General features: G+C 59.0%; 209 protein-coding genes and 3 pseudogenes (1 of these 212 cut by a window edge). 123 read left to right on the top strand and 89 right to left on the bottom strand.

Annotated features, from left to right (window positions below; all coding sequences use genetic code 11):
* Window positions 1-881 carry the 3' portion of a C17 cyclopropane fatty acid synthase CfaB gene (gene cfaB / locus CKW14_RS07225; RefSeq protein ID WP_095125068.1) on the top strand. The gene continues 307 nt to the left of window position 1, outside the view, so only the last 881 of its 1188 coding nucleotides appear in the window; the start codon falls outside the window, past its left edge; its stop codon occupies window positions 879-881.
* 35 nt (window positions 882-916) lie between these two features.
* On the opposite strand, the gene cls is transcribed toward cfaB, so the two are convergent.
* Window positions 917-2356 carry a cardiolipin synthase gene (cls, locus tag CKW14_RS07220; RefSeq protein WP_095049609.1) on the bottom strand — a complete coding sequence of 480 codons (1440 nt, stop codon included), beginning with the start codon at window positions 2354-2356 and terminating at the stop codon, window positions 917-919.
* A 131-nt stretch (window positions 2357-2487) separates the two neighbouring features.
* On the opposite strand from cls, the gene CKW14_RS07215 reads away from it, so the two are divergent.
* Complete coding sequence (locus CKW14_RS07215) at window positions 2488-3006, top strand: DUF3617 domain-containing protein (RefSeq protein WP_034152149.1); 519 nt, start codon at window positions 2488-2490, stop codon at window positions 3004-3006.
* Window positions 3007-3110: 104 nt separating this feature from the next.
* On the opposite strand, the gene CKW14_RS07210 is transcribed toward CKW14_RS07215, so the two are convergent.
* The 6 genes from CKW14_RS07210 to folE2 are packed head-to-tail and all read right to left on the bottom strand — an operon-like array spanning window position 3111 to window position 8318.
* The gene (locus CKW14_RS07210) at window positions 3111-4442 is read right to left on the bottom strand and encodes a dihydroorotase (RefSeq protein WP_095125067.1); all 1332 of its coding nucleotides are present in this window, start codon (window positions 4440-4442) and stop codon (window positions 3111-3113) included.
* Between the two features lie 4 nt (window positions 4443-4446).
* Window positions 4447-5007 (bottom strand): carbonate dehydratase, encoded by a 561-nt coding sequence (locus CKW14_RS07205; protein ID WP_095125066.1) that lies wholly within the window; start codon window positions 5005-5007, stop codon window positions 4447-4449.
* Entirely contained in the window at window positions 5004-5879 is an 876-nt protein-coding gene (locus CKW14_RS07200) for a metal ABC transporter substrate-binding protein (RefSeq protein WP_095125065.1), read from the bottom strand. Before CKW14_RS07200 ends, CKW14_RS07205 begins: the two co-directional genes overlap by 4 nt.
* A gap of 11 nt (window positions 5880-5890) precedes the next feature.
* On the bottom strand, window positions 5891-6757 hold the full coding sequence (locus CKW14_RS07195) for a metal ABC transporter permease (protein ID WP_093429589.1): 867 nt from the start codon (window positions 6755-6757) through the stop codon (window positions 5891-5893).
* A complete protein-coding gene (locus tag CKW14_RS07190; RefSeq protein WP_093429590.1) occupies window positions 6757-7425 on the bottom strand; it encodes a metal ABC transporter ATP-binding protein in 669 nt (222 codons plus the stop codon). The genes CKW14_RS07195 and CKW14_RS07190 overlap by 1 nt, the downstream gene beginning before the upstream one ends.
* Window positions 7422-8318, bottom strand: coding sequence for a GTP cyclohydrolase FolE2 (gene folE2, locus CKW14_RS07185; RefSeq protein WP_095049612.1), 897 nt, complete (start codon window positions 8316-8318; stop codon window positions 7422-7424). Before folE2 ends, CKW14_RS07190 begins: the two co-directional genes overlap by 4 nt.
* Window positions 8319-8402: 84 nt before the next feature.
* On the opposite strand from folE2, the gene CKW14_RS07180 reads away from it, so the two are divergent.
* Complete coding sequence (locus CKW14_RS07180) at window positions 8403-9605, top strand: N-acetylmuramoyl-L-alanine amidase (protein WP_095125064.1); 1203 nt, start codon at window positions 8403-8405, stop codon at window positions 9603-9605.
* On the opposite strand, the gene CKW14_RS07175 is transcribed toward CKW14_RS07180, so the two are convergent.
* Complete coding sequence (locus CKW14_RS07175) at window positions 9602-9979, bottom strand: glutamine synthetase (RefSeq protein WP_095049678.1); 378 nt, start codon at window positions 9977-9979, stop codon at window positions 9602-9604. The genes CKW14_RS07180 and CKW14_RS07175 overlap by 4 nt on opposite strands.
* Window positions 9980-10202: 223 nt before the next feature.
* On the opposite strand from CKW14_RS07175, the gene zigA reads away from it, so the two are divergent.
* Window positions 10203-11408, top strand: a complete 1206-nt coding sequence (gene zigA, locus CKW14_RS07170; protein ID WP_095125063.1) for a zinc metallochaperone GTPase ZigA — start codon at window positions 10203-10205, stop codon at window positions 11406-11408.
* A complete protein-coding gene (locus CKW14_RS07165) occupies window positions 11408-12052 on the top strand; it encodes a DUF1826 domain-containing protein (RefSeq protein WP_095125062.1) in 645 nt (214 codons plus the stop codon). The genes zigA and CKW14_RS07165 overlap by 1 nt, the downstream gene beginning before the upstream one ends.
* Window positions 12053-12056: 4 nt before the next feature.
* On the opposite strand, the gene CKW14_RS07160 is transcribed toward CKW14_RS07165, so the two are convergent.
* Window positions 12057-12413, bottom strand: coding sequence for a hypothetical protein (locus CKW14_RS07160; protein ID WP_016984020.1), 357 nt, complete (start codon window positions 12411-12413; stop codon window positions 12057-12059).
* 29 nt (window positions 12414-12442) lie between these two features.
* Between CKW14_RS07160 and CKW14_RS07155 the strand changes: the two genes are divergently transcribed.
* Window positions 12443-13408 (top strand): GTP-binding protein, encoded by a 966-nt coding sequence (locus CKW14_RS07155; RefSeq protein ID WP_095125061.1) that lies wholly within the window; start codon window positions 12443-12445, stop codon window positions 13406-13408.
* A gap of 78 nt (window positions 13409-13486) precedes the next feature.
* Here CKW14_RS07155 and CKW14_RS07150 read toward each other — a convergent pair whose 3' ends face one another.
* Complete coding sequence (locus CKW14_RS07150) at window positions 13487-13900, bottom strand: DUF3301 domain-containing protein (protein WP_026000521.1); 414 nt, start codon at window positions 13898-13900, stop codon at window positions 13487-13489.
* A 117-nt stretch (window positions 13901-14017) separates the two neighbouring features.
* Between CKW14_RS07150 and pdxY the strand changes: the two genes are divergently transcribed.
* A complete protein-coding gene (gene pdxY / locus CKW14_RS07145; RefSeq protein ID WP_095049617.1) occupies window positions 14018-14890 on the top strand; it encodes a pyridoxal kinase PdxY in 873 nt (290 codons plus the stop codon).
* A gap of 104 nt (window positions 14891-14994) precedes the next feature.
* On the opposite strand, the gene CKW14_RS07140 is transcribed toward pdxY, so the two are convergent.
* A complete protein-coding gene (locus CKW14_RS07140; protein ID WP_003229693.1) occupies window positions 14995-15477 on the bottom strand; it encodes an acyl-CoA thioesterase in 483 nt (160 codons plus the stop codon).
* Between the two features lie 279 nt (window positions 15478-15756).
* Here CKW14_RS07140 and CKW14_RS07135 point away from each other — a divergent pair, with 279 nt between their 5' ends.
* Window positions 15757-17520, top strand: a complete 1764-nt coding sequence (locus CKW14_RS07135; RefSeq protein ID WP_007912064.1) for a cation:proton antiporter — start codon at window positions 15757-15759, stop codon at window positions 17518-17520.
* Window positions 17521-17541: 21 nt separating this feature from the next.
* On the opposite strand, the gene CKW14_RS07130 is transcribed toward CKW14_RS07135, so the two are convergent.
* The 3 genes from CKW14_RS07130 to uvrD all read right to left on the bottom strand — a co-directional run bounded on the left by CKW14_RS07130 (window position 17542) and on the right by uvrD (window position 21444).
* On the bottom strand, window positions 17542-17949 hold the full coding sequence (locus CKW14_RS07130; RefSeq protein WP_003187120.1) for an SMI1/KNR4 family protein: 408 nt from the start codon (window positions 17947-17949) through the stop codon (window positions 17542-17544).
* Window positions 17950-18087: 138 nt separating this feature from the next.
* Entirely contained in the window at window positions 18088-18963 is an 876-nt protein-coding gene (locus CKW14_RS07125; RefSeq protein WP_095049619.1) for a Tim44 domain-containing protein, read from the bottom strand.
* Between the two features lie 297 nt (window positions 18964-19260).
* A complete protein-coding gene (gene uvrD / locus CKW14_RS07120; protein ID WP_007912069.1) occupies window positions 19261-21444 on the bottom strand; it encodes a DNA helicase II in 2184 nt (727 codons plus the stop codon).
* A gap of 257 nt (window positions 21445-21701) precedes the next feature.
* Here uvrD and CKW14_RS07115 point away from each other — a divergent pair, with 257 nt between their 5' ends.
* The 3 genes from CKW14_RS07115 to CKW14_RS07105 all read left to right on the top strand — a co-directional run bounded on the left by CKW14_RS07115 (window position 21702) and on the right by CKW14_RS07105 (window position 26009).
* Entirely contained in the window at window positions 21702-24572 is a 2871-nt protein-coding gene (locus tag CKW14_RS07115) for a GGDEF domain-containing phosphodiesterase (protein ID WP_095125060.1), read from the top strand.
* Window positions 24573-24699: 127 nt separating this feature from the next.
* Window positions 24700-25566 (top strand): transcriptional regulator HexR, encoded by an 867-nt coding sequence (hexR, locus tag CKW14_RS07110; RefSeq protein ID WP_007962240.1) that lies wholly within the window; start codon window positions 24700-24702, stop codon window positions 25564-25566.
* 239 nt (window positions 25567-25805) lie between these two features.
* Entirely contained in the window at window positions 25806-26009 is a 204-nt protein-coding gene (locus CKW14_RS07105) for a PA3496 family putative envelope integrity protein (protein ID WP_095125059.1), read from the top strand.
* On the opposite strand, the gene CKW14_RS07100 is transcribed toward CKW14_RS07105, so the two are convergent.
* On the bottom strand, window positions 25951-26913 hold the full coding sequence (locus CKW14_RS07100; RefSeq protein WP_095049622.1) for a LysR family transcriptional regulator: 963 nt from the start codon (window positions 26911-26913) through the stop codon (window positions 25951-25953). The genes CKW14_RS07105 and CKW14_RS07100 overlap by 59 nt on opposite strands.
* Window positions 26914-27103: 190 nt before the next feature.
* On the opposite strand from CKW14_RS07100, the gene CKW14_RS07095 reads away from it, so the two are divergent.
* Both CKW14_RS07095 and oadA read left to right on the top strand, forming a co-directional pair.
* On the top strand, window positions 27104-28519 hold the full coding sequence (locus tag CKW14_RS07095) for an acetyl-CoA carboxylase biotin carboxylase subunit (RefSeq protein WP_025112637.1): 1416 nt from the start codon (window positions 27104-27106) through the stop codon (window positions 28517-28519).
* 11 nt (window positions 28520-28530) lie between these two features.
* Window positions 28531-30339, top strand: coding sequence for a sodium-extruding oxaloacetate decarboxylase subunit alpha (oadA, locus tag CKW14_RS07090; RefSeq protein ID WP_095125058.1), 1809 nt, complete (start codon window positions 28531-28533; stop codon window positions 30337-30339).
* Between the two features lie 179 nt (window positions 30340-30518).
* On the opposite strand, the gene CKW14_RS07085 is transcribed toward oadA, so the two are convergent.
* Both CKW14_RS07085 and CKW14_RS07080 read right to left on the bottom strand, forming a co-directional pair.
* Window positions 30519-32696 (bottom strand): autotransporter outer membrane beta-barrel domain-containing protein, encoded by a 2178-nt coding sequence (locus CKW14_RS07085; RefSeq protein WP_095125057.1) that lies wholly within the window; start codon window positions 32694-32696, stop codon window positions 30519-30521.
* A 199-nt stretch (window positions 32697-32895) separates the two neighbouring features.
* On the bottom strand, window positions 32896-35853 hold the full coding sequence (locus CKW14_RS07080; protein ID WP_095125056.1) for an autotransporter domain-containing protein: 2958 nt from the start codon (window positions 35851-35853) through the stop codon (window positions 32896-32898).
* Between the two features lie 244 nt (window positions 35854-36097).
* On the opposite strand from CKW14_RS07080, the gene CKW14_RS30150 reads away from it, so the two are divergent.
* Window positions 36098-36376 (top strand): helix-turn-helix transcriptional regulator, encoded by a 279-nt coding sequence (locus CKW14_RS30150; protein WP_095049626.1) that lies wholly within the window; start codon window positions 36098-36100, stop codon window positions 36374-36376.
* Between the two features lie 32 nt (window positions 36377-36408).
* On the opposite strand, the gene CKW14_RS07070 is transcribed toward CKW14_RS30150, so the two are convergent.
* Both CKW14_RS07070 and CKW14_RS07065 read right to left on the bottom strand, forming a co-directional pair.
* Window positions 36409-37245: an amino acid ABC transporter permease gene (locus CKW14_RS07070; RefSeq protein ID WP_095125055.1), complete on the bottom strand. Its 837-nt coding sequence runs from the start codon at window positions 37243-37245 to the stop codon at window positions 36409-36411.
* Window positions 37242-38063, bottom strand: coding sequence for an ABC transporter substrate-binding protein (locus CKW14_RS07065; protein WP_095125054.1), 822 nt, complete (start codon window positions 38061-38063; stop codon window positions 37242-37244). Before CKW14_RS07065 ends, CKW14_RS07070 begins: the two co-directional genes overlap by 4 nt.
* A gap of 113 nt (window positions 38064-38176) precedes the next feature.
* Here CKW14_RS07065 and CKW14_RS07060 point away from each other — a divergent pair, with 113 nt between their 5' ends.
* Entirely contained in the window at window positions 38177-39082 is a 906-nt protein-coding gene (locus tag CKW14_RS07060; protein ID WP_095049629.1) for a homocysteine S-methyltransferase family protein, read from the top strand.
* 106 nt (window positions 39083-39188) lie between these two features.
* Here CKW14_RS07060 and CKW14_RS07055 read toward each other — a convergent pair whose 3' ends face one another.
* Genes CKW14_RS07055 through CKW14_RS07045 form a run of 3 tightly spaced genes read right to left on the bottom strand, consistent with a single transcriptional unit; the run spans window position 39189 to window position 40954 of the window.
* Window positions 39189-39860: a GNAT family N-acetyltransferase gene (locus CKW14_RS07055; protein WP_095125053.1), complete on the bottom strand. Its 672-nt coding sequence runs from the start codon at window positions 39858-39860 to the stop codon at window positions 39189-39191.
* Between the two features lie 12 nt (window positions 39861-39872).
* Window positions 39873-40319 (bottom strand): GNAT family N-acetyltransferase, encoded by a 447-nt coding sequence (locus CKW14_RS07050; protein ID WP_095125052.1) that lies wholly within the window; start codon window positions 40317-40319, stop codon window positions 39873-39875.
* An 11-nt stretch (window positions 40320-40330) separates the two neighbouring features.
* Window positions 40331-40954, bottom strand: coding sequence for an FMN-binding negative transcriptional regulator (locus tag CKW14_RS07045; protein ID WP_093429613.1), 624 nt, complete (start codon window positions 40952-40954; stop codon window positions 40331-40333).
* Window positions 40955-41046: 92 nt separating this feature from the next.
* Here CKW14_RS07045 and CKW14_RS07040 point away from each other — a divergent pair, with 92 nt between their 5' ends.
* Entirely contained in the window at window positions 41047-42600 is a 1554-nt protein-coding gene (locus tag CKW14_RS07040) for a PLP-dependent aminotransferase family protein (RefSeq protein WP_095125051.1), read from the top strand.
* Here the strand turns inward: CKW14_RS07040 and CKW14_RS07035 are convergent.
* From CKW14_RS07035 to aspA, 6 genes are all read right to left on the bottom strand, one after another.
* Complete coding sequence (locus CKW14_RS07035; protein ID WP_095049633.1) at window positions 42557-47152, bottom strand: dermonecrotic toxin domain-containing protein; 4596 nt, start codon at window positions 47150-47152, stop codon at window positions 42557-42559. The two genes, CKW14_RS07040 and CKW14_RS07035, sit on opposite strands and share 44 nt — an antisense overlap.
* 151 nt (window positions 47153-47303) lie before the next feature.
* Window positions 47304-48329, bottom strand: coding sequence for a histone deacetylase family protein (locus CKW14_RS07030; protein WP_095049634.1), 1026 nt, complete (start codon window positions 48327-48329; stop codon window positions 47304-47306).
* 123 nt (window positions 48330-48452) lie between these two features.
* A complete protein-coding gene (locus CKW14_RS07025; protein ID WP_095125050.1) occupies window positions 48453-49445 on the bottom strand; it encodes an AraC family transcriptional regulator in 993 nt (330 codons plus the stop codon).
* A 241-nt stretch (window positions 49446-49686) separates the two neighbouring features.
* Entirely contained in the window at window positions 49687-50691 is a 1005-nt protein-coding gene (locus CKW14_RS07020) for an asparaginase (protein WP_095125049.1), read from the bottom strand.
* 171 nt (window positions 50692-50862) lie between these two features.
* A complete protein-coding gene (locus CKW14_RS07015; RefSeq protein WP_095125048.1) occupies window positions 50863-52311 on the bottom strand; it encodes a sodium:alanine symporter family protein in 1449 nt (482 codons plus the stop codon).
* Window positions 52312-52842: 531 nt separating this feature from the next.
* The gene (gene aspA / locus CKW14_RS07010) at window positions 52843-54267 is read right to left on the bottom strand and encodes an aspartate ammonia-lyase (protein WP_095049638.1); all 1425 of its coding nucleotides are present in this window, start codon (window positions 54265-54267) and stop codon (window positions 52843-52845) included.
* A 180-nt stretch (window positions 54268-54447) separates the two neighbouring features.
* Between aspA and CKW14_RS07005 the strand changes: the two genes are divergently transcribed.
* The 5 genes from CKW14_RS07005 (at window position 54448) to CKW14_RS06985 (ending at window position 58268) form a co-directional block, all read left to right on the top strand.
* A complete protein-coding gene (locus CKW14_RS07005; RefSeq protein WP_095125047.1) occupies window positions 54448-55365 on the top strand; it encodes a LysR substrate-binding domain-containing protein in 918 nt (305 codons plus the stop codon).
* A gap of 332 nt (window positions 55366-55697) precedes the next feature.
* A complete protein-coding gene (purE, locus tag CKW14_RS07000; protein ID WP_007954291.1) occupies window positions 55698-56189 on the top strand; it encodes a 5-(carboxyamino)imidazole ribonucleotide mutase in 492 nt (163 codons plus the stop codon).
* Window positions 56190-56199: 10 nt separating this feature from the next.
* Window positions 56200-57282: a 5-(carboxyamino)imidazole ribonucleotide synthase gene (locus CKW14_RS06995; RefSeq protein WP_007920221.1), complete on the top strand. Its 1083-nt coding sequence runs from the start codon at window positions 56200-56202 to the stop codon at window positions 57280-57282.
* A 110-nt stretch (window positions 57283-57392) separates the two neighbouring features.
* Window positions 57393-57638, top strand: a complete 246-nt coding sequence (locus CKW14_RS06990; protein ID WP_007920223.1) for a GlsB/YeaQ/YmgE family stress response membrane protein — start codon at window positions 57393-57395, stop codon at window positions 57636-57638.
* Window positions 57639-57731: 93 nt separating this feature from the next.
* Window positions 57732-58268 carry a DUF3299 domain-containing protein gene (locus CKW14_RS06985; protein ID WP_007920225.1) on the top strand — a complete coding sequence of 179 codons (537 nt, stop codon included), beginning with the start codon at window positions 57732-57734 and terminating at the stop codon, window positions 58266-58268.
* A 126-nt stretch (window positions 58269-58394) separates the two neighbouring features.
* Here CKW14_RS06985 and CKW14_RS06980 read toward each other — a convergent pair whose 3' ends face one another.
* Together CKW14_RS06980 and CKW14_RS06975 are read right to left on the bottom strand one after the other, a co-directional pair.
* Window positions 58395-59294, bottom strand: coding sequence for a D-hexose-6-phosphate mutarotase (locus tag CKW14_RS06980; protein ID WP_095125046.1), 900 nt, complete (start codon window positions 59292-59294; stop codon window positions 58395-58397).
* 57 nt (window positions 59295-59351) lie between these two features.
* Entirely contained in the window at window positions 59352-59756 is a 405-nt protein-coding gene (locus CKW14_RS06975; protein ID WP_003229628.1) for an acyl-CoA thioesterase, read from the bottom strand.
* A gap of 376 nt (window positions 59757-60132) precedes the next feature.
* On the opposite strand from CKW14_RS06975, the gene CKW14_RS06970 reads away from it, so the two are divergent.
* From CKW14_RS06970 to CKW14_RS06935, 8 genes are all read left to right on the top strand, one after another.
* Complete coding sequence (locus tag CKW14_RS06970) at window positions 60133-61431, top strand: MFS transporter (protein WP_095049641.1); 1299 nt, start codon at window positions 60133-60135, stop codon at window positions 61429-61431.
* A gap of 240 nt (window positions 61432-61671) precedes the next feature.
* Window positions 61672-62670 (top strand): phosphate ABC transporter substrate-binding protein PstS, encoded by a 999-nt coding sequence (locus CKW14_RS06965; RefSeq protein ID WP_038359380.1) that lies wholly within the window; start codon window positions 61672-61674, stop codon window positions 62668-62670.
* A 422-nt stretch (window positions 62671-63092) separates the two neighbouring features.
* Window positions 63093-65126, top strand: a complete 2034-nt coding sequence (locus CKW14_RS06960) for an ABC transporter permease subunit (RefSeq protein WP_176471262.1) — start codon at window positions 63093-63095, stop codon at window positions 65124-65126.
* A 16-nt stretch (window positions 65127-65142) separates the two neighbouring features.
* Complete coding sequence (pstA, locus tag CKW14_RS06955; protein WP_095049643.1) at window positions 65143-66813, top strand: phosphate ABC transporter permease PstA; 1671 nt, start codon at window positions 65143-65145, stop codon at window positions 66811-66813.
* A 183-nt stretch (window positions 66814-66996) separates the two neighbouring features.
* The gene (pstB, locus tag CKW14_RS06950; protein ID WP_095049644.1) at window positions 66997-67830 is read left to right on the top strand and encodes a phosphate ABC transporter ATP-binding protein PstB; all 834 of its coding nucleotides are present in this window, start codon (window positions 66997-66999) and stop codon (window positions 67828-67830) included.
* 71 nt (window positions 67831-67901) lie between these two features.
* A complete protein-coding gene (phoU, locus tag CKW14_RS06945; protein ID WP_016985766.1) occupies window positions 67902-68663 on the top strand; it encodes a phosphate signaling complex protein PhoU in 762 nt (253 codons plus the stop codon).
* Between the two features lie 176 nt (window positions 68664-68839).
* Window positions 68840-69796 carry a response regulator gene (locus CKW14_RS06940; RefSeq protein ID WP_095049645.1) on the top strand — a complete coding sequence of 319 codons (957 nt, stop codon included), beginning with the start codon at window positions 68840-68842 and terminating at the stop codon, window positions 69794-69796.
* 206 nt (window positions 69797-70002) lie between these two features.
* Complete coding sequence (locus tag CKW14_RS06935) at window positions 70003-70899, top strand: M23 family metallopeptidase (protein ID WP_095049646.1); 897 nt, start codon at window positions 70003-70005, stop codon at window positions 70897-70899.
* A 118-nt stretch (window positions 70900-71017) separates the two neighbouring features.
* Here CKW14_RS06935 and CKW14_RS06930 read toward each other — a convergent pair whose 3' ends face one another.
* The 3 genes from CKW14_RS06930 to phoB all read right to left on the bottom strand — a co-directional run bounded on the left by CKW14_RS06930 (window position 71018) and on the right by phoB (window position 74531).
* Window positions 71018-72358 carry a hemolysin family protein gene (locus CKW14_RS06930; protein ID WP_007920256.1) on the bottom strand — a complete coding sequence of 447 codons (1341 nt, stop codon included), beginning with the start codon at window positions 72356-72358 and terminating at the stop codon, window positions 71018-71020.
* Between the two features lie 122 nt (window positions 72359-72480).
* Window positions 72481-73767 (bottom strand): phosphate regulon sensor histidine kinase PhoR, encoded by a 1287-nt coding sequence (gene phoR, locus CKW14_RS06925; RefSeq protein WP_256587191.1) that lies wholly within the window; start codon window positions 73765-73767, stop codon window positions 72481-72483.
* A gap of 74 nt (window positions 73768-73841) precedes the next feature.
* The gene (phoB, locus tag CKW14_RS06920) at window positions 73842-74531 is read right to left on the bottom strand and encodes a phosphate regulon transcriptional regulator PhoB (RefSeq protein ID WP_007896474.1); all 690 of its coding nucleotides are present in this window, start codon (window positions 74529-74531) and stop codon (window positions 73842-73844) included.
* A 151-nt stretch (window positions 74532-74682) separates the two neighbouring features.
* On the opposite strand from phoB, the gene CKW14_RS06915 reads away from it, so the two are divergent.
* Window positions 74683-75066, top strand: coding sequence for a hypothetical protein (locus CKW14_RS06915; protein ID WP_095049648.1), 384 nt, complete (start codon window positions 74683-74685; stop codon window positions 75064-75066).
* Between the two features lie 112 nt (window positions 75067-75178).
* Here CKW14_RS06915 and ubiA read toward each other — a convergent pair whose 3' ends face one another.
* Together ubiA and CKW14_RS06905 are read right to left on the bottom strand one after the other, a co-directional pair.
* On the bottom strand, window positions 75179-76069 hold the full coding sequence (gene ubiA, locus CKW14_RS06910) for a 4-hydroxybenzoate octaprenyltransferase (protein ID WP_093429631.1): 891 nt from the start codon (window positions 76067-76069) through the stop codon (window positions 75179-75181).
* Window positions 76069-76629: a chorismate lyase gene (locus tag CKW14_RS06905; protein WP_095125044.1), complete on the bottom strand. Its 561-nt coding sequence runs from the start codon at window positions 76627-76629 to the stop codon at window positions 76069-76071. Before CKW14_RS06905 ends, ubiA begins: the two co-directional genes overlap by 1 nt.
* 201 nt (window positions 76630-76830) lie before the next feature.
* On the opposite strand from CKW14_RS06905, the gene CKW14_RS06900 reads away from it, so the two are divergent.
* The 43 genes and pseudogenes from CKW14_RS06900 to CKW14_RS06690 all read left to right on the top strand — a co-directional run bounded on the left by CKW14_RS06900 (window position 76831) and on the right by CKW14_RS06690 (window position 120167).
* Entirely contained in the window at window positions 76831-76998 is a 168-nt protein-coding gene (locus tag CKW14_RS06900) for a rubredoxin (protein WP_095125043.1), read from the top strand.
* A 20-nt stretch (window positions 76999-77018) separates the two neighbouring features.
* Complete coding sequence (locus tag CKW14_RS06895) at window positions 77019-78167, top strand: NAD(P)/FAD-dependent oxidoreductase (protein WP_095125042.1); 1149 nt, start codon at window positions 77019-77021, stop codon at window positions 78165-78167.
* A 190-nt stretch (window positions 78168-78357) separates the two neighbouring features.
* The gene (locus CKW14_RS06890; RefSeq protein WP_003213368.1) at window positions 78358-78633 is read left to right on the top strand and encodes an HU family DNA-binding protein; all 276 of its coding nucleotides are present in this window, start codon (window positions 78358-78360) and stop codon (window positions 78631-78633) included.
* A gap of 639 nt (window positions 78634-79272) precedes the next feature.
* Window positions 79273-80835 (top strand): type VI secretion system protein TssA, encoded by a 1563-nt coding sequence (tssA, locus tag CKW14_RS06885; RefSeq protein WP_095049653.1) that lies wholly within the window; start codon window positions 79273-79275, stop codon window positions 80833-80835.
* A gap of 32 nt (window positions 80836-80867) precedes the next feature.
* Complete coding sequence (tssB, locus tag CKW14_RS06880; protein WP_003229587.1) at window positions 80868-81371, top strand: type VI secretion system contractile sheath small subunit; 504 nt, start codon at window positions 80868-80870, stop codon at window positions 81369-81371.
* A 25-nt stretch (window positions 81372-81396) separates the two neighbouring features.
* Complete coding sequence (gene tssC / locus CKW14_RS06875) at window positions 81397-82872, top strand: type VI secretion system contractile sheath large subunit (RefSeq protein WP_016772499.1); 1476 nt, start codon at window positions 81397-81399, stop codon at window positions 82870-82872.
* A 9-nt stretch (window positions 82873-82881) separates the two neighbouring features.
* Window positions 82882-83289, top strand: coding sequence for a type VI secretion system baseplate subunit TssE (gene tssE / locus CKW14_RS06870; RefSeq protein WP_007920274.1), 408 nt, complete (start codon window positions 82882-82884; stop codon window positions 83287-83289).
* Window positions 83290-83300: 11 nt separating this feature from the next.
* Window positions 83301-83576, top strand: a pseudogene (locus tag CKW14_RS06865) (PAAR domain-containing protein); the annotation flags it as partial.
* A gap of 105 nt (window positions 83577-83681) precedes the next feature.
* Window positions 83682-84059 (top strand): hypothetical protein, encoded by a 378-nt coding sequence (locus tag CKW14_RS06860; protein WP_095049654.1) that lies wholly within the window; start codon window positions 83682-83684, stop codon window positions 84057-84059.
* 40 nt (window positions 84060-84099) lie between these two features.
* Window positions 84100-84459 (top strand): hypothetical protein, encoded by a 360-nt coding sequence (locus CKW14_RS06855; protein ID WP_007920282.1) that lies wholly within the window; start codon window positions 84100-84102, stop codon window positions 84457-84459.
* Window positions 84456-84908 carry a hypothetical protein gene (locus tag CKW14_RS06850; protein ID WP_095049656.1) on the top strand — a complete coding sequence of 151 codons (453 nt, stop codon included), beginning with the start codon at window positions 84456-84458 and terminating at the stop codon, window positions 84906-84908. Before CKW14_RS06855 ends, CKW14_RS06850 begins: the two co-directional genes overlap by 4 nt.
* A gap of 27 nt (window positions 84909-84935) precedes the next feature.
* Complete coding sequence (gene tssF, locus CKW14_RS06845) at window positions 84936-86723, top strand: type VI secretion system baseplate subunit TssF (RefSeq protein ID WP_016985778.1); 1788 nt, start codon at window positions 84936-84938, stop codon at window positions 86721-86723.
* Window positions 86687-87694, top strand: coding sequence for a type VI secretion system baseplate subunit TssG (gene tssG, locus CKW14_RS06840; protein WP_095049657.1), 1008 nt, complete (start codon window positions 86687-86689; stop codon window positions 87692-87694). The genes tssF and tssG overlap by 37 nt, the downstream gene beginning before the upstream one ends.
* Before the next feature lie 11 nt (window positions 87695-87705).
* Window positions 87706-90363 (top strand): type VI secretion system ATPase TssH, encoded by a 2658-nt coding sequence (gene tssH, locus CKW14_RS06835; protein WP_095049658.1) that lies wholly within the window; start codon window positions 87706-87708, stop codon window positions 90361-90363.
* 10 nt (window positions 90364-90373) lie between these two features.
* Window positions 90374-91894: a sigma-54-dependent Fis family transcriptional regulator gene (locus CKW14_RS06830; protein ID WP_095125041.1), complete on the top strand. Its 1521-nt coding sequence runs from the start codon at window positions 90374-90376 to the stop codon at window positions 91892-91894.
* A gap of 93 nt (window positions 91895-91987) precedes the next feature.
* Window positions 91988-92128 carry a hypothetical protein gene (locus CKW14_RS06825; RefSeq protein WP_003229566.1) on the top strand — a complete coding sequence of 47 codons (141 nt, stop codon included), beginning with the start codon at window positions 91988-91990 and terminating at the stop codon, window positions 92126-92128.
* An 18-nt stretch (window positions 92129-92146) separates the two neighbouring features.
* Window positions 92147-93343 (top strand): type VI secretion system-associated FHA domain protein TagH, encoded by a 1197-nt coding sequence (gene tagH / locus CKW14_RS06820; protein ID WP_034152083.1) that lies wholly within the window; start codon window positions 92147-92149, stop codon window positions 93341-93343.
* A 5-nt stretch (window positions 93344-93348) separates the two neighbouring features.
* A complete protein-coding gene (gene tssJ / locus CKW14_RS06815) occupies window positions 93349-93849 on the top strand; it encodes a type VI secretion system lipoprotein TssJ (RefSeq protein WP_007920299.1) in 501 nt (166 codons plus the stop codon).
* A gap of 2 nt (window positions 93850-93851) precedes the next feature.
* Window positions 93852-95183 (top strand): type VI secretion system baseplate subunit TssK, encoded by a 1332-nt coding sequence (gene tssK / locus CKW14_RS06810; protein WP_007920300.1) that lies wholly within the window; start codon window positions 93852-93854, stop codon window positions 95181-95183.
* Between the two features lie 5 nt (window positions 95184-95188).
* Window positions 95189-96064: a type IVB secretion system protein IcmH/DotU gene (icmH, locus tag CKW14_RS06805; protein ID WP_095125040.1), complete on the top strand. Its 876-nt coding sequence runs from the start codon at window positions 95189-95191 to the stop codon at window positions 96062-96064.
* Window positions 96065-96077: 13 nt separating this feature from the next.
* Window positions 96078-99617, top strand: coding sequence for a type VI secretion system membrane subunit TssM (tssM, locus tag CKW14_RS06800; RefSeq protein ID WP_095125039.1), 3540 nt, complete (start codon window positions 96078-96080; stop codon window positions 99615-99617).
* On the top strand, window positions 99617-100345 hold the full coding sequence (locus CKW14_RS06795; protein ID WP_007920303.1) for a PP2C family serine/threonine-protein phosphatase: 729 nt from the start codon (window positions 99617-99619) through the stop codon (window positions 100343-100345). The genes tssM and CKW14_RS06795 overlap by 1 nt, the downstream gene beginning before the upstream one ends.
* The gene (locus tag CKW14_RS06790; protein WP_095125038.1) at window positions 100342-101343 is read left to right on the top strand and encodes a serine/threonine-protein kinase; all 1002 of its coding nucleotides are present in this window, start codon (window positions 100342-100344) and stop codon (window positions 101341-101343) included. Before CKW14_RS06795 ends, CKW14_RS06790 begins: the two co-directional genes overlap by 4 nt.
* A 28-nt stretch (window positions 101344-101371) precedes the next feature.
* On the top strand, window positions 101372-103807 hold the full coding sequence (gene tssI, locus CKW14_RS06785; RefSeq protein ID WP_095125037.1) for a type VI secretion system tip protein TssI/VgrG: 2436 nt from the start codon (window positions 101372-101374) through the stop codon (window positions 103805-103807).
* Window positions 103808-103818: 11 nt separating this feature from the next.
* Window positions 103819-105549: a peptidoglycan-binding protein gene (locus CKW14_RS06780; protein ID WP_095125036.1), complete on the top strand. Its 1731-nt coding sequence runs from the start codon at window positions 103819-103821 to the stop codon at window positions 105547-105549.
* Between the two features lie 3 nt (window positions 105550-105552).
* Window positions 105553-106062: a hypothetical protein gene (locus tag CKW14_RS06775; protein ID WP_256587187.1), complete on the top strand. Its 510-nt coding sequence runs from the start codon at window positions 105553-105555 to the stop codon at window positions 106060-106062.
* 110 nt (window positions 106063-106172) lie between these two features.
* The gene (locus tag CKW14_RS06770; RefSeq protein ID WP_095125035.1) at window positions 106173-106676 is read left to right on the top strand and encodes a hypothetical protein; all 504 of its coding nucleotides are present in this window, start codon (window positions 106173-106175) and stop codon (window positions 106674-106676) included.
* Between the two features lie 376 nt (window positions 106677-107052).
* The gene (locus CKW14_RS06765) at window positions 107053-107301 is read left to right on the top strand and encodes a hypothetical protein (protein ID WP_176471259.1); all 249 of its coding nucleotides are present in this window, start codon (window positions 107053-107055) and stop codon (window positions 107299-107301) included.
* 116 nt (window positions 107302-107417) lie between these two features.
* The gene (locus CKW14_RS06760) at window positions 107418-108071 is read left to right on the top strand and encodes a hypothetical protein (RefSeq protein ID WP_095125034.1); all 654 of its coding nucleotides are present in this window, start codon (window positions 107418-107420) and stop codon (window positions 108069-108071) included.
* 232 nt (window positions 108072-108303) lie between these two features.
* Window positions 108304-108765 carry a hypothetical protein gene (locus CKW14_RS06755; protein ID WP_095125033.1) on the top strand — a complete coding sequence of 154 codons (462 nt, stop codon included), beginning with the start codon at window positions 108304-108306 and terminating at the stop codon, window positions 108763-108765.
* A gap of 21 nt (window positions 108766-108786) precedes the next feature.
* A complete protein-coding gene (locus tag CKW14_RS06750; RefSeq protein ID WP_077575059.1) occupies window positions 108787-109836 on the top strand; it encodes a sel1 repeat family protein in 1050 nt (349 codons plus the stop codon).
* Window positions 109833-110246: a lysozyme inhibitor LprI family protein gene (locus CKW14_RS06745; protein ID WP_158559171.1), complete on the top strand. Its 414-nt coding sequence runs from the start codon at window positions 109833-109835 to the stop codon at window positions 110244-110246. Before CKW14_RS06750 ends, CKW14_RS06745 begins: the two co-directional genes overlap by 4 nt.
* Before the next feature lie 40 nt (window positions 110247-110286).
* On the top strand, window positions 110287-110889 hold the full coding sequence (locus CKW14_RS06740) for a hypothetical protein (RefSeq protein WP_139353641.1): 603 nt from the start codon (window positions 110287-110289) through the stop codon (window positions 110887-110889).
* A 98-nt stretch (window positions 110890-110987) separates the two neighbouring features.
* Window positions 110988-112382: a TIGR01777 family oxidoreductase gene (locus CKW14_RS06735; RefSeq protein WP_095125031.1), complete on the top strand. Its 1395-nt coding sequence runs from the start codon at window positions 110988-110990 to the stop codon at window positions 112380-112382.
* Between the two features lie 9 nt (window positions 112383-112391).
* Window positions 112392-114842 (top strand): alpha/beta fold hydrolase, encoded by a 2451-nt coding sequence (locus CKW14_RS06730; protein WP_095125030.1) that lies wholly within the window; start codon window positions 112392-112394, stop codon window positions 114840-114842.
* Complete coding sequence (locus tag CKW14_RS06725; RefSeq protein ID WP_095125029.1) at window positions 114839-115567, top strand: hypothetical protein; 729 nt, start codon at window positions 114839-114841, stop codon at window positions 115565-115567. The genes CKW14_RS06730 and CKW14_RS06725 overlap by 4 nt, the downstream gene beginning before the upstream one ends.
* A gap of 88 nt (window positions 115568-115655) precedes the next feature.
* Window positions 115656-116111 carry a hypothetical protein gene (locus CKW14_RS06720; protein WP_176471261.1) on the top strand — a complete coding sequence of 152 codons (456 nt, stop codon included), beginning with the start codon at window positions 115656-115658 and terminating at the stop codon, window positions 116109-116111.
* Window positions 116112-116115: 4 nt separating this feature from the next.
* On the top strand, window positions 116116-116487 hold the full coding sequence (locus tag CKW14_RS06715; RefSeq protein ID WP_095049670.1) for a hypothetical protein: 372 nt from the start codon (window positions 116116-116118) through the stop codon (window positions 116485-116487).
* 19 nt (window positions 116488-116506) lie between these two features.
* The gene (locus CKW14_RS06710; RefSeq protein ID WP_095049671.1) at window positions 116507-117055 is read left to right on the top strand and encodes a hypothetical protein; all 549 of its coding nucleotides are present in this window, start codon (window positions 116507-116509) and stop codon (window positions 117053-117055) included.
* The gene (locus CKW14_RS06705; RefSeq protein WP_095125027.1) at window positions 117042-117890 is read left to right on the top strand and encodes a type IV pilus biogenesis/stability protein PilW; all 849 of its coding nucleotides are present in this window, start codon (window positions 117042-117044) and stop codon (window positions 117888-117890) included. The genes CKW14_RS06710 and CKW14_RS06705 overlap by 14 nt, the downstream gene beginning before the upstream one ends.
* The gene (locus tag CKW14_RS06700; protein ID WP_095049673.1) at window positions 117887-118642 is read left to right on the top strand and encodes a lysozyme inhibitor LprI family protein; all 756 of its coding nucleotides are present in this window, start codon (window positions 117887-117889) and stop codon (window positions 118640-118642) included. Before CKW14_RS06705 ends, CKW14_RS06700 begins: the two co-directional genes overlap by 4 nt.
* Before the next feature lie 71 nt (window positions 118643-118713).
* On the top strand, window positions 118714-119685 hold the full coding sequence (locus CKW14_RS06695) for a hypothetical protein (protein WP_256587186.1): 972 nt from the start codon (window positions 118714-118716) through the stop codon (window positions 119683-119685).
* 56 nt (window positions 119686-119741) lie between these two features.
* Window positions 119742-120167, top strand: a complete 426-nt coding sequence (locus tag CKW14_RS06690; protein ID WP_095049674.1) for a hypothetical protein — start codon at window positions 119742-119744, stop codon at window positions 120165-120167.
* 51 nt (window positions 120168-120218) lie between these two features.
* Here the strand turns inward: CKW14_RS06690 and CKW14_RS06685 are convergent, their stop codons facing one another.
* The gene (locus tag CKW14_RS06685; protein WP_095049317.1) at window positions 120219-120581 is read right to left on the bottom strand and encodes a DUF6124 family protein; all 363 of its coding nucleotides are present in this window, start codon (window positions 120579-120581) and stop codon (window positions 120219-120221) included.
* 431 nt (window positions 120582-121012) lie between these two features.
* On the opposite strand from CKW14_RS06685, the gene CKW14_RS06680 reads away from it, so the two are divergent.
* Entirely contained in the window at window positions 121013-121396 is a 384-nt protein-coding gene (locus tag CKW14_RS06680; RefSeq protein ID WP_007920327.1) for a hypothetical protein, read from the top strand.
* Between the two features lie 192 nt (window positions 121397-121588).
* On the top strand, window positions 121589-124201 hold the full coding sequence (locus CKW14_RS06675; RefSeq protein ID WP_095125026.1) for a hypothetical protein: 2613 nt from the start codon (window positions 121589-121591) through the stop codon (window positions 124199-124201).
* 64 nt (window positions 124202-124265) lie between these two features.
* Here the strand turns inward: CKW14_RS06675 and CKW14_RS06670 are convergent, their stop codons facing one another.
* The 6 genes from CKW14_RS06670 to exbB form a co-directional block, all read right to left on the bottom strand.
* Entirely contained in the window at window positions 124266-125666 is a 1401-nt protein-coding gene (locus CKW14_RS06670) for an aminoacyl-tRNA deacylase and HDOD domain-containing protein (protein WP_016985804.1), read from the bottom strand.
* Between the two features lie 79 nt (window positions 125667-125745).
* The gene (recG, locus tag CKW14_RS06665; protein ID WP_016985805.1) at window positions 125746-127821 is read right to left on the bottom strand and encodes an ATP-dependent DNA helicase RecG; all 2076 of its coding nucleotides are present in this window, start codon (window positions 127819-127821) and stop codon (window positions 125746-125748) included.
* A gap of 9 nt (window positions 127822-127830) precedes the next feature.
* On the bottom strand, window positions 127831-128760 hold the full coding sequence (locus CKW14_RS06660; protein WP_007920331.1) for a hydrogen peroxide-inducible genes activator: 930 nt from the start codon (window positions 128758-128760) through the stop codon (window positions 127831-127833).
* Between the two features lie 183 nt (window positions 128761-128943).
* On the bottom strand, window positions 128944-129690 hold the full coding sequence (locus CKW14_RS06655; RefSeq protein WP_093429658.1) for an energy transducer TonB: 747 nt from the start codon (window positions 129688-129690) through the stop codon (window positions 128944-128946).
* The gene (exbD, locus tag CKW14_RS06650; protein ID WP_007920333.1) at window positions 129687-130115 is read right to left on the bottom strand and encodes a TonB system transport protein ExbD; all 429 of its coding nucleotides are present in this window, start codon (window positions 130113-130115) and stop codon (window positions 129687-129689) included. Before exbD ends, CKW14_RS06655 begins: the two co-directional genes overlap by 4 nt.
* A gap of 6 nt (window positions 130116-130121) precedes the next feature.
* Window positions 130122-131081 carry a tonB-system energizer ExbB gene (exbB, locus tag CKW14_RS06645; protein WP_095049321.1) on the bottom strand — a complete coding sequence of 320 codons (960 nt, stop codon included), beginning with the start codon at window positions 131079-131081 and terminating at the stop codon, window positions 130122-130124.
* A 188-nt stretch (window positions 131082-131269) separates the two neighbouring features.
* Between exbB and CKW14_RS06640 the strand changes: the two genes are divergently transcribed.
* Window positions 131270-132127, top strand: coding sequence for an SDR family oxidoreductase (locus tag CKW14_RS06640; RefSeq protein WP_095125025.1), 858 nt, complete (start codon window positions 131270-131272; stop codon window positions 132125-132127).
* A gap of 139 nt (window positions 132128-132266) precedes the next feature.
* Here the strand turns inward: CKW14_RS06640 and CKW14_RS06635 are convergent, their stop codons facing one another.
* From CKW14_RS06635 to CKW14_RS06610, 6 genes are all read right to left on the bottom strand, one after another.
* On the bottom strand, window positions 132267-133007 hold the full coding sequence (locus tag CKW14_RS06635) for a hypothetical protein (RefSeq protein WP_095125024.1): 741 nt from the start codon (window positions 133005-133007) through the stop codon (window positions 132267-132269).
* A 69-nt stretch (window positions 133008-133076) separates the two neighbouring features.
* Complete coding sequence (locus CKW14_RS06630) at window positions 133077-133457, bottom strand: RidA family protein (RefSeq protein WP_003229509.1); 381 nt, start codon at window positions 133455-133457, stop codon at window positions 133077-133079.
* Window positions 133458-133481: 24 nt separating this feature from the next.
* Window positions 133482-135587 (bottom strand): bifunctional GTP diphosphokinase/guanosine-3',5'-bis pyrophosphate 3'-pyrophosphohydrolase, encoded by a 2106-nt coding sequence (gene spoT / locus CKW14_RS06625; RefSeq protein WP_064389568.1) that lies wholly within the window; start codon window positions 135585-135587, stop codon window positions 133482-133484.
* A 57-nt stretch (window positions 135588-135644) separates the two neighbouring features.
* Window positions 135645-135908, bottom strand: coding sequence for a DNA-directed RNA polymerase subunit omega (rpoZ, locus tag CKW14_RS06620; protein WP_008030604.1), 264 nt, complete (start codon window positions 135906-135908; stop codon window positions 135645-135647).
* Between the two features lie 167 nt (window positions 135909-136075).
* Complete coding sequence (gmk, locus tag CKW14_RS06615) at window positions 136076-136696, bottom strand: guanylate kinase (protein ID WP_008078609.1); 621 nt, start codon at window positions 136694-136696, stop codon at window positions 136076-136078.
* A 12-nt stretch (window positions 136697-136708) separates the two neighbouring features.
* Window positions 136709-137572 carry a YicC/YloC family endoribonuclease gene (locus CKW14_RS06610; RefSeq protein ID WP_093429970.1) on the bottom strand — a complete coding sequence of 288 codons (864 nt, stop codon included), beginning with the start codon at window positions 137570-137572 and terminating at the stop codon, window positions 136709-136711.
* A 271-nt stretch (window positions 137573-137843) separates the two neighbouring features.
* On the opposite strand from CKW14_RS06610, the gene rph reads away from it, so the two are divergent.
* From rph to gltS, 3 genes are all read left to right on the top strand, one after another.
* Window positions 137844-138566 (top strand): ribonuclease PH, encoded by a 723-nt coding sequence (gene rph / locus CKW14_RS06605; protein WP_016985814.1) that lies wholly within the window; start codon window positions 137844-137846, stop codon window positions 138564-138566.
* A 28-nt stretch (window positions 138567-138594) separates the two neighbouring features.
* A complete protein-coding gene (locus CKW14_RS06600) occupies window positions 138595-138963 on the top strand; it encodes a DUF4870 domain-containing protein (RefSeq protein ID WP_007920344.1) in 369 nt (122 codons plus the stop codon).
* A 357-nt stretch (window positions 138964-139320) separates the two neighbouring features.
* Entirely contained in the window at window positions 139321-140529 is a 1209-nt protein-coding gene (gene gltS, locus CKW14_RS06595; RefSeq protein ID WP_095049324.1) for a sodium/glutamate symporter, read from the top strand.
* A gap of 78 nt (window positions 140530-140607) precedes the next feature.
* On the opposite strand, the gene CKW14_RS06590 is transcribed toward gltS, so the two are convergent.
* The gene (locus tag CKW14_RS06590) at window positions 140608-141387 is read right to left on the bottom strand and encodes an exodeoxyribonuclease III (RefSeq protein ID WP_007920349.1); all 780 of its coding nucleotides are present in this window, start codon (window positions 141385-141387) and stop codon (window positions 140608-140610) included.
* An 82-nt stretch (window positions 141388-141469) separates the two neighbouring features.
* On the opposite strand from CKW14_RS06590, the gene pyrE reads away from it, so the two are divergent.
* Complete coding sequence (gene pyrE, locus CKW14_RS06585) at window positions 141470-142114, top strand: orotate phosphoribosyltransferase (RefSeq protein ID WP_008078597.1); 645 nt, start codon at window positions 141470-141472, stop codon at window positions 142112-142114.
* Window positions 142115-142297: 183 nt separating this feature from the next.
* On the opposite strand, the gene argB is transcribed toward pyrE, so the two are convergent.
* From argB to coaBC, 4 genes and pseudogenes are all read right to left on the bottom strand, one after another.
* Entirely contained in the window at window positions 142298-143203 is a 906-nt protein-coding gene (gene argB / locus CKW14_RS06580) for an acetylglutamate kinase (RefSeq protein ID WP_003229488.1), read from the bottom strand.
* A gap of 17 nt (window positions 143204-143220) precedes the next feature.
* Window positions 143221-144597 (bottom strand): annotated as a pseudogene (locus CKW14_RS06575) (phosphomannomutase/phosphoglucomutase); the annotation flags it as partial.
* 318 nt (window positions 144598-144915) lie between these two features.
* Window positions 144916-145371, bottom strand: a complete 456-nt coding sequence (dut, locus tag CKW14_RS06570; protein WP_095049326.1) for a dUTP diphosphatase — start codon at window positions 145369-145371, stop codon at window positions 144916-144918.
* A gap of 5 nt (window positions 145372-145376) precedes the next feature.
* The gene (gene coaBC, locus CKW14_RS06565) at window positions 145377-146585 is read right to left on the bottom strand and encodes a bifunctional phosphopantothenoylcysteine decarboxylase/phosphopantothenate--cysteine ligase CoaBC (RefSeq protein WP_007920365.1); all 1209 of its coding nucleotides are present in this window, start codon (window positions 146583-146585) and stop codon (window positions 145377-145379) included.
* A gap of 135 nt (window positions 146586-146720) precedes the next feature.
* Between coaBC and radC the strand changes: the two genes are divergently transcribed.
* Window positions 146721-147395 carry a DNA repair protein RadC gene (gene radC, locus CKW14_RS06560; RefSeq protein WP_095125023.1) on the top strand — a complete coding sequence of 225 codons (675 nt, stop codon included), beginning with the start codon at window positions 146721-146723 and terminating at the stop codon, window positions 147393-147395.
* Between the two features lie 134 nt (window positions 147396-147529).
* Here the strand turns inward: radC and CKW14_RS06555 are convergent, their stop codons facing one another.
* Window positions 147530-149116, bottom strand: coding sequence for an ABC transporter substrate-binding protein (locus tag CKW14_RS06555; protein ID WP_095125022.1), 1587 nt, complete (start codon window positions 149114-149116; stop codon window positions 147530-147532).
* A 448-nt stretch (window positions 149117-149564) separates the two neighbouring features.
* Between CKW14_RS06555 and rpmB the strand changes: the two genes are divergently transcribed.
* Together rpmB and rpmG are read left to right on the top strand one after the other, a co-directional pair.
* Window positions 149565-149798 carry a 50S ribosomal protein L28 gene (gene rpmB / locus CKW14_RS06550; protein ID WP_007920377.1) on the top strand — a complete coding sequence of 78 codons (234 nt, stop codon included), beginning with the start codon at window positions 149565-149567 and terminating at the stop codon, window positions 149796-149798.
* An 11-nt stretch (window positions 149799-149809) separates the two neighbouring features.
* Window positions 149810-149965 carry a 50S ribosomal protein L33 gene (gene rpmG, locus CKW14_RS06545; protein WP_003177274.1) on the top strand — a complete coding sequence of 52 codons (156 nt, stop codon included), beginning with the start codon at window positions 149810-149812 and terminating at the stop codon, window positions 149963-149965.
* 180 nt (window positions 149966-150145) lie between these two features.
* Here rpmG and CKW14_RS06540 read toward each other — a convergent pair whose 3' ends face one another.
* Window positions 150146-150508, bottom strand: a complete 363-nt coding sequence (locus CKW14_RS06540) for a cupin domain-containing protein (RefSeq protein WP_095125021.1) — start codon at window positions 150506-150508, stop codon at window positions 150146-150148.
* Between the two features lie 239 nt (window positions 150509-150747).
* Here CKW14_RS06540 and CKW14_RS06535 point away from each other — a divergent pair, with 239 nt between their 5' ends.
* Together CKW14_RS06535 and CKW14_RS06530 are read left to right on the top strand one after the other, a co-directional pair.
* Window positions 150748-152241 (top strand): aldehyde dehydrogenase, encoded by a 1494-nt coding sequence (locus CKW14_RS06535; RefSeq protein ID WP_095125020.1) that lies wholly within the window; start codon window positions 150748-150750, stop codon window positions 152239-152241.
* Window positions 152242-152431: 190 nt separating this feature from the next.
* Window positions 152432-153577, top strand: a complete 1146-nt coding sequence (locus tag CKW14_RS06530) for an MFS transporter (RefSeq protein ID WP_095125019.1) — start codon at window positions 152432-152434, stop codon at window positions 153575-153577.
* A gap of 88 nt (window positions 153578-153665) precedes the next feature.
* On the opposite strand, the gene CKW14_RS06525 is transcribed toward CKW14_RS06530, so the two are convergent.
* Together CKW14_RS06525 and CKW14_RS06520 are read right to left on the bottom strand one after the other, a co-directional pair.
* The gene (locus CKW14_RS06525; RefSeq protein WP_095049330.1) at window positions 153666-155234 is read right to left on the bottom strand and encodes a phospholipase D family protein; all 1569 of its coding nucleotides are present in this window, start codon (window positions 155232-155234) and stop codon (window positions 153666-153668) included.
* Window positions 155235-155294: 60 nt separating this feature from the next.
* The gene (locus CKW14_RS06520) at window positions 155295-156716 is read right to left on the bottom strand and encodes a PLP-dependent aminotransferase family protein (RefSeq protein ID WP_095049331.1); all 1422 of its coding nucleotides are present in this window, start codon (window positions 156714-156716) and stop codon (window positions 155295-155297) included.
* Between the two features lie 178 nt (window positions 156717-156894).
* Here CKW14_RS06520 and CKW14_RS06515 point away from each other — a divergent pair, with 178 nt between their 5' ends.
* On the top strand, window positions 156895-157140 hold the full coding sequence (locus tag CKW14_RS06515) for a DUF1127 domain-containing protein (protein ID WP_095049332.1): 246 nt from the start codon (window positions 156895-156897) through the stop codon (window positions 157138-157140).
* 114 nt (window positions 157141-157254) lie between these two features.
* On the opposite strand, the gene CKW14_RS06510 is transcribed toward CKW14_RS06515, so the two are convergent.
* Window positions 157255-158565 carry an FAD-binding oxidoreductase gene (locus tag CKW14_RS06510; RefSeq protein WP_095049333.1) on the bottom strand — a complete coding sequence of 437 codons (1311 nt, stop codon included), beginning with the start codon at window positions 158563-158565 and terminating at the stop codon, window positions 157255-157257.
* A gap of 147 nt (window positions 158566-158712) precedes the next feature.
* Between CKW14_RS06510 and CKW14_RS06505 the strand changes: the two genes are divergently transcribed.
* Window positions 158713-159066 (top strand): YkgJ family cysteine cluster protein, encoded by a 354-nt coding sequence (locus CKW14_RS06505; RefSeq protein ID WP_095125110.1) that lies wholly within the window; start codon window positions 158713-158715, stop codon window positions 159064-159066.
* Between the two features lie 111 nt (window positions 159067-159177).
* Here the strand turns inward: CKW14_RS06505 and CKW14_RS06500 are convergent, their stop codons facing one another.
* Window positions 159178-159666 carry an Lrp/AsnC ligand binding domain-containing protein gene (locus CKW14_RS06500; RefSeq protein WP_003177284.1) on the bottom strand — a complete coding sequence of 163 codons (489 nt, stop codon included), beginning with the start codon at window positions 159664-159666 and terminating at the stop codon, window positions 159178-159180.
* A 154-nt stretch (window positions 159667-159820) separates the two neighbouring features.
* On the opposite strand from CKW14_RS06500, the gene dadA reads away from it, so the two are divergent.
* The 5 genes from dadA to CKW14_RS06475 all read left to right on the top strand — a co-directional run bounded on the left by dadA (window position 159821) and on the right by CKW14_RS06475 (window position 163853).
* On the top strand, window positions 159821-161125 hold the full coding sequence (gene dadA / locus CKW14_RS06495) for a D-amino acid dehydrogenase (protein ID WP_095049334.1): 1305 nt from the start codon (window positions 159821-159823) through the stop codon (window positions 161123-161125).
* On the top strand, window positions 161097-161450 hold the full coding sequence (locus tag CKW14_RS06490; RefSeq protein WP_042561737.1) for a RidA family protein: 354 nt from the start codon (window positions 161097-161099) through the stop codon (window positions 161448-161450). Before dadA ends, CKW14_RS06490 begins: the two co-directional genes overlap by 29 nt.
* Before the next feature lie 94 nt (window positions 161451-161544).
* Window positions 161545-162618, top strand: a complete 1074-nt coding sequence (gene alr / locus CKW14_RS06485) for an alanine racemase (RefSeq protein WP_095125018.1) — start codon at window positions 161545-161547, stop codon at window positions 162616-162618.
* Window positions 162619-162706: 88 nt separating this feature from the next.
* Window positions 162707-163255: a cupin domain-containing protein gene (locus CKW14_RS06480; RefSeq protein WP_007920393.1), complete on the top strand. Its 549-nt coding sequence runs from the start codon at window positions 162707-162709 to the stop codon at window positions 163253-163255.
* Between the two features lie 181 nt (window positions 163256-163436).
* Window positions 163437-163853 (top strand): cytochrome c5 family protein, encoded by a 417-nt coding sequence (locus CKW14_RS06475; RefSeq protein ID WP_095049336.1) that lies wholly within the window; start codon window positions 163437-163439, stop codon window positions 163851-163853.
* A 55-nt stretch (window positions 163854-163908) separates the two neighbouring features.
* Here CKW14_RS06475 and CKW14_RS06470 read toward each other — a convergent pair whose 3' ends face one another.
* Genes CKW14_RS06470 through lanM form a run of 4 tightly spaced genes read right to left on the bottom strand, consistent with a single transcriptional unit; the run spans window position 163909 to window position 169317 of the window.
* Window positions 163909-164628: an AAA family ATPase gene (locus tag CKW14_RS06470; RefSeq protein WP_095125017.1), complete on the bottom strand. Its 720-nt coding sequence runs from the start codon at window positions 164626-164628 to the stop codon at window positions 163909-163911.
* On the bottom strand, window positions 164621-165505 hold the full coding sequence (locus CKW14_RS06465; protein WP_095125016.1) for an ABC transporter ATP-binding protein: 885 nt from the start codon (window positions 165503-165505) through the stop codon (window positions 164621-164623). The genes CKW14_RS06470 and CKW14_RS06465 overlap by 8 nt, the downstream gene beginning before the upstream one ends.
* Window positions 165506-165508: 3 nt before the next feature.
* The gene (locus CKW14_RS06460; protein ID WP_095125015.1) at window positions 165509-166387 is read right to left on the bottom strand and encodes an ABC transporter ATP-binding protein; all 879 of its coding nucleotides are present in this window, start codon (window positions 166385-166387) and stop codon (window positions 165509-165511) included.
* Window positions 166384-169317, bottom strand: a complete 2934-nt coding sequence (lanM, locus tag CKW14_RS06455; RefSeq protein ID WP_176471258.1) for a type 2 lanthipeptide synthetase LanM — start codon at window positions 169315-169317, stop codon at window positions 166384-166386. Before lanM ends, CKW14_RS06460 begins: the two co-directional genes overlap by 4 nt.
* Before the next feature lie 584 nt (window positions 169318-169901).
* On the opposite strand from lanM, the gene CKW14_RS06450 reads away from it, so the two are divergent.
* Window positions 169902-171824, top strand: coding sequence for an acetyl-CoA hydrolase/transferase C-terminal domain-containing protein (locus CKW14_RS06450; RefSeq protein ID WP_095125013.1), 1923 nt, complete (start codon window positions 169902-169904; stop codon window positions 171822-171824).
* Window positions 171825-171952: 128 nt separating this feature from the next.
* Here CKW14_RS06450 and CKW14_RS06445 read toward each other — a convergent pair whose 3' ends face one another.
* A complete protein-coding gene (locus CKW14_RS06445) occupies window positions 171953-172525 on the bottom strand; it encodes a xanthine phosphoribosyltransferase (RefSeq protein ID WP_007920398.1) in 573 nt (190 codons plus the stop codon).
* Between the two features lie 59 nt (window positions 172526-172584).
* Window positions 172585-174594 (bottom strand): DNA helicase Rep, encoded by a 2010-nt coding sequence (gene rep, locus CKW14_RS06440; RefSeq protein ID WP_038359196.1) that lies wholly within the window; start codon window positions 174592-174594, stop codon window positions 172585-172587.
* Window positions 174595-174856: 262 nt separating this feature from the next.
* Between rep and CKW14_RS06435 the strand changes: the two genes are divergently transcribed.
* Entirely contained in the window at window positions 174857-176530 is a 1674-nt protein-coding gene (locus CKW14_RS06435) for a bifunctional diguanylate cyclase/phosphodiesterase (protein WP_095049339.1), read from the top strand.
* A gap of 109 nt (window positions 176531-176639) precedes the next feature.
* On the opposite strand, the gene CKW14_RS06430 is transcribed toward CKW14_RS06435, so the two are convergent.
* Window positions 176640-178037, bottom strand: coding sequence for a NorM family multidrug efflux MATE transporter (locus tag CKW14_RS06430; RefSeq protein ID WP_095049340.1), 1398 nt, complete (start codon window positions 178035-178037; stop codon window positions 176640-176642).
* 158 nt (window positions 178038-178195) lie between these two features.
* Here CKW14_RS06430 and CKW14_RS06425 point away from each other — a divergent pair, with 158 nt between their 5' ends.
* The 3 genes from CKW14_RS06425 to CKW14_RS06415 all read left to right on the top strand — a co-directional run bounded on the left by CKW14_RS06425 (window position 178196) and on the right by CKW14_RS06415 (window position 182711).
* The gene (locus CKW14_RS06425) at window positions 178196-179116 is read left to right on the top strand and encodes a LysR substrate-binding domain-containing protein (RefSeq protein WP_095049341.1); all 921 of its coding nucleotides are present in this window, start codon (window positions 178196-178198) and stop codon (window positions 179114-179116) included.
* Window positions 179117-179300: 184 nt separating this feature from the next.
* Window positions 179301-181277: a methyl-accepting chemotaxis protein gene (locus CKW14_RS06420; RefSeq protein ID WP_007920409.1), complete on the top strand. Its 1977-nt coding sequence runs from the start codon at window positions 179301-179303 to the stop codon at window positions 181275-181277.
* A gap of 219 nt (window positions 181278-181496) precedes the next feature.
* Window positions 181497-182711 (top strand): aldose 1-epimerase family protein, encoded by a 1215-nt coding sequence (locus CKW14_RS06415; protein WP_095125012.1) that lies wholly within the window; start codon window positions 181497-181499, stop codon window positions 182709-182711.
* On the opposite strand, the gene CKW14_RS06410 is transcribed toward CKW14_RS06415, so the two are convergent.
* Window positions 182708-184201 carry a YifB family Mg chelatase-like AAA ATPase gene (locus tag CKW14_RS06410; RefSeq protein WP_095049343.1) on the bottom strand — a complete coding sequence of 498 codons (1494 nt, stop codon included), beginning with the start codon at window positions 184199-184201 and terminating at the stop codon, window positions 182708-182710. The genes CKW14_RS06415 and CKW14_RS06410 overlap by 4 nt on opposite strands.
* Before the next feature lie 324 nt (window positions 184202-184525).
* Between CKW14_RS06410 and CKW14_RS06405 the strand changes: the two genes are divergently transcribed.
* Both CKW14_RS06405 and CKW14_RS06400 read left to right on the top strand, forming a co-directional pair.
* Window positions 184526-184804 carry a type II toxin-antitoxin system RelE/ParE family toxin gene (locus CKW14_RS06405; RefSeq protein ID WP_095049344.1) on the top strand — a complete coding sequence of 93 codons (279 nt, stop codon included), beginning with the start codon at window positions 184526-184528 and terminating at the stop codon, window positions 184802-184804.
* Between the two features lie 7 nt (window positions 184805-184811).
* Complete coding sequence (locus CKW14_RS06400; RefSeq protein WP_095049345.1) at window positions 184812-185117, top strand: HigA family addiction module antitoxin; 306 nt, start codon at window positions 184812-184814, stop codon at window positions 185115-185117.
* Window positions 185118-185226: 109 nt separating this feature from the next.
* On the opposite strand, the gene CKW14_RS06395 is transcribed toward CKW14_RS06400, so the two are convergent.
* From CKW14_RS06395 to CKW14_RS06385, 3 genes are all read right to left on the bottom strand, one after another.
* Entirely contained in the window at window positions 185227-185436 is a 210-nt protein-coding gene (locus CKW14_RS06395; protein ID WP_095049346.1) for a hypothetical protein, read from the bottom strand.
* On the bottom strand, window positions 185433-185951 hold the full coding sequence (locus CKW14_RS06390) for a Bro-N domain-containing protein (RefSeq protein ID WP_095125011.1): 519 nt from the start codon (window positions 185949-185951) through the stop codon (window positions 185433-185435). The genes CKW14_RS06395 and CKW14_RS06390 overlap by 4 nt, the downstream gene beginning before the upstream one ends.
* Before the next feature lie 362 nt (window positions 185952-186313).
* A complete protein-coding gene (locus CKW14_RS06385) occupies window positions 186314-186574 on the bottom strand; it encodes an accessory factor UbiK family protein (protein ID WP_007920416.1) in 261 nt (86 codons plus the stop codon).
* 414 nt (window positions 186575-186988) lie between these two features.
* Between CKW14_RS06385 and glnK the strand changes: the two genes are divergently transcribed.
* The 4 genes from glnK to sutA all read left to right on the top strand — a co-directional run bounded on the left by glnK (window position 186989) and on the right by sutA (window position 189773).
* Window positions 186989-187327, top strand: a complete 339-nt coding sequence (glnK, locus tag CKW14_RS06380) for a P-II family nitrogen regulator (protein WP_002555808.1) — start codon at window positions 186989-186991, stop codon at window positions 187325-187327.
* Window positions 187328-187365: 38 nt separating this feature from the next.
* Complete coding sequence (locus CKW14_RS06375; protein ID WP_038359173.1) at window positions 187366-188703, top strand: ammonium transporter; 1338 nt, start codon at window positions 187366-187368, stop codon at window positions 188701-188703.
* Between the two features lie 215 nt (window positions 188704-188918).
* Window positions 188919-189344 (top strand): secondary thiamine-phosphate synthase enzyme YjbQ, encoded by a 426-nt coding sequence (locus CKW14_RS06370; RefSeq protein WP_095049349.1) that lies wholly within the window; start codon window positions 188919-188921, stop codon window positions 189342-189344.
* Between the two features lie 102 nt (window positions 189345-189446).
* Window positions 189447-189773 carry a transcriptional regulator SutA gene (sutA, locus tag CKW14_RS06365; RefSeq protein ID WP_007920420.1) on the top strand — a complete coding sequence of 109 codons (327 nt, stop codon included), beginning with the start codon at window positions 189447-189449 and terminating at the stop codon, window positions 189771-189773.
* A gap of 196 nt (window positions 189774-189969) precedes the next feature.
* On the opposite strand, the gene CKW14_RS06360 is transcribed toward sutA, so the two are convergent.
* Genes CKW14_RS06360 through CKW14_RS06335 form a run of 6 tightly spaced genes read right to left on the bottom strand, consistent with a single transcriptional unit; the run spans window position 189970 to window position 194576 of the window.
* Window positions 189970-190674: an HAD family hydrolase gene (locus tag CKW14_RS06360; protein WP_095125010.1), complete on the bottom strand. Its 705-nt coding sequence runs from the start codon at window positions 190672-190674 to the stop codon at window positions 189970-189972.
* The gene (xerC, locus tag CKW14_RS06355; protein ID WP_007950060.1) at window positions 190671-191570 is read right to left on the bottom strand and encodes a tyrosine recombinase XerC; all 900 of its coding nucleotides are present in this window, start codon (window positions 191568-191570) and stop codon (window positions 190671-190673) included. Before xerC ends, CKW14_RS06360 begins: the two co-directional genes overlap by 4 nt.
* A gap of 2 nt (window positions 191571-191572) precedes the next feature.
* Complete coding sequence (locus tag CKW14_RS06350) at window positions 191573-192298, bottom strand: DUF484 family protein (RefSeq protein WP_064116398.1); 726 nt, start codon at window positions 192296-192298, stop codon at window positions 191573-191575.
* 13 nt (window positions 192299-192311) lie between these two features.
* Window positions 192312-193142, bottom strand: coding sequence for a diaminopimelate epimerase (dapF, locus tag CKW14_RS06345; protein WP_007911094.1), 831 nt, complete (start codon window positions 193140-193142; stop codon window positions 192312-192314).
* 3 nt (window positions 193143-193145) lie between these two features.
* Window positions 193146-194393 carry a diaminopimelate decarboxylase gene (gene lysA / locus CKW14_RS06340; RefSeq protein ID WP_095049352.1) on the bottom strand — a complete coding sequence of 416 codons (1248 nt, stop codon included), beginning with the start codon at window positions 194391-194393 and terminating at the stop codon, window positions 193146-193148.
* A 9-nt stretch (window positions 194394-194402) separates the two neighbouring features.
* A complete protein-coding gene (locus CKW14_RS06335; protein ID WP_007911098.1) occupies window positions 194403-194576 on the bottom strand; it encodes a lipoprotein in 174 nt (57 codons plus the stop codon).
* A gap of 317 nt (window positions 194577-194893) precedes the next feature.
* Here CKW14_RS06335 and cyaY point away from each other — a divergent pair, with 317 nt between their 5' ends.
* From cyaY to rnk, 3 genes are all read left to right on the top strand, one after another.
* Window positions 194894-195226, top strand: a complete 333-nt coding sequence (gene cyaY / locus CKW14_RS06330) for an iron donor protein CyaY (RefSeq protein WP_077575013.1) — start codon at window positions 194894-194896, stop codon at window positions 195224-195226.
* Between the two features lie 4 nt (window positions 195227-195230).
* Entirely contained in the window at window positions 195231-195455 is a 225-nt protein-coding gene (locus tag CKW14_RS06325; protein WP_093429716.1) for a DUF1289 domain-containing protein, read from the top strand.
* 128 nt (window positions 195456-195583) lie between these two features.
* Window positions 195584-195994 (top strand): nucleoside diphosphate kinase regulator, encoded by a 411-nt coding sequence (gene rnk / locus CKW14_RS06320; RefSeq protein WP_007911103.1) that lies wholly within the window; start codon window positions 195584-195586, stop codon window positions 195992-195994.
* A 6-nt stretch (window positions 195995-196000) separates the two neighbouring features.
* Here the strand turns inward: rnk and CKW14_RS06315 are convergent, their stop codons facing one another.
* The 3 genes from CKW14_RS06315 to CKW14_RS06305 all read right to left on the bottom strand — a co-directional run bounded on the left by CKW14_RS06315 (window position 196001) and on the right by CKW14_RS06305 (window position 199810).
* The gene (locus CKW14_RS06315; protein ID WP_095125009.1) at window positions 196001-198844 is read right to left on the bottom strand and encodes a class I adenylate cyclase; all 2844 of its coding nucleotides are present in this window, start codon (window positions 198842-198844) and stop codon (window positions 196001-196003) included.
* Window positions 198845-199027: 183 nt separating this feature from the next.
* On the bottom strand, window positions 199028-199273 hold the full coding sequence (locus CKW14_RS06310) for a TIGR02647 family protein (protein ID WP_047596728.1): 246 nt from the start codon (window positions 199271-199273) through the stop codon (window positions 199028-199030).
* 246 nt (window positions 199274-199519) lie between these two features.
* Window positions 199520-199810: a hypothetical protein gene (locus CKW14_RS06305; protein WP_093429718.1), complete on the bottom strand. Its 291-nt coding sequence runs from the start codon at window positions 199808-199810 to the stop codon at window positions 199520-199522.
* 123 nt (window positions 199811-199933) lie between these two features.
* Between CKW14_RS06305 and CKW14_RS06300 the strand changes: the two genes are divergently transcribed.
* Window positions 199934-200593, top strand: a complete 660-nt coding sequence (locus CKW14_RS06300; RefSeq protein ID WP_095049355.1) for a glutathione S-transferase family protein — start codon at window positions 199934-199936, stop codon at window positions 200591-200593.
* A 137-nt stretch (window positions 200594-200730) separates the two neighbouring features.
* On the opposite strand, the gene argH is transcribed toward CKW14_RS06300, so the two are convergent.
* Window positions 200731-202125, bottom strand: coding sequence for an argininosuccinate lyase (argH, locus tag CKW14_RS06295; protein WP_095049356.1), 1395 nt, complete (start codon window positions 202123-202125; stop codon window positions 200731-200733).
* Between the two features lie 334 nt (window positions 202126-202459).
* On the opposite strand from argH, the pseudogene CKW14_RS30380 reads away from it, so the two are divergent.
* The 8 genes and pseudogenes from CKW14_RS30380 to rsd form a co-directional block, all read left to right on the top strand.
* A pseudogene (locus CKW14_RS30380) lies at window positions 202460-202600 on the top strand (sensor histidine kinase); the annotation flags it as partial.
* Window positions 202597-203343, top strand: a complete 747-nt coding sequence (locus CKW14_RS06290) for a LytTR family DNA-binding domain-containing protein (protein ID WP_093429721.1) — start codon at window positions 202597-202599, stop codon at window positions 203341-203343. The pseudogene CKW14_RS30380 and the gene CKW14_RS06290, both read left to right, overlap by 4 nt.
* A gap of 138 nt (window positions 203344-203481) precedes the next feature.
* Window positions 203482-204423, top strand: a complete 942-nt coding sequence (gene hemC, locus CKW14_RS06285; RefSeq protein ID WP_093429722.1) for a hydroxymethylbilane synthase — start codon at window positions 203482-203484, stop codon at window positions 204421-204423.
* Entirely contained in the window at window positions 204420-205181 is a 762-nt protein-coding gene (locus tag CKW14_RS06280) for a uroporphyrinogen-III synthase (protein WP_095049357.1), read from the top strand. Before hemC ends, CKW14_RS06280 begins: the two co-directional genes overlap by 4 nt.
* A 16-nt stretch (window positions 205182-205197) precedes the next feature.
* Entirely contained in the window at window positions 205198-206340 is a 1143-nt protein-coding gene (locus CKW14_RS06275; RefSeq protein WP_095049358.1) for a uroporphyrinogen-III C-methyltransferase, read from the top strand.
* Window positions 206337-207575, top strand: a complete 1239-nt coding sequence (locus CKW14_RS06270; RefSeq protein ID WP_095125008.1) for a heme biosynthesis protein HemY — start codon at window positions 206337-206339, stop codon at window positions 207573-207575. Before CKW14_RS06275 ends, CKW14_RS06270 begins: the two co-directional genes overlap by 4 nt.
* A gap of 218 nt (window positions 207576-207793) precedes the next feature.
* The gene (locus tag CKW14_RS06265; protein WP_095125006.1) at window positions 207794-208345 is read left to right on the top strand and encodes a disulfide bond formation protein B; all 552 of its coding nucleotides are present in this window, start codon (window positions 207794-207796) and stop codon (window positions 208343-208345) included.
* 183 nt (window positions 208346-208528) lie between these two features.
* Entirely contained in the window at window positions 208529-208987 is a 459-nt protein-coding gene (gene rsd / locus CKW14_RS06260) for a sigma D regulator (RefSeq protein WP_095049361.1), read from the top strand.
* A gap of 60 nt (window positions 208988-209047) precedes the next feature.
* Here the strand turns inward: rsd and CKW14_RS06255 are convergent, their stop codons facing one another.
* Window positions 209048-209713, bottom strand: a complete 666-nt coding sequence (locus CKW14_RS06255) for an FKBP-type peptidyl-prolyl cis-trans isomerase (protein WP_095049362.1) — start codon at window positions 209711-209713, stop codon at window positions 209048-209050.
* A 192-nt stretch (window positions 209714-209905) separates the two neighbouring features.
* Between CKW14_RS06255 and CKW14_RS06250 the strand changes: the two genes are divergently transcribed.
* The gene (locus tag CKW14_RS06250) at window positions 209906-211114 is read left to right on the top strand and encodes an AlgP family protein (protein ID WP_095125004.1); all 1209 of its coding nucleotides are present in this window, start codon (window positions 209906-209908) and stop codon (window positions 211112-211114) included.
* Here CKW14_RS06250 and CKW14_RS06245 read toward each other — a convergent pair.
* Window positions 211111-211572, bottom strand: a complete 462-nt coding sequence (locus CKW14_RS06245; protein ID WP_095125002.1) for a TIGR02444 family protein — start codon at window positions 211570-211572, stop codon at window positions 211111-211113. The genes CKW14_RS06250 and CKW14_RS06245 overlap by 4 nt on opposite strands.
* Window positions 211573-211622: 50 nt before the next feature.
* Here CKW14_RS06245 and CKW14_RS06240 point away from each other — a divergent pair, with 50 nt between their 5' ends.
* The 3 genes from CKW14_RS06240 (at window position 211623) to CKW14_RS06230 (ending at window position 214913) form a co-directional block, all read left to right on the top strand.
* Complete coding sequence (locus tag CKW14_RS06240) at window positions 211623-213533, top strand: ATP-binding cassette domain-containing protein (protein ID WP_095049365.1); 1911 nt, start codon at window positions 211623-211625, stop codon at window positions 213531-213533.
* Window positions 213533-214114, top strand: a complete 582-nt coding sequence (locus tag CKW14_RS06235; protein ID WP_095049366.1) for a mechanosensitive ion channel family protein — start codon at window positions 213533-213535, stop codon at window positions 214112-214114. Before CKW14_RS06240 ends, CKW14_RS06235 begins: the two co-directional genes overlap by 1 nt.
* 166 nt (window positions 214115-214280) lie before the next feature.
* Complete coding sequence (locus CKW14_RS06230) at window positions 214281-214913, top strand: LysE family transporter (RefSeq protein ID WP_095049367.1); 633 nt, start codon at window positions 214281-214283, stop codon at window positions 214911-214913.
* 114 nt (window positions 214914-215027) lie between these two features.
* Here the strand turns inward: CKW14_RS06230 and CKW14_RS06225 are convergent, their stop codons facing one another.
* The 5 genes from CKW14_RS06225 to CKW14_RS06205 all read right to left on the bottom strand — a co-directional run bounded on the left by CKW14_RS06225 (window position 215028) and on the right by CKW14_RS06205 (window position 219791).
* Window positions 215028-215771, bottom strand: coding sequence for a penicillin-binding protein activator LpoB (locus tag CKW14_RS06225; RefSeq protein WP_095125000.1), 744 nt, complete (start codon window positions 215769-215771; stop codon window positions 215028-215030).
* A gap of 3 nt (window positions 215772-215774) precedes the next feature.
* Window positions 215775-216362, bottom strand: a complete 588-nt coding sequence (gene lpoB, locus CKW14_RS06220; protein ID WP_016772610.1) for a penicillin-binding protein activator LpoB — start codon at window positions 216360-216362, stop codon at window positions 215775-215777.
* Window positions 216363-216398: 36 nt separating this feature from the next.
* Window positions 216399-216773, bottom strand: a complete 375-nt coding sequence (locus CKW14_RS06215) for a YcfL family protein (protein ID WP_007911131.1) — start codon at window positions 216771-216773, stop codon at window positions 216399-216401.
* Between the two features lie 15 nt (window positions 216774-216788).
* Window positions 216789-218183 (bottom strand): COG3014 family protein, encoded by a 1395-nt coding sequence (locus CKW14_RS06210; RefSeq protein WP_095049369.1) that lies wholly within the window; start codon window positions 218181-218183, stop codon window positions 216789-216791.
* Between the two features lie 207 nt (window positions 218184-218390).
* Window positions 218391-219791: a COG3014 family protein gene (locus CKW14_RS06205; RefSeq protein ID WP_095049370.1), complete on the bottom strand. Its 1401-nt coding sequence runs from the start codon at window positions 219789-219791 to the stop codon at window positions 218391-218393.
* 189 nt (window positions 219792-219980) lie between these two features.
* Here CKW14_RS06205 and CKW14_RS06200 point away from each other — a divergent pair, with 189 nt between their 5' ends.
* Window positions 219981-221876 carry an FTR1 family protein gene (locus CKW14_RS06200; protein WP_095049371.1) on the top strand — a complete coding sequence of 632 codons (1896 nt, stop codon included), beginning with the start codon at window positions 219981-219983 and terminating at the stop codon, window positions 221874-221876.
* 121 nt (window positions 221877-221997) lie between these two features.
* Window positions 221998-222453 (top strand): YaiI/YqxD family protein, encoded by a 456-nt coding sequence (locus CKW14_RS06195; protein ID WP_007911138.1) that lies wholly within the window; start codon window positions 221998-222000, stop codon window positions 222451-222453.
* A 118-nt stretch (window positions 222454-222571) separates the two neighbouring features.
* Here CKW14_RS06195 and elbB read toward each other — a convergent pair whose 3' ends face one another.
* Window positions 222572-223240, bottom strand: coding sequence for an isoprenoid biosynthesis glyoxalase ElbB (gene elbB / locus CKW14_RS06190; protein WP_038359087.1), 669 nt, complete (start codon window positions 223238-223240; stop codon window positions 222572-222574).
* 290 nt (window positions 223241-223530) lie between these two features.
* Window positions 223531-224181 carry a DedA family protein gene (locus tag CKW14_RS06185; protein ID WP_095049373.1) on the bottom strand — a complete coding sequence of 217 codons (651 nt, stop codon included), beginning with the start codon at window positions 224179-224181 and terminating at the stop codon, window positions 223531-223533.
* A 207-nt stretch (window positions 224182-224388) separates the two neighbouring features.
* On the opposite strand from CKW14_RS06185, the gene hemB reads away from it, so the two are divergent.
* Both hemB and ppk1 read left to right on the top strand, forming a co-directional pair.
* Window positions 224389-225402: a porphobilinogen synthase gene (gene hemB, locus CKW14_RS06180; RefSeq protein WP_095049374.1), complete on the top strand. Its 1014-nt coding sequence runs from the start codon at window positions 224389-224391 to the stop codon at window positions 225400-225402.
* 18 nt (window positions 225403-225420) lie between these two features.
* Complete coding sequence (ppk1, locus tag CKW14_RS06175) at window positions 225421-227646, top strand: polyphosphate kinase 1 (RefSeq protein ID WP_093429741.1); 2226 nt, start codon at window positions 225421-225423, stop codon at window positions 227644-227646.
* Window positions 227647-227812: the final 166 nt, after the last annotated feature.

The following is a 227812-nucleotide window of genomic DNA, read 5'->3' as shown; positions in this document are numbered from 1 at the left end:
ACGCCAAAGCCATTTCCTACCATTACGACCTGTCGAATGCGTTCTACCAGCTCTGGCTGGACAGCGACATGGCCTACTCCTGCGCGTATTTCGAAACCGGCAGCGAATCCCTCGAGCAGGCGCAACAAGCCAAATTCCGCCACCTGTGCCGCAAGCTGCGTTTGCAGCCGGGTGACTATCTGCTGGATGTCGGTTGCGGCTGGGGTGGGCTGGCCAGGTATGCCGCGCGGGAGTTCGGTGCGAAAGTGTTCGGCATCACCCTGAGCAAGGAACAGCTGGAACTGGCCCGCGAACGGGTCAAAGCCGAAGGCCTGGAAGACCAGGTCGAACTGCAATTGCTCGACTATCGCGACCTGCCTCAGGACGGGCGTTTCGACAAGGTAGTCAGCGTCGGCATGTTCGAACACGTTGGCCATGCCAACCTGGCCGAGTACTGCAAAACCCTGTTTGGCGCGGTGAAGGAGGGCGGTCTGGTGATGAACCATGGCATCACCGCCAAGCACACCGACGGCCGTCCGGTGGGACGTGGTGCCGGGGATTTCATTGAGAAGTACGTCTTCCCCAACGGCGAATTACCGCACCTGGCGATGATCTCGGCCGAGATCAGCGAAGCCGGTCTGGAGATTGTCGACGTCGAAAGCCTGCGCCTGCACTACGCGCGCACGCTGGACCACTGGAGTGAGCGGCTGGAGGACAACCTGGAAGCCGCTGGCAAACTGGTGCCGGATCAAGCGCTGCGTATCTGGCGTCTGTATCTGGCCGGTTGCGCTTATGCGTTTGCGCGCGGCTGGATCAATCTGCACCAGATCCTCGCGGTGAAGGCGCATGCGGATGGCAGCCATGAACTGCCGTGGACGCGCGACGATATCTACAACCCTTAACCGCTAAGCAGTCCTTTTCTTACCGGTGAGGGCTTTCATAGAATCGGTGAAATAAGCCGGGCGATCCGCATGCCGACCTGTTGCAGGCGGTGGATCTCCCGGCTTTCTTCTTTGGCGACTTCGTAGGCTTGCGCGAAATCGGCGCTAAGCATGTTCTCCACGCTGGCGGCGAAGTCACTGTCGACGGTCAGCAGCATCACTTCGAAATTCAGCCGGAACGAACGGTTGTCCAGATTGGCGCTGCCGATCGCGCTGATCTCGCTGTCGATCAACACCACTTTCTGATGCAGGAAACCGGGTTCGTAGCGGAATACCCGTACGCCGGCGCGCACGGCTTCAAAGGCGTAGAGACTGGACGCGGCGTAAACGATGCGGTGATCGGGACGCGACGGCAGCAGCAATCGCACATCGACGCCCCGCAACACAGCCAATCTTAGGGCGGCGAATACAGCTTCATCCGGGATGAAATACGGGCTGGTGATCCACACCCGTTCGGTCGCCGCGTGGATCGCCTCAACAAAGAACAGCGAGCAGGTTTCGTAAGCATCTGCCGGGCCGCTGGCGAGCAATTGGCAGAGCACGCCGTCATCCGGGTATTCGTCGGGCAGGATCAGCGGCGGCAGGGTACGCGCGGCCCAGAACCAGTCTTCGGCAAAGGATTCCTGCATACAGGCGACGACCGGGCCACGCACTTTCACATGCGTATCGCGCCAGGGTGCCAGCGGTGGTTTTTCACCCATGTATTCATCGCCAACGTTATGCCCGCCGACAAACCCGACCACTCCATCGACCACGACGATCTTGCGGTGATTACGGAAGTTGACCTGAAAACGATTGAGCCAGCCACTGCGTGTGGCGAAGGCTTTGACCTCGACGCCGCCATCACGCAACGTCTGCACATAGCTGTGGGGCAGGGCGTGGCTGCCGATGCGGTCGTAAAGCAGATGGATTGATACGCCTTCAGCAGCCTTCTTCAGTAGCAGATCACGCAAACGCTGACCGAGCCGATCATCGTGGATGATGAAAAACTGAATCAGCACCGCTTCTTTAGCTTGATCGATGGCCTGAAATATAGCGTCGAAGGTGGCCGTGCCGTTTACCAGCAATTGCACTTCGTTATTCGCCAGGCAAGGCATACGTCCCAGTTTGGGCATCGCACGTAACGAGGCATAGGCATTCGAGGCGCGTGCAGTCAGCGCTTCTTCCACCCACGGACGCCAGTTCAACTCGGAGATGGCCTGCCGCATCTGTTCGTTGGCCTGGCGTCGTGCCTTGATGTAACCATCAAAGGTGCTGCGCCCAAATACCAGGTACGGAATTAGCGTGAGGTAGGGAATGAAGATCAGCGACAATGCCCAGGCGATCGAGCCTTGAGCCGTGCGCACGGTGAGCACCGCGTGAATTGCGGCGATCAAGCCGAGGGTGTGTATCAGGGCGATCAGATAACCGAAAATGTGCGGTCCAAAATAATCCATGGGGCAGCCTTGCTCCGGAAGATTCAATGCTTAACAGACCATGTTCTGCCGCGAATGTCGCTATTTAATTGGTGCATGAACCGAAGCAATCGGCCGACGTCTAACGGCCACTACTGATCAGGAGTTTTTCGATGAACGTTCGTCTGCTGGGTTTGGCGCTGGGCCTGGGTTTGGCTTTGCCGGTGGTTGCGCAGGCGCAGATGCTGCAGCCGGGGCTGTGGGAAATGACATCGAGCAACGTCAAGGTCGATGACCAGCCGATGGATGTGCAATCGATCCTCGGCCAGTTGCAAGGCCAGATGACCCCGCAACAGCGTGCTGCGCTGGAGAAGAACGGGATCAATATCGGCGGCAAGGGCATTCGTGCCTGTCTGACGCCGGAGCAGGTGGCGACCAACGATATTCCATTGGCCGACCCGCAATCGGGCTGCAAACAGCAGATTACCGATCGCACCGGCAACCAGTGGAAATTCCGTTTCAGTTGCCCGAAAGCGCAGGGTACCGGGGTGGCGACGTTCCTCAGTGATCGTGAATTCACCACCGTGGCCAACGGCACGTTCAATGCGATCGGGATCAATCAGAAGGGCAGTCTGGAGACTCGCGCGGTTTGGTTGGGTCAGGACTGCGGCGCTGTGAAGCCAAGAGCTTAAAAGCTTCGCGAGCAGGTCGCACCGTCGCTCCCACCTTTGAAATGCAGTCTAATGTGGGAGCGACGGTGCGACGATTCGACCTGCTCGCGAAAGCGTCTTCGTATTCAGCGCATAAACCTCAGCGCCAGCCCCCGACATCCCTCGTTCACCCGACCCTCCCGCCAGGCAATCTGCCCCGACACCATCGTCGCATTCACCCGATGCCGAAAGCTGCGCCCGGCAAACGGTGTCCATCCGCACTGCGACAGAATGGGTTGCCGATTTACCTCCAGGGCTTGCGGTTCAACCAATACCAGATCCGCCCAGTAGCCCTCACGTAGATACCCACGATCGGGAATCGCAAAAAGATCCGCGACTCTGTGGCTGGTCTTCGCCACCAGCGTAGTGATTGGCAGCACATCGTCCGCCACCAACTCTAGCAGTGCCGGTAACGCGTGCTGCACTAAAGGCAATCCCGCAGGTGCCTGCGTATAAGGTCGCTGTTTTTCAGCCCAGGTATGCGGTGCATGGTCACTGCCGATCACGTCCAGTCGATTGCTGTTCAGTGCCGCGCGTAGTGCATCGCGATCGGATTGGGTTTTGATCGCCGGATTGCATTTGATCAGGTTGCCGAGGTGGGGATAGTCGCGATCATCAAACAGCAAATGGTGCAGGCAGACTTCCGCCGTGATGTGTTTTTGCGCCAGCGGTCTGTCCTCGAACAACGCCAGTTCACGCGCCGTGGTCAGGTGCAAAACATGCAGGCGCGTGCCGTGACGTTTCGCCAGATCAACCGCTATTGAAGAAGAGCGATAACAGGTCTCGGCATTACGGATCAACGCATGGGCAGCCGGGGGCAAACGATCACCGAACAGCTCATGCAAGTTGGCGGCATTGGCGTTGATGCTGGGCGTGTGCTCGCAGTGAGCCAAGAGGATCGTCGGCACCTCGGCGAACAGTCGCTCGAGGATCTTCGGATCGTCCACCAGCATATTGCCGGTCGATGCGCCCATGAACACTTTCACCCCGGCGACTTCACACGGACTGAGCGCCGCCACTGTATCGAGGTTGTCCTGGCTCACGCCAAAGTGAAACCCGTAGTTGGCCACGGAGTTGATCGCAGCCCGGCGCTTTTTATCCGCCAACGCTTCGAGGGTGAGAGTGGCCGGGTTTGTATTCGGCATGTCCATAAAACTGGTGATGCCACCGGCGACCGCCGCCCGCGACTCGGTATGAATGCTGCCCTTGGCTGGCGCACCAGGCTCACGAAAATGCACTTGGTCGTCGATCATCCCCGGCAGCAGCCATTGGCCCTTCGCGTCGATTTCCACCTTGGCGTTTTCGCCTTCGATGCTGCGGGCAATCTTGACGATGCGCCCATTGCTGACCAACAGATCGCCGTCGAACTCGCGTCCTTCGTTGACCAGCCTTGCGTTGCGAATCAGCACGCTGCTCATGGGTTCAGAACTCGTTCTGCAAGGCTTTGTAGCCGCGCACCAGGTCGACGTTGGTGCGCGCCACGTCTTCAGAAAACTCCGAGGCGCTGACGCTGACCGGTGGAAATTGCGAGAGGTCGGTGTTCGGGCCGATGCGAGTCGTCGAGGGCACATAGAAAGCGTCCGGCAAATCCCGACCGTCGACCACCGAGTTGTGCCGCACCACACAACCGTTGCCGACGACGCAGTTGAACAGGACACTGTTGAAACCGATGAACACTCGATCGCCGACGACGCAGGGGCCGTGCACGATCGAGCGGTGGGCGATGGAACTGTACTCACCGATGGTCACAGCCGCGCCGGATTTGGAATGGATGACCACGCCGTCCTGGATATTCGAATTGGCGCCGATGATGATCGGCTCCATCTCGCCTGAGGCGTCCACTTCGTCGGCGCGAATGACTGCGTAGGGGCCAACGAAGACGTTCTCGCCGATCACCACTTTGCCGCAGATAATCGCGGTTTTATCGACGTAGGCCGACTCGGCAATGTGGGGCAAATGACCTGAAGGATTCTTGCGGATCATGGTTGGCTCAGTGCGTCGTAAAGAGTGTTGAGGTTGTATTCGAACAGACCGGTGAAGGTACTGGCGGGACCGCTGGCGGCGAGGGCATCCGAGTACAGCGTGCCGCCAATGTGCGCGCCGCTTTCGTCAGCGATCTGTTTGAGCAGGCGTGCGTCCTTGATGTTTTCCATGAACACCGCTTTGACGTGGGCATGGCGAATCTGGGTGATCGCCGCGGCGACTTCGGCAGCCGAGGGGTCGCGTTCGGTGGACAGGCCTTGCGGTGCCATGAAGTCGATACCGTAGGCCTGACCGAGATATCCGAAAGCATCATGGCTGGTAACGATCTTGCGGTTGCCCGGTGGCAGCGCACCGAGTTTGGCTTTGGCTTCGGCGAGCAGGGCGTAGATCTGCTTCAGGTAGGTTTTGCTGTTGCGTTCGTAATCGGCTTTGTTCGCGGGATCCGCAGCGATCAGTGCTTTGGTGATATTGGCGACGTACAACTCGGCGTTCGCCAGATTGTGCCAGGCATGCGGGTCGGGAACGGTTTGGCCGTCTTCATCCAGCGAGCGTGGAATCACGCCGTGACTGGCACTGATGACCGTGGTTTTGGTCTCGGTACTGGTGACCAGACGATCCAGCCATGGCTCGAAACCCAAGCCATTCTTGACGATCAGTTTGGCCTTCAGAAGGGCTTTGGCATCGTCTGGCGTCGGCTCGTAAGTGTGAGCGTCAGCGTCCGGTCCAACCATGTTGGTGATCTGGACATGTTCGCCGCCGACCTGATGGACCATGTCGGCGAGGATGCTGAAGCTGGTGACCACGGGCAGTTTTTCCGCGGCCGACAATGACATCGACAGCATCAGGCTGAACAGCACGAGTAGAGCGCGCATCGGGAAACACCTCATTGGGATGTGAGCAAAGGCGGGCGGCGCAACAGACCGTGCACCGGCCCGAACACCACGGACAACAGATAGCCAAGGCCGGCGATCAGCACGATGGCCGGGCCGCTCGGCAGCGAGTAGTAGAACGACAGCAGCAAGCCGAACCAGACCGAGAGGCAACCGATGACGGCCGCGATGGCAATCAGGGTCGGCAGCCGGCGGCTCCAGAATCGCGAAGCCGCAGCGGGAAGCATCATCAGGCCGACTACCATCAGCGCGCCGATGGCCTGGAAACCGATCACCAGATTGAGTACGACCAGCGTCAGGAACACGCCATGGGCGAGTGGGCCGAGGCGGCTGACGGTTCTCAAGAACAACGGGTCGAGGGTGTCGAGCAGCAGCGGTTTGTAGATCAGCGCCATGGCGATCAGGCTGAATCCCGAAACCCACAACATGCCGGTGAGGGTCGGACCATCGACGGCCAGTGCTGAGCCGAACAGCAGGTGCAACAGGTCGAGGCGTTTGCCGGCGATGCCGAGGATGAGTACGCCACTGGCCAGCGAGATTGGATAGATCGCAGCGAGACTGGCGTCTTCGCGCAGGCCCGTGCGGCGGGTGATCCAGGCGGCGAGGCCAGCCATGCTCAAACCGGCGCCTAAGCCTCCCAGCGTTAGCGCGGGCAGGCTCAGTCCGGCAAACCAGAAACCCAATGCCGCGCCGGGAAGGATACCGTGGGCCACGGCGTCACCGATCAGGCTCATCCGTCGCAGGATCAAGAACACGCCGAGGGGAGCGGTGCTGCACGCCAATACCAGTCCGCCGAGCAGGGCACGGCGCATGAACACGAACTCATTAAATGGTTGCCAGAGGTGGGCGACGGTGAGCATCAGGCCACCTGTGTGTGAGGTGTTTGCTGAATGAGTTCTGCGCTCGCACCAAACACGCAGTCGCGGTTTTTGATCAGCAACGTTTTGGGGATGTGTTGGCGTACGGCGGCGAGGTCGTGACACACCACGACCAGTGTCCGACCTTCGCCGTGCCAGCCGTGGATGTGCTGCCAGAGCAACTGCTGACCGAGTTCATCGAGTGCGGCGTGGGGCTCGTCGAGCAGCAGCACGGGCGCGTCGGTCAGGCTCAGTCGAGCGAGCAGGGCGCGTTGCAGTTCGCCACCGGACAGGGCCATGAGTGGGCGTTGCTCGAGTCCGCTCAGGTGCCAGTTCGCCAGTGCGTCTTTCAAGCGCTGGCTTCGTAGTTGAGTCGAGAGCCTGCGTCCCCAGAAACCGGCGGCGACCAGATCTTCGAGGCTGATGGGGAATTGGCGATCCAGATGCTGTTGCTGGGGCAGAAAGGACAATCCGCTTTGACGTGGGACACTCAGCCCGACATTGCCTGCCAATGGCTTTTGTAGCCCAGCGATCACTTTCAGCAGGCTGCTTTTGCCACAGCCGTTGGCACCGATGATTGCCGTCAGGCTGCCGCTGTCGAGTTCAAGGTCCAGGGGCACGGTCAGTGGTTGGCCGGGCGCACCCCAACTCAGGGATTGGCAGCGGATCATGCTTGCTCACGCTGCCAATGGCTTTCGGCGACGGCGTCGTGAGCGTGAAGACTTTCGGCGTGGATCACTCGCAGTTGAAATGCGCTGATACCGGGAGTACGTCGCAGGGCCAGATTCAGGCGGCGTGCCGCGTCTTCGCAGAACATCAGGTTCTGCCCGTTGGCGAGGGCGAAGGCTTGTTCGTCTGCGCGTTTCACGGCGGTTTGTACGGCGGTGCCGAGGGCAGCTTCAGCGTCATTGATGATCACGCTAAGAGGAAACTCATCAATGAAGTCGTCGAGGTGAAGGTGCAATTGTGCTGTGCTGCGTTGGCTGTGAGGCGTGGCAAGGATGCCTTGGGTCGAGCCAAGCCATGCCAGAACGTCGGCGTGTTGTAGAGCGTTGTTGGCGAAGTCGGCGATGAATTTCTGCTGGATCAACTGTCGCGCCAAGGCTGCTGAGCAAGGGCAAGTTGAGGAGTAGGGCACTTCGATTTTGAGTTCCACGTGGAACACTTCATTTATCAGGCTGGCGAAAATGCTCGCGGGATAAGACTTCCAGCCGGCCAATGGGCTGATCAGCGCTGACCTCTTCAGCAGCAAATCGGTGTGGATATTCAGGTAGGCGCGGTTGGATAAACCTTCGTGGCTTTGCAGGAAATCCTTGAGCACCTGATGCAGTAGCGCTGGGGACAGGTTCTTCTGTTCGAGCGCTTCCAAGGCCAGATACAGCCGCGACATGTGAATGCCACGCGCCTCGCCATCATCAAGACTGACACCCGCATCAGCCTTGGCGCTCAAGCGCTGACCCTCTAACAAAACAGGTAACGCAATGCCGCGCATGCCCACCCATTCGAGTGGCAAAGTTTGGCGTGCGACCTGCGCGGCGATATCCGGAAGTGTCATCGAATTCATGTTCGGGACCGTCGTGTTGATTGAATTGAATGTTACATTATAACAATTCAAATCACGATGCCTTTTTCATGAACAGGCTTTCATATGCACAGACGCCACTTGCTTAATCTGATCCTGGCCAGCGCGGCCCTCGCTCTCCCTTTCAGAGTTTCAGCTACGCAAATTCGTAATGCGCGCCTATGGCGCTCGGATGAAAAGCTGCGGTTGGTGTTCGATCTAAGCGGCCCGGTGCGCTATAAAACCTTCACGCTAACGGCCCCGGAACGTCTGATAATTGATGTGTCCAGTGCGAGCGTTGACGCAGATTTCCGTCAGCTCGCGCTAAATGGAACGGTGATTCGTTCGATTCGCTCCGGGCCTTTTGGTCACGGTGACACGCGGATTGTTCTGGATCTGAGCAATCCGGTGCTATTAAACAGCTTCCTTTTGGCGCCGCAGGACGGCCAGGGCCATCGCTTGGTTCTGGATCTGGTTAGCGCCAAATCCACGCCAAATACGCCAATGGTTCCACGTGAAACACCTGCGCTGAAAGCGCATCCAAGACGAGACATCATTGTTGTCGTTGACCCAGGGCACGGTGGAAAGGATCCCGGTGCTGTCGGTGCCAAGGGCGAAAGGGAAAAGGATGTGGTGCTTGCCATTGCGCAACTGCTCGCCAAACGCCTGAAAAAAGAGAGGGGCTTCGATGTAAAACTGGTGCGCAATGACGACTTTTTCGTGCCGTTGCGCAAACGCGTGGAGATCGCGCGTCAGCATAAGGCGGACATGTTTATCTCAGTGCATGCCGATGCAGCGCCGCGTCTGACTGCTTCCGGCGCGTCGGTATATTGCCTGTCTGAGGGCGGTGCGACATCGGCGACGGCACGCTTCATGGCGCAGCGGGAGAATGGTGCGGATCTGCTCGGCGCCACCAGTCTGCTCAACCTGAAAGGTAAGGATCCGATGCTGGCGGGGGTGATTCTCGACATGTCGATGAACGCGACGATCGCTGCCAGTCTGCAGTTGGGCAGCACGGTACTTGGCAGTCTGGCCGGCATCACTACGCTGCATCAGAAGCGTGTGGAACAGGCAGGATTCGCGGTTCTGAAATCGCCAGATGTACCTTCAATTCTGGTGGAGACCGGCTTCATTTCCAATGCGCGCGACAGTCAACGGCTGGTTACTGCGCGACATCAGCAGGCCGTGCCCAACGGGTTGTTTGAAGGATTGCAGCGTTATTTTGCAAAGAATCCGCCCATCGACAGCTACCTTGCCTGGCAGCAGGCGCAGAAAAACAACCAGGTTTAACAGCCGGTAATGCGGCTGCAGGTGAATTTTGCGCTGCTACCGCCCGAGCTGGAGAAACGATTGATGGTCGTCCAGCCGACACGTCGGGTGTAACCAACCCAGGCTTCGCCATCAGAGGCGACCCCGGTGAAGAACGTCAATTGCCCGAAACGGCTGTTGGTTTGCGCCCAATAACGCCGGCCAGTCTTTTCAAAACCGCGCAGATAAAGGGTGTTGCCGACGGTATTGACGCTATAAGCGTTGCCATCGGCGTCGACACAAGCCAGCAGGTTGGCGCTGCGTGTGCAGCTGGCGAGTGCCGGCAATTGCGCGCAGGCATTGCCGCCCAGCAACAACCCAAGGCTCAACATCGAGCATTTCAGCGCATTTCTCATGGCGATTTCCGGGTGCGGGATTGGCGAAGCTTCCTGTTGTTTGTCGATCAAGACAAGAGAAGGCTGGTTTCTTTTTATTGTTATACTATAACATTGGTTTGAATTAAGCCTGGGCAGCCCGATTTCAAGGCGTTGGTTTTCTACGTGAGCCACCGTAGGAAGCGCAAAAACGCCATGCGCCAGTAAAAGCGCCAATTGGCTGCCTTCTGAAGAGGATTATCCAATGTCAGCAGAATTGCCCGTCACCGTACTTTCAGGATTTCTCGGCGCCGGAAAAAGTACACTTTTGAATTACGTACTACGTAATCGAGAGGGTATGCGCGTGGCTGTTATCGTTAATGATATGAGCGAAATCAACATTGATGGCAGCGAAGTCCAGCGTGATGTCAGCCTGAATCGTGCAGAAGAAAGAATAGTCGAAATGAGTAATGGTTGTATCTGCTGTACGTTACGCGAAGACCTGCTGGAAGAGGTCAGCAAGCTGGCCCGTGAAAATCGCTTCGATTATCTCCTGATCGAATCCACCGGGATTTCCGAGCCGTTGCCCGTGGCAGAGACGTTTACCTTCCGCGATGAGCACGGCCAGAGTCTCTCCGACATCGCGCGTCTGGACACCATGGTCACTGTAGTCGACGGTGTGAACTTCCTGCCGGACTACCAGGCAGCGGAAAGCCTCGCCTCCCGTGGCGAGATCCTGGGCGAGGAAGACGAGCGCTCCATCACGGATCTGTTGATCGAACAGATCGAGTTCGCCGATGTGCTGTTGATCAGCAAGATCGACTTGATCAGCCAGCGCGAGCGTGAGGAGTTGATCGCGATCCTCCAGCGTCTCAACGCCCAAGCGGAAATCATCCCGATGGTGATGGGTGAGGTGCCGCTGGAGAAAATCCTCAATACCGGACGTTTCGACTTCGAGAAAGCCGCACAGGCACCGGGTTGGCTGCAGGAATTACGCGGCGAACACGTGCCGGAAACCGATGAGTACGGCATCGCCTCCACAGCCTATCGCGCCCGTCGGCCCTTTCACCCGCAACGCTTTTTCAGCTTTATCGATCGTCCTTGGCTGAACGGGAAATTGCTGCGCTCCAAAGGTTTCTTCTGGCTCGCGAGCAAACCCACCGACGCCGGCAGTTGGTCGCAGGCCGGTGGTTTGATGCGCCACGGTTTTGCCGGGCGCTGGTGGCGTTTCGTGCCAAAGGAGCAGTGGCCACAAGATCAGGAAAGCACCGCCGCGATCATGGAAAACTGGCTGTCGAGCGTAGGAGACTGCCGTCAGGAACTGGTGTTTATCGGTCAGAACATTGATTTCCTGCAGCTCTCAGCCGAACTGGATGCCTGCCTGCTCACCGATGAAGAAATGGCGCTCGGTGTCGAAGGCTGGCGATTGTTGCCAGATCCGTTCGGCCCTTGGCACGAAGAGGCTGCCTGATGCTCGCGCTAAAGCTGCTGCAGAACCGTACGCGCCATCAGCATCAAGGTCCGACACCGAAAGCGTTGACGCGAATCCTCGAAGACGACACCAACCTCGCCGTCTGGCAACGCCAACTGCCGTTGCACATCAGCGAGTTCGCTCACCTGCTGCTGTCGCTCAATGAGCCCTTGGCGGAATCGTTGTGCCTTGAGTTGCCGGATGAGGACGCCGAACCCGATCTCACCGGCCTGGCATCAGGCTTCCGTGATCTGGAAGGTTACGAGGGTTTTATCGCCGACCTGAAATGGCTGGTCAGCGCATTCGCCTGCTTACTGGGGGCAAAGCGTGTAGGTCTGCGCCTGCGGGTGCTCGATAAAGCCATGTGTCCACGCTTCCATGTCGATCACGTGCCGGTGCGACTGATCACGACTTATGCGGGTGTCGGCAGCCAATGGCTCAACGAGGGTGTGATGGATCGCAGTCAGCTGGGGCAGGCGAACGCGGAGCCCCACGTGCAAATCCAGCAACTCGACAGCGGCGATGTAGCGCTGTTGAAAGGCGAGAAATGGCATGGCAATGAAGGCTTCGGCCTGATTCACCGCTCGCCGCAACCCGCCGCGGGCCAGCGCCGCTTGATTCTGACCCTCGACTGGCTTGGCTAATGCGTCAAGGCTTGAGCCAAGAACCCTGGCTCTGGCCTTCGCAGTATGGCTTCAGATACGCGGCATCGGTGGCGACGCCGTAATAGTGGATATCCTGGCGATAAGGCATATTGGCGACTTGTGCGTTGCTGCATACGCCAAATGCACCGCTCGGGCACTGGTCGACGTACTGCACTTCGACTTTCTGTCCGGCCAGCGTCGGCTGGCAGAAACCGTCGTTGAACAGTTTCTCCGGGATATTGCGGTTCTGCTGACATACTTTGACGTCGAGCCGCTCGCCCTGACTGTGCACCACGCAGGCCTGAGCCCACGCTTCACTCGACAGTAGCGTCAACAGCAACGACCATCCCATCCAACGCATCTTTGAATCTCCCAAGAAAGCTTCATGCCATGTTGCAGAACATTCCTACCCATGTCATTGCTGGCCCTTTGGGCGCCGGCAAGACCAGCCTGATTCGTCAACTGATGGCTCAGCGGCCGGCTGGCGAGCGCTGGGCGGTGCTGATCAACGAGTTCGGCCAGATCGGCATCGACGCCGCCCTGTTGACGAGTGACGCCGAGGGTATCGCACTGGGCGAAGTGGCCGGCGGTTGCCTGTGTTGCGTCAACGGCGCGCCGTTTCAGATTGGCCTGGGGCGGTTGCTGCGCAAGGCGAAGCCAGATCGGTTGTTTATCGAACCGTCCGGGCTGGGGCATCCGGCGCAGCTGATTAGCCAGTTGAATGAGGCGCCGTGGCGAGGTGTGCTGGCGGTGCAGCCGTGTGTGCTGGTGCTGGATGCTCAGGCGCTGCAGGCGGGGAAAGCCTTGCCCGCAGCGCAACAAGAAGCCTTGGAAGCCGCTGGCCTGCTGTTGTTGAACAAGGCTGAAAACCTTGATGACAGGGCCAGGGGAAAAATCGCCAGCCAGTTGCCGGCAGTGCCGTTGGTCTGGACTCAAGAGGCGCAACTAAACCTGGGCGAACTGCCGGGCCTAGCCGCAAAAGCGGTCAACGGTTTGGATAACTTGGCCGTACCCAAGGGATTAGGACAAATGCCGGCCGTCTGGACTGATCCGACGCTGCCGATTTGCCTGAGTCAGGTGCAGGAAGGGGGCTGGAGTATTGGTTGGCGTTGGCATCCGGGGCAGACGTTCGACAAGCGGCACATTGCTGACTGGCTAGCCAGCCTCAATTGGCAGCGGGCGAAACTGGTTATCCACAGCTCGGAGGGTTGGGTGTCTGCGAATGCTTTGGATAATGCCGAGTTGATTTGGCAGGTCAGTGAGTGGCGAAAGGATTCGCGGATTGAGCTGATCTTCGTCGATCCGCAAAACATTGATGAGCTGCAGCAGGGTTTGTCGGGGTGTCGGGAAAGTTAGATCAAAAGATCGCAGCCTTCGGCAGCTCCTACATGGGATTCCCTGTAGGAGCAGCCGAAGGCTGCGATCTTTTGATTTTTAAGGCTTCCACTTGGTATGTTCTTGCCGCCACTGGCTCAACTCGATCACTTCCGCCCGCGGCTTGTGCACTTCCACTACTGGCGGCGTGTCGTCGAACGGTGCCGGGTAGGGCGCTAGTTCGATCTGCGCACTGTGCGCGCCAAACTGGGTGATGGTGCCGTTATGCCGGGTTTCGCCGGTCACGGTGAATTCAAAGTTGTACACCCGCGCCAGTCGTCGGCGACCGTTGGCGTCCTTGATGAAACCGATTTTCTTCAGGGCGACGTTGCCATCGAGCAGTTCGACCCGCACGTTCAGGCAATGCTGCTTGACCCGCTCCAGCGCTCGTTCGCGCAAGCCGTGGTTGTGCCATAGCCACGCGCCGGCAGCGGCGAACAGTATCAGCACGAAGATGTTTTCCAGGGTCAGCATCAACATCGAACTCCAAAAGATAGCGTCAGCTTAACTGCGTCGCCGGTCTGTCGTACAGGCTGCGTTTCGTCGCATACTGCGCGGCTTGAATTTCAATCGTTTTACGGAATGACCCGAATGAAACGTACGCCTCATCTGCTCGCCATTCAGTCTCACGTGGTGTTCGGCCACGCCGGCAACAGCGCCGCGGTTTTTCCGATGCAGCGGGTCGGGGTCAATGTCTGGCCGCTTAACACCGTGCAGTTTTCCAACCACACCCAGTACGGTCAGTGGGCCGGCGAAGTGCTGGCGCCGCAGCAGATTCCCGAGCTGGTCGAAGGGATCGCCGCGATTGGCGAGCTGGGCAATTGCGATGCGGTGCTGTCCGGTTACCTCGGCAGCGCGGCGCAGGGCCGGGCGATTCTCAGCGGCGTCGAGCGCATCAAATCGGTCAATCCGAAGGCGCTGTATCTGTGCGATCCGGTGATGGGCCATCCGGAGAAGGGCTGCAGCGTACCGACCGAGGTCAGCGATTTCCTGCTGGAAGAGGCGGCGGCCGTGGCGGACATCATGTGTCCGAACCAGTTGGAGCTGGACAGTTTTTCCGGGCGCAAGCCGCAGTCGCTGTTCGATTGCCTGGCAATGGCGCGGGCCTTGCTGGCGCGCGGGCCGAAAGTAGTACTGGTCAAGCATCTGGATTATCCGGGCAAACCGGCCGATGGCTTTGAAATGTTACTGGTGACGGCTGAAGGCAGCTGGCATCTGCGCCGTCCGTTGCTGGCGTTCCCGCGTCAGCCAGTGGGTGTGGGCGATCTGACGTCCGGCCTGTTCCTGGCGCGGGTGCTGCTGGGTGACAGCTTGGTAGCCGCGTTTGAATTCACGGCGGCGGCGGTGCATGAGGTGTTGCTGGAAACTCAGGCGTGCGCCAGTTATGAGTTGCAGCTGGTGCGGGCGCAGGACCGGATTGCGCATCCTCGGGTTAAGTTCGAGGCGACGGCGATCAGTCTTTAAGACCGCGTTGAATCCAATCGCGAGCAGGCTCACTCCTACAGGGAAACGCATTCCAATGTAGGAGTGAGCCTGCTCGCGATAGCGATTTCTTGACGCTACAAATCTCAGGCGTCGCCCTTGATCTCCTGATACCGCTTCTCCAGCTCCTGGCGAATCTGCCGACGCTGCTGCGCCTGCATGTAACGACGTTTGTCTTCACTGTTCTGCGGTTGCAGCGGCGGCACGGCGGCCGGCTTACGCTGGTCATCCACCGCGACCATGGTGAAGAAGCAGCTGTTGGTGTGACGCACCGAGCGCTCGCGGATGTTCTCGGTGACCACTTTGATGCCGACTTCCATCGAGGTGTTGCCGGTGTAGTTGACCGACGCGAGGAAGGTCACCAGTTCGCCGACATGGATCGGCTCGCGGAAAATCACCTGATCCACCGACAGCGTCACCACGTAGCGACCGGCATAACGGCTCGCGCAGGCGTAGGCCACTTCGTCGAGGTATTTGAGCAGGGTGCCACCGTGGACATTGCCAGAGAAGTTGGCCATGTCGGGGGTCATCAGTACCGTCATCGACAGCTGGGCGTTTCCGGGTTCCATAACGTTCTCACGGATCAAGGCTGATTGCTGGAAGCACCTCTGCGGGTGCCTGGTCGCTTTTCAAAAGCACCGTTATCGGGACGCCGGGCGACTGGCCGCCGTCACGCCGGAATCGATCTGTTTCCTTATATTGCACCGCATTCCAGGCGGAAGTCGCGGTGTTACCCTGCAAAAGCCCGCCTCAAGGGCAATTCCCACATCAAAAGCGGATTTTTACCTAGCTCGCTCAGACATTTCTGACGTCTGTGCGCGAGCCTCGTCATTCAAGGAGCCCACGCCATGCATGCCATCAGTTTTATTCAAGACCTGGCAGTGATCATGTTGGTCGCAGGTGTGGTGACCGTGTTGTTTCATCGCTTCAAACAGCCGGTGGTGCTCGGTTACATCGTCGCCGGCTTCATCATCGGCCCGCACACCCCGCCGTTCGGTCTGATCCACGACGAAGAAACCATCAAGACCCTCGCCGAACTCGGGGTGATTTTCCTGATGTTCTGCCTGGGTCTGGAGTTCAGCCTGCGCAAGCTGTTCAAGGTCGGCGCCACAGCGTTTATCGCGGCGTTCCTCGAGATCGTCCTGATGATCTGGATCGGCTACGAAATCGGCCGCTGGTTCGACTGGAACACCATGGACTCGCTGTTCCTCGGCGCGATTCTGGCGATTTCCTCGACCACCATCATCGTCAAGGCCCTCAACGATCTGAAGATGAAGAACGAGCGCTTCGCGCAGTTGATCTTCGGCGTATTGATCGTCGAAGACATCCTCGGCATCGGCATCATCGCACTGCTTTCAAGCATCGCCGTCAGCGGCACGGTCAGTTCCGGAGAAGTGTTTTCCACGGTTGGCAAACTGTCGCTGTTCATGATCGTCGCGCTGGTCATCGGCATTCTGCTGGTGCCGCGATTGCTGGCCTATGTGGCCAAATTCGAAAGCAACGAGATGCTGCTGATCACCGTGCTCGGCCTGTGTTTCGGCTTCTGCCTGCTCGTAGTCAAACTCGAATACAGCATGGTACTTGGTGCGTTCCTGATCGGCGCGATCATGGCCGAGTCGCGACAACTGCTAAAAATCGAGCGTCTGATCGAGCCGGTTCGCGACCTGTTCAGCGCGATCTTCTTTGTCGCCATCGGGCTGATGCTCGACCCGATGATTCTGCTCGAATACGCGTGGCCGATTGCGGTGATCACCGTAGCCGTTGTACTCGGCAAGATGTTGTCCTGCGGTCTCGGAGCGTTTATCGCCGGCAATGACGGACGCACCTCACTGCGCGTGGGGATGGGCCTGTCACAGATTGGCGAATTTTCCTTCATCATCGCCGCTCTCGGGATGACGTTGCAGGTGACCAGTAACTTCCTCTACCCGGTTGCCGTGGCGGTGTCGGTGATTACCACTTTGCTGACGCCGTATCTGATCCGCGCGGCTGATCCGCTGTCGATCAAGTTGTCCGCGGCTGTGCCCAAGCCTCTCGGCCGCGTGCTGGGCATGTATGGCGAATGGCTGCGCAGCATTCAGCCGCAAGGCGAGGGTGCAATGCTGGCGTCAATCATTCGCAAGATCTTGCTGCAAGTCGGCGTCAACCTGGCGCTGGTGATCGCGATCTTCTTCGCCGGCGCGTATTTCGCTGAACGCATCTCGCTGTGGCTGCAAGACTGGATCAGCGATCCGAGCTGGCAGAAGGCGTTGATCTGGGGCGGTGCATTGTTGGTGTCGTTGCCGTTCCTGATCGCCGCTTATCGCAAGCTCAAGGCGTTGTCGATGCTGCTGGCGGAGATGGGTGTGAAGCCGGAGATGGCCGGGCGTCACACGCAGCGAGTGCGCCGGGTGATCTCCGAAGTGATCCCGATTCTCTCACTGCTGGTGATTTTCCTGCTGCTGGCAGCCTTGTCGGCCAGTATCTTGCCGACCAACAAGTTGCTGGTACTGATCGCCGTGGTCGCGGCCGCCGTGGCGGCGCTGCTCTGGCGCTGGTTCATCCGCGTGCACACGCGGATGCAGGTGGCCTTGCTGGAAACCCTCGACAACCATAAGGAGTCGTCGGGGCACTGACCTGCCGGGGCGGCTGGCTGATCAGCTTTCCAGCCAGACGTCTCGCGCCCAGTGCCACACCGACTCCCAGGTTTCCTCGGCAATCAACTCTTCTTCGGCCTGCCACAACACCACCGTGCCATCCTCTTCGACACAGTAGTAGTCATCGCCGTCCTGACAGATTGGAATCAGGCTGCGATCAACACCGGCATCCCAGGCGTTGGCGGCCACATCCGGCAAGTAGGTGTGGGATTGTGGGTCGGTGACAGTCACCGGTTCGAGGCTACCGTAAACCACGTCGCTGACGGTCAGCAAAAACTCCCTGAAGACAAACGGAATATCGATGAACAGTTGTTCTTCGATTTCGACCAGCAGATCTTCGTCAGGCAACTCCAGGGGAACCGGTACCGGTTCGTTGGCTTCGCGCAGTTGTTCGATGATTTCTTCCACGTCCGGGATCCTCTTGCTTGAATGGCGCGGTTTATATGGGCCGGTTTATACAGTAGCTTGCTATAGATGCAACCGCGAAATAGAAAAACCCCGGACAAGTCCGGGGTTTTTGTTACCGCATGCTTAACGCAGAGGGGATCAGCCGTTCTGGCGGATACCGGCCACCAGCCAAGGCTGGTTGTCGCCCTGCGGACGTTCCATGTTCCAGCTTTCGCTGAACACTTCGCCCTGGTCGAAACGCGAGGTCTTCGACACACCGCTGAAGGTCAGGGTGGCGATGGTCTTGTCGGCGCGGTCATCCACACCATCCAGTTGCACCTGGAGATTGTCGATGTAGGTCGACTGGAAAGCGTCGCCCAGATCTGCACGCTCACGCTTGAGGAACTCAAGCATTTGCGGGGTCACGAACTCGGCGATCTTGTCCATTTCGTTGGCGTCCCAGTGCTGCTGCAGCGACTGGAAGTGGCTGCGTGCAGCTTCAAGGAAGTTCTGCTCGTTGAACCAGGCCGGCGCGTTGATCACCGGACGGGCGGCAGCAGGTGCAGCCGAACCACCGAAGATCGAACCCATGGCGGCAGGCTTTTGCTCGAACACTTCACGCTGCATCGGCGCGCCGGCCGGAGCGAATTGCTCTTGCTGCTTGCGGCGACGCGCGGCGATGAAGCGGAAGATCACGAACGCGATCACGGCCATGATCAGGATGTCGAAGATCTGCATGCCCTGGAAGCCGCCGCCCATGAACATGGAAGCGAGCAGGCCACCGGCGGCGATACCGGCCAGAGGGCCGAGCCATTTCGAAGCACCGCCGGCCTTGGCAGCAGCGCCAGCGGCACCGGCAGCACCTGCGGTCGCAGCGGCGCCGCCGACACCTGGAGAAGAAGGAGCCATCTGGCTGGTCTGGTGCGTCGGCGCAGCGCCGGCGCTTTTGCCACCACCAAAGCGCTTGGCGTTGGCGTCGAGGCTCATCGTCAGGCCGATGCACAACGCCATGGCGATGCTAAGAAAACGTTTCATAAAGGGAATTCCCGTTTGTGGAGACACGCGCGCCATGTTGCACAGCTGAAGTGTTACTGGCTAGCGAGAGAGTGTTTCGGGCTTTTGCCTGACAGGTCGCGTTCAGCTTCGCGAGGCAATAAGAGCGTGTACTTTTGGCTGTAGGAAAAGGAGATAGGTTCCGCAGGATTGTTGGTCAGAACACCAAACCCTGTGGGAGCGAGCCTGCTCGCGAAAGCCGCACCGCGGTCTATCAGATAAACCGCAGCGATTTCATTCGCGAGCAGGCTCGCTCCCACAAAAACAGCAAAACTGGTATCAGATTGCTTCCAGCTTGGCATAACCGAGCATCAGCCATTTGCTGCCTTCGCTGAAGTTCACCTGCACCCGTGCCTGGGCGCCGGCGCCTTCGAAGTTGAGGATCACCCCGTCACCAAAGATCGAATGGCGTACCGCCTGACCGAGGCTGAAACCCGTTTCCGGAATCTCGCTGCCGCTGAACAGATTGCTGCCGCTCATCGACTGATTGCCGCCGAACGGTCGGCTGACGCTGTTCGACAAGCGCACTTCCTGAATCAGGCCTTTCGGTACTTCGCGCACAAAGCGCGAAACCTTGTTGTAGGTCTCGCTGCCGTACAGGCGTCGGGTTTCAGCATAGGTCATCACCAGATTCTGCATCGCCCGGGTAATCCCCACGTAAGCCAGACGCCGCTCTTCTTCGAGACGCCCCGGTTCTTCCAGGCTCATCTTGTGCGGGAACAGGCCTTCTTCCATGCCCACGAGGAACACGTAAGGGAATTCCAGGCCTTTGGCGCTGTGCAGGGTCATCAGCTGAATGCTGTCTTCGTGTTCGTCAGCCTGAGTGTCCCCGGCTTCCAGCGAAGCATGGCCGAGGAACGCCGCCAGCGGCGTCAGTTCTTCATCCTCTTCGGTGTTCTCGAAGTTGCGCGCGGCGCTGACCAGTTCCTCAAGGTTTTCTACCCGGGCCTGGCCTTTCTCGCCTTTTTCCGCTTCGTGATAGGCGATCAGCCCGGATTGCTCGATGACGGTTTGCGTCATCAGGTGCAGCGGCATTTCCATGCACTTGGCGGCGAGGTTTTCGATCAGCTCGATAAACGCACCCAGCGCACCGGCGGCGCGACCGGTCAGGCCTTTATTGGCGACCAGTTGGCGCATCGCTTCCCACATCGACACATCGCTGTGGCGTGCGTGATCGCGGATGGCTTCGACGGTTTTTTCGCCAATGCCTCGGGCCGGCACGTTGATCACCCGTTCCAGCGCTGCATCGTTGCCGCGACCTTCGAGCAAACGCAGGTAGGCCATGGCGTTCTTGATTTCGGCACGTTCGAAGAAGCGCTGGCCACCATAAATGCGGTAGGGAATGCGCTCACGCAGCAAGGCTTCTTCGAGAACGCGCGATTGGGCGTTGGAGCGGTACAGAATCGCGATATCGCTGCGGGCCAAGCCGGTTTTCAGCGCGCTTTCGATGGTTTCGACAACGTAGCGTGCCTCGTCGTGTTCATTGAACGCAGCGTACAGATTGATCGCTTCGCCGTCGCCGCCGTCGGTCCACAGCTCTTTGCCCAGACGCCCGGTATTGTTGGCGATCAAGGCGTTGGCGGCCTTGAGGATGCCGGCGGTGGAGCGGTAGTTCTGCTCCAGACGAATGGTCACCGAATCCGCGAAGTCGGAAGAATACTGATGAATGTTCTCGATTTTCGCGCCGCGCCAGCCGTAGATCGACTGGTCGTCGTCGCCGACCACCATCAGGCTGTCGCCGCCTTTGCCAAGCAGGCGCAACCAGGCGTACTGCACGGCGTTGGTATCCTGGAACTCGTCCACCAGAATGTGCCGAAAGCGCTTTTGATAATGCGCCAACAGGCCCGGGTGATCGCGCCACAGGTCGAGGGCACGCAGCAGCAGTTCGGAGAAATCGATGACGCCGGCACGCTGGCACGCCGCCTCATAGGCCTCATAGATGCCGCGCATGGTCGCCAGGTACAAATCGCCGCTGGCCTGAATGTGTTGTGGACGCAGGCCTTCGTCTTTCTGGCCATTGATGAACCACTGCGCCTGACGCGCCGGCCAGCGTTGCTCGTCGAGGCCGAGTTCGCGGATCACCCGTTTGACCAGTCGTTGCTGGTCATCGCTGTCGAGAATCTGGAAAGTCTGGCTCAGGCCGGCTTCCTGCCAGTGCGCCCGCAGCAAGCGGTGCGCCAGGCCGTGGAAGGTACCGACCCACATGCCGGCCGGGTTGATCCCCAGCAACTGCTCGATGCGGTGACGCATCTCCGCAGCGGCCTTGTTGGTGAAGGTCACCGACAGAATGGAGTGGGGCGAGGCGTTTTCGACCTGGATCAACCAGGCGATACGGTGCACCAGCACTCGGGTTTTACCGGAGCCAGCACCGGCCAGGACCAACTGACGGCCAACGGGGGCTGCTACGGCCTGGCGTTGGGCATCGTTGAGGGAGTTCAGCAGAAGGGAGAGATCATCGCGCATCGGGGCATTCTAGGGTGCGCCGCAGGCCCGGGCAAACCGAGCTTTGCATTAGCCGATGAAACTCCCGTCGATGACGACCGGTCGGTCACTGGCTACAGGCATCGGCCCGCCGCGCTCCAAGGGTTTGGCCGGTGGCAAAGGACGGAAAAGTTTCGCTGAAATTATGATGTGGAGCAGTTTGGCAACGGGATCGGCTTGTGTATGCTCCGTCCACGTTTCGGGCGCACGCCCTCCTTATAAGAACAAGAACGTTGCCCATGACCCTCAGCTCCGAACTGTCGGGCCCCTCCGTGGATCCCCGGGTTATCCGCAAGCACTATGCCGTCGAGATGGCGGTCGAGCGCACGCGTCTGCTGTATCAGGGCTCGTTGTTGCCCACGTTGTTCATGTTGATCAATGGTCTGGTCTGCGCCGCTTTGCTCTGGAGCCCGCAGCGCTATTTCGTGGTCAGCGTCTGGCTGGTGTGGTTGCTGTCGCTGGTGGCGTTGCGGGTGATTCAGGTGGCGGCGTTCGATTCGGCGATCCCTGATCGTCAGGCGCAACCGATCTGGCGGCGGATGTTTCTGCTCGGCTCGACCATGACCGGCCTGACCCTGGCCGGCGCCGGCATTGCCCTGGTGCCCGCCGACAACTTCATCCAGCAGGCTTGGGTGTTCGGCCTGATCGGCGCCGCAACCCTCTCGGCCAGCGTCGCCTACGCGGTGAGCCTGCCAGCGTTTCTGTCATTTACCTTGCCCTGCCTGTTGCCGGCGATCGGTTATCTGTTCTGGGGCGGTGACGAGCAGGCGCGCGGTTGGGGCTGGCTCGGTCTGATCCTGCTCGGCTCGCTGAGCGTGGTCGCGTGGCAAGTCAATCGGCTGATTGATCGGGGCTTGCTGCGGCGCTTCCAGAATCAGCGCTTGATCGAACACCTGCAACAGACGCAGGCGCGCAGCGAACAGCTCAATCAGGAACTGGCCAAAGAAATCGATCAGCGCCGCTGCGCCGAGGGCAAGTTGCGTGAAGCGCAGGTCGAACTCGAAGACCGCGTGGCACAGCGCAGCCTTGAACTGGACGCGGCCAATCAGGCCCTGAGCAAAAGCGAAGCGCGGCTGGCGCTGGCGCTGAAGGCCAGTGAGCTGGGGCTGTGGGACTGGAACCTGCAAACCGATGAGGTCCACCACACGCAGATTCAGGAACTGTTCGGCCTCGCTCCGGAATACGTCACGGCACTTTTGCGCGACCTCAAGCCACGTCTGCATCCAGACGATGTGCCGACGCTGAAATACGCGTTGATCGAGCACTTGAAGGGGCGCACCGAGGACTATCAGATCGAATACCGCGTACGTCACGGCGATGGCCATTGGGTGTGGATCGAAGACCGAGGCCGCGCCGTAGAGCGCAGCGACAGCGGCCGGGTGATCCGCATGGTCGGCACCCGCCGCGACATCAGCGCCAGCAAAAGCCTCGAAGAGCAGCAGCGCCTGGCGGCGACCGTATTCGAAGCGGCCAGTGAAGGCATCGTGATTCTCGACCCGAATTACGCGTTGATCGCAATCAATCAGGCGTTCAGCCGCGTCACCGGCTACGACATCGGAGACATGCTCGGGCGCAACGTCGTCGAGCTACCGTGCAGCCGCGACGCCCGCCGTCATTACGTGGCGATACGTCATGCCTTGGAGCAGCACGGCAGTTGGCAGGGCGAACTGGTGGAGACGCGCAAGAATGGCGAGCTGTATCCGCAGTGGCTGCAACTGAATGCAGTGCGTGATGGTCGGGGAAATGTCAGCCATATCGTCGGCTTCTTCGCCGATCTGTCAGCACGCCGCGAATCCGAAGAGCGCATGCGCTATCTGACCCATTACGACGAGCTCACCGGGTTGGCCAACCGCTCGCTGTTCCGCGAGCGTTTGCATGAAGCGCATCAGCGCTCGCGTCAGGGCCGGCGCAGCCTGGCGTTGCTGCACATCAATCTGGATCGCTTCAAATTGCTCAACGACAGTCTCGGCCATGAGATTGCCGATCAGTTACTGCAGAAAATGGCGCGCCGGCTGGTCAACGCCTTGCCGGAAGCGGACACCATCGCCCGCTTGTCCGGTGACGAGTTCGCCGTACTGTTCGATGCCTACGGCAATCTCTCAAGTCTGGCCCGGGTCGCCACGCGCCTGTCGAGCAAGTTGCGCCTGCCACTGACGGTCGAAGGGCATGAGCTGGTGGTCAGTGCCTCGATGGGCATCAGCATGCTGCCGGACACCGCCCGGGAAATCTCCGCACTGGTCAGCCAGTCGAACATGGCCATGCAGCATGCCAAACACCTCGGCGGCAATAACTTCCAGTTCTACACCGAAAGCCTGCAGGCCAGCACCCTTGAGCGCTTGCAGCTGGAAAACCATCTGCGCAAGGCCATCGAAGACAAGCAGCTGAAAGTGTTCTATCAACCGAAGCTGTGCCTGCAAACCGGGCGTTTGAATGCGGCAGAGGCACTGGTGCGCTGGGATCATCCAACCATGGGCCAGGTGCCGCCGGGGGACTTCATCGGGCTGGCCGAGGAAACCGGTCTGATCGGGCCGATCGGCGAATTCGTCCTGCGTCAGGCGTGCTGGCAGGCCTGTGAATGGCAGCGTCAGGGGCTGGAGCCGATTCGTGTTTCGGTCAACCTGTCGGTGCATCAACTGCGTCAGGGCAAACTGGTCAGTCTGGTGCGGCAGGTGCTGGAGGAAACCGGACTGGCGCCGCACTACCTCGAACTGGAACTGACCGAAAGCCAGTTGCTCGACAGCGTCGAGCACATCATCGCGACCTTCCAGCAACTGCGCGATCTGGGGGTGAAACTGGCCATCGATGATTTTGGCACCGGGTATTCGTCGCTGAGTTACCTCAAGCGCATTCCGGTGGATTACGTGAAGATCGATCAGGCATTCATTCGCGGTTTGGGGGAGGGCAGTGAAGATGCGGCGATCACTCGCGCGATCATTGCCATGGCCCATGGGCTGTCACTGAAAGTGGTCGCCGAAGGTGTCGAGCGCCAGGAGCAGCTGGAATTTTTACGCGCCGAGCGTTGCGATGAAGTGCAGGGTTATCTGATCAGCCGGCCGGTGGAGGCGAGCGGTCTGGCCGGGCTTTTGCGCGAACAGGAAAAACCGTTTTAAGGGCTACATACACCCCATCGCGCCTGATATGGGGACATGGAGTTACGCATTGAGCAGGCAAAAAGCCAATTCATGTAGTATAACTACAAGCGTGCTACATCCTTGCCCATAAGAAGAGTCCAGCCCCTTGAATCTGCTGCAACACATCGCCCAGTCACGTCACCTGTTACGCAAGTCGGAGCTCAAGGTCGCCGACCACGTGCTGCTTGACCCTGCGGCGGTGATGCACAGTTCCATGGCCGACCTGGCCCACAGCGTTGGCATCAGCGAGCCGACCATCGTGCGCTTCTGTCGCGCCATCGGTTGCTCCGGTTTTCAGGATCTCAAACTGAAGTTAGCGCAAAGCCTCGCGGCCGGTGCCAGCTTCGGCCAGTTCGCGATCCATGAAGACGACTCGGTCGCCGACTACAGCCTGAAGATCTTCGACACCACGTTGCACACCTTGATGGAGGTTCGCGAGAAGCTCGATCCGGTTGAGTTGCAGCGTGCGGTGACACTGATGTCGCAGGCGCAGCGGGTCGAGTTCTATGGCTTCGGCGCCTCGGGTGCAGTGGCGGCGGATGCGCAGCACAAGTTCTTCCGTTTGCTGCTGACTGCAGCGGCGTATTCCGATCCGCACATGCAGGCGATGTCGGCGGTGACGTTGAAACCGACCGATGTGGCGATCTGTATTTCGCAGTCCGGGCGTTCCAAGGATCTGCTGATCACCGCCAATCTGGTGCGTGAGAGCGGCGCTTCGCTGATTACCTTGTGCCCGAGCCAGACGCCGTTGGCCGAATTGTCGACCGTCAATCTGGCGATCGATGTGCACGAAGACACCGAAATCTATACGCCGCTGACTTCGCGTATTGCTCACCTGGTAGTGATTGACGTGCTGGCGATGGGCGTGGCGATGGCGCGTGGGCCGAGTCTGGTCAATCACCTGAAGAGCGTGAAGCGCAGTCTGCGCAGCTTGCGCTTGTCGCCGAAAGCCGTGAAAGCGCTGGATGACTGAAGTCATCTAAGGTCGTTCCGACCTTAATCGCGAGCAGGCTCGCTCCCACAGGGGATCTTCGGGGTACACAAATTCTGTGTCATACCGAGATCAAGTGTGGGAGCGAGCCTGCTCGCGAAGGCGTCCTCAAAAACACCACAACCCTGCGCAAGTTTCATCGCACTGTCATCGACACGCAGCCAAACCGTCATCCCCGCCGCCTATCGTGAAACTCCCGTCATCGCCTTGGGAGACTCGAAATGGCTCAGCCCTACGAAGAACGCAACAGCGCCGCGAAAACCCGTCGTCAGCAGGAAGACCAGCGCCGCATGGAGTTTCGCCGCGCTATCGAAGATCGCTTCGAACTCCGTCAGCTTCAAGCCGAAATCGGCGACTTTCCCGAGATCACTCACTGGCAGGCAGCACCCGCAGCTTCCCGTCGAAGCGCTCAACCAACGCGCTGATCTGCACGCGCTCGCTACGGATAAACGCCAGGAAGGCGTGCGCCACCGGTGACAAGCGTTTGGCTTTGGCTTGCACCAGACACCAGCTACGGAATAGCGGCAATTCCTCGACCGGCAGCTCGACGAGCCCGCCGGTCGCCAGTTCCAGGTTCAGGGCGTGGCGCGTCAACAGCGCCAGGCCCAGACCCGCCTGAACACATTCACGCTGAGCTTCGGCCGAGGCCACTTCCTGAGTCTGGGTGAAGTGCACGCGTTTCTCTTTGAAGTACTCTTCGCAGGCCAGTCGTGTGCCCGAGCCGGGCTCGCGGATCAGCAGCGTGTAGGGTTCCAGATCCTGCAACCGCAGCGGGCCCATGTGTGCCAGCGGGTGATCCGGGCGCGCCACGGCAACAATCGGGTTGTTGAGGAACGGCAGGAAATCCAGACCCATGTCCTGCGGCACCATCGACATGATCACCAGATCGTCGCGGTTGTCGGACAGCCTGCGAATCACCTGGCCACGGTTGACCACGGTCAGTTGCAGATTCACTTCCGGGTGCTGACGCTTGAACGCGGCGAACAGGTGCGGCACGAAGTATTTGGCGCTGGATTCCACCGCCAGTTTCAATTGGCCCTGCAGCGAACCCTGCATGTCGGACAGTTGCATATCGAGGTTTTCCAGACGCCCGAAGATGTCTCGGCTGGCGCGCTGAAGTGCTTCGGCGGCTTCGGTCATGTAGAGTTTTTTGCCGACGTAATCGAATAATGGCTGCCCGATCAGCTCTTCGAGCTGACGAATCTGTAGGCTGACGGCCGGTTGCGTGAGCGACATTTCCTCGGCTGCGCGGCTGTAAGAGCGTAAATCACACACTTCGTTGAAGATCTGCAACTGACGCAATGTCATACGCATCAATGACTTACGCATTTCTTATAGGCTCTGTCGGCAGGCTGATTGTTTAACTATAAGTCTTTACTTATGGCTAACCCAATTTTTATTCATTTTTGTTAATCCCTCATGAGCGCTAGTGTGGACCTGCGACTGAATTGAAACATTTGGTCACGCGTCGACCTGGGTCTAGCAGGTCGTGGTGCCACCGGCTCAAGGGAACCTCCAAGTGATAACAAAGATCCTGATCGCCAACCGTGGTGAGATTGCCGTACGAATCGTGCGAGCCTGCGCCGAAATGGGCATTCGCTCGGTTGCGATTTTTTCCGACGCCGACCGCCATGCGCTGCATGTGAAGCGCGCGGACGAGGCCCACAGCATCGGTGCCGAGCCACTGGCCGGTTACCTGAACCCGCGCAAGCTGGTGAACCTGGCGGTTGAAACCGGCTGCGATGCGTTGCACCCCGGTTACGGTTTCCTTTCGGAAAATGCCGAGCTGGCAGACATCTGCGCCGAGCGCGGCATCAAATTCATTGGCCCGTCGGCGGAAGTCATTCGCCGCATGGGCGACAAGACCGAAGCCCGGCGCAGCATGATCAAGGCCGGTGTACCGGTGACGCCGGGCACCGAAGGTAACGTAGCGGACATCGAAGAAGCCTTGGCCGAGGGCGACCGCATCGGTTACCCGGTGATGCTCAAAGCCACTTCCGGTGGTGGCGGTCGCGGTATCCGTCGCTGCAACAGCCGCGAAGAACTCGAACAGAATTTCCCTCGGGTGATTTCCGAAGCAACCAAGGCCTTCGGTTCTGCCGAAGTGTTCCTGGAAAAATGCATCGTCAATCCCAAGCACATCGAAGCGCAGATCCTCGGCGACAGCTTCGGCAACGTCGTGCACCTGTTCGAGCGTGATTGCTCGATCCAGCGCCGTAACCAGAAGCTCATCGAAATCGCCCCGAGCCCGCAACTGACCCCGGAACAGCGCGCCTACATCGGCGACCTGTCGGTGCGAGCGGCCAAGGCGGTGGGCTACGAGAACGCCGGTACCGTGGAGTTCCTGCTCGCCGAGGGCGAGGTGTACTTCATGGAGATGAACACCCGGGTGCAGGTGGAGCACACCATCACTGAAGAAATCACCGGGATCGACATCGTCCGCGAACAGATTCGCATCGCTTCCGGCCTGCCGTTGTCGGTGAAGCAGGAAGACATTCAGCACCGTGGTTTCGCCTTGCAGTTCCGTATCAACGCCGAAGACCCGAAGAACAACTTCCTGCCGAGCTTCGGCAAGATCACCCGTTACTACGCCCCCGGCGGCCCGGGCGTGCGCACCGACACAGCGATCTACACCGGCTACACCATTCCGCCGTTCTACGATTCGATGTGCCTGAAGCTTGTGGTCTGGGCGCTGACCTGGGAAGAGGCGATGGACCGTGGCCTGCGTGCCCTCGACGACATGCGTCTGCAAGGTGTGAAGACCACCGCCGCGTACTACCAGGAAATTCTGCGCAACCCGGAATTCCGCAGCGGCCAGTTCAATACCAGCTTCGTTGAAAGCCACCCTGAACTGACTAACTACTCGATCAAGCGCAAACCCGAAGAGCTGGCCCTGGCCATCGCCGCCGCCATCGCCGCCCACGCAGGCCTGTGAGGAATACAACAATGTCCAAGAAGATCTTTGTCACCGATACCATCCTGCGCGACGCTCACCAATCGCTGCTCGCCACCCGCATGCGCACCGAAGACATGCTGCCGATCTGCGACAAGCTCGACAAAGTCGGCTACTGGTCGCTGGAGTGCTGGGGCGGGGCGACGTTCGACGCCTGCGTACGGTTTCTGAAAGAAGACCCGTGGGAGCGTCTGCGCCAACTGCGCGCGGCGCTGCCTAACACTCGTCTGCAAATGCTCTTGCGCGGGCAGAACCTGCTGGGCTACCGCCACTACAGCGACGACGTAGTAAAAGCCTTCGTCGCTAAAGCTGCGGTAAACGGCATCGATGTGTTTCGTATCTTCGACGCGATGAACGACGTGCGGAACCTGCGTGTGGCCATCGAAGCGGTGAAGGCTGCCGGCAAACATGCACAGGGCACCATCGCTTACACCACCAGCCCGGTGCACACCATCGATGCGTTCGTCACTCAGGCCAAGCAGATGGAAGCCATGGGTTGCGACTCGGTGGCGATCAAGGACATGGCTGGATTGTTGACCCCGTACGCCACCGGTGAACTGGTTCGCGCGTTGAAGGCCGAGCAATCGCTGCCGGTGTTCATCCACTCCCACGACACTGCCGGTCTGGCGACCATGTGCCAGCTCAAGGCGATCGAAAACGGCGCCGATCATATCGACACCGCGATCTCCAGCTTCGCTTCGGGCACCAGCCACCCGGGCACCGAGTCGATGGTCGCAGCGCTCAAGGGCACCGAGTACGACACCGGCCTGAACCTGGAACTGCTGCAAGAGATCGGTCTGTACTTCTACGCCGTGCGCAAAAAATACCACCAGTTCGAAAGCGAATTCACTGCCGTCGACACCCGTGTGCAGGTCAACCAGGTGCCGGGCGGGATGATCTCCAACCTCGCCAATCAGTTGAAAGAGCAGGGCGCTCTTAACCGCATGGCCGAAGTGCTGGCGGAAATCCCGCGCGTGCGTGAGGACCTTGGCTTTCCGCCGCTGGTGACCCCGACCTCGCAAATCGTCGGCACCCAGGCGTTCTTCAATGTGCTGGCCGGCGAGCGCTACAAGACCATCACCAACGAAGTGAAGCTGTATCTGCAAGGCGGTTACGGCAAAGCGCCGGGCGTGGTCGACGAGAAGCTGCGTCGCCAGGCGATCGGCAGTGAAGAAGTCATCGACGTGCGTCCGGCCGATCTGCTCAAGCCGGAAATGACCAAGCTGCGTGCTGACATCGGCGCCTTAGCCAAGTCGGAAGAAGACGTGCTGACCTTTGCCATGTTCCCGGACATCGGCCGCAAGTTCCTCGAAGAGCGTGCCGCCGGCACCCTCACCCCGGAAGTGCTGCTGCCAATTCCTGAAGTGGGCGGTGTGACAAAAGCGGGTGGCGAAGGCGTGCCGACCGAGTTCGTCATCGACGTTCACGGCGAAACCTATCGCGTCGACATCACTGGTGTCGGTGTGAAGGCCGAAGGCAAGCGTCACTTCTACCTGTCCATCGACGGCATGCCGGAAGAAGTGGTGTTCGAACCGCTCAACGAATTTGTCAGCGGAGGCAGCAGCAAACGCAAGCAGGCGTCGGCGCCGGGCCACGTCAGCACCACCATGCCAGGCAACATCGTCGATGTCCTGGTCAAGGAGGGCGATACCGTCAAGGCCGGCCAGGCTGTGCTGATCACCGAAGCGATGAAGATGGAAACCGAAGTCCAGGCTGCGGTCGCGGGCAAAGTCACCGCGATTCATGTGGCCAAGGGTGATCGGGTGAATCCGGGTGAAATTCTGATCGAGATCGAGGGCTGAGATAACGGCCGCGATCCAACGCTTTAAACCTCGGGGGGGCATGTGCTCCCCTTTTTTTTGCGTATTTTGATCCTGTAGGAGCTGCCGAAGGCTGCGATCTTTTGATGTTGTTTGGCGTTCATAAAACAAGATCAAGAGATCGCAGCCTTCGGCAGCTCCTACAAAGAATGTTGTGTCAGTCAGAACGCCATGCGCCATTGGCCCATTACGCCATGAGTGCGGCTGTCAGTGGCCATTTCACCCGTGAGACCCACACCGACCGTGTGATTGGCAGACAGCCCGAGATCGAGGCCTGCATCCACCGACAGGCTGTTGCGATCCAGCGCGGCACCGGCAATTTCAAAGCGTTTGCCGCCCTTGACCAGTTGCTGGCGGGTGTCGCTTTCGATCTCGCCAAAGGTGTGTTTCCAGCCGGCACTGAATCGCGGTGTCAGCGTCATGCCGTTGTCCAGCCGATTGATTTTCGCCGTGCGCAGGCCAAACGTACTGCTGAGGTTGTCGCGGGTTTGTCCGAAGACTTCCAGCGCCGCATCCCCACCGTTTTCACGGTAGCTGTCGCGTTGATAGCGCTGATAGCCGACGCTGGCAAACGGTTCGAGCGTCGCGTTGTGCCGGCCAATGTTGACCGCCAGTTCGGCAAAGGCTTGTTGGGTGTTGGCGTCATAGTTGCCCTTGAGGCGATCGCTGAAGCCGTTGAAGGCCACGCGACGTTTGCTGGCGCCGTCATGACTGGCGTAGGTCGCCCCGAGACGCAGTGAGAAGGGGCCGTCCTGACGTGCGGCGTAGGCACCGAGGTGCCAGCTGTCGAGTTCGCCATCGTATTGCCGGGCATCGAGTCTGGTCTGCGATTTACCGCCGACCAGGCCGACATGCCATTGCTCGTTGAGCCGCCAGTCGGCGCCCATGACCAGGCCTTGGGTAGCGTGTTTGAGGGTGCTGTCGAAGTTGCGGTCGACTTTGCCACCATGGCCAAGCGCCTGAATCCACACGCGCCCGGAATCGGCAGCGCCGGCGGCCTGACGCGGCGAGTTGCCGGAACTGTAGGCAGAACCGTAACGGCTATTCAGTTGCTGCATGGCCGAAAGCATGCTCGCGCTCACCGGAGTGATGCTGCTCAGTGTGGCTTTGGCGAGGTTGGCGTTGCTGCCGGCGGCGAGTTGTTCGAGGGCGACCGGTGCGGTGGTTTTGTCGCTGGTCAGAAGCGCGGCGACTGCTGCGTTTGCAGGTTTTATTGGCGCAGGTGCGGGCTGTTCGGCGGACTCGTTAACTTGCGCAGTAAGAGGTTCGTCCGGCATTGGCGAAGGGGTGGACTCTGCAATGGGAGTCGGCGCTGAAGTCGGAACAGGAACAGAAATTGGAGCTGGTGCAGACGCCGTCAATGGCGTTGGTGTCGCAGATGGCGCAGGTGCTGTTGGATCGACAATGCCCTCGGCAGCGGCACGAGCGTTGTCTGTCGTGGCAGCGCTCGAAAGCGGCTCACCGTTACGGGCGTAAGTCAGCCCGACGGACTTTTTGTTGTATTGCGCAGTGGCTGTCATGAAGGCGAGGTCGCTAACGACCGTACCGAATTCGCCTTCTACCTTGCCGGCTTCGAGGATTTTGTACTGTCTGCTTTGCGGATATTCTCCCGGAGCCGCAACGACTTTCAGGGTGGCGCCTTCCAGCTTGGCGGTGCCATCAACCTTGATCGTTTGACTGCCACCGGGGGTGACCTCGTAAGCCAGTTCGGCGGTCGGGGACAAGCGCAAGTCGCCTTTCACGCGCGGGCTGCCTAGCACCTCATTGACGGTGAGCAGGCCGGCGACCTCCAGGCTTCCCACCACACCTTTACCGGCAAAGCTGCCACCGCTCTCGACATACACGTCGCCCTTGATGCTCCCCAGATTGGTCAACGCGGTACCGCTGTTGACCAGCACGCCCTCCTTGAAGTCTCCCTTGGAACTCGACGTCCAGGCTCCTCGAGCGAGAAATAGACCGTTGAAGTTACGTGTGTCTTTCAACTCTCCGCCTTCAGCGGCATTCAAAAAGAGGACGTTATCCCCCTCGCCACCATCCAGCAGGCCCGTAAAGCTTGCGCCGTCCGTGAGCGTGATCAGATCGTTTACAGCGGTACCTTTAAAAGTCTTTTCAGGGGTTTCAAAAGCGATGGGCACCGTACTTGGGGCAGTGAGAAATGCCCTGAGTCGTTCAAGCGCCATTTCTTTATGGCTGGTTTCGGACGATTCTGCAGCATCCATTATTGCGGGTGAATCAGCGACTTCAGAGGGTTGCTGAGCGTTGGCGACCGCTACGCAACCCAGCGCCAGCGAAATGGCCAAAGCCAAGTGTTTTGGTTTGAATATGTGTTGAGTGGGCATCGGGTTGGGCCTTTCTTTGGAAGAAGACCCAACTCTATTGATGCACCCGAAAATCCGATGTCGGCTGCTTCCCGTAGGCTTGCAGGCGACATCGCATCATTTTGTAGAAAATGACCGCGAGATTCGCAACCAAGACTTTTACTCGGCTGCTGCGGTCCTTTTTCCTACAATCAATCCAGCCCCCGCCGACTGTTCAACCTCAAAAACTCATCTGCCACTGCCCGATCAAACCGTGATTGCGGCTGTTGCTGCCGATCTCACCGCTGTATCCCACACCCAGCGTGTGCCGCGCCGAGATCCCCACATCCAGCCCGGCTTCCAGCACCAGGCTGTCGCGATCCAGCGAGCTGCCATCGACACTGAACGCCGTGCCGCCGGTTATAAAGGCCTGACGAGTCGAGCTGCTGACATCGCCATAGGTGTGTTTCCAGCCAGCGGCCATGCGCGGGGTCACGCTCATGCCGTTGTCCAGGCTGCTCAGGTGCGCTAGGCGCAGGCCGAAGGTGCTGCTGAAGTTGTCTTGGGTCTGGCTGTCGACTTGCAGTGCGGCGGCGCCACCTTTTTCCTGGTAGCCGTCGCGGTGGTAGCGCTGATAGCCGAGGCTGGCGAATGGTTCGGCGCTGAGGCGCCCGCTGCCCATGGCATAGCCGAGTTCGGCGAAGGCTTGCTGGCTATCGGCATCGTAGTCGCCTTTCGGGCGGTCGCTGAAACCATTGAAGGCGATGGTGCGTTTGCTTTCGCCCTGATGGCCGCTGTACGCCGCGCCGAGGCGCAAAGCGATCGGGCCGTTCTGGTGCAGCGCGTAGACGCCGGCGTGCCAGCTCTCGACGTTGCCGTCGACGCCGGTCGCGTCCAGATCGGTTTTCGAATAGCCGCCCAGTACGCCCAGACGCCACGCCGGATTCAGTACCCAGTCGGCGCCTAGCACGCTGCCCTTGGTGCGTTGCTCCAGACCACTGCTGCCGTGTTCGCCATCGAGCTTGCCGTAGCCGCCGATGCCTTGCAGCCAGAGCCGGCCGCGAGCGTTCGGATCATTCAGGTTGCGCGCCTCGGTCGGCACGCCGTTGGCCGCCAGCACGGGCGTGTCGCGTTGATCGAGGCCGACCAGCAGTCCCGGGCTGCCGCCCATTTGCTGCATCGCCGAGAGCATGCTGTTGCCGACCTGACTGCTGGCGCCGAGGGTGGCGCTGGTCAGGTTGGCGTTGCTGGCGCCGGCCAGTTGCTCGATTGCCGCGCCAGCGCTGCTTTGGCTGGTATTGAGCAGGGCGTTGTACAACGCATTGTCTTTGCCGATTGAGGCGAGGCTGTTGGCGGCGTTGCTGCCGTTGCCGGTCGTGGCGAACTCATTGAACGCCACGTCATTGCGGGTGTAGGTCAGGTCGACCTGGGTTGGCGTGTAGGCGAGGGTCGGCGTCAGGAACGCATAGTCGCTGCTGACCTTGCCGAAAGTGCCGTTGACCTGCGCCGCTTGCAGCACGGTGTAGTGGCTCTGCCATGGATAGGTGCCGCTGCCGGGATTCACCGCGAGGGTTGCGCCGTTGAGATTGGCGATGCCGCCAACCTGCACGGGCGCGCTGCTGCCGTCGGCGTTGACACCGTAGGCGAGAGTGGCGGTGCTGCCCATGGTCAAATCGCGAACAATCGTGGCGCGGCCGAGTCCGGTGTCCGTGTGCAAAATGCCGTTAACGTTAAGATTGCCCACCGAGCCGCCACCGGCATACACACCGCCCGCGTCGACGGTCAGGTTGCCAGCGATGCTGCCTTGATTGATCAGCGTTGCGCCGTTGCGCACCGCGCCGCCGTCGCTGAAATCGCCACTGCCGGACAGCGTCCACGCGCCTTGCTTGACCTCCAACCATTCGAAGTTGCGACTGGCGCCGAAGCTGCCACCGGCCGCATCGTCCATCACCACCCGGTCGTAACCGCTGCCGCCATCCACCACGCCGACAAAGCGACTGCCGTTGCGCAAGGTCAGGCTGTCGTTTCCGCCACCCAGATCCAGCGCCAGGCCATTGCTGCCGCTGATCGTGCCGCCGTTGATGACGTTGTCGGCGAAATCACCGACGAACTTCACGCCAAAACCGTTGAGGCCTTGAATGGTGCCGAAGTTTTCCAGCGTGGTCGCCGCCAGTCCCGAGCCGCCGCTGCCATCGTCGACCAGAATGGCGCTGTCGGCACCGCTGATCAAAGCGTTGCTGGCGTTGAGGATGGAACCGCCACCCAGCGCGATACCCTCGCTGCCGTTGGCGAAACCACCCTTGTCCACACCGCCCGCACCGACGCCCTGAATGGTCCCGTAGTTTTCGATGTGGGCGATCTTGTCGATGTCCACGCCGTCGCCGTCACCGTTCGCTTGCAAGCCTGAGTAAGCCCCGGTGATGGTGCCGTGGTTGATCACCGTGCCATCGCCGTCGGAACCGAAGCCGGAACCATTACGGCCGGTGATCTGCCCGTAGTTGATCAGCGTCGCGCCAAGGTCGGTGGTGATGCCATGGCGGCCACCGGAAATCACCCCGTAGTTGGTCACACTGACGCCGCTCGCGGAATCGATATCGATGCCGTCGAATTTCTCGTCGGCATTGTGCGAATCGCCGGTGGAAATCTCGCCATAGTTGCTGATCATCGCATTCGCGCCGGTCTTCATGCCGTCACTGGCGTCGCCGCGAATCAGCCCGCCGACGCGGTTGATAATGGTGGTTTTCACGCCGGCACTGCGTAGCGCATCGAGGTCCAGTCCCTGGCCGGTGGTGGAGCGAATCACGCCGCTGTTGTCGATCAACAGACTGCCGCTGACAAAGTTGCTGTCGATGCGCAAAGCATCGTTGGCGCCGAGAATCTGCCCGCCGCTGCGGTTGTAAATCGTGTAGTTGCGCGCCTGGGTCAGGTCACCGCTGCTGTCGATGGCCCGGCCACCGCTGGAAACGATTTTGCCGGCGTTATCGATCACCACACCTTCACTACTGGTCTTGTCTTTCAGGCTCACGGCCTTGCCGCTGTTGGTGATGCTGCCCGGTGCGGAAATCGTCAGCGTATCGCTGCCTCCCAGCGTTTGCGCTGCCGTGGTGGCGGTGTCGATCTGCACGGTTTTGCCGTGGGCTGCCGTGGCGGTGATCAACAGGGCAATGGCGAGAGACAGACGCTGGGGCGGGAACGGCATGGTCGGACGGCCTTTTTGTTATAAGACGGGCCGTCCTGTATAGCGAAGGGTTTTTACAGAATGATGTCGGTTGCTGATCTGCATTGTTTTGCATTCAGATTTCGCTTGTCAGGAGTAAATCTGCATTTTGTTGCAGATTTTGGCGTTCTATCAGGCTTTGAATGCACTACATTGCATCCGGCATCAATGAAGGCTCTGTTGAAATGTATTTAAAAGTAGAGGAAATGAAAGCGTGGGATCTGCAATGAGCCTGACGGTAGCTGAGCGCATGGCGCTCATCGAAAGCATCCAAGAAGCGCTGGCCGACGGGACATTGGACATCAGCGAAGCTGTCCGCCGTTTACGAGTGGAGGTGACAGGGCTGCATCAAATCCAATTCGCTAAGATGTGCAAAATTTCGGTCCGCACGTTGATACACATAGAGCACGCTGAGGGTAATCAGACGTTGAGGTCGTTGGACTCAATATTCCGATTGTTTGGCCTGAAAATGGGCGTCGTGCGGATACGCCGAGAGCCCCATTAAAACCCGACGCAGCCCGCAATGTGCTGATCGCCCTAGCTACGCCGCACATATGCCTTTCCATAATGGCGTTCCATTTTCGCCTGAATCAATTCCAGTCCAATCGACATCAGCCAGTAAATGATCGCCGCCGTCGTCAGCATTTCGATATAGCGGTAGCTTGAGCGTCCATAGGACTGGGCGAGAAACATCACTTCCCAGACGCCCATTACCGAAATCAGCGACGAGTCCTTGAGCATCGAGATGAACTGGTTGGTGGTGGGCGGGATGATCGTGCGCATGGCTTGCGGCAGGGTGATGCGCCAGAAAATCACCGTCTCGCGCATACCCAGTGCCAGCGAAGCTTCGCGCTGGCCGTGGTCGACACCGAGGATGCCGGCGCGGAAGATTTCGCTGAGATAGGCGCCGTAGTTCAACGACAGGGCAATGATGCCCGCGACGATGGCGCCAGGCACGATGCCCAGTTGTGGCAAGCCCAGGTAGATCAACAGGATCTGAATGAGCAGTGGCGTGCCGCGAAAGAACGAGGTGTAGAAACTGGCGATGCCGAACGCCACGGCGCTTTTCGACAGGCGCGCCAATGCCGTGATGAAGCCCAGCAGGGACGAGGCGACAATCGAGCACATACACAGGAAAAGCGTCAGCGCCGCGCCTTGCAGAAAGCCGTTGGGCGCCAGGTGCAAGCCGACCAGGTTGGGCAGTTTGTCGAGGATGATCGAGAACTTCAGGTCGAAGCTCAGGAAGAACCCGGCGAACAGGCAGAACAGCGCCGCCCATGTCAGGTACAGCCGCGTACGAAAACCGAACAGGCGTTGCAGGCGTGATTCAGCCACCGGTTGTGGTGGCTGTGGAGGTGTCGGGAAAGAAGTCATTGGCTTATATCAGCGCCGATCCATTTTTGTGACAGCTTGCTCAGGGTGCCGTCCTGCTTCAGTTGCGCGAAGACTTCACGCACCTTGGCGTCCCATTGCGCATCACCCTTTTCGATGGCCACCGAATTCGGCTCCGAGTACAGCGGCGCGCCGGCCAGTTTGAAGCGTTTGTCTTCGTTCAGGCGTGGCTGCGCGGTGACGAGGTTGGTGAGGATTGCATCCAGGCGCACGCCGGCGCCCAGGCCCAAATCCTGGAAGGCGACGTTGTCGGTATCGTACGGCGCGATCTGCACGTCTTCGAACGGGTACTGCAACTGCTTGTCTTCGGCACCTTCGATGACCAGGTTCTTGTTCAGATAGCTTTCGTAACTGGACGCGCTGGTGAGGCCGACTTTTTTGCCGCTCAGATCCTTGGCGTCGTGGATCCGCTCATCCTTGGCGTTGACCACGATCACCGCTGGCGAGGCGTAGTACTCGACCGGGAAGTCGAACACTTCGGCGCGGGCCTTGCTCGGCGTCATCGAGCAGATGCAGATATCGTAGCGCCCGCTCCAGCGGCCGGCGGCAATGACGTCCCAGGACGGTGTCTCCAGTCGCAACTTCACGCCTAACTTGTCAGCCACGGCCTTAGCGACGTCCACATCGAAGCCATCAAGCTGATTCTGGTCATTGAGAAACGAGAACGGTGGGTAGCTTTCCATCAGCACGCCGACCAGTTCTTTCTTTTGCTCGATACGGTCCAGCGTCGTGCCACCAAAGGCTTGCGTGGAGGCGACCAGAATGGTCAGGCCCAAGGCCATTAGCGGTTGAAATTTCACAGTCGATCCCTGGGTAAAAAAGAGGTTGTTTTTAACGGAATGGTGCGTATTAAATAGTTATAAGAACGACTCTGATAGTGAGTTATTTTCATAAGCATATGAGTGAAAAGCATATGGGCGCAGGCAGCACGATTATTCTCGATGGCGGCATGGGCCGTGAGTTGCAGCGCGCGGGTGCGCCATTTCGTCAGCCCGAGTGGTCGGCGCTGGCGTTGAGCGAGGCGCCGCAAGCGGTTGAGGGGGTGCATGGCGCTTATATCGCCAGTGGCGCCAATGTGATTACCACCAACAGTTATGCCGTGGTGCCGTTCCATATTGGCGAAGAGCGCTTCGCCGCTGAAGGGCAGGCGCTGGCCGCGTTGGCCGGTGAGCTGGCGCGACGTGCGGTGCAGGCCTCGGGGAAATCCGTGCGAGTGGCTGGCTCATTGCCGCCGCTGTTTGGCTCCTATCGTCCGGATCTGTTCAACGCCGACCGAGTGACCGAGTTGCTGGCGCCCTTGGTCAATGGCTTGGCCCCGCACGTTGATCTGTGGCTGGCGGAAACCCAAAGCTCGATCATCGAGGCGCGTGCCATTCACGCCGGGTTGCCGAAGGATGGCAAACCGTTCTGGTTGTCGTTCACCTTAAAGGACGAAGACACCGATGAAGTACCGCGCCTGCGCTCTGGTGAGCCAGTCGCCGAGGCGGCTGCGGTGGCGGCTGAGTTGGGCGTCGAGACGTTGTTGTTCAATTGCAGTCAGCCGGAAGTGATCGGTGCCGCGATTGATGCCGCGCGTGACACCTTCGAGCGTTTGGGGGCGAAAATTCACATTGGTGCTTACGCCAATGCGTTTCCGCCGCAGCCAAAAGAAGCTACGGCCAATGACGGACTTGATCCGCTGCGCGATGACCTGGATCCGCCGGGTTACTTGCACTGGGCGATTGACTGGCAGCAGCGCGGTGCGAGCCATTTGGGCGGTTGCTGCGGGATCGGGCCAGAGCACATTGCGGTGCTGGCGCAAAAACTGGGCTTAAAATAGATCAAAAGATCGCAGCCTGCGGCATCTCCTACAGGGTGAACGTCAATCCCGTGTAGGAGCTGCCGAAGGCTCGGGCCGCGTTCGGACGATCTTTTGCTTTGACGATTTAACTACGGCATTCCACCAAGCCTTTCACCTGCCCGTCGGGCGTCTGATTTTCATCCGACAGCCACCGCTCGAAACCTGCCGCAATTGCCGGCCACTCGCCATCCAGAATCGAGTACCACGCGGTATCACGATTCTGGCCCTTGACCACCATGTGCTGGCGGAACACGCCTTCGAAGCTGAAACCCAGACGTTCGGCGGCGTATTTCGAGCGGGCGTTGCCGTTGTTGCATTTCCATTCGAGGCGGCGGTAGCCGAGTTCGAAGGAATATTTGGCCAACAGGTACACCGCCTCGGTGCTTCTCGGCGAGCGCTGCATCGGCGCGCCGAAGGTGACGTGGCCGATTTCGATACGGCCCTGGGCCGGGACAATCGACATCAGGCTGAGGATGCCTTGTACCTGACCGCTGGCGCGATCGACGACGCTGAAGAAATACGGGTCGCTGGCGGCCGCGTGGTTGTTCAGCCAAGCGTCGAAAACGCTGCGTTCCGGGAACGGGCCGTAGGGCAAATAATCCCACAGTTTCGGGTCGGCACCGGGGCCTTCAAGTGCGGCGAACAGCTGGTCACCGTGGCGCGCCGGGTCGAGTCTTTCCAGACGAATAAAACGCCCTTCAAGCAAGGTGGCGGTGGGGGCGGCGACGCCTTTCCAGTCAGCGAGTGAAGCGGTCATGCGTGCGTCTCCTTAAAGGGCTTGGCGAAACTGGATGAAGCCCGGGCGTTCGGCGATACGCTCGTAGAGCTGGATCGCGGTGGCGTTGGTTTCGTGGGTCAACCAATGAACCTTGCAGCAGCCGTCAGCCTTGGCGGTGGCGTAGACGTGTTCGATCAACCGGCGGCCGACGCCGGTGCCCCGGGTCTGCGGGACCACCAGCAAGTCCTGCAGGTAGCAGGAGTTTTCGATGCTCCAGTTCGAACGATGATAGATGTAATGCACCATGCCTACCGCTTTACCGCCAGCCCAGGCGAGGGCGGCGTGGGTCGATTCGTTCGGGTCGAGAAAACGCTGCCAGGTGCTGTGCGTCACAGCGTCCGGCAGTTCGGTGTTGTAGAAACGCAGGTAGGCCTGCCATAGCGGCAGCCAGGCGGCGTGGTCGTCGGCGCTGACCGGGCGAATGTCGATCTGACTCATGGGGGATTTCCTTAGCGCATCAATCGGGCGAGGGTTTGATCATTGATGTCCGGGCTGGCGGCCAGGCCTTCGCGCACGCCGGCAATGTCTTCGGCGCTGCGGTTCTGGCTGAGCTTGCGCTTGCCTTCGAGACGGTCAATGGGAATGGCGAAACCGACAATCGCCTTGAGCATGCCGTCGATGTAATCGGCGGGCGCGTCGGCGACTGACCACGGTTGGGCGCGGCCGGCCTCATGCCGGTCGGTGAGGGTGCTGACGATGTCGAGCAGGCGTCCGCCATCGCTGAAGGTTTCGGCGTGGCCATAAGCGTGCACGGCGATGTAGTTCCAGGTCGGCACGACTTTGCCGTGTTCAGCTTTGCTCGGGTAAAAGCCCGGGCTGACGTAGGCATCGGCGCCGGCGAAGATCAGCATGGCTTCTGCGCCGTCACGCAGGTCTTTCCACTGTGGGTTGGCGCGGGCCAGGTGCCCGTAGAGCGTGCCGTACTCGCCTTGTTCGCAATGCAGCAGTACCGGCACATGGCTGGCCTGCAAGCCACTTTCGCCATGACTCACCAGAATGGCGAGGCGGGTGGCGAGAATCAGTTCGTGCAGTTGGGACAACTCTTCGATGGCAAAGGCGCGTGGCGTGTACATGGGCAGATTTTCCTTGGCGAATGCCAGCATCCTAGGCAGGCTATTGGTCTGTTGTAAGAGCCATTGATGACCAATTTCATAGGTCCATTGCCATGCCCGATTCGCCGCTGTTATCCATGCCGTTCAACCCTGCCGGGATCGAGCTTGATCGCCGTCAGGGTTTGAGCCGTCAGCTGTATCAGGCTTTGCGCCTGCGCGTACTGGATGGACGGCTGGCGAGTGGCACGCGGTTGCCAGCCAGTCGCGATCTGGCGGCGGCGCTGGGGATTTCGCGTAACAGCGTTGTGCGCGCCTACGATCAACTCTATGCCGAGGGTTTTATTGAAGGGCGAGTGGGGGACGGAACCTACGTCGCACAATTGATGCCAGTAACGGCCTCGGCAAAAAAACTATCCACAAAAGTATCCACAGGGTTTTCAACAGGCTTACCCACAGCCTTATCCACAAATTGGCTGGATTTACCTGTGGTTTCATCCAGTAAAGTTATCCACAGAGGTGGTTTTTCGCGCATTGAAAACAACCATTTGTCCAAGCCACCGAGCGGTCCACCGCGAGCCTTTCGCGTCGGGGTTCCGGCGTTTGATCTGTTCCCATTCGAGGTGTGGGCCAAGCTGAATGCGGCTTTCTGGCGTAAACCGGATCTGGAGCAGTTGTGTTACGGCGACCCGTCAGGCGACGCGCGCCTGCGTGCAATGATCGCTGCCTATTTGCGTAGTTCGCGCGGCATGCAATGCTCGCCTGAGCAAATTGTGATCACCAGCGGCGCACAGCAAGGCATTAGCCTTTGTGCACAGTTGCTGGTGGAGCCGGGCGACGGTGTAGCGATCGAGAATCCGGGCTACCGCGCGGCCGGTCATGCGTTCGCGGTGGCGGGCGCTCGTTTGCACGGGATTGCCGTGGATGAGGAGGGCATGGACTGCTCGGCGTTGTCGGCCACCGGGGATTGTCGTGTGGCGTATGTGACGCCCTCTCATCAGTACCCGACAGGCGTGGTGATGAGTCTTGCCCGGCGCCTCGAACTGCTCGCCTGGGCCGAGCGCAACCAAGGCTGGATCGTCGAGGACGACTACGATGGCGAATACCGCTACACCGGTGCGCCGCTGGCGCCGTTGGCGGCACTCGATCGACAGGGGCGAGTGCTGTATGTCGGCACTTTCGGCAAGGTTGCCTTTCCGGCATTGCGCCTCGGTTATCTGGTGCTGCCGCCGGCGCTGGTCGATGCCTTCTCGCAACGCCGCGCGGTGGATGTCCGCCATTCCGAGGTCAGTACCCAAGCGGTGATGGCCGAGTTCATGGCGGCCGGGCATTTCCAGCGGCATATCCGGCGCATGCGCCGCGCCGCCCTGAGCCGTCGCAATACCTTGCTCCACGGTTGGCCGACCGCCATTGCCGGTGTTGGAGATTTGCCCGCCGTTTCCGCCGGGCTGCACCTGACGGTGGCCGTAACAAGCATCGAGCGCGAGCAGCAGTTGATTGCGCAGGCAGCAGGCGTTGACGTGGAGATCAACGGCTTGAGCAGTTACTGGCTGCCGGACTCCACTGCACCGCTGGACCAGCGCGCCGGGCTGGTCCTGGGCTTTGCCGCCGTCCCTGAACCTGACATTACAGCGGCACTGAAGCGCTTGCGGCAGGTTTGGCAGGCGTGAAGAACAGATGCTCGGCTGACTGTCGTGAAATCTCGCTGCGATGGATTTCGAGGAGCTGCGAACTGGTGGGATCGCTCGGCTCGTGGGAACCGCCGATGTGTCGTTGCGCGACTGTTTTCATATGACCGGCGGTGAACGAAGCGACGGGAGCGTCGACACTGCTGTAGTGGAAGTGTGCGTAACACAGCACCTTGCCGGTGTGGGCATCGCGTACTTCGTATTCGTCGAGAAAACCCCTTGAGTGGCCTTTGAGCCGGCGACGGGTAATGGTTTTGGAAATCGTCACTTCACCCTTGTCTTTGAGCCACTGCACCCCCGCCGCAGTCGGCGGTTGTTGTTTGATCAGTCCGATGCGAATGCTGGTGCCTTTTTCGTCAAGGGCGTTAGCGGCCTCGTCAAGCTTGTGGCTGATTTCTTCGGTCGGCTTTTTGAAGTCTGCGGTCAGATTACTGGCGGTCAATGCTTCATCAATCGCCGCATTGGCTTCGCGCAAGACAGCGGCATGCTTGTGGTATTCCTCCTCGACTTCGACAGGTATCCGCCGCCCTCGTTTGAGTTGAGCCTCGATACGTTGGTGGAATGCAGCCAGGCCGTCGATCAGCGCCTGGCCTGCACGGCTGCTGACACTCAGGGAAGGACGGGCCTTGGGTTGGCGGGTTTTTGCCGTGCGCTGTTCTACCCAGACACCGGGCGATTCTTCCTGGAATGTGGCGATGACACCCGTCAGGGTGGTTCGTACTTCCACCAGGTCGGATTTTTGCCCCTTGATGCGTTTTTTTCGATTGCCGACTACCGTGCCTCTGGATTGGGTTTTGATGATCTGGTGCGTTGATGATCTCGCCTTCGAAGGCCCCGGTGTCGGTCCCAGCAGGTGCTTGAAGTGCAGCAACTCGGCCAGTTTTACATCCGTGCGCGCCCTGAACCCGTTTACCCGTTTACGCACATGCTGCAGTCGCTCAGTGTTGATCTGTTCGGGATAGTCGATGAGCAGATCACCAAAGCGCTGATCGATAGCGGAAAACTGTTCGGCCACATTGCTCAGGACATCGATGCGTTCGCGCAGGTTGTCGAGGCTTTCATCCTCGGTCAGATTCAGGGTGCTCTGGATACTCAACGCGGCGTCTTCGATGAGACTGGCGAGTGCCTGATAGGCATTGGCGGCGTCCGCTGTCGTAACGGCCTTGATGCAAATCTCCTGGCCAAGACTGATCTGCAAAAGCTTGAGGTCGTTCAGATCATATTTCGGCAATGCCTTGCGATAGGTTGGAATAATTTTGACGGCATCTTTTCCCAACAACGTCAGTTCGTCAAAACGGCTATTGGCCAACTCTGTTTTTTCAATGATGGCCTGGGTCTGGAGGGTCATTCTTTCAAAGGTCTGAACAAACGCCTGCGCGATGAAACCGGCTTCATCGGCAAGCATTGTCTGCAGGGTCTTCAGGTCAGTCTGAAATACGGCGGAATGCAGGTCGAGCCATTCCTGCCCGAGAAACAGCTGCATTTGCAGTCGCTCAATCATGACGGTCCGGTAGTTCGGAATCGGCTCTTTCTGATTCAACGCCTTGATCTGTTCAATATTCGCGCCGTACGCCTTGAGCTGTGCGCCTAGCGTTGCCAGATAGTGCTCGCGTGCCGGTCCTCGTGCTTGCCCGACCGCATCGTTGAAGGCTTTGTGGTCAGCATCACGCTGAATCTGCTTGGCTTTCATCGTTGCGTCGAACGCACTGATTTCGGCAGTCAGTTGCCTGGCGTCCATTTTGCTCACGTCCTGAACGGCCTCAAGTGCGCTGTCAAGTCCGCCGCCTCGCAGGCGCAAGCGAAGGTCGACCACCCATTGGCCGTTGGCCGTGCGGGTCAGTTGCGGCCCGTTGCGCGGCGGTTGCTGGCGCGAGTCGATGATCTGCACCTCGGCGTGCTCATTGAGCATGACTTCGAACCAGCGCTGGCCTACGGGAGCGAACCACTGTTGTTGACGGGAATAAAGATGCCTGTGCGTGCCCTCGGTGGCGGCATCGCCGATGCCTTTGGGTTTGGCGATCTGAAAACTGTCGAGCAGCGCTGCGAGTGCGACCGGGGATCGTTTCAGCGCCGTGAAGGGGTTGACCACCATCTCATGCGCAATGGGCAGTGCAGTGCTGGAGACGTCCGGCAACTGCAACGGTTTGCTGACGACGAGTTCGGTGGTGACGGTGGCGGTGGGTTCTTCCTGCGGGATCGACTCGCTGAATGGCTTGTCGCCGACCGCTGCGCGATGGGCGAGCACCATGCCCAAGGCCAGGAGAATGTCGGTGAGGGCTGTCCAGGCAAGCTTGCCGGATTGCTCATTGGCCACGTCGCTGATCTCTTGCAGGTCGTCCATGATCTGCCAGATCCACGCTGCCGTGCCGACGCTGCGCCCGAGGAATGGCAAAGCCGCGTTGAACAGCATCCAGCCGCCGTGTTTGAGCGTTGCCCAGCGTGCTTCTGCATCAGAGACCGATTGCCGATCGGCCTGGGTGATGACAGCCTGCACGTTGCTGTTATGCAGGGTCGCCAGTACATCGTGTTCAATCGTTGCGGTCGCCAGCGCAACGGGGCCGGACATGTCGAGGGCGGTGAAGGGGTTCACCAGCAATTGCGGGATAGTCCAGACTGAAGGCAATCGGGCGGTGAAGACGAACTGGCTGTAGTTGAAGCGCACATCGTCCGGCAACCAGGCCAGGACCGATTCGCGCAGCTCCTGTGAGTGCTGGATCTCGTAAAACAGGTTGGCGTGTGAGGGAAATTGCATCAGTGCCGTTTCGAACAGCGGTCGATAAAGCAGGCACGGCCCTTTGTCCGCCTCGCGCGGGCCGATGACGAACATGTTGTTGACGATATCGGCCTGTGATCGACTGCGATGGGCCACGAACCCCAGCGGGCGAATGACGATTTCATCGCGATCGACATGACGCTCATCGCCGGTGTTTGCCAGCGCGGCAACCACATAGCGGTAACCCTGTTCAGTGATGCCGGTCTTGCCCTGTATTTTGTGCTGCAACGCCAGCAGCGGCAGTTCGATGGGCAACTGGCTGGCATAAAGTGCTTGCAGTGCCGACGCCTGCTCATTGTTGTCAATCAGCAGGTTTTGCAGGTACGCGGGGTAGGTCTGGCCGATATCGACGCTGCTGACCAGTTGTTGCAGGTAGCTTGCGGTCATCCACTCAGGCAACACGCCGCCATCCTTGTAACGTGCGGTTTTGTTGCCGGCTGGCTGCCCCGCGAGGTTCTGCAGCGCGAGTTCAATGAGCGACAGCGTCTTGGTCTGCGTGTTACCCGGCAAGACAAATGTGCCCCAGACCACCAGGCTGGTGATGCTGATCTCGATGTCATCGATCCTCACCTCGCCGGCTTGCGGATGATCCTTGGCTATCTGTTGTTTCAGGGCATCACGGGTGAACGCTTGCAGGCTGATGACTTCGCTTTGAAATGATTTTCCCTTGTTCGTGTGCTGCACCATCGTCAGATCCAGCAGATGCCGGCTGTAACGGGTTTGATCGGCGGGAGAGGCGCTGTCGAGCCATTCTGGCAGCATCGGACGCAGGCGAGCGATATGAGGTTTGAGGCGCGGTGTCGGCTCTCGCGGATTGCCGACAGTCCCGGTGTGCGGATATAGCTCGCTGGAACTCGAACCCTGAAAATAATTGATCGCGCCCAGCGCCTCGGCTTCCAGGGCGACCAGTGTGCAGGCTTGATAGTCGAAGAAATGGCCCTGTGGTTCGACCAGTCGCCATTTCAACCCGGCACCGGAGGCACCTTGCCAATAACGACGCGGCAGGGCTTCGCCGAGTTTTTCCAGCGATTGAAAACTCTCGAAGCCCTGCAGCACCGAGTGGGTCATGATCAACGTGCGCTTGTCGTCGGTGCCGATCAGTACCGCGGTATCGAGCAGGGTCACATGCTTCTGCTCGTCACCCTCGCCGCGGTCAAGATCAATCAGGCAGGCGCGGGTCTTGTATTTGTCGGTGGGCAGTCGCTGGTGTTTGTCCGGGTATTTATAAAGCGCTTCGGCCATGGCGCGCTGGTCGGCATCCCAGCCAGGGTTCGCGTCGACCTTCCACAAATTGCGCAGGGCCTGTGACATCTGCTGCCAGCGCGGCTGCCCTGGGTAGGTGAAATCATCCCAGTAATTGACCTGGTGTTCCTTGTAGGCGATGAACAGCAACGGTGCCAGCTCATTGAGCAGCTTACCGATCGCGCTGATTTTCACCGGCAGCTGGATGGCGGACGGCAGGTCGGGCTGCAAGGTCAGATAATGCTCACCGTCGAGATACGCCACAGTCGTGCCGGAGAGGCCCAGGCGTACCAGGGTGTCAGTCAGCGATTCGATCAGGTGGCGACCCGGGACGACCCGATCATCTTCAATGACCCAGGTCGGTCTTACGACCATGGCCAGCTGCGGGTCGAGATCGAGGTCGGGATACAGCGTCCTGAGCGCGGGGCGCAGCGTTTTCGACGCAACTTCTCGCAGTGAAGGGCCGGTCACCAGTTGAGTCACGACATCGACGGCGCTGGGCGAGGGGATTTCGGGCATGGGCAACTCCTGCTCTGATGGGCGCGCCCAAGGGCGGCGGTTCCGGGCAAGGTAGCGGCGAGCGGCGGCGCACGTGCGGTACATACATATTGCGGGCAAAAAAAGACCCGCCTGGGCGGGTCTGGTGTTTACGGTTGCGACGAGAATCTGGTTATCGTTCGAAGCCTTCCAATACGTTCACCGCGTTGATGCCGATTTCCTCCACCGCGTAACCGCCCTCCATGACGAACAATGTCGGTTTGCCGAGTGCAGCGATGCGCTTGCCCATCGCCAGGTAATCGGGGCTGTCGAGTTTGAACTGCGAAATCGGGTCATCCTTGAAGGTGTCGACGCCGAGCGATACGACAATGACGTCGGCGCCGTAGCGATCGATCTCGTCGCAGGCCTGATCCAGCGCCGCACTCCACACGTCCCAGCCGGAGCCTGCGGGTAGCGGGTAGTTGAAGTTGAAGCCTTCACCGGCACCTTCGCCACGCTCATCGTCGTAGCCGAGGAAAAACGGAAATTCTGCTTCCGGGTGGCCGTGGATCGAGGTGAACAGCACGTCGCTGCGCGCGTAGAAAATCGATTGCGTGCCGTTGCCGTGGTGATAGTCGACGTCGAGGATCGCGACCTTCTTGTGGCCCTGATCGAGGAACGCCTGCGCGGCGATCGCAGCGTTATTGAGGTAGCAATAACCCCCCATCAAGTCGCTGGCAGCGTGGTGTCCCGGTGGCCGGCACAACGCGAAGGCAGCGCGCGCGCCACGCTGGATTTCTGCTTGCGCGGTCAGGGCAACTTGCGCCGCGCTGTACGCCGCTTGCCAGGTGCCGGCGGTGATCGGTGCGCCGCCATCGAAGCTGTAATAGCCGAGCTGGCCGTGCAGGCTGGTCGGTTTGATTGCACGCAGAGTGCGCGCCGGCCAGGTGTAGGGCAGCAGATCGCCGTCGGTATTGAATTCAGTCCAGCGCGGCCACGCGCCTTTGAAAAAGTCGAGGTAGTCACGGCTGTGGATGCGGGCGATCGGCTCCAGACCGAAATCCTTCGGCGCCTCGACCGGGCCGAGGTTCTGGTTTTTAACGCGCTGCAGCACATGGTCGGCGCGCGACGGCATCTCGAAGCACGGCTTCAGTTGGCCATCGATGAGTTCGCAGCGGCCATGGTGCAGGTGGTGATCGTCCGAGTAGATCGTCAGCATTTGTTGTTCTCCGCAGGGCTGATTCGGTTGCTCCCAGTGTTGCGGCGCGAGGTGAATCGGAAAACGGCAGGAAAGGCCAAAAGGGGATGGATATGGCCAAAAAAACTGACCGCAATTCGCCCCTCAGGCCCGGAATTGACTCGGCGCCACGCCGCTCCAGCGCACGAAGGCATGACGAAAGCTCGCAGTCTCACTGAAGCCAAGGGTCTCGGCGATGCGGTAGATCGGCAACTGATCCTCACACAACATCTGCTTGGCTCGCTCGAAGCGCAGTTCATCGAGCAATTCCTGATAGCTGCAGCCCATGTCCTTGAGATGCCGGCGCAGAGTGCGTGGCGAGCACTTCATCTGTTGCGCCAGGCCTTCCAGCCCCGGCGCGGCGTTCAGTTGGGCGCTGAGCAACTGGCGGATGCGCCCGAGCCACGCTTGGCGTCCGGTGAACTCAAGGTTCTGCTTGCGGCAGCGTTCGGCCATGGCTTGATGGGTGATGACATCGGCCAGCGGCAGCGGTTGATCGAGCCAGTGACGGTCGAAGGCGAAGGCATTGTCCTTGGCGGCGAAGTGCAGCGGGCTGTCGAAGTGCTCGGCATAACTGTCACGGTAATCCGGTGCGGCGTGTTCGAAGCGCGTGGCGAGCAAGGGCAGCGGATGCCCGAGCAGGTCATCACAAATGACTTTCAGCGACACCAGGCAGAACTCGGCATTGAACACCGCCATCGCCGGGCTCTCGCGATAATCGGCCGCGACGAACCAGACGCGTTCGCCATCGTCTTCCAGACTCAATTCGAAAAGTGTTCCCAACAGCGCCGGATAGCGAATCGCCAGACGTAAAGCGTCACCGAAGGTGGCACAGGTCAGCAAGGCATAGCCAAGGATGCCGTAGCAGGAAACGTGCATGCGCCGGCCCAGCTCCAGGCCGATGTCGTGCTTAAGCGCGACTGCATTGGCGCAGACCTGCATCTCCTGATTGGTGGTGATGCGCGTGTCGGCCCGGCTGAGATCCGCCGCACTGATGCCGCTGCCGGCCAGCAACGCTTCGCTCGACAGGCCTTCGGCTTTGAAGGTGTTGAGGATTAGCGAGACGGCGTTGAGGGTGGTGAGGTGGGAGTGCAGCATAAGATCTTCCAGCCTGAGGATGGCTGGAACGCAGCAAATTGCATGCCGCAGCAGCCCCTCACCCCAACCCTCTCCCAAAGGTAGAGGGGGCCGATTGGGGGATATTGGCGAGATGCACCGAGGTGATACATCTCTGCCGAATCCACAATCGACGCGATTTATCAGGTCGACGGACAGCGAAAAACAACTCGGTCAGTGCCCTCCCCTCCGGGAGAGGGTGAGGGCCGATCCAGAGCCTTGCTCAGAGCAACTCACCACACAAATCCAGTTCGATCAGCCGACGCATTTCCGCCGTTTCCAGCCCTGCACCGAGCATTCCATGCAACTTGCCGAACGCCGCCTCACGAGTCATGCCACCACCGGACAACACGCCTACACCGCGCAATCGACTGCCAGCCTCGTAAACATCCAACTCAACGCCGCCTTCATGGCATTGCGTGACCGCCACAACGACTACGCCGTTATCCCGCGCACGGCCAAGGCTTGCCAGAAACTCAGGGTTGTCGCTCGGCCCTGTACCGCTGCCGTAGCACTCCAGCACCAGACCCTGAATGCCGCTGGCGAGCAGACCATCAAGGACTTCGGCGCTGATGCCGGGGAACAGTGGCAGCACGGCAACCTTGGCCAGTTGCTTCGGTTGGTTGTAGTTCAACGACGCTGGAATCGAAGGCGCTTTTACGCCGCCGCCCTGACGCTCAAGTCGTTTGAACGGATGACGGCCGAAGCTGCGCACCTTCGCGCAACGGGTTGGCGCCAGTAGCTCACCGTGGAAGTACAGATGCACACCGGGCGCCAGGCCTTGGCCGAGGGCGACCAGTGCGCCGCCGAGGTTTTCCCAGGCATCGCTGTCGGTAACACCGGCCGGCAGCATGGAGCCGGTGAAACACACGCGAGCATTCAGCCCCAGTAACTGGAAGCTCATCGCCGCCGCACTGTAAGCCAGGGTGTCGGTGCCGTGCAGGATCAGCACGCTGTCGCAACCTTGCACATCCACGGCATCGACCACCGCTTCACGCAGTTGCTGCCAATAGGCCGGGGTCATGTTGGCGCTGTCGATCAGCGGCGACATTTCCCGGAAGCGCCACTGCGGCACAACGAGCTCAGGCTGACTGTGCAGGTAGTCGCGCATCCGCGCTTCGAAACCGGACGCCGGGGCCAGGCCATTGGCGCTGGCCTGCATGCCGATGGTGCCACCGGTGTAAAGCACCATGACGTGTTGGGCGGCGGGGTAGGAATTGGCAATCATCTGAGGGTCTCCACAAGAGATGACATTGTAGGAGTGAGCCTGCTCGCGATAGCGGTTCATCATTCAACATTGATGTTGGCTGAAAGACAGCTATCGCGAGCAGGCTCACTCCTACAAGTTATTGCATCACAATAACTGACGGGCGCAGAGGATGCGCCCGTCATTCACCTGTCAGCGTTGCGCTGCAGGTACGCCTTGCGGCTCGGCTTCGGTCTTGTCGGCAGCGGCAGACGGGTTGGTCGGCCAGGCCTTCAGGTCGAGATCCAGATCGGTAAATTTGCTTGAGTCGAACACGGGCTGTTTAACGCCGGCACGGCGCTGCTCGTCGTAGTCGCGCATTACGCGCATGCCGACCTTGAACAGCATGGCCAAGGCCACCAGGTTGACGAAGGCCAGACAGGTCATGGTGATGTCGGCGAAGGCGAACACGGTCGAAAGGTCCTGCATCGAACCCCATACCACCAGCGCCAGCACCAGGCCGCGGAAAGTCATCAGCGCGGCGCGGTTGCGGGTGAGGAACTGCAGGCTGTTTTCGCCCAGGTAGTAGTTGTAGAGGATGCAAGTGAAGACGAACAGCGACAGCGCGACGCTGACGAACATGCGACCCCAGTCACCGACCACAGCGGCCAGCGAGTTCTGGGTCAGGACGATGCCGTCACCTTCGAAGCCCGGGGTGTAGAAGCCCGACAGCAGAATCAGCAGCGCGGTGCAGGTGCAAATCACGAAGGTGTCGAGGAACACGCTGAAGGCCTGAACCACGCCCTGGGCGCCCGGGTGCTTCACGGCAGCCACAGCGGCGACGTTCGGCGCACTGCCCAGGCCCGCTTCGTTGGCGAACACGCCACGCTTCACGCCCATGACAATGGCGCTGCCGAGCAGGCCACCAAAGGCCGGGTCGAGGCCGAAGGCGCTCTTGAAGATGGTTTCCAGCATGGCTGGTACGTGTTCGATCTGGGTACCAATCACGTACAGGGTCACGCCGATATAGGCGAGGGTCTTGATCGGTACGAGCAGGTCGGACACCGAGGCAATGCGCTTGATGCCGCCGATGAAGGTGATGGCGAGCAACACTGCCAGGACGATACCGGTGTGTTGTGGGTTGAATTCAAAGGCGTTCTGCAGCGAGTGAGTCACGGTGTAGGACTGCAGGCCAATGAAGGCAAAGCCGTAGGTGACCAGCAGCAGGACCGAGAACACCACCGCCATGCCTTTGAGTTTCAGGCCGTGCTGGATGTAGTAAGCCGGACCGCCACGGTACAGGCCGTCGCCATCGGCGCGCTTGTAGACTTGGGCCAGGGTGCATTCGAAGAAGCTGCTGGACATGCCGACCAGTGCGGTCACCCACATCCAGAAGACCGCACCTGGACCACCCAGGGTCACGGCGATGCCGACACCGGCGATGTTGCCTGCACCGACACGGCCGGCAAGGCTGAGCATCAGGGCCTGGAACGAGCTGAGTTGCCCGGCGCTGCCTTTGAGGCTGTCGCGGAACACCGCGAACATGTGGAAGAAGTGCCGCAATTGAACGAAACGCGAGCGAATCGTGAAGTAGCTACCGAGCCCGACAATGAGCACGATCAGTACTTTCCCTGAGAGGAAGTCGTTGATGACTTCGAGCATGGATTTTTCCTCGCTGTTTTTTGTGTGAGCAAATGCTGGATGGTAGAAATATCGTGTTACACCGGTGTGCGCGCGGCACGACAGGTGAGGCGATGGTTTCGTCCCGGATCCATTTCGCGGGTTTGTTATTAGTTCGGGTTTCGCATGGGTTATGGCCTCGTTACCGACGACCGCTCACGCGAAGAGGGGCGGCACTATACCGATCAGTGCGGCGCCCGTCTGCACGGTTGTGGTGCAAGCGACGAAACGAAGCTGTGAAACACCCGGCGTTACCGGCGCCGGGCTTGTGCAGGAACTGCTCTGTGTGGGAGCGAGCCGGCTCGCGAAAGCGGTATTGCAGACACATTGCTTTTGAATGTGCCGCCGTCTTCGCGAGCAGGCTCGCTCCCACATTGTTCAGTCCCCAGACATACGGGTCTCAGGGTCAGAAAGTTAAAAAAAAGGGCTTGGGGACAAATCCCCAAGCCCTCAAAAGGTGAGAGGTGTCTAGTCCCTCGACCTGGTGAGCGGTGCTACAAATTACGCGTCGGCTCAGGCTTTAAGCGGAACCAGACGCGGAGCAATCATGTTTTCCGGGCGCAGGATGTCGGCGAGCATGGCTTCGTCGAGCAGACCTTCTTCGCGTACCAGTTCCAGTACGCCGCGGCCGCTTTCAAGCGCGAGGCCGGCGATACGGGTGGCGTTTTTGTAGCCGATGTACGGGTTCAGTGCGGTGACCAGACCGATCGAGTGCTCGACCAGTTCGCGGCAGCGCGCTTCGTTGGCGGTGATGCCGACGATGCAGTGCTCGCGCAGCATGTCCATGGCGCGTTGCAGCAGACGGATCGAGTCGAAGATCTTGAAGGCGATCAGCGGCTCCATCACGTTCAGCTGCAGTTGGCCGCCTTCGGCTGCCATGGTCAGCGCCAGGTCGTTACCGATGACTTGGAACGCCACCTGGTTAACGGCTTCCGGGATCACCGGGTTGACCTTGCCGGGCATGATCGAGCTGCCTGGCTGACGCGCTGGCAGGTTGATTTCGTTGATGCCGGTGCGTGGGCCGCTGGACAGCAGGCGCAGGTCGTTGCAGATCTTCGACAGCTTGACTGCGGTGCGCTTGAGCATGCCGGAGAACAGCACGAAGGCGCCCATGTCGGAAGTCGCTTCGATCAGGTCGGCCGCCGGCACTACCGGTTGACCGCTGATCAGGGCCAGACGCTGTACCGCCAGCGCTTGATAACGCGGGTCGGCGTTGATGCCGGTACCGATCGCGGTGCCGCCCAGGTTCACTTCAGTCAGCAGTTCCGGGGCCAGCGACTTCAGACGCGCCAGGTCTTCGCCCATGGTGGTGGCGAACGCGCGGAATTCCTGGCCGAGGGTCATCGGCACGGCGTCTTGCAGCTGGGTACGGCCCATTTTCAGGACGTGATCGAATTCTTTGCCCTTGGCCGCGAACGCCTGAATCAGGCTGTCGAGGCTGGCCAGCAGGGTGTCGTGACCGAGCAGCAGACCCAGGCGGATCGCCGTTGGGTAGGCGTCGTTGGTCGACTGCGCCATGTTGACGTCGTCGTTCGGGTGCAGGTACTGGTACTCGCCTTTCTGGTGACCCATTGCTTCGAGCGCAATGTTGGCGATCACTTCGTTGGCGTTCATGTTGGTGGAAGTACCGGCGCCACCTTGAATCATGTCGACCACGAACTCTTCGTGGAAATCACCGCGGATCAATCGGGCACAGGCTTCGCTGATGGCAGCGTGCTTGGCTTCGCTCAGGTGACCCAACTCGCGGTTGGCGTCAGCGGCGGCCTGTTTGACCATCGCCAGGCCGACAACCAGTTTCGGGTAATGCGAAATCGGAACGCCGGAGAGACGGAAGTTGTTCACCGCTCGCAGGGTCTGGATGCCGTAATACGCTTGAGCCGGTACTTCGAGGGCGCCAAGCAGGTCGTTTTCTGTGCGGAAAGATGCAGCGGAGGACATGATAGAAATCATCTCGATATGGACCCGGTCTGTGCCGGAACGCTGCGAATGCTAGGCTTGTGGGAAATTTTGGGCCAATGCTGTTCAGCACTGCCCTATGCACATTCGGCATAATGCCCGTGTGACGCCGCGTGCGCGGCAGACGTGTGACCTGTTTTGGTGCGTGTCCTGGAGGACGTGATGAATCTGGAAAGCAAATGGCTCGAGGACTTCAGTGCTCTGGCCGCCACCCGCAGCTTTTCGCAGGCGGCCGAACGGCGCTTCGTGACCCAGCCGGCGTTCAGCCGACGGATTCGCAGTCTGGAGGCTGCGCTGGGGCTGACTCTGGTCAACCGCTCGCGCACGCCGATCGAACTGACGGCAGCGGGGCAGTTGTTTCTGGTGACCGCGCGCACCGTGGTCGAGCAGCTCGGTGAAGTGCTGCGCCATCTGCATCATCTGGAAGGCGGGCAGGGCGAAGTGATGCAGGTCGCTGCCGCTCACTCCTTGGCGCTGGGTTTCTTCCCGCGCTGGATCGCGCAGCTGCGTAATGAAGGGTTGAACATCGCCACCCGATTGGTTGCAACCAACGTCGGCGATGCGGTGCATGCATTGCGCGAAGGTGGCTGTGATTTGATGCTGGCGTTCTACGATCCGGATGCGGCAATGCAGATGGACCCGGAGATTTTCCCTTCATTGCATTTGGGCCAGACGGAAATGCTCCCTGTGTGTGCGGCGGATGCCGAGGGCAAGCCGTTGTTCGATCTGGAAGGAGATGCGAGCGTGCCGTTGCTGGCGTATAGCGCCGGTGCGTTTCTCGGACGTTCGGTGAATGGTTTGCTGCGTCAGCGTCAGCTTCGTTTCACCACCATTTATGAAACCGCGATGGCGGACAGCCTGAAAAGCATGGCGCTGGAAGGGCTGGGCATTGCCTGGGTACCGCAACTGAGCGTGCGCGCGGAACTGGCGCGTGGTGAGTTGGTGGTCTGCGGCGGCCCGCAATGGCATGTGCCGCTGGAAATTCGCCTCTACCGCTGCGCCTTGGTACGCAAAGCCAACGTACGCCTGCTGTGGCGAAAACTAGAAGGCGGCGCCGCACAAGGTACGACCGTAACCTGAGGTTGATGAAAAACCCTGTGGGAGCTGGCTGGCCAGCGATGGCGGTGGGTCAGACACCGACTCTGTTTGCTGATGCGACGCCATCGCTGGCAAGCCAGCTCCCACAGGGATCGTGTGATGTCTATGCTCTGACCTTCAGGTCAATAAAACCGGGCCTTTCGCTCATTTGACAGATGGTCGTTTCGGGGGCTGTTTATTGCTTTCTTTGCGGTATACTGCGCGGCCTTCGGCCGGCACGTCCGGCCATTTTTCGTACAATCAAGCCACGCAACCTGCGTGGCTTGTTGTTTTATGACGCGCCTGCGGGCGCTCCAGAGAGAAGAGGCGCGACGATGAGTGCACTGGTTGGCGTGATCATGGGCTCCAAGTCCGATTGGTCCACCCTTAGCCACACCGCCGATATGCTGGAAAAGCTCGGCATCCCGTACGAGGTCAAAGTGGTCTCTGCCCACCGCACCCCGGATCTGCTGTTCCAGTACGCCGAAGAGGCTGAAGGTCGTGGCATCGAGGTGATCATCGCCGGTGCCGGTGGCGCAGCCCACTTGCCAGGCATGTGTGCGGCCAAGACCCACCTGCCGGTGCTGGGTGTGCCGGTGCAGTCGGCCATGCTCTCGGGCGTTGACTCGCTGCTGTCGATCGTGCAGATGCCAGCGGGCATTCCGGTCGCCACCCTGGCCATCGGCAAGGCCGGCGCGATCAACGCTGCCCTGCTCTCGGCGAGCATCCTCGGCGCCAAGCATCCGCAGTTCCACGCGGTACTGAAAACCTTCCGTGCCGAGCAGACAGACAGCGTCCTGGACAATCCAGACCCACGTATTGCCTGAGGTTGTTGAGATGAAGATCGGTGTAATCGGTGGCGGCCAGTTGGGTCGCATGTTGGCTCTGGCGGGTACGCCGCTGGGCATGAACTTCGCTTTTCTCGACCCTGCGCCGGACGCTTGTGCCGCTGCGCTGGGCGAACACCTGCGGGCCGATTACGGCGATCAGGATCATCTGCGCCAACTCGCCGATGAAGTCGATCTGGTGACCTTCGAGTTCGAAAGCGTCCCGGCCGAAACCGTGGCATTCCTGTCGCAATTCGTCCCGGTTTATCCGAGCGCCGAAGCCCTGCGCATCGCGCGCGATCGCTGGTTCGAAAAGAGCATGTTCAAGGACCTGGGCATCCCGACGCCGGCCTTCGCCGACATTCAATCGCAAGCCGATCTGGATGCCGCCGTCGCTTCGATCGGTCTGCCGGCCGTGCTGAAAACCCGCACCCTGGGTTATGACGGCAAGGGCCAGAAAGTCCTGCGCAAGCCGGAAGACGTGGTTGGCACCTTCGCCGAACTGGGCAGCGTGTCCTGCCTGCTGGAAGGCTTCGTGCCGTTCACCGGTGAAGTCTCGCTGATCGCCGTGCGTGCCCGCGATGGTGAAACGAAGTTCTATCCGCTGGTGCACAACACCCACGACAGCGGCATCCTCAAGCTGTCGGTGGCCAGTACCGATCACCCATTGCAGGCGCTGGCCGAAGACTACTCGAGCCGCGTGCTCAAGCAACTCGACTACGTCGGCGTCATGGCGTTCGAGTTCTTTGAAGTCGACGGTGGCCTCAAGGCCAACGAAATCGCCCCGCGCGTGCACAACTCCGGGCACTGGACCACTGAAGGCGCCGAGTGCAGTCAGTTCGAAAACCATCTGCGCGCCGTTGCCGGCCTGCCGCTGGGTTCGACGGCCAAAGTCGGCGAGAGCGCGATGCTTAACTTCATCGGTGTTGTACCGCCGGTTGAGAAAGTCATCGCTATCGAAGACTGCCATCTGCATCACTACGGCAAGGCCTTCAAGGCCGGGCGCAAGGTCGGTCACGCCAATCTGCGTTGCGCCGACATGGCTACGCTGCAGGCGCAGATCGTCAAGGTCGAAGCGCTGATCGCCGAGTAACGACAGTTTCATTTGGCAGCGGCGGAACCATTCAGGGGCCGCCGTTCTCTGATTGCAGGATGCCAAAGTCTGACTAGGCTTCGCATATCTACTATTCAGAGGGAAATGCCATGGGAATTATCGGAACCATCTTTATCGGCTTGATCGTCGGCCTGCTGGCGCGGTTCCTGAAACCGGGCGATGACAGCATGGGCTGGATCATGACCATCCTGCTCGGTATCGGCGGTTCGCTGGCAGCCACCTACGGCGGCCAGGCTCTGGGCATCTATCACGCAGGCGAGGGCGCAGGTTTCATCGGCGCACTGGTCGGCGCTATCGTGTTGCTGGTGATCTACGGCCTGATCAAAAAGAACTGATCCAAAGCGACAAAGCCCTCTCTGCCAAAGTGGCCGGGAGGGCTAGAATGCTCGGCGATTTACTGTTCTTTCCTTTCTATACCGAGCACCTTCATGCGCCGTCTTCTGTTGACTCTCCTTTTCCTGGGCAGCGGTTTGGCCCACGCCGGCGAACTGCCGGAAACCGACTGGCTCGAATTGATGCCCAAGTCGGACCAAAAGGCCCTCGAGGCCATGCCTGAAATCGACCACAACTCCCCGGAAGCCACCGGCACCTTCACTGAGAAGGGCGGGATGAAGCAGGCCAAAGGTCTGCCGGCGGTGATGTATTCGACCAAAACCGTGGCGTCGATGAATGACAAGCACATCCGCATCGGTGGTTACCCGGTGCCGCTGGAATCCGACGCCAAGGGTCGCAGCACGCTGTTCTTCCTCGTGCCGTATCCGGGCGCATGTATCCACGTGCCGCCACCGCCGCCGAATCAACTGGTGCTGGTGCGTTATCCGAAAGGCTTGAAGCTGGATGATATCTACACACCGCTGTGGGTGACCGGCACGCTGAAGGTCGAGAAGGTCAGCAATGATCTGGCCGATGCGGCGTATGCGCTGGAAGCCGACAAGGTGCGGGTGGTGCAGGAATCTGATCTCTAACAATCACCACGAAGCAACTGTGGGAGCGAGCCTGCTCGCGAAAGCGGTGTATCAGACATTTGAATGTTGACTGATACAACGCCTTCGCGAGCAGGCTCGCTCCCACATTTTGTATTGCGGTGCTGGTTAGAGCGGTTTGCTGGCGACGCTGACGCCCATGGTATGGCTCGCCCCCGGCGCCAGCGTGACGATGTCATCCATCACATTCGCCGTCTCAATGCACAGCATGCGCTGCCAGCCATCGTTATCCATGTCGGCCAGCGCGGCGGCGCGGTCGATCCACGGGTTCCAGATCACCGCCGTGCGTGAGCCGGTAGCCGTCAGCACAATGCGTCGTTCCCAGGCCGGGTCGATGATGCTCAGTTGTGGTGGAGCATCGAGATAGATGCGGTCGGTTTCACCGGCAAAATGCAGGTCGCCTTGCTGACTGTGGGTTTTCCAGTCGTCCAGCGTCTCGATGTAATTCAAACCATCCACGCCATCGACATGCACATTGCGCACGTCACTGACCGCGAAGTAAGTGTGCAGCGCCTGGCTCAGGCTGACACTGTCACTGCCACGGTTATGGCTGGTCAGGCTGAAACTCAGTTGCTCGGACAAATGCAGGGTCAGGGTCAGATCGACCTGATGCGGCCAGCCCGGCAGGCCACCTTCGGGGTAAGGCAGCTTGAATTCGACCTTGACGCCGTCAGCCTCTGATTCGATGCCGCCCAACTCCCAATCCATCGCCCGCACCAGACCGTGCGCGGGTGCCGGTTGCTCACCGGTATACATGGCCTGCACGCTCTGCGGGTTGCGCTCGAACTTGCCGAACCACGGCCAGCACACCGGTACACCGGCGCGGATACTTTTGCCGGTCTTGAACTCGGCCTTGTCGTTGAGCCAGATGATCGGCGGCTGGCCATCGATCTGATAACTGAGGATGTGCGCGCCTTGCTGGGCCACCAGCACTTCGGCCTGACCGTGGCGGATGCGCCAGCAGTTCAGTTCATCCAGTTTCACGGCTTCAACGTTGGGCGTGTTCATGGGACAGCTCTCGATCAGTAACAAGGACAACTATCGACCGTAAAACGGCGACGATGTTTAACGCGCGCGTGGTGGAACCGAGCGAGTGCGACCGCTGCCGTCGATGGCGACGAAGACGAAGACCGCTTCGGTGACTTTACGCCACTCGCTGGACAACGGGTCGTCGCTCCACACTTCGACCATCATCTGGATCGAGCTACGGCCGATTTCCAGGGTCTGGGTATAAAAGGACAATTGCGCGCCGACAGCCACAGGCACAAGGAACGCCATGCGGTCGATGGCGACGGTGGCGACGCGGCCGCCAGCGACACGGCTGGCCATTGCGGTGCCGGCCAAATCCATCTGTGCCACCAGCCAGCCGCCGAAAATATCGCCAAAGCCGTTGGTTTCGCGTGGGAGTGCGGTGATTTGCAGGGCCAGGTCGCCTTGCGGAATTGGATCTTCTTGTTCGAGCTCTATCATGCCGGGGGTGCCTCTGACCCGTGACTCTTCGTTGGTATTGCTGGTGGTAGCCGTCTTCGGGAAAAACGATTCAGCACCGAACATACTACGTTCGTCACGTTTTCCATCAGGCGCCTAAGGAGAAACTCTGCGAAACCGGCTAATCCCGAGCAAAGGCCGGGCCAACGACGTTTTCGCACAGCAACCCCCTACAAACCGGAGCAGGTTGCGAGTATATCGGTCGGTAGACTCCGCGACGACCATCCGGTTCTCATTTCGACCGTCAAATACGCACCTCTATGTGCTTTTTCGAACAATTTGCTATGGTGCCGAACCTGCCCAAGCCACCGCCAGCGTTGTTGTGGCGGCAGATCCGACTATAAGAGAAGCCCTTGCCATGACCACAGCGCCTTCGAGCCTCGCGCAGCCCGAGCAACCCGCACGACCGTTGACCCGCAATGACTACAAGACTCTATCGCTGTCCGCCCTTGGCGGCGCGCTGGAATTCTACGATTTCATCATCTTCGTCTTCTTCGCCACTGTGGTCGGCAAGCTGTTCTTCCCCGCCGACATGCCCGAGTGGCTGCGCCTGATGCAGACCTTCGGCATTTTCGCCGCCGGCTATCTGGCGCGACCGCTGGGCGGCATCGTCATGGCGCACTTCGGCGACCTGCTGGGGCGCAAGAAGATGTTCACCCTGAGCATTTTCATGATGGCCGTGCCGACCCTGATCATGGGTCTGCTGCCAACCTACGCGCAGATCGGCCTGTGGGCGCCAATCCTTCTTCTATTGATGCGGGTGATTCAAGGCGCGGCAATTGGCGGTGAAGTGCCGGGCGCGTGGGTCTTCGTTTCCGAACACGTACCGCAAAAGCACATGGGTTACGCCTGTGGCACCCTCACCAGCGGCCTGACCGCCGGCATTTTGCTCGGCTCGCTGGTCGCCACCGCGATCAACAGCATTTATACGCCTGTCGAGGTTGCCGATTACGCGTGGCGGATCCCGTTCCTGCTCGGTGGCGTGTTCGGCCTGTTCTCGGTCTACCTGCGTCGCTGGCTGCACGAAACCCCGGTGTTCGCCGAACTGCAATTGCGCAAGGCGCTGGCCGAAGAAGTACCGCTGCGCGCGGTGCTGCGTGATCATCGCGGCGCGATTGCGATTTCAATGCTGCTGACCTGGTTGCTGTCGGCCGGCATCGTTGTGGTGATCCTGATGACCCCGACCGTGCTGCAAACGGTCTATCACTTCACGCCGACCGAGTCGTTGCAATCGAACAGTCTGGCGATTGTGTTCCTGAGCATCGGCTGCATCATTTCCGGTGCACTGGCGGATCGCTTTGGTGCCGGTCGCGTGTTTGTGTTTGGCTGCCTGGGCTTGCTGATCAGCTCGTGGACCTTCTATCACAGCCTTGCCGATCACCCGAACTGGTTGTTCCCGCTGTACGCGTTGACCGGTTTTCTGGTCGGCACCATCGGTGCGGTGCCATATGTGATGGTTAAAGCGTTTCCACCGGTGGTGCGTTTCAGCGGATTGTCGTTCTCGTACAACGTGGCTTATGCGATTTTCGGTGGGTTGACGCCGATGGTGGTGAGTCTGCTGCTGAAAGAAAGCGCGATGGGCCCGGCCTACTACGTGGCAGTGCTGTGTGCGATGGGGATTCTGGTCGGGGCGTGGCTCTGGAAGAAGGGGCGCTGATTTTCTCTCCCGCCTGATCGTTCCCACGCTCCGCGTGGGAATGCATCCTGTGACGCTCCGCGTCACCTCTCAAATGCGGACGCAGAGCGTCCATGGCGGCGTTCCCACGCAGAGAGTGGGAAAGATCTGTCGCGACATGCTGGCCTTTCATCCAATTGTCATATTTCAGCCATAGAGTGTTCACACGGCCTGCTGATACTTGGCCCCGACTTAACACACCCTATCTGCTAGGAGTAAGGCATGAAACTGAAGCGTTTGATGGCGGCAATGACTTTTGTCGCTGCTGGCGTTGCGACTGCCAACGCGTTCGCCGCTGTTGACCCTGCTATCCCGAGCTACACCAAGACCACTGGTGTGTCGGGCAACCTGTCCAGCGTCGGCTCCGATACCCTGGCCAACCTCATGACCCTGTGGGCTGAGAACTACAAAAAAGAATACCCGAACGTAAACATCCAGATTCAGGCCGCTGGCTCCGCCACTGCGCCACCTGCGCTGACTGAAGGCACCTCCAACCTGGGCCCGATGAGCCGCAAGATGAAGGACACCGAACTGGCGGCCTTCGAGCAGAAGTACGGCTACAAGCCAACCGCTATCCCGGTTGCCGTGGACGCCCTGGCTGTGTTCGTGCACAAGGACAACCCGATCCAGCACCTGACCATGGAACAGGTTGATGCGATCTTCTCGTCCACCCGTCTGTGCGGCGCCAAAGCCGACGTGAAAACCTGGGGTGACCTGGGCGTGACCGGCGACCTGGCCAACAAGCCAGTACAACTCTTCGGTCGTAACTCGGTATCCGGCACCTATGGCTACTTCAAAGAAGAAGCCCTGTGCAAAGGCGACTACAAACCAAACGTCAACGAACAACCAGGTTCGGCGTCGGTGGTGCAGTCGATCAGCTCCTCGCTGAACGGCATCGGTTACTCGGGTATCGGTTACAAGACCGCCAGCGTGAAAACCGTGCCATTGGCCAAGAAAGGCAGCACTGACTTCATCGAAGACACCGAAGAAAACGCCCTGAACGGCAAGTACCCGCTGTCGCGTTTCCTCTACGTTTACGTCAACAAAGCCCCGAACAAGCCTCTGGCTCCGCTGGAAGCTGAGTTCGTGAAGCTGGTGCTGTCGAAACAGGGCCAGGAAGTTGTGGTGAAAGACGGTTACATCCCGTTGCCAGCCAAGGTTGCTGCAAAAGCACTGGCTGACCTGGGTCTGCAGGAAGGCGGCGCTGTCGCAAAGAAGTAACAAATTGAGTCCAGGGTGAACCCCACCGGACTCAGGTAAAAGGCCGGACCTGCGCGCAGGCCGGCCTTTTCCACACCTCAAATTTTTGATCCTCTGCCAGTCCCGCTGGCGGTGGATTTGCTGCGTCACTGCATTGTCATCTTTCTGTCATACAGGATCGCTAGGGTGAGCGCATGAATGATCTGGCCAATTCCCAAATGACTACTAATCCTCCCAAGCGCATTGACTTCAATACGCCTGAGCTGCAACGCAAGCGCCGCATTCGTGCGCTCAAGGATCGCTTCACCCGCTGGTACGTCCTCGTTGGCGGTCTCGCGGTGCTGGCAGCCATTACCCTGATCTTTTTCTTCCTCGCCTACGTGGTCGCGCCGCTGTTTCAGGGTGCCGACCTCACAGCGAAAGACTCGATCACCCCGGCCTGGATGCAGGACGCCGGCAAGCCACTGATGATTTCGCTCGAAGAGCAGAATCAGGTGGCCATGCGCGTTTCCGACAAAGGCCAGGCATTGTTCTTTGATATCGACAGTGGCGCTGAACTGAAGCGCGTCGATCTGCCAGTGCCTGCCGGCGCAACCGTGACCTCGATTGGTGAAGACCAGCCGGGCCATCCGCTGGTAGCCGTGGGTCTGTCCAACGGTCAGGCGCTGGTGTTCCGCCACACCTATAAAGTCAGCTACCCCGATGGCAAGAAAACCATCAGCCCGGCCATCGAGTATCCGTATGGCGAGACGCCGATCGCGCTGAACGAAGCCGGCGGCGCGCTGGAGCATGTCAGCCTGAACGCCACCGACACGACGTTGATGCTGGTCGGTTCGACCGGTTCGCAACTCAATGTGCTGTCGCTGACCAGCGAAGAAAACATGATGACTGGCGAAGTCACCAACGAGCAGAAGCGTATCGATCTGCCGCAAATGACTGAGCCGGTGAAAAACATCTTCGTCGACCCGCGCCAGCAGTGGCTGTACGTGGTCAACGGTCGCGCTCAGGCCGATGTGTTCAGCCTGCGCGACAAGAGCCTCAACGGTCGCTACAAACTGCTGGAAAACGCTGACGCCGAAGTCACCGCGACCACGCAACTGGTCGGTGGTATCTCGCTGATCGTCGGTGACTCCAAGGGTGGTCTGGCCCAGTGGTTCATGGCCCGTGACACCGATGGTGAGCTGCGCCTGAAGCAGATCCGCACTTTCCAGATGGGCACCACGCCGATCGTTGAAATCACCGCCGAAGAGCGTCGCAAGGGCTTCCTTGCTCTGGATGCTAGCGGCAAGCTTGGCGTGTTCCACAGCACCGCGCATCGCACCTTGCTGGTCGATCAAGTGGTAGAAGGCCAGGGCGTGTTCGGTCTTTCGCCACGTGCCAACCGTGTCATCGTCGAAGCCGACGGCAAGCTGCAACCGCTTCTGCTCGACAACCCGCACCCGGAAGTTTCCTGGAGCGCGCTGTGGAGCAAGGTCTGGTACGAGAACTACGACGAGCCAAAATACGTCTGGCAATCGACCGCCGCCAACACCGATTTCGAACCGAAACTGAGCCTGTCGCCACTGACCTTCGGCACTCTGAAAGCTGCGTTCTACGCCATGCTGCTCGCTGCTCCACTGGCCGTTGCCGCTGCGATCTACACCGCGTACTTCATGGCCCCGGGCATGCGCCGCAAGGTCAAGCCGGTGATCGAGCTGATGGAAGCGATGCCGACGGTGATCCTCGGTTTCTTCGCCGGTCTGTTCCTCGCGCCTTATGTAGAAGGGCATCTGCCGGGCATCTTCAGCCTGCTGATGTTACTGCCGATCGGCATCCTGGTCGCCGGCTTCACCTTCAGCCGCCTGCCTGAATCGATCCGTCTGAAAGTCCCGGATGGCTGGGAAAGTGCGCTGCTGATTCCGGTGATCCTGTTTGTGGGCTGGTTGTCGCTGTACATGAGTCCGTTCATGGAGAACTGGTTCTTCGGCGGTGACATGCGCATGTGGATCTCTCACGACCTGGGCATTACCTACGACCAGCGCAACGCTCTGGTGGTCGGTCTGGCCATGGGTTTCGCGGTGATCCCGAACATCTACTCGATCGCTGAAGACGCCGTGTTCAGTGTGCCGCGTGGCCTGACCCTCGGCTCGCTGGCGCTGGGTGCCACGCCGTGGCAGACCATGACCCGCGTGGTGATCCTGACCGCCAGCCCGGGGATCTTCTCGGCGCTGATGATCGGCATGGGCCGTGCGGTCGGCGAAACCATGATCGTGTTGATGGCCACCGGTAACACCCCGGTCATGGAAATGAACCTGTTCGAAGGCCTGCGCACTCTGGCGGCCAACGTCGCGGTGGAAATGCCCGAGTCGGAAGTCGGCGGCAGCCACTACCGCGTGCTGTTCCTCTCGGCGCTGGTGCTGCTGTTGTTCACCTTCGTCATGAACACCCTGGCAGAACTGATTCGTCAGCGTCTGCGCAAGAAATACTCGTCGCTTTAAGCAAAGGTAGAAGTCTGTGAAACAGAACTCCCTGAAAGGATGGTTCAAGAGCGGCGCCCCGGGCGTCTGGATCAGCGGTGGCGCGGTGTCCATCGCGGTCATCATGACCATTGGCCTGCTGGCGGTGATTGCCGTGCGCGGTCTGGGTCACTTCTGGCCGGCGGATCTGGTGCATGCCAGCTACGACGTGCCGGGCCAGGCCCAGCATCTTGTGGTCGGCGAAGTGGTACAGAAAGAAGAAGTGCCGCGTGCTCGCCTGAAGAGCGCCGGATTGCCGGTGCCTGACGTCGGCCCGGAATTCATGACCCGCGAGCTGATCAAGGTCGGCAACCGGGATCTGAATGGCAACGACTTCACCTGGGTCGTCGGTGAGTGGCTGACCAACCAGACTACGCCGCCCGAGTTGATGGCGATCGAACGTCGCGAGTGGGGCAACTTCTACGGCTATCTGGTCAACGTCAAACAGGACGGCAAGGTCATCGCCGAAGGCGAGGCTGCGTGGCCAGAGCTGCAAGCGCGGATCAACCGTGTGAACGGTCTGGCGGCGCAACTGAAGTCGCTGGAAAAGACCGACATCGGTGCAATCAACGCAGGGCTGGAGCGCATCCGTCTGCACGGTCGCAAACTGGAACTGGAAGGCAAGCTCGACGCCACCGCGCAAGCGGACATGGAATCTGAGCGTGCCGAGCTGAATGCGCGTTATCAGGACATCGAAGCGCGGCTTGCCGATCTGCATGCACAGTTCAATCGCGATGCCTTGACCGCTCGCGATGCCAACGGCAAAGAGATTGAAATCGGTCTGGGCAAAGTGGTTCACGCCTACCAGCCAAACGCGATGAGCACCTTCACCAAGGTCGGTTTCTACTTCAGCAAGATCTGGGAATTCCTTTCGGACGACCCGCGTGAAGCCAACACCGAAGGCGGGATTTTCCCGGCGATCTTTGGCACCGTGATGATGACGCTGATCATGGCGATGATCGTCACCCCGTTCGGTGTGCTGGCGGCGGTGTACCTGCGTGAATACGCCAAACAGAACACCCTGACGCGGATCATCCGTATCGCGGTGAACAACCTCGCTGGCGTTCCGGCGATCGTTTACGGCGTGTTCGGTCTGGGCTTCTTCGTTTACGTACTCGGTGGTTCGGTCGACCGCTTGTTCTTCCCCGAAGCACTGCCGGCACCGACCTTCGGTACACCGGGTCTGCTCTGGGCCTCGCTGACGCTGGCGCTGCTGGCGGTGCCGGTAGTGATCGTCGCGACTGAAGAAGGTCTGGCACGTATTCCGCGCACCGTGCGTGAAGGTTCGCTGGCACTGGGTGCGACCAAGGCTGAAACCTTGTGGAAGATCGTCATCCCGATGGCCAGCCCGGCAATGATGACTGGCATGATCCTCGCCGTGGCCCGCGCCGCCGGTGAAGTGGCGCCGCTGATGCTGGTGGGTGTGGTGAAACTGGCGCCGTCGCTGCCGGTGGACGGCAACTACCCGTACCTGCACCTGGATCAGAAGATCATGCACTTGGGCTTCCACATCTATGACGTCGGCTTCCAGAGCCCGAACGTCGAAGCGGCGCGTCCGCTGGTGTACGCCACGGCGCTGTTGCTGGTGCTGGTGATCGCGACGTTGAACCTGTCGGCGGTGTATATCCGTAACCACCTGCGCGAAAAATACAAAGCTTTGGACAGTTAACACAAACCCTGTGGGAGCTGGCTTGCCAGCGATGCAGGCGACGCGGTGTTTCAGTTACACCGCAGTGATGCCATCGCTGGCAAGCCAGCTCCCACAGGGACCGCGACAAAAACTGAATTTGCGTTACCCGCTGGTTTGGCCAGCGGTTCAACAAACCGAATTTGTTAGCACAGGGAGCCTCCCATGCAGCACGAAACACATACCCACGGCATCAACATGTCCGCCCTGGGCCGCGACAAGCAGAGCCTCAATCTGGCGCAGGAAACCGTGGCCATCGAAGTACCCGGCCTGAGCCTGTACTACGGCGAGAAACAAGCGCTGTTCGACGTCAGCATGAACATCCCGAAGCAGCGCGTGACCGCGTTCATCGGCCCGTCCGGCTGCGGTAAGTCGACCTTGCTGCGCACTTTCAACCGCATGAACGACCTGGTTGACGGCTGCCGCGTAGAAGGCGCGATCAACCTGTATGGCAACAACATCTATCGCAAGGGCGAAGACGTTGCCGAGCTGCGTCGTCGCGTCGGCATGGTGTTCCAGAAGCCCAACCCGTTCCCGAAGACCATCTACGAAAACGTCGTTTACGGTCTGCGCATCCAGGGCATCAACAAGAAGCGCGTCCTCGACGAAGCGGTCGAGTGGGCGTTGAAGGGCGCGGCGTTGTGGGACGAAGTCAAAGACCGCCTGCATGAATCGGCACTCGGCCTGTCCGGTGGTCAGCAGCAGCGTCTGGTCATCGCCCGCACCATCGCGGTTGAGCCGGAAGTGCTGCTGCTCGACGAACCGTGCTCGGCCCTCGACCCGATCTCGACGCTGAAAGTCGAAGAGCTGATCTACGAGCTGAAGTCCAAGTTCACCATCGTTATCGTTACGCACAACATGCAACAGGCCGCGCGGGTGTCCGACTACACGGCGTTCATGTACATGGGCAAACTGGTGGAATTTGGCGACACCGATACCCTGTTCACCAATCCGGCGAAGAAGCAGACCGAAGACTACATCACCGGTCGTTATGGCTGACAGTTGCGGGTTATTCACAGAATTGACGCTGCGGCCCACCGCACCTTACCGGACGCTCCAAGGACGCCAACATGATTAGTAAAGAAGGCCTTACCCACCACATCTCCGCGCAGTTCAACGCTGAGCTTGAGGAAGTGCGCAGCCACCTCCTGGCCATGGGCGGGCTGGTCGAGAAGCAGGTCAACGACGCGGTCACCGCACTGATCGAAGCCGACTCCGGTCTGGCTCAGCAAGTGCGCGAGATCGATGACCAGATCAACCAGATGGAGCGCAACATCGACGAAGAATGCCTGCGCATTCTCGCCCGTCGTCAGCCGGCGGCGTCCGACTTGCGTTTGATCATCAGCATTTCCAAGTCGGTGATCGACCTGGAGCGCATCGGTGATGAAGCGACCAAGATCGCTCGCCGCGCCATTCAGCTGTGCGAAGAAGGTGAAGCGCCGCGTGGTTATGTCGAGGTTCGCCACATCGGCGACCAGGTGCGCAACATGGTCCGCGATGCGCTGGACGCGTTTGCCCGTTTCGACGCTGATCTGGCGTTGTCGGTGGCGCAGTACGACAAGATCATCGACCGCGAATACAAGACCGCCCTGCGTGAGCTGGCGACCTACATGATGGAAGACCCGCGCTCTATCTCGCGGGTCTTGAGCATTATCTGGGTGCTGCGTTCGCTGGAACGCATCGGCGATCACGCGCGCAACATCTCCGAACTGGTCATCTACCTGGTGCGCGGCACCGACGTGCGCCACATGGGCCTCAAGCGCATGAAAGAAGAAGTTGAAGGCACAAGCGGCGAAACCGCTAATGTTCCGGGCAATGCTGACGATAAGTAAGATTGCCTGAGAAAAGCGCCCGGCCCTTTGGCCGGGCGTTTTTGTTTGTGCTTTTCATGGGCAGATTCGATTAAAAAGCAGCACCCGCGAACGAAAAGTCCCGGCGTGACTGAAGAGTTTTGGCAATGTGCCATCAGCCAGCGTTATGCTTGCCGGGATTTTAATAGGGGTGTTGGATGAGCAAGATCAGTGTGTTGGTCGTGGACGATGCTTCGTTCATTCGTGACCTGGTGAAAAAGTGCCTGCGTAATTACTTCCCGGGGATCCGCACCGAGGACGCCGTCAACGGTAAAAAGGCTCAGGCTATGCTGGCCAGGGAAGCATTCGACCTGGTCCTGTGCGACTGGGAAATGCCGGAAATGTCCGGGCTCGAACTGCTGACCTGGTGCCGCGAGCAAGACAACCTCAAGACCATGCCATTCGTCATGGTCACCAGCCGTGGCGACAAGGAAAACGTCGTGCAGGCGATTCAGGCCGGCGTTTCCGGCTACGTCAGCAAGCCGTTCACCAACGAGCAACTGCTGACCAAGGTCAAACAGGCGCTGAACAAGGTCGGCAAGCTCGACACCCTGATGAACAGCGCGCCAACCAAAATGAACTCGGCGTTCGGCAACGATTCCCTCAGCGCCTTGACCGGTGGCAAGCCTGCCGTGGTAGGCGGCGCCCCGGCAGCTGCGGCGGTCAACCCGTTCGCCAAACCGGCTGCTGCCGCACCAGCGCCGGCTGCTGCGCCATCCCGTGGCCTGCTCAACAGCCCTCCGGTCAAGGCTCCAGCCGCCGCATCCGCTCCGGCCAGTGGTCGCGGTCAGGGCCAATTGCGTCTGCCAAGCGGTACTCAGCAATGCGTGATCAAGGCTCTGAGCATCAAGGAAGCGTTGTTGGTGGTGAAACGCACCGACACCCTGCCGCAGATCCTCGACAGCGCCGTGCTCGATCTGGAGCAGGGTGACAACGCTGAAATCGCCCGTCTCAATGGCTATTTGCACGCGGTTGTCGCTTTTGAGCCGAAACCGGACAGCGACTGGCTGCAACTGACCTTCCGTTTCGTCGATCAGGACGCGCAGAAACTCGACTACATCTCGCGCCTGATCGCCCGCGGCACGGCGCAGAAGCACTTCGTTCCCGGCGCGTGATCACAGCTTTACACTGATCGTTCCCACGCTCTGCGTGGGAATGCCTCAACCGGACGCTCCGCGTCCTCTCGCATGGGACGCAGAGCGTCCCGGGCTGCATTCCCACGCAGAGCGTGGGGACGATCATTTGAAACATCTGTCGACTAGCCTGGTCTGCTTCACCTGCTAGGCTCATTCCCAGGCCTTACTTCGACAGACTCTTGCCCATGCTCGCACGCCTGCTGTTTTTCTGTGGTCTCTTCGTGGCCTCCACATCGGCTGTGGCCATGACCATTTACAAATCCACCGATGCCAACGGCGTGGTCTCCTACAGTGACCGGCCGAGCAAAGGCGCGCAGGTGTTCGTCTTTCAAGACCGCATGGTCGAGCGCCTGGAGCGGCAGGTGTACCTCGACATCAAGAAGCAGAAGGGCACTGACGTGGTCTTCGTGCGCAACGATCTGTATGCGCCGGTCAAAATTGCCTTGGCATTCACCGGGCTGAGCAATGTGCGCGGTGCGCCGGCGCAAACCATCCACCGGGTGCTGCCGGCGCGCAGCAACACGCGGTTGGCGTTGCTGACGGCGATATCCGGCAAGCAGCCGCTGGTGTATACGCCGCAGTTCCATTACTCCCTCGGCGACCCCACAGGCATCGCGCAGGGCTATCGCTATCCACTGCCATGGCGTGGCGGGCCGTTTCGTCTGAGTCAGGGCGCCAACGGTCAGTACAGTCACTATGGGCCGAAGAATCGCTATGCGATGGACATCGCCATGCCGGTGGGCACGCCGATCATTGCCGCGCGGGCCGGGGTGGTGGTGAAGACCGAAAACTCGCAGAGCGGGCGCGGTTCGGATGCGTCCGGCAATTTCGTGCGCGTGCTGCATGACGACGGCACCATGGGCGTGTACCTGCACCTCAAGCAAGGCTCGGTGAGCGTACGCGAAGGGCAACGGGTGGCGGTGGGCAGTTCGCTGGCCTTGTCGGGCAACACCGGCAACAGCAGCGGCCCGCACCTGCACTTTGTGGTGCAGCGCAATACTAGCGAGGGGCTGGTGTCGATTCCGTATCAGTTCATCCAGCCGCTGGGGGCGTTGCCCAACTTTGCGTTGGGCAAGCAATAAGCCTCTAAAAGCAAAAGATCGCAGCCTGCGGCAGCTCCTACAGGGGGTTCACATTCCCATGTAGGAGCTGCCGCAGGCTGCGATCTTTTAGCAGGCAACGCGGTTTCCCGCATTGCACTCAATCCAGCATCAACACCTTCGCCAGCACAATCTTCGGCCCTTTCATCTTCTTGATGATGATGCGCAGGCCTTCGACTTCCAGCACTTCTTCCTCTTCCGGCACCCGTTTCAGGGTTTCGTAGACCAGCCCGGCGAGGGTTTCCGCTTCGATGTGATCAAGGTCGATGCCCAGCAGGCGTTCCACCTTGAACAGCGGCGTGTCACCACGCACCAAGAGCTTGCCCGGCTGATAGGCGAGGATCCCGCGCTCAGCCTTGCGGTGTTCGTCCTGAATGTCGCCGACCAGCACTTCCAGCACGTCTTCCATGGTCAGGTAGCCGATGATGTTGCCGTCAGCCTCCTCGACCACAGCGAAGTGCGAGCCGCCCTTGCGGAACTGCTCCAGCAACTGCGACAGCGGCATGTGCCGCGACACGCGCTCCAGGGGACGGGTCAGCTCAGCCAGGTTGAACGACTCGGGAATGTGGTCCAGCGCCGCCAGTTCCAGCAGCAGATCCTTGATGTGCAGCAGGCCGACGAACTCCTGGCGCTCACTGTCGTACACCGGGTAACGGCTGAACTTGTGACGACGGAACATCGCGAGGATTTCTTTCAGCGGCGCGTTGAATTCAAGCGTGATCAGGTCTTCGCGGGAGTTGGCCCAGTCGACCACTTCCAGCTCGCCCATTTCCACCGCCGACGCCAGAACGCGCATGCCCTGATCGCTCGGATCCTGGCCACGGCTGGAGTGCAGGATCAGTTTCAGTTCTTCGCGGCTGTAATGGTGTTCATGGTGCGGACCGGGTTCGCCTTGCCCTGCGATACGCAGAATCGCGTTGGCGCTGGCGTTGAGCAGGTAAATCGCCGGGTACATCGCCCAGTAGAACAGGTACAGCGGCACCGCCGTCCACAGCGACAGCAACTCGGGTTTGCGGATCGCCCACGACTTCGGGGCCAGCTCACCGACCACGATGTGCAGGTACGAAATGATGAAGAACGCGGTGAAGAACGACACGCCTTTGACAATCTCAGGCGACTGCACGCCGACCGCGCTCAGCAGCGGCTCGAGAATGTGCGCGAAGGCCGGCTCACCGACCCAGCCCAGGCCAAGGGAGGCGAGGGTAATACCGAGCTGACACGCCGAGAGATACGCATCGAGCTGACTGTGTACGGTGCGCAGGATGTGCCCGCGCCAGCCGTTCTGATCAGCGATGGCCTCGACCCGGGTCGAGCGCAGTTTGACCATGGCAAATTCCGCCGCAACGAAAAAGCCGTTGAGCAAAACCAGGATCAGAGCGAAAAGGATCATGCCGAAGTCGGCGAAAATTGTAGCGAGGGACAAGCCAGGGGAAGGGTCCATGATGGAGTTTTGCGGGTTCCGTGTGATTCAAAAGAGAGAAAAGTCGCGCCTGAAAGGCAGGCACAAGTCAGCCAATGTAGCGGCTGACATGGCGATTGCCTAGTGGCGAGTGCCGGTCGGTCTTACTCGGCGGCGCTGATGGCTCGCGCCTGAGCCACCTGAGCCGGGGCGAAATGGCAGGTGAACGTGCTGCCGTGACCGGGCACGCTGCTGATCTCCATGCGCGCGCGGTGGCGCAGCAACACGTGTTTGACGATGGCCAGGCCAAGCCCGGTGCCGCCGGTATTGGAGTTGCGGCTGGAGTCGACGCGGTAGAAACGTTCGGTCAGGCGCGGCAGGTGTTTGCTGTCGATGCCGATGCCGGAATCCTGCACGCTCAGGTGTGCGCCTTGATCGTCACCCCACCAGCGAATGCGGATGTTGCCCTCGGCCGGGGTGTACTTCACCGCGTTGAACACCAGATTGGAAAACGCACTGCGCAACTCCGCCTCGCTGCCCTTGAGCAACAGGCCGGCATCGGCTTCGAGGCTGATGCGCTGTTTTTTCGCGCCGGACAATTGCTGCGCATCGCTCTTGATCGATTGCAGCAGGGTGTCGATCTGCACTGGCTGGTTGTCCGACGGGTAATCGGTGGCTTCGAGTTTCGCCAGCAACAACAAATCATTGAGCAGCGTCTGCATGCGTCCGCCCTGTTGCTGCATCTGCTGCAGCGCGCGACTCCAGCGCGGATTCACTTCCTCGACGTTGTCGAGCAGGGTTTCCAGGTAGCCGCAGATCACTGTCAGCGGCGTGCGCAATTCGTGGGAGACGTTGGCAATGAAATCTTTGCGCATCTGTTCCAGCTGATGGATACGCGTGACGTCGCGCACCAGCATCAAGTGTTCGTTGTTGCCGTAGCGGGTCAGGTACAGCTGAATGCGCACGCGATCGTTGGTTGGCGAGGGGATTTCCAGCGGCTCGGCGTAGCTGTCCTGCTCGAAGTACTCCTTGAAACGCGGATGGCGCACCAGGTTGGTCACCGGTTGGCCGCTGTCCTGGGGGGTCTTGAGGCCAAGCAAGGTTTCGGCGGCGCGGTTCCACCATTCCAGATTGCCGTCGCTGTCGAGCATGATCACCGCGTCTTTCAGCGCAGCGGTGGATTCCTGCACCCGGTCGATCACCGCTTGCAGGCGCCCGCGCACGCGCTGATCGCGGCGTTGCAAATGGTAGATGCTGTCGAACACTTCGCCCCACAGGCCATAGCCATCGGGCGGTGCTTCGTCGGGTTGATGCTGGCGCAGCCATTCGTGCAGACGCAGCAATTGCTTGAGCGTCCAGGCCAGATAAATCCCCAGGCCCGCGGCGAGGCTCCAGCCGTAATAGCCGGTGATCAGGCCGATCACCAGGCAGGCGGTGACCAACAGCAGCATGTGGCGAATCAGGGTGCCATGCCAGTTTTGATTCACGGAAAATACGGTCCTTGTCAGCGAGTCTGGCGGTCGGATCAGGCCTTGGTGGAAAACCGGTAGCCGGTGCCGCGCACGGTTTGTACCAGATTTTCGTAGGCGTCGCCGAGCGCCTTGCGCAGGCGCCGGATGTGCACGTCGACGGTGCGCTCTTCAACATAGACGTTGCCGCCCCAGACCTGATCCAGCAACTGGCCACGGGTGTAGGCGCGTTCCTGGTGGGTCATGAAGAATTGCAGCAGACGGTATTCGGTCGGGCCCATTTCGGCGGGTTTGCCGTCGATGGTCACGCGGTGGCTGATCGGGTCGAGCAGCAGGCCGCCGACTTCGATCGGCGCTTCGCCGTCGGTCGGGCCGGCGCGGCGCAACACGGCTTTGAGGCGGGCGACCAGTTCGCGCGGGGAAAACGGTTTGGTGATGTAGTCGTCGGCGCCGACTTCAAGACCCTGGATCTTGTTGTCCTCTTCGCCCTTGGCGGTGAGCATGATGATCGGGATGTCCCCGGTCAGCTCGTCACGCTTGAGACGACGGGCCAGTTCGATGCCGGAGGTGCCGGGCAGCATCCAGTCGAGCAGGATCAGGTCCGGCTTGCGGTCGACGATGATGGCGTGGGCCTGCTGCGAGTTCTCTGCCTCGAGGCAGTCATAGCCGGCCATTTCCAACGCAACGGCGATCATTTCGCGAATGGGCGCTTCGTCGTCGACGATCAGAATGCTCCTGCCAACCATGCCTTAATCCTCTTGTCATTTAACTGTCTTGCGCCGCATTAGATAACGGAATTATTGCAGTCGTGTGACAGTATTTTAGTCCGGCGGCGATTGTGCAAATCCTCAACTAAGCTCTAAGTCCGAATCCTGACAACCACAAAAGAAGGTTTCCATGACTCAAATGACTGTTTCTTTCAAAGCCATGCTGATGGCTGCTGCCCTGACTCTGCCTGGATTTGTACTGGCCGCGGATCCTGCGATGGAGAAGGACGGCATGTACACCGATCACAAGGGCATGACTCTGTACACCTTCGCCAAGGACTCGGGCGGCAAGTCGATGTGCAACGACAAATGCGCAACGAACTGGCCTCCGTTGATGGCGACGGCGGGTGACAAGTCGATGGGTGACTGGACTGTCATCAAGCGCGACGACGGCTCAATGCAGTGGGCCTATCAAGGCATGCCGCTGTACACCTTCGTGATGGACAAGAAGGCCGGTGACATGACCGGTGACGGCAAAATGGACGGCGCCTGGAAAGTCGCCAAAGCCAAATAAACGCGGTCCCTTGTAGGAGTGAGCCTGCTCGCGATAGCGGTGTATCAGTCGGCATTTTCGTTAACTGATACACCGCTATCGCGAGCAGGCTCACTCCTACATTGATTTGCGTTCAGCGCAACGCGTAATCCAGCACGATCCCGACGAAAATCGCCAATCCAGCCCAATGGTTGTGCAAAAACGCTTTGAAGCAGCGCATCCGGTCGCGATCCCGCGTGTACCAGAATTCCCACGCATAACACCCGGCAGCCACCAGCAAGCCAAGATGGAACCAGATTCCCAGCTCAAATTTGGATCCCGCCAGCATCAGGCAGCCCAGCGACAATGCCTGCAAACTCAGGATGATCACCCGGTCCGCCTCGCCAAACAGAATCGCCGTGGATTTCACGCCAATCTTCAAATCGTCATCGCGATCGGTCATCGCGTAATAGGTGTCGTAACCCACCGTCCACAGCAGGTTGGCGATCCACAGCAGCCACGCTGCCGCCGGCAGTTCACCGGTCTCGGCCGTGAACGCCATCGGCATGCCCCACGAAAACGCCGCGCCCAGCACCACTTGCGGGTAATAGGTGTAGCGCTTCATGAACGGATAAGTGAAGGCCAACGCCAGACCACCGAGCGACAGCCAGATCGTCGGTGCATTGGTGCACAGCACCAGCAGAAAACTCACGCCCATCAACAGGGCGAAGAACACCAGCGCTTCTTTCGAACTGATCTTGCCGCTGGCCAGCGGTCGCTGCGCGGTGCGTTTGACGTGGCCGTCGACCTTGCGGTCGGCCCAGTCGTTGATCACGCAACCGCCGGCGCGGGTCAGTACCACGCCGAGGACGAAAATCACCACGTTGGCCAGCGACGGCGAGCCTTTGCCGGCAATCCACAGGGCCCAAAGGGTTGGCCACAGCAGCAGATAAATGCCGATCGGCTTGTCCATCCGGGTCAACTGAATGAAGTCCCACGCGCGCGGGTTCAAGCGGTTCAGCGACTTGAGCAGGCTCTGATACATCAGCAGTTCTCCGGATGGGCGCGAGCGGTGCGCCACAGGCTCGGCAGGAAGATTTCCGCGACCAGTACGCTCAAAGCGCCACGGTCGAAACGCGAACGCCGACCCCACAGCTCAGGCGCCTTCACGTCTGGCGGCAACCATTGTTCAGGGTAGTGACAAACTTCGAGGGCGCGACGCTGGAAGGCCTGATCGCAAAACAGCAATTCGCCCAGCGAGCGGCTGCCCAGCTCATCCATGTGCAAGCCGTCGCCTTGCAAGGCGGCGCGCGAAGCGACGCTGCGGGCAAACAACCAAGCCTCGCCGTGACCGCGCAAATACACCTCGCGCACCCAGCCTTCGCTGCCTTCGGCCAACTCCAGCGCCGCGCATTCGTCGGCGCGCAGAGTGTCCCAGCCTTCGAACAACGGCGTGACGCTGAAGCCATCATCGGACAGCCGGGTCAGTCGGCGGGTGAGGGAGCCTTCGTCGAACAGCCAGTCGAGGGTCAACGAATCGGGGAGGGGCGTCAGTCGGCTTTGAGTCAGCCAGAGCGGGGCCGGGCAGGCATTTGAATGTTGCACAATGAGTCATTATTGGCCGCAAATGAGGCGGCGAGCTTAACATGGTGGCCGCCGATATTGATTGATCCGGGTCGCCGTTGCGCCGAACAGGCTTGCATCTGCCCGGCTCCATCAGTACAAAACGCCCTGAGCCGGATGGCAGCGCAACACCCATCGACCGTCCGCGCCGGCACCACGCCTGAACCCTGAGGAAGTACCTGAATGAAAAAGTGGCAATGCATCGTCTGTGGCCTGATCTACAACGAAGCCGAGGGTTGGCCGGATGACGGCATTGCGCCGGGCACCGCTTGGCAGGATGTACCGGCAGACTGGCTGTGCCCGGACTGCGGCGTCGGCAAAATGGACTTCGAAATGATCGAAATCAACTAAGCACAATCAAGGAATAAGGCATGAGCGCACCTGTCGTCATCATTGGCACTGGCCTTGCGGGCTACAACCTGGCCCGCGAGTTTCGCAAACTCGATAGCGAAACCCCGTTGCTGTTGATTACGGCTGATGACGGCCGTTCTTACTCCAAACCGATGCTCTCTACCGGTTTCGGCAAGAACAAGGACGCCGACGGCCTGAGCATGGCTGAACCGGGCGCCATGGCCGAGCAGTTGAAGGCCGAGGTGCGCACTCATACGTGCATCAGCGGCATCGATGCCGGCCACAAGCGTCTGTGGATCGGTGAAGAAGCGGTGGCCTACCGCGACCTGATTCTCGCTTGGGGCGCAGAAACAGTGCGCGTGCCCATCGAAGGCGATGGCGCGGATCTGGTGTTCCCGATCAATGATCTCGAAGACTATGCGCGTTTCCGCGCCGCTGCGGCGGGCAAGCGTCGGGTGCTACTGCTCGGCGCTGGCCTGATCGGCTGTGAGTTTGCCAACGACCTGATACTTGGCGGCTACGAAGTGCAACTGGTTGCACCCTGTGAACAAGTCATGCCGATGCTGCTGCACCCGGCCGCTGCGGCGGCGGTGCAGGCCGGGCTGGAAAGCCTCGGTGCGAAATTCCACCTCGGCCCGGTACTGACCCGCCTGCAAAAAGTCGCCGACGGCCTGGAAGCGCACCTGTCCGACGGCCAGGTCATTCCTTGCGACGTAGTGGTTTCGGCCATCGGCCTGCGCCCGCGTATCGATCTGGCGGCGGCTGCCGGCGTGCAGGTCAACCGCGGCGTCGTGGTCGACCGGCACCTGAAAACCTCCCACGCCAATATTTACGCCCTGGGCGACTGCGCCGAGGTCGACGGATTGAATCTGCTGTACGTGATGCCCCTGATGAGTTGCGCGCGCGCGCTGGCGCAAACCCTGACGGGTAACCCGACCGCCGTGAGCTACGGCCCGATGCCGATCACCGTGAAAACCCCGGTGTGCCCGCTGGTGGTTTCGCCGCCACCACGGGGCAGCGAAGGTGTCTGGACCGTCGAAGGCCAGGGCGCCGACATCAAGGCGCTGTGCCACAGCGCCGACGGCCAATTGCTCGGTTACGCGCTAACCGGTGCAGCCGTGATGGAAAAACTCGCCCTCAACAAACAGCTTCCGGCCCTGCTGGCGTAAATACCGGTCGTTCTGTCGGAATCACCCCGCTTTTGCCCCTACAAAGGTCGCGTGGAGACTGGCGCCGCCGGTATCCGCGTGCCATTCTCACTCCCGTCTGCCGCAGAGTAGAGCCTGCGGCGCCTTGGGCGCTGTTCCAACGAGAACAGCACGGACATAACAACAAAAAACCGTCAAAGGGGCTTCACTAATGCGTAAACCAGAACTCGCCGCTGCAATCGCTGAAAAAGCAGATCTGACCAAAGAACAGGCCAACCGCGTACTCAACGCCGTTCTCGAAGAAATCACCGGCGCTCTGCACCGCAAGGACAGCGTGACGCTGGTCGGCTTCGGCACCTTCCTGCAACGCCACCGCGGCGCCCGCACCGGCAAAAACCCGCAAACCGGCGAGCCGGTTAAAATCAAGGCCAGCAACACTGTTGCGTTCAAGCCAGGCAAATCGTTGAAAGACAGCGTAAATCCTTAATTGCGGCGAACTCCTCGAATAACGGGGAGAACCGCTGAAAAAATGGGCACACCGATTGCGGTCGGGTGCCCATTTTTTATGCCTGCCTATTTGTTATGCACTGCAGCAATAATAAAGCCACGTAACCAATTGCATTGGTTGGCGATCGATCTGCCTCACACTTAAATCAATACCCTATATATAAAAGCCATCATAGTGATGGCACTTTTGCCATTGTTGGTTGTCTCGCTGTGAATTGTTGAAACAACACTGAAATCTTTCGGAATCATCCTACATCCGTTTTTTTCAAAACCCGTCATGCTCCGCGCCATTGTCGTCGGCCCCGGTTTTCGGTGATCACGGCAGATTGGAACGATCGCTCTAAATCAGGGTTTTCAGGTGTTTCGTGCGGCTGCGTATATATGAAGACGGCATCGGGGATTCCCTGACTAAATATAGGGAAACCTCCTACAACAAACAAAGAACAGTTCGTCTTGTTGTTTAATCAGATGCTTGCTAGTGGCCATCATAGTGATTACGATGCGCCCACTTGAAAGAGCACATCTCAATTGGATGAGTCGCTTCACCGCTCTTCGATACTGTCCCGCGCCGCGGTAACTCCAATAGGCGCCTGACTGTAATCCTTAATAAAGGCCATGGATGTCCTACTCAAGCAAACTTTCCGCCCATTACCTCGAACTCGCTAAAGTCTCTGTTTCCAAAGAGAATTTCGCGGGCGAAGACGTTCGTTTTTCGAGCGAATTCGAGGCCTTGGAAAGTGAGCTCGCCAAAGCCTCGTCGATGCACGAAAGCGGGCAGATCGACTGGCTGAAAATTCGCGAAAACAGCGAAAATCTGCTGCGTACCCAATCCAAGGATTTACGTGTCGGCGCCTGGCTAACCTGGTCGCTGTACCAGCGCGAATCCTTCCCCGGGCTGCTGGCCGGTCTCGGTCTGCTGCACCATCTGTCGGAAAACAACTGGGCCGACGTTCACCCGCTCAAACCCCGTACTCGTGCCGCCGCCATCGGCTGGCTGGTACCGCGTCTCGAGCAAGTCATCACCGAAAACATTGCGATCAAAGAGCAGTTGCCGATGTTCCGGCAGCTCTCCGAGCACCTGTCCGGCCTTGAAGCGGCGTGTGCTGAGCACCTGGGCGATGATTCGCCATTGCTGCTGCCGATCTCCCGTCGCCTGAAAACCATGATCCAGCGTGCGGCCGACAATCAGCCGGCCCCCGGTGTGGTCGGTGCGGCGGTGGCGCAGGTCAAGCAGGCGGCGAGCCAGTTGCTCACCCCCGGCGCACCGATCGACAACGAACGAGATGCACACAAAGCCCTGCGCGCCCAACAGGAAAGCGCGCGCCCGCTGTGCGCCTGGTGGCTCAAGCAGAAGGCTACTGACCTGCGCGCCCTGCGCCTGAATCGCACGTTGCTGTGGATGACCATCGACGCAGTACCCGAGCGCAACGCCGAACAGATCACCGTGTTGCGCGGCCTGCCACTGGAAAAACTCAAGCTCTACCAAGACCGTTTCGATCAAGGCAAATACGCTGACCTGCTGGTGGAACTGGAGGCGAGCCTGGCGAAGGCGCCGTTCTGGTTCGATGGGCAGAGGATGGTCTGGGAGTGTCTCCAGAACCTCAACGCCGAGTTGGCAATGCGCGAAGTGGAAATCCACTTCGCGCTTTTGATTCAACGGCTGCCCGGCATTGTCGAGTTGCGCTTCCATGACGGCGCGCCGTTTGCCGATCCGTCCACCCGGGCGTGGATCGCCGCCAATGTCATGCCGCACCTGCAAAGCGCCAGCGCGCCGCGCAAGGTCGAAAGCGAAAACGTCGAAACCCAGCCAGCCTGGGAAAAAGCCCTCGAAGAAGTTCTGCCGCTGCTGCGCAAGGAAGGCCTGAAGCCTGCCGTGCAGACGCTCAAGCAAGGTTTGCAATCGGCCCATGGCGGGCGCGAACGCTTCTTCTGGCAGTTCGCCCTCGCGCGGCTGTGCTTCATGGCCAAGAAATACGAACTGGCCAAGAACCAGCTGGAAACCCTCGATCAGACATTACAGGACTCAGGCCTGCACGCCTGGGAGCCCGATCTTGCATTGGAAGTGCTGCACCTGCTGCACAGTTGCTGCGAGTTGTTGCCGCAGAACCATGCCGTACGTGAACGCAAGGAAGAGATTTATCGCAGGCTGTGCCACCTCGACCTCGAAGTGGTACTCGAATAGGCCCCAGGGCCACAACCGCAAGGAGAAAAGCCATGGCCAAAGAAGGCTCGGTAGCCCCCAAGGAACGCATCAACGTCACCTTCAAACCCGCCACCGGCGGTGCTCAGGAAGAGATTGAACTGCCGCTGAAGCTGCTGGCAATCGGTGACTACACCCACCGCAAGGACGATCGCAAAATCGAAGATCGCAAGCCGATCAGCATCGACAAGATGACCTTCGACGAAGTGTTGGCCAAGCAAGAACTGGGTCTGACGCTGAGCGTGCCGAACCGTCTGCAGGAAGATGGCGAGGCCGACGAGCTGGCTGTGCAACTGCGCGTCAATTCGATGAAGGACTTCAACCCGGCCAGCCTGGTCGAGCAAGTGCCTGAGCTGAAAAAACTGATGGAACTGCGCGATGCGCTGGTGGCCCTCAAAGGCCCGCTGGGTAACGCACCTGCGTTCCGTAAAGCGATCGAAGGCGTGCTCGCCGACGACGAATCCCGCGGTCGCGTACTCGGTGAGCTGGGCCTGAACGCCGCAGCCCCGGACGCCTGAGACTCCAGCCAAGGAAGCCAACACAATGAGCACTAGCGCAGCACAAGAGAAGAGCGCCGCCAGCGGCGAATACAGCATTCTCGACAGCATCATCGCCGAAACCCGTCTGACTCCGGACGACGAAGCCTACGACATCGCCAAGCGCGGTGTGTCGGCCTTCATCGAAGAACTGCTCAAGCCGCAGAACAACGGTGAGCCGGTCAAGAAGGCCATGGTTGACCGCATGATCGCCGAGATCGATGCCAAGCTCAGCCGTCAGATGGACGAGATCCTGCACCACCCGGACTTCCAGGCTCTGGAGTCGTCGTGGCGTGGCCTGCAGTTGCTGGTCGACCGCACCAACTTCCGCGAAAACATCAAAATCGAAATCCTCAACGTCTCGAAAGAAGACCTGCTGGACGATTTCGAAGACTCGCCGGAAGTCATGCAGTCGGGCCTGTACAAGCACATCTACACTGCTGAATACGGCCAGTTCGGTGGTCAGCCTGTGGGCGCGATCATCGCTAACTACTACATGTCGCCAAGCTCGCCAGACGTGAAGCTGATGCAGTACGTGGCCAGCGTTTCGTGCATGTCCCACGCGCCGTTCATCGCTGCTGCCGGCCCGAAATTCTTCGGCCTGGAAAGCTTCACCGGCCTGCCGGATCTGAAAGATCTGAAAGACCACTTCGAAGGCCCGCAATTCGCCAAATGGCAGAGCTTCCGTACTTCGGAAGACTCTCGTTATGTTGGCCTGACCGTGCCGCGTTTCCTGCTGCGTAACCCGTACGATCCGGAAGAAAACCCGGTCAAATCGTTCGTGTACAAGGAAACCGTTGCCAACAGCCACGAGCACTACCTGTGGGGCAACACGGCTTACGCGTTCGGCACCAAGCTGACCGACAGCTTCGCCAAATTCCGCTGGTGCCCGAACATCATCGGCCCGCAGAGCGGTGGCGCGGTTGAAGACCTGCCGTTGCACCATTTCGAAAGCATGGGCGAAATCGAAACCAAGATCCCTACTGAGGTTCTGGTTTCCGACCGTCGTGAATACGAACTGGCCGAGGAAGGCTTCATCTCCCTGACCATGCGTAAAGGCTCCGACAACGCGGCGTTCTTCTCCGCCAGCTCGGTACAGAAGCCGAAGTTCTTCGGCATCAGCGCAGAAGGCAAGGCCGCAGAGCTGAACTACAAGCTCGGCACCCAACTGCCGTACATGATGATCGTCAACCGTCTGGCTCACTACTTGAAAGTGCTGCAGCGCGAGCAACTCGGTTCGTGGAAAGAGCGTACCGACCTCGAGCTGGAACTGAACAAGTGGATCCGTCAGTACGTTGCCGACCAGGAAAACCCGAGCGCCGAAGTGCGTGGCCGTCGTCCGCTGCGCGCTGCGCAAGTGATCGTCAGCGACGTTGAAGGCGAGCCGGGCTGGTACCGCGTGAGCTTGAACGTGCGTCCGCACTTCAAGTACATGGGTGCCGATTTCACCCTGTCGCTGGTTGGCAAGCTGGACAAAGAGTAAGAGCGACTCATGGACGGATACGGCAGCCTGTTCGAACGCCTTAACGGCGACGCGCAACTACGCAAGGGCAACAGCCTTGAGGCTTGTGCCATGGCGTCAGTGGCTGCCCATCTGGCCAAAATGCTCAGCACCCGGGCCGGCAGCGTGCAAACGCTGGCCGACTACGGGTTGCCCGATCTCAATGACATGCGTCTGAGCCTGCACGACTCCCTGAGTCAGGCCCGTCTGGCCATCGAGAATTTCATCGAAGCCTACGAGCCGCGCCTGAGCAACGTGCGTGTCATTTCCCTGCCGCGTGACCACGATCAACTGCGCCTGGCCTTCAGCATCGAAGGCCTGCTGGAAGTTGAAGGGTTCAAGCGTCAGGTCAGTTTTTCCGCGCGCCTGGATGGCAGCGGACAAGTGAAGGTCACCTAAGGAGATCCCCGATGTCTGGCAAACCAGCAGCACGCGTATCCGACCCTACCGCTTGCCCACTTCCAGGCCACGGTACCAACCCGATCGCCGCCGGTTCCGGCGACGTGTTCTTCGACGGCCTCGCGGCCGCCCGCCAAGGCGATGCCTCGGCGTGTGGTGGTGCGATGGTCGGCGATCTGGCGACCACGGTTTTGATCAATGGCAAACCGGCCGCGACCGTGGGTTCGGTTGGTATTCACGGAAACAAGGTCACGGCAGGTTCCGGGACGGTGATTATCGGCAATTCGCCAGGGTCGAGCTGATGACTAAGAAACACCTGAGTGGCGTTGTTCGTTCATGGATAGTCGATAGCGGGGCGTTCTGTCCATGAAGCACATGTTCGGGTCGGCTCAATGAAACACAGAGCCTGGCAATGTCTTGTGGCTTTTCTCAGCTCGGTTGGTTTGCTGGCGATTTTGGTCGGCTTGACGCTGCTGCTGCGGATGGAAAGCTCGACCGAACCAAAGCTGTTCGCTCATCCCCACGCGTTGTGGATTGGCGCCGAGGATGGGGGGGTATTCGTCGAGATTACTAAGCACGAAGCGCCGGACTATTACGTGGAAATTCGTCACGAAAGTGGAGGGATGTGGACTGAAGGCTGGGTTCGATATGGCACCAGGGACAGCCATCCACTCAGCGCTGCGGCAATTGGTGGCTACGGCGGTGAAGAGCTCTATGTCTATACGGGTGTCGCGATCACGGCGCAAAAACAGGGAGTTGCGCAGCGATGAATAAATATGTGCCAGCGACCCCGGGGCAGGAGACGGACGCATGACCGACTCAGGTCGCTTCGCAATGATTTGGCTGCAGCGCTTGCTACTCGTGGTGGGAGCGTTCGCCTGCATGCTCTATTTTGCTGCGCACGCGCTTTCCAACGCTTTTATGTTGCTGATGGACCGCGAAAATTTTATCCCTGCGCAGTCGTCCATCTGGACATTCGAACCTTACGAAATCAATCAAGGCTCTTCGTCTTACTGGCTCTACGGTGAGGACAGGGACAACTATTACTTTTTTGCGTACGTCCCTGAACATTCATATCGCGTGATCGCAAAAGACAATGGGTGCGCAGGCTTCGACAAGCGCGATGTCCGCACATGGTGCATGGATCACGCTGTGGAGGTTCGCAGATGACCGACTCATCAAGCGAGATGCTTATGCTCAGTCGCACGCAACTGAGCTTCTTCATGGCTGCATTGTGGTGGCCATTGCTGGCGGTGTTGGCGATCAGTTCCTATGACCTGTGGAATGGCGAGTATTCAACACCCGAGTCGTCCGGGATTTATTGGCAGTACCTGTTGTGGTGGGGAATTCCCGGGCTTTTGGGTTTTTCGCTATGGATGTCCCGATCGGCGCAGAGCCGCAACGAGCAGCAGGCATTGCGGATGGTTTGGTGGGCGCCGGTGAAGTTCATCCCGTTCTATGCCGTGCCATGGATGCTGTATGGCTTGCTCAGTCTGGCCGTCGGTCAGCTCAGTGATGCCTACATGGCGTACGGCTGGATCTCGATTGTGCCGTTTCTCCTGATTGGCGGTTACGTCTGTGCCGGCGTGACGGTCGCGCTCTACAGGATATTTTTTTGATGAGTTCCACTACCAGGCAGGTAACCCGTGTCATTTAACCACTACTACCAAAGCGAACTCACCGCACTGCGCCAACTCGGTCGCCGTTTCGCCGAGCGTAGTCCGGCGTTGGCGCCGTATCTGGGCCAGGCAGGGCGGGATCCGGATGTGGAGCGGTTGCTCGAAGGCTTTGCGTTTCTGACTGGGCGTCTGCGCCAGAAGCTCGATGACGAGCTGCCGGAACTCAGCCATTCGCTGATGCAACTGCTGTGGCCGAACTACATGCGCCCGCTGCCGGCGTTCAGCATTTTGCAGTTCGATCCGCTCAAGCGATCCGGGCCGGCGTTGCGCGTCGAGCGTGATACGCCGATTGAAAGCAAGCCGATCGAAGACGTGCGTTGCCGCTTCCGCACCTGCTACCCGACCGAAGTGTTGCCGCTGGATCTGGCCGCGCTGAATTACTCGGTGAAGGGCGACGGCTCGCTGCTCAGCCTGCGTCTGGAAATGAGTGCCGATGGCCACCTCGGTGAGCTGGAACTGAGCAAGCTGCGTTTGCACTTTGCCGGTGAGCGCTACATCAGCCAGATGCTCTACCTGAGCCTGCTGCGCAACCTCGAAGGCATCGAACTGATCCCGCTCGACGGTGCCGGCAAACCGATCGATGGCGTCAGCGGCAAGCCGATGGCGTTCAAGATTCCCGGTGATCGGGTCAAACCGGTGGGCTTTGCCGAAGAAGAAGCGTTGATCCCGTATCCGCTGAACACCTTCCGCGGCTATCGCTACCTGCAGGAATACTTCGCCTTCCAGGACAAGTTCCTGTTCGTCGACGTCAACGGCCTGGACATCATCAACGCGCTGCCGGAAGACACCCTCAAGCAGATGCGTGGCCTCGAATTGCGCTTCGATATTCGCAAGAGCGGCATCATGCGCATGCGTCCGACCTTGGATAACGTCAAGCTGTTCTGCACGCCGATTGCCAACCTGTTCGCCCACGACGCACTGCCGATTCGCCTCGACGGCAAGCAGGATGAATACCTGTTGCTGCCGGCGGAATACGATCTGGAAAACTGCGGTGTGTTCTCGGTGGAAACCGTGACCGGCTGGAAGCCCGGCGGCCTCGGTTATCAGGAGTACGTGCCGTTCGAATCCTTCGAGCACGACCCGAGTTTCGACGTGCCCAACAGCCGTCCGCATTACAGCATCCGCCAGCGTTCGTCCTTGCTGCACGACGGCCTCGACACCTACCTGAGCTTCGGTATTCGCCATACCGAAGCCCACGAAACCCTGTCGATCGAGCTGATGTGCACCAACCAGAACCTGCCGCGCAAGCTCAAACTCGGCGACATCTGCATGGCCAGTGAAGAGACGCCGGAGTTCTTGAGCTTCCGCAACATTACCCCGGCCACTTCCAGCTTCGCGCCACCGCTGAACCGTGACTTCCTGTGGAAGCTGATCAGCAACATGTCGCTTAACTATCTGTCGCTGGCCGACGTCAATGCGTTGAAGGTGATTCTCGAAACCTACGACTTGCCGCGCTACTACGACCAGCACGCGGAGAAGGTCAGCAAACGCTTGCTCGGCGGCCTCAAGCACATCAAGCATCACCACGTCGACCGCTTGCACCGTGGGTTGCCGGTGCGCGGTTTGCGCACCGAACTGACCATCGACCCGGAAGGGTACATCGGCGAAGGCGACCTGTTCGTCTTCGCTTCGGTTCTTAACGAGTTTTTCGCGCTTTACGCCAGTCTCAATTCATTCCATGAGCTGCGCGTAAAAAGCACACAGGGAGAGGTGTACCAATGGACACCACGTATGGGCCTGCAGCCCCTGCTTTAAGCGGGCTGACCAAGGTAATACGCGAGTACTCGCTGTTTCAGGCCGTGCTGCTGGTGATCGACCGGCTGCGCGAAGCACACCCGTACCTGAGCGAAGACGATCTGTACGACCACGTGGAGTTCCAGGCCAACCCGAGCCTGGGCTTTCCGCGCAGCGACGTCGATCGCGTCGAGTTTTTCGAAGAACACGGGCAGATGCGCGCGCGCATGCGTTTCAACCTGATCGGCCTGGTCGGTTCCGGCTCGCCGCTGCCGGCGTTCTATGGCGAACAAGCCCTGGGCGACAGCGAGGACGGCAACCCGACACGTAACTTCCTCGACCTGTTCCACCATCGCCTGCAACGGCTGATGCTGCCGATCTGGCGCAAATACCGCTATCGCGCAAGCTTCCAGAGTGGCGCGATTGACCCGTTCTCCTCGCAGCTGTTCGCCCTGATCGGTCTGGGCGGCGACGAGATCCGCAAGGCCAAGGAACTCAACTGGAAACGCCTGCTGCCGTACCTCGGCCTGCTCAGCTTGCGGGCGCACTCGGCGGCGCTGATCGAAGCCGTACTGCGTTACTACTTCAAGCACGAAGACCTGGTCATCGAGCAGTGCATCGAGCGCCGCGTAGAAATTCTCGAAGAGCAGCGCAATCGTTTGGGTCGTGCCAACAGCATGCTCGGTGAAGACCTGGTGCTCGGCGAACACGTGCGCGACCGCAGCGGCAAATTCCGCATTCACATCACCGAACTCGACTGGCAGCGATTCCATGAATTCCTGCCGATCGGTTTCGGTTACCAGCCGCTCTGCGCGCTGGTGCGGTTCACCCTGCGTGACCCGCTCGATTACGACATTCGCCTGGTCCTGCGCCAGGAAGAAATCCGCGAACTGCGCATCGGTGAGCAGAACGCCTGTCGCCTCGGTTGGACCAGTTGGCTGGGCCGCGAGAAAGCGGACGGCGTGGTGACCCTGGGCAGCAAAATTCATTAAGGACGTGAGCCATGATCAACGTAGACCTGCAACAACTCATCCAGGCGCTGGACGCCGAAACCCGTCGTGATCTGGAACGTTCTGCCGAGCGTTGCGTGGCCCGTGGCGGCAGCAAGATCCTCGTCGAAGACTTGATGCTCGGCCTGCTCGAGCGTCCGAACGGTTTGCTGTCGCGCGCACTGCAGGATGCCGACGTCGACGCCGGTGAACTCAGCGCCGCGCTGCAATCGCGGGTCGAACACAGCGCTTCGCGTAACCCTGTGTTCGCCCCGGAACTGGTGCAGTGGCTGCAAGACGCGCTGCTGGTGGCCAATCTCGAACTGGGCCAGACCCAGGTCGAAGACGCCGCGCTGATCCTCGCGCTGCTGCGTAATCCGATGCGCTACGCCGGCAGCCGTTATCAGCCGCTGCTCGCCAAGCTGAACATTGATCGCCTGAAGGAATTTGCCCTGTCGCAACAGGAGCAACCGGCGGCCAACGGCAAACCAGCGGCGCAGGGCGAATCGCTGCTGCAGCGCTTCACCCACAACCTGACCCAACAGGCCCGCGACGGCAAACTCGACCCGGTGCTGTGCCGTGACGGCGCGATTCGCCAGATGGTCGACATCCTCGCCCGTCGCCGCAAGAACAACCCGATCGTCGTCGGTGAGGCCGGTGTCGGCAAGACCGCCATCGTCGAAGGATTGGCTTCGCGCATTGCCGCCGGTGAAGTGCCGCAAGTGCTCAAAGGCGTAGAACTGCTGTCGCTGGACATGGGCCTGCTGCAGGCTGGCGCCAGCGTCAAAGGTGAGTTCGAACGTCGTCTTAAAGGCGTGATCGACGAAGTCAAAGCCTCGCCGAAACCGATCATTCTGTTTATCGACGAAGCTCATACCCTGATCGGCGCGGGCGGCAATGCCGGCGGTTCCGATGCGGCCAACCTGCTGAAACCGGCACTGGCCCGTGGCGAACTGCGCACCATCGCTGCGACCACTTGGGCCGAGTACAAGAAATACTTCGAGAAAGACCCGGCGCTGGCCCGTCGTTTCCAACCGGTGCAACTGCACGAACCGACCGTCAGTGAAGCGGTGACCATCCTTCGTGGTCTGGCCCAGGTTTACGAGAAGAGCCACGGCATTTACCTGCGCGATGACGCGGTGGTTTCGGCGGCTGAATTGTCCGCACGTTATCTGGCCGGTCGGCAGCTGCCGGACAAAGCTGTCGATGTGCTCGACACCGCTTGCGCCCGCGTACGCATCAGCCTCGCCGCCGCCCCGGAAAGCCTTGAGCGCCTGCGTGGCGAACTGGCTGAAGGTGGCCGCCAGCGTCAGGCCCTGCGCCGCGATGCCGAAGCCGGTCTGCTGATCGACCACGAAGCGCTGGATGCATTGGAAGCGCGTCTCGACGAAGCCGAAACTGAAATGGTCGCGCTGGAAACCCTGTGGACTGAACAGAAGCAACTGGCCGAGCGCCTGCTGGAACTGCGTCAGCAACTGGCCAAGGCCCGCGAAGCTGCTGCGGTCGAGCCAGTGGTCACCGTTGAAGAAGACGCCGAAGGCACCGTGATCGAAACCGTCTCCGCTGAGGTTGAAGAAGGCCAAAGCGTCGAAGCGCTGGAAGCCCAGCTCAACGAAACCCACAGCGCCCTGACCGCCGCCCAAGTCAAAGAGCGTCTGGTCAGCTTCGAAGTCTGCCCGCGTCTGGTCGCCGAAGTGATCAGCGCCTGGACCGGCGTGCCATTGGCGCAACTGGCCCGTGAGCACAACGCCAAAGTCGCCAGTTTCGCCACTGACCTGCGCACGCGCATCCGTGGTCAGGAACAGGCCGTGCACGCACTGGATCGCTCGATGCGCGCCACCGCTGCCGGTCTGAACAAGCCTGACGCGCCGGTCGGTGTGTTCCTGCTGGTCGGCCCGAGCGGCGTCGGTAAAACCGAAACCGCGCTGGCCCTGGCTGACTTGCTGTACGGCGGTGATCGTTTCATCACCACCATCAACATGTCCGAGTTCCAGGAGAAGCACACCGTCTCCCGTCTGATCGGCGCACCACCAGGCTACGTCGGTTACGGCGAGGGCGGCATGCTCACCGAAGCCGTACGCCAGAAACCGTACTCGGTGGTGTTGCTCGATGAAGTCGAAAAGGCTGACCCGGACGTGCTCAACCTGTTCTACCAAATCTTCGACAAAGGCGTGGCCAACGACGGCGAGGGTCGCGAGATCGACTTCCGCAATACGTTGATCCTGATGACCTCGAACCTCGGTAGCGACAAGATCAGCGACCTCTGCGAAAACGGCGCACGCCCGACCGCTGAAGTCCTCGAAGAAACCATTCGCCCGGTACTCAGCAAACACTTCAAACCGGCGCTGCTGGCGCGGATGAAAGTGGTGCCGTACTACCCGGTCGGCGGCCCGGTATTGCGCGAGCTGATCGAGATCAAACTCGGTCGTCTCGGCGAGCGCCTCAACCGTCGTCAGCTGGATTTCAGCTGGTGCCAGAACCTCGTCGATCACCTGTCCGAGCGTTGCACGCAAAGCGAAAGCGGTGCGCGTCTGATCGACCATCTGCTCGATCAGCACGTGCTGCCGCTGGTGGCTGACCGCTTGCTCGATGCCATGGCTACCGGTGAAAGCCTCAAGCGTGTGCATGCCACGCTCGACGGCGAGTCCAGCGTGACGTGCGAGTTCGCCTGAGGTGGGTGTGATGTTCACTCAGGTGCCGCAGCCACTGGTCTATGCCGAAGCGTTGCTGGCGCAGTTCGCCAGTCTGTCGCGGGCGGCGGACGGTGCTGCGTTGCTGGGTGACTTCGTGCGTGGGTTGGCCGAGTTGAGCGGTTGCGAATTGACGCAGCTGTATCTGCTCGACGCCACCCACACGTGCCTGGGGATGAATGCCGAATACCTCGACGGCGCCTTGCAACCGCGTGAAGCGGCGAGCCTGCCGGCGGATTACAACGGTGAGCAACTGCTGCAATTCGCCCTGTGCCAGAACCGCGTGGTGTGCCTCGACGACTTGAGCGGCAGCCTGCACGAAACCAGTTTCCTGCCAGCGGCGACCTCGCCGTGGCAGTCGCTGTTGTGCGTGCCACTGGTCAATCAGCACAAAGCTGTTGAAGGTTTGCTGTTGTGCGCCAGCCGTCGTCGTACCAACCTGCAAGGCTTCGCCGATTCCCTCGGCCAGCTCGGCTCGTTCGTGCTTGGCCAGTTGCATTTGCTGCAACGTCTGCGCCAGCCACTGGCGGAATCGGCAACAGTGGCGCGCAGCGTGCCGAGCATCAGTGGCTATGGCTTGATCGGTAAAAGCGCGGCGATGCGCCAGACCCATTCGCTGATCAGCAAAGTCCTGCACAGCCCGTACACCGTGTTGTTGCGCGGCGAAACCGGCACCGGCAAGGAAGTCGTTGCGCGGGCGATTCACGATTGCGGCCCGCGCCGTTCCCAGGCGTTTATCGTGCAGAACTGCGCGGCGGTTCCGGAAAATCTGCTGGAAAGCGAGCTGTTCGGCTATCGCAAAGGCGCGTTCACCGGTGCCGATCGCGACCGCGCCGGCCTGTTCGATGCGGCCAATGGCGGCACGTTGTTGCTCGACGAGATCGGCGACATGCCGTTGTCGTTGCAGGCGAAGATCTTGCGCGTGTTGCAGGAAGGCGAGATCCGTCCGCTGGGCTCCAACGACACGCACAAAATCGATGTACGCATCATCGCCGCAACGCACCGCGATCTGTCGACGCTGGTCAGCGAAGGCAAATTCCGCGAGGACTTGTACTACCGCCTCGCGCAATTCCCGATCGAGCTGCCGGCGCTGCGTCAGCGTGAAGGCGACATCCTCGAACTGGCCCAGCACTTCGCCGAGAAGACCTGCACGTATTTGCAACGCGATCCGGTGCGCTGGTCGAGTGCGGCGCTGGAACACCTGTCCGGCTACAACTTCCCCGGCAACGTGCGTGAACTCAAGGCATTGGTCGAACGTGCGGTGCTGTTGTGCGAAGGCGGCGAGTTGCTCGCCGAGCATTTCTCCCTGCGCATGGAGGCAATGCCGGAAGACAACAGCCACTTGAATTTGCGCGAACGTCTGGAGCAGGTCGAACGCACGTTATTGCTCGATTGCCTGCGCAAAAACGACGGCAACCAGACCCTCGCCGCCCGTGAACTGGGCTTGCCGCGACGCACGCTGCTGTATCGGCTCGGCCGTTTGAACATCAATCTGGGAGATTTCGATGGGTAGGCAAAACTTCATCGAAATCCCCACAAAAACCAATTTCAGCGCCGCCCGCAAGGGTCGGCGCTTTGTGCTTTGTCTACACCTGGAGACCCTCTGATGTCTGTTCGTCACTGGCACGCTGTCCTGCTGACCCTCGTCGTTCTATGCGGCCTTGGCGGCTGTAGCGGCAATTACAAATTCAACGACAACGACTATCGCCCGTTGGGTGATCCGCAAGCGGTCAATCGCGGCAAGTGACCGCAAGGAGCATCAAACATGGAATTGGTTTTCGAAATGCTGAACACCAAGCAGTTCGTGCCCACCGAGTTGTGCCAGAAGACCTTTAAACAGGCCGGCGGCGTGATCGGGCGGGGCGAGGACTGCGACTGGATCATCCCTGACCGCAAGCGTCACCTGTCCAATCACCACGCGATTGTCAGTTACCGCGAGGGCACGTTCTTCCTCACCGACACCAGCAGCAACGGTGTCCAGGACGGCGAGAGCGGCGCACGCCTGCACAAAGGCGAACCGGTGCGCATCGAACACGGCAGCACCTACGTACTGGGTGACTTCGAGATTCGCGCGCGCCTGGTGCGTGACCCGGCGACCTTCGACGGTGAAGTCGGCCGTCCACGCGCTGCCGGCAGCATCATTCCCGATGACGCATTTCTGGATCTCGATCCGCTCAATGCTCTCGAACAGCAAGAGCGTGTGTACTCGGAAATCGACGAACTGCTGGCGCCGAACACCAAGCCTGAGGATTCCCGTCAACGCGCCGACTACGCGCGCATCGACATGGAAAGCCTGATGGTGCCGGAGCTGATTGCAGCCCCCGTCGAACCTGAGCCCGCTCCGGCACCGAAAGCCGTTGAGCGTCAAAGCGAAGGTTTCTGGGATCATTTCGGTGCGGCGCTGGGTGTCGACGTCAAAGGCCTCAGCCACGACGAACGCGAAGCCCTGGCGTTGAACGCGGCGCGCTTGCTGCGCCAAAGCATCGGCGGTTTGCAGCAGAGCCTGCGCACCCGTTCGGAGCTGAAAAACGAACTGCGTCTGGCCCAGACCACCGTGCAAGGCACCAACAAGAATCCGCTGAAATTCGCCGTCGATCCGAGCGAAGCGCTGCAGATTCTGTTGCAGCCAAGCAAGCCCGGCCATCTGCCGGCCGAGCAAGCGATTTCCCGCGCGTTCCGCGATCTGCAGGCGCATCAAGTCGCACTGCTGACCGCCAGCCGCGCCGCCGTACGCGGCACCCTGGAGCACTTCTCGCCGGAGCAACTGACCCTGCGTTTCGAGCGTGACAACAAGCCGTTGATCGCGACATCGGGCGGGCGCTGGAGAGCGTTCGGCCGCTATCACCAGGCGCTGCGTCAGGACGATGACTGGAGCGAGCGTCTGCTGGCCCGCGACTTCGCCCAGGCCTACGAAGAACAGATCCGCCTGATCTCCACCCTCCACACCGACCACCAAGGATGATGCGCATGTCTCGCCGCTCGACCGCTTTTTTCAAGACGCTGACTGCGCTCACCGTGCTGGTGCTGCTCGCCGGTTGCTCGTCGCTGTCGCCGTACTCGAAAGTGACCAAGATAAACCTGAAGCTGACCGGCAGCGATCAGCTCAACCCGGACCTCAACGGTCGGCCGTCGCCGATCGTCGTGCGCCTGTTCGAACTCAAGCACCCGGTGACCTTCGAGAACGCTGATTTCTTCAGCCTTTACGAACGCGCCAAGGAATCCCTCAACCCGGATCTGGTGGCCAGCGAAGAGCTCGAACTGCGCCCGGGTGAAACCGTGGAGATGAAGCTCAAGGTGGAAGAGGGCAGCCTTTATGTTGGCGTTCTCGCCGCTTACCGCGACTTGCCGGACACCCAATGGCGCCACACCGTTCAGATCACTCCGCTGGAAGTTACCGAAGTCGATTTGACTCTGGATCAGACCGGCATCCGCAACACCAATCAAGTGCTCGCCAAGGCGGATGACTGAACATGAATACCCATAAAGTCATTTGGCAGGAAGGCATGCTGCTGCGTCCGCAGCACTTCCAGCACAACGATCGTTATTACGATCACCAGATGAAAACCCGCACCCAGTTGCTGGGTGGCTACACCTGGGGTTTCCTTAATCTGGAGATCGACTTGCAGTTCCTCAACATGGGCAAACTGGTGATCAGTGAAGCCTCGGGGATTCTGCCGGACGGCAGCCTGTTCGAACTCGGTGGCAACACTGAGCCGCTGGCGCTGGACGTGCCGCCGAACACCGGCAACACGCCGATCTACCTGGCGCTGCCGCTGGTCACCGGCAACCACATCGAGTCGCGCCGTCCGGAGCAATCCGACGTGCTCGCGCGTTACACCGCGTACGACGCCGAAGTGGCCGACTCCAACGCCGGCGACGATTCCGCCAGCCAGGTCAGCTGCGGTCGCCCGGACTTCAAACTGTTGCTCGGCGAGCAGCAGAGCGATCAGGCCTACGTCAAGCTGAAGATCTGCGACGTGCTCGACACCACGCCGGACGGCGTGATCAGCCTCGACCCGGACTTCGTGCCGACCTACATTCAGGCCCACGCCTCCAGCTATCTGCTGTCGTGCCTGAAAGAAGTCATCAGCATGCTCAACCACCGTGGCGACACGATTGCCGAGCGGATTCGCTCCAACGGCAAGGTCGGCGGTGCTGAGGTCGGTGACTTCATGATGCTGCAACTGATCAACCGCACCGAACTGCTGCTGCGCCACTACCTCGGCCTGGAGCAAGTGCACCCGGAAGAGTTGTACCGCACGCTGCTGACCATGCTCGGCGATCTGGCGACCTTTTCCGGCGAGAGCAAACGCCCGCGCCTGGACAGCCGCTACTCCCACGCCGATCAGGGTGGGAGCTTCCGCAAACTGATGGAAGCAATTCGTCAGGTGCTGTCGATGGTGCTCGAGCAGCACGCCATTGAACTGATCCTGCAAGCACGTCAGTACGGCATCATCGTCTCGCCGTTGCACGACCACAAACTGCTCGGCTCGGCGTCGTTCGTGCTGGCAGCCAGTGCCAACTGCGACTCCGAAGAACTGCGCCACCGCTTGCCGGCGCACCTCAAGGTCGGCCCGGTGGAGCGTATCCGCCAACTGGTCAACCTGCACTTGCCGGGGATCAAGGTCAAACCGTTGCCGGTGGCCCCGCGGCAGATCGCGTTCCACTCGAACAAAACCTATTTCATCCTCGAACTCAGTTCCGAAGACCTGGCACAACTCGAGCGCTCCGGCGGTTTCGCGTTCCATGTGTCCGGCGAATTCGCCGAGCTTGAACTGAAATTCTGGGCCATCAGGAACTGACCGACATGATCAAGGAAACGGATTACAACCAGGACGACAAAACCGTCCTGCTCGATCGTCAAGGCCACGGACCGGCAGCCAGTCCGCTGACCGACTTCGCCGCGCCGCCGCGTTTCGAGCAACTGGAAGAACGCATGATCTACGCCGCGCGCCTGCGCCCGGCAGAAGCGTTCAACATCAGCCTCAATTCGCTGGTCGCTGCTTCGTCCGAACTGCTTTCGGAAGTGGTGCGCCTCAAGCACAGCGAAACCCGCGAAGACTTGTACGCACTCAACGAGCGTCTGACTGCCGGGCTCAAGCTGTTTGAAGTACGCGCCCTGCACAACGGTGCCGAAAGCAGCCAGGTGATGGCCGCGCGTTACGTGCTCTGCACCGTGGTCGACGAAGCTGTCGTGACCACGCCGTGGGGCAACGAAAGCGAATGGTCGCAGATGAGCCTGCTGAGCAGCTTCCACAACGAAACCTTTGGTGGCGAGAAGTTCTTCCAGTTGCTCGATCGACTGTCGAAGAACCCGGTCAAGCATCTGCCGATGCTCGAGCTGATGTACCTGTGCCTGTCCCTCGGTTTCGAGGGCAAGTACCGCGTACAGGCACGCGGCATGCTCGAACTCGAAGGCATCCGCGATGCTCTGTATCGGCAGATCCGTCAGTTGCGTGGCGACGTGCCGCGCGAGTTGTCGCCGCACTGGGAAGGCTTGAACGATCAGCGCCGTAACCTGGTGCGCATCGTGCCGGCGTGGATGGTGTTGTTGTTCACTTTCGTCTGTCTGGTGGTGATGTATTCAGGCTTCGCCTGGGTCTTGGGCGAGCAGCGCGACACCGTTCTGCAACCTTATCAGCCGCTTGATCCGGCTGCGGTGCAACCGCAGTCGCAGCCGTAAACAGGGACGTGTGATGAAAAAGTTTTTCAAGAAAGTCGGCGCCTTCCTGCGCCAGACCTGGGTCTGGACCTTACTGCTGGTGCTGTTCGTGGCGCTGCTGGTGTGGTTCGTCGGCCCGTTGTTGGCGGTTGATGACTACAAGTTCTGGGAGAGTGCGACCGCGCGCTTGCTGACCATTGCCGTGCTATTCCTGATCTGGGGCCTGACCATGGTCTTCGTCAGCTGGCGCGCGGGTATCCGCAAGAAAGCCGAGGAAGAAAGCGAGGACGGCCAGGATCGCATTCGCCGCGAAGAGCTGATCGACGAAGAACAGAAGGAGTTGAAAGCGCGCTTCAAAGACGCGCTGAAAACCCTGAAGACTTCCAGCCTGTATCGCGGCCGCAGCGAGCGCTGGCGCAGTGACTTGCCGTGGTATCTGCTGATCGGTCCGCAGGCTTCCGGCAAGACCAGCCTGCTGGACTTTTCCGGTCTGGAATTCCCGATCAACAAGATCGACCGCAAGCTGACCCGCGACACCCTCGGCACTCGTCATTGCGACTGGTACTTCGCCGACCACGGTGTGCTGATCGACACCGCCGGGCGCTACATGACCCAGCCTGACGCGGAAGTCGACGGCAGCGCCTGGACCACCTTGCTGGAACTGCTGCGCAAGCGCCGTCGCGGGCGTCCGTTGAACGGTGTGCTGGTGACCATCCCGGTGGAAACCCTGCTCGGCGGCAGCGAACAGGACATCGATACCCTGGCGCGCCAGGTACGTGGTCGCCTGCAGGACGTGCATCAGAAACTGCACGTCGATGTGCCGGTGTATCTGGTCCTGAGCAAGGCTGACAAGCTGCTCGGCTTCGACGAGTTCTTCGATCAACTGACCCGCGAAGAAAGCGATCAGGTGCTCGGCACCAGCTTCCGCAAGGATCAGGTCGGCACCGACGTCGCTGTACTGCGCAACGAGTTCGAAGAGCTGCTGCGTCGCCTCAACAGCCAAGTAATCATGCGCATGCACTCCGAGCGCGACACTCAGCGCCGTGGCCGCATCCTCGACTTCCCGCATCAACTGGGGCAGATCGGCGAGCGCCTGTGCCTGTTCGTCGACATGGCGTTCACTGGCAACCGTTATCAGCGTGCCACGCAACTGCGCGGTTTCTACCTGACCAGCGCACCGCACCTGACTCAAGAGATGGACTCGACCACCGCCGGCATCGGTGCCAGCCTCGGCTTGAATGCCGGTGTGCTGCCGACCCTGCGCAGCGGTCGTTCACGGTTCATCCACCACTTGTTCAGCCAAGTGATTTTCCCCGAATCCGACCTGGCTGGTCTGGACAAGCGCGAACGCAGCCGTATTCATTGGGGCCAACGTGCGTTGTACGTCGGCGCACTGGCGGCACTGGCACTGTTCGGCATGCTCTGGGCGGGCGGTTTCTCGGCCAACTACGAGCGCCTGGAAAACCTGCGCAATCTGGCGCAGAACTGGACGCAGCAGCGCACGGCATTGTCGCCGCGTGATGACGCCATGGGCGTGCTGAAAACCCTCGACACCAGCTACGCCGCGACCCAGGTGTTCCCGAAGAAGGGCGACGTTTCGTACCACGAACGTGGTGGTCTGTATCAGGGCGAAGACGTCAATCCAGTGGTCAAAGAGGCTTACGAGCGCGAGCTTGAAAAGCAACTGCTGCCACGGGTCGCGACAATGCTCGAAGGGCAGATTCGCGCCAACATGAAGGACCGCGACCGCCTGCTCAACAGCCTGCGTGCGTACCTGATGTTGAACATGAAAGACCGTCGCGACGCCGCGTGGCTCAAGGACTGGGTCGCTACTGACTGGTCGACGCGCTACACCGGCAACACCGCCGTACAGAACGGTTTGAGTGCGCACCTCGATCGCCTGCTGAAGCAGCCGTTTATCTACCCGCTGAACGACCAATTGGTCACTCAGGCGCGTCAGGTATTGCGCAGCGAATCGCTGGCTACGGTGGTTTACCGCATGCTCCGTGAGCAGGCGCGCAACCTGCCGGACTATCGCTTCAGCCAACACCTCGGTCCACAAGGCTCGCTGTTTATCGGCACCGAGTACGTGATCCCGGGTTTCTACACGCAAACCGGTTATCAGCAGTATTTCTCGGTGCAGGGTTCGGCGCTGGTCACCGACATCCTGCGTGACAACTGGGTACTCGGCGAAGGCGCGGGCATCAGCGACATGGACTTGCGTCGCCTGATGGTCGAGCTGGAGCAGCTGTACTTCCGCGACTACGCCAACTACTGGAGTGAAGCGGTTGGCCAGGTTGCCCTGCCGCCGATCAGCGATGCGGGTGAAGGCGCCGAGCAACTGGCGGGCCTGACCTCGGCCAACTCGCCGGTGCTGGCCTTGCTCACCGAAGTGCGTGAGAACACCCGCTTCCAGGCGGCTGCAGATCCTGTCGAAGAAGCTGGCGACGCTGCTGATGCGCTGGCCGGGCAGAAAGGCAAACTGGGTAAGGTTGGCAAACTTGCCGCCGCCGCAGCGGACAAGGCTTCGGCCCTGAACGTAGCGAAGACCCTGCCGGACACCGCGAAGAAGTCGCTGCAACGCCGCTTTGAACCGCTGCATCGTTTGCTCGATGACAACAACGGCCCAGCGGCGGACCTGACTCCAGCACTGAGCGCGCTCAACGACCTGCAACTGCAACTGGCCGGTCTGGCCCGTTCCAGCACGCCGGAACAAGCCGCGTTCGAAATGGCGAAAACCCGCATGAGCGGCCAGCGTGATGCGCTGACCAACCTGCGCAATGCGTCCAGCCGTCTGCCGCGTCCGCTCAGCGTGTGGTTCAACGTGCTGGCCGAAGACTCGTGGCGTCTGGTGCTTAACGATGCTTACCAATACCTGAACGGCCGTTATCAGAACGAGCTGTACAGCGTGTATGGCAAAACCATCAGCAAGCGTTATCCGTTCAGCGCCAGCAGCACCAGCGACGTGGCGATCAGCGATTTCCGCGAGTTCTTCCGCGCTCAAGGCACCGTCGACCGTTTCTTCGACAGCTACATGCGTCCGTTCGTCAGCGGCGATCCGGGCAACTACCGCATGCGCAGTGTCGATGGTCACAGCCTGCCGGTGTCGAAGATGTACCTGGACCAGATGGCAGCGGCGCTGACGATTCGTCAGAGCTTCTTCTCGATCAACCCGGCCGAGCCGACCGTGCAGTTCAAGCTTGAGCCGTACACCCTCGACCCGGCGGTCAGCCGTTCCGAGTTCAAGTTCGGCGACAAGACCATGGAATACCGCCACGGTCCGATCCTGCCAATGTCGTTCAAATGGCCGACCGATGCTGAAGACGGTCGCACCAGTCTGGTCATGGACAAAATGGCCGGGCGCCCGATCGGCATCGAGAAGAACTCCGGCCCATGGTCGCTGTTCCGTCTGTTCGACCTGATGCAGACCGAGTACCTGAGCGGTCGCGACGTGCTGGTGCTGAAAGCCGATGTAGGTGGCCTGCGCGCCAACTACCTGCTGACCAGCCAGCGCACGCCGAACCCGTTCGACATGGGCGTACTGCGCACCTTCCGTATGCCGGTGCAGCTCTGATGCTGGTGGCCAGTGCCTGGCGCAGCGCGGCGCGTACCGACCCGGGCAAGGTGCGGGCGCGCAACGAAGATGCCTTCCTCGACTCGCCACAGCAGGGGCTGTGGGTGGTCGCGGACGGCATGGGCGGTCATCAGGGTGGCGACATCGCCAGCCAGTTGATCGTCGCCAGCCTGGCTGAACTGCCGCAACACGAGGACTTCGACGAACGCCTCAAAGCCATCCGCCAGTGCCTGCATTGGCTGAACCGGCGTTTGGGGCAGGAGTTGACGGTCACCGCCGGACGTCACGACAGCATCATGGGCAGCACCGTCGTGGCGCTGCTGGTAGAAGGCAATCGCGCGGCCTGCATCTGGGCCGGCGACAGCCGTTGCTATATGTGGCGTGGGCAGCGGCTGTATCAGCTGTCCAAGGACCATTCGCTGCAACAGCAATTGATCGACGAACAGCAAATGAGCGTCGAACAAGCGGCAGCGCACCCGGCGGCTCAGGCGTTGACCCGAGCTGTTGGTGCGGCCGAAACACTGACCCTGGACGTCCTCGAACTCGAGGTCTATCCGGGCGATGCGTTTTTGCTCTGCAGCGATGGTTTGTATCAGGGCCTGAGCAGCGATGCCCTCGGCAACGCCCTCAGCCTCAGCGCGCCGCACGTGGCGCTGGAACGTTTGTTCGACGGCGCCCTGCGTGGCGCCGCGCGCGACAACCTGACAGCCGTGGTGATCCGCCAATGACTGAAATCGAATCCTCAGTCGACGACTTGCTGATGAGCGAAGAACAGGCCAACAACCTGACCTACTTCGCCTTCGCCAAGGAGAACAAGGCAGAACCTTTGCTGGCGCCGACCAAGGCCAGCATCGGTGCACTGCCGGATGTACTCGCCGGTCGCTACCACCTCGAGCGTCTGCTCGGGGCCGGTGGCATGGGCGCCGTTTACCGGGCGCGGGATCTGCTGCATGAACAGTTCGGTGATCCCGATCCTTACATCGCGCTGAAAATCCTCAGCGAAGAATTTGCCGAATCGCCGGACGCCAGTGCCTTGCTCTACAGTGAGTTCGCTCTGACCCGACGCCTGCGCCACGACAACGTCGTGCGTGCGCACACCTTTGAAGTCGACACCGACTGCCAGCGGGCCTTCATCACCATGGAATACATGCGTGGCCTGACCCTGGACAAATTGCTCTGCGAGCGGCCCCTCGGCCTGCCGTGGCAAGAACTGCGCGACATCGTCCTGCCGCTGCTCGACACGCTGGCCTACGCCCACGGTCGTGGCGTGCTGCACGGTGACATGAAACCGAGCAACGTCATGCTCAGCGAAGACGGCTTGCGCCTCTTTGACTTCGGCCTCGGTCAGGCAGAGGAGGGCGTGATGCCCGGCCTGCCGCATCTGAGTCGCGAACGCTTCAACGCCTGGACCCCGGGCTACGCCGCCCCCGAACTGCTTGAGGGCCAACCTTTGTCGGCCAGCGCGGACGTGTACGGCGTGGCCTGCGTGATCTACGAACTGGCGGGCGGCAAACACCCGTTCCGCCGCTTGCCCTCGACCCAGGCCCGCGACGAGCACCTGGAGCGCGAGCTGCAAGCGCCGGCGAACTTACCGAAACACGGCTGGCCAGCGCTGCGAACCGCGCTGAGCTTCGACCCTGCAGCACGCACCATCACTGCCCAACAATTGCGTGACGCCTTGGGCGCCACTTCGTCCTGGCTGCAACGTCTGCGACTTCGGGCGTAACGGATGACATTCGAACAGGGAGCACTTTATGTTCAACCCAGCTAACGAAACCCACTTCAGCCTCAAGGTCGAAGACTACGTCGGCGACCTGCAAGTGCTGTCGTTCACCGGCACCGAAGGCATCAGCCAGCCGTATCGCTTCGACCTCGAACTGGTCAGCGAAAACCCTGATCTGGACCTCGAACAACTGCTGCACAAGCAGGCGTTTCTCGCATTCGATCCTCAAGGCTCGGGCATCCACGGCCAGATCTACCGCGTCGCTCAGGGCGATGCCGGCAAACGCCTGACCCGCTACAAAGTGTCGATGGTGCCGCAACTGCAATATCTGCATCACCGCACCAACCAGCGCATCTACCAGCAGATGTCAGCGCCGAAAATCATCGCGCTGATCCTCGAAGAACACGGCATCAAGGGCAACGCTTACAACTTCCAGCTCAGCCAGCCGTGCCCGGATCGCGACTACTGCGTGCAGTACGACGAAACCGACCTGCACTTCGTCCAGCGCCTGTGCGAGGAGGAGGGGATTCACTATCACTTCCAGCACAGCGACAAAGGCCATCTGCTGGTGTTCGGCGACGACCAGACCGTGTTCCGCAAACTCGGTCAGCCTACCGCGTATGTGCAGGGCAGCGGCATGGTCGCCGAAGAACCGGTGATCAAAGGCTTCAAACTGCGCCTGGAAACCCGCACCAGCCGCACCACACGCCGCGACTACGACTTCGAAAAACCGCGCCTGCAAATGGAAGCCGCCTACAAACCCGAAGGCGAGAGTACTGAGCCGGATCTCGAAGACTACGACTACCCGGGCCGCTTCATCGACCGCGCCCGTGGCAAGTTCCTCAGCCAACGCGCCCTAGAACGCCATCGCGCCGACTACCGGCAGGCCGAAGGTCGCGGCGACCAGACCAAACTGGTCAGCGGCCACTTCATGGAACTGTCCGACCACCCGCGCAGCGAGTGGAACGACCTGTGGCTGCTCACCGAACTCTTCCACGAAGGCAAACAGCCGCAAGTCCTCGAAGAAGGCGTGACCAGCGACACCACCGACAACAAAGACGACTTCCACCAGGGCTACCGCAACACCTTCCTCGCCACCCCGTGGGACGTGTTCTACCGCCCGGCGCTGCAGCATCCGAAACCGCGCGTACTCGGCAGCCAGACCGCCATGGTCACCGGCCCCAAAGGCGAAGAAATCCACTGCGACCAGTACGGCCGCATCAAAGTCCAGTTCCACTGGGACCGCGAAGGCCAGGCCGACGACAAAACCAGCTGCTGGCTGCGCGTCTCCAGCTCCTGGGCCGGCGACCGCTACGGCGCCATCAGCATCCCGCGCATCGGCATGGAAGTCCTCGTCACCTTCCTCGAAGGCGACCCCGACCAACCGCTCGTCACTGGTTGCCTTTACCACAAGGAAAACCCGGTGCCTTACGCACTGCCGGCTAACAAGACTCGCAGCGTGTTCAAAACGCTTAGCTCGCCGGGTGGTGGTGGGTATAACGAACTTCGTATTGAAGACAAGAAAGGTGCGGAGCAGATCTACATTCATGCGCAGCGCGATTGGGATGAGAACGTCGAGCATGACCAGAAGATTCGGGTCGGGAATGAGCGTCATGACACGGTGGTTAAGAACACCTACACCGAGCTGAAGGCTGAAGAACACCGCACCACGATTGCCGACCGCAAGATTGAAGCGAAGCTGGATGATCACCTCACGGTTGGGCAGAACCAGCATGTGAAGTTGGGGACTGCGCAGCTCACCAGCGTGGGGAAAGAGATTCACCTCAAGGCTGGGGACAAGATCGTTATTGAGGCGGGGACTGAGCTGACCATCTTGGGTGGTGGGAGCTTTATCAAGCTTGATGGCGGTGGGGTGACGGTGGTTGGGCCGGTGATCAAGATCAATGCCGGTGGCTCGGCTGGCTCCGGCACGGGGATCGGGATTAAACCGCCGGTGCTGCCGGGGGCGGCGGATAAGGATAAGGCGGGGAGTTTGATGGATCAGGCGTTGTTGAATGCGCCGGCATCTACTCCGCCAGCATCGGAGAAAAAGAGCTTCCGTATTCAGATGAAACGTCCCTATGACAAAAAAGGTATTGCTGGACAGCCCTATACGCTGGAAGTGGATGGAGTGACCTACAAAGGCACAACTTCTAGTGAAGGGTTTGTTGACCAGCCAGTTCCGCCCGATGCGAAGAAGGGCAAGCTTACTTTTTATCCTTTTGGCGCAGAATCTCAGCCATGGGTATGGGAGTTGGACTTGAAAGCTCAGTCGGAAGCCTCGGACGTGAAAGGGCTTCAGTCCCGCCTTAAAAATCTTGGGTTCTATGATGGGAAAATCGACGGTGAAAATGGCCCGAAAACGAAGCATGCCACCCGTTGTTTCCACCGTTCTTGTGAGTTGGCAGACAAAGATTATCTTTCTTCCAGCGATATTAAGCGTCTTGAAGAACAGCATATTGCATAAGGGAATGAGCAATGATTTACGGTAATTTTGATCTCCGTCGAGGTGATCATGATGGAAAACCTGAGCAAAACAAGCCCCCTCGTTGGGCTGGAAATGATAATCCAGTGTTATCTGTAGTCACTGCAGAAACAGCAGCTGCATTTCTCGGTACTAGCGCAGCTCTTGGTGTTTCAGAGCATGTAAGAAAACTCCAGGAAGACTTGATTACTTTGGGGTTCTCCATTGTGGGGACACCTGATGGAGGGTTTGGTAGTCATACTGAGTGGGCAGTCAGAGAATTTCAAATATATGCGTCCATGGCGCAAGTTGCTAAAGTTAGAGAAGAAAAAAAAGGGCAACTGCTATTGGATTCTGCAGGTTCTCCAGTAAAAGTTAATAACATGGATGTGTATTTCGATAGCTCTGCATCTATAGTGGCAAAGGCTGGAAAGTCTGCGACAGTAACCGGTGAGACAGTCGGTCCTGTTAGTTATTATGTTGATAGTCTTCAGTCTGTCGCTAACTCTTCGATTTATGCCGGCCCAATAAGCGGTGTAGTAAACGAGCTTACTCGAGCTGCAATTGAATATTGGTTGAGCCATGACTACAGATGTCCAGTAGTCGTTGAGGCATGGAATAATACTGCAGCCGGAGTTCGAACTGATCTAGCCAGCAATGGATGCAATTTGTGGGCGCATAATAGTATTGCTAGTAATGCCCCGCGAGTATTTTTTAGGGATTTTACTAGCTATTATGACTATCCTGATACACATAGTAGGCTAGAGTATCAAACTCTTGGGTATTATGAGCCTGGCGGTTTCGGTGGACCTAATACGGCAAAGAAGCATAGTTGGTCGCCAGAGGCGGAAATGTCAATCTTGAATCTTTATGACTCTGCCTATAACGCTGCTGAGGCGAATAGCGCCAAGATATCGACATATCGAACTATGCGTGTGGTGGCTGAGGCTGAATGCTATGGGCGATTTGATGTATTGAACGCTTGGGATAATGCGCTTATGTCTGCCGGACCATGTCACTGGACGATGGGGGTATTTTCGACGACAAATTCAGCGTATGCGCCTGGAGAATTACCTGGACTTATCGCATATGTTAAAAATTTGAATCCTGAAGTTTTTAACAAGGCTTTCGGAAAGTTTGGGTTAGATACCGTTCTCCAGTGGGGAGAGGCCGGACTATATTTCCCTGGAGTACGTACATATAATACGTGGATTAAGCTTAGCACCGAAACTGACTTTGAGGCGTTGCCGACTACAAAGGAGGGTGCGAATTATATGAAAACATGGCACTGGCATTATAGATTTAGTATGGCGGGTCGAACCATCGGGGCCTACCGTAAAGCTATGTGGAAGCTGACAAAACTTCGGTTGAGTAAGATATTGGATAGAGAGGTCAAATTTAGAGTTTCCGGACATGAGGTGGTCAGCACTCTCGGAGCGGTTTTTACTTCAGAAAAATCTGTGGCTATTTTGCTCCGTTGGCACGTGTATCGTCCCGCTTTTGTTGTTACTAACGCGTCGCTCGTTGTTCCGGCAATTCAATTTGTAATTGACTCAAACTCTCAAGTAAATTGGGCATTGCCAGTTGCTAGCTGGGGGGACACGCATGAGACGTTGTTAACCAATGAGATCCAGAGACGGCTTGCTGCTCTGAACGACTCCATCACTAATGCGATTCAGTATGGTACTAATCTTCCGCAGGGTGCGGTCCGGCCGGGCAGAAACTCCTTCATTATGGATGTGTAACTTATGAAATATTTATTGCTGTTGATTGGTTTGCTACCCGGAATTGCATGGTCTTCTGTGGGAGATATCTGTAATCCAGAACAGGACTCGAAAAGTTTTATTTCTGATTGGAATCTTGGTAATAGTAAAACAAAAGTATTGTCAATGCAGGATGGAAAAGACTTTTTAGTTGATCACGGCAGTATTGTATATGCCGGTGACTTGAATAATGACGGTAATGACGATTTTATTTTTGAAGCGTCAACAGGCGTTGGTTCAAGTGGTGATCGAGTGTTTAGCTTCCTGCTTCAATGTCATGGCTATCTTAAACCACTCGGTGCTTCGTACTTTGCCAAAGTTGAAGTCCTGGAGCCGGAAAGTGAGCAAAAAAACGTATTTAAAGACATAAAAATTTATTCTTATAAACGAAACTCAAACGGGAGTATCCAGCGAAAAGGTGGTGAGCCTCTGATGACACCTCATATTTGGCACTTCAATCCTGACTCTCAAAAGTATGAGGGGGAGTCTGAATAAGGTAGATGTATTCTAAAACCAAAAAAGGGAGCAGGTTTATTTTAATGCGCTCAGCGGCTTTGATTTTGGTGAGATGTTTAAATAAATCCCTCCCGTTATGGATAGTTTAAATGAGATTTTTCTGGGTGCTCGCGTTTTTTGCGAATACTGCCAACGCTGCCCCTGTAGATATATGTGCTCCGGCAGATGGTGCTAAATATTTTTTATCCCAGTGGACGGAAGGTGTACGTGATTTTGATTTGCTTTCTCGAATTGAAGATGAAAAATTTTCAATTGAGGAAGGAAAGGTTGTCACTAGTGAAGATATCAATGGTGACGGAGTGAAAGATTTTATTTTTCTTTCATATTCAAGTGCCGGGTCGAGCGGTGATTTTATTTATGAATTTCTAATTCAATGTCGTGGCTTTTTAAGAAGCGTTGGTGGTGAGTATTTTGCTGATGTGAAGGTTCTCGATACTCATCCAAAAGATAGTCTATTTAGAGATATTAAAATCTACTCTTATAACAGGGATAAGCAAGATCAAATTATGCACAGGGATGGTAAGCCAATAACAACCTCTCATATTTGGCATTTTAACCCGGAAACTAAGCTGTATGAAGGCGAGTCACGGTAGCGCATAGAGAAAATGGACTGTTGTATTCTATGTAAATAGTTTGAATAAATTTGATAGATTTGTTTGTCGAGTGAAAAGCAGTGAAAAAAATGAGGGATCTAATCGTCCCCCCTTTTTACTGCATAAATAAATTTGTCCGCTCGTTGATAATAACTCTGCATTTTCTACTTGAGAGGTCGTTTATCGTTAACGAGTTTTGATAAATATGAAAAGTCATGTTTTTGTTTTTTGCGTTATTCCCTTTCGCCGTCCACAGCGCAGTCACCAGCGAATCACTCTGCTTTGAACTATCCGTGTGGGAAATGGGGACAGACCACGGTTTTAGTAATTACCCGAAAACGTGGTCTGTCCCCTTTTTTTCCCAAACGATATAGGTATGAGGATCGATGCAAATCCATTGCTGGTTGAAACAGATGTGTATGCGATTGTTGCGTCAGGTAGCTGGTTCTGGAAAGATAAACATATTGGGCTTATTGCAGATGATAGTTCGCTGGATATTGACTTGAAGATTCGGAAGGTCACAAAGGTTATTAATGCTGGTTTGGATAAACTGAACCTTAGGAATTCATATAGTAAAGAAATTATAGAGATTATAAATACTGATTTTGGTGGGTGTGCAGGATGACAATTAAAAATAGATTGCGCGTATTTTTTTCTGCTTTTCTTTTTTGGAGTTCGTACGCTGTTTCTTGCGCAGCTCCTGGGGATGTGAGTTACCCGCCTTTTACGGTGGATGGAGGCATGATTATCGTAAGCCCCGTTCCGGTTTTAGAGGATGAGGGAAAGCAAAACCCAGAGATGGGATTGGGGTTGAGTTTTCTGAATTGCTCGACCGGTACGTTGAGGTTAATTGCGAGGCTGCCTTATGTTGCGGATCCGGGCGAGGTCAGAGATATCTTCACTGAACAAGTAGAGGGTGGAGACCGGAAGCTTTTTGTGATTCATAGTGCGCCAATTCGTGCTTTTACTGGAGCCGTTTATGGAAGCGATTATTTCAGTGTTATGGTTTTCCATAAAATTGGAGATACTTATTCTGCTGATAAAGTTCTGACGGGTTATTTTGGAAGTGGAGCCGATGTTTTGGCTTCTGATGAAGATCAGGCAAAATCTGTTTATACATATCCCTATAAAACTCGAGATTTAATTTTGGCTCAACTGGTATCCAAAAATTATCTAGGCTGGGCTAAGGGCGAGTTGACGGATTTAGTTATTAATAAAAAGACTTCTATCTACTCTCTAACCTCCCCGGCAAGCGTCACTAAAATGTACTTGGTTAGTGGGGATAAAGTGAAGCAGGAATCTATTTCGGCAGGGTGGATTTCAATTTTATATATAACGAAGAAAGGAAAAGAGATTAGAGGTTGGGTGCCATGTGAGAATGTCGATGGGTGCTAGTGTGCTGAGTGCGAAGTGGTGTAGATCATGTAAATGGTACTGCTAATTAATCTGATCTTATTTCTATTCTTTTCTGCAGGATTAAATGAAAGGTAACTGCATTGGGCGGTCACCGCTAGGTTCAGAAATTCGATAGGTATACAGGCTGAGAATGGGTGCAAACCACGTTTTATTAATGATAAGAAAAACGTGGTCTGTCCCATTTTTATTCAAGTGGGAGTAGGGCGAGCGCATGCCATTCAAAACTCTGGCGCTATCACTGCTCGGGCTGCTGTGGACAGTGCCGGTGTGGGCCGAAACCACGACGTTTAGCCCCATCCAAGGCGTCGAAGCAACATTGGTTCTCGAAGGTTCCACGCTGAACGTCTCGGTTAAAGTCGCGGCCCATAGCGAGTTGAAAACCATCGTTTTTCAAGCGGAAAAACCGCTGCATATGCAGATCGGTGATTTCAATTTCGACGGTATGAAGGACTTTTCTGTCTGGCAAATTGATGACGGTATGGGCTCTTACTCCTACTTCCGAGTGTTCATCTACCAACCTGAGACAAACCGTTTCGAAGAGGCTCAGCCAAATTGCGGCGATGGCTTCGTCAACCTGCGCGTAGACAAAAAGCGTAAGGCGTTGCTCAGCACTTATTGGGGCATGAACGGGCCAGAGCAATGCATTACCCGATTCACCAAACGCAAGACCTGAATGGCTCAAGGAAGAACACTGTTGAAACGATTTTTTGCGGTACCGATTTGCGGTATGACAACACGGAGGCTGAATCAGTGGCTTTCTATCGCATTGTTGAGCACCGGCCTGTGCACAAGCGCCTTCGCCTCTACTGAACAGCAATGCCCGGCTAACAACTTCGCTGACTTCGTCAAAATCTTTTCATCGGACTCGGCGGTACAGAAAGCGTTTACCGCGTCGCCGATTAAGGCAACTCATGTCGTGGCTGAAGGCAACATACCCAAGGTTGTCGTGCGCAGCGTCAAGCATTTGCCCGCCGATGAATTGAGCGTGCTGGGTACGGAAAATGCTGCCGCGTTGAGCCTGTCTACCGAGATCGCGTTTCCGAACAGGGTGGTCGTGCGTGATCAGCAGGGTACTTTCTTGAAGATTTTCGTCTTCAAACACAGCGACTGCTGGGTGCTGAACAGTGTTGAAGACTGGACGCTCGAAGCGGTGATGGATGACGTGGCTCGAACAGATCGCCCTTCACCTGGTGAGCGCGAGTTGAAAAAAGGCGTGATGTTCGATCGGCTGGTCAACAAGGCATCTGGAGAATCCGGTGTCTCTTTGTACGCGGCTGCGCTGGACAGCTATGTGGACGGCGCCCGCAAAGGTTCGGCCCAAGCGGCGATAGCAGCTGCGGGGATCAGTCTTTCCGGGCAGGCACCGCGATTGCCGAATGAACAGATTCTGAAGCTCATGAATCAGGGATTTCAGAGCAATCCCGACGATGGCGTGTTCCTCTCCTTGTTTTACTGCGATGAGGGTGAGTACGGCAATGACAAGGCCTGCATCGATCCGCAAAAGTCGATGGCGACATTGGAAAGCGCCGCGCTACGAGGCTCTACCCACGCACTCCTGCGATTGGGTGAAGTCTACGAAACCGGCACTGTCGTCGCTGCTGATCTACCCCGCGCAATGGCCTGTTACCGCGAGGCCAGCAAGACCGAACTTAAGTGGAGCCCTGCTGCGGTCGAGCGTTTGCTGGTCCGAGGCGTCGTTATGGACAGCTCAATTGAATGTATTGGCGCAGGTGGCACTCAGTGAATGTCGCCCGTTTGATGTTCTTTGCATTTATGGCGATGTCAGTCTCGTCAGTCAGCTTTGCCCAAGATGCGGATTGCGAGGCCGTGGCCGGGCAACGTGCCGAGTGCGCAGAAGAAGCGATGAAGGCTGCGGCTCGCGTGCTTAATGACCGTTACGAAGCACTGATTGATAGAGCAGGGTCTCGGTATATTTTTCAATACCAGTCTCGGCATGAAGAGCATAAGGCGTTTCTGGATCGACTGAAAAACTCCCAGCGGGCGTGGATAAAGCTGAGGGATTCGAACTGCAGGCTTGAGGGGTTTGAGAATGAATGGGACAAGCCATCCTATTCTGCAGATCTGAATAGGTGCACCGCGAAGATGAGTCTGGAGAGAGCTTTATATTTGGACGGCATCCTTCCGGCACATTGATGTTGTGCTGATTAATGTTTTTGCTTGGTTGGGTGGTGATATGGAAATGCGTAAAAGGGCCATTCGATTGAGCGTGCCCCAAGCTTGTTTCACCTGGGTGTTCTCGTTTTGCGCGGGACTTCTATCACAGACAGTGTTTGCTCAAGAATCCACCTGCGCGTTTCACGACGTCCAGTCAACGCTCGAAGTGGTCAGTTGTCTCAGCGAAGGCGCCGTGGAAGTCCTGAAGCTGGCGCCACGCAATCATCCAACTTATGAGAATGATGTAGATCGCCTCCCAACATTTATCGTGCGGGGTAATGATCTCAACGAGGTCAAGAAAACGGTGGGAATGAGTGCTTTGTCGTCGCCCTACAACTTGCTCGTCAAGTTGCCGGATACTGAGGGAATCATGTATTTCGATCAGTTGCCCGAGTCAGCCACTAAAAAACTGGCAAGGCCAGGCTGGGTACTGATTGATGCGCGGGATGTCGTGTATGAACGACAGGGTGGCGGGGAAGGTTTTGCACTTGTATGCAGTACCCACGAAAAAGCAACCGGCTCTGTATATGTAGTCGTCACGCAATGTAGTGACTTTTACGAAGAGGATATTGGCAGGTTGAAGGATTTACTCAGCGTGATCGACGCTCACACCGTGCGATAGCGGTCACTGAACGCGATCAATCGCTTATCTTCGAGCGACTGATGCCCCGCGTTTTCCTTTAAACTCCCCACCCCCAAGGAATGCGCTCAGGACACGGAATGCCAGCCCCCTCGATCTCGCTTCGCCCCGCGTTAGTGCTCTGGTTATACGCCGCCGCAATCGTGCACATTCTCGCCGGTCTCACCCTGACCTGGGCCGGGCATTCCGGTTTACTCGACGGCTATCTGCAAGTTCTCGAGTTGGCATTCTGGGGCGCCGACGCAGTACCCGCTGCCGGCCACGAACAACAAGTCTGGTGGCTCGCGCTGTTCGGCGCGACGCTGCAAAGTTATTCGCTGTACATGCTCGCGCTGGTGCACATCGGCAATCGTTCGAAAGCGCCGATGGTGTGGGGCTGGTTGATGGCCGGCATCCTGTTATGGGCGCCGCAGGACATGTGGCTGTCAGCGCAACAACAGGTCTGGTCGCACCTGTGGCTCGACGGTTTTGCGCTGCTGGTGCTGTTACCGCCGCTGGTCTGGCTGTATCGCCATGACCGCAAAAAATCCCTTCCAGAAATAGCACCGAACGAGTCCAACCCGTTTGCCGGCGGCGCCTACAAACGCGTGCTAATCACCGGCGGCACCGGTTTTATCGGTGAAGCCTTGGTCAATCAATTACTCGACGCGGGCCACTCGGTCAGCGTTCTAACGCGCGATCCGTTGAGCGCGGCCAATCTATTCAACGGCCGCGTCCGCTGCGTGCATTCGCTCAGCGAACTCAGCCACGACGAAGCCTTCGACGTAATCATCAATCTCGCCGGCGCGCCTGTCGCCGGCCCACGCTGGACTCCCAAGCGTCAGGCGCAACTGCTCGCCAGCCGAGTCGGCACCACCGAAGCGTTGATGACCTGGTTGAAGAACACCAAGCACAAACCAGCTCTGTGGATTCAAGCCTCAGCCATCGGCTACTACGGCGTACGCGATGCCAGCGAAAGCCTCGACGAACACGCCAGCAAGGGCGACGGTTTCATGGCCGAACTCTGCGCGCGCTGGGAAGCCGCCGCGCAACCAGCCACCGAGTTTGGCGTGCGTCGGGTGGTGCTGCGTCTCGGTGTGGTGTTCGGCCCCGGCGGTGCGTTGACGCCGTTGCTGCTGCCGTTCCGCCTGGGCTTCGGCGGGCGCATGGGCGACGGTCGGCAGATCATGAGCTGGGTGCATCGCGACGATGTGCTTCAGGTGATCGCGCGGGCTTTCAACGACGACACTCTGCGTGGCACCTACAACATGATCGCGCCCGAGACGGTCAGTCAGGCAGCGTTTGCCGAGCAGGCCGGCAAGGTCCTCAAGCGTCCGGTGTGGTTGCACATTCCCGCCGCGCCAGTGCGTTCAATGGCGGGGGAGATGGCGCAGTTGTTCTTCGACGGTCAGCGCGTGGTGCCGCAGCGTTTGACCGAGGCTGGCTACACGTTCCGCTATCCAACCCTCGACGCCGCTCTGCGCGATCTGACCTGAGGATCGCTCATGAGCAAGCCCTTGATGTACCTGCTGGCCGGCAACGGCAGCGCTGCCGATTGGTGGGACGACGCACTGCCGCACTTCCAGCGCTACGACGTGGTGCCGCTGGAGTTGCCGGGCTTCGGCGCGAATCCGCAGCCGCCTTGCGAGGATCTGGCGGACTACGCGCAGATCTTGTTGGCGATGACGCAGAAGGGCAGCGCGATCATGGCGGTCGGGGTCAATGCCTTGCTTGTATTGCATGCGTTGCAGCGTCGGCCCGGACACTTTTCCCGCAGCGTTTTGTTGGCGCCGGTCGGTGCGTTTTTGTGGCAGCGGCGCTTGCCGGCGCTGATGTCGCCGCTGCTGATTCGCAAGACCATTCACTGGCTGCTGTCGAACAAACCCACGCTGTTCGCGCGCAAGTTCTCCAACCAGACCTGGACGCCCGAGCAGTACCAGCGCATGGGCGCCGGTTATGCGCGCTGCCGTGCGTTTGTGCCGCATTGGGATCTGATTCGCGCCGACACTGCGCTGCCGCTGCTGGAGTGGATCACCGATCCGGTCGAGCTGGTTTGGGGCGATCAGGACGCCGTGCTCGGCATCGAGCAAGCAGCGGCATGGTCGGCGATTCTCGCCCGCGCTGATCTGACCATCAGCCTCAAACCCGGTTGGGGTCATTACCCGTGGATCGACTCGCCCGCGCAGTTCGTGCAGTGGCTGGAGTCGGGCGAGCGCGGGTTTGTCGCGCACACCAAGGGCGGGCGTTTGCGCCTGGCTGAACTGGCGCGGCAACCGGTGCCGGCGGCACTGACGCTCAACGATTGCAGCGATCCGCGTCTGCCGACGTTTCTCGCCGCCCAACCTGATGTGACCTGGGCGGTGCGCTCCTCCAGTTATGGCGAGGATCAGGCCGATTCGGCGAATGCCGGTTTGAGCACCACCTATCTGCGCGAGCCGACCGCCAATGTGCCGAAACGCATCGCCGAACTGACGGCCGAAGGCGTCGAGGAAGTGGTGGTGCAACGCTTCATCACGCCGGTAGTGTCCGGGATAGCTTTCGTGCGACATCTCTCGGTAGAACTGGAGTGGGTGGAAGGCCATCTCGAATCGCTCGCCGACGGTCACGTCAGCCCCTCGCGAGCAACGCTTTCGCGGCTCGGTGATGCTTGGCGCAGCGGCACGTTCACGCCGTCCCACGGTTTGACCGAAGACCTGCTCTGGCGTTTTCTGCAAGACGTACTGCGCGTGTTCCACTACGTGCCCGGCGACGTCGAATGGGCCTGGGACGGCTCACAACTGTGGCTGCTGCAATACCGGCCGATCAGCGACTACGGCTGGCGCCGGCACCTGACTGCCGCCAACATCGCCGAGATCCTGCCGCCGCAACCGAGCGTGCTGGTGGAATACGCCCAGCGCCGCGCGGCAGCGAGTATCCCGGCAATCATGGCGCGTTGGGATGCGCGAGTGCTGCAGGACAACGAACCGTTCACCGCAGTGTTCGGCGGCGCGTCCTACATCAACAATGATCTGTTTCTTGCCCGGCTGGCCGACTGGGGCATCAGCGCCAGCAACTACGCTGGTGAAGTCGGTGGCGCGACTCCGCATCTTCCGTGGCAACCGCTGAAGATGCTGCGTTCGTTGCCGCTGTTTTTGCGTATGCAACGCAAGGCTCGCGGGCATTTGCTGAATCTTGAAAACGGCTTGCACCGCTTCGATCGGGAGCTGGCTGAACTCGTCGCCCAAGCTGCCGATGGCCAACAACTCGCAGACTGGTTCAGCCGGTTTTACGTGTTCGTGGTGCAAGGCAATCTGTGTATCGCCACGGCGCTGGCCAGCAGCGGCGGTGATTGGCTGGGCCGCCCGCCAACCGCTTACGACAACCTTGAAAACAGCCCGCATCGATTGCCGTGGGAAACTGATCCGGCCACCCCTCGGCCCGCGTCGAGCGATCTGCCGCTACAGCCATTCCCGCAATGGTCAGGGCTGATCCGCCTCGCGCATTCGACCGGCCTACCGGGCCTGCGCGGTTACTACCTGCAAGTGCGCGAGTGGTACCGCGACAACCTCATGCGCATCTTCTTCCGTCTGCATCACGCCATGCCGCTGGCGGATCGCGAACACTGGTTTGCACCGCACCCCGATGTGCGCACCCGCGATGGCAGCTTTTGGCAGGACGGTCGCGAAGGTGCGGAGCAGGCCACCGGGTTCATGATTTATCCGGGGCAGGTGCAAGGCATCCTCGGCGCCGACATCCTGCTCGAAGACACCCTCGATCCGGGGCGGCACGCGCATTACCAAACCGCGCGGGCGGTTATTGCCCGCATGGGTGGTCGCTTGTCCCATGGCTCGACGTTGTTGCGCGAATTGCGCAAACCGTCGGCGGTGATGCCGCAGGTGGATCCGGCGTGGGTGGGGTGTGAGGTGTTGTATCGGGATGGTGAGTTGCAATTGATTAATTCGAAGGATACGAAGTGAAACTACGATACCTCCGCGAATTGATCTTTGGTCTGGTCGTGCTTTTACAGGTGGGTTATGTGACCGCCGCAGCTGCTGTGTTGGTCGGTAACGAGCCCGGCCAGTCGCCGGTTGCGCAAGGCCCGACCGAGACAGTTGTAGACATGGGTTCGTGTCGGTTCTCCATGCCGCTGCTGCAGAACCAATGGCTGAAGTTCGATGATTTCTATTCGGTATTTATCGCAGCCAAACAACTGCCCAAACCGTCCAGCGCCCCCAGCTTGTGGCAAGCGCAGACGTCGAGTGGTGCCGACTGGCACTTCGAGAAACACGGTGAACTCAGCCAGCCGTGGTTTGGTTTGATGTGTGAAAACTCGGAGTACTTTTCGCTTCTCACCGACTGGAAACCCCCGGTAGACGATGCGTTTGCGGTGCAAGTCCTGCGTGACGACAACGACCGCAGGTGTCCGGCGACTCGTACCGATCAGGGCTGGGTGCCCAACTCTCTGGCGGGTCGTGCGAGCACCTACAACTTCGAACAATGGGGCGGGGAGAGCTCTTCGGGTTTCATCTTCGGTTTCCACGACAAGTCACGACGGCACATTACCCGCATCGCTTTTTGCTTGCTGAGGGGCAAAGACGTGCTGATCGGCTCGGCGGAATCGGGTTCATCCACCCCGTTGGCGATCAGCAACGAAGGATTCGAACAAATCAAGAAAGCGGTGCGCGGCATTGCCTTCGAATGAACATCCCCAAAATGCATTACGTCGACGGAGCTACAGCGTGAAAGGATTTTCGGTTCTTCTCGGCAGCTTGATATTGGCTGCCGCGTCCATGGCATTCGCTGCCGATCCAACCTTCAAGGATTACACCATCACGCCAGTTTTTACCGGCCCCAACCATAAGCTGGTGCCGCAAGAAAACAGCAGCCCAATGATGGACCAAGCACGGGTGCAAGCCCTGAAAGGCAAGGTCAACTTCGCCGGCCATTACATCCTGCACAGGCTCGGCTGTGGCGGTAGCGCCATTTGCGGCGAAGTGCTGGACGCTCAGACCGGTGAAGTGGTTGGCGGTCTGCCGAATGCTTACGACGGCAGCACGTTCGGCATGGTTTTCCAGCCCGACAGCAGCTTGATTATCGTGTCCGGCATCACGCTCGACGGCGAAGAAGATGCCCAAGGGAATGCTTTGGAAAGTGGTAACCGGGACCGTTACTACGAATTTGTGAAAAACGAATTCCGGCTGCTGAGCATGACCGACGTGGAATCGTCGCCGATGGATGAGGAGTGAGTGGATGAACCGGTTTTTCATTCGGACGGTGCTAATTGCGCTTTCGCTTTTACCTCATTCACTGCCCGCGACTGCCAGTGAAGGCAGTTGCTACGGCTACCTTACTGAGCTTGTCAGGAGCAGCGATTTTCCGTTTCGTTATGTCGGCAAGGACAAGGTCAATTTGCTGATCGACGAGGACGACGGCGAAGCAGTGCGCGCCCAGCTGTTCTTCGATACTGACGGCACCGGCACGATTGGCTGGATCAAATACACCCCGGCTACCCGTGTATTGCTCAATAGCTCGGCGGAGTTGGAGGAGCCGGTGGCATTGTCATTCGATGCCAAGTTTGCGGACGGCTATGCGAAGTGCTTGGCGGAACAACAGGCTGGTTAACGGCGAAAAGGATTTCTCAATGAATCAGCTTTTGTTTTCCGGGGGCCTGGCATGGTTGTTCTCTTCCCCAGCCTTCGCCGCGCCGACGGATGCTTACACCCAACGCGATGTCATGCAGTGCGGCGGTGTTGAAGTGGTGTTGGTGTCGTCCTGCCGATCGGTGACGGTGGATGGTGCGCAAACCCACGTCATCCCGGTCTGCTCCGACCAGACCATCAACATCGGTAGCAAGGCGTTTCGACGCGATATCAGCAAAGTTTCACAACTCACTTCCGACGGTGCGAAGACGAAAATGTTGAGCAATGTTGTTGTGGCGATGGATTGCGTGGAAGGCCCCCAGGGCAGTCTTGTTTCGATAGGCGGCTATGGCGGTTGTGGTGCTTGCGGGGAGTGGCACGGCTATTACTCGACAACAGGGCGATTGGAGCAATACAGCTTCGATAATAACCAGCGCTCGTTTGGCTCGAAGGGATCTCGGGACGAGCTGATCAAGGCCTATGGCGTTACGAAGAGACAGTTAATGTCAGAAAGCCCGGCGGTGAAGAGGATCGTCTATGGCCAGCCTTAAATGGGTGTTGATGATCAGCTGCCTTCTTGCCGTCACAAGTGCCCTTGCCGAGGACCCGCCAATAGTCGGTATCGATGGGCACACCGTGACGTTTAGAGCGACAAAATGGACGATGCCCGGTGTGGATTCGGCGACCGCATGGTTCACCGCCAACGGCAAAACCTTCCCGCTCTTCAGTGCCGATGTTGGCGCCGACGGACACCCGGATTGGCTCAGTCCTGACAAGAAAACCTTATTGCTCGACCCGGTGGTCTTCGGCATGTTGTCGGACGAGAATCAAGAAGAAAAACTCGTCTCGCAACAGCATTGCGATGTGATCTCCATGGAAACCGGTTGCGTGCTGGCCGAGCGTTCCCCTCGTTTTTGTCTTGGCAAATGGGTGGGTAATCAGTGGTTTTCGGAAGATGGCGAAGTCCTCACACCTAGCCTGGAAACGGAGTCCCCGAAGGAGTGGTTGAAATATATCTCGACCATCAAAGCTGCGCAGTCCCGCGCTGATTCTATCGAATCGGGCCTGACTTTTTTGAGTCCTGAATCCTACATGGCGTGCCATCCCCCGGCGCAAAATGTTCAGGCGTACAACGACCTCGGTTTTTATCTGGCCGAGGGCGGTAGAGATGAGCTGGCGCTGAAGTTTTATCGCGGCGTTGAGGCCGTTGGTAAACGCACGGTACTGATGTTGAACATCGCCGATTCACTCTGGCGCCTTGATCGGAAAGAAGAAGCGCAGCGTTATTACCGCGAGTACCGCGACGCGATGAGCGCCGACGGCAAGGCGCAGAAAATTCCGCAAAGAGTGATTGAGCGAACTGCACATCAGGGAATGAAAAATTGAACAGGATTGTCCGTTTTATCGCATTGCCTCTTGGAACGCTGTGCGTATCAATCGCGCATGCCGAGGACACTTGCAAAGTCATCAACGTGAGCTGGCAATACGATGAGTGCTTGGAGGCCGACCGTAAGAATGCCGACGTACGACTCAATGCCAGCTACAAAAAACTGATGTCGCGGTTTGAGTCCAGCCCCGAACCGGAACTGACCAAGACAAATATGGCCGCTGCCAAAGAGTCGCAACGTGCCTGGATCAAATTGCGTGACACCACCTGCCCCCTCGAAACCACGGCTGTCGCACCCGGTTCGCAGGCTTATTCCCAAGTACTCAATAAGTGCATCACCAGAATGAGTCTGGAGCGTGCCGCCTACCTGGATGCGATTGCGCCTGACGGCCCGAGTGAAGTGGTCGATGTGGCCAAGGTTTCTGCATCGGCCTCGCAACGTTTCGGTGATGTGGTAGCTCGCTACGTCACTACGTTTGGCAACCCTTGCCTCAATGTCCAGCTTCTCGCGCCCGATGGCAATTGGCGAGTGCTGGCGTCCAAGCGGTTCTGCAGTTTCGAGGGCAAGTCGTTTTGGGATGGCTATGCCAGTGCGGTGTTTGAGGATCATGCGTTCGCTACTGATGGTTTACACCTGACGCTCAGCTTGTTCGAGCTTCGTGGGGAAAGAGAGAAGCGGCTCGCTTGTGTGATACCGATCCAGAATGAGCAAATCAAAGAGCTGAAGTGCGGCGCACCTGAGTCATCGTAAAACCCTCAGCCTAAACATTTGAAGATTGATTAACAGGGAAGTGAGTGGAATTGGCCAGGCTCTTAAGTTGTATGAGTGCGCTCGGATTCATGGTTGCCTTGTTGGCTCAGCAGGCATTAGCGAGTGACCCGCAAACCATCGGTGAGCTACATCCGCCTGTAGTCGCCTCGCTCGGTGATCAAAAAATCACGGTGTTCTTTTTGAAGAACAACCTCAAAGGTCAAGTTAGGGAAGGACATGTTCCTTATGCCGAGATCTTCTACATCACCACGAATGCGGTGAAGCCTTCGCTGAATTATGTGTGGAAGGTCGAAGGCGAGCAGATCGCCTCGGTGTTCTTCTTTGAACGCAAATTCCCGGAGCAATCGGGGAAGTCCATGTTTGTTCTGACAAAACAAAAAGTCTCGCACAGTCAATTCGAAGGTGATTCCTATTCGGTGCTGGAATTGCCACTGGTGAAGGACGGCGAACAATTGGCTTTGCGGTTTTTTAGCGGCGACCCACCAGATCCCGAGCTTGAGAACTGCCTCGACGGTCGAAATCTGGCGGATGATGTAAAAGTCGAATGTGCTTACAAGGATGCGACCAGCATTAAAAAGCGCTTGGCAGACTTGGATGCAAAGATAATTGCGGATTCAAAACTGCATCAGGACAACCGTCAGAATCCACTCAAAGCCAAGGGTGATACGTCTAACGTTACATGCCCTTCGACCGACTTTTCAGCGTTCCTCTCAGCTTTCTCCGAACGCGCAGATGTGCAAAAAGCCTTCGTACAACAACCGCTGAAAATGGCCACGACCGTGGCCGGCGATCCTGAACCTGAGATGGAAAAACGCAGTCTCAGCGGCGATCAGCTCAAGTTTCCAATCATGCCGGATCAAGCGACGCGAGATACCCAAGGCCTGACGTTGACCATCAAGGAAGCGCGGGACAAAAAAGCGATCGCGATCCTGCAGAAGCCGGATACCGACTATGTCTTCGAATATCGGTTTGTTCGTGGGCAGTGTTGGCGGTTGGAAGAAGTGGCGGATTATTCGCTTTAGAAACACCGGCGCTCATCGGCATATGTGCCTTCAACAGAACGGGTTCAGAGGGATTTGTGAAGAAGTTATTTTTAGTGCTGCTATTGGTGTTGCCGTTGGCGGCCCACAGTGAAGTTTCTACACAGGTAAGGTGCTTCCATTCGCTGGAAGGCAAAAACATCAATTTTGAGTTCAGAACCTATTACGACGTGGCCGCCAAATGGAGCGGCGCAAGTGTCAGGTACAGCAAGTCGAAGAAAGCCATTACTTTGGTTCATCACCGAACCGAAGAGTACGTCATGACGGAGGACGGGCCCTACGAATTCACGACGACTTGGGTGGAAGTTTCAGACGGTGCAGTGACGGGGCAGTATGTCATTGCAACGCAAGGCGCTCGGGTGAACTCTATGCGTTACACGAATTACAAATCCGGCAAACAGTATTCGTTCGATGAAGACTTCAGCATCGAGGCCTCTCCGGAAACGGGTTGTCAGTGGGGATGAAATCTTCAAGAAAGGGGACTTAACGTCCCCTTTTTTCATCCACAAACTTCGCTACGGCTTGGCCGCCACGCTTCGCACTTCAATCTGGTCGAGCGTCCCTTCCACCATCAATCTCACCCCGTCCGCCATTCTGCTCAGGGCCAGTGCCACCGAGCGGCGGGAGCCGTGGAGGTCGTCGGCGAGGTCACAGGCGATGACGCTGATGGACAGCAGGTCTTCGGAGGCGTTGGCCATGAGGGCTTCGGCGTCGGTGCCGGGGGAGAGTTTGAAGAGGCCGTTCTCACGTTTGGGATGTGGTTCGACGGCTGGTTTGAAATGGTGGTCGAGGGCGCGCTCGGCGGCTTCGTGGAATTTCTTCGAATTGGGGGATTCGTAGGGCGAGGTTGCTTCCGCGCTGAATGTTTCATCGGTCATCGGTGTAAATCCTGAGCAGTTAATTGATTTCCCCGAGTTCGGACTTGCACATCCGGCCACCGATTTTGCGGCGACACACAAAGCCTATCTATAGCCAGCCAACTCGCCTAGTTCATGGGCAGCACCGCACTTTGCAGGAAATTTCCCATAGATTCGCGGGGCGGAAGATCAAAAGATCGCAGGCTTCGCCAGCTCCTACAGGGATGTGTTTCAACAGGTGTAGGAAAGGTGAGTGGTGAGACGCAGAGCGTCTCGGGATGCATTCCCACGCGGAGCGTGGGGACGATCAGTCGGCGAGCGCTGAATCGTGACTTGGCGGTCATCGTGCGGGAAATAGTCTGCATCATCCTCCAACAGAGTCAGATACTGGCGTTATCGTCCGAATCCCTTACACTGCCCCGGCCGTTCATTTTCCTTTTGAGGCTGTGCGCATGAAATTTCGTTTTCTTCTGTGGATGATGGGTTTGTTGATGGGTAAGGCCAGCCGGACAAATCCTGCGTTCCAGCAGCAGTTGGGTGACAAGGATCTGGTGTTTCAGCTGCAGACGCTGGATGGGAAAGTGGCGCGGCATTTCGTGGTCAAGGATCAGCGCATCACCAGCAAGTCTGGCGTGGTGGCGGAGCCGGCGTTTGCGATTGCGTTTAAAGATGCCGGTTATGGCTTTGCGACGATGCAGGCGAAGAACAAGCAGTTGGCGTTTATGCAGGGCATTCAGGACAAGTCGATCCAGCTTAAGGGCAACCCTGCGCTAGTGATGTGGTTTCAAGGGTTGATGAAGTATTTGAAACCAAGAAAGGCGAAGGCTAAAGCTTAAGAAGTCGTTGACTTGAACAAACCCATGCACGCGCACTGAATAACGGTGCGCTTGTCTTGTAAGGCCATTACTCAGGCTCGCAAAGACAGCCGAACTGTCATTTCTATCAGGTGTTTCGTGCACAGGCGCGATGCTCTACTCAAGTTCCAGTTCCGGCATTAAGGGACTTAACTGACTTGATGGAGCAAGCTCATGACGCAGACACACAGTATTTCGATCCCTAGGTCTCTCGATCCGACATTTGCTCAGGATGGCGTGCTGACCTTACCGATACCTGGTATCGCGGGCGACGAAGCGGCGGCGGTCCTGGCGCTCCCCGATGCAAAATTACTCGTTGCGATACCTTTAACGGGAGCGAATGCCCCGGTTGCCATTGCGAGGCTGAATGACGACGGTTCGCTGGACGAAACCTTCGGTCCGGCGCGCAGAGGTTTTGTTGAAATAGCGCTGGAAGGGGCTCGGATCAGCTATGTATCCGGTCTCGATGCGCTTGAGGATGATGGTTGGCTGATACACCTTCAATATTCCTCGACTACCTCCAATGACGTTGGCCTTGCACTGGTCCGCCTGAAAAATACCGGTGAACTGAACGACGCGTTCGGCACCAACGGCATGCGGTTTATCTCCCATTACGGCAATCCCCATCCCGCTAGCGTGCCGCGTGAGGCAAGTCACCCGAACACCGGATCCTCACAGACTGCCCGCGTCCCATCACGATCAACGGCCCGGCAGGTGGATGGCAAAATCGTCCTGCTCCATTTCGTGTTTTTTGATGATGCACCACTGCCGGCGGGTGTTGTGATTCGTCTGCTAGCGGATGGGTCACTCGATCAATCATTCAACGGTTCGGGCTATGTGGTTGTGGATGTCGCCACATCGAATAACGTCTACGGCATCACCATTCAAGCCGATGGCAAGGTGCTGGTCTGCGGTTCATACCAGGACGGATCGGGAGGTCGTGGAGTTTTTCTGGCGCGTCTGGACGCAAGTGGCGCGCCGGACAGTCAATTCAACAACGGTGTGGCCGTGTTGATGCCCGATGATGAAGGCGAGAGTTTTCTGCAATCGATTTCGGTACGTGAAGGCGATGGCAGGATTATCGTCGCGGGCCAAGCTCTGCGTAATGGTCTCGACGGTGGGTTGATCGCTGCATTCACGACCAGCGGCGCGGCCAACCTTGTGTTCAATGGTGGCAAGCCGCTGTTTTCGCCGTTACTAAAAGGGTTGGCATGGACGCACACCTCACAGGTGGGTGGTTCGATCGTTGTTGTCGGTCAGGGTGAATCAGCCATGGTGACGGCGCGCTTCCTTGCTGATGGAAAACCGGATACGGCTTTCAACGGTACGGGGCATGCGCTGTTTGAAGACAGCGCAGGGGAAGCCTTTGCGCGAGGTTTGGCCGTCATGGGGGACAGCCGGATCGTGGTGTGCATCGAACTCTCCGTCCATTCTGATCTTCCCAACGTCCCTGGGCGTTTCGTGCGCTATCTGGCGGGCACGCCATCCTTGAATAACGATCCGACCTTCGGCGACGGTGGCATCCTCAGATTTCCATTCCCGGAATTCTCGGGATATGACGTCAGGGCGCTGCTGGCGCTGCCGCAAAACAAATTGTTGGTTGCCGTTCGCCTTTCAACGCCCGGTGCGCCTACGCGGATCGTTCGTCTGCTTGAAGACGGTGTTCTCGACTCAGCTTTCGGTGGAGAAGGCTCCGGCTACGTCGAGATCAGGCTGAAAGAAAATTTTTACATGAGCCGGATCCTCGGGTTTACACCGCTGAGCGATGGCGGCTGGCTGGTTCGTGCTCAGTACACGGAAGAGGGCGCGAATAACTCGACGGGTCTGGTGCTGGTCAGACAGCGCGAGGACGGGCAACTGCAGACGTCTTTCGGGGAACAAGGTGTGCTCTATCTTCCCTACGCGAAGATGGGCGGCGGCGGATATACCGGGGTGGTGCAAGCGTCTGCCAGCGGTGCCGCAGGGGCTGGCGCAGCAGGGATGGTCGCTCAACAACTGGACGAAAAAATCGTCGTGGTCAGTAACGTTGAGGATGCTTCCGGCCGGACAAAAGGTATCGTTCTGAGGTTCGAGCCGAATGGCTCACCCGATACGACCTTCAACGGCACGGGCTTTGCGTTCGTAGAGCTTGCAGATATTTCGCCTTTGGACATCGTTGCGCAAGCGGCCGCGACCCAGGCTGACGGCGCCGTGGTGATCTGCGGCAATTACTTTGCGGTGAGTGCGCATGGCGCCTTCGTTACTCGTTTCGACGCTACGGGTAAGGTTGACACAGGTTTTGGAATCAAAGGCGCGGTGGACGTGCCCCACGATCAATGGATAAGCCTGGACGTTGCGGCAATCGTCGACGACAAGATTGTTGTGGCCGGCGGTGCGGCGGTGGAGGGCGTCTCTCAGGGCTTGATTGCGGTGCTCAATCTCAGCGGCTCCTACAATCGGGTGTTCAATGATGGTCAACCACTGATTTCGTCACCTGTGTCCCAAGGCGTCAGATGGTTGCATTGCGTGCCGCGTACGGACGGTTCAGTCATCGTTTGCGGTAACAGTGGCACTGGCGCGCTTGATGAGAATCTCAGCGCGGTCACCGCACGCTTTCTGGCGGATGGTTCTCCAGACTCCTCTTTCTTTGGTTCGGGATTTACCGTTTTCAATGAAAGCGCGGGTTTCGAATACCCCCACGGCATGGCGGTAATGGACGATGGGCGCATCGTGGTGGGCGGAGTGTATTTCACCGACTCTGGGTACGATAAAGGCTGGGTGATCCGTTACCTGGACAAGTCGGCTTAAGCCGCAGGTTGGCCCATCGCGGGCAAGCGTCGCTCCAACTGGAGGTCGCTTGCCCGCTTTGCATTCAGGCCTGGCTGAACTGCGAAGCCAGTTCGCGCAGCAGCACTTCAGCCTCAAGCACTTTGCTAACCACGTCATTGGCCTTGTCGCGGGTCAGGCCCACACGCTCAAGCAGCGCGTCGGGGATGTCTTCATCCGGACCGGAGCCAATCCCGCGGCTGCGCAGCAGGCGCACAGCCAGGCAAACGAGGTTCGGGTATTCAGCATAAGCGCCGTCGTAGCTTGGGTCGTGCTGGAAGCGCAGAGCGGTGGCCAGTTCATCGGGCATGTCCCAGTAGCGCATCAGCCACGAGCCGATCTGTTCACGGCTGATACCGAGCAGGTGTTGCTCGATGTAGCTGTGGCACAGGTGCGGGTTGACCTCCAGGTGGCGGCAGATCAGCGAGAAGTGCGGCGGAAAGACGTGGGCCAGCAGCAGGTAACCGAAGTTGTGCAGCAGACCGGCCAGATACGTCAGGCCGGCTTCCGGGCGCTGGGCGCGCGGCATGGCGCGGGTCAGGCCTTCGATGACGGCGGCGGTGTAGATCGACTGCTGCCAGTACGGCGTGGTGTGTTGCGGGTGGTCTTTGGGCAGGCTCAGGGTCTTGCCGAGGGCCAGGCCCAGCGCAAGGTTGATCACCAGATCAAAACCGAGCACGCGGACGATCGCGTCTTCCACCGAACGAATCTTGCCCGGCGAGGCGTAGTACGGCGACGCCGCCCAGCTCACCACTTGCGCGGCCAGCGCCGGGTCGGTTTCAACCACGCCGGTGATGTCGTCGATGGTGGCGTTGGGGTCGACGCGCAGTTTGATGATTTTTTGTGCGGTTTCGGCCAGCGGCGGAATCTCGATGGTCGCTTCCAGACGTTGCTGAATGCGCCGCGCGGTGAACGCTTGCACGGCCTGGGTGATTTCCTCGCGGTCATCGTCCGGGCGGTCGAGGTTCGGACGGATGCTGCTCAGCGCTTCGCCGAAGTTGGCGGCGCTGGCCTTGGTCAGCATGGTCTTGAAGTCTTCGCTGGCGATTTCCAGCAGCAGGCCCGGCTCACCGGAGTTGATCAGCAACTTCGGTTCGCGCAGGAGGCTTTCTTCGTAGAGGCATGGCGAACTGGTCAGCGCTGGCAGGCCCGGCAACAGGCTCAGGCTGTGTTTGCCGAGCATCTTTTCCAAGCGCTCGGTCGACACAGCGGTGAGGCGCCGGCCCGTCAGTTCGGCGAGGCGATTGAGGTCGAGCAATTGGCTCTGCGGAAACAGCACCATCAGCGCGCCGACGGCGTCGTCCAGCAACACGGCTTGTACCTTGCGCGATGCATTGAGGCCGTGGTGGTCGAGCACTTCTTCGTAGGCGATGCCCAGCTTGCCTAGCAGCAGCCGAATAACAGACGGCGCGTGCGGGGATTCGGGGGCGAGAGCGGCTTCGGTCATGGTCTGTATCCGTTTTTGAAACAATGGCAGGAGTATAACCAGCTTGGTCGGAACGATCTGTCAGAAACTGCGACGGTGCTCACACTTGGCCGTATTGCTGCCCGTGACGCAACCAGCGATCGAGTAATGGGCTGACGTGGGTTGGCCAGCGTTCCAGCAAGGCTTGCGCGGCGTCGCGGACGGCGGGCAGCAGGTCGGCGTCGCGCATCAGGTCGGCGACTTTGAATTGCAGCAGACCGGTCTGGCGGGTGCCGAGCATTTCCCCGGGGCCGCGCAGTTCGAGGTCTTTTTCGGCGATGACGAAACCGTCGTTGGTTTCGCGCATGATGCCCAGGCGCTGGCGACCGATCTGCGACAGCGGCGGATGGTAGAGCAGCACGCAATGGCTGGCGGCGCTGCCCCGGCCAACGCGGCCGCGCAACTGGTGCAGTTGCGCGAGACCGAGGCGCTCGGGGTTTTCGATGATCATCAGGCTGGCGTTGGGCACGTCGACGCCGACTTCGATCACTGTGGTCGCGACCAACAGTTGCAGGTTGCCGGCCTTGAATTCGGCCATGACGGCGGCCTTCTCGACGGGTTTCATGCGCCCGTGAATCAGCCCGACTTTCAGTTCGCCGAGGGCAAGAGTGAGGTCTTCAAACGTGGTTTCGGCGGCCTGACAGGTCAGCTCTTCGGATTCTTCGATCAGCGTGCACACCCAATAGGCCTGACGGCCTTCGGCGCAGGCACCGCGCACGCGTTCGATGACTTCGACGCGACGGGTGTCGGTGACCAGCACGGTGTTGACCGGGGTGCGCCCGGGCGGCAGTTCGTCGAGGATCGAGGTGTCGAGGTCGGCGTAGGCACTCATCGCCAGCGTCCGCGGAATCGGCGTGGCAGTCATGATCAGTTGATGCGGGCACATGCGCCCGCCGACGCCTTTCTGCCGCAGCGCCAGACGCTGCTGCACGCCGAAGCGGTGTTGTTCGTCGATGATCACCAGCGCGAGGTTCTTGAACTGCACTTCGTCCTGGAACAGCGCGTGGGTACCGACCACCATCGGCGTGCCGCTGGCGATCTGCTCCAGCGCGGCGACGCGGTTCTTGCCCTTGAGCTTGCCGGCCAGCCACGCGACTTCAATGCCCAGCGGTTCGAGCCAGCGCTTGAAGGTGATGAAGTGCTGTTCGGCGAGGATCTCGGTCGGCGCCATCAGCGCAACCTGATAACCGGCCTCCAGCGCTTGCAGTGCGGCGAGGGCGGCGACCACGGTTTTACCCGCGCCGACGTCGCCCTGAATCAACCGCAGCATCGGTTCGTGCTGGCTGAGGTCGTAGGCGATTTCGTTACCGACGCGCTGTTGCGCGCCGGTCGGGTTGAAACCGAGGTTGGCCAGGTATTTCGGCGGCAGCTTTTTCGCTTTCGGCATCGCTGGCGCGCGCAGCGAACGCATGCTTTCGCGCAGGCGTTGTTGCGACAGTTGGTGCGTCAGCAGTTCTTCGAAGGCCAGACGATGCTGGGCCCAGTGATGGCCGAGGGCGAGTTCGTCGACGTCGGCATCGGCGGGCGGGTTGTGCAGGTAGCGGATCGCATCGGCCAGTGGCGCCAGTTGGTAGTCGCGGGCCAGTTCGGTTGGCAGCCAGTCGGGCAAGGTGTCTGGCTTAAGCATTGTCAGCGTCTGCAGGCACAACTGGCGCAGACGCGCTTGGGTCAGGCCTTCGGTGAGCGGGTAGACCGGGGTCAGGGTTTCATCTACTGGCGGCGGTTCGTCACCGGTGATGGCGCGGTACTCCGGGTGGTAGATTTCCAGGCCGGACGCACCGGGCCGGGCTTCGCCGTAGCAGCGAACCCGCGTGCCGCGCTTGAGGCCTTCTTTCTGCGCGTTGCTGAAATGGTAGAAGCGCAGACTGAGACCGCCGGTGCCGTCCTGCAAACGCACGACGAGGCTGCGTCGGCGGCCCATGACCACGTCGGCGCCGCTGACGGTGCCTTCGACCACGGCGTCCTGTCCCGGTCGCAGCGCGCCGATCGGCACCACACGGGTGCGATCCTGATAACGCAGCGGCAGGTGAAACAGCACGTCCTGAAGGTTCTCAAGACCGACCTTGGCCAGTTTCTCGGCCATGGCTTCGCCGACACCCTTGAGTGCCGTCACCGACACTTGCGACAGCTCCGTCATGACGCTCGCTTAACCGGCTGTAACCGGTGCCGCTGGCTTGGCCACCGAACACAGGCGAATGGAGTCGGCGAGGATCTCGATGGCTTTTGGCCGTGGGAAGCTCGCGCGCCAGGCAATGGCCACGGTGCGGAACGGCACCGGCGGCGACAGTGGGCGCACTTCGATCACGCCGGGGGCGTAGTGATGGCTGTCGACCGCCGACAGCGGCAGGATCGAGATGCCCAGACCGGACGCGACCATGTGGCGGATGGTTTCCAGCGAGCTGGATTCAACCGTGGTGTGCTTGGCGCCGTCGTTGCCCTTGGTCAGGGTCGGGCAGGCTTCCAGTACTTGGTCGCGGAAGCAGTGGCCTTCGCCGAGCAGCAGCAGGCTCTTGTCGTTGAGCAGGCCGGCGTCGATGGTTTCTTTTTGCGTCCACGGGTGCTGGGCCGGCATCAAGACGTAGAACGGCTCGTCGTAGAGCGGCAGGGTCAGCACGTCGGCTTCGTTGAACGGCAGGGCGATGATGATCGCGTCGAGCTCGCCGTTGCGCAGTTTGTCGCGCAGCACGTGGGTGAAGTTTTCTTCGATGTACAACGGCATCTGCGGGGCGACCCGGTGCAGTTGCGGAATCAGGTGTGGGAACAGGTACGGGCCGACGGTGTAGATCGCGCCGACTTTCAGCGGCGCGGTCAGTTGGTTCTTGCCGGCCTGGGCCAGTTCGCGGATGCCTTGCGCTTGCTCGAGGACTTTCTGCGCCTGGGCGACGATGCCTTCGCCGACCGGGGTCAGGCGCACGGCGCTTTTGCTGCGCTCGAAAATCAGCACACCGAGTTCGTCTTCAAGCTTTTTCACGCCCACCGACAAGGTCGGCTGGCTGACGTGGCAACGTTCGGCGGCGTGGCCGAAATGCTGCTCTTGGGCGAGGGTAACGATGTAGCGTAATTCTGTGAGGGTCATAGCAAGCGTCCATGAAGATGCGGGCCAAGCATACCGGCTGCAATCGATAGACGCACGTTATCAGACTGAGTGTGGAATGCGACTATGGCAAAAAGCAAAAGATCGCAGCCTTCGGCAGCTCCTACATTGGAATGCGATCCTTTGTAGGAGCTGCCGGAGGCTGCGATCTTTTGATCTTGCTACTTAGCGGCGGCGTTCGAGGGAGTAAACAAACGGCGCCACAATTTCAATCGAGCCATTGGTCAACATGTCGGCCGGTGGCTTGGGCAGCGGTTGTGCGCGGCGGATCATTTCCAGGGTGGCCCGGTCCAGATCGGCGTTGCCCGAGCGGCCCACCAGTTCGAACGACAGCACATTACCTTCGGCATCCACTACGAAGCGCAGGCGGTTCAAGCCTTCCTTGCCCCGTGCCTGTGCACTTTGCGGGTACTTTTTGTACTTGGCCAAATGCGCGAGCAGAGTGCCTTGCCAGCTGGCCTTGGCTGCCAACTGTGCCGGCGACGGGCCGGGCGCCGGTGCAGCGGATTTCTCCGTCGGTGCCGGGGTCGGTGGTGTATCGGCCGGTTTCTCCTCGGAAGGTTTTTCCTTCGGCGGATCTGGCAGCTTCTTCTCGACCGGCTTCGGCGGTTTAGGCTTGGGCTTTGGCTTGGGTTTTTGCACCGCGATTTCAGCTTTCGGTGCTTCGGCCAGTTTCGGAATCGGCAACTCTTCAACCGGAGCCGGTGGCTGCGGCGGTGTGACGACTTTCGGCGGAGCAGGCGGTGGCGGGGCCGGAACCGGGGCCAGCTCGACCATCATTGCCTGTGGGGGCAATTCGATGGGCGGGCGGGCGGTCCAGTTCAGCGCCAGCGCGATGGCCAGCGCGTGAACGCCCAGCACCACGGCCAGGCTACCGCTGTAACGCGTCAGCTTATGGCGCGTCGTGATCATTTCTTGGCTGCCGTCTCAAGTCCGACCAGACCGACCTTCAGGTAACCGGCGGAGCGCAGCTTGTCCATCACGCTCATGAGGTCGCCGTAATCCACGCCTTTGTCGGCCTGGAAGAAGATGGTGGTGTCTTTCTTGCCCTGAGTCTTGGCGTCGAGCACGGCGCCAAGGGTTTCGGCTTTCACTTCATCGTCGCCGATGTACAGGCGCTGGTCAGCCTTGACGCTGAGGAACACCGGTTTCTCTGGCCGCGGCGCCGGTTTGGCGGTCGAGGCAGGCAGGTCGACTTTGATGTCCACGGTGGCCAATGGAGCGGCCACCATGAAGATGATCAACAGCACCAGCATCACGTCGATGAACGGCGTGACGTTGATTTCGTGGTTCTCGGCCAGATCGTCGTCTGCGCCTTCTTTCAAATGCAGGCCCATGGCCGATTACCCCACTTTCACCATGTGCGGTTGCGAGCTGCGCTCAGGCTGGTGATCGAGGTCGCGGCTGACCAGCAGCAGAACTTCTGCCGACGCGTCGGAAACCTGCGCCTTATAACCGGCGATGGAGCGGGCGAAGACGTTGTAGATCACTACCGCAGGAATCGCCGCAACCAGGCCCAATGCAGTGGCCAGCAGTGCTTCAGCAATACCGGGCGCTACGACAGCAAGGTTGGTGGTCTGGGTTTTGGCGATGCCGATAAAGGAGTTCATGATGCCCCACACGGTACCGAACAGGCCGACGAACGGCGCGGTGGAACCGATGGTGGCGAGGACGCCGGTGCCGCTGCTCATGTTGCGACCGCAGGCAGCTACCAGACGCTCGAGGCGGAAGCTGACGCGTTCCTTGATGCCTTCCTTCTCGCGGCTGTTGACCGACAGGCGCATCTCTTCGAGGGCGTCGTGCACCAGCAGGTTGGCGAGGGTGCCTTCCTTGCCGGCAGTGGTACTGGCTTCTTTAAGGGTGGTGGCTTTCTTCAGGGCGGCGATCTCGCCACGCAGGCGACGCTTGGCGCCCATCAGCTCGAAGCCTTTGGCGATCCAGATGGTCCAGGTGATGATGGAAGCGATGGCCAGACCGATCATCACGATTTTCACGATGATGTCGGCGTTCTGGTACATGCCCCACGGCGACAGGTCGTGGGCCATGCCCAGGCTGTTGTCGGCTTCGAGAACTTCAGGTACGTCGGCAGCGTCTACCGCTTGCACTGGATCAGTGGCAGCGGGAGCAGCGGCAGGCGCGTTGGCGGCCGCTGCATGCTGTTCGGTCGCGGCCGGGGTAGCTGGCGCTTGTGCGTCGGCGAACGCGGCGGTCGGTGCCAGCATCATGCTGAGCAGCAGAGCCGCCAGCGCGCTCCAGGCGCGAGGTCGATTGGTTGGCGAAGCGGGGATTTGATTGCGTGTCATGCTGGCCGGACCTGAGATAGAAAAACGTTGATGCTCTTCCAGGCCTCGTGAGGCCGAGAACAAAAGTGAGGTGCATTATTGCAAGTAATTCTTGTTAACAAAAGTAATAGAGTATCTTTTTTTCCTTCATTGCTAGCCGCCCGTCCTTTGCCAGCGCTAGTCTGTGTCTTTCCGATAGGAGTTTTTTGATGTCCGCGCCTTCTGTTTTGATTGCCGGTTGTGGTGATGTCGGCAGTCGTCTGGCCAGGCAATTGCTGGCGGCTGGTTGGGAAGTTCATGGCTTGCGCCGGGATGTTTCGAAGCTGCCCGACGGGGTGATTGGCGTTGCCGGCGACTTGTTCAATGAGGACTGCCCGGCGACCTGGCCGGTGGGTGCCGTGGACTATCTGGTGTATTGCGCTGCAGTGACTGATCACGATGAGGCCGGTTATCGCGCGGCTTATGTGCAGGGTTTGCAGAATGTCCTGAGCTGGCTCGACGACTATGGGCAGGTGCCTGAGCGGCTGATCTTCGTCTCCAGCAGCAGTGTGTATGGGCAGCAGGAGGGTGAGTGGGTCGATGAGAACTCAGAGACCATCGCTGCCGGTTATTCCGGGCGATTGATGCTGGAGGCTGAGCAGGTCGCGCTCAATAGCGGTATTCCGGCAAGCATTCTGCGTTTGACCGGGATCTATGGACCGGGCCGCGAGTGGCTGCTGACTCAAGTGCGTCGCGGCTATCGCGTGGCGGTCGAGCCGCCGCTGTATGGCAACCGGATTCATGCTGACGACGCGGCAGGGTTGCTGGCGTTCCTGTTGGAGAGAGATCGGCAGGGCGTGAAGCTGGAGGATTTCTACATCGGCGTCGACGACGCGCCGGCACCCTTGGCCGAGGTAGTGGGCTGGTTGCGTGAGTATCTGGGCGTTACCGAATGGTCGGAAGACGCCAGCGTGCGGCGCACGGGCAGCAAGCGTTGCAGCAATGCCCGGGCTAAAGCGTTGGGCTGGACGCCAATTTACCCGAGCTACCGCGAAGGCTATGCCGCGATCCTAGAAGGTAAATGCTGACTTCCTGACACCCCAAAACAACTGTAGGAGTGAGCCTGCTCGCGATGAGGTCATAACATTCAACACTTGTGCTGACTGTTACACCGCTATCGCGAGCAGGCTCACTCCTACAGGGGATATCTGCGAATTCAGAAGCAGGTTACTGCTTCTCCAGCAACCACTTGCGCTCGCCCGGCGTGTACTGCGGCATTTCATCTGCCAGCGCCGTGTTCACGGCCTGGAAAATCTCCAGTTCCTTGCCCTTGCGCGCAAAGATGTAGGCATTGCCCTGACCGTTGAGCTGCAACCACATGTTGTCGTTGGTGCTGCTCATCGAAGCGCAATCACCTGCCAGGCACAAGGCATAACGGTCGGCTCCTGGCAGCCCGGAGACCTGGCCGTCAGCCTGAAACTGCACGGTGCCGCCTTCGCCCTGACCGCTGGCGATTGTCCAGTTGCCGCCCATGTAGGCGGAATACAGTGCACGTTCGAAACTGGCACCGATCGGTGCGCCTTCCGGCACCGGAATCTGTGCACGGTCGAAAACCTGCTCCGGTTCGTTATCGCTGGCGGCTTGCTGCAGTTGTCCGCCGTCGCGTTTCAGCTCGCTGGCGGAGCTGCCATAGAAGTCGACTTTCCAGGCGCCGGATTTCTCGCCCAGCAGCCGTCCTTCGACGTTCTCAAAACCGTTGGTGTAGCGGGCCTGACTGGCCTTGGTGTTGACGTCCCACTCAAGGTTCGGGCCGTAGGCCTGAAGCGCTTCGCGCAGGGGGCCGCCCTTGGCTGCGGCATCGATCGCCACCTGATTGATCCAGGTGCCGCTGATGTCACGGTCGGCAGGGTTGCTGGCGCAGCCGCCGAGGAAAATGGCGAGCAGCGGGAGAGCTAGCGCTTTGCGCATGGTGGAATCCTTTCAAAACCTTTTCTTGCAGAGCAGTCGGCGCGGCGTTTGAAGGCCGCGCCGTGCGCATCACTCGATGACCAGAATGGCATCCATTTCAACCTGCGAACCCTTTGGCAGGGCAGCCACGCCAATGGCGGCGCGGGCCGGGTATGGCTGGTCGAAATACTTGCCCATGATCTCGTTGACCTTGGCGAAGTGGCTCAGATCGGTGAGGAAGATGTTCAGTTTGACGATGTCCTTGAACGAACCGCCAGCGGCTTCGGCCACGGCCTTCAGGTTCTCGAACACCTGGACGGTCTGGGCTTCGAAGCCTTCAACCAGTTCCATGGTTTTTGGGTCCAGAGGAATCTGACCCGACATGTATACGGTGTTGCCGGCCTTGATCGCCTGGGAGTAAGTACCGATGGCGGCCGGGGCCTTGTCGCTGGTGATAACAGTCTTGGTCATGTATGACTCCTTGTAATGGTTGAGTTATGCACGCATACGGGTGATGCGGATCACCCCGGTCAAGGCGCGCAGTTTCTTGATCACGCGGGCCAGGTGCACACGGTCGTGAACGCTGACCACCAACTGGACCACGCTGATGCGACCATCGCGTTCGTCCATGCTGATTTTCTCGATATTGCCGTCGGCTGCGTTGACGCTGCTGGCCAGCAGGGCGATCAGGCCACGCTGGTGTTCCAGCTCGACGCGCAGTTCGACGTTGAATTCGCCGGTGACATCCTTGGCCCACGAGAGCTGGATGCATTTTTCCGGGTTGTGCCGGATTTCGCTGATGTTGCGGCAGTTGTCCAGGTGCACGACCATGCCTTTGCCCGCCGACAGGTGCCCGACTATCGGGTCGCCCGGGATCGGCGTGCAGCACTTGGCGTAGCTCAGCACCAGACCTTCGGTACCGCGAATCGCCAGCGGGCCTTCCGGGCTTGGCAGTTGTTCGCCTTCGCCAAGCAGGCGGCGGGCGACTACGTAGGCCATGCGATTACCCAGGCCAATGTCTTCAAGCAAATCTTCGATCAGTTCGAGGCGATACTCGGTGAGCATGGCTTTGACGCGTTCGGTCGGGATCTTCTCCAGCGAACTGTCGAAACCGTTGAGCACCTTGTTCAGCAGGCGTTCGCCGAGGCTGATGGACTCGGAGCGACGTTGCAGTTTCAGCGCATGGCGGATGTGCGTGCGTGCCTTGCCGGTGACGACGAAATTGAGCCACGCCGGGTTTGGCCGTGCGCCCGGGGCGCTGACGATCTCGACTGTGGAGCCGCTTTGCAGTGGTTCGGACAGCGGTGCGAGACGGCGGTTGATCCGGCAGGCTATGCAGCTGTTGCCGACATCGGTGTGCACCGCGTAGGCAAAGTCGACCGCCGTGGAGCCTTTCGGCAGCTCCATGATCCGGCCTTTTGGCGTGAACACGTAGACCTCGTCCGGGAACAGGTCGATCTTCACGCTCTCGATGAATTCCAGCGAGTTGCCGGCACGTTGCTGCATCTCCAGCACGCCTTTGACCCACTGACGGGCGCGGGCGTGAGTGCCTTTTGGCTGCTCGTCACCGCTGGATTTGTACAGCCAATGGGCGGCGATGCCGTTGTTGGCCATCTCTTCCATTTCGCGGGTGCGGATCTGGATTTCGATCGGCACGCCATGCATGCCGAACAGCGTGGTGTGCAGCGACTGATAGCCGTTGGCCTTGGGAATCGCGATGTAATCCTTGAAGCGCCCTGGCAACGGTTTGTACAAATTATGCACAGCACCCAGCACGCGGTAACAGGTATCGACCTTGTCGACGATGATCCGGAACGCATAGACGTCCATGATCTCGTTGAAGGCCCGACGCTTGCCGCGCATTTTCTTGTAGATGCCGTAGAGGTGTTTCTGACGACCGCTGACTTCGCCCTGGATGCCGTCGATGGCAAGGCAGTGACCGAGGGATTCTTCGATCTTGTTGACGATTTCCTTGCGGTTGCCCCGGGCGCGTTTGACCGCTTGGTAGATCCGCGCGGAACGCATCGGGTGCATGGCCTTGAAGCCAAGGTCTTCAAATTCGATACGAATGGCATGCATGCCCAGCCGGTTGGCGATGGGCGCGTAGATTTCCAGGGTTTCCTTGGCGATGCGTCGGCGCTTTTCGCCGGACAGCACTTCCAGCGTGCGCATGTTGTGCAGGCGGTCGGCGAGTTTGACCAGGATCACGCGAATGTCGCGTGCCATGGCCATGGCCATTTTCTGGAAGTTTTCGGCTTGGGCTTCGGCCTTGGTCTCGAAATTCATCTGGGTCAGTTTGCTGACCCCGTCGACCAGTTCGGCCACGGTTTCACCGAACTGCGCTTGCAGCGCTTCTTTGGCGATACCGGTGTCTTCGATCACGTCATGCAGCATCGCCGCCATCAGGCTCTGATGGTCCATGTGCATGTCGGCAAGAATATTGGCCACGGCAAGGGGATGCGTGACGTACGCCTCGCCGCTGCGACGGCGTTGACCGTCATGGGCTTGTTCGGCGTAGAAATACGCTCGGCGGACCAGGTTGACCTGGTCGTTGCCGAGGTAGGTCGATAAGCGATCGGCGAGGGCGTCTATGCTCGGCATGATAATTCCTGCCGTAAGCTGTGATCCCGCGCCGTGCTACGTCGACCAGGCATAGGCTTAGACGGCCTCGTTGGACTCGTCCTCGAACGCTGCAAACAGCGGCTCATCCTGGACGATTTCCTGCTCGGCGATGAACTCGTAGCTCATCAGGCCTTCAGCGATTTCACGCAGTGCGACAACAGTCGGCTTGTCGTTTTCCCACTGGACCAATGGCTCTTTGCCGCCGGTGGCCAGTTGACGGGCACGCTTGGTAGAGAGCATGACCAGCTCAAAGCGGTTTTCCACGTGTTCTAGGCAGTCTTCAACGGTTACGCGGGCCATGGTATTCCTCGGAGCGAATGCAATATGCGCGCTGCCCGGTTGGGCGAGCGGACTCAACAGTTTAAAAAATCACCAGCGATTAGGGAAGCGCTGATTTTTTGACCAAGCCCTTCAACGCGCTGCAAGCACCAATGTAAAGCGCTTGCAGCTGTTTTGGGAAGTGCTGATTATCCGAGCAATTCGGCCAGCAATTTGCCGAAACGTACTTGCTGGCGTTTCTGTTGGAGTTGATTGGCGCGGAAAATCGCCTTCAGATCGTCCAGTGCGTGAGCAAAATCGTCGTTGATGATCAGGTAGTCGTATTCGACATAGTGACTCATCTCGCTGACCGCTTCGCGCATCCGCCCGTCAATGATCTCGTCGCTGTCCTGACCGCGATTGGTCAGGCGTTGGTGCAGGGCCTGAAGCGACGGCGGCAGGATAAAGATCGAGCGTGCTTGCGGCATTAGCTTGCGCACTTGCTCGGCGCCTTGCCAGTCGATTTCCAGAATCAGGTCGTGACCTTCGTCCAGCGTCTGCTGCAGGCGGCTTTGCGAGGTGCCGTAGAAGTTGCCGAAGACTTCGGCGCGTTCGAGGAAGTCGCCATGCTCGCCCATCTTCACGAACTCTTCGCGGGTCACGAAGTGATAGTTCACGCCGTCCACTTCACCCGGACGCATGGCGCGGGTGGTGTGGGAAACCGAAACGCGAATTTCCGGTATGGCATCGGTCAACGCCTTGACCAGACTGCTCTTGCCCGCGCCCGATGGCGCGGAAATGATGTACAGGGTGCCGGTGCTGTGGGTCATGTCGGGGTAGCCTTACTCAATATTCTGCACTTGTTCGCGCATCTGCTCGATCAACACCTTGAGGTTGACGGCGGCTTGGGTGCTGCGCGGGTCGAAGGCCTTGGAGCCCAGTGTGTTGGCTTCGCGGTTGAGTTCCTGCATCAGGAAGTCCAGGCGCCGACCAGCGGCACCGCCGGACTTGAGCACCCGGCGAACTTCGATGATGTGGGTGCTCAGGCGATCCAGTTCTTCGGCCACGTCGCTCTTTTGCGCGAGGATGACCATTTCCTGTTCCAGGCGCTGCGGATCCAGCTCGGCCTTCATGTCAGCGAAGCGATCGAGGACTTTCTGACGCTGGGTCGCGAGCATCTGCGGCACCAGTTCGCGCAGGGTCACGACGTCCTCTTCGATGGAGGTCAGACGCTCGTTGATCAGGCGTGCCAGCTCCGCGCCTTCGCGCTCGCGGCCGGCCTTCAGCTCTTTCAGGCCTTGATTGAAAAGCGCCAGTGCGTCGGCATTCAGCGCCTGCGGGTCGCTCGCATCGCCCACCAGTACGCCGGGCCAGGCCAGCACTTCCAGCGGGTTGAGTGCGGCAGGGTTTTTGATCAGCCCGGCAACGGTCTCGGCTGCAGCAACCAGCTGCGCGGCGCGCTCGCGATCGACTTGCAGGGTTTTGCCGGTGCTTTCTTCGGTGAAACGCAGGGTGCATTCGAGTTTGCCCCGCGACAGGCCCTGACGCAGCGCTTCACGCACCGCGCCTTCGAGGTCGCGAAACGACTCCGGCAGGCGCAGGTGGGGTTCCAGATAGCGGCTGTTCACCGAGCGCAGTTCCCAGCTCAGGGTGCCCTGTGCGCCGGCTTTTTCGACGCGGGCGAAGGCGGTCATGCTGTGCACCATGGCGGTGACCTCGCAAATGCAGATCGGCGCGAAACCTGTGTTCCGCAGGCGCGATATGTATGAATTTAAGCCGACTGGCAGCAAAGGCGCAGGATTGTAGCGCAGTGCGGCGAATGCGCCCAAACACACGGTGTGACAAAGGGCTGCATCCCGTCGGTAACGGGTGTTTCAGGGCCTTCGATCGTCGGGCTGGATTTTTAACGAGTGCCCACGCGCGGTGCAGCGCTCTATAATGCTCGGCAGTTTTCCGTCCCCAGTACAGGTATTCCCTATGAAACGTCCAAGTGGTCGCGCTGCCGATCAGCTCCGCTCGATCCGCATTACCCGCAACTACACCAAACACGCCGAGGGATCCGTACTGGTCGAATTCGGTGATACCAAAGTCATCTGCACCGTCAGCGTCGAAAACGGTGTGCCGCGCTTCCTCAAAGGCCAGGGCCAGGGTTGGTTGACCGCCGAATACGGCATGCTGCCGCGCGCCACTGGCGAGCGTAACCAGCGTGAAGCGAGCCGTGGCAAGCAGGGCGGCCGCACCCTGGAAATCCAGCGCCTGATCGGCCGTTCCCTGCGCGCTGCGCTGGACATGTCCAAGCTGGGCGATGTGACCCTGTACGTCGACTGCGACGTGATCCAGGCCGACGGTGGTACTCGCACGGCTTCGATCACCGGCGCCATGGTTGCACTGGTTGATGCGCTGAAAGTAATCAAGAAGCGTGGCGGCCTGAAGGGTGGCGATCCGCTCAAGCAGATGATCGGTGCCGTGTCGGTCGGCATGTATCAGGGTGAGGCTGTGCTGGATCTGGACTATCTTGAAGATTCCGCCGCCGAGACTGACCTCAACGTGGTGATGACCAGCACCGGTGGTTTCATCGAGGTGCAGGGTACGGCTGAAGGCGCGCCGTTCCAGCCTGAAGACTTGAACGCCATGCTGGAACTGGCCAAGCAAGGCATGAACGAAATCTTCGAACTGCAAAAGGCAGCACTGGCCGACTGAGCAGGTTCATAACCGCAAGGAGGACGCGATGAGTGACGAACAAGAGTTGCTGCCCAAACCGAGCCAGGAGGTTCGCCAGTGGGCGATGTTTTGTCATTTGTCGGCCTTGCTGGGGATCTGGATTCCGTTCGGCAATCTGATCGGGCCGTTGATCCTCTGGCAGATGAAGCGCGAAACGGACCCGTTCATCGACGCTCAAGGCAAGGAGGCGCTGAATTTTCAGATCACCGTCGCCATCGCCTCGTTGATCTGTTTCCTGCTGATGGTGCTGATCATCGGGTTCTTCCTGTTGGGGATACTGGCTATCGGTGCGCTCGTTTTGACCATCATCGCCGGTGTGAAGGCCAATGAAGGTTTTCCTTACCGATATCCGTTTACCTGGCGACTGATCAAATAAGGCGCTCGAAAAGTTTTAAAACAAATGCCCTGACCTGTCAGGGCATTTTATTAATGCAACAAAATTAATCGCTATTATGGGTAGGAATGATCTGATCGCGATGATCGGTCGATACTCTTTCTGTATATACACTTTTAGTCACAACTGCATCGGCTTAGTTCGGATTCATGGCCTTGGAATCAAAGGCGACGATTGTTAAAGTTGCTCGGATAATATTTCTCCTGAAATATTAAGATATATTCAAGCCATCGAAGGCTATTGAATTTCCGAGTAATCAGTGTTGAGACAATCAGCCGGTTCATGAGGTGCGTGCAGGTAAACAGCTCGCCTCTGAATATATAGCCAAGAATAATCCCAATGATTCAGCTCGATTTTTACGGAACACTTGTGGCCGCCTCCTTAGTTCTTTTGCTAGGGCGCGGGCTAGTTATGCGTGTTGGCTTCATGCGCAGTTACAATATCCCTGAACCGGTCGCGGGTGGCCTGGTAGTTGCCTTGATCTTGTTGCTGCTGCGAACGCTAAATATTGAAATTCGTTTCGATACTTCGCTGCAGACACCTTTGATGCTGGCCTTTTTTGCCACCATTGGTCTAAGTGCAGACTTTGCCAGCTTGAAGAAAGGCGGGCGCGTTGTCGGGATATTTCTGTTGGCAGTCACCGGATTGTTGGTGGTGCAAAATGCGATGGGGATCGGGCTGGCAACAATGCTCGGGCTCGATCCATTGATGGGACTGCTGACCGGATCGATCACCTTGGCGGGCGGTCACGGCACTGGGGCTGCGTGGGGTACGGTATTCAGTGAGAAATACGGTCTGGCCTCTGCCTCCGAGCTGGCGATCGCCTCCGCGACGTTTGGTCTGGTGCTGGGTGGTTTGATTGGTGGACCGGTTGCACGGTTGCTCATCAAGCGAGTGCAGGTGCCCGGTTGTCAGAATCAGCAAACGCCGCGGTTGCCAAGAGGCTTCGAGCAACCAAACAAAGAACGCTCGATTACCCCGTTTTCGTTTATAGAAACACTCGCCCTGATTGCAGTCAGCTTGTTGGCGGGCAATCTTCTGAATGGCTGGCTGCACGGTACTTCATTCGAGTTGCCGACGTTCGTTTGTGTTCTGTTTGTTGGCGTGGTCTTGCGCAACGGGCTTTCGGCGTTGGGTCTGTATCAGGTGTTCGAGCGTGAGGTGTCGGTGCTGGGTAATGTCAGCTTGTCGCTGTTTCTGGCGATTGCCCTGATGTCGCTCAAGTTGTGGGATCTGGCCGCACTGGCGTTGCCGATTTTCATCATTCTGGCTGTACAGGCGCTGGTCATGGCGTTGTTCGCGATTTTCGTGACATTCCGGATGATGGGGCGCAACTACGACGCGGCCGTGCTGGCGGCAGGGCATTGCGGTTTCGGATTGGGTGCGACGCCGACGGCGATTGCCAATATGCAGGCAGTGACGCAGCGTTATGGGCCGTCGCAGATTGCCTTTCTGGTGGTGCCGATGGTCGGAGCGTTTTTCATCGATATCATTAATGTCGTCGTGATCAAGCTCTACCTGACCTTACCGTTCTTCGCCGCTGTCTGAGTCCGAATCGGCTTGGCACTGACGCACAAAAAATGCCCGTATCTTGCGATACGGGCATTTTTAACTGCGAAACGACGCTTAGATGGTCAGCGTCCAGTCGTAGTCGACGATCAGCGGTGCGTGCTGCGAGAACCGTGGTTGACGCGGCAGGCGAGCACTGCGCACGAAGCGCCGCAGGCCCGGGGTCAGGATCTGGTAGTCAAACCGCCAGCCGAGATTGAGCATCTCGGCCTGTTCGTTGTCCGGCCACCAGCTGTACTGGTCGCCTTCGCGGCTGACTTCGCGCAGGGCATCGACATAGCCCATGTTGCCGACAATCTCGTCCATCCAGGCGCGTTCTGGCGCCAGGAAGCCCGGGGATTGCTGGCTGTCGCGCCAGTTCTTGATGTCGAGCTTCTGCTGCGCCACGTACAGCGAGCCACAATAAATGTACTCGCGACGTTTGCGCCGCTGTTTGTCCAGGTACTTGCCGAAGTCGTCCATGAGCTTGAACTTCTGGTTCAAGTCCTCATCGCCGTTCATCCCCGAAGGTAGCAGCAAGGTGGCAATACTGACTTTGTCGAAATCTGCTTGCAGGTAGCGCCCGTAGCGGTCGGCCGTCTCGAAACCGAGACCGCTGATGACAGCCTTCGGTTGCAACCGCGAATACAAAGCCACGCCGCCTTGGGCAGGGACTTCAGCATCGCAGGCATAAAGGAAGTAGCCATCCAGTTGGAAGGCTGGGTCATCCAGTTCAAAGGCGGAGGCACGGGTGTCCTGCAGGCAGATGACGTCGGCATTCTGTGCTTGCAGCCAACTGAGCAAACCACGCTCGACTGCAGCCTGAATACCATTGACGTTCACACTGATGATCCGCATAAATGGCCCCAAAAATCGCGTGCGTGTATGATACACGGCGTCAAGCTAATTAGCTAAATCCGTGGTATTTGGGGTTTTTTTCATGCAAGCGTATCAGCGCGATTTCATTCGTTTTGCCATCGATCGCGGCGTTTTGCGCTTCGGTGAGTTCACCCTGAAGTCCGGGCGCACCAGTCCTTACTTCTTCAACGCCGGCCTGTTCAACTCGGGTTCGGCCCTGGCGCAGTTGGGGCGTTTCTACGCTGCAGCCATTGCCGAAAGCGGTATTCCCTTCGACGTTCTGTTTGGACCGGCCTACAAAGGCATCCCGTTGGCAGCGACCACAGCTGTCGCGTTGGCCGAGCACCACGACCGTGATCTGCCATGGTGCTTCAACCGCAAGGAAGCCAAGGCCCACGGCGAGGGCGGCAGTCTGGTCGGCGCGCCGCTGACTGGCGATGTGCTGATCATCGACGACGTGATCACCGCTGGTACGGCAATCCGCGAAGTGATGCAAATCATCGCTTCCCAGGACGGCGCCAAAGCTGCGGGCGTGCTGATCGCGCTGAACCGTCAGGAGCGTGGCAACGGTGAGTTGTCGGCGATTCAAGAAGTCGAGCGCGACTTTGGCATCCCCGTCATCAGCATTGTTTCGCTGAACCAGGTGCTGGAATTCCTCGCTGACGACCCGCAACTCAAGCAGCACCTGCCAGCCGTGGAAGCCTACCGCGCCCAATTCGGCGTCTGACACACCTTCTCTGTAGGAGCTGCCGAAGGCTGCGATCTTTTGATTTTGGCATTTGCGAGCAAGATCAAAAGATCGCAGCCTTCGGCAGCTCCTACACAGGAGAGGTGCAGAAGTCTGAGGTTGCAGGCAAAAAAAGACCCCGCTCAGCCTGGCTGAGCGGGGTCTTTTTGTTTGCGTCTGCGCTTACGGACGCTTGCGATTGCTGATCAGCGTGCCCACACCGGTGTCGGTGAAGATTTCCAGCAGGATCGCGTTCGGCACGCGGCCGTCGATGATCAGCGAGCTGCCCACGCCGCCCTGAACCGCTTCCAGTGCACAACGGATCTTCGGCAGCATACCGCCGTAGATAGTGCCGTCGGCGATCAGGTCGTCGACCTGCTGCGTGCTCAGGCCGGTCAACACGGTGCCCGACTTGTCCATCAGGCCGGCAATATTGGTCAGCAACATCAGCTTCTCGGCTTTCAGTGCCTCGGCGACTTTACCAGCCACCAGATCCGCGTTGATGTTGTACGACTCGCCGTTCTCACCCACGCCAATCGGCGCAATCACCGGAATGAAGTTGCCTTTGACCAGCAGGTTCAGCAGTTCGGTGTTGATCCCGACCACTTCGCCGACCTGACCGATGTCGATGATTTCCGGCTGGGTCATCTCCGGGGTCTGACGGGTGACGGTGAGCTTCTTCGCACGAATCAGCCCGGCGTCTTTACCGGTCAGGCCGATGGCGCTGCCGCCGTGACGGTTGATCAGGTTGACGATGCTTTTGTTGACCTGGCCGCCAAGGACCATTTCCACCACATCCATGGTCGCGGCGTCGGTGACGCGCATACCATCGACGAAGTGGCTTTCGATCGACAGACGCTTGAGCAGATCGCCGATCTGCGGGCCGCCACCGTGAACCACGACCGGGTTGATGCCCACGGCTTTCATCAAGACGATGTCGCGCGCAAAGCCGGTTTTCAGCTCCTCACTTTCCATCGCGTTGCCGCCGTATTTGATCACCAGGGTCTTGCCGACATAACGTCGGATGTAAGGCAACGCTTCGGACAGGACCTGGGCGGTATGGGCGGCGGCTTCGCGTTCGAGGGTCATTCAGGGCTCCGGGTGGATCAGAACGGTAGTTGGAGATCAGGTGCAACACGTTTCAATTGGGCGTGGAATACGTCCTTGATACGCGCAAGTTCTGCCTCGTCATCGGCCTCGAAGCGCAGCACCAGCACCGGTGTGGTGTTGGACGCGCGCACCAGGCCCCAGCCTTTGGCGTAATCGACTCGCACGCCGTCGATGGTGGTCAGGTCAGCGCCTGCGCCCCACTGTGCGTCGTGCAGTGCATCAATGATGCTGAATTTGCTCTCTTCGGTCACATGGATATTGATTTCCGGCGTAGAAATATCGTTCGGGAAGGTTGCAAACAGCTCTTCCGCGGTGGATTTTTCCTTGCTGAGGATCTCCAGCAGCCGTGCGGCGCTGTAGATGCCGTCGTCGAAACCGAACCAGCGCTCCTTGAAGAAGATGTGCCCGCTCATTTCACCGGCCAATAGTGCACCGGATTGTTTCATTTTCTTTTTGATCAACGAATGACCGGTCTTCCACATTAGCGGACGACCACCGTATTCCTTGATCAGCGGCACCAGGCGGCGGGTGCATTTGACGTCGAAGATGATTTCCGCGTCCGGGTTGCGCGCGACCACGTCACGGGCGAACAGCATCAGCAGGCGATCGGGGTAAACGATGCTGCCGGTGTTGGTCACCACGCCGACACGGTCGCCGTCGCCGTCGAAAGCCAGGCCGATGTCGGCGTTGGTTTCTTTGACTTTGGCGATCAGATCGACGAGGTTTTCAGGCTTGCCCGGATCCGGGTGGTGGTTCGGGAAGTTGCCATCGACCTCGCAGAACAGCGGGATGACTTCGCAATTCAGCGCTTCGATCAGTTGCGGGGCGATCACACCGGCCGCGCCGTTGCCGCAGTCGACCACGACCTTCATGCGCCGCGCCAGTTTGATGTCCTGGACGATTTCGGTGTTGTAGCGGTCGAGGATCTCGACCTGAGTGACACTGCCGGTGCCGCTGCTCAAGTTGTTGGTCTTGAGGCGCTCGTGCAGGGCCTGGATCTGTTCGTTGGCGAGGGTGTCGCCGGCGATGACGATCTTGAAACCGTTGTAGTTCGACGGGTTGTGGCTGCCGGTGAGCATCACCCCGGATTTGCCGGCCAGGACGTTGGCGGCGTAGTACAGCGCGGGCGTTGGCACCAGGCCGACATCGCTGACGTGGCAGCCGCTTTCGGCGATGCCGCGAATCAGTTCTGCAACCAGCTCCGGGCCGGACAGGCGGCCGTCGCGACCGACGGAAACGTTCGGCTCACCTTGGGCCAGGCTCTGCGAACCGATGGCGCGGCCGATCCAGTAAGCGGTTTCGGCATTGAGGAATTCCGGCACGGTGCCGCGAATGTCATAGGCGCGGAAAATGCTGTCGGGCAGCTTCGGGGCGATCTTGGCTGGGGTGCTCATCTACGGAAATGCTCCATCTCGAAAGTGGCGGGACAGACCGACGAATCGTTCGACGGCAGGCTCAAACTGAAGGGTATGACGGCGTTTTCCACGGAGAGTTCGTGGTATGAAAGGGCCATGATGCCTCGGCGGGCGTGGCTTTCGGCCGGCAAAACCTTGATTTTCGGTGTTAAACCTTTCAGCTGATCTGCTGAAACTTCCCCCTGTAGGAGCTGCCGCAGGCTGCGATCTATTGATCTTGATCTTAAAAATCAAAAGATCGCAGCCTGCGGCAGCTCCTACAGAAGATGGCTCCGGTTATTTGGTGCCGGTATGGCCAAATCCGCCAGTGCCGCGTTCGGTTTCGACGAACTCTTCAACCATTTCGAAATGCGCCTGTACCACCGGTACCAGCACCAGTTGCGCCAGACGTTCGCCGACGGTCATGGTGAAGTCGGTCTGGCCACGGTTCCAGCAAGACACCATCAGCGGGCCCTGATAATCCGAGTCAATCAGACCCACGAGGTTGCCCAGCACGATGCCGTGCTTATGGCCCATGCCCGAGCGCGGCAGGATCAGCGCGGCGAGGTTCGGGTCGCCGATGTAAACCGACAGACCGGTGGGGATCAGCACGGTTTCACCCGGCTTGATCACGATGTCCTGATCCAGCATGGCGCGCAGGTCGAGGCCGGCGGAACCCGGGGTGGCGTATTGCGGCAGCGGGAATTCGGTGCCGATGCGTGGGTCGAGGATCTTGGCTTGCAAAGCGTGCATGTAAATTAAACCTGGTTCAGACGTTCGGCGATAAAGGTGACCAGTTGGCGAGCGATCTTGCTCTTGCTGGTCTGGGCGAAAACCGTGGCGTGCAGCGCACGGTCAATCACGCTGCAGGCGTTTTCTTCGCTGTTGAAACCGATGCTCGGGTTGGCGACGTCGTTGGCGACGATCAAATCGAGATTCTTGTCCTTCAGCTTGCGTGCAGCGTAGTCGAGCAGGTGTTCGGTCTCGGCGGCGAAACCGACACTGAACGGACGGTCGGGACGCGTCGCGATGGTGGCCAGGATGTCCGGGTTACGCACCATTTGCAGGACGAAGCCGTCACCGCTCGTAGGATCTTTCTTGAGTTTTTGCGGGGCGACGACTTCCGGGCGGTAGTCCGCAACGGCTGCCGAGGCGATGAACACATCGCACGGGATCGCCGACTCGCAAGCCGCGAGCATGTCGCGGGCGCTGACCACGTCGATACGCGTGACGCGATCCGGTGTCGGCAGGTGCACCGGGCCGCTGATCAGCGTGACGCGGGCGCCGGCCTCAACTGCGGCTTCAGCGAGGGCGAAGCCCATTTTGCCGGAGCTGTGGTTAGTGATGTAGCGAACCGGGTCGATGTTTTCCTGAGTCGGGCCGGCGGTGATGACGACGTGTTTGCCGGTCAGCGCCTGGCGCTGGAAGCAGTCCGCCGCGCATTGTGCGAGGTCGGTGGCCTCCATCATGCGGCCCATGCCGACGTCGCCGCAGGCCTGGCTACCCGAGGCCGGGCCGAAGGTCTTCAGGCCACGACTTTCCAGGAGTTGCAGGTTGGCCTGGGTCGCCGGATCACGCCACATCGCCTGATTCATTGCCGGCGCGACTGCCACAACGGCGTCGGTGGCCAGCACCAGGGTGGTCAGCAAATCGTTGGCGATGCCTTGGGCCAGGCGGGCGATCAGGTCGGCGGTGGCCGGGGCGATCAGTACCAGATCGGCCCATTTCGCCAGCTCGATGTGGCCCATCGCGGCTTCGGCAGCCGGGTCGAGCAAGTCGAGGTGGACTGGGTGGCCGGACAGCGCTTGCATGGTCAGCGGGGTGATGAACTCGGCGCCGCCATGGGTCATGACCACGCGTACTTCGGCACCCTGATCGATCAGGCGACGAACCAGATCGGCGCTCTTGTAGGCCGCGATGCCGCCGCCGACGCCGAGCACGATGCGTTTCCGATACAGCCGCTGCATAGGTCTGCCTTTCATTTCGTGGGTGACATACGTGGCGAAACCCCCTCCCCAGGGTGAATTCGCCCGCAAAAAAGATGGGCTACGATATCACAGCGACCGCTACGGAACAGCGGCGCCCACAGACAGGGAAGTGCTATGAGTATTCGCGATTGGCCTGCGGCGGAACGTCCGCGGGAAAGGTTGTTGGAACACGGGGCAGCGAGCCTTTCAGACGCTGAGTTACTGGCGATTTTTCTGCGCACCGGGTTGCCCGGACTAAGTGCTGTGGATCTGGCGCGCAATCTGTTGACTCAATTCGGCAGCCTGCGTTTGCTGCTTGAGGCCGATCAGGACGAATTCAGCAAACAATTGGGGCTCGGGCCGGCGAAGTTTGCGCAACTGCAAGCTGCTCAGGAAATGAGCAGGCGGCATCTGGCTGAGAAATCACGGCAGAAACCAGCCCTGGAAAACCCTCAGGTCGTTCGCGATTATCTGAAATCGATGCTGCGTCACGAACCGCATGAGGTGTTTGGTTGCCTGTTTCTCGACTCCAAACATCAAGTACTGAATTTCGAGATACTGTTTCGCGGCTCAATCGACAACACCAGCGTGCATCCACGCGAGGTTGTGAAGCGATGTTTGGCCAATAACGCCGCTGCGTTGATCCTGTGCCACAACCATCCATCGGGGAACACTGACCCCAGTCAGGCAGATCGGCTGCTGACCAAGCGACTGCAAAAGGCACTGGAGCTGATTGATGTGCGGGTGCTCGATCACTTCATCGTCGGCGATGGTGAGCCGTTGTCGATGGCTGAGTGTGGCTGGATGTAAAGTTCAGGGGAAAAACGCTAAACCCCTGTAGGAGTGAGCCTGCTCGCGATAGCAATTTTCCAGTCACCGAATGGGTTGACTGAAATGACGCCATCGCGAGCAGGCTCACTCCTACACGTTATGTGCAGGGCAGGTTATTTCAGGTTTACCTTCGAATAGTCCTGGCGGCCAAAGGGGCTTACCGAGTAACCCTGCACGTCCTTACGTGTCAGCGCATAAGCGGTCGGATGCGCCAGCGGCAACCACAACGCCTGCTGCTGAATCTGCGCCTGCGCCTGCTCGTACAGCTTGGTGCGTACACCTTGTTCGCTGGTGGTCTTGCCGGCGCTGATCAGCTTGTCCAGATCGGCATTGCAGTAGCGCGCGAAGTTGGTGCCCGATTTGACCGCGGCGCAGGAAAACTGCGGTGTCAGGAAATTGTCCGGGTCGCCGTTGTCGCCGGCCCAGCCCATGAACAGCAGGTCATGCTCGCCCGCCTTGGCGCGGCGAATCAGTTCGCCCCACTCGATCACGCGGATTTCCGCCTGAATACCGATTTCCGCCAGATCCGATTGCAACAACTGTGCACCGAGGCTTGGGTTCGGGTTGAGCAGGCTGCCTGATGGACGCGTCCAGATGGTGGTCTGGAAGCCGTCTTTCAAACCGGCCTTGGCCATCAGCGCCTTGGCTTTGGCCACGTCATGCGGGTAACCCGGTAGGTTCTTCGCATAACTCCAGGTGTTCGGTGGGTAAGGGCCATTGGCCGCTTCGGCGGTGTCTTCGAACACCGCCTTGATGTAGTTGGCCTTGTCGAAGGCGAGGTTGATGGCCTGACGCACCTCTGGCTTGTCCAGCGGCGGATGCTGGCTGTTGATGCCAACGAAAGAGGTCATGAAGGCGTCAGTCTTTTCGACTTTTAGTGTCGGCTCTTTCAGCGCGGCCTGTACGTCCAAAGGTTTTGGCGACAGGGCGATCTGGCATTCGTTGCGCCGTAGCTTTTGCAGGCGCACGTTGGCGTCCGGGGTGATGGCGAAGATCAACGGGTCTACCGAAGGCTTGCCGCCAAAGTAATCCGGGTTGGCCTTGTAGCGAATCGCCGCGTCTTTCTGGAAGCGGTTGAACACAAACGGGCCGGTACCGATCGGCTGGCTGTTGAGCTTGTCCGTGGCGTTGGCCTTCATCAATTTGTCGGCGTATTCGGCGGAGTAGATCGAGGCGAAGCCCATGCTCAGTGTCGCCAGGAAGGTCGAGTCCGGGTGATCAAGGGTGAAACGCACGGTCAGCGGATCGAGCGCGTCGATCTTCTTGATCAGCGCTGGCAACTGCATCGATTGCGCATGGGGGAAGCCGCTTTGGGCGACTTTGTGCCACGGGTTGGCCGGGTCGAGCATGCGGTCGAAGCTGAATTTGACGTCTTCTGCGGTCATCTCACGGCTCGGCCTGAAGTAGTCAGTCGTATGAAACTTCACCTGCGGGTGTAGCTTGAAGACATACGTCAGGCCATCGGTGCTGACTTCCCAGCTGTCGGCCAGGCTCGGCACGACTTTGCCGCTGGCGGTGTCGAATTCAACCAGACGGTTCATCAGCACGTCGGCCGAGGCGTTGGTGGTGGTCAGCGAGTTGTACTGCACCACGTCGAACCCTTCAGGGCTGGCCTCGGTGCAGACGCTCAGCGCGGCAGCCTGGGCCAGGGGGCTCAGCAGGAGCGGGGCGAGCAACAGGGGTAGGGCAGCGAGGCGCATGGTCGGTTTCCTTTTACAGATCGAAGGCCCATCTGCAAGTGCAGTCTGGAAAAGGCCTACCCTAGAGGTCTGGATTACAAATGACTATCCCCTTTTTGCATTTTCGGGGCACAGTGATGGCGGTTTTTCAGACCGCGGTGCGCGGTAAAAAGTCTGAATCGCCCGCAAGGGTGGTTTTCTGCGACGAGTGGTAAAAATCGATGCCAGCCTTTATCCAAGCCGTTCGCAGGCTGAAAAAGCGCCTTTTTGTGGATTGTTTGCACACCGAATGTTGTTGCTCTGAAGTCTTTCTGGTATAAAGCAGCGCTCTTTTCTAGGGGCCCGGTTCCTTCACTGTAGGTGTAGCCGGTAAGACCTCTAAAGAAACGCGGCGCCTGGCGCCAAATGACTGAGAGATTAAGCGGCCAACCCATGCCGGGTTGGGCATGTGGTTTTAGAGGGCTGAGGCATGTCGAGAGTATGTCAAGTTACCGGTAAGGGTCCGGTGACTGGGAATAACATTTCCCACGCAAACAACAAAACCCGTCGTCGTTTCCTGCCGAACCTGCAGCATCACCGCTTCTGGGTTGAAGAAGAGAAACGTTTTGTGCGTCTGCGCGTATCTGCCAAAGGCATGCGTATCATCGACAAGCGTGGCATCACTGTCGTGCTCGCCGAACTTCGCCGCGATGGCAAGATTTAAGGGAGCTAATCATGCGTGAATTGATTCGTTTGATCTCGAGCGCCGGTACTGGTCACTTCTACACTACCGACAAGAACAAGCGTACTACCCCGGACAAAATCGAGATCAAGAAATATGATCCGGTTGTTCGCAAGCACGTGATCTACAAGGAAGGCAAAATCAAGTAATTGATTTTTCCCGACTTACGAAAAAGGCCCGTATCTCACGATACGGGCCTTTTTTGTTGCCTCGGATTTTGTGTTTCCTGTTCTGGCCCTATCGCGAGCAGGCTCACTCCTAAATTGGAATGCGGTCACCTGTAGGAGTGAGCCTGCTCGCGATAGGGCCGGATCAGCCAGCGAAAATCCTCAAGCCTTCTGTTCAAAGATCACATAGATCTTGCGGCAAGCCTCAAGCACTTCCCAAGTGCCCCGAAACCCTGCCGGAATCACAAACCGGTCGCCAACGCGCAACGTCTTGGCATTGCCCTCGCCGTCACGCAGCACCGAGACCCCCTGCAGGATTTCGCAGTACTCATGCTCGGTGTAATTCACCGTCCACTGCCCGATCGCACCTTCCCAAACGCCAACGCCCATCTGCCCACAGGGGCTTTCGTACTGATGGAACACCGCTTGCTCAGGATCTCCCTTCAGCACCTTCGCCGGGTCCGGGCGATAGCGTTCGGCTTCGCTGCTGGTCAGGCTGATCTCGACGACGTTCTGGATGTTCATTGTTGTTATCCCCCGTGAATACGGCGCGATTGGCTGGAAAGGGTCAAAGTCTATGTTGATTAAAATCAACACCGCAAGGCCGTATGACCACCTTATGTCAAATATATTGAAACAACCCCGGCCGCTGGTTTAGGGTGGCGGGTGCCTCTGGCCGAAAAACCGGCTGGCCGGGCAGAATTCCTGAGGACGCTGGCGAAGATCGCGCGGCGCTCGTATTCAACAAGCGGAGGACACTCGAAATGACCACCCTGACTCGTGCCGACTGGGAACAACGCGCCCGCGACCTGAAAATCGAAGGCCGCGCCTACCTCAATGGCGAATACACCGACGCCGTCTCCGGCGAGACCTTCGAGTGCATCAGTCCGGTCGATGGCCGTCTGCTTGGCAAGATCGCCAGCTGTGACGCCGCCGACTCCCAGCGCGCCGTGGAAAACGCCCGCGCTACTTTCAATTCCGGCGTCTGGTCGCGCCTGGCGCCGACCAAACGCAAAGCCACCATGATTCGTTTTGCCGGCCTGCTTAAGCAGCACGCCGAAGAACTGGCCCTGCTCGAAACCCTCGACATGGGCAAGCCGATCAGCGATTCGCTGTACATCGACGTTCCGGGTGCGGCGCAAGCGCTGAGCTGGAGCGGTGAAGCGATCGACAAGATCTACGACGAAGTCGCCGCTACGCCGCACGACCAGCTGGGTCTGGTAACCCGCGAGCCGGTAGGCGTGGTCGGCGCCATCGTGCCGTGGAACTTCCCGCTGATGATGGCCTGCTGGAAACTCGGCCCGGCGCTGTCGACCGGTAACTCGGTGATCCTCAAGCCATCGGAAAAATCCCCGCTGACCGCCATCCGTATCGCTGCGCTGGCTGTTGAAGCCGGTATTCCGAAAGGCGTGCTCAACGTGCTGCCGGGCTACGGTCACACCGTCGGCAAGGCGCTGGCCCTGCACAACGATGTCGACACGCTGGTGTTCACCGGTTCGACCAAAATCGCCAAGCAACTGATGATCTACTCCGGCGAATCGAACATGAAACGCGTCTGGCTGGAAGCCGGCGGCAAGAGCCCGAACATCGTCTTTGCCGATGCGCCGGATCTGCAAGCGGCTGCCGAATCCGCTGCCAGCGCCATCGCCTTCAACCAGGGCGAAGTCTGCACCGCCGGTTCGCGTCTGCTGGTCGAGCGTTCGATCAAGGACACATTCCTGCCGATGGTGATCGAGGCGCTGAAAACCTGGAAGCCGGGCAATCCGTTGGATCCGGCGACCAACGTCGGTGCGCTGGTCGACACTCAGCAGATGAACACCGTGCTGTCGTACATCGAATCCGGGCACACCGATGGCGCCAAACTGGTGGCTGGCGGTAAGCGCATTCTTCAGGAAACCGGCGGCACTTACGTTGAGCCGACCATTTTCGATGGCGTGAGCAACGCGATGAAGATCGCTCAGGAAGAGATCTTCGGCCCGGTGCTGTCGGTCATCGCTTTCGATACGGCTGAAGAAGCGATCCAGATCGCCAACGACACGCCGTATGGCTTGGCCGCTGCGGTATGGACCCAGGACATCTCCAAGGCGCATTTGACCGCCAAGGCACTGCGCGCCGGCAGCGTGTGGGTTAACCAGTACGATGGTGGTGATATGACCGCACCGTTCGGCGGCTTCAAGCAGTCGGGTAACGGTCGCGACAAATCGCTGCACGCGTTCGACAAGTACACCGAGCTGAAAGCGACGTGGATCAAGCTGTAAGCCGTTAGGAGGGTCTGTTCGCAAGAGCAGATCCTCCAGACGAGGCAGATCCCTGTGGGAGCGAGCCTGCTCGCGAAAGCGGTGTATCAGTCAGCCCATGTGCTGAATGTGCAGCCGCATTCGCGAGCAGGCTCGCTCCCACATTTGTTTGATATGGCCTCTAAAAAAATAATCCACAGGAGCGTGGAACATGCGGTGGGCGACGTATTTCGCCGTGTTGGCGTCTGTCTTGAGTGTCGGCCTGGCCCTGGGGGTCAGCATGCCGTTGGTGTCGTTGCGCCTCGAAGGTTGGGGCTACGGCTCCTTTGCCATCGGCGTGATGGCGGCGATGCCAGCGATTGGCGTGTTGTTGGGCGCGAAGATTTCCAGTCATCTGGCGGCACGTTTCGGCACGGCGAACCTGATGCGCCTGTGCCTGTGGGCCGGGGCGCTGTCGATCGGTCTGTTGGCGTTGCTGCCGAGCTACCCGATCTGGCTGGTGCTACGGCTGATGATCGGGGTGATCCTGACCATCGTGTTCATCCTCGGCGAGAGCTGGATCAATCAACTGGTGGTCGAGAACTGGCGCGGGCGACTGGTGGCGCTGTATGGCAGCAGCTATGCGTTGAGCCAACTGTCGGGTCCGTTGCTGTTGGGCGCGCTGGGTACCGAGCATGATTACGGTTTCTGGGTCGGTGTCGCTTTGCTGTTGCTGTCGCCATTGCTCTTGCTGGGTCGCAGCGGTGCGCCGAGCAGTGAAGCCAGCAGCGTAACGTTCAAGGAATTGTGGGGCTTCGCCCGTGAGTTGCCGGCGATTGCCTGGGCGGTGTCGTTGTTCGCCGCATTCGAGGCGATGATCCTGACGTTACTGCCGGTGTATTGCCTGCAACAGGGCTTCACTGCCGAGATTGCGCTGGCGATGGTCAGCACGGTGGTGGTGGGTGATGCGCTGCTGCAACTGCCGATTGGTGCGCTGGCCGATTATCTGTCACGGCGTACGCTATTCGCCGGTTGTGCGGTGGTGTTGATGGTGTCGAGTCTGGCGATTCCGCTGTTGCTCGACACGCTACTGATCTGGCCATTGTGGGTATTGTTCGGGGCGAGTGCCGGTGGTTTGTTCACTCTGTCGCTGATTCTGATTGGCGAGCGTTATCGTGACGATGCGCTGGTGCGGGCGAATGCGCACATTGCGCAGTTGTGGGGTGTCGGTTGTCTGGTCGGGCCGCTGGCCGCGGGGGCGGGCAGCCAGTGGATCAGTGGGCATGCGTTGCCGTTGTTGATGGCGATCGGAGCGTTCGGGTTGGTGATATTGCTGTTGCGCCAAGGTGCATTTGGCGCAGTTACTGAGCCTGCCTGACATCAAAAGATCGCAGCCTTCGGCAGCTCCTACAGGAGGAATACACTTCAACTGTAGGAGCTGCCGAAGGCTGCGATCCTTTGCTTTTTTAAAGCATTCGCTCAAGCCCTACCGTGGTGCTGAACCACGCATTGAACCGCCGCCACCAACTCCCCGGCTCCTTGGTCAGGGTGTGCATCTGGCCGTTGTCCTCAGTGATCCAGACGATCTGGCCATCCTGTAACTTCGCCTCGTAACTCAGCGCCGGCGCCATCCCCTGCAAGGCCAGCTCACGCACATGCTCGGCCAACTCCGGACTGTCGACCAAGACCCCAACCTCGGTGTTCCACAACACCGAACGCGGGTCGAAGTTGAACGAGCCGATAAACGACTTCTGCCGATCAAAGATCATCGCTTTGCTGTGCAAGCTTGAATCAGAGCCGCGAAACGATTTGCTGTAAAAAACATGCGGGCCACTGCCGTAGTTATCCCCAGGCTGACGGCGCAGTTCATACAGTTTCACGCCATGCTCCAGCAACGCTTTGCGATACGGCGCATAGCCGCCGTGCACCGCTGGCACATCGGTGGCTTCCAGCGAGTTGGTCAGAAGGCTTACCGAGACGCCGGCATCGGCACGACCGGTCAGGTAAACCAGCCCTGGCTGGCCCGGCACGAAATACGCCGAAATCATGATCAGTTCTTTGCTGACGCCGCGCAGCTCCGGACCCAACTGCGTGGTTAACAGCAATTGCGGATCCGGCTCACCCTTGGCCAAGACCTTGCTCGGCGCATCCCACAGCGCCTGATTCCATGCCCAGATCAGCTCTTTGCGCCAGATGTCCATGCGCGGTGCGGTCTTGAACGTCATCAACTGCTGGTACAGCGCGTGATTCTGTTTGCGGGTTTCCTCCAGCGATTCTTCCAGGCGTGTGCGGGTGTTCTCCAGGTCCTTGACGGTCGGTTGGCTGGTAAGGAATTCGTCGATCGGTTTGCTCAGGGCGCTGTTCCAGTACTGGTCGAAACTGTGCCCGAGCTGCTCGGCCACCGGCCCGACACTGAGCATATCGATGTCGGTGAAATTCAGGTTTGGCTCGGCGTCGAAATATTCGTCACCGAGATTGCGCCCGCCGACGATGGCCACGCTGTTATCCGCCAGCCACAACTTGTTGTGCATGCGCCGGTGTTGCAGCGACAGGTTGAACAAGCGGCCTGCCGCGCGGGTGACGCCGGTGCTGCGGCCCAGATGCAGCGGGTTGAACAGACGAATCTGGATCTGCGGATGCGCCGCCAGCGTGGCGATGATCTGGTCCAGACCGTCGCTGGTGGTGTCGTCGAGCAGAATGCGCACGCGCACGCCGCGATCGGCAGCCTTGAGCAGTTCCTCCACCAGCATTCGCGTGCTGATGCCGTCATGGACGATGTAGTACTGCAGATCAAGGCTGGTCTGGGCGTTGCGGATCAGTTCGGCGCGGGCGGTGAACGCCTCGCTGCTGTTGGACAGCAGGCGAAACCCTGAGCGGCCATGGTAGGGCGCCGCTTGCGCCTGAATCGAACGACCGAAGCTGGAATCGGATGCCGGCAACGCCTGACTTGGCTCGCGCGGGACATCGAGACTGGCACAGCCGCTCAGGAACGAGGCGAGTAACAGCGAAGCGAGTAGGGGCTGTCTGAAGCTCACGTAGGATCATTCCGGTTGGCGGCAAGGGTCGGCATATGGACGCGGTTCTCTGGAAAAAGGTCAGTCGGCTTCCGCCAGCAATCTGACAGCGGTCTCGCCGACCTTGCGCACCGCCTCTTCGATCTGCGCTGTCGGTTTGGCAGCGTAGTTCATCCGCAGGCAATTGCGGTACTTGCCTGAGGCGGAAAAGATGCTGCCGACGGCAATCTGTACGCCTTGGTCAAGCAACTCGCGATTGAGTTTCAGGGTGTCGAAACCTTCCGGCAACTCGACCCACAGCATAAAGCTGCCTTGCGGCCGGCTGGCGCGGGTGCCCGCCGGAAAGTAGCGGGTCACCCAATCGATCATCAGGTCGCGACTGCGCTGGTATTGCGTGCGCATGCGCCGCAAATGCGGTTCGAAATGGCCAGCCTTGAGAAATTCAGCGATAGCGATCTGCGGCTGCGGCGCGGTCGAGCCGGTGCTGATGTATTTCATGTGCAACACCCGCTCAAGGTATCGACCCGGCGCGACCCAGCCAATGCGCAGCCCCGGCGCAAGGGTCTTGGAAAACGAACTGCACAACAGCACACGGCCGTCTTCGTCGAAGGATTTGATCGTGCGAGGGCGCGGGTAGGTGTAGGACAGTTCGCCATACACGTCGTCCTCGATGATCGCTACGTCGAAGCGCTGCGCGAGGTTGAGCAGGGCGCGTTTGCGCGACTCCGGCATGATGTAGCCGAGCGGGTTATTGCAGTTGGGCGTGAGCTGGATGACCTTGATCGGCCATTGTTCCAGTGCCAGTTCCAGCGCTTCGAGGCTGATCCCGGTGAGCGGGTCGGTGGGAATTTCCAGGGCTTTCATGCCCAGGCCTTTGAGGGTCTGCATGGCGCCATGAAAGCTTGGCGAGTCCACCGCGACAATGTCGCCCGGTTCGCAGATCGCGTGGATGCTGGTAGACAGCGCTTCGTGGCAACCGGTGGTGATCACCAGATCGCTCGCGCTCAACTGGCAGCCGGAGTCGAGCATCAGTCGAGCGATCTGTTCGCGCAGTTCTAGGGTGCCGTGGATGTTGTCGTAATACAGACCGGGCATGTCCTGACGGCGGCTGATCCGCGCCAGCCCACGCAGCAAAGGCTTCATCGTCGGCGAGCTGATGTCCGGCATGCCACGACCCAGTTGCACGACATCCTTGCGCGGCACCGCGCGAATCAACTCCAGCACTTGATCCCACTGCGAAATCTCCACCGGGCGCTGCGCCGGACGGCCGACGGCAGGCAGCTCCGGCAGTTCGCGGCCGACCGGCACAAAGTAGCCGGACTTGGGTTTCGGCGTGGCCAGGCCGCTGTCTTCGAGCACGCGATAGGCCTGTTGCACCGTGCTCAGACTGACCCCGTGTTCGACGCTCAAGGCGCGCACCGATGGCAGCCGGTCACCTGGGCGATAGAAGCCGTTTTCGATGCGCGTGCCGAGCAATTCGGCGAGGTTTACATAAAGGGTCATGGCGCTGCCTCGGTGCGGTGATTCGATAAACCAGTACAGATCTCGCAAAAATCGACAATTCAGTCGACAAAGCGGCAAATCTGTATGGAGTTAATACAGTGTCTTTGAATCTGTAATGGTTTTGCTCGCCCGCGCATCATGGAATCTCTGGCTACCCAAGTAAACAGGAGCATTGAAAATGAACGGCTTGAGCGATGTGCGGTTGACGTTACACGGTCAGGAACTGGCGGCAGGGCAGAAGGACAGTGCGCGCAATGAGATCATGCGCAATGCGCCGTCCGGCCTGAGTCGCTGGAGTCTGTTGTGGCATCGTCTGCACACGCGCAAGGCGTTGCTGGCGCTGACGGCGGATCAGCTCAAGGACATCGGGCTGACGCGTGAGCAGGCGCAGGAGGAGGGGTTGAAGCCGTTCTGGCGGATCTGACAACCACTGATCGCCCCCACGCTCTGCGTGGGAGCGCCGCGCCGGACGCTCCGCGTCCGCTGTGACGCAGAGCGTCACTGGATGCATTCCCACGCAGAGCGTGGGAACGATCACTCAGACCAACTCTTTAAGGCGATGCCACAACATCCCCAACGCCAACAACGGCGAACGCAAATGCTTGCCGCCCGGGAAGGTGATGTGCGGCACCTTGGCAAACAGATCAAAGCCCCCGCTTTGCTGCCCGCTGATCGCTTCGGCCAATAACTTGCCCGCCAGGTGCGTGGCATTCACCCCGTGGCCTGAATAGGCCTGGGCGTAATACACGTTCGGCTGGTCCGCGAGCCGGCCAATTTGCGGCAAGCGGTTCGCGCCGATACCGATCATGCCGCCCCACTGATAGTCGATTTTCACGCCAGCGAGTTGCGGGAACACTTCGAGCATCTTCGGCTGCATGTAGGCGCCGATATCCTTTGGATCGCGTCCCGAATAGTGGCAGGCGCCGCCGAACAGCAAACGACGATCCGCCGAGAGTCGGTAATAATCCAGCGCGACACGTTGGTCGCAGACCGCCATGTTCTGCGGCAGCAGGTTATGCGCCTGTTCTTCGCTCAACGGCTCGGTGGCGATGATGTAGCTGCCCGCGGGCAGGACCTTGCCGCTGAGTTGCGGATTCAGATCACTGAGATACGCGTTGCAGCCAAGCACGAGGGTCTTGGCGCGCACCGAACCTTGAGCTGTATGGACTTTGACTTCAGGGCCGTAATCGATACGCGTCACTGCCGAGTGTTCAAACAGTTTAACGCCCAGTTGCTGCGCTGCTGCTGCTTCGCCCAAGGCCAGGTTCAGCGGATGCAGATGCCCGGAGCCCATGTCGATCAAGCCGCCGACATAGCGTTTGGAACCGACCACCGTGTGCATGTCGTGGGCTTGCAGCAAGCGGGTTTCGTAGCGATAGCCAAGGCCACGCAGTTCTTCGGCGTCTTCGGCAAAGCCTTCGAGGTCGGACGGTTTGTTGGCGAGGTCGCAATAGCCCCAGGTCAGGTCGCAGGCAATCTGAAAACGCTCGACGCGCTGGCGAACGATTTCCACTGCTTCCAGGCCCATCAGTTTCATCTCGCGCACGCCGTCGGCACCGATGACGTTGGTGAACTGATCGAGGCCGTGACCGACGCCGCGAATAAGCTGCCCGCCGTTGCGACCGCTGGCGCCCCAACCGATCTTGTGCGCTTCCAGCAACACCACGCTGAGGCCGCGTTCGGCCAGTTCCAGCGCCGTGTTCAACCCGGAAAAGCCGCCGCCGACCACACAGACGTCGGCCAGCACGTCACCTTGCAACACCGGGTGATCGGGCTGCGGCAGGCTGCTGGCGGCGTAGTAAGAGGCAACGTGGGGTTGGCTCGCGGAGGTAAAGGCGCGGGCAGTCATGGGCGTCATCCAACGGCTAAGTGTCGAGAAAATTTGACGGAGCATAAGCCGCACGCCCGAACGTGGGCAACATTGGTCGGCCTGCGGTGTCTGGATCTCGGCTTTTGCGGCACAATTGCCGCCTATTCCTCCTCGGTCATCGCTGCAATGAGCTGCAACAGCCAGAAAATCCGCACCTTGCGCCAGCAGATACCCTCGTTCGAGTGCGTGCCCGGCTGCCACGATTGCTGCGGCCCGGTGACCACTTCGCCGGAAGAAATGGCCCGCCTGCCACGCAAGACCCGCACCGAGCAAGATGCGGCGATGGAAGAGCTGAACTGTGTGCACCTGGGGCCGAACGGCTGCACGGTGTATGAAGAGCGGCCGTTGATTTGCCGTTTGTTCGGCACGACCAAGACCTTGCCTTGCCCGAATGAGCGGCGCCCGGTGGAGCTGATTCATCCGAGAGTGGAGAAGCAGATATTCGAGTACATGGCGGCGAATCGGCAGGTGTTGGTTTAGCGCGTTCACTCGGAACCGAGTCGACGCCATCGCGAGCAGGCTCGCTCCCACATTCGGAATGCGTTCCCCCTGTGGGAGCGAGCCTGCTCGCGAGTGGAGCGCCAGCGATCTTCAATCCGGAATAGGTAAGCTCAAGCTCTCCTTCACCTCTTCCATCACGATATAGCTCTTCGACTCGCGCACATGCGGCAGCTTCAGCAGAATGTCGCCGAGCAGCTTGCGGTAAGACGCCATCTCGGAAATCCGCGCCTTCACCAGATAGTCGAAATCCCCCGACACCAGATGACACTCCAGCACGTGCGGCAACTTCAGCACCGCGCGTCGGAACTCCTCGAAAGTGTCGCCGGATTTGTAGTCGAGGCTGATCTCGACGAACACCAGCAAGCTACCCTTCAAATGCTGCGGATTCAGCCGGGCGTTGTAGCCCATGATGATTCCTTCGCGCTCCAGACGCCGTACTCGTTCGGTGCAGGGCGTGGTAGAGAGGCCGACCTTTTCCCCAAGTTCGGTAAAGGAAATCCGCCCGTCCGCCTGCAGGATCCGCAAGATGTTGCGGTCGATCTTGTCCAGCTCACGTTTGGTCTGAGTGTTGGTACGCATAGGGGATGCGCCTCCGTGAAAAGGGTTTTTGCCGAGAATTGTCGCCAAATATAGGCGCTTATATAGTGAAAAGCACTGCCATTTCTTTTTTACACTGCACCCATCATTGCTCTAACAACACAGCTCGGCGAAAAGCCGCGATGAGGGATACAAAATGCGCGTTATGGTCTTGGGTAGCGGCGTCATCGGTACCGCCAGTGCTTACTATCTGGCCCGTGCCGGGTTTGAAGTGGTGGTGGTCGACCGACAGCCAGCCGCGGCCATGGAGACCAGTTTCGCCAACGCCGGCCAGGTCTCGCCGGGCTACGCCTCGCCGTGGGCCGCGCCGGGCGTGCCGCTGAAGGCGATCAAGTGGCTGTTGCAGCGCCACGCCCCTCTCGCGATAAAAGCCACCGCCGACATCGACCAGTACCTGTGGATGGCGCAGATGCTGCGCAACTGCACCGCCAGCCGTTACGCGGTGAACAAGGAGCGCATGGTGCGTCTGTCCGAGTACAGCCGCGACTGCCTCGATGAATTGCGCGCCGAAACCGGCATCGCCTACGAAGGCCGCAGCCTCGGCACGACTCAGCTGTTCCGCACCCAGGCACAACTGGATAACGCCGCCAAAGACATCGCCGTGCTGAAAGAATCCGGCGTGCCGTTTGAAGTACTCGACCGCGCCGGCATTGCCCGCGTAGAGCCGGCCCTGGCGGGTGTCACTGACATCCTCGCCGGTGCCCTGCGCCTGCCGAATGACCAGACCGGCGACTGCCAGATCTTCACCACGCGCCTCGCCGAAATGGCCGTGAAACTCGGTGTCGAATTCCGCTTTGGCCAGGACATTCAGAAACTCGACTACGCCGGTGATCGCATCAACGGTGTGTGGATCGACGGCAAGCTGGAAACCGCTGACCGCTACGTACTGGCGCTCGGCAGCTACTCGCCGCAACTGCTCAAGCCGCTTGGCATCAAGGCGCCGGTGTATCCGCTAAAGGGTTACTCGCTGACCGTGCCGATCACCAACCCGGCGATGGCCCCGACTTCGACTATTCTCGACGAGACCTACAAGGTCGCGATCACCCGTTTCGATAACCGTATCCGCGTTGGCGGCATGGCCGAAATCGCCGGTTTTGACCTGTCGCTGAACCCGCGTCGCCGTGAAACCCTGGAGATGATCGTCAACGACCTTTATCCTCAGGGCGGCAATCTGGCCGAGGCGAGCTTCTGGACCGGCCTGCGTCCGACCACCCCGGACGGCACGCCGATCGTTGGCGCCACGCCGTTCAAGAACCTGTTCCTCAACACCGGTCACGGCACGCTCGGTTGGACCATGGCGTGCGGCTCCGGTCGTTTGCTGGCCGATCTGATGGCGAAGAAAAAGCCGCAGATCAGCGCCGAAGGCCTCGATATTTCCCGTTACGGCAACAAGACCCAGGAGTCCGCAAAACATGGCAATCCAGCGCCAGCTCACCAATGAGCGCATGAGTCAGATCGTCAGCCACAACGGCACCGTGTATCTGGCCGGGCAGGTCGGCGACGACTTCGACGCCGGGATTGAACAGCAGACTCGCGAGGTACTGGCCAATATCGAGCGCTTGCTCGATCTGGCCGGCACCGACAAACAGCATCTGCTGTCGGCGACGATCTACCTGAACGATATCGAAGCCCACTTTGCCGGGATGAACTCGGTGTGGGACCAGTGGCTGCCCAAAGGCGCCGCCCCGGCCCGCGCCACCGTCGAAGCGAAAATGGCCAAGCCGAGCATTCTGGTGGAAATTTCCATCGTCGCCGCGCTGCCGTAGCCGTTGTAAAGATCCCTCTCCCGGCGCTGTTGGCGGTTCACGTCGTCAGTCGGCGCCGGTTTTTCTTCCCATGACCGCCTAGAAGTCTGCCGCCATGCGTCCTGCCCGTGCCCTGATCGACCTAGAAGCCCTGCGCCACAACTACCGAATTGCCCGCGAAGTCACTGGCGCCAAGGCGCTTGCGGTGATCAAGGCGGACGCCTACGGCCATGGCGCGGTGCGTTGCGCCCAGGCACTGGAAGCCGAGGCCGACGGTTTTGCCGTCGCCTGCATCGAAGAAGCGCTGGAGTTGCGCGCGGCCGGCATCAAGGCCCCGGTGTTGTTGCTCGAAGGCATCTTCGAAGCCGATGAGCTGGCGCTGGTTGTCGAGCATGATTTCTGGACCGTAGTGCATTCGCTGTGGCAGCTCGAAGCGATCGAGCAGGCGACACTGAGCAAGCCGATCACCGTGTGGCTGAAGCTTGATTCGGGCATGCACCGCGTTGGTCTGCATCCCAAGGATTACCCGGCAGCCTACCAACGGCTGCTGGCCAGCGGCAAAGTGGCGAAGATCGTGTTGATGAGCCACTTCGCCCGCGCAGATGAGCTGCACGCGCAGAGCAGCACCGAACAAGTCGCGGTGTTTGAAGCGGCGCGTCAGGGCCTGGCGGCGGAAGTCAGCTTGCGCAACTCGCCGGCTGTGCTCGGTTGGCCGCAGATTCACAGCGATTGGGTGCGCCCGGGCATCATGCTTTATGGTGCGACGCCGTTTGAAGAAGCCAACGCTGTGGCCGAGCGCCTGCAACCGGTGATGACCCTCGAATCGAAAGTCATCTGTGTGCGTGAGCTGCCCGCTGGCGAGCCGATCGGCTACGGCGCCAAATTCATCACCGACAAACCGATGCGCATCGGCGTGGTCGCCATGGGGTACGCCGACGGCTACCCGCGTCAGGCGCCGACCGGAACGCCGGTACTGGTGGCGGGTAAACGCAGCCGGATTCTCGGTCGCGTGTCGATGGACATGCTCTGCATCGACCTCACCGATGTGCCTGAAGCTGGCCTCGGTTCGAGCGTTGAGCTGTGGGGCAAAAACATCCTCGCCAGCGAAGTGGCGCAGTGGGCCGACACCATTCCGTACCAGATCTTTTGCAATCTGCGCCGAGTGCCAAGGCTCTATTTCGAGGGTTGACGCCGCTGCGGGGGCCAAGTGTTGTAAATACTGAACGCTGTCGCCATGATAACGCTCAATATTCTTACAACATCAGGAGGCTCCCGCCTTGGACGTCGGTGAACGACTGCAATCGATCCGCAAGCTCAAAGGGCTTTCCCAGCGTGAACTCGCCAAACGCGCGGGCGTCACCAACAGCACCATTTCGATGATCGAAAAGAACAGCGTCAGCCCTTCGATCAGTTCGCTGAGGAAGGTACTGGGCGGGATTCCCATGTCCATGGTCGAGTTCTTTTCCGAAGAAATCCTGCAGGAAGTCCCGACCCAGATCGTCTACAAGGCCAACGAGCTGATCGACATCTCCGACGGCGCCGTGACCATGAAACTGGTCGGCCGCGCGCACCCCAGCCGCGCCATCGCCTTCCTCAACGAAATCTACCCACCGGGTGCCGACACCGGCGAAGAAATGCTCACCCATGAAGGCGAAGAAACCGGGATTCTGGTGGAAGGTCGTCTGGAACTGGTGGTGGGTCTGGAAACTTTTATTCTCGAAGCCGGCGACAGCTACTACTTTGAAAGTACCAAGCCGCACCGTTTTCGTAATCCGTTTGACGCGCCTGCGCGACTAATCAGCGCAGCCACGCCGGCGAATTTTTAACAAAGAGGTGCCAAGCCATGATGGCAAAGGCATCCGGACCGTTTATCTACCGTGCGGTATAACCCCTTCGACTATGGGGTTGTTTCAGTGTGGCGGGCTACCCGCTATACTTCCGCCCGCCTGCGAACCGTGGCCGCAGGCGTGAATAGCCACCATTGAGGGTGAACGCGTGAACCTAATTATGAAAATGCTGGCCGCACCAGCAACCGTACTGGCCCTCTGGGCTGTCAGCGCTCAAGCTGCGACGAATGACGACATTGCCAAACGCCTGGAGCCGGTTGGCCAGGTGTGTGTACAAGGTCAGGAATGCAAGGGGATGGAAGTTGCCGCTTCCGCAGGCGGCGGTGGCGGGGCGAAAACCCCGGATGAGGTGATTGCCAAGCATTGCAATGCTTGCCACGGTACCGGGTTGTTGGGCGCGCCGAAGATCGGTGACACCGCAGCGTGGAAAGAGCGTGCTGATCATCAGGGTGGCCTCGACGGCATCCTGGCCAAGGCCATTACCGGCATCAATGCCATGCCGCCGAAAGGCACCTGCGCCGATTGCTCGGATGATGAGTTGAAGGGCGCGATCCAGAAGATGTCTGGCCTGAAGTAAGGCGCACTTCTGACGAAAAAAACCGTCTTCGGACGGTTTTTTTGTGTCTGCAGCATCACTGCATGCTTTTCGCGATAAAGGCACCGGAAGAATTAAGTACGGCTTTGTACACAGCATAAGCATCAGTATCTGCCGGAGTTATTGGTTCGGAGCGCCCTTCCGATATCTGTCTCAGATCACATCCCGGGATCGACATAATGAGAGGTGAGTGAGTGGCGATGATGAACTGTGCGCCCTTGCGTGCCAGCTCCATTATTCGGTTGATAAAAACTAATTGCCTCAATGGGGATAACGACGCTTCCGGTTCATCGAGAACGTACAGTCCCTGGGCTTTGAATCGGTTTTGAAACAGCGCCTCCATTGCTTCACCGTGCGACATGCAATGCATATCCACGCCGCCGTAATAGGTCTTTATTTCGGGATCAAAGCTCCCCTCTGCATCAAGCTTGCGGATCGCAGTGTTCAAGTTATAGAAGGTTTCTGCTCTGTAGAAAAAAACGTCCTTCTCCCTTCGGTAGCCTTTTGAAAGCGTCAGGGTTTCGTGCAGTTTCGAATGGGTGTTCTCAGTCGAGAAATTGAAGTTTTTCCCACCGCCTTCTGGATTGCATCCCAATTTGATGGCAAGTGCTTCAAGCAGGGTGGATTTTCCAGAACCGTTTTCTCCGATAAATACGGTAATTCTGTTATTGAATTGAAGCGGAAAAAGGCCGCGTAGAAAATGAGCCGCAACTCTGTCTAACTTAAGGCGTATCTGCTGAATGAATAAATCATTCATATTGGTGCCCCCTGAATACTCTACCGACGGATACCTTTACTCCAATCATTGTTATACCAAGTCTTATCGAACTCGTGCTGGCCATGGTAAAAATTCCGACGTAACCAAGGTAAGCAATAAGACGCTCGCCGAATAACTCCGGCGTCGCAGTGGCGCTAAAAATGATGACTGATACTGTCCCGGCCGAGATAGCCATTTCCGGCCAGAAGCACTGAATTGCGTTGGCTTTTTGATATTTGTAACGTGCTTGTATTGTGTTGCTCAAACATCCATTACTATTGCTGATAAGTGATTGAAAACTTTGCTCATCAATTGTGGGTGTGCTGAAAGTGCTGATTAACGATTCCTTGTACAGGTCTTCATTGCTCATTTCATCTTTATACAGACTCTGGATTTGTGGTTTTGCAAATTTCAACTGCACACAAGTCAATGTCGTAATAAATATCAAGGGGATGAGAAAATAAGCGTTTTCACGAAGTAAGATATAGGCTGTGGCAAAGGTCAAAATACAAGATCCTGCCAGATGAATTAAGTCATGAAGGACTGAAGCAATTTTCTCGGCATCTTCTTTGATCATCGTCACGCGAGAGCTTAACGGGCGAGGTCTTTCATCATGCACAATGAAATTGATGAGTGAAAAGCGAGATTTCGCTTCCATGAGCGCCGCCATGGAGCTGCCCAGAGTTTGAGTCGCGAGTTTAGATAAAAAAATAGCGGTGAGAAGGAAATACAGATTAGTGCTGACAGCACCACTACTGAGAGCTGTAAGTCCCTCTGCCACGATCGAAGGTATTAGCAACTGACATGCAGCTGCTAAACTCAGGCATACTGTTGAAAACAAAAATAATGCCCCGTTTTTTCGCAAGCACATAAGCATAATTCAGCGCCTCCCGAGTTGTAGTTTATAGCTCAGAATTCGATTACGGCGATAAGAGGCCTCTCTGCTTGAGTAGTAAATGGATATAAGTGACATTGTTGGGCTGAGCACACGCTCAAGGTAGATGGCTGAGGCAAAGATAGCGCCTGTTGTCAAAGCGCTTTCACTTATTAAATGAGCGGATATCAAGAATAAAACAACTATCGCTACCAAGTAACATGTGCCTGAAATTGATTCGAAAAAAGATGCCTTCAGGTTTGAACGAAAAGCGAGGCGCTCAATTTTTTTGATGTCCAGCTTGACTCTGTCGTTGTACGGTTTGGCATCGCATACATGCGCACAGATTGTCCCGATTATAACGGTGTTTTCTTGGACGTATTCTTCAAAAAGGGTGTCGCTCTTTCTCCGGGTTATAAAATATGCAGCTGAGGCATATAGCAGGCCGCTAAGGGGGGCGAGCACCAGAAGAGGATGATACTGAGCCGTTATAATCAGCGCGAAGATTATGATGCTGAAGTTGAGTGAAGTGTCAAAGAATACCGAATGGTATAGATATATCGAGCCGTCAACATCACCGTCGATAAGTTCGATCTGCTCACCTGGGTTTCCCCTATATGTGGTTGCCTTGCTTCGCAGGTGCGTTAGAATTGTCCTTTTCAGGATATATCTTGTCTTGGCAGCAGTCCTTTGTAGATAAATGTTGGCTGCTAGTTTCAAGGGGGGCGTCGCGATGATAAGAAGCGAAGCGCCTGCGAGTGCATATAAATATGAGCGGTCTTGGGATAGGTAAAAATTAATTGAACTGCCGATTAGGTAGGGCGATGCGCTTGTTAGAACTGAGATGCCTAGGCCAAAGCAGCAAAGTATTAGGTTGCTTTTCATGGTTTGATAAATTCCATTTGGTGCGGAAGAAATGGAAACTCGTAGTTACGGTCAGTCAAACCAATAGAGCCAAGTAGTGAACCCACGCGTCCGATCCATAATCCTAATGGATCGGCAGTTTTTGTTCTCAAGATTCTCGAATTTTGTTCACTTAAGTTAACGATGTTCGACCATAGAAAAACTTGTGGGTCGAGCAACGATTCCGGTGAGATCTTTTTCATGATATTCAGAATCCCATAAGCGCCATGACATAAAGAGTCATTGACGGGTCTCTTTCGTTTTTCGAGATTCGAATATGAGAATGCGGCTTTTGATGGGTGCTTTTCCAAGAAATCTAGCGCAGGCTGTACTCCATTGTTTGCGAAATAACTGATCGCCAAATAATTACCAGGTAAACCGTGGCTCCACGCAAACTCACCGGCGCTTGATTCCGAGCGTTTTCTGTAGTCGCGCCAATTTTCAATTGACTCATCATATTCGTTAAGCTCCCAAGACAAAAAGCCTAGGAATAATTCGTGGATTGAATCTTTTTTTGCGATAAGTTTATTAAAGTAAAATAATGAGTATGCGCACCCCATTATTCCGTGAGACAGGCCACTCAATAAAGCGTCGCTTCTCGTTGTGATTGCATTGTCGAATGTGGGTAGTTTGCTTCCAGATATAAAGGTGAGTTCGGTCTCTATTTTTTTGTATAAGGAGTTGGCTAAATCGGAAAACGATAAATCTTTAGTAAGATCGAATAATAGCGTGAGTACATTTAGAGTGCCGAACATTCCAGAAAGAAAGTCAGAGCCCCAAAAATATTTTTGCCACCATGGTTCTCCCAGTACGTCTTCAACATATTTTTTATACAGCTGTAGTAGTTGGCTCTGCCTTTCATCGTCGAAATAATTTAAGCCTATCAGGAGCGGAACGATTGCGGACGATAGACCGAAGTGAAAGCCCCCTAAGTGCGTACCCTTATTTGTCAGTTTTTTAACTATTCTACTGTGGCAATGATTTAGTAGTTCAGTTACCAGAGCTTTATCTATGGCGCTGCTATGACTGGCCGCCACTACGCAGCCATAAAGAATACCAGACAATCCGTAGTAGAAGTCATCTCCTAACTCCGAGAACTCCATATAGCCACCTGGTGATGAGTGAAATCCTAGCCAGAGCCCATTACTTGAAATTTCGGTGCGTAACAGTTCATTGATCAAGCATGCGTTGATTTCCGATGATGTCCTGATTTTGTTAATGATCTCGTCTGTATTTGAATAACGGGGGTCTCTCACATCGTCGTGTTGTTTGAAGGAGTGGTCCGTGAGTTTATTTCCGTGTTCATACATGTTTTTCATTGCTAAAAGGGTGTTTGAAGTTAGTTTCTCTTCAAATGCAATTCTGTTTTTGTCCAAGGTTTTGATGTATTGGATACTGTTGTCTATTCCGTTTATATAATCTTTACTATCGAGGTGCCCTGAACCGCTGTAACCGGGTTCGTAGAACTCAAGAACACCGGCTTGTCCTCGAGCAAAAGGTATGTCCAGATCCAAGCAAGCTGAGACCTCCGCGTTGAGAAAGCCTATCGCGGGAGCTGTGTCGTTATTAAGGATATTTTCCAGGAAGGCCGTTCGTTTGTCAGTGCAACGCATTAAGGTTGCATGCAGGGAGCATTGAATGGCGTAGTGATATGTCGCGGTCGGTCTGGGGATATACCTGTTTTGTCGGCCTCTAAAAGATTTAATTGTTTCGATAATTGACGGTTGCGCATTGTTCAATATAGAAAATAGAGTGGTTAGGCCATCAATGATTTGATTTTCGTAGTCCCACGGCTGCGCCGGTTTCCCGTTAAGATATAAAACATTCTGATTTGGGAATATTTTAACTCCGTCCATGCCAAATTGACTGTGACCAGTTTCGTCTTCTAAGTGTTGGTACAGGTTTAGGCTGACATATTGCTCTGATAATCCACCCAGCGCACTCAAGTCTACACCGATACCATCGGTGCCTTTCCAAGTCCAATTCGGAAGAATGCTTGTTTGGGTAACGTTCCACCGAACTTCTCTCGGGATTGTCTCAATGTTTAAGGTGCTGTAAAAAATTGTCTCCAGATCAATGGGTATAGGGCTTGATCCATGCGCAATCAGATTGTCAGAGGTAATGTCCGCAGCCATAAAGGCCGTGCAATAACCTAATAAAAATCCTGCTCTTTTAAAGTATTGATGTACCTCTTCTTCAGTTTCTGCCTGCTTTTGAGGTGTATGCTCTGACCATCCATGTTCTTTTTTCACCAAATAAATTGGTATTTTCCATTCGCAAAAGTCAGTGCCTGCGGCACTGCTCAAAGACAGTAGAAAACCGGAAGCTTCCGCTTCAAGTTTAAGATTTCTTGGTTTGTAAATTATTTTTATGGAGTTAAAGGAAAGCGTGCAAACGGTCCTCGATCCGTAATGCGTTTCGCTAGTCGCGACATCAATAGCGGAGAGGTTGACGTCAGACCCAATATTGAATACTTCGTTAATCTCTTGTCTGTCTTCTTTTAAATGAGTAAAAAACTGTAATGTAAATTCGACAAAATTTTGTGATATTTTGGTGAGGACTCGATCTAGCTCTGGATAAGCTTTAATGATGTCGGTGAGATAGCTTTTATGTTCGCTAACTAACTTGTAGTAAGAGGAGGTTTCCATCTCTCTGCCGATGATGGATTTTTCAAATATTTGTTTTTCGGTGATTAAAACGTTATTAGCTGCGTTGGTAATTCTCGCTGCCAGGTTTGTTGCGAAACCGCTGATAATAACTGACTGAGTTTCCAAGGCGCTTCCGGATGTTTTTGGAAGTTTATTTTCGATGTGGTAAATATAGTAAGACAGGTATGGCCATAGCGGGCAGTCTGTGGTCAGGCTTCGGTGCGAGTTCAAGGGTTCAGTTAAAAACTCAATCGGCGTTTTCAATGTAAAGAATCCTAAAGTAATTGAAAGGGGCGGCACGTATTGACCGCCCCTGGCTCATAACTACATGTAAGTCGCGTAGCAGCACCCTTGCCAACATTGTGAGCAACAACTAGTGCATGGTCGCGAACCGCTGCTGGCTGCGCTTAAGTTGCTGAATGCTTGAATTGCCAGCGTTGAAATAGGTGCGCTTGAATTTAGAATGTGTGCCCTCGCACTACGGATTGCTAAGAAGTCGATTTCCATAATTTTTCCTTATAAGTTTATGTTTGGCCTAAAAGTATTGATTGCTAATGAAGTGTTACGTTTTTAATGCTAGCTGTGACTCAGATAACTTCAATTCAGAAGTGTCCTGAAGTTCTGCGTGATTAAATTCGAGCCAATGTAGGAAAGAAGTCACGGGCTTGTGCGATGATTCTTTTGGTGTTGTTAATTCATTGTTATTGTTGAAAGTTCTCTGGGTGTGGTTGCGCCAAGCACTGCACTCGCCTACTTCACGTTTTTTTCGCATTAATTGCCTTCCCTCGGAAGTAAATCCCCGGCAAGCTCGGTCTACCCCTATTCACGGAACGGGCAGGAGGCTTCAGATGGTGCAGTTGTGTTCGATCGAACAGGCAGTGGACGACGTGCTGGCACGCTTGCCGGCGCACATCCACATGGGCATGCCGCTGGGGTTGGGCAAGCCCAATCACTTCGTCAACGCGCTGTACCGGCGGATCAAAGGCCTGCCCGAGCGGCAACTGACGATCTACACCGCGCTGTGCCTCGGCCGGCCGAACCTGGGCGATGGTTTGCAGAAGCGCTTTATCGAACCCTTCGTCGAACGCGTCTTCGGTGACTATCCGGAATTCGATTTCCTCGCCGACCTGCACCGCGACAGCCTGCCCGCCAACATCCGTATCGAACAATTCTTCATGCAGCCCGGCAGCCTGCTCAACAGCGCGCCGGCCCAGCAGGATTACGTCAGCAGCAATTACAGCCACGCCGCCCGCGACATCAACGCCGCCGGGCTCAATCTGGTGGCGCAATTACTGGCCAGCAGCAGCGAGCATCCCGATCGACTGAGCCTGAGTTGCAATCCCGACATCACCCTCGACCTGTTGCCGATGATCGCCAAGCGCCGCCACGCCGGGGAGACCATTTTGCTGGTCGGTCAGGTGCACACCGATCTGCCGTACATGCCCGGTGATGCCGAAGTCGATATCGACACCTTCGACCTGCTGATCGACGCGAAGGACAGCAGCACGCTGTTTTCCACGCCGAACATGCCGGTGGGATTTCAGGATCATTTCATTGGCTTGCACGCGAGTACGCTGGTGCGCGACGGCGGTACGTTGCAGATCGGCATCGGTTCGATGGGCGACGCGTTGACCGCCGCATTGCTGGCGCGTCAGGCGGATAACACCGGTTATAAGGCGTTGCTCGACGACATCAACCTCAGCCAGTGGGCGCAATTGATCGAACGCGAGGGCGGCACGGGGCCGTTCGCCAAAGGCCTGTACGGTTGCAGCGAAATGTTCGTCAACGGCCTGCTGGTGCTGGCGGATGCCGGGATCATCCGCCGCAAGGTCTACCCCGATGTGCCAACGCAGGAACAGGCCAACGCCGGCACCCTCGACGAGGCGGCGCAGACTGACGGCATCTCGGTGCACGGCGGTTTCTTCCTTGGCCCGCGCAGTTTCTACGAGCGCCTGCGTGAGTTACCGCAGAGCAAACGCCTCGAATTCAACATGACCCGCATCAGTTACATCAACGAGTTGTATGGGCAGGAAGAGCTCAAGCGCTTGCAGCGTCTTGACGCGCGATTCATCAACACCGTGTTCACCATGACTTTGCTCGGTGCCGGTGTGGCGGATCAACTGGAGGATGGACGGGTACTCAGCGGTGTCGGCGGGCAGTACAACTTCGTCGCGCAGGGCCACGCGCTGCACGATGCCCGATCGATTCTGATCCTGCGTAGCTGGCGCGAATCCGGTGGTGACGTCAGTTCCAACATCGTCTGGGAATACGGCCATTGCACGATCCCACGGCATCTGCGCGACATCGTCGTGACCGAGTACGGCATCGCTGATCTGCGCGGCAAAGCCGACGCAGTAGTGATCGAGTCGCTGCTGAACATTAGTGACTCGCGCTTCCAGCAGGGGCTGATCGAGCAAGCGCAAAAGGTCGGCAAGCTGCCAAAGGATTTCCGCCTCGACCCACGCTTTGCCGATAACACACCGCAGCGTCTGCAGGCGATCGCCGTACGGCATCCGAACCTGTTTCCGGAGTATCCGCTGGGCTGTGATTTCACTGCGATCGAACGGGATTTGCTGCGGGCGCTGAACTGGCTGAAGAGCAAATTCAAACTCACCGAAATCCTCGATCTCGGCAAAGCAGCCCTCGATGCGCCCGAGGCATCGCTATACCCCGAACACCTCGAACGCATGCAGCTGACAAACCCGGAAGGCCTGAAAGAAGACCTCTTCCAACGCCTGCTGCTCACCGGCCTCAAAGCCACCACCCAATAACTGCCTGACCCAAAACAACTGTAGGAGTGAGCCTGCTCGCGATAGCGGTGTTTCAACCGACGAATATATCGACTGACACTACGCTATCGCGAGCAGGCTCACTCCTACAGGGGGGCTGCGGTGTGGCTTTATTCGATGAAAGTGACCACGCCATCCTTCAGCGATTTCACCCGAGCCAGCGATTCAACGCGGTAGCCCTGCGAATCCAGTTCGGCACGCCCGCCCTGGAACGACTTCTCGATCACGATGCCCAGACCGGCAACGGTCGCGCCGGCCTGCTTGATGATCGAGATCAGCGCTTGCGACGCCTTACCGTTGGCCAGGAAGTCGTCGATGATCAGCACGCGGTCGCTGCTGGTCAGGTGGCGCGGAGAGATCGCCACGGTGCTTTCGGTCTTTTTGGTGAATGAGTAAACGGTCGCCGACAGCAGGTTTTCGGTCAGGGTCAGGGACTGTTGCTTGCGGGCGAAGATCACCGGCACGCCGAGGTTCAGACCGGTCATGATCGCCGGGGCTATCCCTGAGGCTTCGATGGTGACGATCTTGGTGATGCCCGAGTCCTTGAACAGCGAGGCGAATTCGTCGCCGATCAGCTTCATCAGGGCCGGGTCGATCTGGTGGTTCAGGAAGGCGTCGACCTTCAGGACCTGGTCGGAAAGCACAATGCCTTGTTCGCGGATTTTCTGGTGCAATGCTTCCATGAAGCTGTCCTCTTTTGGCGCTTTGTGCGCCGAAGGTCTAGTAAAAAAAGTGGTCAATTCTAGCGCTTTAACATCGCGCGTATATCGGCCAATGCGTTGTTGCCGCGCACGGCTTTGACTTCGGTCGGTGTGTCGTCGTTGCCTTCCCACGCCAGATCGTCCGGCGGCAGCTCATCGAGGAAGCGGCTGGGCGCGCAGTCGATGATCTCGCCGTACTGCTTGCGCTTGGCGGCGAAGGTGAAGGCCAGGGTCTGACGCGCGCGGGTGATGCCCACGTAGGCCAGGCGGCGTTCCTCTTCGATGGTGTCGGCTTCGATGCTGGAGCGGTGCGGGAGGATTTCCTCTTCCATGCCCATGATGAACACGTAAGGGAATTCCAGACCCTTGGACGCATGCAGCGTCATCATCTGCACGCCTTCGGCGCCATCCTCCTCTTCCTGCTGACGTTCGAGCATGTCGCGCAGGACCAGTTTGCCGATGGCGTCCTCGACGGTCATTTCGCCTTCTTCGTCCTTTTCAAGGGTGTTTTTCAACGCCTCGATCAGGAACCAGACGTTGCTCATCCGGTAATCGGCCGCCTTGTCGCTGGAGCTGTTGGTGCGCAGCCAGTTCTCATAGTCGATGTCCATGACCATGCTGCGCAGTGCCGAGATCGGATCCTCGCCGGCGCATTGCTCACGGACCTTGTCCATGAAACGCTTGAAGCGCGACAGGCGATCGGTGAAGCGGCTGTCCAGATGCTCGCCGAGACCGATTTCGTCGGTGGCGGCATACATCGAGATTTTGCGTTCGGTGGCGTAGTTGCCGAGTTTTTCCAGGGTGGTCGAGCCGATTTCGCGGCGCGGCACGTTGATCACCCGCAGGAAGGCGTTGTCGTCATCCGGGTTGACGATCAGGCGGAAGTAGGCCATCAGGTCCTTCACTTCCTGACGTCCGAAGAAGCTGTTGCCGCCGCTCAGGCGGTACGGCACCTGGTGGTGCTGCAGCTTCAGTTCGATCAGCTTGGCCTGGTAGTTGCCGCGATAAAGGATGGCGAAATCGCTGTACGGACGGTCGGTGCGCAAGTGCAGGCTGAGAATTTCCATGGCCACGCGCTCGGCTTCGGCGTCCTCGTTGCGGCAGCGGATCACGCGGATCTCGTCGCCGTGGCCCATCTCGCTCCACAGCTGCTTTTCGAATTCGTGCGGGTTGTTCGAGATCAGCACGTTGGCGCAGCGCAGGATGCGGCTGGTGGAGCGGTAGTTCTGCTCGAGCATCACCACTTTCAGGGACGGATAGTCGTCCTTGAGCAGCATCAGGTTTTCCGGCCGCGCGCCGCGCCAGGCGTAGATCGACTGGTCGTCGTCACCGACCACGGTGAACTGGTTGCGCTTGCCGATGAGCATTTTTACCAGCAGGTATTGGCTGGCGTTGGTGTCCTGGTATTCGTCGACCAGCAGGTAACGGACCTTGTTCTGCCATTTTTCGAGGATGTCGGCATGTTCTTCGAAGAGTTTTACCGGCAGCAGGATCAGGTCGTCGAAGTCCACCGCGTTGAACGCTTTCAGCGTGCGCTGGTAGTGGGTGTAGACGATGGCGGCGGTCTGTTCCTTGGGATTGCGCGCGTTCTCCAGCGCCTGAGGCGGCAGGATCAGGTCGTTTTTCCAGGCGCCGATCATGTTCTTGATCTCGTCGACGCCGTCGTCCCCCGCGTATTCCTTCTGCATGATGTCGGTCATCAGCGCTTTTACATCGGTCTCGTCAAAGATCGAGAAACCGGGTTTGTAGCCCAGCCGCACGTGTTCCTTGCGGATGATGTTCAGACCGAGGTTGTGGAACGTGCAGACGGTCAGGCCGCGACCTTCGCCGGCCCGCAGCAGAGTGCCGACCCGCTCTTTCATCTCGCGCGCGGCCTTGTTGGTAAAGGTCATGGCGACGATGTACTGGGCACGGATGCCGCAGTTCTGGATCAGGTGCGCGATTTTGCGCGTGATCACGCTGGTTTTGCCGGAGCCAGCACCGGCGAGCACCAATAGAGGGCCGCCGACGTAGTTCACGGCTTCTTGCTGCCGGGGATTGAGTCGGGACATACGAAAATTCGGGAGTCGTTGACGAAATGGGCCGGCATTTTAACAGGCTCAGCGATTTGTGCCGCTCTCTCCGACTTGTGACGTACCACGCGATTCAAATTTGCCGGTTTTGTTACTTTCGCGGAGGATGCGCGGTGATTTTGCGGCTAATGTTCTCATTCGTGACACAAAATAACGTTTTGATAACCGTTGTCATTTGGTCATTGAACGGCGCAACGGCATAATGCCCCGCCCACATCATTGCAGAGTCTAGGGAGCTAGCTTGTCTACGCCTGTCGAACCCTTGCGTTTGCTGCTACTGGCCGAAGAGCCAGCGTGGACAGCGTTATTGCGTGAGTGTCTGGCTCCAATGGGGAGCGCGGCGGTGCTGATCAGCGCGCCGAGCTGGGATTCGGTCAGCAGTTTGTTCGAAGACAACCGCCATGCGGTGTTGTTGACCCTTCCGGCATTGCAACCGGCACCGGGCCGGTGCAGCTTGCCGACGGTGTTGCTGCTGGAACATGAACCGGACACCGCGCCGGTTGGCGTCAGTGACTGGCTGGTGTTCGACGCCCTCGACGCCGGCATGCTGCGCCGCTGCCTGCGCCATGTGCGCGAACGCGGCGTTCTCGAAAACACCCTGCAACGCCTCGCCGAGCAGGATCCGCTGACCGGCATCGCCAACCGTCAGGGTTTCCAGACCTTGCTTGCTGCGCGCCTCGCGGAAAACGACGGTCGCGGCCTGGCCCTCGGGCATCTCGATCTCGACAACTTCCGCCACGCCAACGATGCGCTTGGCCATCAGGCGGGCGATCGCTTGATCCTGCAAGTGGTCGCACGGCTGAAAAGTCAGCTCGAAGCCGGTGATCAACTGGCGCGGCTGGGCAGCGACGAATTTGCACTGCTGATCGACACCCGCCGTGCACCGCAGCGCGCCGAGTGGATGGCCGAACGCATCACCGAAGCGCTCGCCGAACCGTATTGGGTCGATGGCGAAAGCCTGCTGATCGGCTCCAGTCTCGGCATCGCCCACGCCCGTGCGCAGGGCGGCGCTGATCCGCTGATGTGGCACGCCCACATCGCCATGCAGCAGGCCAAGAGCACCCAGGGCTGCACCTTCCATATCTTCAACGAACGCATCAACCGCAATGCGCGGAGCATGGCCGACCTCGAAAGCGAGTTGCGCCGAGCGTTGCGTCGCGATGAGCTGGAGTTGCATTACCAGCCACGCCTGAATCTTGAGGATGGCCAGATTGTCGGCCTCGAAGCGTTGGTGCGCTGGCGTCATGGCGAGCGCGGTTTGCTGCCGCCGAGTGAATTTGTCCCTTTGGCCGAGCAGAGCGGTTTGATTGTGCCGCTGGGTTACTGGGTGATTTCCCGGGCCTTGCGTGACATGCAGGCGTTGCGCGAGCGCGGACTGCCGGCGCTGCACATGGCGATCAATCTGTCATTTCGTCAGTTTCAGGACAGTCAGTTGTTGCCGACGCTGAGCCGGTTGATTGCCGAGCGTGGCGTTGAGGCGCAGTGGCTGGAATTCGAACTGACTGAAACCGCCGTGATGCGCCGTAGCGATCTGGTCAAGCAGACCATGGACGCTCTCGGCCGTCTCGGTGTGCGCTTCTCGCTGGATGACTTTGGCACCGGGTTCTCGTCGTTCGTGCACCTCAACAGCCTGCCGATCACCTTGTTGAAGATCGACAAAAGCTTTGTCGGCGGCATGGAGCAGCGCGAAGAGAACCGCAAACTGGTGCACGCGATGATCAATCTCGCGCACAACCTGCATCTGGAAGTGGTGGCGGAGGGGGTGGAAACCCCTGAACAGCTAGAACTGTTGCGCGGGTTTGGTTGCGATCAGGTGCAGGGTTATCTGATCAGCCGGCCGTTGCCCTTGGCGGAATTGGTTGAATATCTCACCTTCGGCTCAAGCCAGCAGCCAGCCCTCGAGATCGTAAGCTGAACACATAACCCCTGTAGGAGTGAGCCTGCTCGCGATAGCAATCTACCAGTCAACATTTGCTTCGACTGACACACCGCAATCGCGAGCAGGCTCACTCCTACAAGGGATCTCAGTCGGTCTGCGGGACCGTAAACTGACTTGATGACGCAGGCTCCAGCCGAATCATCCGCTTCATTTTCCACTCGAACGCCAGCGTCAAACTCACCGCCGCACACGCCAGGCCCAACGCCAATCCCCACCAGACGCCCGTCGGCCCCCAATTGAGGTGGAACGCCATCCACCACGCCGCCGGTGCGCCAATCAGCCAATAGCAAGCGAGCCCGACCAGAAACGTGGTCTTTGCATCCTTGAGGCCACGAATGCAACCCATGGCAATCGTCTGCGTGCCGTCGAACAGCTCGAACCACGCCGCCACTGCCAGCAGGCTCACCGCCAGGCGAATCACCTCGGCAAACGCCGGATCATTGTGATCGAGGAACAACCCGACCAACTGGTTCGGCAACAGCCAGAACACCATGGCGAAACCCAGCATCACCACGGCGCCGAAGACGATCCCGACCCGTCCGGACATCCGCGCATCACTCAGTTGCCCGGCGCCGTAATGCTGGCCGACGCGCATGGTGATCGCGTACGACATCCCCGCCGGCACCATGAACGCCACCGAGACAATTTGCAGGGCAATCTGGTGCGCGCCCAACTGCGTGCTACCCATGGTGCCCATGCACAGAGCTGCGAACGCGAACAAACCGACTTCCACCGCATACGTGCCACCGATTGGCAGGCCGAGGCGCCACAACTCTTTCAGGTACTGCCGGTTCGGCCGCGACAGGCCCGCGCGCAGCGGGTACGCGTCATAGGCCGGATGCCGGCGGATGTGCCAGGCCAGCGCCAACGCCATGCAATTGGCGACAATCGCTGTGACCAGGCCGATGCCCGTCAGGCCCATTTTCGGCAGACCGAACATGCCGGTGATCAGCGCGTAATTGAGCAGGAAATTCGCCACCGTGCCGGCCAGACTGATGACCATCACCGGTGTCGCCCGGCCGATTGCACTGGTGAAACCGCGCAGGGCCATGAAACTGAGGTAGCCGGGCAGGGCGAAGGGCAGGGCAATCAGGAATTGCCCGGCCGCGTTGACGTTGGTTTCGGTCTGGCCGAACAGCAGCAACACCGGTTTCAGGTTCCACAGCAGCAACCCGGCGCCCAGCGCCATCAGCCACGCCAGCCACAATCCGGCCTGGGTCAGACGCGCAGCGCCAATGATGTCGCCGGCGCCCTTGCGAATCGCCACCAATGTGCCGACCGCTGCAATCACGCCGATGCAGAAAATCGACACGAACGAATAAGTCGCCGCACCGAGACCGCCGCCCGCGAGCGCTTCAGGACTCAGGCGCGCCATCATCAACGTGTCAGTCAGCACCATCAACATGTGCGCCAACTGTGAAGCAATCAACGGCCCTGCCAGCCGCAGAATGGCCCAGAGTTCGGTACGCACAGGATGCTGCATGGTCATCACCACTCAATTTCAGAGGGAACAGGAGACCGTCGATTCTCGGCGCTTGGCGGGCTTTGCACAAAGGGATAAAAAGGATGGGTGGCATGATTAAAACTCATCCTGGATAAACGGTTTAAGATTGGCTTTATCCCGCTATCGGAGCTTTCTGCATGTCTCGTCGTCTTCCTCCCTTGTATGCCCTGCGCGCATTTGAAGCGGCGGCGCGACATAGTTCGTTCACCCGGGCTGCCGAGGAACTGTCGATCACCCAGAGTGCGGTAAGTCGGCATATTCGGACCCTCGAAGAACACTTCGCCTGTCGGCTGTTTCATCGCAGCGGTCGCAATCTGCAGCTGACCGAAGCGGCGCGGTTGCTGCTGCCCGGGATCCGCGAAGGCTTCAGTGCGCTGGAGCGGGCCTGCAATACCTTGCGTGCCGAGGACGACATTTTGCGCATGAAAGCGCCCTCGACCCTGACTATGCGCTGGTTGCTCGCGCGCCTGAGTCGCTTCCGCCATTTGCAGCCTGGCAACGAAGTGCAACTGACCAGTGCGTGGATGGACGTCGATTCGGTGGATTTCAACGATGAGCCTTTCGACTGCGCTGTTTTGTTGAGTGACGGGCATTTTCCGCCGGATTGGGAGGCGAGTTTATTGTTTCCCGAAGAGCTGATTCCGGTGGGGGCGCCAAACCTGCTGAATGATCAGCCGTGGGATCTGGCTCGACTGGCTTGCACCGAATTACTTCACCCGACACCGGACCGTCGCGATTGGCGCAGTTGGCTGGAACACATGGGGTTGTCCGATCAGGTGTCACTCAAGGGTGGGCAAGTGTTCGATACCCTCGAATTGGGCATGATCGCGGCGGCGCGCGGGTACGGTGTGTCGATGGGCGACCTGTTAATGGTCGCCGAAGATGTGGCGCAGGGAAGGCTGAGCCTGCCGTGGCCAACCGCGGTCGCCAGCGGTTTGAATTACTACCTTGTGTGGCCAAAGACCCGCCCGGGAGGTGAACGTTTGCGCCGTCTCAGCGACTTTCTGCAAAGCGAAGTCCGCGCCATGGAGTTGCCGGCGGTCGCGCGCTTGAGCTGAAACGTTAGAGCCGCCACAATGCCGGCCTTGTGCCATAACCTTGTTTTCCGCTCAAGTATTTGGATCCACCGCCGAATACGTGCTTGTGGAACCGTCGTGCCGGTATCCACGATTCACCCCCACAACCAGAAAAATTTCCGAGTCGAGATCAAGGAGGATCCCGTGGCTCGGCCAGGAGCTGTCCATGTCTCAACCTCGCGCTCGGATCGCCTCGCAGCTGGGCCTCGCGCTCGCTGTAATACTGGCGATAGTTATCAGTGGCAGTACGGTGTTCGCCTTGCGTTCGCTGGACTCCGCCAACCTCGCCACTCGTGAAGAGCATCTGGCCAGTGAGGCGCGGCTGCTGGCCGACCAACTGAGCACCTTCCACGGCACGCTGCGTGAAAGCACCCAGCGCCTGAGCGGGCTGTTCGAGAAGCGTTTCAGCGCAGGTCTGAGCATTCACCCGAGTGAGCCGGTGAATGTTGCCGGCACCCAGACCCCGGGTCTGCATCTGGGCAGCGAAGTGCTGAACAACAACTTCAAGGAAGTCGACGAGTTCAAGCAGATGACCGCCGGCGTCGCCACCCTGTTCGTGCGCAGCGGCGAAGACTTCATCCGCGTCAGCACTTCGCTGACCAAACAGGATGGCACCCGTGCCATCGGCACCTTGCTTGATCACGCGCACCCGGCCTACGCGAAGTTGATGGCGGGGCAGGGTTACGTCGGTCGCGCCTTGCTGTTCGATCGCTCCTACATGACCCAATACACCCCGGTGCGTGATGGCAGCGGCAAGGTGATTGCGGTGCTGTTCGTCGGCTTCGATTACACCGACGCGCAGAACATCCAGTTCGATAACCTCAAGCGCTTCCGCATTGGCCAGAGCGGTTCGCTGGCGTTGCTCGACGAGCAAAACAAATGGCTGGTCGCGCCAGCGGGGGTGCAGGCGCTGGATCAAGCCGTTCCGGTGATCAAAGGTTTGGCTGCAAAGCCGGGCAAGGGTGAGTTCTGGAGCGACACCTCGGAAGATTTCTACAGCATTGCCGTGCCGTTCGATGGCGGACCATGGTCGGTCGTGGCGAGCATGCCGAAAGCTGAGATCCGCGCGGTGACCTGGAGCGTGGGTACGCAACTGGCCATTGGCAGTCTGTTGGCGATGCTGCTGGCGGTCGGATCTGTGGTCTGGCTGCTGCGCAGCAAACTGGCGCCTCTGGGGGATCTGGTGCGTCAGGCCGAGGCCTTGGGCGCCGGTGATCTGAGCGTGCGCCTGAACGTATCGAGCAACGACGAAATCGGTCAGCTGTCTCGCGCGTTCAACCAGATGAGCCAGGCGCTGTCGACCATGGTCGAGCACATCCGCCGCTCTTCGGAAGAGGTCAACAGCCGTGCCCAGGCCCTGTCCGGTTTGTCCGGCGGTGCCTATGAAGGCATGGAGCAACAATCTGGCGAAATCACCAGCATGGCCGGCGCGGTGGAAGAGTTCAGTGCGACGTCGTTGAACATCGCCGACAACATGGGCGCGACCCAGCGTCTGGCGCAGGAAAATGCCCAGCAAACGCAGATTGGCCGCAGCTCGATGGAAGAAGCGTCGTCCTCGCTGGAGCAAATCGCTGGCGCCCTGAACAGCACCGCCACCGTGATCAACACCCTCGGTCAGCGTTCGCAGGAAATTGGCGGCATTGTAGGTGTGATCACCTCGATCGCCGAGCAGACCAACCTTCTGGCACTTAACGCAGCAATCGAAGCTGCCCGTGCTGGTGAGCAGGGTCGTGGCTTTGCTGTGGTGGCCGATGAGGTGCGCAGCCTGGCCTCGCGCACCCGTCAGGCGACGGATGAAATTTCCAGCATGATCCACAGCATCCAGCAGGAAACCGGTAACGCGATCAGCACCATGGAGCAGGGCAATGTGCTGATGCAGGAAGGTTTGTCGCGCAACGCCAACGTCGCGTCGGCGCTGGCGCGAATCGATGAACAGAGCCGTTCGGCGGGGCAGCAGTTTGCCGCGATTACCACGGCCACTCAGGAGCAGAGCAGCACCGCGACTCTGTTGAGCAGCAATTTGCAGAGCATCGCACTGGCCAACAGTGAGCAGCGTGAGGTTGTGTCGAACCTGGCTGTTACCGCCAAGGAGCTTGAGAAGCTGGCGGCGGATCTGCGTTCCGAGGTTGATCGCTTTCGTTGATACAGCCTTGATATAGCTTTCGCGAGCAGGCTCGCTCCCACAGTGTCCGGTGCGAATCACAGATTTTGTGAAGACCCGGATCCCCTGTAGGAGTGAGCCTGCTTGCGAATGCAACACTGCAGATCTTCGGCTGAACCTGCAATCTGTCGATCTAATACACTTGCTGAAACGTTTCCGCAGCGCTATAAAAATGACACAACTCCAATAAAGGCTGCTGCCATGACCCCGCTCAAACTCGCCGTCGCCCTCGGCGCATTCTCCGCTGCTTCCCACGCCATGGCCTGGGATTACGTCCTTCTCGATACCAACAAGCCCGCGCAAAACTGGACCATCACCAGTGAGCAGCTCGGCGTGAAAACCGCCAAACCCTTCTCCGTGAGCCTGCGTACCTTGCACGGTGGGCGGCAGGAAGGTGTCAGCATCGTTGATATCGATAACGGCACAATGAAACTCTCGGTGGTGCCCACCCGAGGCATGAACGTCTTGCAGGCTTCTGTCGGCGACGTGCGGATGGGTTGGGATTCGCCGGTCAAGGACGTGGTCAACCCGGCCTTTATCGAGCTCAACGGGCGTGGTGGGCTGGGTTGGCTGGAGGGCTTCAATGAACTGGTCGCCCGCTGCGGTTACGAATGGGTCGGCCATCCCGGCATCGACAATGGCGAACTGCTGACCTTGCATGGCCGCGCCGCCAACATTCCGGCCAGCACCGTCACGCTGCACATCGATGAAAAGCCGCCCTACGCCATCAGTCTGCGTGGCGAGCTGCAAGAGCAAGCCTTCAAGAAAGTCGACTTCTCGGTCGTTACTGAACTGGTCACCGAGCCTGGCAGCGTGCGCTTTGCACTCAACGATACGCTGACCAACAACGGCGACTATCCGAAGGAATACCAGGCGCTGTATCACAGCAACTTCAGTACGCCGTTCCTCGAGCAAGGCGCACGATTTGCTGCGCCGGTAAAACAGGTGTCGCCGTTCAACGACAAGGCCAAGGGTGATCTGGCCGACTGGCAGACCTATCGCGCGCCGACCAAGGACTATGACGAAACCGTCTACAACGTCGTGCCCTATGCTGACGCCAAAGGCGAAACCCTCACTGTTTTGCACAACAAGGCTGGCAGCCTCGGTGTTTCTGTTGGCTTCAATACCCAGCAGTTGCCGGTGTTCTCCCTGTGGAAAAATACCGACACTCAAGGCCAGGGCTATGTCACCGGGCTGGAGCCGGGCACCAGTTTTTCCTACAACCGTCGCTATCAGCGTCCGCTGAATCTGGTGCCGACCATTGCACCCAAGGAACACAAACAGTTCCAGATCAGCTACAGCCTGCTCGCGGACAAAGGTGCTGTGGATAACGCCTTGAAGCGCGTGACTGAGATTCAGGCCGGGCGCGAAACCGAAGTGCGGCAGACGCCGCTGGTTGATCTGACCGAGCATTAAGGTGTCGCCGGCCGGTATTGCAGTGCCTCGGCCAAGTGTTCACGTTTGATTGCATCGACTTGCTCGAGGTCTGCCAGAGTGCGGGCGACCTTGAGTAGCCGGTGTGCTGAGCGCAGCGATAACGTCAGCCGTTCACACGCTGATTCCAGCCATTTCTCATCGGCTGTGGATAACTTGCAGTGTTTTTTCAGTCCTGGCAGATCGAGAAACGCGTTGGCGCAGCCTTGACGCTTTTGCTGTCGCTCGCGTGCCTCGGCCACCAATGCCGCAGCGCTGGCGCTGTCCTCGCCGGGTTTAATCGCAGGATTCAGCGCCGTGGCTTCCCGCGCCACTGTAAGGTGCAAATCGATCCGATCCAGCAGCGGCCCTGACAACTTGTTGCGGTAGCGTTGAACCATGTCCGGAGTGCAGGAGCACTTGCCGCTGGGCTCGCCAAGATATCCACAGGGGCAGGGATTCATCGCTGCGACCAACTGGAATCGTGCCGGAAAACGTACGCGATCCTTCGCTCGGGCGATCACGATGAATCCCGACTCCAAAGGCTCCCGTAAAACCTCCAGAACCTTGCGATCAAACTCCGGCAACTCATCGAGAAACAGCACACCATGGTGGGCGAGGGTGATTTCGCCGGGCTGCGGCTTCGAGCTGCCACCAACGAGTGCCGGCCCGGATGCCGAGTGGTGCGGTTGACGAAAGGGACGCTGCGGCCAATGGGTCAGCGGCGCGCCACTGGCGACCGACTGAATCGCCGCCACCTCTAGCGCTTCACTCTCGGCCAGCGGCGGCAACAGCCCCGGCAGGCGACTCGCCAACAATGTCTTACCCGTCCCAGGCGGCCCGCTGAACAGCAAGTTATGGGCGCCCGCAGCAGCAATCAGCAGCGCTCGTTTCGCCGCCACTTGCCCCTGCACTTCATTCAAGTCGGGATAAGGCTTGCTGGCATGCATCAACCCGTCTGATACATAGGGCTCAACCGGCGTATGCCCATTGAAATGCGCCACCGCCTCCAGCAAATGATCCACCGCAAACACCTTCAACCCCGAAGCCAGGCACGCCTCCTCGGCATTCGCCCGCGGCACCACCAGCGCACGACCCGCCTTGCGCGCCGCAAGTGCTGCCGGCAACACGCCACGCACCGCTCGTACGGCGCCGGACAACGCCAACTCACCCAGACATTCCACATCATCCAGCGTCAGACACGGCACCTGCACACTCGCCGACAGAATCCCCAAGGCAATCGCCAGATCAAACCGCCCGCCATCCTTGGGCAAATCCGCCGGCGCCAGATTCAAAGTGATCCGACGCGCCGGAAACTGCAGCCCGGAATTGATGATCGCGCTGCGCACCCGATCCTTGCTCTCCTTCACCGCCGCCTCGGGCAGGCCGACCATGGTCAGCGACGGCAGACCGTTGGCCAGATGCACTTCGACGGTGACAGCGGGGGCTTCCACGCCAATCTGGGCGCGACTGTGGACGATGGAGAGGGACATGGTCGTTCCTTGAGCTGAATCGGGGAGCCGCTTCCTGCGGGTTTTTGAAGGGTAGTTGGGAGAAGACGCTTAAGCGGGTCGAGCGGAGCGCGAAAATTTCTCAGGATGTTGCTGGAACAAGTCGCAAGGAATCTATCCAGTACTGCAAGCGGACATGCGAGTTGTTTGTGTAGGAAAAAGCAACGGATTCGGTGAGGACCGAGCCGCGTGAGTAGTCCATTTCTGAGAGTCTTGAAAGAACACCCAAATCACAAGATGGACTGTTTGCTTTGATGATTTCCGCGAATACACTCAAGATTAATGCATAACGTTAAGCTTTAAATTATGATCGTTAGCTTCGGATGTTCTGAAACCGAATACCTGTTCCGCAGCGGTAAAACCCGTTTCTGGTCAGCCATATTGAGTGTCGCGGAACGCAAGCTGACGATGCTTGATGCGGCAGCGGCATTAGCTGATCTCCGGTCTCCTCCGGGAAATCGGCTCGAAGCTCTGGAAGGAGATCGAAAAGGGCAATTCAGCATTCGGATCAACGCCCAATGGCGAATTTGCTTCGTTTGGGGGCTTAATGGCCCTGAGGGTGTGGAAATCGTCGATTATCACTGAGGTGACTATGACTAAGAATGGTATGCGTCCGGTTCATCCCGGTGAGATCCTCAAAGAGGAATACCTGGAGCCTTTGAGCCTTACAGCAGCTGCGTTGGCGAGAGCACTAAATGTGTCGACTCCGACGGTGAACGATATTGTTCTACGGCGGCGAGGTGTCAGCGCTGATATGGCGTTAAGGCTTTCTATCTGCCTGGACACCACCCCTGAATTTTGGCTGAACCTGCAATCGGCTTACGATTTGCGAAAAGCTGAAATTGAGAAAGGAGCTTCCATCCGTGATCAAGTTGAACGGCTGGCACATTGCGCTTGAATCCGAATTCAAGGTCGGACGGTTGGGAGCTCAAGAGTTGCGGTAACTATTTCTCAGAGAACATTTGTAAGGCGTCCTTTGGACGCCTTTTTTTGCTATCTAGTCAAATTCACTGTCTTCTTCCAGCCAGCAGGCCACTTGGCTCAAGCTCTGGCCCACACGTCACGGCAACTTCAATAAACCTCAGTTGATTGGCTGAAGGGCGCACGCTCAAACTAAGCGTTTCTGCGCGCAGTTCAAAAATTTTAAGCAGCTTTGCTTTTCGCTTTTTTAGACTCATACGGACCTTGTGCTTTTGGCGTTTAGGTTGGGTATTCATATCAACTGCAATGCCTTTTTCCACCAAGAACCTGCTGTTCCTATCGGACGTTTTACCTGCTCTCGTTCCACCACCATCAACGGCACATCCTGCAACCGTATCCACAGTTGATTATTCCAATGCAACAAACTCAACGTCATGTCCGGCCAACTGAGCAAGCTGAGGTGTGGACGTTCGCTTGTGCTGGGGTGTTGGGCGTCGCGCAGGGTGGGGATGACTTGGTGGGTGAGCCATTCGCGCAGGGCTCGGTATTCGGGGCAGTAGTGGTAGACGAGGAGGGCGTAGATGCCGGATTCGCTGATCAGCAGGGCGTTTTCGATTTGATTGTGGATCAGGGTTTTGCTGGTCTGGTATTGGTCGGGGTCGAGTTTTCGCAGCATGCGTTCGTTGAGGTAGATGTGCAGCAGGCGGCTCAGGTCTCGGGCGCAGAACCAGGGTTGGTTCTGGATGAGGAGGGCGTGGAGGGGGAGTTTGTGGCGGGTGAAGATGCTAGGTGTCAGGTAGTTTTCGTCCATGGTTCAGTTCTCGAATTCAAGTGAAGAAAACTGCTTCTGTTCGTCGCCAAACGAAAAGGGTGGCAGCTATGCGCGGGTTGGCGAACCGGTGAATTCGAAACCGGCAGACCCTGAGGTCTCCCACGCAAAGCCGCCATAACTCGTTGAGAGAAAAAATCTCTGTGAGTTTAGTTGCATTGCGTCAAATTCGATCCAGGTCGCCAAACCCGGTGCTGAACATTCAGCATCGGGTGAGCTTAGAAACCTGGGCTTTTCGGCGCAATCGGACGGCGGTCATTCAGGTTGTAGGACGTTGCCGAGAAGATTGAAGGGCTGGAGATCAAAAGATCGCAGCCTTCGGCAGCTCCTACAGGGGGCGCGGATTATTCAGCGGGCGGCGTCAGCTTCGCTTCCATCTCGGCAACCTTGGCTTCAAGGCTCTCGAGGCGTGCGCGAGTACGCGCCAACACAACCATCTGGCTATCAAACTCTTCACGGCTGACCAGGTCGAGTTTGCTGAACGCACTTTGCAGCAGCATCTTGAACTGGCTTTCGATTTCGGCTTTCGGCAGCGGGGTGTCGCCGCTGAACAGGCGGGAGGCGGTGCCGCTCAGGGCGTCGAGGAAGTCTTTGGGCGCGAGCATGGTGGATGTCCTGGAAACAATGGCCGGCAGTGTATCACGCAGTGTCTATAGTCAATCTCGTGGTCAGGGATGCACGCTTTTCGCGCAGGCGGACGGATGGCGACGCACCGTTGTTGTGCGTATCCGGATGGCGTTTTGCACGGGATGGCTTGCGGCAGCGGCCAAGGGATTGAAATCAGGGGATTTTGGCGAGATGGCAAGGTTTCTGCTTAGTCACCTTCGACCCATGCACTGATGCAGTCGCTGTGACGAATGCAGTGCGGCAGACGGAGCGGGGAGTTTCGTCGGCAGCGGTTAGCTGGCGTCAGTCGGGCAGGTACGGCCGACGATGCGTTACAAAGCCAGGCACTGCGCTTAGACTTGAGTCGGGTTTGTTTTCCTGGGGCAAGTCCACCAATTCGGGAGAGAGTTTTCATGAAGCTAGTCACTGCCATCATCAAGCCGTTCAAGTTGGACGACGTGCGCGAGTCGCTGTCCGAAATCGGCGTGCAGGGCATTACCGTTACTGAAGTCAAAGGCTTCGGCCGGCAGAAGGGTCACACCGAGCTGTATCGCGGCGCGGAATATGTGGTCGATTTTCTGCCCAAGGTGAAAATCGACGTGGCCATCGACGACAAGGATCTGGATCGGGTTATCGAGGCGATAACCAAAGCGGCCAACACCGGCAAGATCGGTGACGGCAAGATCTTCGTGGTCAATCTGGAACAGGCGATCCGCATCCGTACCGGCGAAACCGATACCGACGCGATCTAAGCGCCGCCACAAACCCCAACGCCCCAGGAGAAAACAATATGACTCTGCGTAAATTCGCAGGGCTAGGAGCCCTGTTGTCCATCGTAATGCCAAGCCTTGCAATGGCGGCAGACGAAGTGGCGGCCCCGGTCCTCAATTCCGGCGACACTGCCTGGATGCTCACCTCGACAGCCCTCGTGCTGTTCATGACCATCCCCGGCCTGGCGCTGTTCTACGGCGGCATGGTTCGCTCGAAAAACATTCTTTCCGTGATGATGCAGTGCTTCGCCATTACCGGTCTGATCAGCATCCTGTGGGTCATTTATGGCTACAGCATTGCGTTCGACACCACCGGCATGGAGCAGGGCGTCGTCAACTTCAACTCGTTCTTCGGCGGCATGGGCAAGGCGTTCCTCGCCGGTGTCACGCCTTCGAGCCTGACCGGCCCAGCGGCTTTGTTCCCTGAGGCGGTGTTCATCACCTTCCAGATGACCTTCGCGATCATCACCCCGGCGCTGATCGTCGGTGCGTTCGCTGAGCGGATGAAGTTCTCCGCGATGCTGATCTTCATGGCTATCTGGTTCACCCTGGTTTATGCACCGATCGCGCACATGGTCTGGTCCGGCAACGGCGGCCTGATGTGGGACTGGGGCGTGCTCGACTTCGCCGGCGGCACCGTGGTGCACATCAACGCCGGTGTGGCTGGTCTGATTGCCTGCCTGGTATTGGGCAAGCGCAAAGGCTTCCCGACCACCCCGATGGCGCCGCACAACCTCGGTTACACCCTGATGGGCGCGGCGATGCTGTGGGTCGGCTGGTTCGGCTTCAACGCCGGCTCCGCTGCAGCGGCCAACGGCACTGCCGGCATGGCGATGCTGGTCACTCAGATTGCTACCGCTGCTGCGGCACTGGGCTGGATGTTTGCCGAGTGGGTCACCCACGGCAAGCCAAGCGCACTGGGTATCGCATCGGGTGTGGTTGCCGGTCTGGTAGCGATTACTCCGGCTGCTGGCACCGTGGGCCCGATGGGCGCACTGGTGATTGGTCTGGCCGCAGGCGTGGTGTGCTTCTTCTGCGCCACAACCCTGAAACGCAAACTCGGTTATGACGATTCCCTGGACGCGTTCGGCGTGCACGGTATCGGCGGTATCCTCGGCGCGATCCTCACCGGTGTGTTCGCTGCGCCGGCGCTGGGTGGCTTCGGCACCGTTACCGATATCGGTGCGCAAGTCTGGATTCAGGTCAAAGGCGTGGGCTTCACGGTGATCTACACCGCGATCGTCACCTTCATCATCCTCAAGGTCCTGGACGCCGTCATGGGTCTGCGTGTGACCGAGGAAGAAGAGTCGGTGGGCCTCGATCTGGCACAACACAACGAACGCGGCTACAACCTGTAAGTACGCGCACTAAAAAACTTGCCCGGTTCGCCGGGCATTTTTTTGTCTGGAATTTGTCGCAGAGAGAATAGCTGAAAGGATTTTTCGTACGGCTTTGGTCGTGTTTACGACGAGCGTTTTTCTGCGGCCAATGGCTTACATCATTGCAGGAATATTAGGGCCTTTGTTTTTTCCCAGAGCGCGCTAGAATGCGCCCCGAACGTGCGGAGAACTGTATGTGGCAACAGACTCTGATAACCCTGCGGGCGCGGCCCCGGGGCTTTCATCTGGTAACGGACGAGTTACTCGCCGGGCTGCCTGAACTCAGGCAGTGTCGGGTCGGTCTGTTGCATTTGTGGCTGCAGCATACCTCGGCGTCGTTGACCATCAACGAGAACGCCGATCCGGCGGTACGTCGCGACTTCGAACGATTTTTCAATCGTCTGATCCCACAAGGAACAGACGGCTATGAGCATAACGACGAAGGCCTGGACGACCTCCCGGCGCACTTCAAGGCCAGTGTGCTTGGCTGCCAGATCAGTCTGCCGGTTTCGGCAGGTCGCCTGGCACTGGGAACCTGGCAAGGCGTTTATCTGGGCGAGCACCGTGATCATGGCGGTGCCCGAAAAGTCCTCGCCACCTTGCACGGTGAAGGGGCGTAAACCGTTGGTCATCAATGGTTACTGATTTTTTAACGGCGACTTTCGACAGTTGCCAAAGCTGGTCTATAACTAATCTGCTTTTCGCAAGTCATGAGGTAGAACATGAGCGACGATGATCTGGAAAACGACGACCTCGAAGTAGGCGACGAAGACGAGGCCGAAGAAGGCCTGGAAGCAGCAGCGGAAGACGTTGCTGACGACGATGGCGGTGACGATACGCCGGCCCCGGCTGCCAAAGGCAAAGCCAAGGCTGCGGTGTCGGTTGACGAATTGCCGAGCATTGAAGCCAAGAACAAGGAACGCGACGCCCTGGCCAAGGCCATGGAAGAGTTCCTGTCGCGTGGCGGCAAGGTTCAGGAAGTGGAGGCCAACGTGGTCGCCGATCCTCCGAAAAAGCCGGACAACAAGTACGGCAGCCGCCCTATCTGAGGCGTGCCGCTGGCTTGCTGAAAAGGCCCGCCGTCGCTGCGGGCTTTTTCATGGGCGAAAGAAAAATTTGAAGGCGATGCAGACCCTGTGGGAGCTGGCTTGCCAGCGATGGCGGCCTGTCAGACAACATTGATGTTGAATGTGCTGGCCTCATCGCTGGCAAGCCAGCTCCCACAGGGAATGATGGAAATCAGGGTCAGTGTTGGGCATTCCAGCGTGCAAGAACGGCAGGCAAATCGCTCAGGCTACGAATCTCGGCATCCGGCAGACGATCCGCTTCCCAGACTTTCCCCGACGGGTTGAACCAGATCGCCCGCAACCCGGCCTGCTGCGCGCCGGCAATGTCATCGCCCGGATGATCACCAATATGCACGGCAGTTTCGGCTGTAGCACCACCACGCTGCAACGCCTCATGAAACAACCGGGCATCCGGTTTGGCGATGCCGATGTCTTCCGCGCACAACGCAAACTTGAAGTAGTCCGCCAAACCCAGCCGACGCACATCGGCATTGCCATTGGTGACTACGCCAAGCGAGTAATGATTGGCGAGAATCTCCAGTACTGGTTCGACTTCAGGGAACACTTCGATCTGATGCCGAGCATGCAGAAACACTTCAAAACTCTTGTCCGCCAGCGTCGACGCCTCGTCATGGGCGTACCCGGCTTCTTCCAGTGCATGGAACAACACCCGCCGGCGCAGCGCGCTGATGCGATGTTTTAGCCCCGGCTCATTGGCCAGCACCCGCTCACGAATCCCCCACAAATGCTCCACCGGCACCGCACCCAGATTCGGCGCATGTTCGCTCAGCCATTCGCGCAATATCGCTTCGGCGCTGACGATCACCGGAGCGGTGTCCCACAAGGTGTCGTCAAGGTCGAAGGTGATCAACTGGATGCTCATGAATCATCGCCTTTCATGCGTTTGGCCCGGGGGTGGGCGCTGTCGTAGACCGCCGCCAGGTGCTGGAAGTCCAGGTGGGTGTAGATCTGCGTGGTCTTGATGTCCGAGTGGCCGAGCAATTCTTGCACCGCGCGCAGATCCTGCGAGGATTCGAGCAGGTGGCTGGCGAAGGAGTGGCGCAGCATGTGCGGGTGCAAGTTCTGCCCCAGTTCACGTTCGCCGGCCAGTTTCACTCGCACCTGAATCGCCCGTGGACCGAGGCGTCGGCCTTGCTGGCTGACGAATACGGCGTCGTCTGCGGGGTTGGTCATGGCCCGCAGAGGCAGCCATTGTTCGAGGGCTTCGCGGGCCTTTTTGCCCACCGGCAGCAGCCGGGTTTTACTGCCCTTGCCGAGGACTTGAACCATGCCATCGGCGAGGTCGAGTTGATCGAGATTGAGTCCGGTCAGTTCGGAAAGGCGCAGGCCGGAAGAATAGAACAACTCAAGAATCGCCTGATCGCGCCGCGCGAGAAAATCATCCTCGACCGCCCCTTCAAGCAGTTGCAGTGCGCGATCAGTATCGAGGGTTTTCGGCAGTCGGCGCTCGCCTTTTGGCGGTGCCAGACCCGTCGCCGGGTCGTGGTCGCAAAGACCTTCGCGATTCAGATAGTGATAGAGCCCGCGTACTGCCGAGAGCAGCCGCGCGAGGCTGCGCGAGGATTGCCCCTGCGCATGCAGACGGGCGATCAGGCTGCGCAGGCGCTGAATGTCCAGCGCCGCCCAGCTGCCGATGTTCTGTTTGACGCACCAGCCAAGGACTTTATCGAGGTCGCGGCGATAGGCCGAGAGCGTGTGCGGCGACACCTGTCGCTCACTGCGCAGGTGTTCGCAGTAAGCGTCCAGTTGCCGTTCCATGCTCAGCGTACCGAGCGCAGGGAGCTATTGACCCGTGGCAGCACACGGCCCATGACTTCGGCGATGTAGCTGAGGAACAGCGTGCCGACCGAACTCTTGTAGTGCTGCGGGTCACGGCTGGCGATCGCCAGAATGCCGTGGATGCCTTGATGGCTGACCGCGACGACGGCAGTGGAGCCGATCTGCTTGCGTTGTTCTTCGCCGAAGAGGAAGTCCAGTTCATGCTCACGCAGGCTGCCGCTGACGCTTTTGCCTTCGGTAAGCAAGCCGCCGATGGCGACTTGGGCGTCAGCGTGAGTGACCCAGCGACCGACCGGCGCCGGGTTGTCACCGAGCAGGATCAGGCTGACAAAGGGCACCTGAAAATCCTGGCGCAGGCTGTCTTCGACGCTGATCACCACGTCTTCGAGGCTGGCGGCGTCCATCAGGGACAGTATGAGACGGCGGGTCTTGTCGAACAGGCGATCGTTGTCGCGGGCGACGTCCATCAACTGCGAGAGGCGATGGCGCATCTCGATGTTGCGGTCGCGCAGAATGGTCATCTGCCGCTCGACCAGCGAAACGGTATCGCCACGCTGGTGGGGAATACGCAGGGCGGGCAGCAGTTCTTCGTGCTCGACGAAGAAGTCCGGATGAGCCTCGAGGTATGCGGCAACCGCTGCCGCCTCCAGGCTCTCGGACGCTGATTCGTCGGACTGTCGGGCGGGTACCTGAGGCTTATCGGTCATGATTTCTGCTCACTCAAAGACGTACTTGTCCTTCGTATACACGCACTGCCGGACCGGTCATCAGCACCGGTTGGCCAGGGCCTGCCCATTCAATGGACAGACGCCCGCCGGGCAGGTCGATCAATAGCGGCGAATCCATCCACCCCTGGCTGATCGCAGCGACAGCCGCTGCACAGGCGCCGGTACCGCAGGCTTGGGTTTCCCCGGCACCGCGTTCCCACACGCGCAACTGCGCACGGTTACGGTCGATGACCTGGAGAAAACCGACATTCACTCGCGCGGGGAAGCGCGGATGGTGTTCGATTTTCGGCCCCAGCTCATGCACCGGTGCACTGTTGATGTCCTGCACGCGCAACACGGCGTGCGGGTTGCCCATCGACACGGCGGCCAGTTCGACCGTGGTGCCGTCGACTTCCAGCTGATAGCTGGTCGCTTGCGCTGGCGCTTCGAACGGAATGTCCGCTGGCACCAGACGCGGGGCGCCCATGTTCACGCCGATCTGGCCGTCGTTACGCACGTCCAGTTCGATGATGCCGCCCTTGGTCTCGACGCGAATCTGCCGTTTGGCGGTCAGACGCTTGTCGAGCACGAAGCGTGCAAAGCAGCGCGCACCGTTGCCGCACTGCTCGACTTCCGAGCCATCGGAATTGAAGATCCGGTAACGGAAATCCACGTCCGGATTGCTCGGAGCCTCAACGATCAGCAACTGGTCGAAACCGATGCCGGTGTGGCGGTCGCCCCACTGCTTGGCGTGCTTTGGCTGAATATGCGCGTGCTGGCTGACCAGGTCGAGAACCATGAAGTCATTGCCCAAGCCGTGCATTTTAGTAAAACGCAGCAGCATGGGTTACTCCGGCAGCAGGCTTTCGCCGGCAAACAGCTCGGCCACGGTTTCGCGGCGGCGCACTTCAAAAACCTGAGCACCGTCTACCAACACTTCGGCAGCACGGCCACGGGTGTTGTAGTTGGAACTCATCACAAAACCGTAGGCACCGGCCGAATGCACGGCCAGCAGATCGCCTTCGGCCAGGGCCAATTCACGGTCCTTGGCGAGGAAATCGCCGGTTTCGCAGATCGGGCCGACGATGTCGTATTTGCGCGCAGCGGTGTCACGCGGTTTGACCGCGGTGACGTCCATCCACGCCTGATACAGCGCCGGGCGGATCAGGTCGTTCATCGCCGCGTCGACGATGGCGAAGTCCTTATGTTCGGTGTGCTTGAGGTACTCGACCTGCGTCAGCAGCACGCCGGCATTGGCGACGATGAAACGGCCCGGCTCGAACACCAGCGCCAAGTCACGTCCGTTCAAGCGCTCGCGCACAGCCTTGATGTAGTCGGCAGCCAATGGCGGCTCTTCATCGCGATAGCGCACGCCCAAACCACCACCGAGATCGATGTGGCGCAGGTGAATGCCGCAGTCGCCCAGACGGTCGACCAGATCCAGCAGGCGATCGAGCGCATCAAGGAACGGTGGCAGGGTGGTCAGTTGCGAACCGATGTGGCAGTCGACACCGACCACTTCCAGGTTCGGCAGATGCGCGGCGCGCACGTACACGTCTTCGGCGTCGGCGATGGCGATGCCGAACTTGTTCTCTTTGAGACCGGTAGAAATGTACGGGTGGGTGCCGGCATCGACGTCCGGGTTCACGCGCAGCGAAACCGGGGCGCGAACGCCCAGCTCGGCGGCGACCACTTGCAGGCGCTCCAGCTCGTCGGTGGATTCGACGTTGAAGCAGTGCACGCCGACTTCGAGGGCGCGACGCATGTCGTCACGGGTCTTGCCGACACCGGAGAAGACGATCTTGTCAGCGCTGCCGCCAGCGGCCAGAACGCGTTCCAGCTCGCCACGGGAAACGATGTCGAAACCGGCACCGAGACGGGCCAGGACATTCAGTACGCCGAGGTTGGAGTTGGCCTTGACCGCAAAGCAGACCAGGTGCGGCATGCCGGCCAAAGCATCGGCGTAAGCCAGATACTGAGCTTCGATATGCGCGCGCGAGTACACATAAGTAGGCGTACCGAAACGATCGGCGATGGCGGACAGCGCCACACCTTCCGCGAACAGTTCCCCGCCACGGTAGTTAAAAGCGTCCATGGCGATCCCTTATTGGTAAACGTCGTGCTTATGTGCTTTGGACGGTTGCTTCTGCGAAGACTGGGCTTGCTCGGCCGGGTCCTGATCGTCATCCGGCAGGTACAGCGGGCCTTTTTGACCACAGGCCGAAACGAGGCAGGCAACCGCGACGAGCGCAGCAAGGGAAGAGATCAGGCGCTTCATGGCGAAATCCTTGAAAATGCGTTAATTGCGCCGGAGTATACCGGCCACCCGGCGGCTTGCCTATGTGATGGCCTTCCCGTCCGGCGGGGCTTGCCCGTGAGCACTGGTAACCCTGTGTGAGCGAGCCTGCTCGCGATGGCGGTGTGTCAGGCAACAATAATGTTGAATGTGCCGGCCATTCGCGAGCAGGCTCGCTCCCACAGGGTTGGGTGTTCGATGCCCTGACCGGTGCTTGGTCGTTAATCTTTGCAATCGGCCGGCAGCGTCCGTATCTTTCGGCGCTTGAGCCTGATCAGACATTTTTTGAGGTTGCCGCAATGAGTTTGTCCGAAGCCCGTTTCCACGATCTGGTCGATGAAACCCAGGAAAAACTGGAAGACATCTTTGACGAGAGCGACCTGGACATCGATCTGGAAAGTTCGGCCGGTGTGCTGACCGTCAAGTTCGAAAACGGCTCGCAGCTGATCTTCAGCCGCCAGGAGCCGCTGCGTCAGCTGTGGCTGGCAGCGGTGTCCGGTGGTTTCCACTTCGATTACGACGAAGAAAGCGAGCGCTGGATGTGCGACAAGAGCGAAGAGCAACTGGGCGAAATGCTAGAGCGCATCGTCAAGCAGCAGGCTGGCGCTGAATTCGATTTCGAAGGTCTGTGATTCCGTGACTGACACCGCTCCCGTTCGTCCACCGAAGCCGCTGTACAGCAACATCAGCCCGGCCGTGCCTTCGCCGTGCAGCGGCGTTTGCCGATTGGATGAGCAGAAGGTCTGCCTCGGCTGCTTCCGCCATGTCGAAGACATTCGCGAATGGCGCTCGGCAGACGATGACCGGCGACGTGTGATTTGCGCGCAGGCGTCGCAGCGCAAACAGTGCGGCGGGGCGTGACTTGTATATTTTTTGAGCTGTGATAGTGTCCGAACACGCCTCAACCCATCGAGGCCTGGTGAAAACCCCGTCTTTTTTGGCGGGGTTTTGCTTTTTTTGTGTGCAGAAGAAAGGAGTCTGCCCGGATCATGACCGCACCTTCCATCACCCTTACCCGTCTGGACGTGCAACGTCTGGAGCGCCTGATCGACAGCCTGGATGACACGCTGCCGGGCGTGATTGCGCTGCAAACCGAGCTGGATCGCGCCGACACCGTGGTCGGTCACGATGAAGTGCCCGCCGATGTCGTGACGATGAATTCCCGTGTGCATTGCCGCGAAGAAGGCAGTGGCAAGGATTACCACCTGACGCTGGTCTATCCGAAGGACGCCAACGCCGATGAAGGCAAGATCTCGATCCTGGCTCCGGTCGGCAGCGCGTTGCTGGGCCTGAAAGTCGGTCAGCACATTGACTGGCCGGCACCCGGTGGCAAGACCCTCAAACTGACTTTGCTGGAAGTCGAATCGCAACCGGCCAACGGTGGCGCGTTTCCCGAGTAACCCGCCTCAGACCTGTTCGAGTGCCTCGTTCAGGGCGCGCTCCAGATCAGCCTTGTAGCGCAGATACAGATTGCTTGAACTCTGCCCGTCACCGAGCAGGCCCGAAAGGTCGAGGTCGGTGATGTAGCAGCGATAGCGTTCGCTCTCGCGGCGCTGCTCGACGATCTCCCGGGCGACCACGCTGAACAGCTGGTCGCCATGTTCCAGTTCGCTGAATTCCCGTTGATTGCAATACAGGGTGACCTGCACTTCGCCCGGTGCGGCTTTGCCGACGATCGCTTGCACGTCGTAGAACGGCTTGTTCACTGGCGTCTGCGGTGCCGGCCGCGCTTCGACCCGGCGCGCGCGCCCCGGACCTGAAGGCAATAGCTGGTAATACAAAGTGTCGAGACGGCCGTCGGGACCGGCGTCCATCGGCAGCACGGCTTCGCGGCGAAACAGAATCGATTGCAGGAAGCGCTGCAACGGCACCAACAGACTCTGCTCGTCGTGATAGGGCAAATGTTGCTGCCACAGCGCGTTGAACTCATCCAGCACGTACAGCTCGGCCTGCTGCTCGGTGATCCGATAGAACACTTGAATGCACTCCGGCTGGCCCATCGGCAGGATCAGTGCAAGGTCGTGATCTTCCAGTGCCATGGGATCCAGGTGCAGCGGACTGTAGCGCGGCTGTTCTTCGCCAAGGTAATCGAGCAGGGCCGGCAGGGTGGCAAGCGCCACATGGTTGACCTGGCCCGGCACCAATTCCAGCACGTGATAATGCTGCTGCACCTGAATCAGGTAGCGATGGTTCAACTCGCTGAGCAACAGGTTCTGCGCGGTGTCGATGATTTCTTCAACGCGACGGGCAATGAACTGCGCGCGGTTGTGGCAGAAGCAGCGTACCTTCAATGACGGCTGCAACGGCCCGCGCGGCAGGTTGTTGAGGTAATCGCGTAGGCAGTCGAGCAGGGCATGCGGGCCGTCGAAGCGGTTGACCAGTACTTCGTTCCAGCTATTGAGCGTGACCTGATCCAGCGTCAGCACGAGGTTTTCGCGCACTCCGGCGTAACTCAGCGAGTCGGTACGCTCGGTGGTCATCAGGATATTCAGGTCGCGGTGATGCTTGAGCGGGTCGACGCCGACGTTGACCAGAATCAGCACTTCGCTTGGCACCACTGCACGCAGCAACGGTTCTTCCGCGACGGTGGGCAAGGGCAGGGCGATGCACTGTTGCAGGCTGCCGAGCAGGTTGAACAGCTCGAACTCGCTCAGGTCGCTGGTGCCGGGATGCAGGGCCAGGCGGGTGCTGCTGTCGATCACGCCGTTGCGGTGGCACCAGGTCAGCAGCTCCAGTAACTCGCGGCTGCGCTTGATCGGTGCGAAGTGTTCCCACTCCAGTGCGGTCAGGCTGCCGTTATACAAGCCCCACTGGGTTTGTCCCGGTTCCTTCTTGTTGCGCGACTGCACCAGGGTCAGGGTGTCTTCGGCCAGATCCGGGGCGATGCCGGGGTTGATGAACTCGACCTTGTCGGCCTTGCGTTCGAAGGCTGCGTAGAGCCGGCGCCCCAGCACATTGAGATCGCGTTTATTGATCAGGCTGACGGTTTGTTCTGTGCGGGCGAACTGGGTCAGGAAGCGGTAGCTGTAGTTCAGCTCATTGACCAGTGCGCGACGCTCGGCGCTGACCTGGCGGACTTTCCACTGGCTGCGGCTGTCGAGCAGCGTCAGTTGTCGCTGATCCCAATGCCATTCGCTGGCCAGTCGTTCCAGCAACGTGCGTTGCCAGCTCTGGGTGCGGCTGTTGCCAGTGAGCTTGCGGTTGACCTTCAGGTACAACGCGCGACGAACCAGCTCCAGCCGTTCCGGCTCGTTGCGCGCGGTGAGGTATTCCTCGATACGCCGGTACACGACCATGTACGGATCCAGTTCATCCAGATCCAGCTGGTTGGCGAACACGGCTTTTTTGAAGCGCAGGCTCAGGCACTGCACCTGCGGGTGTTCGCTGGCGTAGACCTCGGTCAGCAGCAGCTTGAGCACCGATTTATAGGGTGACTCGATGCCCTTGAACAACTGCCACAATCCGGCGCCGATGAACTCGCCCGGCGGAATCCGCGCCAGATGACCAAGGTCGAGGGTTTCGTCGGCGCGGATAAAACGCTTGGACAGCAGGGTGTGGGTGTAAAGGTCGTAGGCGGTTTCTTCGTAAACCGGCACCAGCCACCAGATCGGTGTGCGCCCTGCCAGCCAGATTGCAGTGCGATAAAACTCGTCGAGCAGCAGATAGTGCTGAGTGCTGCCGCAGTTTTCCGAGCTGAGCTGGGTGTCGCGTTCGCCTTTGACGAAGCGCTCCGGGTCGATCAGGAAAAAATGCGCTTCGGCGCCCTGACTCGCCGCCCAGGCTTCCAGCAGCTGGCATTTTTTGCGCAGTTCAGCAAGCTCGCTTTCGTTCAAGTCCGGCGCGTGGCAGACCCACACGTCCATGTCACTCTGATCGGCTTGCGCCAGCGTACCAAGGCTGCCCATCAGGAACAGGCCGTGAATCGGTCGCGGCGGATTGCTGCCGTGACGCGGTTTGTACGAAAACGAACGAGTCAGACGCTGTGCTTCGGTCAGCACGTTGGCGTCGGGCTCGTAATTCGACAGGCCGGCCGGCGTGCTGCCCGACACGTAGCCCGGCAGCAGCGGGTGATTAACATGAAAGAACAGCGGCAACAGCGTCAGTACGCTTTGCTGGCGTGTCGACAGCCCTTCAAGGGCACGACCGAGGCGGCCTTCATTGAGTTTGAGAAAACGCGCGCGCAGCTGGCTGAGTACCTTGCGGTCGATGCCTTCGTCCAGGTCGGGGCGGATTTCGTGGGTGCGCGTCATGTCAGCTCAAACCGGCTCGCAAGCTCGGACGAAGAGGGTCTCGGAATGGGAGGCAGTTTAGCCTTTGCGCAGCGGGACTTTTAAGCTGAATTTGTTTTTTGACGTCAGATTTCTATCGCGGATGGCCGGGCAAGCCCGCGGAAATCCCGTGGCAGGAGTTCCCGTGGGCGAAGTCAGGGGGAATCAGGCGGTTTCCTGCTCTCTCAGAATGGTCAGCACGGTTTGCACACTTTGTGCGGCATCGCGACCGAGGCTGGTCAGATACCCGCCATCGGGCTGGTCGGTCAGTTCTTTTTCAAAGAGGCGTTTGGCGGCGGCGATGTGTTTCGGGGCAGCGGTCTGATGAATTTTCAGACCTTCCTGGGAACTGTCCAGGTTGAAGAGTGCGAGGACTTCCAGTTCGGCAACCAACTCAGGGGTAAGCGACATAAGGACTCCAGACTTTCTAGGAATTGGACGACAGCGTCCCTAAGGTGAACCCGCTTTTGCGGCATGTCCAGTGCTCAGATCAGGGATTTTGTCTTGAGGCGGATTGCAGTGTAGTCGGGAGGCGGGAGTTGGCTGGATGGATGGGTGACAAATTGTGTGGGAGCGAGCCTGCTCGCGAAAGCGGTGTGTCATTTAGCGTTGTTTTTGCTGATGCACGGCATTCGCGAGCAGGGGGATGTGTTTGGCTTACTGCTTTTCTGGCGGTAATTCCGGCAAGGCGCGCAGCGCCGCTTCGTACCATTCGGTATTGAACGCACGGTCTTCATCGAGCATCGCGTCGATTTCGTAAGCCAGCACGTGAGCCATCAGATTGAGGATTTCTTCGCGCTCGACACCCACCAGGGTCAGCTTGTTGAACGTCGCTTTGGCGGCCGGCGGATTGTCGCTTTCGATCTGGTTTTCGATGGCTTCGATCAACGTCGCTTCGGTGAACTCTTCTTCGTCGTTGTCATTGTCGATGTCTGTCGGCTCGCTCATGGCAGGCTCCTCATGGAAAGGCGCCAGTTTACCCGCATTCAGTGGCGTGATGCTGCTGGCGGGAAAGGCTTGAGCGATCTATAAACAGGCACTGCCCACCCCGCACGGCCTGGAGGCTATGTGATGTTCAAGCTCTACGGATTCTCAGTCAGCAACTACTACAACATGGTCAAACTGGCACTGCTGGAAAAAGGCCTGCCGTTCGAAGAGGTCACGTTCTACCCGACGCAGACACCGGAGTCTCTGGCCATCAGCCCGCGCGGCAAAGTGCCGGTGCTGGGTGTAGACGATGGTTTTATCAACGAAACCGCGATCATCCTCGAATACCTCGAACAGACCCAGAAAGGCACGCCGCTGCTGCCGAGCGATCCGTTCCAACGCGCGCAGGTGCTGGCGATTGCCAAGGAAATCGAGCTGTACATCGAGTTGCCGGGACGCGCTTGTTACGGCGAGGCGTTCTTCGGCATGACCCTGCCGGAGGCGATCAAGGAAAAGACCAAGACTGAATTGCAGCTGGGTTTCGCCGCGCTGGGACGACACGGAAAATTTTCTCCATACGTGGCGGGCGACAGTATGAGCATTGCCGATTTGTATTTCCTCTACAGCGTGCCGCTGGCCTATGCGGTCGGGCAGAAGCTGTTCGGGATTGATTTGCTGGCGGAGATGCCGCAGGCGAAGGCGCTGCTGGAGCGGTTGGAGCAGAATCCGCATGTGCAGAAGATCGCGGCAGACAAGGAAGCTGCGATGCCGGCGTTTTTGGCGATGATCGCTGCCAAGAAGTGAGTTTTATAGCGCTCTGAAGGAAGCCTTCGCGAGCAGGCTCGCTCCCACATTTGGATTTTTGTTGAACACAAAATTTGTGGCCGACAAAAATCCCCTGTGGGAGCGAGCCTGCTCGCGAAGCTTTTGGCTTTTGGCCTTTAGCGGCTAGCGATCAGCGCCTGACCGCGCACCACCGCTGCCTTGACCTGCGCCGGCGCAGTGCCGCCGATATGATCACGGGCATTCACCGAGCCTTCCAGGGTCAGCACGGCAAACACGTCCTGCTCGATCTGATCACTGAACTGACGCAGTTCTTCCAGGCTCATCTCGGCCAGATCCTTGCCAGTGTCGACGCCGTACTTCACCGCGTGACCGACGATTTCGTGGCAATCACGGAACGGCAGACCACGGCGCACCAGATAATCTGCCAGGTCGGTCGCGGTGGAGAAACCGCGCAGCGCCGCTTCACGCATGATCGCGTGTTTCGGTTTGATCGCCGGGATCATGTCGGCAAAGGCACGCAGCGAATCGCGCAGTGTGTCGGCGGCGTCGAACAGCGGCTCTTTGTCTTCCTGGTTGTCCTTGTTGTAGGCCAGCGGTTGGCCTTTCATCAGGGTCAGCAAACCCATCAGTGCACCGAACACACGGCCGGTCTTGCCACGCACCAGCTCCGGTACGTCAGGGTTTTTCTTTTGCGGCATGATTGAGCTGCCGGTGCAGAAGCGGTCCGGCAGATCAATGAACTGGAACTGCGCACTGGTCCACAGCACCAGCTCTTCGGAGAAGCGCGACAAGTGCATCATCGCGATGCTCGCGGCCGAGCAGAATTCGATGGCGAAGTCGCGATCGGAGACGTTGTCCAGCGAGTTGCCGCCAACTGCGTCGAAGCCCAGCAGTTGCGCGGTGTATTCGCGGTCGATCGGGTAGGTGGTGCCGGCCAGCGCGGCGCTGCCCAGTGGCATGCGGTTGGTGCGCTTGCGGCAGTCGACCAGACGCTCGTAGTCGCGGCTGAGCATTTCGAACCAGGCCAGCATGTGGTGCCCGAAGGTCACTGGCTGCGCGGTCTGCAGGTGGGTGAAGCCCGGCATGATGCTCGCGGCTTCGCGCTCAGCTTGCTCCAGCAGGCCTTTCTGCAGGCGGGTGATCTCGGCGAGGATCAGGTCGATTTCGTCACGCAGCCACAGGCGGATGTCGGTGGCGACCTGGTCGTTACGGCTACGGCCGGTGTGCAGCTTTTTACCGGTAACGCCGATGCGGTCGGTCAGGCGTGCTTCGATGTTCATGTGCACGTCTTCGAGGTCGACACGCCAGTCGAACTGGCCGGCCTCGATTTCGCCCTGAATGGTCTTCAGGCCGTCGATGATGCTGTCGCGCTCGGCATCGGTCAGCACGCCGACCTTGGCCAGCATGGTGGCGTGGGCGATCGAGCCCATGATGTCGTGGCGATACAGGCGCTGGTCGAAAGTGACGGAGGCGGTGAAGCGGGCGACGAAGGCGTCGACGGGTTCACTGAAGCGGCCGCCCCAGGACTGATTGGTCTTGTCAGTGCTCATGAATTCGCTCGTATCGGCTTGAAGAAAGAAGGCGTGAAACGCTGGCGCGGATAATAACAGGGTTGCCAATCCTGTCGCTGACACTGGTCGATACGTTTTTTTCTCATTGCGTCAGCCATAGTGGCCGCTGGTGCTGGGAGATTTGCACAAGGATATTTTTCGATTGAGCAATATCGGCCCGGCGAGCGTCTACAGTTGGACATAAGGGTCGACGCGGCTCTGGATCGCGCAAAGGTCTGGCCGGCGACTATAAGAAGAGGGGGTGGGTGTTTTGTCCTTCGGCAAACCCCGTGAGAAACGCAGGAAACAGCGGGCTTTGAGCAGTACGACCCGGACACTGGCAAATATTGCTGGCCGACGTACGGCACTTTTTGGCGCTCGGGCTAGTCTTAGCGTGGATCGCGGTGACGGACGTCACTTCACCTGTCTACGCTATCCTTGTGCGAGACTCACGCAGGAATCCAGCGCAATATGAATGTCCTGATCGTTGATGACGAACCACTGGCTCGCGAGCGCCTCAGCCGAATGGTGAGCGAGCTCGAGGGTTATACAGTTCTGGAGCCCGGCGCCACGAATGGCGAAGAGGCGTTGGCACTGATCGACAGCCACAAGCCGGATATCGTGCTGCTCGATATTCGCATGCCGGGTCTCGATGGCCTGCAGGTTGCTGCCCGTCTGTGCGAACGTGAAACGCCGCCGGCCGTGGTGTTTTGCACCAGCCCCGATGAATTTGCCGTGGAAGCCCTGCAGGCCAGCGCCGTGGGCTATGTGGTGAAACCCGTGCGAACCGAACATCTGCATGACGCCCTGAAACGGGCTGAACGTCCCAATCGGGCGCAACTCTCGGCCCTGACCCGTCCCGCTGCCGAAAGTGGCAACGGCCCGCGCAGCCATATCAGCGCCCGAACCCGCAAAGGCATCGAACTGATCCCGCTGGATCAGGTGGTCTACTTTATCGCCGACCACAAGTACGTGACCCTGCGCCACGAGGCCGGTGAAGTGCTGTTGGATGAGCCGCTCAAAGCCCTCGAAGACGAATTCGGCGAGCGCTTCGTGCGTATCCATCGCAACGCGCTGGTCGCCCGCGACCGCATCGAACGTCTGCAGCGTACGCCGCTGGGGCATTTCCAGCTGTTTCTCAAGGGTCTAAATGGTGACGCGCTGATCGTCAGTCGTCGGCACGTGGCCGGTGTGCGCAAGATGATGCAGGGCCTGTAACCCGGTCATTCCGGACAGCTCCAGCTCCTTTTTACCAGGCACTGCGGGCCAGGGAGGCCGCGCCGACTCTGATTCAAGTCAAAGTGGATTTGGCTGAGCTGTTATTATCCGCCGTATCTATTCAGTACGGATTGATCCATGTCCTCTCGCGAAATCCGCATCGCCACCCGTAAAAGTGCGCTTGCCCTCTGGCAGGCCGAATACGTCAAAGCCCGTCTTGAAGCGGCCCACCCGGGCCTGCTGGTGACGCTGGTGCCCATGGTCAGTCGCGGCGACAAACTGCTCGATTCGCCACTGTCGAAAATCGGTGGCAAGGGCCTGTTCGTCAAGGAACTGGAAACTGCGCTGCTGGAAAACCAAGCCGACATCGCCGTCCACTCGATGAAAGATGTGCCGATGGACTTCCCGGAAGGCCTCGGCCTGTTCTGCATCTGCGAGCGTGAAGATCCGCGTGATGCCTTCGTTTCCAATACTTATGCCAGCCTGGAAGCATTGCCTGCCGGCAGCATTGTCGGTACGTCGAGTCTGCGTCGTCAGGCACAGTTGCTCACCCGTCGTCCGGATCTGCAGATCCGCTTTCTGCGCGGCAACGTCAACACTCGCCTGGCCAAACTCGATGCCGGTGAGTACGACGCGATCATCCTCGCCGCCGCCGGCCTGATCCGCCTCGGCTTCGAAGATCGCATCACCTCGGCGATCAGTGTTGATGACAGCCTGCCGGCCGGTGGCCAAGGTGCAGTCGGCATCGAATGCCGCAGCGCCGACACCGAAATCCACGCCTTGCTCGCACCGCTGCATCACGCCGACACCTCGTCGCGCGTCACCGCCGAGCGTGCCCTCAACAAACATTTGAATGGCGGCTGCCAAGTGCCGATCGCCTGCTATGCCGTGCTCGAAGGCGAGCAGTTGTGGTTGCGTGGTCTGGTCGGTGAGCCAAGCGGCGGCAAGCTGCTCAGCGCCCAAGCCCGCGCGCCACGTGCCGATGCCGAAGCACTGGGGGTGAAGGTCGCCGAAGACCTGCTCAGCCAGGGCGCCGACGACATTCTCAAAGCGGTCTACGGCGAGGCAGGTCACGAGTGACCGGTTGGCGCCTGCTGCTGACGCGCCCCGCGGAAGACTGTGCGGCGCTGGCGCAGACGTTGGCTGGGCAGGGCGTTTTCAGTAGCTGTTTGCCGCTTCTGGACATTGTCCCGCTGCCAGTCTCTGAGAAAATTCGTCAGGCGATTACGCAGTTGCCAAGTTGCAGTGCAGTGATTGTCGTCAGCAAACCGGCGGCGCGTATTGCGCTGGATCTGCTCGAAGGTGCATCTGCGCTGACGATGCCGTGGTTCAGTGTCGGCGCGGCGACTGCGCAGATTTTGCTGGATCACGGTCTGGACGCGAGCTTCCCGGCCACCGGCGATGACAGCGAAGCCTTGCTGCAATTGCCGCGTCTGCGTGAGGCGGTCAGCCAGCCCGGAGCGCAGGTGTTGATCTTGCGCGGGGAGGGTGGGCGTGAACTGCTCGCCGAGCGCTTGCGTGAGCTAGGTGCTAGTGTCGAGTATCTGGAATTGTATCGACGCGACCTGCCAGCCTATGCCCCGGATGAGCTGCCACGGCGGATCGAAGCGGAACGCTTGAACGGGCTGGTGGTCAGCAGTGGACAGGGTTTCGAGCACCTGCGCCAAATGGCCGGTAATACCTGGCCGGCCATCGCGTCGTTGCCGTTGTTTGTACCAAGCCCAAGGGTCGCCGAGCTGGCACGTGCCGCCGGGGCTCAAACAGTTGTGGATTGCCGCGGCGCGAGTGCCGCGGCTTTGCTGACGGCGTTGCGGGAGTATCCCGAACCCGTTTTCTAATGCAAAGGATGGATACGTGAGCGAAACAGCCTTGCCAAAAGATGACGTCCAGCCTGTGATTGAACCCCAGGTTGAAACTCCACCGCCGGCCACAGAGCCGCGCCGAGGCAATGGATTGGCCATCGTCGCCTTGTTGCTCGGCGCCGCCGGTGTCGCGATCGGCGGCTGGGGGGTCTGGCAGGTTCGTCACCTGCAGACCAACACTCAACAGCAGTCCGGTGAAGTGCAGGCATTGAACGATCAGGCGCAGAGCCTGAAGCTCAATGAACAGCGTCTGACCGAGCGCCTCGCGCAACTGCCGGGTGCTGACGAACTTGCCGAGCGCCAGCGTCTGGTGACCCAGCTTCAAGGTGATCAACAGCGCCTAAATCAGCGTCTGGAAACCGTTCTTGGCGCCAGCCGCAAGGATTGGCGTCTGGCTGAGGCTGAGCATTTGCTGCGTCTAGCCAGTCTGCGTCTTTCGGCGTTGCAGGACATCAGCAGCGCTCAGGCGCTGGTCCAAGGCGCTGACGAAATCCTCCGTGAGCAAAACGATCCAGGCTCTTTCGCCGCCCGCGAGCAAGTGGCGAAAACCCTGGTGGCGCTGCGCAGTACTTCGCAACCGGATCGCACCGGTCTGTTCCTGCGCCTCGGTGCGCTGCGTGATCAAGTCATCGACCTCACCGAGCTTGCGCCGGAGTACAAGGATCGTGGCGAATCGCTGCTGGGCCTGACTGCTGACGGTGACGGCGCCAGTCGTTGGGCGCAGTGGTGGGATCAGGTCTCGCGCTATATCCGTATCGATTTCAATGCCGACAAGAATGTGCGGCCGCTGCTGGCCGGGCAGAGCCTGAGTCAGGTGCGTCTGGCCCTGAGCCTTGCGCTTGAGCAGGCGCAGTGGGCAGCCCTCAACGGTCAGGCGCCGGTCTATACCCAGGCGCTGGCCGAAGCGCGCGATGTGCTCAAGGGCAATTTCAACCCGGACAATCCGCAAAGCAAAGTGATGCTCGAACAGGTCGGTGAGTTGAGCAAGGAACCGGTCACGGTCACGACGCCTGATCTGGCCGGCACGCTGAGTGCGGTGCAAGCCTACCTTGAGCGGCGCAACGTTAACGCCGAAGAGTCGGTGAAACCCTTCGCCAAGCCTGCCGCCAACACCGCGCAGGAGATCACGCCATGAAACGCCTGTATGTGATCGTGTTTCTGGTGATCGCTGCGACAGCGGCGCTGGGTCTGGCGATTGCCGAGCATTCCGGTTACGTGCTGGTGGCCTACAAAAGCTTCCGCTACGAGTCCAGCCTGTGGGCGACGCTGGCGGTCATCGCGGTGTTGTGGCTGCTGATCTGGGGGATCAAGGCACTGGTCGAATTGGTCATGGCCTCCAGTGGCGTAGTCAACCCATGGTCGCGCCGCAACCGCAGTCGGCGCGTGCAGGTGGCGATCGAGCACGGTCAACTGGATCTGGCCGAAGGTCGCTGGGCCAGCGCTCAGCGTCACCTGTCTCGAGCGGCTGAAGCCGAGCGCCAGCCATTGCTGTACTACCTCGGTGCTGCTCGCGCAGCCAACGAGCAAGGTCTTTACGAAGAGTGCGATCGTTTGCTGGAGCGGGCGCTTGAGCGTCAGCCCCAGGCGGAGCTGGCCATCGCTTTGAGTCATGCGCAGTTGCAGACTGACCGTGGCGACACCGACGGTGCCTTGGTGACGCTGCAAGCGATGCACGATCGCCATCCACACAATGCGCAGACGTTGCGTCAGTTGCAGCGCTTGTATCAGCAGCGCGGCGAATGGTCGGCGGTGATTCGTTTGCTGCCGGAATTGCGCAAGGACAAAGTCCTGCCGCGCGCCGAACTGGCTGAACTCGAGCGCCGCGCCTGGGGTGAAAACCTCTCGCTGGCTGCGCAACGGGAAGAGGATGGCAGCGTGGGTTTGCAGTCGCTCACGCGCGCCTGGGAGCAGCTCACTTCGGCGCAACGGCAGGAGCCGCCGCTGGTGTTGGCGTACGCCGAACAGTTGCGGCAGTTGGGCGCCCAGGTCGAAGCGGAAGAAGCGCTGCGCACTGCCCTCAAACGCAAGTACGACAGCCATCTGGCCCGTCTCTACGGGCTGGTGCGCGGCAGCGATCCGGCACGCCAGTTGCAAACCGCCGAAGGCTGGCTGAAGGAGCATCCGAACGATCCAAGCCTGCTGTTGACCCTCGGCCGACTGTGTCTGCAAACCAGTCTGTGGGGCAAGGCACGGGATTACCTGGAAAGCAGTCTGCGTGTGCAGCGCAATCCCGAGGCCTGTGCGGAGCTGGCGCGCCTACTCGCCCAGTTGGGCGATACCGAGCGCAGCAATCAGTTGTTCCAGGAAGGCCTTGGTCTGCTGGACGAGCGCCTGCTGGCCGCGCCGTTGCCGGTTCCGGCCCATGTCTGAAGTGGCGAGGGAGTTCGCTCCCTCGCTTACCTTTTGTGGCTGATTTTTCCACTTCGTTGAGCGCTTGAGGCAAATTCCTACAGCGGTCTACACCAATTCCTCTCGATCCTGTCGGGTTTTCCCTACACCTCTGGTGAACTGTCGGCAGGGCCTTGCCTTGAAAGGCTGACACGCTTTCCTCTACCGTAACCGTCTGTCTCTACTGTTACGGAAAAGCCATGTCGTTGGCCTGCTCACGCTCCTTGTTCTTCATGGCTTTCACTGCGGGGGCCTTTGCTCTGGGAGCTTCCTATTATCTTGAATATGCAGTCGGCCTGACGCCGTGCAGCCTGTGTCTGGTGCAGCGCCTGTTCCTCACGCTGTTGTGCGTAGTCAGTGGTCTGGCGGCGGTGCACGGTCCCAAACGTGTCGGTTTGTGGTTCTACTGGCTGTTGACCCTGGGCGCCAGCCTGGGTGGGACCACGGCGGCCTGGCGGCAGGTACTGATACAGAGCGATCCGATGCTGCACCTGCTCAATTGCTCGCCTGCTCCCGAGGCCTTGTTCAGTGGTCTGCCATGGATCTGTGCCCTGCAAACAATGTTTAGCGGCGGTACCGATTGTGCGGAAATATCCTGGACGCTGTTCGACCTGAGTGTCCCGGAGTGGAGCCTGCTGTTCTTTGTCGCGGTATCGATTCTGGCGGTGTATCAATTGTTGCGGCTGGTATGGAGTGCTCTGCAACGCCCGCTCAGCGGCCAAGCGTCGCACCCGGTGCTGTTGCGGGATTAAACACTTGTATGAACTTTATCTCCTGCGTACCTTGAAGCCATAGGCGTGCGGGCATAATCTGGCCCGCACGTGTCATTGGATTTATGTTGCTCGATGACGCTCTGCCCGGCCGACCCCCAAGCCAGAATCAAAAGAGGGGCGCGGGTGTAGAGCAGCATGACCCACAAGGGAAGAGAGATCGCCATGCTCGAAAGTTGTCAGAATGCTCAGGAACGTTGGGGTGGGGTTCATCTGCTGATCGACCGCTGGTTGCAAGAGCGTGAAGAGCTGATCGGTGCCTACGACAAGCTCGGCGCAGAGCCTGATTCGCTGTCCGAGAGCCGCAAGCCCTTGCAGGAGTTCTGCGGCGTGTTGGTCGACTACGTGTCGGCCGGGCACTTCGAAATCTACGAACAGCTGACTGGCGAAGCCAAGGCGTTCAACGACAAGCGCGGCCTCGAACTCGCCGAGACGATCTATCCGCGCATCGATGTCATCACCGAGAAGCTTCTAGCCTTCAACGACCTGTGCGATGAAGGCAAATGCGTTGCAGAGAAGTTCAAAGAGCTAGGTGGCCTGCTCCACGAACGCTTCGAACTTGAAGACTGCCTGATTGAAGTGCTGCACACAGCACACAAGGAAGAAGATCCGGTTCAGGCCTGATCCCGAACCCTGATCAAAAAAAACGGTGCGCCCGAAAGCGCACCGTTTTTTATTGCCCGATCAACTCGTCGCTCCACGCAATTCCACTTCAAACACCAGCGGTGTGAACGGCGCAATCAGGTCACCGGCACCGTCAGCGCCATAGGCCTGATCCGATGGAATCACCAGGCGCCATTTCGCGCCTACCGGCATGTTCTGTAACGCGGTGCGCCAGCCGGCAATCACGCTGTCGAGGTTGAACCATTGTGGCTGAGTGTTCTGATCGAACACGGTGCCATCCGGCAGACGTCCGACATACAGCACCTGCACTTTTCCATCGGGGCCAGCCTTGCCGCCAGTGCCCGGTGTCAGCTCGGTGAGCAGGATGCCGTCAGCCAGTTCCTTAACACCCGGTTTGGCTTTTTCAGCGATGAGAAAGCGTTGCTCGTTTTCCATCGCCGCATCACTTGAAGGCTGTGCAGAGTGCTCGGCGTTTTGCGCTTCATGATCAGCCAGAATCTGCTCGATGCGTGCTTCGCTCAGCGCCAGCGGCTTGCCTTGGTAGGCTTGCTGCAAGCCATCGACCAGCGCCTGAATCTGCAGTTGCGGGACTTCCTGACGCAGTCGTTCACCGAGGCTGGCACCGAGGCTGTAGGCCAGATCGTGAGCATCGTTCGCGGTGTTTTTTTCGTCAGCGTGAACGGCCGAAAAAACCATGCAGAGGGATAAAAAAAAGTAGCGCGACATGGGCACACTCCGTCCTGAGATGCGGTGGATTATGCCAGCGCGAACGTCTGCAACGGTGAACTGCTTTTGACTTCGCGCAGAACATTTTCGATTCGGTGCAACGCAACGCAATCGATACTGTCAAGATGCCCTAGCGGCGGTAACTGCAGAGGTCTAGTATGAGCCGCACTCACGTCAGCCAGGAGGTAAACCATGTCGGCCACCAAGAAGCCTGTAAATACTCCGTTGCACTTACTCCAACAACTCTCGGGCAGCCTGCTCGAGCATCTGGAAAACGCTTGCTCCCAAGCCTTGGCTGATGCTGAAAAACTGCTCGCCAAACTGGAAAAGCAACGCGGCAAGGCGCAAGAAAAACTGCACAAATCCCGCACCAAATTGCAGGACGCAGCCACTGCCGGTAAAGCCAAGGCACAGAACAAAGCCAAGGCCGCAGTGAAAGAACTGGAAGACCTGCTCGATGCCTTGAAGGATCGTCAGTCCGACACTCGCAGCTACATTCTGCAACTCAAGCGCGATGCACAGGAAAGCCTGAAACTGGCCCAGGGTGTGGGTCGCGTTCAAGAAGCCGTGGGCAAAGTACTGTCCACCCGCGCCGCCAAACCGGCAGCGGCACCGGCGAAGAAAGCGGCTGCCAAACCGGCTGCAGCCAAGCCTGCAGCGAAAACCGCAGCGGTTAAACCTGCGGCAAAAACGGCGGCCAAACCTGCTGCCAAGGCACCGGTGAAAGCGGCGACCAAGCCAACTGCCAAAACCGCGGCAAAACCTGCGGCGAAAAAACCGGCTGCGACGAGCGCTGCCAAACCGGCGGCTAAAACCACTGCTGCAAAACCAGCTGTTGCCAAGCCAGCCGCTAGAACGGCCGCCGCCAAACCGGCTGCAAAACCAGCCGCGAGCAAAGCTGCTCCGGCGAAAGCTGCAGCTGCCAAACCGGCCGCTAAACCTGCGGCGAAAGCTGTGGCGAAACCAGCCGCAAAACCTGCTGCCAAAACCGCCGCTGCCAAGCCAGCCGCAAAACCGGCTGCCGCTAAACCCGCTGTAAAAGCCGCCGCAAAACCTGCCGCCAAGCCGGCTGCAAAACCAGCAGTGAAAGCCGCCGCCAAGCCAGCCGCGAAACCGGCCGCCGCTGCTAAACCAGCGACCACTGCTGCCAAGCCTGCTGCTGCAAAACCGGCCGCCAAACCAACTGCCAAACCTGCCGCCAAACCAGCCGTGAAAAAGCCTGCCGCTGCCAAACCAGCTGCCGCCAAACCGGCTACCACTCCAGCTGCCAAGCCTGCCGTGCCAGCCACTCCGGCCACGCCAGCCGCCGCTGCTCCAGCCGCCGCCACCTCGACTCCTTCGACTGCGCCATCGCCAGCCGCTGCGTCGAGCGTCAGCAACAACCCGACCAGCGCTTCCTAAGTGCCGGTTGCCGCGACGCGCAGCACTTGCAGCGCGTCGCGGTTCGGGCTGGCCGCCATGCCGGCCAATCCTTCAAGCCAGGTCTTCGAGCCTGCATCGTTTAGCGCCCATTCCTGCGCCACCCCTTCAAGCCGTGACAGCAACGCTCGCTCAGCCTCAAGCTCCAGTGATTTGATCTGCTCGCGCATGCCTTTCAGCACCGCATCATCAACGGCCCGTACTTTCCATAGCATCCGCAGGGAGCGCAGCGGCTGTACCACCTCGGTATCCCAAGGCTCGGTCAGCGTCTGAAGCTGGCTTACACGTTGTTCATCACAGATCACCCCGCGTTGTTCGAGCCATAAACCGCACAGCAGCAGGCACACATTGGCGCCCGCCGTTTGCAGTCGCAGGCAGGCATCTTCCACGCCCGGGCGGGCGTAGGTGGCAAGGGAAAAGCTCCACAGGTCAGAGGACATCGTGCTACTCGCGCCAGTTGTGAGCGAAGCTGGTAGACTCCGCCGCCATTATGATCCGACTTCAGAACCTGACTTTACAGCGTGGCCCGCAACGTCTGCTAGAAGACGCCGAGCTGACCCTGCACGCCGGCCACAAAGCCGGCCTCATCGGTGCCAACGGCGCCGGCAAATCGAGCCTGTTCGCCTTGATTCGGGGCGAACTGCACCCCGACTCGGGTGATTGCTTCCTGCCGGCTGACTGGCGCATCGCCCACATGCGCCAGGAGATCGAGACCCTTGAGCGTCTTGCCGTCGACTATGTGCTCGATGGCGATTTGCGTCTACGCGAGGTGCAACGTGACCTCGCCGCCGCCGAAGCGGCGCACGACGGTGCCGCTCAGGCCCGCCTGCACTCGGAACTCGACAGCGCCGACGGCTACACCGCCGACGCGCGGGCGCGCAAATTGCTCGCCGGTCTCGGCTTCACCAACGAGCAGATGGATCGCCAGGTAGGAGATTTCTCCGGTGGCTGGCGGATGCGTCTGAATCTGGCGCAGGCATTGATGTGCCCGTCCGACCTGTTGTTGCTCGACGAACCGACCAACCACTTGGACCTCGACGCGATCATCTGGCTCGAAGAGTGGCTGAAAAGCTACCCGGGCACCTTGCTTCTGATCTCCCACGACCGTGATTTCCTCGATGAAGTCGTCGATCACGTGGCCCACGTCGATCAGCGCAAAATCACCCTGTATCGCGGCGGCTATACCGCGTTCGAACGCGCCCGTGCCGAGCGTCTGGCGCAGCAGCAACAGGCCTACGAGAAGCAGCAGGCGCAACGTGCGCACATGGAAAGCTACATCGCCCGCTTCAAGGCGCAAGCGACCAAGGCCCGTCAGGCGCAGAGCCGGATCAAAGCCCTGGAGCGGATGGAAGAGCTATCGGCGGCCCACGTCGATTCGCCATTCGACTTCGTCTTCCGCGAGTCGACCAAGATCTCCAGCCCGCTGATCGACCTGTCGGATGCGCGTCTGGGCTATGGCGACAAAACCATCCTGGAGAAGGTCAAGCTGCAACTGACCCCGGGCGCGCGGATCGGCCTGCTCGGCCCGAACGGCGCAGGTAAGTCGACGCTGATCAAAAACCTCGCCGGCGAGCTGTCACCGATCGCCGGGCGCCTGACCCGTGGCGAAAACACCGTGGTTGGCTACTTCGCCCAGCATCAGCTCGATTCGCTGGATTCCAAGGCCAGCCCGTTGTTGCACTTGCAGCGTCTGGCGCCGACCGAGCGCGAGCAGACTCTGCGTGACTTCCTCGGCGGTTTCGACTTCCGTGGCGCGCGCATTGATGAGCCGGTACTGAATTTCTCCGGTGGTGAAAAAGCGCGTCTGGCCCTGGCGTTGATCGCCTGGGAACGCCCGAACCTGTTGCTGCTCGACGAACCGACCAACCACCTCGACCTGGAAATGCGCCTGGCGCTGACCATGGCGCTGCAGGAATTCAGCGGCGCGGTGCTGGTGGTGTCTCACGATCGTCACTTGCTCAAGAGCACCACCGACAACTTCTACCTGGTCGCTGATGGCAAAGTCGAAGAGTTCGATGGCGACCTCGAAGACTACGCGCGCTGGCTGGTGGAATACCGCCAGCGCAACGCGCCGGTCAGCACCACCCCGGTGAATCCGGACAAGACCGACAAAAAGGCCCAGCGTCAGGCTGCTGCTGCGTTGCGTCAGCAACTGGCCCCGCACAAGCGTGAAGCCGACAAGCTTGAAGCCGAGCTGGGCAAGCTTCACGAGAAACTGGCCAAGGTCGACGCCAGCCTTGGCGACAGCGACATTTACGAGCCGGCGCGTAAGAACGAACTGCGTGATCTGCTCGCTGAGCAGGCCAAATTGAAGGTTCGCGAAGGCGAGCTGGAAGAAGCGTGGATGGAAGCCCTAGAGGTGCTGGAAAGCATGCAGGCGGAGCTGGAGGCGCTGTCCTGATGGAAGCGTTCAAGCTGCCGCTGCCGGCGGAGTGGGTCGAGCCGATCTGGTTCGCGGTGCAGATTCTGCTGATCCTGCTGGCCGGTTATCTCACCCAGCGCTTCGTCGCCAAAGCCCTGACCCGCCTGGGTGAGCGCTATCCATTCCCGCCGCAGTTGCTGATGCCACTGCGCGGCGTGTTGCGCTGGCTGATCATGGGCAGTGCGCTGATCTTTGTTCTGGAACGCCTCGGTGTCTCGGCCACGGTGCTGTGGACGGCGCTGTCAGGGTTCGTCGCCGTGGCGGCGGTGGCGTTCTTCGCGATGTGGAGTGTGCTGTCGAATCTGCTCTGCGCGATTCTGATCTTCACGGTTGGGCCGTTCCGGCTGGGCGATATCGTTGAGCTGGTGGACACCACGGACAAGCCTGGCGTCAAAGGCCGGGTGGTGGCGATCAATCTGCTTTACACCACGTTGATCGAGGCGGAAGAGTTGGGGACTGGCAGCGCGATGGTGCAGGTGCCGAACAGCTTGTTTTTCCAGCGCTCGGTGCGACGTTGGCGCGGGACTGATGTGTTTCCTTCCAGCGGGTTTGAGAAGTAAGTCTTACAGCAAGATCAAAAGATCGTCCGATCGCGGCCCGAGCCTTCGGCAGCTCCTACAGGGATCGCATTCCAAAGTAGGAGCTGCCGGAGGCTGCGATCTTTTGCTTTTAGGCCCAATCCGCATTAGCTTGAGCGTCTGTCACGATTCAGATGCGAGGTGTGCGATGGAGCTTCAAACATGGCTGGCATTTTTTGCCGCCTGCTGGGTGATCAGTCTGTCCCCGGGTGCTGGCGCCATTGCGTCGATGTCCAGCGGTCTGCAATACGGTTTCTGGCGCGGTTACTGGAACGCCCTCGGCCTGCAGATTGGCCTGGCGGTGCAAATCGCGATCGTCGGCGCCGGTGTTGGCGCGATCCTGACCGCCTCGGCCACCGCCTTCCACGCGATCAAGTGGTTCGGTGTGGCTTATCTTGTTTATCTGGCCATCAAGCAATGGCGCGCGCTGCCCATGGACATGAGCGACGACGCGGCGGTACGACCGATCGGCAAGCCGCTGGCGCTGGTGTTCCGCGGCTTTCTGGTGAACATCAGCAACCCCAAGGCTTTGGTGTTCATGCTCGCGGTGCTGCCGCAGTTCATCAACCCGCATGCGCCATTGCTGATTCAGTATGTAGTAATCGGTGTAACGATGATCTTCGTCGACCTGATTGTCATGGCGGGCTACACCGGTCTGGCGTCGAAGGTGCTGCGTTTGCTACGCACCCCGCAGCAGCAGAAGCGTATGAACCGCACGTTTGCCGGACTGTTCATCGGTGCGGCGGCGTTTATGGCGACGTTGCGTAAAGCGGCGGCGTAAACCTCGCGAGCACAAAAAAGGCGACCTTTGCGGGTCGCCTTTTTTGTGGCTGGGACGCAGAGCGTCCCGGGATGCATTCCCACGTCGAGCACGGGGACGATCAGGCGCCAGTCATCAGCGCAAAATCACCGGCGCAGTATCACGCGGCAGATTGTTGCGCTGTGGTGCTTCGCGCGGCTGCTCGTAACCGCCGCCACCGAGCTGCATGCTCAGTTGCCCGGCCACGTCCTCACCCAGCGCCTTCGACACGTCACGCACCACCCGTGGGCGGTTCAGCGAGATCTTGATGTCGCGGTGGTTCACCAGTTTGGTGTCCTGCGCTTCGCCCATCGCCGTGAAGGCCGAGGTGATTTCGAAGGTCTTGGTGTTGATCAGGCTGAAATCCGCCACCAGCGTCAGGCCCAGTACCGCCGAATAGCTGTCGGTGTGCGCCAGTTCGTTGATGTCCTGAGTGAAGTCGATGTCCGACACCGTACCAAACAGCACATAGTCGGCGCCCTTGAAGTTGCCGGCCTTGATGCGCTTGATCACGTCGTAGACGTCACCCTTGGACGACGCGGTGTACGGCGTGCCTTGCACTAGCTGGAACATGCCGGTGCGCAAAATTTCACCCTTGATGTCGCCGGTGAATTTGCGCAACTCGCCTTGCTCGATGTAGCTGGTGCTCGCTTCGATCTCGTTATAGCTCGAAGAGCCGCTGGAGCTGTAGTAACCCTCGCGATGATTGCTCTGGGCCGAAACGATGTGGATGTATTGCTCCACACGCTCCTGATAGGCCAGATCCGTCACCGCGACTTTCGGGGCCGCCTGCACGCTGAACGCGCAAGCCAGGGCCATCATGCCAATCCATGCGCGCATCAATTAACGCTCCGTGGTTTTGCGGATCTCTTTTTCGTCCATCCACTCGGCCAGACCGCTTTCAACGTCGATCAGTTGCAGGCTGAATTTGTAGAAGACGTCCTTGTAATCGCTGCTGCGCTTGACGATCGAGCTGATCGAGCCTTCGATGCGGTACTTGGCGGCAACCATGTTGCCAGTCTTGGCCACGGTGCTTTTCTTGTACAGGCCGCTCTGGTTTTGCAGCTTGAGCTGGTCAACCTGGCTTTGCATGGCGTTGTTGTCGCTGGCGAAACGCGCTACACCGGTTTTCATCAGCTGAGTCTTGATGCTGGTGGTGATTTCGCGGGTGTCGATGTACTCGCTGGTCTTGTTCTTCACGTCGTAGACCTGAACCACCGGACGGCCCTGCAGAATGCCGGACTGGGCCAGCGAGCGGGTCATCGACTCGGCGATCATTTGCAGGTCGGTCGAACCGAATTCGTTGGTCACGGTTTCAACCGCTTTGGTGTCGCCGTAGCTGATGTTCTTGCTGCCCAGGGTCGGCGAGGTGTTGGCGCAACCGGAGGCCAGTAGGGCGATAACAGCGATGCAGGAAAAGCGTGCAAACATGGGAATGCTCTCTAAAACAGGAATAGGGTGACAGGCTTACGGCGTCTTGATTTCCAGACGGAAGTCCACGGCTTTCGGGGTCGGGGCGATGCCTTGGATGAAGCTGGTCTGGGCGCCGTACATCATTTGGCTTTTCCACACTTCTTCTTCGGCAATCGGGAAGCCTTCCGCGCCGAGCCAGGCGAAGCGGTAGTAGAAAATCTTGTTGCTGTTGAGGGTGTTGCTCAACTGCACGTTGACCGTCATGAAGCCGTTTTCGCGGGCCACGCGCATGGCGCCGACGACAATGTGTTTCTGTGGACCCATGGCCACGACTTTGCTCGCGGCGCTGCCCGGCTCTGGCGGTGGCGGGGTGGCGCAGCCGCTCGCCAGCAAGGCGAGGGCGGCGACGGCGATGAGTTTGAAGCGCATGCAAAGACTCCGTTCTTAAGGTTGTTTGAGGCTGGCGACGTTGGTCGCGCTGGCGCTCGGGATGACGTGGGCGGCGAGGCCACCGGCGAACACCTGGTTGCCCACGGCGCGCAGAGTGATCACTTGATAACGCTGATCGACGGTGACCTTGACCACCGAACCGCCCACGGCGCTTGGCAGGGTAACCTGATGCTCACCCTTTTTCAGACGCAGACGCACCACTTGGGTGTTGTCCGGCAGGGTGCGCCACGTACGGGTATCGGCACCTTCGAGCACAGCTGAAGAGATACCGACGGCGAGACCTGCCAGCGGGTTGGTTTCGTTGATCTGCTTCTGCGCAACACCCTTGGTGATTGCCCGCACGGTGGTGCGCAGGATGATCCCCGGCATGTCGTCACGCAGGGCACGGCGGGACATCGCGGTGGTGCTGTTGAGGGCGGTCAGATCGACCTGCTGGCCATCGACACCGATCTGCGCGAACGGCGCGGTGGAGGTGTCTGGCTTGATGATCGGGAACGACAGCGGCGTAATCACCACATTGTTTGAGATCGGCAATGGCAGCGGCACGCGGATCGAGTCGCGGGCTGGCGCCAGACCACTCTGGACGACGATGAGAATGTCGCTGTCGTCGGATTTGCCCGGCTTGTCGAGGTTGACCAGCGCCTGTTCCAGCAGCGGCGTGTTCGGACGCAATTCGGCAGCCTTGCGGTAGCCCGGTGCAGCCAGGCCTTTTTCGCCCAGTGCTTCATAGACGAACCCGGACAGGTAATGGCTGAAAGCACTCTGGTAGCTGTTCTTCAGACCGACCACTTCCGGTGCGTCGAGGCTGGCGACCGGATAACCCTGCAAGTCTTTGTACTGCGTTTTAATGCCTTCTTTCTCGGCCTCTTCTTCGCTCTTGAGGTATTCCTTGTCACGCAGCTCGGCGATCACCGCTTCGCGCTCGTGAGTCTTCTTGATCGCGGTACGCGCGCCGTCGAAGTCATTGACCGCCAGCAGGTTCAGGGCCATCTGGGTGGTCAGCATGACTTTTTCGTAGTCGTAGCCTTCGTAGCGACGCACCTTGTCGTTGACCAGGAAACTGCCGAACTGGGCCAGATATTTGTCGGTGTCGAGCTTGACCGAATCTTCCCACTTGCCCACCACCTGATCAGCGCTGGTCCAGGCGTTCTGGCTGCCGGACAGGTCGCCCTTGGCGCGCAGCAATTCACCTTTCTCGAAGTAATAGAGCAGGTCTTTGTCCGGGCCGGTGTTGTTCTTTTCCAGCAGAGTCAGCGCGGCGTCAACATTGCCGGTGGCCAGTTGCTGATTGGTCTGGGCGAGTTCGGAGTCGTAGTTGCGAAACGCCGAACAGCCGGACAGCAGAGTGACGGCGCTGAGCGCAATCAGAGTGGGAGCGCGGAATGCCATGGGGGTACTTCTTCCCTGGAGTAATACAGCCGCGAATGCTGGTCGGGCTGGTGTGACCCATCGACAGTGGCGCTGGCCTCCTGCCAATTCCTCATAACCTGAGGAGCTTTAATGCCGTTTCGCGATAGCGAGGGCGCGGCATTATAGGCGGGCGGTGGTGGCTATGTAATATCTTTTTAATTGCACTTGTTAGTTTGGTGCCATTACTTATTTCAGGTCGGATACCGCACTGCCGGTCGGCGCTCCGCTGGGCTGGAATGCGCTGCCATTGGCAAACACTCGCTCACCCAAAGCCCGCAGGCCGATGACCTGGCGGCTCTGGTCGATGCGGATTTTCATGGGCGTAGCGCCGGGAGCGTTGGGCAGGCTGATCAGGTGCTCACCTTTTTTCAGGCGCAGGCGCACGACTTGGGTGAGGTTGGGCAAGGTGCGCCAAGTGCGCGTGTCGGCATGCTCGAAAGCATCCCAGTGGGTGACGTAGGAGGCTTTGCTCGGATCGCGTCGATTGTCCCTGGCCTGAACATCGGCTGCCAGAAATGCCCGATAGGTTGTGCGCTGAATAATGCCCGGCATGTCGTCACGCAGGGTGCGCAAGGACATGTCGGCAATGCTGTTGACCGCAATCAGCTTTTTTTGACGACCATCGATGCTCAGTTGGTTGAATGAAGGCGTCGAGGTGTCGGGCACCATTATGGGGAACGAGATATTGGCGACGATGACCTGACCGTCCGCGAGCTTCACCGGGTAGGGCACACGCACGGAGCTGCGGGCCGGCGCCAGGCCGCTTTGTACGATGATCAGCACATCGCTTTCATCTGCCTTCAGACCAGGGCTGTCGAGGTCGCGCAGTGCCTGTTGGAAAAACGCCATGTCCGGACGCAGTTCAATTGCCTGACGATAGCCGGGCGCTGCCAGATCTTTCTCGCCCAGTGCTTCGTAGGTGAAGCCGGCGAGATAGTGACTGAATGCACTTTGGTAGCCGTTTTTCAGCGCAATCACCGCAGGCGATTCGAGCATCACCACGGGGTAACCTTGCAGGTCCTTGTAATGCACGCGCGCGCCCTGGGCCTTGGCCGCTGCTTCGACACGCTCGTATTCCAGCTCCCGCTGTCGGGCTATAAGCGCTTCGCGCTCGTGGGTTTTCTTGATGTCGGCACGGGCGCCGTCAAAATCATTCATGGCCAGTTGGTTGAGGGCCATTTGCGTGGTCAGCATGACTTTTTCGTAGTCGTAGCCATCGTAGCGGCGCAGCTTGTCATTGATGATGCTGCCCCAGTGATCGCCCATGGCAGCGAGCAACTTGTCGCCGGTGGTCTGGATCGTGTCCTGGCGCTCGATGATCATCTGCTCGGCGCTGCGCCAGGTTGTCTGGCTCTGCGCAAACTCGCCGCCCGCACTCAGTACGGCGCCCTTTTCGAAATAGTAGAGCAGGTCTTTTTCCGCAGCCGGATTGTTCGCTTCGATCACGGCCAGGGCGCTGTTGATGTTGCCGGCCTTTAACGGGTCGGTGGTCTGTTGCAGTTCCAGATCGTAGTTGCGATATGCACCGCAGCCGCTCAGTTGCACAACGGCGGCGATCAACAGGGGAAAGTGCAAGCGGTGGCGCATGAAAGCGGTTCATCCTTGAGCGGGAAATGCGACAGGTCGCGCAGTATAGGGTGCAATAGTGGCTAAGTGATGTGGCGTTTTTGCAGGCCGATGGCTCGCGTCTTGTGTGGCGTTACGTCGACAAAGCTTGAGGGAAACGCGTTCGAAGTGAACAATATGTAACTTCGCATTTCCATTTGAGACTCATTCATGACTGCCTCGTCCCGTTTTCTGGCTTGGCTGGTGTTCCCGTTGTTTGCCCTGAGCAGCTTTAATCTGCTGGCCGATACCGTGGAAGGCGCGCCGCAAGCGCTGCACCTGCTCGATTACATCAGCGCCGACTACCCGCCGACGGTAGCGGCGGGCAAGGTTGTCGATGATTCCGAATACCGCGAGCAACTGGAGTTCACGCGGGCGCTGCAAGGCTTGATCGCCGGCATGCCGGCCAAGCCTGAAAAGGTTGCGCTGGAGCAGGGTGTCAGCGCTTTGCACGCGGCAATCACTGCCAGGCAGGATGGCGCCGAAGTGGCCCGGCAGGCACGGCAACTGGGCGCGCAACTGGCGGTGGCGTATGAGGTCAGCCAAGCGCCGATCATCACCCCCGATCCCACCCGGGGTGCGCCGCTCTATGCGCAGAATTGCTCGGTGTGCCACGGCGACAGTGGCGCCGGTGACGGTCCGGCGGGCCTCGGCATGACCCCGGCACCGGCCAATCTGCGTGATGCGGCGCGGCTGGATCACCTGAGTCTGTACGCGATCTACAACACCCTCGGCCAAGGCGTCGAAGGCACCGACATGCCGGCGTTTGCCGATCAGCTCGATGATCGGCAGCGTTGGGATCTGGCGACCTACATCGCCGGGTTCAGCGCTGATCCGGCGGCGGCCAAAGCCGAGAAAACCTACAACATCGCCGATCTGGCGCGCCAGACACCGGCCGAAGTGCAGGCCGCCGATGGTCCGCAAGCTGCAGCGACGTTCCGTGCACAACGCGCGCAGCCGCCGCAGGTCAAGCGTGGCCCGGCGCAGTTGCTCGACTACACCGCCGCAACGCTGGACAAGAGCCTTGCCGCCTATCGCGCCGGTGAACACGATCAGGCTTACGACCTGTCGGTGGCGGCGTATCTGGAAGGCTTTGAGCTGGTCGAAAGCTCGCTGGATAACGTTGACGCCAATGTGCGCAAGGACACCGAAAAATCACTGATGGCGTATCGGCAATCGTTGCAGGACGGTTTGTCGGTCGAGCAGGCCGAGCAGCGCCTGGACGCCGCCAAAGCCAAGCTTAAAGAGTCCGCCGGGTTGCTCGGCAGTGACGGCTTGAGCTGGTCGCTGAGCTACATCTCCGGTTTGCTGATTCTGCTGCGTGAAGGTCTGGAAGCGATTCTGGTGCTGGCAGCTATCCTCGCTTTCCTGCGCAATACCGGCCAGCAATCGGCGGTGCGCAGCGTCAACGTCGGTTGGGGCTTGGCGTTGCTGGCCGGCCTCGGCACCTGGGCGCTGGCGGCGTATGTGATCGACGTCAGCGGTTCGCAGCGTGAACTGCTCGAAGGTGCGACGGCGCTGTTCGCCAGTGTCATGGTCTTGTGGCTGGGCGTGTGGATGCATGACCGTCGCCATGCTGCGGCCTGGCAAGATTACATCAAGAGCAGCCTGGTCGGCGGCGGCGGGCGTTTCGGCTTCGCGATTCTGGCGTTCTTCTCGGTGTATCGCGAGTTGTTCGAAGTGATCCTGTTTTACGAAACCCTGTGGCTTCAAGCCGGCCCGGCCGGGCATGACGCGGTGCTCGCGGGTGGCGCCACGGCGCTGGTGCTGCTGGTCGGTCTGGCGTGGGTGATTCTGCGCGGTTCGGCGAAGCTGCCTCTGACGCTGTTCTTCAGCATCAACGCGGCGCTGCTCTGCGCGTTGTCGGTGGTGTTTGCCGGGCATGGCGTGAAGGCGTTGCAGGAAGCCGGGATCTTCGGCACGCGGCCGGTGGCGTTCTTTGAATTCGATTGGCTGGGGATTCATGCCGATGCGTATTCGTTGACGGCGCAGGCGGTGGCGATTCTGGCGATTGCTGTGTTGTATGGGCGTAGTTGGATGGCGGAAAAGCGGCGGGTAGTCGCCTGAAAAGCATTCGCTGCGCTCACATTCGCGAGCAGGCTCGCTCTCACAGGGTTTACGCGTAACCTGTGGGAGTGACGGTGCGACGATTCGACCTGCTAGCGAATTGTTTTTGGAGATTAGAAAAATGCGTGTATGGATCGATGCCGACGCCTGCCCAAGGGCGGCGAAGGATCTGGTGGTGAAGTTCGCCCTCAAGCGCCAGTTCGAAGTAGTGCTGGTGGCCGGGCAGCCGCAGATCAAGCCGGGACTGGCCATCGTCAAACTGATCGTGGTGCCGAGCGGTCCGGATGCGGCAGACGATTATCTGGTCGAACACGCAGTGCCCGGTGAGCTGGTGATTTGCAGCGATATCCCGCTGGCCGATCGTTTGGTGAAGAAGGGCGTCGCGGCGCTGGATCCGCGCGGCAAGGAGTTTGACGCGCAGAACATGGGCGAGCGCCTGGCCGTGCGCAACCTGTTCACCGATCTGCGCGAGCAAGGCCAGATGAGCGGCGGGCCCGCACCGTTTGGCGATCGCGAGAAGCAGGCGTTTGCCAATGCGCTGGACCGGATTCTCACACGCCTGACCCGCAAACCTTAAGCCCTACACAAATCCCCTTGTAGGAGTGAGCCTGCTCGCGATAGCGGCCGGTCATTCAACAGATATGTTGCCTGATACACCGACATCGCGAGCAGGCTCACTCCTACAGTAGACCGTATCAGGCGTCGTTTTCGTGGGTCAGTTCGAGCACGCGGTCGACCAGTTTGTTGATCCCCGAAGCCGCCTCACTGATGTTCTGTGCCAGCATGTAAGCCGGGGTCGTCACCAGTTTGCGCGCCTTGTCTTCGATGATTTCCGTCACCGCACAGTCTTCGTGGGTGGCGCCCATCTTGTTCATCGCCGTGGCGGTGTCGGCGTCGTTGCCGATGGTGCAGGTTACGCCCGGGCCGTAGATCTTCGCCGCCAGTGCCGGCGAGATGCACATCAGACCGACCGGTTTGCCCGCTTCGGCAAATGCCTCGGCCAGCGCCAGTACTTCCGGCTGCACGCTGCAGCCAGCGCCTTCAACAGCAAAGTTCGACAGGTTCTTCGCCGCACCAAACCCACCCGGCACGATCAGCGCATCGAAGTCATCGACGTCGGCTTCGCGGATGTCCTTGATGTTGCCGCGGGCAATGCGCGCCGATTCCACCAGAACGTTGCGCGACTCGGGCATTTCTTCGCCGGTCAGGTGATTGATCACGTGCAATTGCGCGATGTTCGGGGCGAAGCACTGCACCTGCGCACCGCGTTGGTCGAGGCGCAGCAGGGTGATGACGCTTTCATGGATCTCGGCGCCGTCGTACACGCCACTGCCGGACAGGATCACTGCAACTTTTTTGCTCATGGGTTTCTCTCCAGATTCATGGCGCTAAATGTCCACTAAATTGTCGCGCGTTGCCATAGGCCCAAGTGGCGGCTGCACCTGCATGGAGCGCTTTCTACATGGATCGCAACAACGGCGGGGTGTTCATTATTTGGGGTTGCCTGCGGCGTAACGAGCGGGAGATTTTTGGCGTGACAACGCCGCTGGCGAACTTGAATGCCCCAGAGTAGCGAGGATAAAAGTGATCCGTCTGACTGAAAGGGCCGGCCAGCCCGCTCAGTGCCGGCGGGCTGTAGCAAGTCGCCAGCGAGTTATTCGGCTGGCGTCTTCGGTGCGGCAGGCTTGGGTTCTTCGGCTTGATTCAGCAGTGCAGCTTTCGCGGCTTGCTCGTCGGCGTAAACCTGTTTGGCCAGCCGCGCATTCTTGAAGCGGCGGCGCAGCCACAGGCCAACGCCAAGAATCAGCAGCGCCCCGAGTACCCACAACTCGTACTTCTTGATGCTGCCGAGCATGCCTTCCAGTACCGCACCGAAGTGGTAAGCGGCGGCAGCCAGTGCGGTCGCCCAGATCGCCGCACCGATGCCGTTGAGCAGCAGATAACGTCCCGGCGGATACCCCGACAGACCGATCGCCACCGGCATCACTGTGCGCAGACCGTAAACGAAACGGAAACTCAGTACCCAGATGTCAGGATGCTTACGAATGTGCTCCAGCGCGCGGTCGCCCATCAGCTGCCAGCGCGGTTTGCGCGCGAGTAATTTGCGCCCGTGCTTGCGGCCGAGGAAGTACCACAGCTGATCGCCGGCATAGCTGCCGAAGAACGCCACGACCACCACCAGGTTGATGTCCATGTATCCACGAAACGCGAGGAAGCCCGCGAGCACCAGAATGGTTTCGCCTTCGAAGAACGTGCCGAGGAACAAGGCAAAGTAGCCAAAGTCATGCAGAAATTGTTGGAGCATTGTCTGGGTGCTGGCGAAATGAACGCGCAGCCTAACCCTTCGGACACATTCATGAAAGTGTCCAAATGTGTCTCGACGTGAACAATTCCTACACTGACAATGGAATGCGGCTACATGTCACGGGGCACACATAACTGTCATCTGTTCGTCATAATGGCCGTCTATAACTGTCACGCTCGCCCGTTTGCGCGGGCTCAGGAGTCCGCCGTGAGCTTTACCCCTGCCAATCGTCTGTTCCCTGCCACTCGCCTGCGTCGCAACCGTCGTGATGATTTTTCGCGTCGGCTGGTGCGGGAAAATGTGCTGACAGTCGATGACCTGATCCTGCCGGTGTTCGTGCTCGACGGTGAAAACCGCCGCGAAGCCGTGGCCTCGATGCCTGGGGTAGAGCGGCTGACGATCGATTTGCTGCTCGAAGAAGCGGCCAAGTGGGTGGAACTGGGGATTCCGGCGCTGGCGCTGTTCCCGGTCACTCCGCCCGAGCTGAAATCCCTCGACGCCGCTGAGGCCTGGAATGCCGAAGGCATCGCTCAGCGCGCCACCCGCGCTCTGCGTGAGCGTTTCCCTGAGCTGGGCGTGATCACCGACGTCGCGCTCGATCCATTCACCACCCACGGCCAGGACGGCATTCTCGACGAAGAAGGCTACGTACAGAACGACATCACCGTCGACGCACTGGTCCGTCAGGCGTTGTCCCATGCTGAAGCTGGCGCGCAGGTGGTGGCGCCGTCGGACATGATGGACGGTCGCATTCAGGCAATCCGCGAAGCGCTGGAAATCGCCGGCCACGTCAACGTGCGGATCATGGCTTATTCGGCCAAGTACGCCAGCGCCTATTACGGCCCGTTCCGCGATGCTGTCGGTTCGGCGTCGAACCTCGGCAAGGCCAACAAGGCCTCTTATCAGATGGACCCGGCCAACAGCGACGAAGCGCTGCACGAAGTCGGCGCCGACTTGTCTGAAGGCGCGGACATGGTCATGGTCAAGCCCGGCATGCCGTATCTGGACATTCTTTTCCGGGTAAAAGATGCCTTCAAAGTGCCGACCTTCGTCTATCAGGTTAGCGGCGAATACGCCATGCACATGGCGGCGATCCAGAATGGCTGGTTGAGCGAGGCGGTGATTCTCGAATCACTGACCGCCTTTAAACGTGCCGGCGCTGATGGCATCCTGACTTACTTTGCTGTCCGCGCCGCTCAATTGTTACGAGAGCAGAAATAGCCCTCCCAGGAACATTCAATGAATACCGAAGGACTCACGGAAGTTGCAGTAAAAGAAGCTCAACCGGTGGTCGAGCAAATCACCGAGACCCCGCCGGAACTGGAGCCTGCGCCACCCGCGCCGGTCGCCGAACCTGTCGCGGCGGCACCAGTGATTGCGATACCGGGCCTGGATGACAGCAGCCTGTACATCCACCGTGAGCTTTCGCAACTGCAATTCAATATCCGCGTGCTGGAACAGGCGCTGGACGAGTCCTATCCGTTGCTGGAACGCCTGAAGTTCCTGCTGATTTTCTCCAGCAACCTTGACGAATTCTTTGAAATTCGCGTCGCCGGCCTGAAGAAGCAGATTACCTTCGCCCGTGAACAAGCCGGTGCTGACGGCTTGCAGCCGCATCAAGCGCTGGCGCGGATCAGCGAGCTGGTTCACGGTCACGTTGACCGTCAGTACGCGATCCTCAACGACATCCTGTTGCCGGAGCTGGAAAAGCATCAGGTGCGCTTTATTCGTCGCCGCCACTGGACGACCAAGATCAAAACCTGGGTGCGCCGCTATTTCCGCGACGAGATCGCGCCGATCATCACCCCGATCGGCCTCGACCCGACGCACCCGTTCCCGTTGCTGGTGAACAAGAGTCTGAACTTCATCGTCGAGCTCGAAGGCATCGATGCCTTCGGTCGCGATTCCGGTCTGGCGATCATCCCGGCGCCGCGCCTGCTGCCACGGATCATCAAGGTGCCGGAAGAAGTTGGCGGCCCGGGCGACAACTATGTGTTCCTGTCGTCGATGATCCACGCCCACGCCGACGACCTGTTCCAGGGCATGAAGGTAAAAGGCTGCTATCAGTTCCGCCTGACCCGAAATGCCGACCTGGCGCTCGATTCCGAAGACGTCGAAGACCTGGCCCGCGCCCTGCGTGGCGAGCTGTTCTCGCGTCGTTACGGTGACGCGGTGCGTCTGGAAGTCGCTGACACCTGCCCGAAACACCTCTCGGACTACCTGCTCAAGCAGTTCAACCTGAGCGAGAGCGAGCTGTATCAGGTCAACGGCCCGGTCAACCTGACGCGGCTGTTCAGCATCACCGGTCTGGACAGTCATCCGGAGCTGCAATACACGCCGTTCACCCCGCAGATCCCGAAACTGCTGCAGAACAGCGAAAACATTTTCAGCGTGGTCAGCAAGCAGGACATCCTGCTGCTGCATCCGTTCGAGTCGTTCACCCCGGTGGTCGACCTCCTGCGTCAGGCGGCGAAAGACCCGCACGTGCTCGCTGTGCGCCAGACGCTGTACCGCTCCGGTGCCAACTCCGAGATCGTCGATGCGCTGGTGGATGCCGCGCGTAACGGCAAGGAAGTGACGGCAGTCATCGAGCTGCGTGCACGGTTCGACGAAGAGTCCAACCTGCAACTGGCCAGCCGTCTGCAAGCGGCCGGTGCGGTGGTGATCTACGGCGTGGTCGGCTTCAAGACCCACGCCAAGATGATGCTGATCCTGCGTCGCGAGGCCGGCGAGATCGTCCGTTACGCGCACCTCGGCACCGGGAACTATCACGCCGGTAACGCCAAGCTCTACACCGACTACAGCCTGCTGACCTCCGACGATGCCTTGTGCGAAGACGTCGGCAAACTGTTCAGCCAGTTGATCGGCATGGGTAAAACCCTGCGCATGAAGAAGCTGCTGCATGCGCCCTTCACCCTGAAGAAGGGCATGCTCGACATGATCACCCGCGAGACGCAATTTGCGCTCGACGGCAAACCGGCGCACATCATCGCCAAGTTCAACTCGCTGACCGATCCGAAGATCATCCGCGCGCTGTACAAGGCCAGCCAGTCCGGCGTGCGCATCGATCTGGTGGTGCGCGGCATGTGCTGCCTGCGTCCGGGCATCGCCGGTGTTTCGCACAACATCCATGTGCGCTCGATCATCGGCCGATTCCTGGAACACACCCGCGTGTTCTACTTCCTTAATGGCGGCGATGAGCAGATGTTCCTCTCCAGCGCCGACTGGATGGAGCGCAACCTCGACAAGCGCGTCGAGACTTGCTTCCCGGTCGAAGGTAAAAAGCTGCTGACCCGGGTGAAGAAAGAGCTGGAGCTGTATTTGACCGACAATACCCACAGCTGGAGTTTGCAGTCGGATGGTCGTTACATCCGCAACACGCCGACCGGCAACCAGAACCCGCGGAGTGCGCAGGCGACGTTGCTGGAGCGGTTGGGTAGCCCGATCTTGCCGGTGAGCAGTTGAGGCCTTGAAGGTCAAAAGCCCCTCACCCTAACCCTCTCCCTGTATGTACCGGAGACATGGTGGACAGGTGTTCGGAGACATGGTGGACACATTTTAATAGACACATTGCTCATCGCGAAGGAGATGGCCTGTGTCTTGGGAAGAGGTGTCCACCGTGCAGCTTCGT

It is taken from the genome of Pseudomonas sp. Irchel s3a12, assembly GCF_900187485.1.
GTDB classification, from domain to species: domain Bacteria; phylum Pseudomonadota; class Gammaproteobacteria; order Pseudomonadales; family Pseudomonadaceae; genus Aquipseudomonas; species Aquipseudomonas neuropathica.
The sequence above is the reverse complement of the archived record's forward strand: the minus strand, read 5'-3'. Positions and strand labels throughout refer to the sequence as shown.

Bases quoted from the DNA above. Each gene is read 5' to 3' on its own strand.
- CKW14_RS06500 (WP_003177284.1), bottom strand. From the start codon at position 159,666: ATGCGTACCAACACTCAGACCAAACGTGAGCTGGACAAGATCGACCGC.
- tssG (WP_095049657.1), top strand. From the start codon at position 86,687: ATGGACACCACGTATGGGCCTGCAGCCCCTGCTTTAAGCGGGCTGACC.
- rnk (WP_007911103.1), top strand. From the start codon at position 195,584: ATGACCGCACCTTCCATCACCCTTACCCGTCTGGACGTGCAACGTCTG.
- radC (WP_095125023.1), top strand. From the start codon at position 146,721: ATGAGTATTCGCGATTGGCCTGCGGCGGAACGTCCGCGGGAAAGGTTG.
- CKW14_RS06740 (WP_139353641.1), top strand. From the start codon at position 110,287: ATGGAAATGCGTAAAAGGGCCATTCGATTGAGCGTGCCCCAAGCTTGT.
- CKW14_RS06370 (WP_095049349.1), top strand. From the start codon at position 188,919: ATGTGGCAACAGACTCTGATAACCCTGCGGGCGCGGCCCCGGGGCTTT.
- CKW14_RS07165 (WP_095125062.1), top strand. From the start codon at position 11,408: ATGCTCGCGCTAAAGCTGCTGCAGAACCGTACGCGCCATCAGCATCAA.
- CKW14_RS06385 (WP_007920416.1), bottom strand. From the start codon at position 186,574: ATGCTCGCGCCCAAAGACTTCCTCGACGCCCTGAGCGGCACCGCCTCC.
- alr (WP_095125018.1), top strand. From the start codon at position 161,545: ATGCGTCCTGCCCGTGCCCTGATCGACCTAGAAGCCCTGCGCCACAAC.
- CKW14_RS06900 (WP_095125043.1), top strand. From the start codon at position 76,831: ATGAAAAAGTGGCAATGCATCGTCTGTGGCCTGATCTACAACGAAGCC.
- CKW14_RS07200 (WP_095125065.1), bottom strand. From the start codon at position 5,879: ATGCGCGCTCTACTCGTGCTGTTCAGCCTGATGCTGTCGATGTCATTG.
- CKW14_RS06980 (WP_095125046.1), bottom strand. From the start codon at position 59,294: ATGAACACGCCCAACGTTGAAGCCGTGAAACTGGATGAACTGAACTGC.
- CKW14_RS07190 (WP_093429590.1), bottom strand. From the start codon at position 7,425: ATGATCCGCTGCCAATCCCTGAGTTGGGGTGCGCCCGGCCAACCACTG.
- CKW14_RS07015 (WP_095125048.1), bottom strand. From the start codon at position 52,311: ATGCTCGAAGTCATCAACGACTTCCTCTCAGGGAAAGTACTGATCGTG.
- CKW14_RS06400 (WP_095049345.1), top strand. From the start codon at position 184,812: ATGACTAAGAATGGTATGCGTCCGGTTCATCCCGGTGAGATCCTCAAA.
- recG (WP_016985805.1), bottom strand. From the start codon at position 127,821: ATGACGGAGCTGTCGCAAGTGTCGGTGACGGCACTCAAGGGTGTCGGC.
- CKW14_RS06695 (WP_256587186.1), top strand. From the start codon at position 118,714: ATGAGTGCGCTCGGATTCATGGTTGCCTTGTTGGCTCAGCAGGCATTA.
- CKW14_RS06395 (WP_095049346.1), bottom strand. From the start codon at position 185,436: ATGAATACCCAACCTAAACGCCAAAAGCACAAGGTCCGTATGAGTCTA.
- exbB (WP_095049321.1), bottom strand. From the start codon at position 131,081: ATGACACGCAATCAAATCCCCGCTTCGCCAACCAATCGACCTCGCGCC.
- CKW14_RS06305 (WP_093429718.1), bottom strand. From the start codon at position 199,810: ATGAGCGAGCCGACAGACATCGACAATGACAACGACGAAGAAGAGTTC.
- CKW14_RS06655 (WP_093429658.1), bottom strand. From the start codon at position 129,690: ATGATCACGACGCGCCATAAGCTGACGCGTTACAGCGGTAGCCTGGCC.
- CKW14_RS07020 (WP_095125049.1), bottom strand. From the start codon at position 50,691: ATGATTGCCAATTCCTACCCCGCCGCCCAACACGTCATGGTGCTTTAC.
- CKW14_RS07005 (WP_095125047.1), top strand. From the start codon at position 54,448: ATGAATCTGGAAAGCAAATGGCTCGAGGACTTCAGTGCTCTGGCCGCC.
- CKW14_RS06895 (WP_095125042.1), top strand. From the start codon at position 77,019: ATGAGCGCACCTGTCGTCATCATTGGCACTGGCCTTGCGGGCTACAAC.
- CKW14_RS07105 (WP_095125059.1), top strand. From the start codon at position 25,806: ATGGCTCAGCCCTACGAAGAACGCAACAGCGCCGCGAAAACCCGTCGT.
- CKW14_RS06730 (WP_095125030.1), top strand. From the start codon at position 112,392: ATGAGCAAGCCCTTGATGTACCTGCTGGCCGGCAACGGCAGCGCTGCC.
- CKW14_RS06975 (WP_003229628.1), bottom strand. From the start codon at position 59,756: ATGATAGAGCTCGAACAAGAAGATCCAATTCCGCAAGGCGACCTGGCC.
- rpmG (WP_003177274.1), top strand. From the start codon at position 149,810: ATGCGTGAATTGATTCGTTTGATCTCGAGCGCCGGTACTGGTCACTTC.
- CKW14_RS06200 (WP_095049371.1), top strand. From the start codon at position 219,981: ATGACTGCCTCGTCCCGTTTTCTGGCTTGGCTGGTGTTCCCGTTGTTT.
- argB (WP_003229488.1), bottom strand. From the start codon at position 143,203: ATGACCCTCGAACGCGAAGCCGCCGCCCATACCGCCCAGGTCCTGTCC.
- ppk1 (WP_093429741.1), top strand. From the start codon at position 225,421: ATGAATACCGAAGGACTCACGGAAGTTGCAGTAAAAGAAGCTCAACCG.
- CKW14_RS06705 (WP_095125027.1), top strand. From the start codon at position 117,042: ATGGCCAGCCTTAAATGGGTGTTGATGATCAGCTGCCTTCTTGCCGTC.
- CKW14_RS06630 (WP_003229509.1), bottom strand. From the start codon at position 133,457: ATGACCAAGACTGTTATCACCAGCGACAAGGCCCCGGCCGCCATCGGT.
- CKW14_RS07195 (WP_093429589.1), bottom strand. From the start codon at position 6,757: ATGCTCACCGTCGCCCACCTCTGGCAACCATTTAATGAGTTCGTGTTC.
- CKW14_RS06855 (WP_007920282.1), top strand. From the start codon at position 84,100: ATGACCGACTCAGGTCGCTTCGCAATGATTTGGCTGCAGCGCTTGCTA.
- CKW14_RS06195 (WP_007911138.1), top strand. From the start codon at position 221,998: ATGCGTGTATGGATCGATGCCGACGCCTGCCCAAGGGCGGCGAAGGAT.
- CKW14_RS06775 (WP_256587187.1), top strand. From the start codon at position 105,553: ATGAAATATTTATTGCTGTTGATTGGTTTGCTACCCGGAATTGCATGG.
- tssH (WP_095049658.1), top strand. From the start codon at position 87,706: ATGATCAACGTAGACCTGCAACAACTCATCCAGGCGCTGGACGCCGAA.
- CKW14_RS06240 (WP_095049365.1), top strand. From the start codon at position 211,623: ATGATCCGACTTCAGAACCTGACTTTACAGCGTGGCCCGCAACGTCTG.
- CKW14_RS06415 (WP_095125012.1), top strand. From the start codon at position 181,497: ATGACCCCGCTCAAACTCGCCGTCGCCCTCGGCGCATTCTCCGCTGCT.
- lpoB (WP_016772610.1), bottom strand. From the start codon at position 216,362: ATGTTTGCACGCTTTTCCTGCATCGCTGTTATCGCCCTACTGGCCTCC.
- CKW14_RS06720 (WP_176471261.1), top strand. From the start codon at position 115,656: ATGGCATTCGCTGCCGATCCAACCTTCAAGGATTACACCATCACGCCA.
- CKW14_RS06860 (WP_095049654.1), top strand. From the start codon at position 83,682: ATGAAACACAGAGCCTGGCAATGTCTTGTGGCTTTTCTCAGCTCGGTT.
- CKW14_RS06390 (WP_095125011.1), bottom strand. From the start codon at position 185,951: ATGGACGAAAACTACCTGACACCTAGCATCTTCACCCGCCACAAACTC.
- tssM (WP_095125039.1), top strand. From the start codon at position 96,078: ATGAAAAAGTTTTTCAAGAAAGTCGGCGCCTTCCTGCGCCAGACCTGG.
- CKW14_RS06210 (WP_095049369.1), bottom strand. From the start codon at position 218,183: ATGGCATTCCGCGCTCCCACTCTGATTGCGCTCAGCGCCGTCACTCTG.
- CKW14_RS07055 (WP_095125053.1), bottom strand. From the start codon at position 39,860: ATGACCGCTTCACTCGCTGACTGGAAAGGCGTCGCCGCCCCCACCGCC.
- folE2 (WP_095049612.1), bottom strand. From the start codon at position 8,318: ATGAATTCGATGACACTTCCGGATATCGCCGCGCAGGTCGCACGCCAA.
- CKW14_RS07040 (WP_095125051.1), top strand. From the start codon at position 41,047: ATGCCCGATTCGCCGCTGTTATCCATGCCGTTCAACCCTGCCGGGATC.
- aspA (WP_095049638.1), bottom strand. From the start codon at position 54,267: ATGTCCTCCGCTGCATCTTTCCGCACAGAAAACGACCTGCTTGGCGCC.
- CKW14_RS06680 (WP_007920327.1), top strand. From the start codon at position 121,013: ATGAAATTTCGTTTTCTTCTGTGGATGATGGGTTTGTTGATGGGTAAG.
- CKW14_RS07215 (WP_034152149.1), top strand. From the start codon at position 2,488: ATGAACGTTCGTCTGCTGGGTTTGGCGCTGGGCCTGGGTTTGGCTTTG.
- coaBC (WP_007920365.1), bottom strand. From the start codon at position 146,585: ATGCAGCGGCTGTATCGGAAACGCATCGTGCTCGGCGTCGGCGGCGGC.
- CKW14_RS06890 (WP_003213368.1), top strand. From the start codon at position 78,358: ATGCGTAAACCAGAACTCGCCGCTGCAATCGCTGAAAAAGCAGATCTG.
- CKW14_RS07060 (WP_095049629.1), top strand. From the start codon at position 38,177: ATGGGCGCAGGCAGCACGATTATTCTCGATGGCGGCATGGGCCGTGAG.
- rph (WP_016985814.1), top strand. From the start codon at position 137,844: ATGAAACGTCCAAGTGGTCGCGCTGCCGATCAGCTCCGCTCGATCCGC.
- CKW14_RS06825 (WP_003229566.1), top strand. From the start codon at position 91,988: ATGTCTGTTCGTCACTGGCACGCTGTCCTGCTGACCCTCGTCGTTCTA.
- CKW14_RS06265 (WP_095125006.1), top strand. From the start codon at position 207,794: ATGTCGTTGGCCTGCTCACGCTCCTTGTTCTTCATGGCTTTCACTGCG.
- CKW14_RS06505 (WP_095125110.1), top strand. From the start codon at position 158,713: ATGAGCTGCAACAGCCAGAAAATCCGCACCTTGCGCCAGCAGATACCC.
- CKW14_RS06420 (WP_007920409.1), top strand. From the start codon at position 179,301: ATGTCTCAACCTCGCGCTCGGATCGCCTCGCAGCTGGGCCTCGCGCTC.
- CKW14_RS06960 (WP_176471262.1), top strand. From the start codon at position 63,093: ATGCAGGACGCCGGCAAGCCACTGATGATTTCGCTCGAAGAGCAGAAT.
- zigA (WP_095125063.1), top strand. From the start codon at position 10,203: ATGTCAGCAGAATTGCCCGTCACCGTACTTTCAGGATTTCTCGGCGCC.
- CKW14_RS06405 (WP_095049344.1), top strand. From the start codon at position 184,526: ATGATCGTTAGCTTCGGATGTTCTGAAACCGAATACCTGTTCCGCAGC.
- CKW14_RS06780 (WP_095125036.1), top strand. From the start codon at position 103,819: ATGATTTACGGTAATTTTGATCTCCGTCGAGGTGATCATGATGGAAAA.
- dadA (WP_095049334.1), top strand. From the start codon at position 159,821: ATGCGCGTTATGGTCTTGGGTAGCGGCGTCATCGGTACCGCCAGTGCT.
- CKW14_RS06350 (WP_064116398.1), bottom strand. From the start codon at position 192,298: ATGACCGATAAGCCTCAGGTACCCGCCCGACAGTCCGACGAATCAGCG.
- CKW14_RS07115 (WP_095125060.1), top strand. From the start codon at position 21,702: ATGACCCTCAGCTCCGAACTGTCGGGCCCCTCCGTGGATCCCCGGGTT.
- CKW14_RS07140 (WP_003229693.1), bottom strand. From the start codon at position 15,477: ATGGAACCCGGAAACGCCCAGCTGTCGATGACGGTACTGATGACCCCC.
- pdxY (WP_095049617.1), top strand. From the start codon at position 14,018: ATGAAACGTACGCCTCATCTGCTCGCCATTCAGTCTCACGTGGTGTTC.
- glnK (WP_002555808.1), top strand. From the start codon at position 186,989: ATGAAGCTAGTCACTGCCATCATCAAGCCGTTCAAGTTGGACGACGTG.
- CKW14_RS06510 (WP_095049333.1), bottom strand. From the start codon at position 158,565: ATGACTGCCCGCGCCTTTACCTCCGCGAGCCAACCCCACGTTGCCTCT.
- CKW14_RS06245 (WP_095125002.1), bottom strand. From the start codon at position 211,572: ATGTCCTCTGACCTGTGGAGCTTTTCCCTTGCCACCTACGCCCGCCCG.
- CKW14_RS30150 (WP_095049626.1), top strand. From the start codon at position 36,098: ATGAGCCTGACGGTAGCTGAGCGCATGGCGCTCATCGAAAGCATCCAA.
- CKW14_RS07045 (WP_093429613.1), bottom strand. From the start codon at position 40,954: ATGTACACGCCACGCGCCTTTGCCATCGAAGAGTTGTCCCAACTGCAC.
- CKW14_RS06470 (WP_095125017.1), bottom strand. From the start codon at position 164,628: ATGAATGATTTATTCATTCAGCAGATACGCCTTAAGTTAGACAGAGTT.
- CKW14_RS06790 (WP_095125038.1), top strand. From the start codon at position 100,342: ATGACTGAAATCGAATCCTCAGTCGACGACTTGCTGATGAGCGAAGAA.
- cyaY (WP_077575013.1), top strand. From the start codon at position 194,894: ATGAGTTTGTCCGAAGCCCGTTTCCACGATCTGGTCGATGAAACCCAG.
- rsd (WP_095049361.1), top strand. From the start codon at position 208,529: ATGCTCGAAAGTTGTCAGAATGCTCAGGAACGTTGGGGTGGGGTTCAT.
- CKW14_RS07085 (WP_095125057.1), bottom strand. From the start codon at position 32,696: ATGCCCACTCAACACATATTCAAACCAAAACACTTGGCTTTGGCCATT.
- tssK (WP_007920300.1), top strand. From the start codon at position 93,852: ATGAATACCCATAAAGTCATTTGGCAGGAAGGCATGCTGCTGCGTCCG.
- rpmB (WP_007920377.1), top strand. From the start codon at position 149,565: ATGTCGAGAGTATGTCAAGTTACCGGTAAGGGTCCGGTGACTGGGAAT.
- tssE (WP_007920274.1), top strand. From the start codon at position 82,882: ATGGACGGATACGGCAGCCTGTTCGAACGCCTTAACGGCGACGCGCAA.
- ubiA (WP_093429631.1), bottom strand. From the start codon at position 76,069: ATGTATCAGAGCCTGCTCAAGTCGCTGAACCGCTTGAACCCGCGCGCG.
- CKW14_RS06215 (WP_007911131.1), bottom strand. From the start codon at position 216,773: ATGCGCTTCAAACTCATCGCCGTCGCCGCCCTCGCCTTGCTGGCGAGC.
- CKW14_RS06475 (WP_095049336.1), top strand. From the start codon at position 163,437: ATGAAAATGCTGGCCGCACCAGCAACCGTACTGGCCCTCTGGGCTGTC.
- CKW14_RS07050 (WP_095125052.1), bottom strand. From the start codon at position 40,319: ATGAGTCAGATCGACATTCGCCCGGTCAGCGCCGACGACCACGCCGCC.
- CKW14_RS06430 (WP_095049340.1), bottom strand. From the start codon at position 178,037: ATGCAGCATCCTGTGCGTACCGAACTCTGGGCCATTCTGCGGCTGGCA.
- CKW14_RS07030 (WP_095049634.1), bottom strand. From the start codon at position 48,329: ATGCTGACGATCTACTCGGACGATCACCACCTGCACCATGGCCGCTGC.
- CKW14_RS06290 (WP_093429721.1), top strand. From the start codon at position 202,597: ATGAATGTCCTGATCGTTGATGACGAACCACTGGCTCGCGAGCGCCTC.
- oadA (WP_095125058.1), top strand. From the start codon at position 28,531: ATGTCCAAGAAGATCTTTGTCACCGATACCATCCTGCGCGACGCTCAC.
- purE (WP_007954291.1), top strand. From the start codon at position 55,698: ATGAGTGCACTGGTTGGCGTGATCATGGGCTCCAAGTCCGATTGGTCC.
- phoB (WP_007896474.1), bottom strand. From the start codon at position 74,531: ATGGTTGGCAGGAGCATTCTGATCGTCGACGACGAAGCGCCCATTCGC.
- tssB (WP_003229587.1), top strand. From the start codon at position 80,868: ATGGCCAAAGAAGGCTCGGTAGCCCCCAAGGAACGCATCAACGTCACC.
- CKW14_RS07150 (WP_026000521.1), bottom strand. From the start codon at position 13,900: ATGCTGACCCTGGAAAACATCTTCGTGCTGATACTGTTCGCCGCTGCC.
- pyrE (WP_008078597.1), top strand. From the start codon at position 141,470: ATGCAAGCGTATCAGCGCGATTTCATTCGTTTTGCCATCGATCGCGGC.
- CKW14_RS07135 (WP_007912064.1), top strand. From the start codon at position 15,757: ATGCATGCCATCAGTTTTATTCAAGACCTGGCAGTGATCATGTTGGTC.
- CKW14_RS06450 (WP_095125013.1), top strand. From the start codon at position 169,902: ATGGTGCAGTTGTGTTCGATCGAACAGGCAGTGGACGACGTGCTGGCA.
- dapF (WP_007911094.1), bottom strand. From the start codon at position 193,142: ATGCTGCTGCGTTTTACTAAAATGCACGGCTTGGGCAATGACTTCATG.
- CKW14_RS06990 (WP_007920223.1), top strand. From the start codon at position 57,393: ATGGGAATTATCGGAACCATCTTTATCGGCTTGATCGTCGGCCTGCTG.
- CKW14_RS07125 (WP_095049619.1), bottom strand. From the start codon at position 18,963: ATGAAACGTTTTCTTAGCATCGCCATGGCGTTGTGCATCGGCCTGACG.
- CKW14_RS06995 (WP_007920221.1), top strand. From the start codon at position 56,200: ATGAAGATCGGTGTAATCGGTGGCGGCCAGTTGGGTCGCATGTTGGCT.
- CKW14_RS06685 (WP_095049317.1), bottom strand. From the start codon at position 120,581: ATGACCGATGAAACATTCAGCGCGGAAGCAACCTCGCCCTACGAATCC.
- CKW14_RS06610 (WP_093429970.1), bottom strand. From the start codon at position 137,572: ATGGTGCACAGCATGACCGCCTTCGCCCGCGTCGAAAAAGCCGGCGCA.
- CKW14_RS07080 (WP_095125056.1), bottom strand. From the start codon at position 35,853: ATGCCGTTCCCGCCCCAGCGTCTGTCTCTCGCCATTGCCCTGTTGATC.
- CKW14_RS06590 (WP_007920349.1), bottom strand. From the start codon at position 141,387: ATGCGGATCATCAGTGTGAACGTCAATGGTATTCAGGCTGCAGTCGAG.
- CKW14_RS06535 (WP_095125020.1), top strand. From the start codon at position 150,748: ATGACCACCCTGACTCGTGCCGACTGGGAACAACGCGCCCGCGACCTG.
- CKW14_RS06235 (WP_095049366.1), top strand. From the start codon at position 213,533: ATGGAAGCGTTCAAGCTGCCGCTGCCGGCGGAGTGGGTCGAGCCGATC.
- CKW14_RS06935 (WP_095049646.1), top strand. From the start codon at position 70,003: ATGCTCGCACGCCTGCTGTTTTTCTGTGGTCTCTTCGTGGCCTCCACA.
- tssJ (WP_007920299.1), top strand. From the start codon at position 93,349: ATGTCTCGCCGCTCGACCGCTTTTTTCAAGACGCTGACTGCGCTCACC.
- tagH (WP_034152083.1), top strand. From the start codon at position 92,147: ATGGAATTGGTTTTCGAAATGCTGAACACCAAGCAGTTCGTGCCCACC.
- CKW14_RS06230 (WP_095049367.1), top strand. From the start codon at position 214,281: ATGGAGCTTCAAACATGGCTGGCATTTTTTGCCGCCTGCTGGGTGATC.
- CKW14_RS06940 (WP_095049645.1), top strand. From the start codon at position 68,840: ATGAGCAAGATCAGTGTGTTGGTCGTGGACGATGCTTCGTTCATTCGT.
- CKW14_RS06760 (WP_095125034.1), top strand. From the start codon at position 107,418: ATGATTATCGTAAGCCCCGTTCCGGTTTTAGAGGATGAGGGAAAGCAA.
- icmH (WP_095125040.1), top strand. From the start codon at position 95,189: ATGATCAAGGAAACGGATTACAACCAGGACGACAAAACCGTCCTGCTC.
- gmk (WP_008078609.1), bottom strand. From the start codon at position 136,696: ATGACCCACAGCACCGGCACCCTGTACATCATTTCCGCGCCATCGGGC.
- tssI (WP_095125037.1), top strand. From the start codon at position 101,372: ATGTTCAACCCAGCTAACGAAACCCACTTCAGCCTCAAGGTCGAAGAC.
- CKW14_RS06410 (WP_095049343.1), bottom strand. From the start codon at position 184,201: ATGTCCCTCTCCATCGTCCACAGTCGCGCCCAGATTGGCGTGGAAGCC.
- CKW14_RS06755 (WP_095125033.1), top strand. From the start codon at position 108,304: ATGCCATTCAAAACTCTGGCGCTATCACTGCTCGGGCTGCTGTGGACA.
- CKW14_RS07025 (WP_095125050.1), bottom strand. From the start codon at position 49,445: ATGCTGCACTCCCACCTCACCACCCTCAACGCCGTCTCGCTAATCCTC.
- CKW14_RS06185 (WP_095049373.1), bottom strand. From the start codon at position 224,181: ATGCTCCAACAATTTCTGCATGACTTTGGCTACTTTGCCTTGTTCCTC.
- CKW14_RS07210 (WP_095125067.1), bottom strand. From the start codon at position 4,442: ATGAGCAGCGTGCTGATTCGCAACGCAAGGCTGGTCAACGAAGGACGC.
- CKW14_RS06460 (WP_095125015.1), bottom strand. From the start codon at position 166,387: ATGAAAAGCAACCTAATACTTTGCTGCTTTGGCCTAGGCATCTCAGTT.
- CKW14_RS06375 (WP_038359173.1), top strand. From the start codon at position 187,366: ATGACTCTGCGTAAATTCGCAGGGCTAGGAGCCCTGTTGTCCATCGTA.
- CKW14_RS06310 (WP_047596728.1), bottom strand. From the start codon at position 199,273: ATGTCGCTTACCCCTGAGTTGGTTGCCGAACTGGAAGTCCTCGCACTC.
- CKW14_RS06530 (WP_095125019.1), top strand. From the start codon at position 152,432: ATGCGGTGGGCGACGTATTTCGCCGTGTTGGCGTCTGTCTTGAGTGTC.
- CKW14_RS06670 (WP_016985804.1), bottom strand. From the start codon at position 125,666: ATGACCGAAGCCGCTCTCGCCCCCGAATCCCCGCACGCGCCGTCTGTT.
- CKW14_RS06660 (WP_007920331.1), bottom strand. From the start codon at position 128,760: ATGACCCTCACAGAATTACGCTACATCGTTACCCTCGCCCAAGAGCAG.
- CKW14_RS06710 (WP_095049671.1), top strand. From the start codon at position 116,507: ATGAATCAGCTTTTGTTTTCCGGGGGCCTGGCATGGTTGTTCTCTTCC.
- CKW14_RS06765 (WP_176471259.1), top strand. From the start codon at position 107,053: ATGAGGATCGATGCAAATCCATTGCTGGTTGAAACAGATGTGTATGCG.
- CKW14_RS07175 (WP_095049678.1), bottom strand. From the start codon at position 9,979: ATGAGAAATGCGCTGAAATGCTCGATGTTGAGCCTTGGGTTGTTGCTG.
- CKW14_RS06255 (WP_095049362.1), bottom strand. From the start codon at position 209,713: ATGTCGCGCTACTTTTTTTTATCCCTCTGCATGGTTTTTTCGGCCGTT.
- rpoZ (WP_008030604.1), bottom strand. From the start codon at position 135,908: ATGGCCCGCGTAACCGTTGAAGACTGCCTAGAACACGTGGAAAACCGC.
- CKW14_RS07180 (WP_095125064.1), top strand. From the start codon at position 8,403: ATGCACAGACGCCACTTGCTTAATCTGATCCTGGCCAGCGCGGCCCTC.
- CKW14_RS06315 (WP_095125009.1), bottom strand. From the start codon at position 198,844: ATGACGCGCACCCACGAAATCCGCCCCGACCTGGACGAAGGCATCGAC.
- CKW14_RS07035 (WP_095049633.1), bottom strand. From the start codon at position 47,152: ATGCCCGAAATCCCCTCGCCCAGCGCCGTCGATGTCGTGACTCAACTG.
- CKW14_RS06915 (WP_095049648.1), top strand. From the start codon at position 74,683: ATGACTCAAATGACTGTTTCTTTCAAAGCCATGCTGATGGCTGCTGCC.
- phoU (WP_016985766.1), top strand. From the start codon at position 67,902: ATGATTAGTAAAGAAGGCCTTACCCACCACATCTCCGCGCAGTTCAAC.
- uvrD (WP_007912069.1), bottom strand. From the start codon at position 21,444: ATGCGCGATGATCTCTCCCTTCTGCTGAACTCCCTCAACGATGCCCAA.
- CKW14_RS06600 (WP_007920344.1), top strand. From the start codon at position 138,595: ATGAGTGACGAACAAGAGTTGCTGCCCAAACCGAGCCAGGAGGTTCGC.
- CKW14_RS06830 (WP_095125041.1), top strand. From the start codon at position 90,374: ATGTTCACTCAGGTGCCGCAGCCACTGGTCTATGCCGAAGCGTTGCTG.
- gltS (WP_095049324.1), top strand. From the start codon at position 139,321: ATGATTCAGCTCGATTTTTACGGAACACTTGTGGCCGCCTCCTTAGTT.
- elbB (WP_038359087.1), bottom strand. From the start codon at position 223,240: ATGAGCAAAAAAGTTGCAGTGATCCTGTCCGGCAGTGGCGTGTACGAC.
- CKW14_RS06850 (WP_095049656.1), top strand. From the start codon at position 84,456: ATGACCGACTCATCAAGCGAGATGCTTATGCTCAGTCGCACGCAACTG.
- CKW14_RS06425 (WP_095049341.1), top strand. From the start codon at position 178,196: ATGTCTCGTCGTCTTCCTCCCTTGTATGCCCTGCGCGCATTTGAAGCG.
- CKW14_RS06770 (WP_095125035.1), top strand. From the start codon at position 106,173: ATGAGATTTTTCTGGGTGCTCGCGTTTTTTGCGAATACTGCCAACGCT.
- CKW14_RS06985 (WP_007920225.1), top strand. From the start codon at position 57,732: ATGCGCCGTCTTCTGTTGACTCTCCTTTTCCTGGGCAGCGGTTTGGCC.
- CKW14_RS06205 (WP_095049370.1), bottom strand. From the start codon at position 219,791: ATGCGCCACCGCTTGCACTTTCCCCTGTTGATCGCCGCCGTTGTGCAA.
- exbD (WP_007920333.1), bottom strand. From the start codon at position 130,115: ATGGGCCTGCATTTGAAAGAAGGCGCAGACGACGATCTGGCCGAGAAC.
- tssA (WP_095049653.1), top strand. From the start codon at position 79,273: ATGTCCTACTCAAGCAAACTTTCCGCCCATTACCTCGAACTCGCTAAA.
- CKW14_RS06970 (WP_095049641.1), top strand. From the start codon at position 60,133: ATGACCACAGCGCCTTCGAGCCTCGCGCAGCCCGAGCAACCCGCACGA.
- CKW14_RS06635 (WP_095125024.1), bottom strand. From the start codon at position 133,007: ATGCGCAAAGCGCTAGCTCTCCCGCTGCTCGCCATTTTCCTCGGCGGC.
- CKW14_RS06735 (WP_095125031.1), top strand. From the start codon at position 110,988: ATGCCAGCCCCCTCGATCTCGCTTCGCCCCGCGTTAGTGCTCTGGTTA.
- CKW14_RS07205 (WP_095125066.1), bottom strand. From the start codon at position 5,007: ATGATCCGCAAGAATCCTTCAGGTCATTTGCCCCACATTGCCGAGTCG.
- sutA (WP_007920420.1), top strand. From the start codon at position 189,447: ATGAGCGACGATGATCTGGAAAACGACGACCTCGAAGTAGGCGACGAA.
- CKW14_RS06930 (WP_007920256.1), bottom strand. From the start codon at position 72,358: ATGGACCCTTCCCCTGGCTTGTCCCTCGCTACAATTTTCGCCGACTTC.
- CKW14_RS06520 (WP_095049331.1), bottom strand. From the start codon at position 156,716: ATGACCCTTTATGTAAACCTCGCCGAATTGCTCGGCACGCGCATCGAA.
- rep (WP_038359196.1), bottom strand. From the start codon at position 174,594: ATGTCCCGACTCAATCCCCGGCAGCAAGAAGCCGTGAACTACGTCGGC.
- spoT (WP_064389568.1), bottom strand. From the start codon at position 135,587: ATGCCGAGCATAGACGCCCTCGCCGATCGCTTATCGACCTACCTCGGC.
- CKW14_RS06965 (WP_038359380.1), top strand. From the start codon at position 61,672: ATGAAACTGAAGCGTTTGATGGCGGCAATGACTTTTGTCGCTGCTGGC.
- CKW14_RS07070 (WP_095125055.1), bottom strand. From the start codon at position 37,245: ATGACTTCTTTCCCGACACCTCCACAGCCACCACAACCGGTGGCTGAA.
- CKW14_RS06360 (WP_095125010.1), bottom strand. From the start codon at position 190,674: ATGAGCATCCAGTTGATCACCTTCGACCTTGACGACACCTTGTGGGAC.
- lysA (WP_095049352.1), bottom strand. From the start codon at position 194,393: ATGGACGCTTTTAACTACCGTGGCGGGGAACTGTTCGCGGAAGGTGTG.
- CKW14_RS06540 (WP_095125021.1), bottom strand. From the start codon at position 150,508: ATGAACATCCAGAACGTCGTCGAGATCAGCCTGACCAGCAGCGAAGCC.
- CKW14_RS06445 (WP_007920398.1), bottom strand. From the start codon at position 172,525: ATGGAAGCATTGCACCAGAAAATCCGCGAACAAGGCATTGTGCTTTCC.
- CKW14_RS06490 (WP_042561737.1), top strand. From the start codon at position 161,097: ATGGCAATCCAGCGCCAGCTCACCAATGAGCGCATGAGTCAGATCGTC.
- CKW14_RS06675 (WP_095125026.1), top strand. From the start codon at position 121,589: ATGACGCAGACACACAGTATTTCGATCCCTAGGTCTCTCGATCCGACA.
- xerC (WP_007950060.1), bottom strand. From the start codon at position 191,570: ATGGAACGGCAACTGGACGCTTACTGCGAACACCTGCGCAGTGAGCGA.
- dut (WP_095049326.1), bottom strand. From the start codon at position 145,371: ATGCACGCTTTGCAAGCCAAGATCCTCGACCCACGCATCGGCACCGAA.
- tssC (WP_016772499.1), top strand. From the start codon at position 81,397: ATGAGCACTAGCGCAGCACAAGAGAAGAGCGCCGCCAGCGGCGAATAC.
- pstB (WP_095049644.1), top strand. From the start codon at position 66,997: ATGCAGCACGAAACACATACCCACGGCATCAACATGTCCGCCCTGGGC.
- CKW14_RS06270 (WP_095125008.1), top strand. From the start codon at position 206,337: ATGAAACGCCTGTATGTGATCGTGTTTCTGGTGATCGCTGCGACAGCG.
- cls (WP_095049609.1), bottom strand. From the start codon at position 2,356: ATGGATTATTTTGGACCGCACATTTTCGGTTATCTGATCGCCCTGATA.
- CKW14_RS07160 (WP_016984020.1), bottom strand. From the start codon at position 12,413: ATGCGTTGGATGGGATGGTCGTTGCTGTTGACGCTACTGTCGAGTGAA.
- hemC (WP_093429722.1), top strand. From the start codon at position 203,482: ATGTCCTCTCGCGAAATCCGCATCGCCACCCGTAAAAGTGCGCTTGCC.
- CKW14_RS06515 (WP_095049332.1), top strand. From the start codon at position 156,895: ATGAACGGCTTGAGCGATGTGCGGTTGACGTTACACGGTCAGGAACTG.
- CKW14_RS06795 (WP_007920303.1), top strand. From the start codon at position 99,617: ATGCTGGTGGCCAGTGCCTGGCGCAGCGCGGCGCGTACCGACCCGGGC.
- phoR (WP_256587191.1), bottom strand. From the start codon at position 73,767: ATGCTGCTGTTGGTCACCGCCTGCCTGGTGATCGGCCTGATCACCGGC.
- CKW14_RS06300 (WP_095049355.1), top strand. From the start codon at position 199,934: ATGTTCAAGCTCTACGGATTCTCAGTCAGCAACTACTACAACATGGTC.
- CKW14_RS06225 (WP_095125000.1), bottom strand. From the start codon at position 215,771: ATGCGCGCATGGATTGGCATGATGGCCCTGGCTTGCGCGTTCAGCGTG.
- CKW14_RS06715 (WP_095049670.1), top strand. From the start codon at position 116,116: ATGAACCGGTTTTTCATTCGGACGGTGCTAATTGCGCTTTCGCTTTTA.
- CKW14_RS06465 (WP_095125016.1), bottom strand. From the start codon at position 165,505: ATGCTTATGTGCTTGCGAAAAAACGGGGCATTATTTTTGTTTTCAACA.
- CKW14_RS06555 (WP_095125022.1), bottom strand. From the start codon at position 149,116: ATGCGCCTCGCTGCCCTACCCCTGTTGCTCGCCCCGCTCCTGCTGAGC.
- CKW14_RS06250 (WP_095125004.1), top strand. From the start codon at position 209,906: ATGTCGGCCACCAAGAAGCCTGTAAATACTCCGTTGCACTTACTCCAA.
- CKW14_RS07155 (WP_095125061.1), top strand. From the start codon at position 12,443: ATGTTGCAGAACATTCCTACCCATGTCATTGCTGGCCCTTTGGGCGCC.
- CKW14_RS07100 (WP_095049622.1), bottom strand. From the start codon at position 26,913: ATGCGTAAGTCATTGATGCGTATGACATTGCGTCAGTTGCAGATCTTC.
- CKW14_RS06335 (WP_007911098.1), bottom strand. From the start codon at position 194,576: ATGAAGCGCCTGATCTCTTCCCTTGCTGCGCTCGTCGCGGTTGCCTGC.
- CKW14_RS06640 (WP_095125025.1), top strand. From the start codon at position 131,270: ATGTCCGCGCCTTCTGTTTTGATTGCCGGTTGTGGTGATGTCGGCAGT.
- argH (WP_095049356.1), bottom strand. From the start codon at position 202,125: ATGAGCACTGACAAGACCAATCAGTCCTGGGGCGGCCGCTTCAGTGAA.